Annotated in this window: 204 protein-coding genes and 2 tRNA genes (1 of these 206 only partly in view); 87 read left to right on the top strand and 119 right to left on the bottom strand. The window is 65.6% G+C overall.

What is annotated here, in order from left to right; translation table 11 throughout:
• Nucleotides 1-95: 95 nt before the first annotated feature.
• From ACN6O8_RS18825 to ACN6O8_RS18815, 3 genes are read left to right on the top strand one after another with little or no spacing between them, the layout of a single operon-like run.
• Nucleotides 96-998 carry a branched-chain amino acid ABC transporter permease gene (locus tag ACN6O8_RS18825; RefSeq protein ID WP_427992565.1) on the top strand — a complete coding sequence of 301 codons (903 nt, stop codon included), beginning with the start codon at nt 96-98 and terminating at the stop codon, nt 996-998.
• Between the two features lies 1 nt (nt 999).
• Nucleotides 1,000-1,965: a branched-chain amino acid ABC transporter permease gene (locus tag ACN6O8_RS18820; protein WP_427992515.1), complete on the top strand. Its 966-nt coding sequence runs from the start codon at nt 1,000-1,002 to the stop codon at nt 1,963-1,965.
• Nucleotides 1,965-2,615 (top strand): GntR family transcriptional regulator, encoded by a 651-nt coding sequence (locus ACN6O8_RS18815; protein ID WP_427992514.1) that lies wholly within the window; start codon nt 1,965-1,967, stop codon nt 2,613-2,615. Before ACN6O8_RS18820 ends, ACN6O8_RS18815 begins: the two co-directional genes overlap by 1 nt.
• On the opposite strand, the gene ACN6O8_RS18810 is transcribed toward ACN6O8_RS18815, so the two are convergent.
• Nucleotides 2,590-3,078, bottom strand: coding sequence for a multidrug/biocide efflux PACE transporter (locus tag ACN6O8_RS18810; protein ID WP_427992513.1), 489 nt, complete (start codon nt 3,076-3,078; stop codon nt 2,590-2,592). The genes ACN6O8_RS18815 and ACN6O8_RS18810 overlap by 26 nt on opposite strands.
• Before the next feature lie 110 nt (nt 3,079-3,188).
• On the opposite strand from ACN6O8_RS18810, the gene ACN6O8_RS18805 reads away from it, so the two are divergent.
• Nucleotides 3,189-4,052: a LysR family transcriptional regulator gene (locus ACN6O8_RS18805; RefSeq protein WP_427992512.1), complete on the top strand. Its 864-nt coding sequence runs from the start codon at nt 3,189-3,191 to the stop codon at nt 4,050-4,052.
• 30 nt (nt 4,053-4,082) lie between these two features.
• Here ACN6O8_RS18805 and ACN6O8_RS18800 read toward each other — a convergent pair whose 3' ends face one another.
• A complete protein-coding gene (locus ACN6O8_RS18800) occupies nt 4,083-4,901 on the bottom strand; it encodes a ChbG/HpnK family deacetylase (RefSeq protein ID WP_427992511.1) in 819 nt (272 codons plus the stop codon).
• Between the two features lie 36 nt (nt 4,902-4,937).
• Here ACN6O8_RS18800 and ACN6O8_RS18795 point away from each other — a divergent pair, with 36 nt between their 5' ends.
• Nucleotides 4,938-5,333 (top strand): GtrA family protein, encoded by a 396-nt coding sequence (locus tag ACN6O8_RS18795; protein WP_427992510.1) that lies wholly within the window; start codon nt 4,938-4,940, stop codon nt 5,331-5,333.
• On the opposite strand, the gene ACN6O8_RS18790 is transcribed toward ACN6O8_RS18795, so the two are convergent.
• Both ACN6O8_RS18790 and ACN6O8_RS18785 read right to left on the bottom strand, forming a co-directional pair.
• Entirely contained in the window at nt 5,290-6,879 is a 1,590-nt protein-coding gene (locus ACN6O8_RS18790) for an ArnT family glycosyltransferase (RefSeq protein ID WP_427992509.1), read from the bottom strand. The genes ACN6O8_RS18795 and ACN6O8_RS18790 overlap by 44 nt on opposite strands.
• On the bottom strand, nt 6,879-7,931 hold the full coding sequence (locus ACN6O8_RS18785) for a glycosyltransferase family 2 protein (RefSeq protein WP_427992508.1): 1,053 nt from the start codon (nt 7,929-7,931) through the stop codon (nt 6,879-6,881). The genes ACN6O8_RS18790 and ACN6O8_RS18785 overlap by 1 nt, the downstream gene beginning before the upstream one ends.
• 266 nt (nt 7,932-8,197) lie before the next feature.
• Here ACN6O8_RS18785 and ACN6O8_RS18780 point away from each other — a divergent pair, with 266 nt between their 5' ends.
• From ACN6O8_RS18780 to ACN6O8_RS18760, 5 genes are all read left to right on the top strand, one after another.
• Nucleotides 8,198-8,689, top strand: a complete 492-nt coding sequence (locus ACN6O8_RS18780) for a GNAT family N-acetyltransferase (protein WP_427992564.1) — start codon at nt 8,198-8,200, stop codon at nt 8,687-8,689.
• A 150-nt stretch (nt 8,690-8,839) separates the two neighbouring features.
• Entirely contained in the window at nt 8,840-10,048 is a 1,209-nt protein-coding gene (gene gltS, locus ACN6O8_RS18775) for a sodium/glutamate symporter (protein WP_427992507.1), read from the top strand.
• 2 nt (nt 10,049-10,050) lie between these two features.
• Nucleotides 10,051-11,547: a TAXI family TRAP transporter solute-binding subunit gene (locus ACN6O8_RS18770; protein WP_427992506.1), complete on the top strand. Its 1,497-nt coding sequence runs from the start codon at nt 10,051-10,053 to the stop codon at nt 11,545-11,547.
• Nucleotides 11,548-11,589: 42 nt separating this feature from the next.
• Nucleotides 11,590-11,853, top strand: coding sequence for a hypothetical protein (locus tag ACN6O8_RS18765; protein WP_427992505.1), 264 nt, complete (start codon nt 11,590-11,592; stop codon nt 11,851-11,853).
• Nucleotides 11,853-12,320: a YaiI/YqxD family protein gene (locus ACN6O8_RS18760; protein WP_427992504.1), complete on the top strand. Its 468-nt coding sequence runs from the start codon at nt 11,853-11,855 to the stop codon at nt 12,318-12,320. The genes ACN6O8_RS18765 and ACN6O8_RS18760 overlap by 1 nt, the downstream gene beginning before the upstream one ends.
• 25 nt (nt 12,321-12,345) lie before the next feature.
• Here the strand turns inward: ACN6O8_RS18760 and ACN6O8_RS18755 are convergent, their stop codons facing one another.
• The gene (locus ACN6O8_RS18755) at nt 12,346-12,513 is read right to left on the bottom strand and encodes a hypothetical protein (protein ID WP_006388695.1); all 168 of its coding nucleotides are present in this window, start codon (nt 12,511-12,513) and stop codon (nt 12,346-12,348) included.
• On the opposite strand from ACN6O8_RS18755, the gene ACN6O8_RS18750 reads away from it, so the two are divergent.
• Nucleotides 12,508-12,792 carry a hypothetical protein gene (locus tag ACN6O8_RS18750; protein ID WP_427992503.1) on the top strand — a complete coding sequence of 95 codons (285 nt, stop codon included), beginning with the start codon at nt 12,508-12,510 and terminating at the stop codon, nt 12,790-12,792. The genes ACN6O8_RS18755 and ACN6O8_RS18750 overlap by 6 nt on opposite strands.
• A gap of 58 nt (nt 12,793-12,850) precedes the next feature.
• Here the strand turns inward: ACN6O8_RS18750 and ACN6O8_RS18745 are convergent.
• The 6 genes from ACN6O8_RS18745 to ACN6O8_RS18720 all read right to left on the bottom strand — a co-directional run bounded on the left by ACN6O8_RS18745 (nt 12,851) and on the right by ACN6O8_RS18720 (nt 19,410).
• Nucleotides 12,851-12,925 (bottom strand) — tRNA-Val (locus ACN6O8_RS18745).
• 60 nt (nt 12,926-12,985) lie between these two features.
• Nucleotides 12,986-13,708 carry a DNA polymerase III subunit epsilon gene (dnaQ, locus tag ACN6O8_RS18740; protein ID WP_427992502.1) on the bottom strand — a complete coding sequence of 241 codons (723 nt, stop codon included), beginning with the start codon at nt 13,706-13,708 and terminating at the stop codon, nt 12,986-12,988.
• Nucleotides 13,709-13,712: 4 nt separating this feature from the next.
• On the bottom strand, nt 13,713-16,829 hold the full coding sequence (locus ACN6O8_RS18735) for an efflux RND transporter permease subunit (protein ID WP_427992501.1): 3,117 nt from the start codon (nt 16,827-16,829) through the stop codon (nt 13,713-13,715).
• A gap of 30 nt (nt 16,830-16,859) precedes the next feature.
• Nucleotides 16,860-17,945: an efflux RND transporter periplasmic adaptor subunit gene (locus ACN6O8_RS18730; protein ID WP_427992500.1), complete on the bottom strand. Its 1,086-nt coding sequence runs from the start codon at nt 17,943-17,945 to the stop codon at nt 16,860-16,862.
• A gap of 174 nt (nt 17,946-18,119) precedes the next feature.
• A complete protein-coding gene (rnhA, locus tag ACN6O8_RS18725; RefSeq protein WP_427992499.1) occupies nt 18,120-18,581 on the bottom strand; it encodes a ribonuclease HI in 462 nt (153 codons plus the stop codon).
• A 49-nt stretch (nt 18,582-18,630) separates the two neighbouring features.
• On the bottom strand, nt 18,631-19,410 hold the full coding sequence (locus tag ACN6O8_RS18720) for a class I SAM-dependent methyltransferase (protein WP_427992498.1): 780 nt from the start codon (nt 19,408-19,410) through the stop codon (nt 18,631-18,633).
• A gap of 20 nt (nt 19,411-19,430) precedes the next feature.
• On the opposite strand from ACN6O8_RS18720, the gene gloB reads away from it, so the two are divergent.
• The 3 genes from gloB to fabI all read left to right on the top strand — a co-directional run bounded on the left by gloB (nt 19,431) and on the right by fabI (nt 22,589).
• On the top strand, nt 19,431-20,252 hold the full coding sequence (gene gloB, locus ACN6O8_RS18715) for a hydroxyacylglutathione hydrolase (RefSeq protein WP_427992497.1): 822 nt from the start codon (nt 19,431-19,433) through the stop codon (nt 20,250-20,252).
• A 7-nt stretch (nt 20,253-20,259) separates the two neighbouring features.
• Nucleotides 20,260-21,678, top strand: a complete 1,419-nt coding sequence (locus ACN6O8_RS18710; RefSeq protein WP_427992496.1) for a transglycosylase SLT domain-containing protein — start codon at nt 20,260-20,262, stop codon at nt 21,676-21,678.
• A gap of 125 nt (nt 21,679-21,803) precedes the next feature.
• Complete coding sequence (gene fabI, locus ACN6O8_RS18705; RefSeq protein ID WP_427992495.1) at nt 21,804-22,589, top strand: enoyl-ACP reductase FabI; 786 nt, start codon at nt 21,804-21,806, stop codon at nt 22,587-22,589.
• 76 nt (nt 22,590-22,665) lie between these two features.
• Here the strand turns inward: fabI and ACN6O8_RS18700 are convergent, their stop codons facing one another.
• Nucleotides 22,666-23,064: an OsmC family protein gene (locus tag ACN6O8_RS18700; RefSeq protein WP_427992494.1), complete on the bottom strand. Its 399-nt coding sequence runs from the start codon at nt 23,062-23,064 to the stop codon at nt 22,666-22,668.
• Between the two features lie 177 nt (nt 23,065-23,241).
• Here ACN6O8_RS18700 and ACN6O8_RS18695 point away from each other — a divergent pair, with 177 nt between their 5' ends.
• Nucleotides 23,242-23,919, top strand: a complete 678-nt coding sequence (locus ACN6O8_RS18695; protein WP_427992493.1) for a tellurite resistance TerB family protein — start codon at nt 23,242-23,244, stop codon at nt 23,917-23,919.
• A 65-nt stretch (nt 23,920-23,984) separates the two neighbouring features.
• Here ACN6O8_RS18695 and ACN6O8_RS18690 read toward each other — a convergent pair whose 3' ends face one another.
• The 4 genes from ACN6O8_RS18690 to ACN6O8_RS18675 form a co-directional block, all read right to left on the bottom strand.
• Nucleotides 23,985-24,983, bottom strand: coding sequence for a tripartite tricarboxylate transporter substrate binding protein (locus ACN6O8_RS18690; protein WP_427992492.1), 999 nt, complete (start codon nt 24,981-24,983; stop codon nt 23,985-23,987).
• Between the two features lie 28 nt (nt 24,984-25,011).
• On the bottom strand, nt 25,012-25,890 hold the full coding sequence (gene nadC / locus ACN6O8_RS18685; protein ID WP_427992491.1) for a carboxylating nicotinate-nucleotide diphosphorylase: 879 nt from the start codon (nt 25,888-25,890) through the stop codon (nt 25,012-25,014).
• An 84-nt stretch (nt 25,891-25,974) separates the two neighbouring features.
• Nucleotides 25,975-26,910, bottom strand: coding sequence for an NUDIX hydrolase (locus tag ACN6O8_RS18680; RefSeq protein WP_427992490.1), 936 nt, complete (start codon nt 26,908-26,910; stop codon nt 25,975-25,977).
• A gap of 207 nt (nt 26,911-27,117) precedes the next feature.
• Nucleotides 27,118-27,453, bottom strand: a complete 336-nt coding sequence (locus tag ACN6O8_RS18675) for an STAS domain-containing protein (RefSeq protein WP_427992489.1) — start codon at nt 27,451-27,453, stop codon at nt 27,118-27,120.
• Between the two features lie 192 nt (nt 27,454-27,645).
• On the opposite strand from ACN6O8_RS18675, the gene ACN6O8_RS18670 reads away from it, so the two are divergent.
• Both ACN6O8_RS18670 and alr read left to right on the top strand, forming a co-directional pair.
• The gene (locus tag ACN6O8_RS18670) at nt 27,646-28,077 is read left to right on the top strand and encodes an ATP-binding protein (protein ID WP_427992488.1); all 432 of its coding nucleotides are present in this window, start codon (nt 27,646-27,648) and stop codon (nt 28,075-28,077) included.
• Nucleotides 28,078-28,207: 130 nt separating this feature from the next.
• Nucleotides 28,208-29,353: an alanine racemase gene (gene alr / locus ACN6O8_RS18665; RefSeq protein WP_427992487.1), complete on the top strand. Its 1,146-nt coding sequence runs from the start codon at nt 28,208-28,210 to the stop codon at nt 29,351-29,353.
• 39 nt (nt 29,354-29,392) lie between these two features.
• Here alr and ACN6O8_RS18660 read toward each other — a convergent pair whose 3' ends face one another.
• Nucleotides 29,393-31,861, bottom strand: coding sequence for an MFS transporter (locus ACN6O8_RS18660; RefSeq protein WP_427992486.1), 2,469 nt, complete (start codon nt 31,859-31,861; stop codon nt 29,393-29,395).
• 109 nt (nt 31,862-31,970) lie between these two features.
• Here ACN6O8_RS18660 and ACN6O8_RS18655 point away from each other — a divergent pair, with 109 nt between their 5' ends.
• From ACN6O8_RS18655 to ACN6O8_RS18640, 4 genes are all read left to right on the top strand, one after another.
• Nucleotides 31,971-33,974 carry a SpoIIE family protein phosphatase gene (locus ACN6O8_RS18655; protein WP_427992485.1) on the top strand — a complete coding sequence of 668 codons (2,004 nt, stop codon included), beginning with the start codon at nt 31,971-31,973 and terminating at the stop codon, nt 33,972-33,974.
• Entirely contained in the window at nt 33,971-35,155 is a 1,185-nt protein-coding gene (locus ACN6O8_RS18650) for an ABC transporter substrate-binding protein (RefSeq protein ID WP_427992484.1), read from the top strand. The genes ACN6O8_RS18655 and ACN6O8_RS18650 overlap by 4 nt, the downstream gene beginning before the upstream one ends.
• A 185-nt stretch (nt 35,156-35,340) precedes the next feature.
• Nucleotides 35,341-35,913, top strand: a complete 573-nt coding sequence (locus ACN6O8_RS18645; RefSeq protein WP_427992483.1) for a hypothetical protein — start codon at nt 35,341-35,343, stop codon at nt 35,911-35,913.
• 244 nt (nt 35,914-36,157) lie between these two features.
• Nucleotides 36,158-36,724, top strand: coding sequence for an RNA polymerase sigma factor (locus tag ACN6O8_RS18640; protein ID WP_427992482.1), 567 nt, complete (start codon nt 36,158-36,160; stop codon nt 36,722-36,724).
• A gap of 51 nt (nt 36,725-36,775) precedes the next feature.
• On the opposite strand, the gene sctC is transcribed toward ACN6O8_RS18640, so the two are convergent.
• The 23 genes from sctC to ACN6O8_RS18525 all read right to left on the bottom strand — a co-directional run bounded on the left by sctC (nt 36,776) and on the right by ACN6O8_RS18525 (nt 54,164).
• On the bottom strand, nt 36,776-38,674 hold the full coding sequence (gene sctC, locus ACN6O8_RS18635; RefSeq protein ID WP_427992563.1) for a type III secretion system outer membrane ring subunit SctC: 1,899 nt from the start codon (nt 38,672-38,674) through the stop codon (nt 36,776-36,778).
• Between the two features lie 47 nt (nt 38,675-38,721).
• Nucleotides 38,722-39,120, bottom strand: a complete 399-nt coding sequence (locus ACN6O8_RS18630) for a CesT family type III secretion system chaperone (RefSeq protein ID WP_427992481.1) — start codon at nt 39,118-39,120, stop codon at nt 38,722-38,724.
• On the bottom strand, nt 39,117-40,175 hold the full coding sequence (sctU, locus tag ACN6O8_RS18625; RefSeq protein WP_427992480.1) for a type III secretion system export apparatus subunit SctU: 1,059 nt from the start codon (nt 40,173-40,175) through the stop codon (nt 39,117-39,119). Before sctU ends, ACN6O8_RS18630 begins: the two co-directional genes overlap by 4 nt.
• Nucleotides 40,172-40,972, bottom strand: a complete 801-nt coding sequence (gene sctT / locus ACN6O8_RS18620; protein ID WP_427992479.1) for a type III secretion system export apparatus subunit SctT — start codon at nt 40,970-40,972, stop codon at nt 40,172-40,174. The genes sctU and sctT overlap by 4 nt, the downstream gene beginning before the upstream one ends.
• A 15-nt stretch (nt 40,973-40,987) precedes the next feature.
• The gene (sctS, locus tag ACN6O8_RS18615) at nt 40,988-41,254 is read right to left on the bottom strand and encodes a type III secretion system export apparatus subunit SctS (protein ID WP_427992478.1); all 267 of its coding nucleotides are present in this window, start codon (nt 41,252-41,254) and stop codon (nt 40,988-40,990) included.
• 7 nt (nt 41,255-41,261) lie between these two features.
• The gene (sctR, locus tag ACN6O8_RS18610) at nt 41,262-41,930 is read right to left on the bottom strand and encodes a type III secretion system export apparatus subunit SctR (RefSeq protein ID WP_427992477.1); all 669 of its coding nucleotides are present in this window, start codon (nt 41,928-41,930) and stop codon (nt 41,262-41,264) included.
• Nucleotides 41,927-43,006 carry a type III secretion system cytoplasmic ring protein SctQ gene (sctQ, locus tag ACN6O8_RS18605; RefSeq protein WP_427992476.1) on the bottom strand — a complete coding sequence of 360 codons (1,080 nt, stop codon included), beginning with the start codon at nt 43,004-43,006 and terminating at the stop codon, nt 41,927-41,929. The genes sctR and sctQ overlap by 4 nt, the downstream gene beginning before the upstream one ends.
• A gap of 12 nt (nt 43,007-43,018) precedes the next feature.
• Nucleotides 43,019-43,579, bottom strand: a complete 561-nt coding sequence (locus ACN6O8_RS18600; RefSeq protein ID WP_427992475.1) for a hypothetical protein — start codon at nt 43,577-43,579, stop codon at nt 43,019-43,021.
• Nucleotides 43,576-44,082: a type III secretion system stalk subunit SctO gene (gene sctO / locus ACN6O8_RS18595; RefSeq protein WP_427992474.1), complete on the bottom strand. Its 507-nt coding sequence runs from the start codon at nt 44,080-44,082 to the stop codon at nt 43,576-43,578. Before sctO ends, ACN6O8_RS18600 begins: the two co-directional genes overlap by 4 nt.
• Nucleotides 44,079-45,410, bottom strand: a complete 1,332-nt coding sequence (gene sctN / locus ACN6O8_RS18590) for a type III secretion system ATPase SctN (RefSeq protein ID WP_427992473.1) — start codon at nt 45,408-45,410, stop codon at nt 44,079-44,081. Before sctN ends, sctO begins: the two co-directional genes overlap by 4 nt.
• Nucleotides 45,411-45,412: 2 nt before the next feature.
• Entirely contained in the window at nt 45,413-46,063 is a 651-nt protein-coding gene (locus ACN6O8_RS18585) for an HrpE/YscL family type III secretion apparatus protein (RefSeq protein ID WP_427992472.1), read from the bottom strand.
• On the bottom strand, nt 46,033-46,689 hold the full coding sequence (locus ACN6O8_RS18580) for a SctK family type III secretion system sorting platform protein (RefSeq protein WP_427992471.1): 657 nt from the start codon (nt 46,687-46,689) through the stop codon (nt 46,033-46,035). Before ACN6O8_RS18580 ends, ACN6O8_RS18585 begins: the two co-directional genes overlap by 31 nt.
• A gap of 2 nt (nt 46,690-46,691) precedes the next feature.
• Nucleotides 46,692-47,537, bottom strand: a complete 846-nt coding sequence (gene sctJ, locus ACN6O8_RS18575; protein WP_427992470.1) for a type III secretion system inner membrane ring lipoprotein SctJ — start codon at nt 47,535-47,537, stop codon at nt 46,692-46,694.
• A complete protein-coding gene (sctI, locus tag ACN6O8_RS18570) occupies nt 47,537-47,953 on the bottom strand; it encodes a type III secretion system inner rod subunit SctI (protein WP_427992469.1) in 417 nt (138 codons plus the stop codon). Before sctI ends, sctJ begins: the two co-directional genes overlap by 1 nt.
• A gap of 7 nt (nt 47,954-47,960) precedes the next feature.
• Nucleotides 47,961-48,353, bottom strand: a complete 393-nt coding sequence (locus ACN6O8_RS18565) for a hypothetical protein (RefSeq protein WP_427992468.1) — start codon at nt 48,351-48,353, stop codon at nt 47,961-47,963.
• A gap of 69 nt (nt 48,354-48,422) precedes the next feature.
• Nucleotides 48,423-48,902 carry a SycD/LcrH family type III secretion system chaperone gene (locus ACN6O8_RS18560; protein ID WP_427992467.1) on the bottom strand — a complete coding sequence of 160 codons (480 nt, stop codon included), beginning with the start codon at nt 48,900-48,902 and terminating at the stop codon, nt 48,423-48,425.
• Nucleotides 48,903-48,928: 26 nt separating this feature from the next.
• Nucleotides 48,929-50,209 (bottom strand): type III secretion system translocon subunit SctE, encoded by a 1,281-nt coding sequence (gene sctE / locus ACN6O8_RS18555; RefSeq protein ID WP_427992466.1) that lies wholly within the window; start codon nt 50,207-50,209, stop codon nt 48,929-48,931.
• Between the two features lie 22 nt (nt 50,210-50,231).
• Nucleotides 50,232-51,053: a type III secretion system translocon subunit SctB gene (gene sctB / locus ACN6O8_RS18550; protein WP_427992465.1), complete on the bottom strand. Its 822-nt coding sequence runs from the start codon at nt 51,051-51,053 to the stop codon at nt 50,232-50,234.
• A 1-nt stretch (nt 51,054) separates the two neighbouring features.
• Nucleotides 51,055-51,558, bottom strand: a complete 504-nt coding sequence (locus ACN6O8_RS18545) for a SycD/LcrH family type III secretion system chaperone (RefSeq protein ID WP_427992464.1) — start codon at nt 51,556-51,558, stop codon at nt 51,055-51,057.
• Nucleotides 51,559-51,580: 22 nt separating this feature from the next.
• Nucleotides 51,581-51,892 carry a hypothetical protein gene (locus ACN6O8_RS18540; RefSeq protein WP_427992463.1) on the bottom strand — a complete coding sequence of 104 codons (312 nt, stop codon included), beginning with the start codon at nt 51,890-51,892 and terminating at the stop codon, nt 51,581-51,583.
• Between the two features lie 41 nt (nt 51,893-51,933).
• Entirely contained in the window at nt 51,934-52,530 is a 597-nt protein-coding gene (locus ACN6O8_RS18535; RefSeq protein WP_427992462.1) for a hypothetical protein, read from the bottom strand.
• 83 nt (nt 52,531-52,613) lie between these two features.
• Complete coding sequence (locus ACN6O8_RS18530; protein WP_427992461.1) at nt 52,614-53,420, bottom strand: hypothetical protein; 807 nt, start codon at nt 53,418-53,420, stop codon at nt 52,614-52,616.
• An 18-nt stretch (nt 53,421-53,438) separates the two neighbouring features.
• Entirely contained in the window at nt 53,439-54,164 is a 726-nt protein-coding gene (locus ACN6O8_RS18525; protein ID WP_427992460.1) for a hypothetical protein, read from the bottom strand.
• 226 nt (nt 54,165-54,390) lie between these two features.
• Between ACN6O8_RS18525 and sctW the strand changes: the two genes are divergently transcribed.
• Genes sctW through ACN6O8_RS18485 form a run of 8 tightly spaced genes read left to right on the top strand, consistent with a single transcriptional unit; the run spans nt 54,391 to nt 60,701 of the window.
• Nucleotides 54,391-55,491, top strand: a complete 1,101-nt coding sequence (sctW, locus tag ACN6O8_RS18520) for a type III secretion system gatekeeper subunit SctW (protein WP_427992459.1) — start codon at nt 54,391-54,393, stop codon at nt 55,489-55,491.
• Nucleotides 55,488-55,868: a type III secretion chaperone SycN gene (gene sycN / locus ACN6O8_RS18515; RefSeq protein WP_427992458.1), complete on the top strand. Its 381-nt coding sequence runs from the start codon at nt 55,488-55,490 to the stop codon at nt 55,866-55,868. The genes sctW and sycN overlap by 4 nt, the downstream gene beginning before the upstream one ends.
• 25 nt (nt 55,869-55,893) lie before the next feature.
• Complete coding sequence (locus ACN6O8_RS18510; protein ID WP_427992457.1) at nt 55,894-56,301, top strand: hypothetical protein; 408 nt, start codon at nt 55,894-55,896, stop codon at nt 56,299-56,301.
• An 8-nt stretch (nt 56,302-56,309) separates the two neighbouring features.
• On the top strand, nt 56,310-56,669 hold the full coding sequence (locus tag ACN6O8_RS18505) for a hypothetical protein (protein ID WP_427992456.1): 360 nt from the start codon (nt 56,310-56,312) through the stop codon (nt 56,667-56,669).
• A gap of 8 nt (nt 56,670-56,677) precedes the next feature.
• Nucleotides 56,678-58,771, top strand: a complete 2,094-nt coding sequence (gene sctV / locus ACN6O8_RS18500) for a type III secretion system export apparatus subunit SctV (protein WP_427992455.1) — start codon at nt 56,678-56,680, stop codon at nt 58,769-58,771.
• A 25-nt stretch (nt 58,772-58,796) separates the two neighbouring features.
• Entirely contained in the window at nt 58,797-60,131 is a 1,335-nt protein-coding gene (gene sctD, locus ACN6O8_RS18495) for a type III secretion system inner membrane ring subunit SctD (protein ID WP_427992454.1), read from the top strand.
• A 20-nt stretch (nt 60,132-60,151) separates the two neighbouring features.
• Nucleotides 60,152-60,424, top strand: a complete 273-nt coding sequence (locus tag ACN6O8_RS18490) for an EscE/YscE/SsaE family type III secretion system needle protein co-chaperone (RefSeq protein ID WP_427992453.1) — start codon at nt 60,152-60,154, stop codon at nt 60,422-60,424.
• A gap of 10 nt (nt 60,425-60,434) precedes the next feature.
• A complete protein-coding gene (locus tag ACN6O8_RS18485; protein ID WP_427992452.1) occupies nt 60,435-60,701 on the top strand; it encodes an EscF/YscF/HrpA family type III secretion system needle major subunit in 267 nt (88 codons plus the stop codon).
• Between the two features lie 76 nt (nt 60,702-60,777).
• On the opposite strand, the gene ACN6O8_RS18480 is transcribed toward ACN6O8_RS18485, so the two are convergent.
• Nucleotides 60,778-61,221 (bottom strand): CesT family type III secretion system chaperone, encoded by a 444-nt coding sequence (locus ACN6O8_RS18480; protein WP_427992451.1) that lies wholly within the window; start codon nt 61,219-61,221, stop codon nt 60,778-60,780.
• Nucleotides 61,222-61,387: 166 nt separating this feature from the next.
• Here ACN6O8_RS18480 and ACN6O8_RS18475 point away from each other — a divergent pair, with 166 nt between their 5' ends.
• Together ACN6O8_RS18475 and ACN6O8_RS18470 are read left to right on the top strand one after the other, a co-directional pair.
• Nucleotides 61,388-62,305 carry a hypothetical protein gene (locus tag ACN6O8_RS18475; RefSeq protein WP_427992450.1) on the top strand — a complete coding sequence of 306 codons (918 nt, stop codon included), beginning with the start codon at nt 61,388-61,390 and terminating at the stop codon, nt 62,303-62,305.
• Nucleotides 62,302-64,095, top strand: coding sequence for a patatin-like phospholipase family protein (locus ACN6O8_RS18470; RefSeq protein ID WP_427992449.1), 1,794 nt, complete (start codon nt 62,302-62,304; stop codon nt 64,093-64,095). Before ACN6O8_RS18475 ends, ACN6O8_RS18470 begins: the two co-directional genes overlap by 4 nt.
• Before the next feature lie 15 nt (nt 64,096-64,110).
• On the opposite strand, the gene ACN6O8_RS18465 is transcribed toward ACN6O8_RS18470, so the two are convergent.
• The 14 genes from ACN6O8_RS18465 to hdeA form a co-directional block, all read right to left on the bottom strand.
• Complete coding sequence (locus tag ACN6O8_RS18465; RefSeq protein ID WP_427992448.1) at nt 64,111-65,589, bottom strand: glutamate-cysteine ligase family protein; 1,479 nt, start codon at nt 65,587-65,589, stop codon at nt 64,111-64,113.
• 158 nt (nt 65,590-65,747) lie between these two features.
• Complete coding sequence (locus ACN6O8_RS18460; RefSeq protein WP_427992447.1) at nt 65,748-66,653, bottom strand: LysR substrate-binding domain-containing protein; 906 nt, start codon at nt 66,651-66,653, stop codon at nt 65,748-65,750.
• Between the two features lie 160 nt (nt 66,654-66,813).
• On the bottom strand, nt 66,814-67,464 hold the full coding sequence (locus ACN6O8_RS18455) for a DsbA family oxidoreductase (protein ID WP_427992446.1): 651 nt from the start codon (nt 67,462-67,464) through the stop codon (nt 66,814-66,816).
• Nucleotides 67,465-67,550: 86 nt separating this feature from the next.
• Entirely contained in the window at nt 67,551-68,321 is a 771-nt protein-coding gene (locus ACN6O8_RS18450) for a putative nucleotide-diphospho-sugar transferase (protein WP_427992445.1), read from the bottom strand.
• Nucleotides 68,322-68,949: 628 nt separating this feature from the next.
• Nucleotides 68,950-69,519, bottom strand: a complete 570-nt coding sequence (locus ACN6O8_RS18445) for a DUF3455 domain-containing protein (protein ID WP_427992444.1) — start codon at nt 69,517-69,519, stop codon at nt 68,950-68,952.
• 195 nt (nt 69,520-69,714) lie between these two features.
• Nucleotides 69,715-70,650, bottom strand: a complete 936-nt coding sequence (gene glsA, locus ACN6O8_RS18440; RefSeq protein WP_427992443.1) for a glutaminase A — start codon at nt 70,648-70,650, stop codon at nt 69,715-69,717.
• 57 nt (nt 70,651-70,707) lie between these two features.
• A complete protein-coding gene (gene gadC, locus ACN6O8_RS18435; RefSeq protein WP_427992442.1) occupies nt 70,708-72,267 on the bottom strand; it encodes a putative glutamine/gamma-aminobutyrate antiporter GadC in 1,560 nt (519 codons plus the stop codon).
• 158 nt (nt 72,268-72,425) lie between these two features.
• Entirely contained in the window at nt 72,426-73,577 is a 1,152-nt protein-coding gene (locus tag ACN6O8_RS18430; protein WP_427992441.1) for a linear amide C-N hydrolase, read from the bottom strand.
• Nucleotides 73,578-73,587: 10 nt separating this feature from the next.
• Nucleotides 73,588-75,114, bottom strand: a complete 1,527-nt coding sequence (locus tag ACN6O8_RS18425; protein WP_427992440.1) for a TolC family protein — start codon at nt 75,112-75,114, stop codon at nt 73,588-73,590.
• On the bottom strand, nt 75,104-77,071 hold the full coding sequence (locus ACN6O8_RS18420) for an FUSC family protein (protein ID WP_427992439.1): 1,968 nt from the start codon (nt 77,069-77,071) through the stop codon (nt 75,104-75,106). Before ACN6O8_RS18420 ends, ACN6O8_RS18425 begins: the two co-directional genes overlap by 11 nt.
• On the bottom strand, nt 77,022-78,074 hold the full coding sequence (gene mdtN / locus ACN6O8_RS18415) for a multidrug transporter subunit MdtN (protein ID WP_427992438.1): 1,053 nt from the start codon (nt 78,072-78,074) through the stop codon (nt 77,022-77,024). The genes ACN6O8_RS18420 and mdtN overlap by 50 nt, the downstream gene beginning before the upstream one ends.
• Before the next feature lies 1 nt (nt 78,075).
• Complete coding sequence (locus tag ACN6O8_RS18410; protein ID WP_427992437.1) at nt 78,076-78,345, bottom strand: YtcA family lipoprotein; 270 nt, start codon at nt 78,343-78,345, stop codon at nt 78,076-78,078.
• 212 nt (nt 78,346-78,557) lie between these two features.
• On the bottom strand, nt 78,558-79,958 hold the full coding sequence (locus ACN6O8_RS18405; protein WP_427992436.1) for a glutamate decarboxylase: 1,401 nt from the start codon (nt 79,956-79,958) through the stop codon (nt 78,558-78,560).
• 87 nt (nt 79,959-80,045) lie between these two features.
• A complete protein-coding gene (gene hdeA, locus ACN6O8_RS18400; RefSeq protein WP_427992435.1) occupies nt 80,046-80,354 on the bottom strand; it encodes an acid-activated periplasmic chaperone HdeA in 309 nt (102 codons plus the stop codon).
• Nucleotides 80,355-81,100: 746 nt separating this feature from the next.
• On the opposite strand from hdeA, the gene ACN6O8_RS18395 reads away from it, so the two are divergent.
• The 9 genes from ACN6O8_RS18395 (at nt 81,101) to ACN6O8_RS18355 (ending at nt 93,170) form a co-directional block, all read left to right on the top strand.
• Nucleotides 81,101-82,300, top strand: a complete 1,200-nt coding sequence (locus ACN6O8_RS18395) for a tyrosine-type recombinase/integrase (protein ID WP_427992434.1) — start codon at nt 81,101-81,103, stop codon at nt 82,298-82,300.
• Between the two features lie 77 nt (nt 82,301-82,377).
• Complete coding sequence (locus tag ACN6O8_RS18390; protein ID WP_427992433.1) at nt 82,378-83,151, top strand: transcriptional regulator domain-containing protein; 774 nt, start codon at nt 82,378-82,380, stop codon at nt 83,149-83,151.
• 190 nt (nt 83,152-83,341) lie between these two features.
• A complete protein-coding gene (locus ACN6O8_RS18385) occupies nt 83,342-83,587 on the top strand; it encodes a helix-turn-helix transcriptional regulator (RefSeq protein ID WP_173144128.1) in 246 nt (81 codons plus the stop codon).
• A gap of 272 nt (nt 83,588-83,859) precedes the next feature.
• Nucleotides 83,860-84,936, top strand: coding sequence for a phage/plasmid replication protein, II/X family (locus tag ACN6O8_RS18380; RefSeq protein ID WP_427992432.1), 1,077 nt, complete (start codon nt 83,860-83,862; stop codon nt 84,934-84,936).
• A gap of 895 nt (nt 84,937-85,831) precedes the next feature.
• On the top strand, nt 85,832-87,397 hold the full coding sequence (locus ACN6O8_RS18375; protein ID WP_427992431.1) for a recombinase family protein: 1,566 nt from the start codon (nt 85,832-85,834) through the stop codon (nt 87,395-87,397).
• Nucleotides 87,394-88,296, top strand: coding sequence for a plasmid partitioning protein RepB C-terminal domain-containing protein (locus tag ACN6O8_RS18370; protein WP_427992430.1), 903 nt, complete (start codon nt 87,394-87,396; stop codon nt 88,294-88,296). Before ACN6O8_RS18375 ends, ACN6O8_RS18370 begins: the two co-directional genes overlap by 4 nt.
• A complete protein-coding gene (locus ACN6O8_RS18365) occupies nt 88,293-89,174 on the top strand; it encodes a plasmid partitioning protein RepB C-terminal domain-containing protein (RefSeq protein WP_427992429.1) in 882 nt (293 codons plus the stop codon). The genes ACN6O8_RS18370 and ACN6O8_RS18365 overlap by 4 nt, the downstream gene beginning before the upstream one ends.
• Nucleotides 89,175-90,007: 833 nt before the next feature.
• A complete protein-coding gene (locus tag ACN6O8_RS18360; RefSeq protein ID WP_427992428.1) occupies nt 90,008-91,780 on the top strand; it encodes an ATP-dependent nuclease in 1,773 nt (590 codons plus the stop codon).
• Entirely contained in the window at nt 91,773-93,170 is a 1,398-nt protein-coding gene (locus ACN6O8_RS18355) for a UvrD-helicase domain-containing protein (RefSeq protein ID WP_427992427.1), read from the top strand. Before ACN6O8_RS18360 ends, ACN6O8_RS18355 begins: the two co-directional genes overlap by 8 nt.
• 301 nt (nt 93,171-93,471) lie before the next feature.
• On the opposite strand, the gene ACN6O8_RS18350 is transcribed toward ACN6O8_RS18355, so the two are convergent.
• The 3 genes from ACN6O8_RS18350 to ACN6O8_RS18340 are packed head-to-tail and all read right to left on the bottom strand — an operon-like array spanning nt 93,472 to nt 95,042.
• Complete coding sequence (locus ACN6O8_RS18350; protein ID WP_427992426.1) at nt 93,472-93,873, bottom strand: very short patch repair endonuclease; 402 nt, start codon at nt 93,871-93,873, stop codon at nt 93,472-93,474.
• A gap of 12 nt (nt 93,874-93,885) precedes the next feature.
• Complete coding sequence (locus ACN6O8_RS18345) at nt 93,886-94,851, bottom strand: DNA cytosine methyltransferase (RefSeq protein WP_427992425.1); 966 nt, start codon at nt 94,849-94,851, stop codon at nt 93,886-93,888.
• Nucleotides 94,848-95,042, bottom strand: a complete 195-nt coding sequence (locus ACN6O8_RS18340; RefSeq protein ID WP_427992424.1) for a plasmid-related protein — start codon at nt 95,040-95,042, stop codon at nt 94,848-94,850. Before ACN6O8_RS18340 ends, ACN6O8_RS18345 begins: the two co-directional genes overlap by 4 nt.
• An 84-nt stretch (nt 95,043-95,126) precedes the next feature.
• Between ACN6O8_RS18340 and ACN6O8_RS18335 the strand changes: the two genes are divergently transcribed.
• A complete protein-coding gene (locus tag ACN6O8_RS18335; protein WP_427992423.1) occupies nt 95,127-95,939 on the top strand; it encodes a NaeI family type II restriction endonuclease in 813 nt (270 codons plus the stop codon).
• A gap of 297 nt (nt 95,940-96,236) precedes the next feature.
• Here the strand turns inward: ACN6O8_RS18335 and ACN6O8_RS18330 are convergent, their stop codons facing one another.
• Together ACN6O8_RS18330 and ACN6O8_RS18325 are read right to left on the bottom strand one after the other, a co-directional pair.
• Complete coding sequence (locus ACN6O8_RS18330; protein ID WP_427992422.1) at nt 96,237-97,142, bottom strand: hypothetical protein; 906 nt, start codon at nt 97,140-97,142, stop codon at nt 96,237-96,239.
• On the bottom strand, nt 97,139-97,333 hold the full coding sequence (locus tag ACN6O8_RS18325) for a hypothetical protein (RefSeq protein WP_427992421.1): 195 nt from the start codon (nt 97,331-97,333) through the stop codon (nt 97,139-97,141). The genes ACN6O8_RS18330 and ACN6O8_RS18325 overlap by 4 nt, the downstream gene beginning before the upstream one ends.
• A gap of 113 nt (nt 97,334-97,446) precedes the next feature.
• On the opposite strand from ACN6O8_RS18325, the gene ACN6O8_RS18320 reads away from it, so the two are divergent.
• A complete protein-coding gene (locus tag ACN6O8_RS18320; RefSeq protein ID WP_427992420.1) occupies nt 97,447-97,689 on the top strand; it encodes a helix-turn-helix domain-containing protein in 243 nt (80 codons plus the stop codon).
• A gap of 740 nt (nt 97,690-98,429) precedes the next feature.
• On the opposite strand, the gene ACN6O8_RS18315 is transcribed toward ACN6O8_RS18320, so the two are convergent.
• On the bottom strand, nt 98,430-98,717 hold the full coding sequence (locus ACN6O8_RS18315) for a hypothetical protein (protein WP_427992419.1): 288 nt from the start codon (nt 98,715-98,717) through the stop codon (nt 98,430-98,432).
• Nucleotides 98,718-98,890: 173 nt separating this feature from the next.
• Between ACN6O8_RS18315 and ACN6O8_RS18310 the strand changes: the two genes are divergently transcribed.
• The gene (locus ACN6O8_RS18310) at nt 98,891-99,454 is read left to right on the top strand and encodes an HTH-like domain-containing protein (RefSeq protein WP_427992418.1); all 564 of its coding nucleotides are present in this window, start codon (nt 98,891-98,893) and stop codon (nt 99,452-99,454) included.
• An 894-nt stretch (nt 99,455-100,348) separates the two neighbouring features.
• On the opposite strand, the gene ACN6O8_RS18305 is transcribed toward ACN6O8_RS18310, so the two are convergent.
• Nucleotides 100,349-100,567 (bottom strand): helix-turn-helix domain-containing protein, encoded by a 219-nt coding sequence (locus ACN6O8_RS18305; protein WP_427992417.1) that lies wholly within the window; start codon nt 100,565-100,567, stop codon nt 100,349-100,351.
• A gap of 71 nt (nt 100,568-100,638) precedes the next feature.
• Between ACN6O8_RS18305 and ACN6O8_RS18300 the strand changes: the two genes are divergently transcribed.
• The gene (locus tag ACN6O8_RS18300) at nt 100,639-101,355 is read left to right on the top strand and encodes a hypothetical protein (RefSeq protein ID WP_427992416.1); all 717 of its coding nucleotides are present in this window, start codon (nt 100,639-100,641) and stop codon (nt 101,353-101,355) included.
• A gap of 44 nt (nt 101,356-101,399) precedes the next feature.
• Here ACN6O8_RS18300 and ACN6O8_RS18295 read toward each other — a convergent pair whose 3' ends face one another.
• The 8 genes from ACN6O8_RS18295 to ACN6O8_RS18260 form a co-directional block, all read right to left on the bottom strand.
• A complete protein-coding gene (locus tag ACN6O8_RS18295) occupies nt 101,400-102,101 on the bottom strand; it encodes a hypothetical protein (RefSeq protein ID WP_427992415.1) in 702 nt (233 codons plus the stop codon).
• An 18-nt stretch (nt 102,102-102,119) separates the two neighbouring features.
• Nucleotides 102,120-103,187, bottom strand: a complete 1,068-nt coding sequence (mobV, locus tag ACN6O8_RS18290) for a MobV family relaxase (RefSeq protein WP_427992414.1) — start codon at nt 103,185-103,187, stop codon at nt 102,120-102,122.
• A gap of 257 nt (nt 103,188-103,444) precedes the next feature.
• A complete protein-coding gene (locus ACN6O8_RS18285; RefSeq protein ID WP_427992413.1) occupies nt 103,445-103,780 on the bottom strand; it encodes a hypothetical protein in 336 nt (111 codons plus the stop codon).
• Between the two features lie 113 nt (nt 103,781-103,893).
• The gene (locus tag ACN6O8_RS18280) at nt 103,894-105,150 is read right to left on the bottom strand and encodes a tyrosine-type recombinase/integrase (protein ID WP_427992412.1); all 1,257 of its coding nucleotides are present in this window, start codon (nt 105,148-105,150) and stop codon (nt 103,894-103,896) included.
• An 80-nt stretch (nt 105,151-105,230) separates the two neighbouring features.
• Nucleotides 105,231-105,321: transfer RNA gene (locus tag ACN6O8_RS18275), tRNA-Ser, on the bottom strand.
• Nucleotides 105,322-105,473: 152 nt separating this feature from the next.
• Nucleotides 105,474-107,024, bottom strand: coding sequence for a SpoVR family protein (locus ACN6O8_RS18270; RefSeq protein ID WP_427992411.1), 1,551 nt, complete (start codon nt 107,022-107,024; stop codon nt 105,474-105,476).
• Entirely contained in the window at nt 107,021-108,280 is a 1,260-nt protein-coding gene (locus tag ACN6O8_RS18265; protein ID WP_427992410.1) for a YeaH/YhbH family protein, read from the bottom strand. The genes ACN6O8_RS18270 and ACN6O8_RS18265 overlap by 4 nt, the downstream gene beginning before the upstream one ends.
• Nucleotides 108,281-108,292: 12 nt before the next feature.
• The gene (locus tag ACN6O8_RS18260; RefSeq protein WP_427992562.1) at nt 108,293-110,209 is read right to left on the bottom strand and encodes a PrkA family serine protein kinase; all 1,917 of its coding nucleotides are present in this window, start codon (nt 110,207-110,209) and stop codon (nt 108,293-108,295) included.
• Between the two features lie 829 nt (nt 110,210-111,038).
• On the opposite strand from ACN6O8_RS18260, the gene ACN6O8_RS18255 reads away from it, so the two are divergent.
• Both ACN6O8_RS18255 and ACN6O8_RS18250 read left to right on the top strand, forming a co-directional pair.
• On the top strand, nt 111,039-112,289 hold the full coding sequence (locus ACN6O8_RS18255; protein ID WP_427992409.1) for a DUF3142 domain-containing protein: 1,251 nt from the start codon (nt 111,039-111,041) through the stop codon (nt 112,287-112,289).
• Entirely contained in the window at nt 112,276-114,729 is a 2,454-nt protein-coding gene (locus tag ACN6O8_RS18250; protein ID WP_427992408.1) for a hypothetical protein, read from the top strand. Before ACN6O8_RS18255 ends, ACN6O8_RS18250 begins: the two co-directional genes overlap by 14 nt.
• On the opposite strand, the gene ribD is transcribed toward ACN6O8_RS18250, so the two are convergent.
• Nucleotides 114,726-115,847: a bifunctional diaminohydroxyphosphoribosylaminopyrimidine deaminase/5-amino-6-(5-phosphoribosylamino)uracil reductase RibD gene (gene ribD / locus ACN6O8_RS18245; RefSeq protein ID WP_427992561.1), complete on the bottom strand. Its 1,122-nt coding sequence runs from the start codon at nt 115,845-115,847 to the stop codon at nt 114,726-114,728. The two genes, ACN6O8_RS18250 and ribD, sit on opposite strands and share 4 nt — an antisense overlap.
• A gap of 234 nt (nt 115,848-116,081) precedes the next feature.
• Between ribD and ACN6O8_RS18240 the strand changes: the two genes are divergently transcribed.
• Together ACN6O8_RS18240 and ACN6O8_RS18235 are read left to right on the top strand one after the other, a co-directional pair.
• On the top strand, nt 116,082-116,651 hold the full coding sequence (locus ACN6O8_RS18240) for a cysteine hydrolase family protein (RefSeq protein WP_427992407.1): 570 nt from the start codon (nt 116,082-116,084) through the stop codon (nt 116,649-116,651).
• Nucleotides 116,652-116,663: 12 nt separating this feature from the next.
• Entirely contained in the window at nt 116,664-117,623 is a 960-nt protein-coding gene (locus tag ACN6O8_RS18235) for a GlxA family transcriptional regulator (RefSeq protein ID WP_427992406.1), read from the top strand.
• Between the two features lie 47 nt (nt 117,624-117,670).
• Here the strand turns inward: ACN6O8_RS18235 and nrdR are convergent, their stop codons facing one another.
• The 4 genes from nrdR to tyrS form a co-directional block, all read right to left on the bottom strand.
• A complete protein-coding gene (nrdR, locus tag ACN6O8_RS18230) occupies nt 117,671-118,150 on the bottom strand; it encodes a transcriptional regulator NrdR (RefSeq protein ID WP_427992405.1) in 480 nt (159 codons plus the stop codon).
• Nucleotides 118,151-118,362: 212 nt separating this feature from the next.
• Nucleotides 118,363-119,613, bottom strand: a complete 1,251-nt coding sequence (gene glyA, locus ACN6O8_RS18225; RefSeq protein ID WP_427992404.1) for a serine hydroxymethyltransferase — start codon at nt 119,611-119,613, stop codon at nt 118,363-118,365.
• Between the two features lie 424 nt (nt 119,614-120,037).
• Complete coding sequence (locus tag ACN6O8_RS18220) at nt 120,038-120,694, bottom strand: YbhB/YbcL family Raf kinase inhibitor-like protein (RefSeq protein ID WP_427992403.1); 657 nt, start codon at nt 120,692-120,694, stop codon at nt 120,038-120,040.
• Between the two features lie 72 nt (nt 120,695-120,766).
• A complete protein-coding gene (gene tyrS / locus ACN6O8_RS18215; protein ID WP_427992402.1) occupies nt 120,767-121,996 on the bottom strand; it encodes a tyrosine--tRNA ligase in 1,230 nt (409 codons plus the stop codon).
• A 257-nt stretch (nt 121,997-122,253) separates the two neighbouring features.
• Here tyrS and ACN6O8_RS18210 point away from each other — a divergent pair, with 257 nt between their 5' ends.
• Both ACN6O8_RS18210 and ACN6O8_RS18205 read left to right on the top strand, forming a co-directional pair.
• Nucleotides 122,254-123,663, top strand: coding sequence for a peptidoglycan DD-metalloendopeptidase family protein (locus tag ACN6O8_RS18210; RefSeq protein WP_427992401.1), 1,410 nt, complete (start codon nt 122,254-122,256; stop codon nt 123,661-123,663).
• Nucleotides 123,664-123,740: 77 nt separating this feature from the next.
• Nucleotides 123,741-124,850, top strand: coding sequence for an anhydro-N-acetylmuramic acid kinase (locus ACN6O8_RS18205; protein ID WP_427992400.1), 1,110 nt, complete (start codon nt 123,741-123,743; stop codon nt 124,848-124,850).
• A 103-nt stretch (nt 124,851-124,953) separates the two neighbouring features.
• Here ACN6O8_RS18205 and erpA read toward each other — a convergent pair whose 3' ends face one another.
• The 12 genes from erpA to pmbA all read right to left on the bottom strand — a co-directional run bounded on the left by erpA (nt 124,954) and on the right by pmbA (nt 136,334).
• Nucleotides 124,954-125,325 (bottom strand): iron-sulfur cluster insertion protein ErpA, encoded by a 372-nt coding sequence (gene erpA, locus ACN6O8_RS18200; protein WP_006388644.1) that lies wholly within the window; start codon nt 125,323-125,325, stop codon nt 124,954-124,956.
• An 86-nt stretch (nt 125,326-125,411) separates the two neighbouring features.
• Nucleotides 125,412-126,158, bottom strand: coding sequence for a DUF6776 family protein (locus ACN6O8_RS18195; protein WP_427992399.1), 747 nt, complete (start codon nt 126,156-126,158; stop codon nt 125,412-125,414).
• Nucleotides 126,159-126,198: 40 nt separating this feature from the next.
• On the bottom strand, nt 126,199-127,263 hold the full coding sequence (argC, locus tag ACN6O8_RS18190; protein ID WP_427992398.1) for an N-acetyl-gamma-glutamyl-phosphate reductase: 1,065 nt from the start codon (nt 127,261-127,263) through the stop codon (nt 126,199-126,201).
• 176 nt (nt 127,264-127,439) lie between these two features.
• Nucleotides 127,440-127,832, bottom strand: coding sequence for a 30S ribosomal protein S9 (rpsI, locus tag ACN6O8_RS18185; RefSeq protein WP_006388641.1), 393 nt, complete (start codon nt 127,830-127,832; stop codon nt 127,440-127,442).
• A gap of 9 nt (nt 127,833-127,841) precedes the next feature.
• The gene (rplM, locus tag ACN6O8_RS18180) at nt 127,842-128,270 is read right to left on the bottom strand and encodes a 50S ribosomal protein L13 (protein WP_008163100.1); all 429 of its coding nucleotides are present in this window, start codon (nt 128,268-128,270) and stop codon (nt 127,842-127,844) included.
• Between the two features lie 371 nt (nt 128,271-128,641).
• Nucleotides 128,642-129,352, bottom strand: a complete 711-nt coding sequence (locus tag ACN6O8_RS18175; protein WP_427992397.1) for an ABC transporter ATP-binding protein — start codon at nt 129,350-129,352, stop codon at nt 128,642-128,644.
• On the bottom strand, nt 129,349-130,137 hold the full coding sequence (locus ACN6O8_RS18170; RefSeq protein ID WP_427992396.1) for an ABC transporter ATP-binding protein: 789 nt from the start codon (nt 130,135-130,137) through the stop codon (nt 129,349-129,351). The genes ACN6O8_RS18175 and ACN6O8_RS18170 overlap by 4 nt, the downstream gene beginning before the upstream one ends.
• On the bottom strand, nt 130,130-130,996 hold the full coding sequence (locus ACN6O8_RS18165) for a branched-chain amino acid ABC transporter permease (protein WP_006392787.1): 867 nt from the start codon (nt 130,994-130,996) through the stop codon (nt 130,130-130,132). The genes ACN6O8_RS18170 and ACN6O8_RS18165 overlap by 8 nt, the downstream gene beginning before the upstream one ends.
• 2 nt (nt 130,997-130,998) lie before the next feature.
• Nucleotides 130,999-131,880 carry a branched-chain amino acid ABC transporter permease gene (locus ACN6O8_RS18160; protein ID WP_427992395.1) on the bottom strand — a complete coding sequence of 294 codons (882 nt, stop codon included), beginning with the start codon at nt 131,878-131,880 and terminating at the stop codon, nt 130,999-131,001.
• A 249-nt stretch (nt 131,881-132,129) separates the two neighbouring features.
• Nucleotides 132,130-133,284 (bottom strand): ABC transporter substrate-binding protein, encoded by a 1,155-nt coding sequence (locus tag ACN6O8_RS18155; protein ID WP_427992394.1) that lies wholly within the window; start codon nt 133,282-133,284, stop codon nt 132,130-132,132.
• Nucleotides 133,285-133,541: 257 nt separating this feature from the next.
• Nucleotides 133,542-134,756: a TRAP transporter substrate-binding protein gene (locus ACN6O8_RS18150; RefSeq protein ID WP_427992393.1), complete on the bottom strand. Its 1,215-nt coding sequence runs from the start codon at nt 134,754-134,756 to the stop codon at nt 133,542-133,544.
• Between the two features lie 213 nt (nt 134,757-134,969).
• Complete coding sequence (gene pmbA, locus ACN6O8_RS18145; protein ID WP_427992392.1) at nt 134,970-136,334, bottom strand: metalloprotease PmbA; 1,365 nt, start codon at nt 136,332-136,334, stop codon at nt 134,970-134,972.
• Nucleotides 136,335-136,392: 58 nt separating this feature from the next.
• Between pmbA and yjgA the strand changes: the two genes are divergently transcribed.
• From yjgA to ACN6O8_RS18115, 6 genes are all read left to right on the top strand, one after another.
• Nucleotides 136,393-136,941 (top strand): ribosome biogenesis factor YjgA, encoded by a 549-nt coding sequence (gene yjgA / locus ACN6O8_RS18140; RefSeq protein WP_427992391.1) that lies wholly within the window; start codon nt 136,393-136,395, stop codon nt 136,939-136,941.
• An 11-nt stretch (nt 136,942-136,952) separates the two neighbouring features.
• Nucleotides 136,953-137,630: an alpha/beta hydrolase gene (locus ACN6O8_RS18135; protein ID WP_427992390.1), complete on the top strand. Its 678-nt coding sequence runs from the start codon at nt 136,953-136,955 to the stop codon at nt 137,628-137,630.
• 306 nt (nt 137,631-137,936) lie between these two features.
• Nucleotides 137,937-138,944, top strand: coding sequence for an ABC transporter substrate-binding protein (locus ACN6O8_RS18130; protein WP_427992389.1), 1,008 nt, complete (start codon nt 137,937-137,939; stop codon nt 138,942-138,944).
• Nucleotides 138,944-139,756, top strand: coding sequence for an ABC transporter ATP-binding protein (locus ACN6O8_RS18125; protein ID WP_427992388.1), 813 nt, complete (start codon nt 138,944-138,946; stop codon nt 139,754-139,756). The genes ACN6O8_RS18130 and ACN6O8_RS18125 overlap by 1 nt, the downstream gene beginning before the upstream one ends.
• 3 nt (nt 139,757-139,759) lie before the next feature.
• On the top strand, nt 139,760-140,596 hold the full coding sequence (locus ACN6O8_RS18120; protein WP_427992387.1) for an ABC transporter permease: 837 nt from the start codon (nt 139,760-139,762) through the stop codon (nt 140,594-140,596).
• 9 nt (nt 140,597-140,605) lie between these two features.
• Nucleotides 140,606-141,298: an isochorismatase family protein gene (locus tag ACN6O8_RS18115; protein WP_427992386.1), complete on the top strand. Its 693-nt coding sequence runs from the start codon at nt 140,606-140,608 to the stop codon at nt 141,296-141,298.
• Between the two features lie 23 nt (nt 141,299-141,321).
• On the opposite strand, the gene ACN6O8_RS18110 is transcribed toward ACN6O8_RS18115, so the two are convergent.
• Entirely contained in the window at nt 141,322-143,763 is a 2,442-nt protein-coding gene (locus tag ACN6O8_RS18110; protein ID WP_427992385.1) for a GNAT family N-acetyltransferase, read from the bottom strand.
• A 120-nt stretch (nt 143,764-143,883) separates the two neighbouring features.
• Here ACN6O8_RS18110 and gltX point away from each other — a divergent pair, with 120 nt between their 5' ends.
• On the top strand, nt 143,884-145,290 hold the full coding sequence (gene gltX / locus ACN6O8_RS18105; protein ID WP_427992384.1) for a glutamate--tRNA ligase: 1,407 nt from the start codon (nt 143,884-143,886) through the stop codon (nt 145,288-145,290).
• Nucleotides 145,291-145,396: 106 nt separating this feature from the next.
• Here the strand turns inward: gltX and ACN6O8_RS18100 are convergent, their stop codons facing one another.
• The 3 genes from ACN6O8_RS18100 to ACN6O8_RS18090 form a co-directional block, all read right to left on the bottom strand.
• The gene (locus tag ACN6O8_RS18100; RefSeq protein WP_427992383.1) at nt 145,397-146,590 is read right to left on the bottom strand and encodes an MFS transporter; all 1,194 of its coding nucleotides are present in this window, start codon (nt 146,588-146,590) and stop codon (nt 145,397-145,399) included.
• Nucleotides 146,591-146,699: 109 nt separating this feature from the next.
• The gene (locus ACN6O8_RS18095; RefSeq protein ID WP_427992382.1) at nt 146,700-147,206 is read right to left on the bottom strand and encodes a hypothetical protein; all 507 of its coding nucleotides are present in this window, start codon (nt 147,204-147,206) and stop codon (nt 146,700-146,702) included.
• 187 nt (nt 147,207-147,393) lie between these two features.
• Nucleotides 147,394-148,293 (bottom strand): LysR substrate-binding domain-containing protein, encoded by a 900-nt coding sequence (locus ACN6O8_RS18090; RefSeq protein WP_427992381.1) that lies wholly within the window; start codon nt 148,291-148,293, stop codon nt 147,394-147,396.
• 82 nt (nt 148,294-148,375) lie between these two features.
• Here ACN6O8_RS18090 and ACN6O8_RS18085 point away from each other — a divergent pair, with 82 nt between their 5' ends.
• Entirely contained in the window at nt 148,376-149,218 is an 843-nt protein-coding gene (locus ACN6O8_RS18085; protein ID WP_427992380.1) for an alpha/beta hydrolase, read from the top strand.
• A 146-nt stretch (nt 149,219-149,364) separates the two neighbouring features.
• Entirely contained in the window at nt 149,365-150,345 is a 981-nt protein-coding gene (locus tag ACN6O8_RS18080) for a Bug family tripartite tricarboxylate transporter substrate binding protein (protein ID WP_427992379.1), read from the top strand.
• Between the two features lie 518 nt (nt 150,346-150,863).
• Here the strand turns inward: ACN6O8_RS18080 and ACN6O8_RS18075 are convergent.
• Entirely contained in the window at nt 150,864-151,313 is a 450-nt protein-coding gene (locus ACN6O8_RS18075) for an Lrp/AsnC family transcriptional regulator (protein ID WP_006388620.1), read from the bottom strand.
• A 138-nt stretch (nt 151,314-151,451) separates the two neighbouring features.
• Here ACN6O8_RS18075 and ACN6O8_RS18070 point away from each other — a divergent pair, with 138 nt between their 5' ends.
• From ACN6O8_RS18070 to ACN6O8_RS18050, 5 genes are all read left to right on the top strand, one after another.
• A complete protein-coding gene (locus ACN6O8_RS18070) occupies nt 151,452-154,958 on the top strand; it encodes an indolepyruvate ferredoxin oxidoreductase family protein (RefSeq protein ID WP_427992560.1) in 3,507 nt (1,168 codons plus the stop codon).
• A gap of 303 nt (nt 154,959-155,261) precedes the next feature.
• Nucleotides 155,262-158,192, top strand: a complete 2,931-nt coding sequence (locus ACN6O8_RS18065; RefSeq protein ID WP_427992378.1) for a ribonucleoside-diphosphate reductase subunit alpha — start codon at nt 155,262-155,264, stop codon at nt 158,190-158,192.
• Nucleotides 158,193-158,212: 20 nt separating this feature from the next.
• The gene (locus ACN6O8_RS18060; protein WP_427992377.1) at nt 158,213-159,412 is read left to right on the top strand and encodes a ribonucleotide-diphosphate reductase subunit beta; all 1,200 of its coding nucleotides are present in this window, start codon (nt 158,213-158,215) and stop codon (nt 159,410-159,412) included.
• A gap of 344 nt (nt 159,413-159,756) precedes the next feature.
• Nucleotides 159,757-160,389 (top strand): histone H1-like DNA-binding protein, encoded by a 633-nt coding sequence (locus ACN6O8_RS18055; RefSeq protein ID WP_081330447.1) that lies wholly within the window; start codon nt 159,757-159,759, stop codon nt 160,387-160,389.
• A 169-nt stretch (nt 160,390-160,558) separates the two neighbouring features.
• Nucleotides 160,559-161,119 carry a YggT family protein gene (locus ACN6O8_RS18050; protein WP_049071142.1) on the top strand — a complete coding sequence of 187 codons (561 nt, stop codon included), beginning with the start codon at nt 160,559-160,561 and terminating at the stop codon, nt 161,117-161,119.
• A gap of 69 nt (nt 161,120-161,188) precedes the next feature.
• Here ACN6O8_RS18050 and ACN6O8_RS18045 read toward each other — a convergent pair whose 3' ends face one another.
• The 13 genes from ACN6O8_RS18045 to ACN6O8_RS17985 form a co-directional block, all read right to left on the bottom strand.
• Nucleotides 161,189-162,631 (bottom strand): D-alanine--poly(phosphoribitol) ligase, encoded by a 1,443-nt coding sequence (locus ACN6O8_RS18045; RefSeq protein WP_427992376.1) that lies wholly within the window; start codon nt 162,629-162,631, stop codon nt 161,189-161,191.
• A 16-nt stretch (nt 162,632-162,647) separates the two neighbouring features.
• Nucleotides 162,648-163,775: an MBOAT family O-acyltransferase gene (locus ACN6O8_RS18040; protein ID WP_427992375.1), complete on the bottom strand. Its 1,128-nt coding sequence runs from the start codon at nt 163,773-163,775 to the stop codon at nt 162,648-162,650.
• A gap of 7 nt (nt 163,776-163,782) precedes the next feature.
• Nucleotides 163,783-163,989 carry a hypothetical protein gene (locus tag ACN6O8_RS18035; protein ID WP_427992568.1) on the bottom strand — a complete coding sequence of 69 codons (207 nt, stop codon included), beginning with the start codon at nt 163,987-163,989 and terminating at the stop codon, nt 163,783-163,785.
• Entirely contained in the window at nt 163,986-165,164 is a 1,179-nt protein-coding gene (locus ACN6O8_RS18030; RefSeq protein ID WP_427992374.1) for a D-alanyl-lipoteichoic acid biosynthesis protein DltD, read from the bottom strand. Before ACN6O8_RS18030 ends, ACN6O8_RS18035 begins: the two co-directional genes overlap by 4 nt.
• Entirely contained in the window at nt 165,142-165,381 is a 240-nt protein-coding gene (locus ACN6O8_RS18025) for an acyl carrier protein (RefSeq protein WP_006388609.1), read from the bottom strand. Before ACN6O8_RS18025 ends, ACN6O8_RS18030 begins: the two co-directional genes overlap by 23 nt.
• Nucleotides 165,382-165,781: 400 nt before the next feature.
• The gene (locus ACN6O8_RS18020; protein WP_427992373.1) at nt 165,782-166,285 is read right to left on the bottom strand and encodes a glycine zipper 2TM domain-containing protein; all 504 of its coding nucleotides are present in this window, start codon (nt 166,283-166,285) and stop codon (nt 165,782-165,784) included.
• Between the two features lie 219 nt (nt 166,286-166,504).
• Complete coding sequence (locus ACN6O8_RS18015; RefSeq protein WP_427992372.1) at nt 166,505-167,446, bottom strand: carbohydrate kinase family protein; 942 nt, start codon at nt 167,444-167,446, stop codon at nt 166,505-166,507.
• Between the two features lie 12 nt (nt 167,447-167,458).
• The gene (locus tag ACN6O8_RS18010; protein WP_427992371.1) at nt 167,459-168,949 is read right to left on the bottom strand and encodes a DUF3426 domain-containing protein; all 1,491 of its coding nucleotides are present in this window, start codon (nt 168,947-168,949) and stop codon (nt 167,459-167,461) included.
• Nucleotides 168,950-168,974: 25 nt separating this feature from the next.
• Nucleotides 168,975-169,901: a 50S ribosomal protein L11 methyltransferase gene (gene prmA / locus ACN6O8_RS18005; protein WP_427992370.1), complete on the bottom strand. Its 927-nt coding sequence runs from the start codon at nt 169,899-169,901 to the stop codon at nt 168,975-168,977.
• Between the two features lie 101 nt (nt 169,902-170,002).
• Nucleotides 170,003-171,349: an acetyl-CoA carboxylase biotin carboxylase subunit gene (accC, locus tag ACN6O8_RS18000; RefSeq protein ID WP_006388604.1), complete on the bottom strand. Its 1,347-nt coding sequence runs from the start codon at nt 171,347-171,349 to the stop codon at nt 170,003-170,005.
• Nucleotides 171,350-171,358: 9 nt separating this feature from the next.
• The gene (gene accB / locus ACN6O8_RS17995; protein ID WP_056327806.1) at nt 171,359-171,814 is read right to left on the bottom strand and encodes an acetyl-CoA carboxylase biotin carboxyl carrier protein; all 456 of its coding nucleotides are present in this window, start codon (nt 171,812-171,814) and stop codon (nt 171,359-171,361) included.
• Nucleotides 171,815-171,902: 88 nt separating this feature from the next.
• Nucleotides 171,903-172,337 (bottom strand): type II 3-dehydroquinate dehydratase, encoded by a 435-nt coding sequence (gene aroQ, locus ACN6O8_RS17990; RefSeq protein WP_427992369.1) that lies wholly within the window; start codon nt 172,335-172,337, stop codon nt 171,903-171,905.
• Nucleotides 172,338-172,426: 89 nt separating this feature from the next.
• Entirely contained in the window at nt 172,427-172,957 is a 531-nt protein-coding gene (locus tag ACN6O8_RS17985; RefSeq protein WP_427992368.1) for a TlpA family protein disulfide reductase, read from the bottom strand.
• A 97-nt stretch (nt 172,958-173,054) separates the two neighbouring features.
• Here ACN6O8_RS17985 and mpl point away from each other — a divergent pair, with 97 nt between their 5' ends.
• The 13 genes from mpl (at nt 173,055) to ACN6O8_RS17920 (ending at nt 189,308) form a co-directional block, all read left to right on the top strand.
• Nucleotides 173,055-174,425 (top strand): UDP-N-acetylmuramate:L-alanyl-gamma-D-glutamyl-meso-diaminopimelate ligase, encoded by a 1,371-nt coding sequence (mpl, locus tag ACN6O8_RS17980; protein WP_427992367.1) that lies wholly within the window; start codon nt 173,055-173,057, stop codon nt 174,423-174,425.
• A gap of 52 nt (nt 174,426-174,477) precedes the next feature.
• Complete coding sequence (locus tag ACN6O8_RS17975) at nt 174,478-175,086, top strand: YqiA/YcfP family alpha/beta fold hydrolase (RefSeq protein WP_427992366.1); 609 nt, start codon at nt 174,478-174,480, stop codon at nt 175,084-175,086.
• 62 nt (nt 175,087-175,148) lie between these two features.
• Nucleotides 175,149-177,056 carry a ribonuclease catalytic domain-containing protein gene (locus tag ACN6O8_RS17970; protein ID WP_427992365.1) on the top strand — a complete coding sequence of 636 codons (1,908 nt, stop codon included), beginning with the start codon at nt 175,149-175,151 and terminating at the stop codon, nt 177,054-177,056.
• Nucleotides 177,057-177,231: 175 nt separating this feature from the next.
• Entirely contained in the window at nt 177,232-177,903 is a 672-nt protein-coding gene (locus ACN6O8_RS17965) for a response regulator transcription factor (protein ID WP_049071115.1), read from the top strand.
• Nucleotides 177,890-180,376 carry a sensor histidine kinase gene (locus ACN6O8_RS17960; protein WP_049071114.1) on the top strand — a complete coding sequence of 829 codons (2,487 nt, stop codon included), beginning with the start codon at nt 177,890-177,892 and terminating at the stop codon, nt 180,374-180,376. Before ACN6O8_RS17965 ends, ACN6O8_RS17960 begins: the two co-directional genes overlap by 14 nt.
• 188 nt (nt 180,377-180,564) lie before the next feature.
• Nucleotides 180,565-181,662, top strand: coding sequence for an ABC transporter substrate-binding protein (locus ACN6O8_RS17955; RefSeq protein WP_049071112.1), 1,098 nt, complete (start codon nt 180,565-180,567; stop codon nt 181,660-181,662).
• Between the two features lie 149 nt (nt 181,663-181,811).
• A complete protein-coding gene (locus tag ACN6O8_RS17950; protein ID WP_427992364.1) occupies nt 181,812-183,590 on the top strand; it encodes an ABC transporter permease in 1,779 nt (592 codons plus the stop codon).
• On the top strand, nt 183,583-184,671 hold the full coding sequence (locus tag ACN6O8_RS17945) for an ABC transporter ATP-binding protein (RefSeq protein ID WP_427992363.1): 1,089 nt from the start codon (nt 183,583-183,585) through the stop codon (nt 184,669-184,671). The genes ACN6O8_RS17950 and ACN6O8_RS17945 overlap by 8 nt, the downstream gene beginning before the upstream one ends.
• Before the next feature lie 38 nt (nt 184,672-184,709).
• On the top strand, nt 184,710-185,609 hold the full coding sequence (locus ACN6O8_RS17940) for a TonB family protein (protein ID WP_427992362.1): 900 nt from the start codon (nt 184,710-184,712) through the stop codon (nt 185,607-185,609).
• Nucleotides 185,606-186,469: a shikimate dehydrogenase gene (gene aroE, locus ACN6O8_RS17935; protein WP_427992361.1), complete on the top strand. Its 864-nt coding sequence runs from the start codon at nt 185,606-185,608 to the stop codon at nt 186,467-186,469. Before ACN6O8_RS17940 ends, aroE begins: the two co-directional genes overlap by 4 nt.
• 4 nt (nt 186,470-186,473) lie before the next feature.
• Nucleotides 186,474-187,208: a monofunctional biosynthetic peptidoglycan transglycosylase gene (gene mtgA / locus ACN6O8_RS17930; RefSeq protein WP_427992360.1), complete on the top strand. Its 735-nt coding sequence runs from the start codon at nt 186,474-186,476 to the stop codon at nt 187,206-187,208.
• A gap of 91 nt (nt 187,209-187,299) precedes the next feature.
• Nucleotides 187,300-188,478 (top strand): LPS export ABC transporter permease LptG, encoded by a 1,179-nt coding sequence (gene lptG / locus ACN6O8_RS17925; protein WP_427992359.1) that lies wholly within the window; start codon nt 187,300-187,302, stop codon nt 188,476-188,478.
• Complete coding sequence (locus ACN6O8_RS17920; protein ID WP_427992358.1) at nt 188,475-189,308, top strand: symmetrical bis(5'-nucleosyl)-tetraphosphatase; 834 nt, start codon at nt 188,475-188,477, stop codon at nt 189,306-189,308. Before lptG ends, ACN6O8_RS17920 begins: the two co-directional genes overlap by 4 nt.
• A 2-nt stretch (nt 189,309-189,310) precedes the next feature.
• Here ACN6O8_RS17920 and ACN6O8_RS17915 read toward each other — a convergent pair whose 3' ends face one another.
• Nucleotides 189,311-190,207, bottom strand: a complete 897-nt coding sequence (locus ACN6O8_RS17915) for a LysR family transcriptional regulator (protein ID WP_427992357.1) — start codon at nt 190,205-190,207, stop codon at nt 189,311-189,313.
• A gap of 166 nt (nt 190,208-190,373) precedes the next feature.
• Here ACN6O8_RS17915 and ACN6O8_RS17910 point away from each other — a divergent pair, with 166 nt between their 5' ends.
• The 6 genes from ACN6O8_RS17910 (at nt 190,374) to ACN6O8_RS17885 (ending at nt 195,327) form a co-directional block, all read left to right on the top strand.
• Nucleotides 190,374-191,048, top strand: a complete 675-nt coding sequence (locus tag ACN6O8_RS17910; RefSeq protein WP_427992356.1) for an RraA family protein — start codon at nt 190,374-190,376, stop codon at nt 191,046-191,048.
• The gene (locus ACN6O8_RS17905; protein WP_427992355.1) at nt 191,045-192,262 is read left to right on the top strand and encodes an aminotransferase class I/II-fold pyridoxal phosphate-dependent enzyme; all 1,218 of its coding nucleotides are present in this window, start codon (nt 191,045-191,047) and stop codon (nt 192,260-192,262) included. The genes ACN6O8_RS17910 and ACN6O8_RS17905 overlap by 4 nt, the downstream gene beginning before the upstream one ends.
• Before the next feature lie 68 nt (nt 192,263-192,330).
• Nucleotides 192,331-193,158 (top strand): ABC transporter substrate-binding protein, encoded by an 828-nt coding sequence (locus tag ACN6O8_RS17900; protein WP_427992354.1) that lies wholly within the window; start codon nt 192,331-192,333, stop codon nt 193,156-193,158.
• 28 nt (nt 193,159-193,186) lie between these two features.
• A complete protein-coding gene (locus ACN6O8_RS17895; RefSeq protein ID WP_427992353.1) occupies nt 193,187-193,888 on the top strand; it encodes an amino acid ABC transporter permease in 702 nt (233 codons plus the stop codon).
• Nucleotides 193,889-194,605 (top strand): amino acid ABC transporter permease, encoded by a 717-nt coding sequence (locus ACN6O8_RS17890; protein ID WP_427992352.1) that lies wholly within the window; start codon nt 193,889-193,891, stop codon nt 194,603-194,605.
• Nucleotides 194,602-195,327 (top strand): amino acid ABC transporter ATP-binding protein, encoded by a 726-nt coding sequence (locus ACN6O8_RS17885; protein WP_427992351.1) that lies wholly within the window; start codon nt 194,602-194,604, stop codon nt 195,325-195,327. Before ACN6O8_RS17890 ends, ACN6O8_RS17885 begins: the two co-directional genes overlap by 4 nt.
• A 13-nt stretch (nt 195,328-195,340) precedes the next feature.
• On the opposite strand, the gene ACN6O8_RS17880 is transcribed toward ACN6O8_RS17885, so the two are convergent.
• From ACN6O8_RS17880 to ACN6O8_RS17855, 6 genes are all read right to left on the bottom strand, one after another.
• Nucleotides 195,341-196,081, bottom strand: coding sequence for a lysophospholipid acyltransferase family protein (locus tag ACN6O8_RS17880; RefSeq protein ID WP_427992350.1), 741 nt, complete (start codon nt 196,079-196,081; stop codon nt 195,341-195,343).
• A complete protein-coding gene (locus ACN6O8_RS17875) occupies nt 196,078-197,382 on the bottom strand; it encodes a dihydroorotase (RefSeq protein ID WP_427992349.1) in 1,305 nt (434 codons plus the stop codon). Before ACN6O8_RS17875 ends, ACN6O8_RS17880 begins: the two co-directional genes overlap by 4 nt.
• Nucleotides 197,379-198,350 carry an aspartate carbamoyltransferase gene (locus ACN6O8_RS17870; protein ID WP_427992348.1) on the bottom strand — a complete coding sequence of 324 codons (972 nt, stop codon included), beginning with the start codon at nt 198,348-198,350 and terminating at the stop codon, nt 197,379-197,381. Before ACN6O8_RS17870 ends, ACN6O8_RS17875 begins: the two co-directional genes overlap by 4 nt.
• A gap of 18 nt (nt 198,351-198,368) precedes the next feature.
• Nucleotides 198,369-198,770, bottom strand: coding sequence for a Holliday junction resolvase RuvX (gene ruvX / locus ACN6O8_RS17865; RefSeq protein ID WP_427992347.1), 402 nt, complete (start codon nt 198,768-198,770; stop codon nt 198,369-198,371).
• Nucleotides 198,763-199,353: a YqgE/AlgH family protein gene (locus tag ACN6O8_RS17860; protein ID WP_427992346.1), complete on the bottom strand. Its 591-nt coding sequence runs from the start codon at nt 199,351-199,353 to the stop codon at nt 198,763-198,765. The genes ruvX and ACN6O8_RS17860 overlap by 8 nt, the downstream gene beginning before the upstream one ends.
• Before the next feature lie 129 nt (nt 199,354-199,482).
• The gene (locus ACN6O8_RS17855; RefSeq protein ID WP_003814980.1) at nt 199,483-199,647 is read right to left on the bottom strand and encodes a rubredoxin; all 165 of its coding nucleotides are present in this window, start codon (nt 199,645-199,647) and stop codon (nt 199,483-199,485) included.
• A gap of 156 nt (nt 199,648-199,803) precedes the next feature.
• Between ACN6O8_RS17855 and ACN6O8_RS17850 the strand changes: the two genes are divergently transcribed.
• The 3 genes from ACN6O8_RS17850 to hemL are packed head-to-tail and all read left to right on the top strand — an operon-like array spanning nt 199,804 to nt 202,558.
• A complete protein-coding gene (locus tag ACN6O8_RS17850) occupies nt 199,804-200,613 on the top strand; it encodes a bifunctional hydroxymethylpyrimidine kinase/phosphomethylpyrimidine kinase (protein ID WP_427992345.1) in 810 nt (269 codons plus the stop codon).
• Nucleotides 200,610-201,275 carry a thiamine phosphate synthase gene (gene thiE, locus ACN6O8_RS17845; protein ID WP_427992344.1) on the top strand — a complete coding sequence of 222 codons (666 nt, stop codon included), beginning with the start codon at nt 200,610-200,612 and terminating at the stop codon, nt 201,273-201,275. The genes ACN6O8_RS17850 and thiE overlap by 4 nt, the downstream gene beginning before the upstream one ends.
• A gap of 5 nt (nt 201,276-201,280) precedes the next feature.
• Nucleotides 201,281-202,558, top strand: coding sequence for a glutamate-1-semialdehyde 2,1-aminomutase (gene hemL / locus ACN6O8_RS17840; RefSeq protein ID WP_427992343.1), 1,278 nt, complete (start codon nt 201,281-201,283; stop codon nt 202,556-202,558).
• On the opposite strand, the gene ACN6O8_RS17835 is transcribed toward hemL, so the two are convergent.
• The gene (locus ACN6O8_RS17835; RefSeq protein WP_427992342.1) at nt 202,555-203,295 is read right to left on the bottom strand and encodes a lytic transglycosylase domain-containing protein; all 741 of its coding nucleotides are present in this window, start codon (nt 203,293-203,295) and stop codon (nt 202,555-202,557) included. The genes hemL and ACN6O8_RS17835 overlap by 4 nt on opposite strands.
• A 307-nt stretch (nt 203,296-203,602) precedes the next feature.
• On the opposite strand from ACN6O8_RS17835, the gene ACN6O8_RS17830 reads away from it, so the two are divergent.
• Entirely contained in the window at nt 203,603-205,318 is a 1,716-nt protein-coding gene (locus tag ACN6O8_RS17830) for a FapA family protein (RefSeq protein ID WP_427992341.1), read from the top strand.
• 84 nt (nt 205,319-205,402) lie between these two features.
• Here ACN6O8_RS17830 and ACN6O8_RS17825 read toward each other — a convergent pair whose 3' ends face one another.
• The 6 genes in view from ACN6O8_RS17825 to ACN6O8_RS17800 are tightly spaced (at most 31 nt apart) and all read right to left on the bottom strand, a layout consistent with a single transcriptional unit that may run on beyond the window.
• Complete coding sequence (locus ACN6O8_RS17825; protein WP_427992340.1) at nt 205,403-206,209, bottom strand: SDR family oxidoreductase; 807 nt, start codon at nt 206,207-206,209, stop codon at nt 205,403-205,405.
• A gap of 15 nt (nt 206,210-206,224) precedes the next feature.
• Nucleotides 206,225-206,836 carry a cysteine hydrolase family protein gene (locus ACN6O8_RS17820; protein WP_427992339.1) on the bottom strand — a complete coding sequence of 204 codons (612 nt, stop codon included), beginning with the start codon at nt 206,834-206,836 and terminating at the stop codon, nt 206,225-206,227.
• A complete protein-coding gene (locus ACN6O8_RS17815) occupies nt 206,833-207,366 on the bottom strand; it encodes an aromatic-ring-hydroxylating dioxygenase subunit beta (RefSeq protein WP_238928021.1) in 534 nt (177 codons plus the stop codon). The genes ACN6O8_RS17820 and ACN6O8_RS17815 overlap by 4 nt, the downstream gene beginning before the upstream one ends.
• Nucleotides 207,357-208,700 (bottom strand): aromatic ring-hydroxylating dioxygenase subunit alpha, encoded by a 1,344-nt coding sequence (locus ACN6O8_RS17810; RefSeq protein WP_427992338.1) that lies wholly within the window; start codon nt 208,698-208,700, stop codon nt 207,357-207,359. Before ACN6O8_RS17810 ends, ACN6O8_RS17815 begins: the two co-directional genes overlap by 10 nt.
• Before the next feature lie 9 nt (nt 208,701-208,709).
• Nucleotides 208,710-209,954: a dienelactone hydrolase family protein gene (locus ACN6O8_RS17805; RefSeq protein ID WP_427992337.1), complete on the bottom strand. Its 1,245-nt coding sequence runs from the start codon at nt 209,952-209,954 to the stop codon at nt 208,710-208,712.
• 31 nt (nt 209,955-209,985) lie between these two features.
• On the bottom strand, nt 209,986-210,982 hold the 3' portion of the coding sequence (locus ACN6O8_RS17800; protein WP_427992336.1) for an ABC transporter substrate-binding protein. The gene runs 188 nt beyond the window's last position; the window shows 997 of its 1,185 coding nt (coding positions 189-1,185); its start codon lies off the right edge, out of view; it ends in the stop codon at nt 209,986-209,988.

The raw sequence follows: 210,982 nt of genomic DNA, 5'->3' as shown, positions 1-210,982 counted from the left end.
CGGATCGCGCCCGGCGCCGGCGCGATCCGCCCGTGGCGCGCGCTGGCGCGCGCCTCCCGCAACCCGACGCGTCCCGTGTCCGCCCGCCGCCCACCATGTTCGATATTTCGCTTCCCGCCCTGCTCGCCCAACTGCTGGTGGGGCTGATCAACGGCTGCTTCTACGCCATCCTCAGCATGGGGCTGGCCATCATCTTCGGCCTGCTCAACATCGTCAATTTCACCCACGGCGCCCAGTTCATGATGGCGGCGTTCCTGGCGTGGATCGGCTTCACCCAGTTGCCGCAATGGCTGGGCCCGGGCGCGCAGATCAATTTCTGGGCGGCGCTGGTGCTGGCGCCGCTGATCGTCGGCGCGGTCGGCATCGTCATCGAAAAGACGCTGCTCAAACGGCTCTACCACCTGGACCACCTGTACGGCCTGCTGCTGACCTTCGGCATCGCGCTGATGATGGAGGGGGGCTTTCGCTACTTCTACGGCATTTCCGGCGTGGGCTACGAGCCGCCCGAGATCCTGCAGGGCGGCTTTGACCTGGGCTTCATGTTCCTGCCGGCGTACCGCGCCTTCGTGGTGGTGGCGTCGCTGCTGCTGTGCCTGCTGACCTGGTACCTGTTCGAGCGCACCCGCCTGGGCGCGCTGCTGCGCGCCGGCACGGAAAACGCCCGGCTGTTGCAGGCCTTCGGCGTCAACGTGCCGGTGATGATCACGTTGACCTACGGCTTCGGCGTGGCGCTGGCCGGCGTGGCCGGGGTGCTGGCCGCTCCCGTCATGCAGATCAATCCGCTGATGGGCTCGAACCTGCTCAACATCGTGTTCGCGGTGGTGGTGATCGGCGGTCTCGGTTCGATCATGGGCGCCATCGTCACCGGCCTGGCGCTGGGCCTGCTCGAAGGCCTGGCCAAGGTGTTCTATCCCGAAGCGTCCACCGTGGTCGTGTTCATCGTGATGGCGGTGGTGCTGCTGATGCGCCCCGCGGGCCTGTTCGGCAAGGAGAAATAAGGTGTCGCGCTTTCCTCTTTCGATCCGCATCCTGGCGCTGCTGCTGCTGCCGGCGCTGCTGGTTCCGTGGTTTCCGCAGGTCGTGTACCCGGTGTTCGTGATGAAGGTGTTGTGCTTCGCGCTGTTCGCGCTGGCGTTCAACCTGCTGACCGGCTTCACCGGCCTGGTGTCGTTCGGCCACGCCGCTTTCTTCGGCTGGGCCGGCTATGCCGCTGGCGAGATGATGATCCTGTATGGCGCGGCCGGCCTGCCGCCCGAACTGGCGATGCTGTGCGGCGTGGCCATGGCCGCCGTCATCGGCTACGCGATCGGCTGGCTGGCGATCCGCCGCACCGGCATCTATTTCGCCATGATCACGCTGGCCTTGTCGCAGGTGGCGTACTTCATGGCGGTGCAGGTCGGGTGGACGCGCGGCGAGGACGGCATGCAGGGCATCCCGCGCGGCCGGTTCCTGGGCCTGGTCGACCTGAGCGCCGACACCAACATGTACTACTTCACGCTGGGCGTGTTCGTGCTGGGGTTCCTGTTCGTCTACCGCGTCATCCATTCGCCCTTCGGACAGGTGCTCAAGACCATCCGCGACAACGCGCCGCGGGCGATTTCGCTGGGGTACGATACGGATCGGTGCAAACTGCTGGCGTTCGTGCTGTCGGCCTCGGTGGCCGGCCTGGCGGGCTCGCTCAAGGCGCTGGTGCTGCAACTGGTGGCGCTCAACGACGTGTCGCTGGCCACCTCCACCGAAGTCCTGCTGATGACGCTGCTGGGCGGTATCGGCACCGTGTGGGGCCCCGTGGTGGGCGCCACGCTGGTCGTCAGCCTGCAGAACTACCTGGCCACCCTGGGCGATGTCGTCACCATCGTCATCGGGTTGATTTTCGTGTTGTGCGTGTCGTTCTTCCGGCGCGGGTTCGTCGGCGAATGGCTGGCCTACACGCAGTGGCGCAAAACGAAGGAAAACAACCGTTGATGGCAGGAGCAGAACCCAAACGGCGCGCCGCCGACGTCGCCTATGACCAGATCGAGAGCATGATCGCCACGCTGCAATTGCAGCCCGGCAGCGCGGTCGTGGAAGCCGATCTGGTCGAAAAGACCGGCCTGGGCCGCACTCCGCTGCGCGAAGCCTTGCTGCGCATGGTGGCGGCCGGCCTGATCCGCCAGGAGCCGCGGCGCGGCCTGCGCGTGTCGATGATCCAACTGGCCGACCACATGGATCTGATCCAGACCCGCCGGGCGTTGGAACAATTGATCGCCGCCAGCGCCGCGCGCCGCGCGACGCCGGCGCAACGCGCCCAGATCGTCGAGTGCGCCACGCAGATGGTGCGCGCGGCCGAGGGCGGCAACCTGGACGACTACATGCAGGCCGACCAGTTGCTGGACCACGTCTGCCATGGCGCCTGCCGCAATGTATCGGCGGTGAATGCGGTGGAACCGCTGATCATCCAGTGCCGGCGCTTCTGGTACGCCTACCAGCACGAAGGCGATATCGCCGAGGGCGCGCGCCGCCACATGGCCATGGCGGCCGGCATCGCCACCGGCGACGAAGCCGCGGCCATCCAGGGCGCGGATTCGCTGATGGACTACCTGGAAATGTTCACGCGCAAGGTGATTGACGCGTAGCGCTGGCGGCCGGCGCGGTGTCCTTGGCGCCGCGCGCCAGCCACGCCATGACGCGCGGGCGGGCACGGTCGTACGCCAGGTTGTAGAAGAAGGCGTACGGCAGGTAGAACAGCACCAGCGCGATATCCAGCACGAAGGCCTGCCACAGGCTGATGCTGAGCCACCAGGCCGCCAGCGGGATCACGATGAGGATCAATCCGAGTTCGAAGCCGAACGCGTGGATGATCCGCACGCGCAGGTTGCGGGTGATGCCCAGGCGGTTTTCGAGGCGGTCGAAGCCGGCGTTGTAGATCATGTTCCAGAGCAGCGCGATCCAGGCGATCACGGCGGTCAGCACACCCATCTCGAACAGCGACTTGCCCATCGCCCACGCGGCCACGGGCGCGCACAGGCCGATGGCGAGGATTTCGAACAGGAAAGCGTGGAAAAAGCGCTCTTTGATGGTTTTCTTGGCTTGCGTCATGACCCACCGGCGGTCGGTTGCTTGAGTAACGGGGCGATTTTCGACGATATTTCCGGTACGATAAAGATGATATCCATCGGAAAAGCCGATACCCAGGAATCCCCCCATCCATGCGCCATTCCCTGGAATCCCTTGCCACCTTCGCCCAGGTGGCCGCCGAGGGCACCTTTTCGGCCGCGGCCCGCAAGCTGGGCAAGAGCCAGTCCACCGTCAGCGAGACCATCGCCAACCTCGAGGTGGACCTGAACGTGACGCTGTTCGACCGCGGCCAGCGCCAACCCGCGCTGACCGAGGTCGGCCAGGTGTTGCTGGGGCAGGCCTTGCAGGTGCTGGCGGCCAACGACCGCCTGAACCGCAGCGCCAGCCAGTTGTCGGCCGGTCTGGAACCGCGCCTGACGGTGGTGCTGTCGGACACGTTTCAGTCCGAGACCTTTGAGCACATGCTCAGCCAGATCGACCAGCGCTATCCGGCGCTGCGCTTCGAGTGCCTGATCGCGGAATACGAGGACGTGGTGGCACTGGTGCAGCAGGGCCGCGCCCACCTGGGGCTGATGGCGGCGCAGAACCGCTATCCGCCCGACATGGCGCACGCGACCCTGCGCGAAGCCTCGGAGATCGTGCTGTGCGTGGGTCGCGGTCATCCGCTGGCGGCATTGCCGGGGGTGACCAAGGATCGCTTGAAGACGGAAAGAGAATTGCGCCTGAGCACCTACGAACTGGACGACAAGGATCCCGCGCCGTCGCAATCGACCTGGTCCGCGCCGGGCTACCTGATGCTGCTGGAGATGGCCACGCTGGGTTTCGGCTGGACGGAATTGCCGCGCTGGATGCTGCAACGCTTCGGCCGCGGGCAACTGGTGGAATTGGCGGTGCCGGGGTGGCCGCGCCAGATCCGGGTGGACGCGGTCTGGTCGACCCGGCGGCCGCTGGGGCCGGCCGGCGCCTGGCTGCTGCAAAGCCTGACGCAGGCCTGAGGCCGGCCCTGGCGGACCTCGGCCCCCAGCTTAACGCGGGCTGAGCGGCAGGCGCGCAATGCGCACGCCGTTGGCGGCCAGCCAGTCACCCAGCTTGGGGCAGGCCAGCACGTCGTACTCCGCGCGGCGCTGGCGCGCCATGGCGCTGCCGCCGTGGCAATCCTTGGCCGGATGGCACATCAACAGATCGCAATCGCGGGCATTGAACAACCAGTTCTGCAGCAGGTCGGCGTAGCGCCGCTTGCCGCCCTCGAAACCGTAGACGCCCAGCAGGCGGCGATTGGTGCGCAGGCCCTCGCTGCGGGCGCGGCGGCCCAATTCGGCCGCGCCCAGCGCGCCGATGATGCGGGCCTTGATCGATTCGCGCAGCGGAGTACCGCAGAGCACGCCGGGCGCGGTCTGGCGCAACCAGGGCATGCGCGCGCCGTAGCGCTGCCTGAGCATGGCCAGCAGGCGTTCGCGGATCACGGGCAGTTGGTGCACGTGCTGATGCCCATCGACGTAGTCGGGCGCACGGCCGAAAGCGGCCTCGAAGGCATCGAACTGGCGCGCCAGGTGCTGGTCGACCCAGGCCGTGTCCAGGCGGCGGGTGTAGGCGCGCAGGATCAGGCGCGACAATGCGGGCAGGTCGGCGTCGAGAGCATTGCCCAGGGGTTCGGTGAAGTTCACATGCAGCCCGAGATCGGCGTCCTGCGCCGCCAGCCGCGCGGCATTGACGTTGAAGGTCGGGCCCAGCGACAGGCAACTGACCGCGCTCAACCGGCCCATGCCGGCGAGCGTGATCATGCCTTCATCAATGTCGGCATTCATGCCAAAATCATCACCGCAAACCACTATGCGTTTGGTCAAGCTCTCCCCCCGCTTTCTTTCCTCGACACGCCCCACATGCGCGCCCTGCTCCAGCAAGTCACCCTGTTCATCATCGTCGGATGCGCAGCGGCCGCCACCCACTGGGGCGTTGCCGTCGCCTGCGTCGAAGGCCTGGGCGCGGCCCCGCTCCTGGCCAACCTGATCGGCTGGCTGGTGGCGTTCGTGGTGTCCTTCAGCGGACACTATCGGCTCACGTTCAGACATTCGCAAACACCCTGGACCGTAGCAGTACGTCGTTTCTTCTTCATTTCAGCCGCGGGCTTTGTCATCAATGAATCCGCTTACGCCTGGTTGCTGCGGGTAACGGCAGTTCGCTACGACATCCTGCTGGCACTGATCCTGATTGCCCTGGCGGTCGCCACCTTCATCACGAGCCGGCTTTGGGCGTTCCGCCACAAGTCCGCTGTTTGAAGGCGGCATCCGACACCACCTGCCAGATCACGTATTTCACGCTGTTCGCCACCGGTTCCAGGCCGGCCAGCGCGCGGTAGTTGCCCGCGTCCGACTTGGTGCCCCAGACCCAGTAGCGGGCCCCATCGGGCGCGGCGCACAAACGGGCATGGAATTCATCCATGCCGATCAGCACCTGCTTGCCCACCTCGGGTTCGAACTTGGCCGCGTCGTACAGTTCCTTGCGCCAGTTGTCGCGCACCGGCACTTCCGGATTGAGCCAATCGTCCACCACCCAGCTCGGCTTGGGCGCCTGGGCGTACAGCGCCAGGTCGAACGGATAGGTGTGCAACGACACGTAGGTGTCGCCCGGCTGCGCCAGCGGCCGGATCACGGCGGCCAGCGGGCCCGCGCTGCCCCGGGCGCTGTGCGCGGCGATGCCGATGGCCAACACGCAGATGCCAGCGCCGACGCCGGCACAGATCCGCACCAGGCGCGGCGTCAGCATATCGGCCTTCTGGCGGCCGGCGGCAACGATCACCTCGGCCAGCAGGAACGCCAGCGGCGCCAGCGCCGGCAGCACATAGCCGACCAGCTTCGAATTGGGCAACGAGAAAAAGCCCACCACCACCACGAACCAGATCAGGGCCAGGCGGCGCAGGTCGCGCTGTGGACCGTCGGCCCAAAAGGCCTTGCGCAACACACCGCCGCCCCACAGCGACCAGGGCAGGCTCAGTCCCACCACCACGGGCAGGTAGAACCAGAACGGCTGGGCGTTGTTGAAGCCGGAGGCGGCAAAGCGCTGGAAGTGCTGGTAGACGAAGAAGTAGTCGTAGAAGCCGGGATAGCGCATCTGCATCAGCACGAACCACGGCACGGCGACCGCCGCGAACACCAGCAGCGCGGGCGGCCACAGCAGCGCGGCCAGCGCGCGCCAGCGACGCCCCCACACCAACCAGATGAACAGGATCGCGCCGGGCAGCACCAGCCCGATGAGGCCCTTGGCCAGCACCGCCAGGCCCGCCAGCGCCGCGGCCGCCAACGACATCCAGCGGTAGGCCTGGCCGCGCTCCAGGCGCAGCACGGTATCGGCCGCGGCCAGCACGCACAGCGTGATCATGCCGGCCACCAGCATGTCCAGGTTGGCGAACTGCGAACCGCCATAGAAGAAAGGAAGCGTCGCCAGCACCAAAGCGGTCAGCGTGGCGGTGGCGGCGTCGCGATAGCGCCGCACGAAACCGTACAGCGCGGCGATGGCGGCCCAACCCGCCAGCAGCGACGGCAGGCGCGCGGCCCACGGATGCACGCCGAACACGCTGAACGACAGCTCGGTCAGCCAGTAGTAGAGCGGCGGCTTGTGGAAATACGGCATGCCGTCAAGCAGCGGCACCATGTGCGAGCCGCTGCGCAGCATGTCCCAGGCGACACCGGCATAGCGGCCTTCGTCTGGCAGTGTCAGCGGCCGCACCCAGGCCAGGAAAGCCAGCCAGAAACCGATGGCGAGCAGAAACCATCCCGCCGGCGGGATCCTGGTGGAACGCGCCGGGTCTTGCATCGCGGCGGCCATCAGTGCGGAACCTTGCCAGTGCGGGCGGCCTGCCCCTGACGGCGGCGCACCACGAACAGCGGGCGCCCCTTGACCTCGTCGAAAATACGGGCCACGTATTCGCCCACCACGCCCAGCGAGATCAGATTGACGCCGGCAAAGAACAGCACCGCGGTAACGATGGTGGTCCAGCCGGAGACGGGGTTGCCGGACACCAGGTAGTCGATCACCAGGTAGATCGCGTAGGCCATCGCCAGCACGGCGAACAGCACGCCGACCAGGCTCACCAGGCGCAACGGCCAGGTGGTGAAGGCGGTCAGGCCGTCCAGCGCCAGCCGCGCCAGGCGCATGCTGCCGAAGCGGCTGTCGCCGTGCATGCGTTCGTCGGGTGTATAGGGCAAGGCCTCGCCCTTGAAGCCGACCCAGGCGTACAGGCCCTTCATGAAACGGGTGCGCTCGGGCAACGCGTTCAGCGCATCCACCACGTTGCGGCTCATCAGGCGGAAATCGCCGGCGTGGGCCGGCACATCGACGCCGCGGGCGCCGCTGAGCAATTTGTAGAACCAGCGGGCGCCGGTGCGCTTGACCCAGGATTCGTCGGTGCGCGTCTCGCGCACGGCGTAGACCATTTCGGCGCCGGCGGCCCAGCGTGCCAGCATCTGCTCGATCAGGGCCGGCGGGTGCTGCATGTCGGCGTCCAGGCAGATGACGACATCGCCGGTGGCGCTTTCAAGTCCGGCGCTCAGCGCGGCTTCCTTGCCGAAGTTGCGCGACAACTGCACGTAGCGAAAACCGTCGTATTGCGACCATTCGGCCATCAGCGCCTCGGTGCCGTCGGTGCTGCCGTCATCGGCGACGATGATCTCCCAGCCGGTGCACAGCGCCGCCAGGCGGCTGCGCAGCAGTGGCAGCAGCACGCGCAGGTTTTCGCATTCATTCAGGCAGGGAATGACACAGGTCACACAGGCGTCATACGGCACGTTGACGGCCGCCGTGGGCCAGACCGCGTCCACGGGGAGCGCTTTGGCCAGGACTTGCTGCCCCATGGGCTCGGACCGGAATTGGATATGCATGATGCTCTGAAATTGAAATACGGGACGCTATGGCCGGCAGTATGCGCAAACGGTCGTCGAATTTTCATCAAATGCGCCGCTATCGGACGAAGGGCAAGCAGGGCGATTCTAGAAAGCATCGCTAACCAAGGTATGAAGCGCCGTGAAGGCGGCGTGAATCTCTGTCCCCATTTTGTAAAGGGACGTAAAGCAGGCCCCGGCGCGCCTCGGTAAAATGCGCGAAGTTCTTGTTTTCGCAGGTGGTTATGCAATACCGAGTCCGCCCCATGCTGGCCGGCGACGTGGCAGGCATCCTGGATGTCCAGGCGCGCGCCTACCCGGAATTCCTGCTGGAAAGCGCTGATTTCTTCCTGAACCGTCTGACACTGGCGCCGACCCATTGCTGGGTGGCGCAAGCCGCCACGGACGGCCTGCTCGGCTATCTGGTGTCGTATCCCTGGGATGCGGGTCTGCCGCCCGCCCTGGACGCGCCCCTGGCCGCCTTGCCCGAGGCGGCCGATCACTGGTTCTTGCATGATTGCGCGGTGGCGCCCACGGCCCAGGGCCTCGGCGTGGGCCAGACGCTGCTGCGCACCGCGGCCGGGCACGCCGCGCAAGCGGGACTGCGGCGCGCCAGCCTGGTCTCGCTGGGGTCGGCGGTCGGTTACTGGGCGCGCCACGGTTACGCCCCGGTCGCGGCCGGCGGCCGCGACCTGGCCGACAAGCTCGCCGGCTACGGGGCGCACGCCAGTTACATGATGCGCGCCTTTCCGCTCTGATCCGCCGGGGCCGCGCCCCTGCTTCTTACGTCCGTTGCCGCGCGCGCCGCGCCGCCGGCGCCCCGTTAAGATGGGAAGGCCATCCCTGAAAGACATGGCGGCAACGATTCCGACAGCCCGACTTCGCCCCGCCGGGGCGTGAAGGTTTCCATGATTTCACTCTCGCCCGTCCAATCCCTGCTGGCCTGCTGCCTGGTGCTTGCCGTTGGCCGCCTCCTGACCACCCGTATCGGCGTGCTGGCGCGCTACAGCATCCCGGACCCGATCGTCGGCGGCCTGCTGTTCGCGATCGGCGCCTACGCGCTGTCGACCTGGGGCGGCCACGCCGTGTCGCTGGAAACCAGCATCAAGCCGACCCTGTTGCTGCTGTTCTTCGGCTGCATCGGCCTGACCGCCAACCTGAAGCTGCTGGCCAAGGGCGGCCCGCGGCTGATCGCCTTCCTGCTGGCGCTGATTCCTTTCCTGGTGCTGCAGAACGCGGTCGGGCTCGGCATGGCCTGGCTGCTGGACATGCATCCGCTGATGGGATTGCTGGGGGGCACCATCACGCTGGTCGGCGGCCATGGCACCGGCGCGGCCTACGCCACGCGCTTTGCCGACGTCAACAATATCCAGGACGTGATGGCGCTGGCCATGACCTCGGCGACGATCGGCCTGGTGCTGGGCGGCGTGGTCGGCGGCCCGGTGGCGGAATGGTTGATGCGCCGCCACAAGCTGGCCGGCAGCCTTGATCGGGCGTCGGCGGCGGGCCACGAGGCGCCGGACCTGGGCGCCGCCCAACCGCCGTCGACCGCTACGTCGTTCATCTCCTCGATGACCGCCGCCTTTGTCTGCCTGGTGGCCGGCGGCTACCTGGCCACGCTGGTGGAAGACGCGCCGGTGAGCCTGCCCAATTTCCTGTGGTGCCTGGCGACCGGTGTGCTGATCCGCAATGGTGGCGAGCACCTGGGGCTGAAGCTGGACGACCGCGCCACCGAGATCATCGGCACCACCGCGCTATCGCTGTTCCTGGCCATGACGATGATGACGCTGGATCTGACCAGCGTCGCGCGGCTGGCCGGGCCGCTGGCGCTGATCCTGGCGGTGCAGACGCTTTTCTGCGCGTTGTATTCGGCCTGGGTGGTGTTCCGCCTGCTCAAGCGCGACTACGAAGCGGCCATCATGTCGGCCGCGTTCTGTGGCTTCTCGCTGGGCGCCACCGCCACCGCCATCGCCAACATGCAGGCGCTGACGCGGCGCCACGGCCCCGCGCCGCAGGCCTTCATCGTGGTGCCGGTGACCGGCGCATTCCTGGTGGACATCCTCAACGTGATCGTACTGACCTCGCTGATTTCGCTGCCGTTCGTGGGGGGGATGTGAACATGCTCAAACGCTTGCTTCTGCTGGCCCTGTGCCTGCTGCTGGCCGCCTGCGGCCGCGCCCCCGATGCCGACGCGCTGCGCGCCGATGTCGAACGCAGCCTGGCCGCCACCTACGGCGCGGGTCTGTTCCGCATCGACGAACTCAAGCGCATGGGTTCCGCCACGGACAGCAGCGCCCCGGCCGGTGAAAGCCGCCGCGTGATCTATTACGACCTGCGGCTGACCGTGACCCGCGACATCTCGCTCGGCGCCTGGGATCAACCCGGCGCGGCGGCGCTGGTGACGCTGCTGGGCGCCGGCCCGCGCAGCATCAACGGCGTGAAATCCAGCGGCAACCAGGCCGGTGACCAGATCGTCGCCCACGCCAGCGCCATCTACCGCAAGGAAGGCGACACCTGGACGCTGGTGACGCCGGCCGGCTTCAAGGCCGCTGAAGCGCCGTCGCTGGACACCGGCGCGCCGCCGCCCGTGACGCAACGGCTGCTGGACACGCTCGACCAGATCACCCATTCGGTCGCGTACAACGCCTCCAGCACGGCCCAGCACGTGGTGCAGCAGGAACTGGAACGCTCCGTGGCCCGCATCAACGGCCGGCTGGCAAGGCTGCAACAGGGCTATCCCCTGGCCGGCGGCCCCGATCGCGGCGAGTATGTCGCCTTCGCGCGCGCGCTGGCGACGGTAGGCCAGGCGCGCCAGATCCGCGTCACGCCGCTGATCACCAGCGGCGGAGCCGAGAACATCGCCCTGCTGCGCAGCGGCGACGCCGTGGTGGGACTGGCCCAGGCCGATACCGCCAAGCTGGCATACGAAGGCCGCGGCCCGTTCGCCTCGCAAGGGCCGTTCACCCGCCTGCGCGCCTTGGGCAGCCTCTACCCCGAGATGGTGCACATCGTCGTGCGCGACGACGCCAGGCTGCGCGGCGTGCGCGACCTCAAAGGCAAGAAAATCGCGCTCGGCGCGGAAGGGTCGGCGGTACGGGCCACACTGGAAATCGTGCTGGCGGCGCATGGCCTGCAGGCCGGGCGCGACTACGAGGCCGTGGCCATGCCCTTCACCGCCGCCTTGCCGGCACTGTCCGCCGGCACGATCGACGCCGCGACGCAGGTGATCGGCATCCCCGCCACGCCCTTGCGCGACGCCTTGACGCAGGCGCACCTGAAGCTGCTGCCGCTCGATCCGGCGGCGGTCAAGGCGCTGGCCGCCCAGGACAACGCGCTGATCCCGCTGGAGATCGCGGGGAGTACCTATCCGAACCAGCCCGACCCGGTCGCCACCGTCGGCACCGCGGCGCTGCTGCTGACCACCTCGGACCTGACCCGCGATGAAGCGCTGCAGGTGGTCCGGGCGGTCTACCAGACCGGACTGGACATGCTGGCTGCCGGCTCAGCCCAGGGCGCCCAGGTCAGCGTCGCCAACGCCCGGCGCGGCCTGAGCGTGCCGTTGCACGACGGCGCCGAGGAAGGCCTGGCCGCGCTGGAGAATGCCGCCCCCCGCTGAAGGCGCTTGCGCTTATGATGGCGCTCCCAATCAGGAATCCTCATGAACAAATTCGATCTGCAAAAGAACCAGGCGCTGAAACTGGCCGGCCAACTCAAACAGGCCGCCACGCCCGACCGTTTCGGCACGGCCTCGCAGGCGCCCGACCGCCGCGAGCAGCGCAAGCTCGACCAGGCCGCCGGCCTGGTGCCCTTTCCGCTGAAGCTGTCGCAGGCCCAGGCCGACCGCCTGCGCGCGGCGGCGGCCGAACGCGGACTGAGCACCAACGACATCATCGCCGACGCCTTGCAGAAGGCGCTGGGTTGATGCACATCTGGGTCGATGCGGACGCCTGCCCCGGAGTCATCAAAGACATCCTGTTCCGCGCCGCGCAACGCTGGCAGATGCACCTGACCCTGGTGGCGAACCAGGCGCTGCACACGCCGCCGTCGCCGTTGATCCGCGCGGTGCAGGTGCCGCGCGGCTTCGATGTGGCCGACGCCCATATCGCCGAACGCGCGGCGCCCGGCGACCTGGTGATCACCGGCGACATTCCGCTGGCGGCGCAGGTGCTGGAAAAAGGCGCCATGGCGCTGAACCCGCGCGGCGAGCGCTATTCGCCGGAGACGATCCGCGAACGGCTGGCCCTGCGGGACATGATGGAGGAGTTGCGCGCGAGCGGTGTGGACATTGGCGGCCCCGCGTCGTTCAGCCAGGCCGATCGCAAGGCTTTCGCCAACCAGCTCGACACCTTGCTGGCGCGCGCGGCGCGGCTGGCCGCGCCCAAGGCCTGAACCGCGCCGATCGGCCGGCCCGGCCTCAATAGAAGGTGATGTATGCCTTGTAGATGATGGTGCCGATCGCCGTGATCAGGCCGATGCCCATCAATCCCATGCCGATGTTGCGATCCCGCAGCCCGAACCCGAGCAGCATGAGCGCCACGCCGGTGACGATGATGATCAACATGGTGTTGGTGCTGGGGTGCATGGCGGTCTCCGGGTAAACGGCGCGGTCATCATCGCAACCGGCATCCTGGCCATTGCGGCCGGCGCGCCGATCAAGGGTGCAACTTCAGATTGCATCATAGTCAACCTGCGACACGATGGCGCGCAAATGCCCGGCGCGCGCTTGCGGCAGATCAAGGCACGGCAGATCAAGGGGGCAGGCCCCCCCCACTCGCCGCGCGAAAACAATTCACTCGCCGCGCGAAAACAAAAAAGCCAACCGCATGGGTTGGCTTCATTGTTGACGACATTGCTGGCTTGATCGCCTGTCTCGAATCGCGCTGGCCGGCTTTGGGCCGGGCATGCTTTTCGAGGGTCTTTGGTGGGTAGTACTGGGTTCGAACCAGTGACCCCTGCCGTGTGAAGGCAGTGCTCTACCACTGAGCTAACCACCCCGAAAGAGGCGAAATATTAGCACGCTTTTTTGAAAGTGTGCAAGTCGCCCGCAAAAAGATTCAGGCAGCCACCACCGGCGCGTCCAACTTGCGCCAGACGCATTCGCCGCCGACCGATTTATCCAGCGCCGCCAGATAGGCCTCGTGCTCGGCCAGCTCGGCCTCGCTGGCCGTCACCACCGGCAGGCCGGAGGCGTCGAACTTGGCCAGCACCACCCCGCCACTGGCTCCCGTGTCGTTGTCATCGACATCGATCAGCAGCGCGTCCTGGCCGCGCGTCATGGCCAGCCAGACTTCCGCCAGCAACTGCGAGTCGAGCAATGCGCCGTGCAGCGTGCGGTGCGCGTTGGAGATGCCGAAACGGTCGCACAGCGCGTCCAGCGAGTTGCGCTTGCCGGGGAACAGCGAGCGCGCGTGCAGCAGCGAGTCGATGACCGAGTCGCAATACTCGGTGATCGGGCCGCGCCCGGTCTTGGCCAGCTCGGCGTTGAAGAACTTCACGTCGAACGCCGCGTTGTGCGCGATCAGCTCGGCGCCCTGGATGAACTTGACGAACTCGTCGGCCACGTCGCTAAAGCGCGGCTTGTCGGACAGGAACTCGGTGGTCAGGCCGTGCACCGCCAGCGCCTCCGGATCGCTGTCGCGGTCCGGATTCAGGTAGATGTGCAGGTTGTTGCCGGTGGCCATCCGGTTGACCAGTTCGACGCAGCCGATTTCGACGATGCGGTGTCCCTGGGCCGGATCGAGCCCGGTGGTTTCAGTGTCAAAGATGATCTGGCGCATAAAGCTATTCCGACGCGTGGGCCGCGGACGCCGACGGCGCCTGGCCATCCGCCGGTGCGGCCGGGGGATGCGTTGCGCTGCCGGCCGGGCCGGGTTTCCTGCGTGCGGTGGCGATCAGGGTGTAGGCCACCGGCACGACGAACAAGGTCAATAGTGTACCCAGCATCAGCCCGCCCACCAGCACCCAGCCGATCTGCTGGCGCGATTCGGCGCCCGCGCCCGCGGACAGCGCCAGCGGCACGGTGCCCAGCACCATGGCGCCGGTGGTCATCAGGATCGGCCGCAGGCGCAGCACGCTGGCCTCGGTCACGGCTTCGAACAGCGCCTTGCCCTCGTCGCGCAGCTGGTTGGTGAACTCGACGATCAGGATGCCGTGCTTGGTGATCAGGCCCACCAGCGTGATCAGGCCGATCTGGCTGTAGATCGACAGCGTGCCGCCGGTCAGCCACAGCGCCAGCAGCGCGCCGGTCATGGACAGCGGCACCGACAACATGATGATGAAGGGGTTGCGCCAGCTTTCGAACTGCGCCGCCAGCACCAGATAGATGAAGGCCAATGCCATCGCGAACACCAGGTAGATGCTGCCGGAGGAATCGCGGAACTCGCGCGACTGGCCGTCCAGGTCGGTCACCACGGTGTTGGGCAGCACTTCGCGCGCCACCTGCTGCATGTGCGCCAGCACTTCGCCCAGCGCGTAGCCCGGCGCCACGGCGGCGTCGATCTTGACCGCGCGCAGGCGGTTGAAGTGGTTCAGCGACTGCGGCGACACGCCTTCGTGCACCGCCACCAGGTTGTCCAGCTGCACCATGCTGCCGTCGCGCGCCCGCACGTGGATGCCGGAGATGTCGGTGGGGGTGGCGCGGTCGCGCGGCGTCACCTGCACGATCACGTCGTATTGCTCGCCCTGATCCTTGTAGCGGGTCACCTGGCGTCCGCCCAGCATCGACTCCAGCGTGCGGCCCACGGTGTCGACATTGGCGCCGACGTCGGCCATCTTGTCGCGGTCGACCCGCACCCGCAGCTCGGGCGTGTTCAGGCGCAGGTCGGTGTCCAGGTTGAGCAGGCCGGGATACTTGCGCAGTTCGGTCAGGAACACCTCGGTCAGGCGCGACAGCTCCTCGTACGAGGCCTGGCTCATGATGATGAATTCGACCGGCTTGGAGCGCGCCGATTGCCCCAGCGACGGCGGATTGGTCGGAAACGCCCGCACGCCGGGCAGGGACGAGAACAGCGGTTGCAGTTCCTGCGTGATGGCCTGCTGGCGGCGGCCGCGCGCTTCCCAGGGCTTGAGACGCAGGATCGCGGTGCCGTCGGTAACCGTGGGGAAACCCACCGTCACCTGGCTGCCACTGGCCTCGGGAATGGCGGCGTAGAACTTTTCGATACCAAGCATGCTGTCGAGGGTGTAGTTCAGCGTCGCGCCTTCCGGCGAACTGACGATGCCGAACACCACGCCGCGGTCCTCGACCGGGGCCAGCTCGCTCTTGACCACCTTGAACAACACGCCGCTGCCGGCCGCGACCGCCAGGCCGATCGCCACCACCACCCAACGGTGGCGCAGCGACAGCGCCAGCGCTCGCCTGTAGCCATTGCTCATCGCGTTGAGCCAGCCTTCGATCAGGTTGTACCAGCGACTATGGCTGCTCTGGTGGCGCAACAGCACCGAGCACATCATCGGCGTCAGGGTCAGCGCCACGAAACCCGACACCAGCACCGCACCGGCCAGCGCCAGCGCGAACTCGATGAACAGCCGCCCTGTGCGGCCGGTGGCGAACGCCAGCGGCGCGTACACCGTCACCAGCGTCATGGTCATGGCCACCACGGCGAAGCCGATCTCGCGCGACCCGCGCAGCGCCGCTTCCTTGCGCGGCATGCCGTCCTCGATGTGGCGGTAGATGTTTTCCAGCACCACGATGGCGTCGTCCACCACCAGGCCGATGGCCAGCACCATGGCCAGCAGCGTCAGCGTGTTGATCGAAAAGCCGAACAGGTACATCAGCGCGCAGGCGCCCACCAGCGACACCGGGATGGTGACGATGGGAATGATGCTGGCGCGCAGATTGCGCAGGAAGAAGAAGATCACCAGCACCACCAGGACGATGGCTTCGCCGATGGTGTGGAACACCGAATCGATGGAGCGTTCGATGAACACCGACGAGTCGTAGGCGATGGTCAGCTTCATGCCCGCGGGCAGGTTCTCGTTCAGCCGCGCCACTTCCTCGCGCGCGGCCTTGGATAGTTCCAGCGGGTTGGCGGTGGACTGGCGCGTCACGCCGATGTTGATGGCCGGCTTGCCATTGAAGCGCGACAGGATGCGGTCGTTGGCGGCGCCGATCTCGACCTTGGCGACGTCGCGCAGCCGCACCGGATAGCCCTTCACGTTGGCGACGATGACGTTTTCGAACTGCGCCGGCGTCTGCAGGTCGGTGGACGACACCACCGAGAATTCGCGCGCCCGCGACTCGATGCGCCCGGCCGGGATTTCCACGTTCTGGCTGCGCAGCGCCGATTCCACGTCCTGCACCGTCAGGCCGTAGGCCGCCAGCTTGTCGCGGTCGACGTAGATGCGCATGGACGGCAGGCGTTCGCCGAACACGCGCACTTCGGCCGCGCCGGGCAGCACCGACAGGCGCGTCTTGATGTAGCGGTTGATGTAGTCGGAGGTCTGGATCGCCGAGTACGAACCAGACTCGACCGCGATGTAGATGATGGGCTGCGAATCGGCCTCGACCTTGCCGATGATGGGCTCGTCGATTTCGTCGGGCAGGAAGCGGCGCGCGCGCGAGACCTTGTCGCGCACCTCGGCCGCCGCCGCGTCCGGATTGCGCGACAGGTTGAACTTGATGTTGATCAGGCTGCGCTCGGAGCGGCTGCGCGAGGTCATCACGTCCACGCCTTCGATGCCGGCCAACTGGTCTTCCAGCGGCTTGGTCACCTGCGACTCGATCACCTCGGGCGAGGCGCCCTTGTAGGTGGTGTCGACCGACACGATGGGCTCGTCGATCTTGGGATATTCGCGCACCGTCAGGCGCGAATACGAGATCAGGCCGATCAGCACGATGACCAGCGACAGCACCGACGCGAACACCGGGCGCTGGATACAGGTTTCCGAGATACGCATGAGGGGCCGCCGCTCGCTGGAATAGTGGCGTCAGGCGCCGTTGTTCACGACCTGCACCGGGCCGCCATCGGTGACGCGCTGCAACCCCGACACCACCAACTGGTCGCCCGCCGCCACGCCCGTCAGGATCTCGACCTTGCCTTCGCGGCGCTCGCCGATGGTGACCTCGCGGCGCTCGGCCACGCCATTCTTGACGCGGTACACATACTGGGTCTCGCCGGACGGCGCCAGCGCCGCTTCGGGCGCGACCAGCGCCTTGTCCTGGCTGAACAGCAGTTGCACGCGCGCGAACATGCCCGGACGCAGCAGCGAATCCTGGTTGGCCACGGTGGCGCGCAACAGGATGGAGCGGCCCCCGGCGTCGACCAGCGGGCTGACCGCGTACACCAGGCCGGGGCGTTCCTGGCCCGGCAAGGCGTCCAGCCGCAAGGTCAGTTGCTGGCCCACGCCCACCTTGCTCAGGTACATTTCCGGCACGCGGAAATCCACCTTGAGCGGATCGATCGCCTCCAGCGGCGCCAGATCCTGGCCCTGGTTCACGTAATCGCCCACGGACACACTGCGCAGGCCGGCGAAACCGGCGAAGGGCGCGGTGATGGTCATTTTGTCCAAGCGGGCCTGGGCCAGCGCCACCGCGGCCTCCTGCACCTTGAGCGTGCTGGCCGACTCGTCGCGCGCCTGCTGGCTGACGAAGCCCTTGGCCTGCAGCGCCACGGCGCGGCGATAGTGGCTCTGCGCCAGCGCCAGATTGGCGCGCGCCTGCGCCAGCTCGGCGCGCGGCACCGAATCGTCCAGGCGGATCAACGCCTGCCCGCGCTGGACGGGCTGACCTTCCTTGAATTCGATCGACTGGATGCGGCCGGCCACTTCGGGCCGCAGCATCACGGCCTCATCCGAGCGCAGGCTGCCGACCGCCGACAGGCCGCGGGCGAACGGAATTTCGGCGACGGCGGCCACCTCGACCCGCACCGGGGCCGGCCTGGCGGCCGGTTTGGCCGGCGCGGCGGCGCTGACGGCCGTTGGCGCGGACGCCAGCCAGCGTGGCACGAATACGCCCAGTGCGGCCCCCGCGGCCACACCTGCCGCGATGGCGGCCAGCAATACAGCTTTTTTCATGCGAATGTGGCGGTATCGCGGCGCGTGCCAGGCATCCCCCGCTGGGACGGCGCCGCAGGATCAGGAACAAGGGTTGGCACTTTAGCACCGGATTTACAACCTGGAACAATCCTGAAGCGGGCTGAAAGCAGTATTGCCCCCGAACCAGGGTATATCCCGATGCGCGGGCGGGGCTCAGGCCCGCCGGACGGCCTCGACGCCCTGGTTGGCCAACTGGTCGGCACGCTCGTTGCCGGGGTCGCCGGCGTGGCCGCGGACCCAGCGCCACGACACGGTGTGGCGGCGCACCTGATCGTCCAGCGCCTGCCACAGCTCGGCATTCTTGACCGGCTTCTTGTCCGCCGTCATCCAGCCGCGCCGCTTCCAGTTGGCGAGCCATTCGGTCATGCCCTTCATGACGTACTGGGAATCGGTATGGATGGTGACGGCGCACGGACGCTTGAGCGCGCGCAGCCCCTCGATCACGGCCAGCAGTTCCATGCGGTTGTTGGTGGTCCGGGCCTCGCCGCCGTGCAGGGTCTTTTCGTGCACGCCGGCGCGCATCAGCACGCCCCAGCCACCCGGGCCGGGATTGCCCTTGCAGGCGCCGTCGGTCCACATTTCCACATTCTGGTCGTTCGCGTTGTTGTCCTGCATGGTGCTGCTTGTATGTCCTTGTTCTTTCAATGTGAATGCGGGCGAGCGCTCAGGAGCGGTCGCAGCCGCCGTCGGCCTGGCGGTTGACCACCACCGACGCGGCGCGGGCCCGCTTGGGCCTGGTCTTCCAGGCCGGGCCGATGATACGCATGCCGGCCACGCGCTTGACGGCCGACACCAGGTAGACCGCGCCGCCCAGGCTCCACCAGCGCGCGCCGGCCGACTCCAGGAAGCCCCAGCGCTGCAGCCATTTCTCGCTGCGGCAGGCCGGCGCGTAACAGCCGAAATGGCTTTGCTCGACTTCCAGCGACAGCAGCTTGAACCAGTCCTTCAGGCGCGGCAGCGAGACCTGGGCCGACGGCGGCTGGGGCAGCCAGGGTTCCATGCCCGGCATGCGCGTGCGCGCGCCCCACATGCTCCAGGGGTTGAAGCCGGAGATCACCACCCGCCCTTCCGGCACCAGCACGCGCTCGACCTCGCGCAACACGTTGTGCGGATCATGGGTGCACTCGAAGGCGTGCGGCAGGATCAGCAGGTCAACGCTCTGCGATTCGAACGGCAGCGCCTCGGGCTGCGCCAGCACCACCCGCGACTGCCAGCCGGCGATATTCTCGGGCGTGGGCGTCTCGGTGCCGACGTAACCCTTGAACGGCATGCGGTTGGCGCGCAGCAGGTTCAGGTCGGCCAGTCCGACCTGCCAGGCGTAATATCCGAACACGTCCGCCACGGCCGCGTCGAACTGCGCGCGCTCCCAGGCCAGGGCGTATTGCCCTGGCGGGGTCTGGAACCATTCGGCCAGTTCTACAATCGGCGGAGTTTCTTCTGCCACGTCCTCTTCCTTCGAATCCCATGCAAGCCTTGACCGCCCCCGCAGGCGGCCGCGAACGCAATGCCGCGGTCTTGCCCCTGCCCGCCTTCACCGACAACTATATCTGGGCCATCGTCCGCGACGGCCAGGCCGCCGTGGTCGACCCCGGCGAAGCCGGCCCGGTGCGGCAATGGCTGGCCCGCGAAGGCCTGAAGCTGCGCGCCATTCTACTCACGCACCACCATGGCGACCATGTGGGTGGCGTGTTGGAATTGTCCCGCATCGGTGACCTCACGGTATATGGCCCGGCGCGCGAGAAGCTGCCGCGCTGCGATGTGCCGCTGCGCGAAGGCGACCGCGTGGTGCTGCCGGAGCTGGACCTGGACCTGGCCGTGCTGGACGTGCCGGGCCACACCGCCGGCCACATCGCCTATACCGGCCGGGCGGCGGGAAAACAGCCCGTGCTGTTCTGTGGCGACACCCTGTTTGCCGGGGGCTGTGGCCGGCTTTTCGAGGGCACTCCCGCGCAAATGTCTGATTCCTTGGAAAAATTTTCCGTTTTACCGCCAGATACACAGGTTTTTTGCGCACACGAGTACACTCTAGCGAACTTGCGCTGGGCCATGGCGGTCGAACCCGCCAACCGCACCCTGCAACAGTGGTATCAGCGGGCCCGGCAATTACGCGCAGAAGGTCTCCCCACGCTTCCGTCGACCATCGGCCAGGAATGCGCGACCAATCCGTTTTTGCGCACGCAGCAAGCTGACGTCGTCCGCGCCGCAGACACCTGGGCCGGCCGCGTCCACCCGACGCCGGTAGAGGTATTTGCCTCCCTTCGTGAATGGAAGAACGATTTCAAGTGACCGCCCGATGAATTTCTCCCGACTCCTTCTGCCGCTTCTGCTGGCAGTCCTCGCCGGTTGCGCAGGAACCAAATCCCACGACAGCAAGAACCTCACCACCAACTCCCAAGGGCGCTACATCGCCCGCGACACGTCCCGCACGGTCGACCTGACCAATCCGCCGGTCGACGCCTGGGATCGCATTCGCCGCGGCTTCGCCATCCCCAACCTGAACACCGACCTCTCGCAGCAGTGGACCGACTACTACGCGTCCCACCCCGAGGCGGTGCAGCGCATGGCCGAGCGCGCCGGCAAGTACCTGTATTTCATCGTCGATGAGATCAACCGCCGCGGCCTGCCGACTGAACTCGCGCTGCTGCCGTTCGTCGAAAGCGCCTACAACCCCACCGCGCTGTCGCGCGCCCAGGCCTCGGGCCTGTGGCAGTTCGTGCCGGCCACCGGCCAGCATTTCAACCTGAAGCAGGACTGGTGGCGCGACGAGCGCCGCGACCCCATCGCCTCGACCAACGCGGCGCTGGACTACCTGGAAAAACTGTTCGAGATGCAGGGCGACTGGTACCTGGCGCTGGCCTCGTACAACTGGGGCGAGGGCTCGGTACAGCGCGCCATGGCCAAGAACGAGGCCGCCGGCCAGCCCACGGACTACCTGTCCCTGAACATGCCGGACGAGACCCGCAACTACGTGCCCAAGCTGCAGGCCATCAAGAACATCATCGCCGACCCGCAACGCTACGCGGTGGCGCTGCCGCCGGTCGGCAACACGCCGTACTTCGTGACGGTGCGCAAGAACAGCGACATCGACCTGGAAATCGCCGCCAAGCTGGCCGAGATGCCGCTGGATGAATTCAAGGCGCTGAACCCGTCGTTCAACCGGCCCGTGATCCGGGGCGACCACGCCCCCACGCTGCTGCTGCCGGCCGACCGCGTCGAGATCTTCAACGCCAACCTGACCAACTACAAGGGCGACCTGAGCGCCTGGAAGGTCTACCACTCGCGCCGTGGCGAAACCTACGCCTCGATCGCCAAGCGTTTCGGTGTCACCGAAGCCAAGCTGCGCGAAACCAACGACATCAGCGCGCGCCAGAAGGTGGCTTCGGGCCAATCGCTGCTGGTGCCGGGCGACCCGGGCGCCGGCGGCGTGCAACTGGCTTCCCTGGCCGCTCCGGTCGGCGCGCTGGATTCGGCCCCCGTCAACACCAGCAAGGCGCCGGCGCCGCGCGGCAAGGCCGCGGCCCCCGCCGCGCGCGGCGCGGCCGCCCGCCCCAACGTGCGCACCCACAAGGTGCGTCAGGGCGACACGCTGTTCTCGCTGGCCAAGCAATACGGCACCTCGGTCGACGCCCTGCGCGCCCTGAACAACCTCAAGGGCAACGCGCTCAAGATCGGCGCCCAGCTACGCGTGCCGGGCACCAACGCCCGCGGCTGATCCCCGGCCGATCCGTCTTTCGCCGCGGCGCCCCACCCGGGCGCCGCGCTGTTTTGTCCGCGAGTCCGCCAAACTCCTTAAAATAGGCGGTCTCCAGCAGGAAAAAAATCAAAGGAACCACACACATGGGCTTTCTCGCCGGCAAACGCATCCTGGTCACCGGGGTGCTTTCCAACCGCTCCATCGCCTACGGCATCGCGCGCGCCTGCCACCAGCAGGGCGCCGAACTGGCCTTCACCTACGTCGGTGACCGCTTCAAGGACCGCGTGGCCGAATTCGCCGCCGAATTCGGTAGCGACATCGTGCTGCCCTGCGACGTCGCCGAAGACAGCCAGATCGAAGGCGCCTTCGCCGAGCTGGCCAAGCGCTGGGACGGCCTGGACGGCCTGGTGCACTCGATCGGTTTCGCGCCGCGCGAAGCCATCGCCGGCAACTTCCTGGATGGCCTGTCGCGCGAGGGCTTTCGCATCGCCCACGACATCTCGGCCTACAGCTTCGCCGCCATGGCCAAAGCCGCGCTGCCGCTGATGGAAGGCCGCAACGGCTCGGTGCTGACGCTGACCTACCTGGGCGCCGAACGCGTGGTGCCCAACTACAACACCATGGGCCTGGCCAAGGCCTCGCTTGAAGCCAGCGTGCGCTACCTGGCCACGGCGCTGGGCCCGCGCGGCATCCGCGCCAATGGCATCTCGGCCGGCCCGATCAAGACGCTGGCCGCCAGCGGCATCAAGGACTTCTCGGCCATCCTGAAGTTCGTCGAGGCCCAGGCGCCGCTGCGCCGCAACGTCACCATCGATGACGTCGGCAACGTGGCCGCGTTCATGCTGTCGGATCTGGCCGCCGGGGTCACCGGCGAGATCACCCACGTGGACGCCGGTTTCTCGACCATCGTTCCGGGCATGGAAGAGTAAGAGCATCGGGCCGGGCGGCGCGCCCGGCCGCTTCCGGCCCGGCGGCGCTGCCGCGGGGCCGGACTCTCCGGCCCCCTCAGGCCGGCCGCACGATCAGCGTGGACACCTGCACGTCCACCGCCGTCATCAGCTTGTGGATCGGGCATTTCTCGGCCACGGCCAGCAATTCGTCGATCTGCGCGTCCGACAGTTCGCCATGCAGCGTCAGCTTGGCGGTCAGGCGATAGATGCCCTTGCGTTCCTCGCCGGCATCGCGCACCACCTCCACCCCCACCGATTCCAGCGGCAGCCCCTTGCGCTGCGCGTAGACCATCAGCGTCATGGCCTTGCAGCCGCCCAGCGCCGTATCGAAGTAATCGTGCGGATCCGGGCCGGCGCCTTGCGGCCGCGGCATGTCCAGCGGCAGGTCGTGGCCTTCGGCCGTGGCGGTGAATTGCAGCGTCTGGGGCGCGTTCTGGCGCACGTGGATAGTCATGGGCGGGATTCCTCGCGTTGCGGGCGGCGCGCGCGGCCGCCTCACCCCAGGTTGTAGCATCCGCCACCGCGCCCCGGCCCGGCGCAACATCCATTTCTGACTGTAAGCTGAACTTCTGGCCAAGATGGCGGTCGGATAGTGCTGTTCGCAAGCCGTTTGCATTCACAGGAAACCCGCATGAGCGCCAGACAACTTCTAGACCAATTGCTGCAATCCGGCCAGGGCCTGCTGGCCGACGCCGGCTCGAAAGTGCAGAACGCCAGCGGCGGCAAGGCCGGCTCGTTCCTGACCGGCCTGGGCGGCGGCGCCCTGGGCGCCGGCGCGCTGGGCCTGCTGCTGGGCAGCAAAAAAGCCCGCAAGATCGGCGGTAAGGTCGCCATGTACGGCGGCATGGCCGCGCTGGGCGCCCTGGCCTACCGCGCCTACGGCGACTGGCAACGCAACCAGGCGGGCGCGCCGGCCGCGCCTCCGCAGACGCTCGACCGCCTGCCCGCCCCCGAGGCCGAGCAGCACAGCAACGCGGTGCTGACCGCGATGATCGGCGCGGCCAAGGCCGACGGCCACATCGGGCCGGAAGAACGCGCCCTGCTCGAAACCGAGATGGCCAAGCTGTCCGGGGATGCGCAGGACCGGCGCTGGCTCGAAACCGAGCTGGCGCGTCCGCTCGATCCCGCCCAGATCGCGCAGTCGGCCAGGACGCCGGAAATGGCGGCCGAGATGTACCTGGCCAGCCTGCTGGTGGTCGACGAGGAAAGCTACATGGAGCGCGCCTACCTGGACGAACTGGCGCGCCAGCTCAAGCTGCAGCCGGGCCTGAAGGAACAACTGGAGCAGCACGCGCGCGCGGCCGCCTGACGGCGCCCCGCGCCTGGAAGCGGCGGGGCAAGCGGTCATGACCGCTTGCCCCGCGGTTTTTTTGTTCAGTCGGCGCGCAGCCCGATCGCGCCGGTCAGCGCCGTATAACGGTCGATATCGGCATTGATCATGTCCTGGAACGCGCGCGGCGAACTCGTCGCGGGCGTGAAGCCCTGCTCGCGCAACGCCGCCTGCATGTCGGGGCGCGACATGATGCGCGCCAGCGCGGCGTTCAGCTTGGCCACCACCGCCGGCGGCGTGGCGGCCGGGGCCAGCAGGCCATGCCATTGATCCAGCGCATAACCGCTCACGCCCTGCTCGGCCACGGTGGGTACAGTCGGCAGCAGCGGCGAGCGTTGCGGCGACGTGACCGCCAGCGCGCGCAGCTTGCCCGCGGCGATCAACGGCGCGGCGCTGGAAGCCGTGACCACGCCCATGCCGACCTGGCCGGACACCACGTCGGTCAGGGCCGGGCCGCAGCCTTTGTAGGGCACATGCTGCAACGGTGCGCCGCTGGCCCGCGCCAGCATTTCGCCCGCCAGATGCTGCGGGGTGCCATTGCCGCAGGAGGCGAACGGCAGCGGCCGCTCCGGCCGCGCGGCGTCGAACGCATCGTCCAGCGTGCGCAGCGGCGAAGCCACCGGCACCACGAACACGGACGGCACGAACGCCACGTTGATCACCGCCGCGAAATCGCGCTTGGGCGCAAAGCCCAGGTTGCGGTACACCCCGGGATTGATCGCGAACGAGCTGTTGACCATCAGCAGCGTGTAGCCGTCGGGCGGCGCCTCGGCAACCACGCGCGCGCCGATGTTGCCGCTGGCGCCCGGCCGGTTCTCGACCACCACCGGCTGGCCGAACTGCGCCTGCAGGCTGGCGCCCAGGCGCCGCGCCAACAGATCCGTGCCGCCGCCGGGAGGAAAGGTCACCACGATGGTGACCGGACGGGTGGGATAGGTCGCGTCGGCCGGCGTGTCGCCGGACGGCGGGTTGCCGCAGGCACCCAAGGTCAGTGCCAGCCCCAGGGCCAGCAACCGGGAGGAGATTCGAAGCGCGCGTTGCATGATGCGTGTTCCTGGCGAACGGCCCGGCTCAGGCGTCCAGGCCGATGTCAAGCACCTTGGCGCTGTGGGTAAGCCAGCCGACAGCGATCTGGTCGACGCCGGTGGCGGCCACGGCGGCGGCAGTGTCGGGCGTGATGCGGCCGGACGCTTCCGTGATGGCGCGGCCCCGCGCCATGGCGACCGCCTGGCGCAATTCATCCAGGCTCATGTTGTCCAGCAGCACGACGTCCACGCCCAGCGCCAGCGCGGTTTCCAGCTGCGCCAGGGTGTCCACTTCCAATTCGATCTTGACCATGTGGCCAACGCCGGCGCGGGCGCGCCGCACTGCGGTCTCGACACCGCCGGCCAGCGCGATGTGGTTGTCCTTGATCAGCACGGCGTCGTCCAGGCCGTAGCGGTGATTGCTGCCGCCCCCCACCCGCACCGCGTACTTCTGCACCGCGCGCAGGCCCGGCATGGTCTTGCGGGTGCAGGTGACGCGGGCGCCGTAGCCGGCAATGGCGCGGGCGATCGAGGCCGTGGCGGTGGCCACGCCACTGAGGTGGCAGAGAAAGTTCAACGCCACCCGTTCGGCGCTGAGCATGGCGCGGGCGTTACCGCGCACGGTGGCGATTTCGGTGCCGGGCGCGAGTTCGGCGCCATCGCGTTGCGCCACGCGGAACTCGATGGCGGGATCGAGCGCGCGAAACGCCAGGCGCGCCAGGTCGAGCCCGGCCAGCACGCCGTCCTGGCGCGCCACCAGCCGGGTCTGGGCCACCGCGTCGGCCGGCACGATGGCGTCGGTGGTCAGATCGCCCGCCCGCCCCAGGTCTTCGAGCAGGGCCGCGCGCACCAGCGGCTCCAGCATGACATCCGGCAGGGCGGGAATGGGCAAACGGACGGCGGGCGCTTCAGCATTAATGCTCATTTTGAGTATTTTGTGATTAAAAAAAGGCGCGCACGAACTGCGCAGGCACTTATGCTAAATATGAGTATATGACGTTGTCAAGCGTCACAGCGTGCGCGACAGGGGCAGTTTGCTGCCCGCGATGGCGCGTTCCAGCAGCACGTCGCGACGGAAGCGGAACAATTTGGCGGGCCGGCCCGCCGTGCCGGTCGCCATCTCGCCGGTCTCTTCCACCAGCGCCTGCTGTTCGATCAGGCGACGGAAATTCTGCTTGTGCAGGCCGCGCCCGGCCAGGGCTTCGACCGCCTGTTGCAACTGCAGCAAGGTGAATTGCGCCGGCATCAGCTCGAACACCACCGGACGGTACTTGATCTTGGCGCGCAGGCGGGCAATGCCGGTGGCGAGAATGCGGCGGTGGTCGTGGCGCATCGGCTCGCCCGGCAGCGGCGCGCCGGCCACGCCCGGCCGGCGCCGCGCCGCCTCGGGCACCAGACCGGCCTCGAACAGCAGTTCGTAGCGTTGCAGCACCATGTCTTCGTTCCAGGCGGCGCCATCGAGCCCGAAGGTAATGGCAACGCGCTGGCCGCGGCGGCTGCGCGTGGCGGCGTCGGCCGTGTCATCGCACCAGGCCCGCAGACGCGGCACGATCAGTTCTTCCAGCAGCGCCGGGGTGCCCGCGCGCCGGTCTTCCCAGGGGAAATAGCGGTACCAATCCTGCCAGCCGACCTGCGCCACGCCGGTTTCGCCGGCTTCGCGCGTCAGGCCCAGATAGCTGACCGACATGACGCGCGCGCCCGACTCGTCGGAACGATCGCCGTCGGCAAAGGTGTAGAGCTGCTCGACGTAGCCCAGCGGATGGTGAGTCTGCGCCTCGACCCACGCCCGCAGGCCCGCTTGCAGCGAGCGATGCGACAGTTCGAATGGCCCCGCCGGCAAGGCCCGCGCGTCTTCGGTCGTCAGGACGCGCGGCTCGCCGTGGGTCACGGCGACCAGGACGGCGACGAGTTCGGCATGGACGGAGCGTTCGACGGATTCGGTCAAGGTAGATGGCTGGAATGGGGAAGACGCCGGACGCTGCGCGAGGGGCGTCGCGCGGCACGGGCAAGCATGGTTGCGCGGCATCGCGCCGCGCTCGGCATTATAAAGGCCGGGGCCCTGCAACAGCCCCCTGCTCGACACCTCGCACGAGCACCGCAAGCCGTGACGGCGGTGCCCGCGTGGCCCGCGCGGCGGGGTGCGCGGGAGCCGTCAGGCGACCTTGGCGATCGCTTCCTGGCGCGAGTCCACCACCGTCAGGATGGCCAGGAAACCACTGATGTCGAACACTTCGCGCACGTGCGGCTGCATCGCGCACAGCGCCAGCGCGCCCGACGCCTGCTTCAGGCGCTTGGCCAGCACCAGCACCACGCGCAGCCCGGCACTGGAAATGTAGTTCAGGTTCGACATGTCGAGCACGAAGCGGCGCTCGCCCTTTTCGACGTGCGCCAGCAGGTCCGCCTCGATACCCGCGGCGTTGCCGCTGTTGATCTGGCCTTCGGGCGAGACAACCAGCACTTCCCCGACTTTCTCGACTGCGAGATTCATAGTGGTTCCCGGAAATTGACCGGCGCCCCGGATCCCGGCTTGCGGGCGGCGGCGCGATGCCGTGATGATACGCGAGGCGCCCGCGCAGCCAAACGCAAACTTCAAAAGGCGCGCGCGCGCCGCCCGATACGCCTGTCGGCCGCAATCGGGCATACTTCCACCTGCACGTGTACCCCTGACCGCAAGGCAACCATGCCCTCTCAGCCCGATACGCTTGACCTCGCCCCCGACGCCCGCGCCGTTGCTTGCGCCATCGAATGGCTCGAGGCCATTGCCGAGCGCGAGGGGTGGTCGCCCAAACTGAGTTTCGGTCTGTCCCTGAGCCTGGACGAAGCGCTCACGAACATCGTTTCATACGCCTTCGACGATCCCCTGCCGACCCCCGATCCCGCCCATGTCCGCCTGGCCTGCCACCAGGACGACGCGTGGATCTCGCTGGAGATAATCGACAATGGCCGGCCGTACGACCCCACCCTGACGCCGCCTCCCCCATTGGCCGCCTCGCTCGATGACGCCGAAATCGGCGGCCACGGCGTGCGGCTGATGCAGCACTATCTGCACGACCTGCGCTACACGCGCGACGGCAACGAGAATCGCCTGACGCTCGTGATGCGCGCCGCGTGACTTCACCGGCGCGGGCAATGAAGACGCGCTATCGACAACTCGCCATGCATAGGCAGAAAGTACCGAACGAAAGCCGGTCATCTGTCACTCATGCATAGACTGCGCGCTGGTTGTGCGCAGCCCCGCTCAGATGCCGCCCGTGAACGCTCCCTATCGTCCAGAAGGATTGCTTGCCCGCCCCTTGTACGCCCGCGTCGACGCGGCGGCCGTGGCCCACAACCTCGCCCGCCTGCGCGCCGCCCTGCCCGCCAGCGGCGCGCCGCGGCTATGGGCCACCGTCAAAGCCGATGCCTACGGCCATGGCCTGGCGCGCGTGCTGCCCGCGTTGCGCGGCGCCGACGGCCTCGCGGTACTGCACCTGGACGAAGCGCGCGCCTGCCGCCGACTGGGCTGGAAAGGCCCCGTACTGGTCTATGGCGGCCTGTATTCGCAGGCCGACACGCTGTTGTTGGACACGCCGCAGCTGCACCTGGTCATCACCCACTGCGCGCAACTGCACTGGCTGGCGCAATCACCGGCGGCCGAACGGCCGGCGATCTGGCTGCGCTTTGCCGGTGATATCCATCACACCGGCTTCAGCGCCGACGACTATCGCGCCGCATTCGAGCTGGCGCGCAAGCTGGCCGCGCGCGGCCTGATCGGCGAAGTCGGGCACCTGAACCATTACGCGCGCGCCGACGAAGCCGAAGGCGTGGCTGACGCCGACGCGCGCTTTCGCGCGGTCATCGACGGCCTGCCGGGCCCGGTTTCCACCAGCAATTCCGCCGCCGTGCTGGGCCACGCGGCACTGGCCGCCACCACCCAGTGGGTGCGGCCCGGCCTCGCGCTGTACGGCGCCAGCCCCTTCGCCGAGCGCGGCGCCTCGCAGCTCGGCCTGTTGCCGGCTATGTCGCTGCACTCGCAGGTGGTGGGCATCCAGCGCGTGCAGGCCGGCGCCGGCGTCGGCTACAGCGGCGCCTTCCTGGCGCCCGCGGCCATGGACGTGGGTATCGTCACCTGCGGTTATGCCGACGGCTATCCGCGCCACGCGCCCACCGGCACGCCGGTGGTGGTGGCCGGCGTGCGCACCCGCCTGCTGGGACGCGTCTCGATGGACATGATGGCGGTGGACCTGGGCCCCGTGCCGCAAGCCGCCATCGGCGCGCCCGTGACCTTGTGGGGCGCGGACGGCCTGCCGGTCGAAGAGGTGGCGATGGCCGCGGGCACCATCGCCGCGCAGTTGCTCACGGGGCTGAGCGCGCGCGTGCCGGTGGCGTTGGCAGGCGCGGCGCGCTGAATGGCGGCGCCCCCGCCGCCGCGTGCTGTCCGCGAACGTTCACGCAGCGTCCTGGCGCGGCCTGGCCGGCGCGAACAGCAGGAACAGCAGCGTGGCGCCCAGGTAGATCACGCCGGTCGCCGCCAGGCCCGCCCCCATGCCGGCGGCGCCGAACATGGCGCCGACCACCAGCGGGCCGGCCATCTGCCCGAGCTTGTCGGCGGCGCGCATGACGCTGGTGGCGCCCGCCGCGCCATAGTGCTGCACCTGCGGCAAAGCCAGCATGTAAGGCGATTGCGAGGCGCCGGCAAAGCAACTGGCCAGCGCCAGCAACAGCACCGCGGCGGCGGCGGCGGCCAGGCCGCTGTTGAAATACAGGCCCAGCATGCCGAGGCTGCCCACCAGGCCGCCCAGCACGATCCAGCTTTTCTTGATGCGGCTGCGGTCGACCACCCTTCCCATCAGCGGCCCGACGTAAATGACGCACAGGCCGTAGATCATCAGCACGCGGCCAATGCTGGACGCGGCCACGCCTTCGGCCTCCAGGTACAGCGGCAGCGCGAACGACAGCAGGCCGACCTGCGCGATCGAGAACGGAATCACACTGCCCACCAGCAGCAGGCCAAAGTCGCGCGTGAACAGCAGCCTCAAGGTATCCGAGAAATGGGCGCGGGCGCGTCCGGCCGCCTGCGCGGCCAGCTTGCGGCCACGATCCATGTAGGGGCGCATCAGGATCAGCACGCCGGTCAGCGGCATGGCCAGCATCACCGCGCCCACCGCGAACACCGCGCGAAAGCCGACTTGCTCCATCAGCATCGCGCCGACCGCGGCGCCGGACAGGTGCCCCGCGAACAGGCCGGCGATCACGCCGGTCATGTTGCGGCCGCGATATTGGGGCGGGCTGCGCGTCACGATGAAACCCTGCAGCCCCATCCAGGTCAGGCCATAGCCCAGGCCCACCAGGCCGCGCGCGGCGCTGAACATCAGCAAGCTGGAGGCGGCCGCGCAGGCCAGCATGCCGGCGGCGGACACGCCCAGGCCGGCCAGCACGGGCACCTGCCAGCCCTTGCGGTCGGTCAGGCGCCCGGCCAGCAGCGAGGTCAGCAGGCCGCAGCCCATCTCGACCGAAATCGGCAGGGCCAGCAGCAGATTGGCCGGCAGCTCCAGTCCGCCCGCCGGCAGGCTGCGCGCATACAGCGGCAGAAAACCCAGCGGCAAGGCCCACGCGAACAGGAAACCGAACATCACGGGCCGCGCAATGCGGCCCACCTCGGACTCATCATCCGGGCCGACGCGGCTGCCATCGGGCAGCGTGGCGCGCGCGGCGAAGGCTCGGTTCATCAACAGCGCCAGCAGCAACAGCATTTCGATCGCGGCCACCAGCGCCACGGCGACCACCGTCACCGCATCGAGCGCGCGGCCGCGCACCCCGGCCGCGATGACCTCGCCAGACAGGCGCAGCACCAGATCCCCATGCGCCTTGGGATCGGCCAGCGCCGCGCCCAATGGCAGCACCAGCGTCAAATCATCGGCCTGCGGGCGCGCGCGCGGCAAGCCCTGCACATCCAGCGGGCCGCGCGCGTCGGCGCCGTAGAGAATGCGGCCGTCGCGGTCGGCCAGTTCGATCTGCGCCACCGCTGGAAACGTGGCGGCCAGGCGCGTGAACGGCGCCTCGACGCCACGCAGCCGCTCCACCTCCAGGCCGTAGCCGAGCACCCGGTTCAGGTCGCGTTGCAGGCCCTCGGCCAGCAGTCCGACGTTGTTGCGCGTCACCTCCAGCCAGCCGCTGCGGAACGTGGCAATGGTGTAGGCGGCGTACACGCCCTGCGCCAGCACCAGGGCCAGCAGCGGCACCACGAAGCGGGCGCGGCCCCCGGCGGCCAGCGAGGTCAGCGGCACGACGTACTTGAAAACGGCGGCCAGGCCCACCCCCACCAGCACCGTGACGGCCAGCAGCACCTGCAGGTTGTCGACGATCAGCCGGCGGCTGGCCTCACCGTCCTTGGCGGCCGACAGCACCACGGCGCCGAGCGCCTTGCCGCCCGCGGCAGTCAGCGGCACGGCCACGGTGACGCGGTCGGCGGCCACCGCCACCAGCGCGCCGGAACCACGTCGCGTCGACCCGGCGGCGCTTGCGCCGCCAGCGTCCAGCGCGCGCGCCAACGGCGCCGCGTCCGCGGGCGCTTCACCCTGTGTCGCCAACGCCTGGCCATCGGCCAACAGCACCGCCGCGCCCTGCACGCCGCGCGAGCCCGCCACACCGTCGCGCAAGGTATCGCGCAGGCCGAAGTACTGCTCCAGCGGTTTGCCCAGGCGCAGGCCGTTCTCGATATTGCCGGCCACGCGCCGCGCCACCACTTCGACGCGATCGGCGGTGGTGTCGACCACCAGGCGGTTCAGCGCCGACAGGCTGAGGGCGCCGATCAGCGCCTGCGCCAGCAACAGCACGGCCAGACAGGCCAGAGTGACTTCCAGTACCGGGCGGCGACGCAACCCATCGAGCACTATTTGTATTGGTTCGCTACGCATGGGCCCACGCCGTCGCAAAGTATTTACACACGGGCACCAATGGTATTTACAATTAATGCAAATTGCATCTTATTTCACGCCCTTACCTCACCAGACGCCTCTCGCCCCCATGTCGTTGCGCTCGCTCCGTAGCAAGATTTTTCTACTGGTCGTAGCGCTGCTTCTGGCGGTGGCGGCATTTGTGATGCTGACCTCGCAGCGCAACGTCACGCGCACGGTGATGAACAGCGAGCGCCACGCCGTCAGCAACGTGATGGAGCTGGTGTTGCGCGACGCCGAGGCGCGCTGGGGCGCGCTGCTGGCCGACAAGATTTCCACCGTGCGCAGCGGCCGGCGCCAGCTCATGCAAAGCGGCACCGTGGTTGCGGCAGCGCTCAACGCCTACGCCGACCTGGCCGAGCGCGGCCTGGTGACGCCGGGCGCGGCCAAGGGCATGGCGCGCGCCTGGATCAACCGCCTCAAGCTCGACGACCGCCGCTATGCCTTCGTCTACGACGCCGACTTCCAGGTCCTGGCCAGCGGCAACCCCGACATGATCGACCTCGACCTGTCGATGCTGCCCGACTTCAAGAACCGGCCCTTGGCGCAGGCGCTGCTGGAAGAAAGCCGCACCTCGGGCTACGGCTTCGCCATCTATCGCTGGCCACCGTCCGCGCAGCGCGGCGACGGCGAGACGCGCTACGCCTATTTCGGCTATTTCCGGCCATGGAACTGGGTGTTCGCCATTTCCGACAGCGCCCAGGACGTGATCGAGCAGATCGACACACGCCGCGCGCAACTGGAAAACTCGGTGCGCGACACGCTCTCGAAACTGACCCTGGCGCAATCGGGCTTCATCTTCATCGCGGCCGATGACGGCCGCATGATCGTGCCGCCGCCCGAGGCCCGCGCCGGCCTGCTCGACGCCAGGAACGAGGGCGGCGAAACCCTGCGCGCGCTGCTGGCGCGGCAGGACAACGGCGGCAAGCTGCAAAGCCTGCGCTTTGACGGCGGCGACGGCCCCTGGCAGATCGACAGCGCGCGTTTCGCGCCACTGGGCTGGACGGTGGTGGCGGTGGTGCCCGAGAGCGACCTGACCGCGCCGGCGCACGAACTGCTGAACCGGCAGGCGCTGATCTTCGTAGGCATGATGCTGGTGGCGCTGGTGTGCGCCTGGCTGGTGGCGGCGCGTATCGTGCGGCCGCTGGAAACGCTGACCCACTATGCCCGCCTGCTGCCGGAACAGGATCTGACCGCGCAAGCGAGCGTGCCCGCCCACATCGCCGCGCTGCCCGACAAGCACAAGGACGAAGTCGGGCGGCTGGCGGCGTCGTTCCTGTTCATGAACCAGAAGCTGCGCGAGAACGTCGCCCGCCTGATGCGCGAGACCACCGCGCGCGAACGCTTCGAGAGCGAACTGAACATCGCCCGCGCGATCCAGCTCGGCCTGCTGCCAGTGCCGCTGTCGCCCATCACTCGCGAGCAGATCGACCTGAACGCGGTGATGCTGCCGGCCAAGGAGGTGGGCGGCGATCTGTACGACTACTTCACGCTGCCCGACGGCCGTCTGTGTCTGGCCATTGGCGACGTGTCGGACAAGGGCGTGCCGGCGGCGCTGTTCATGGCGGTCACCCGCACCCTGATCCGCGCCACCGCCGAGGACGAAACCGATCCGGCGCTGATGATGCAGAAGATCAACAACCGCCTGTCCGAGAACAACCCCAACATGATGTTCGTCACGCTGCTGGTCGGCGTGCTCGACCTGACCACCGGCGAACTCAAGTGGGCCAACGCCGGCCACCTGCCGCCGGCGGTGGTCGGCGCCGACGGCGTGGTACGGCTGCTGGAAGGCCGCAGCGGCCCGGCCTGTGGCGTGCAGGAAGACCTGGCGTACCGCTGCCTGTCGACGGTGCTGGCGCCCGGCGAGATGCTGGTGGGCTATACCGACGGCATCACCGAGGCCGTCAATCCGCAAAATGCGCAGTATGGCGATCCGCGCCTGCTGGCCGTGCTGTCCAATCCCCCCGTGCCGGCGGCCAGCCTGGCCAAGCGTCTGCTGGAAGACGTGCAGGCCTTCGCCGATGGCGCGGAGCAATCCGATGACATCACCTTGATCGTGATCCGCCGCCCATGAAGACATTGCTGTCCACCCTATTGCTGAGCCTGGCCCTGCTGGCGCCCGCCGCGAGCCATGCCCAGGCCGGGGCGGCGCCGGCCCCGGCCGCCGCGAGCGCGGCGGCGGCGCCCCAGGTGTTCCCCACCAAGCCCGTGCCGCGCCCGGACGGCCGGAAATGGCGCATCGGCTATTTCGAGAGCGGCGACTACAGCGAGTATCCGCGCACGCTGCGCGTCACGGTCGACGGCCTGCAAAAACTGGGCTGGATCACCGTGCCGGCCATTCCCGACGGCCTGAACGGCAAGCAGATGTGGGCGTACCTGGCCGACAACGCGCGCAGCGACACCCTGGAATTCGTGCGCGACGCCTGGTGGCAGCCCGGCAACTTCGACGCCGCGCAGCGGCCGGCGGTGCGCGAAGCGATCAAGCAGCGGCTGGAAGGCAAGCAGGACATCGACCTGATCATCGCCATGGGCACCTGGGCCGGCCAGGACATGGCGGCGATGGGCGCGCCCGTGCCCACCATCGTCGCCTCAACCAGCGACGCGGTCGGCGCCCGCATCACCCGCTCGGCGCAGGACAGCGGCCTGGACAACCTGCATGCCCGCGTGCAGCCCGAGCGCTATCAGCGGCAGGTGCGTCTCTTCCACGACATTGTGCCGTTCAAGCGTCTGGGCCTGGTGTACGAAGACAGCCCGGAAGGCCGCACCTACAGCGCGGTCGACGCGGTCGAACAGGTGGCGCGCGAACAGGGCTTCAAGGTGCTGACCTGCCATGCGCCGTCCAACGGCATCCCGCAGGAAGCCGCCACCCGCAACGCGCTCGAATGCTATGCCAAGCTGGCGCCGCAGATCGACGCGGCCTACGTCACGGTGCACCGCGGCGTGACGCCGGCCTCGATCGACACGGTGGCCGAGATCCTGCGCCAGGCCCGCGTGCCGAGCTTCTCGATGCTGGGGTCGGAAGAGGTCAAGCACGGGCTGCTGCTGAGCCTGGCCCAGGCGGACTACTCGTACGTCGGGTTGTTCTACGCCGAAACCATGGCGCGCATCTTCAACGGCGCCAAGGCGCGTGAACTGAGCCAGGTCTGGATCGACCCCGCCAAGATCGCCTTGAACCTGCAGACCGCCCGCGTCATCGGCTTCGATCCGCCGGTGGATATCCTGCTGGCGGCCGACGAGGTGTACGAGGCGCGGTAATGCCGTCGCGGCGGCAGTCTCGGGGCGCCGCGTTTTTTCCCGTCGCGGCCGGAAATCGCGCAATGGCATAAAATCGGCGAACGTGTCGTGGCGATGGAACCAAAGCGCCACGCGGGTTACTCAACCACAGGGGCTGTTGAATCTCCTATGGGCCCGATCTCGGACACGCCGGATTTATTGGCTGCATGACAATTTCATCGGTTACCCCTTCATCACCGTTCGTCTCTCTCGACGCCTTCGCTCAGGCGGCGCAGAGCGGCCAGGACGTCTACGTCGACATCGCGGGCGAAAAGCTGCAGGTGCTCGGCATGGGTACCACGCCCGGCGGCCGCAGCGTGGCATGGGTGGCGCCGAATGTCGACACGACCGCGATGTTCGGGCAGGCCCTGGCCCACAGCTATGGCCAGGGCATCGCCAGCGCGGTATCGCGGGAACTGGGGCTGGAACCGAACCCCGGCAAGCCGCTGTCCGCGCGCACCATTACCCTGGCGCTGGACATGGCGCAGACCTCGCGCGACGCCCTTTCCGGGGTCGACTTCCTGACCCGCCTGGCCGTGTCGGCCAGCACCGACACCCCCGCTTTCCAGCAAGCCTGTCGCGACGCCGGGGTTGCGCCCGCCAGCCTCGACGCCGCCCGCCGTGGCGCGCTCGACCAGGCCATGCAGACCCGCTTCGACCAGGCCGCCCAGTCCGGGCAGAGTCCGGTGTCGCTGGCCACCGCCGCCGCCTGGCTGCGCGAACTGCTCCAGTCCGGCTGAGGCCCGCGCCTTCGACGGGATTCCGCCCCTCGAAATATTGCCTGGCGTCGGGTTACTTATTTTTACATATCTGACATAAAAAACCCTACTTTTGCCTCAATATTTCGTTTTTCGAAATATTGTGACAGGGGTAAGCTGCGATAATTCGCGGCATGCCGGTAGTAACTTGTAGCTTAATACACGTTTCTTTTCCCCACCCATGACCCATCCCAGCGACTGCACAGCCGCTTCCGCCGAGGCGGAATTGCCGCCCGTTCGCGTTGACGGCGAGGGGCAGGAGTGGGACGCGGGTGAGGAATACCTGCTGCGCGACCTGGTGCGGGAACACTCCACCCGGCTGCAGCGCTTCATCATCAAGCACATCGGCAACACCACCGAGGCCGAAGACCTGGCCCAGCAGGCCTTTGTCGAAGCGGCCCGCTCGTACCGCAGCTTCCGCGGCGAATCGCAACTGTCCTCGTGGCTCTACGGCATCGCGCTGAATCTGGTGCGCAACTATCTGTCGCGCGCGCCGGAACGGCGCCATGACTTCGTCAGCGACAGCGTGCTGGCCGAGCATGCCGCCAGCGACCTGTCGCCCGAGCGCGTGCTGGAACAGAACCAGACCCTGACGCTGTTGCAGGAGTCGCTGGATGAGCTGCCGGAGAACATGCGCGACATCCTGCTCATGGTCGGCATCGACGAAATCTCCTACGAAGACGCCGCCGCGCTGCTGACGGTGCCGGTCGGCACCGTGCGCAGCCGCCTGTCGCGCGCCCGCGCGGCGCTGCGCGACAAGCTGGCCCAGAAGGGCCTGCGGCTCGACGACTGAAGCGGGCCGCCGGCGCCCCGTCGCCGTTAGTGCCGGGGCGCCCGCGCGCGCTTACGGCGCCCGGCCCGTCCCCGGCGCCGCCACCGGCTCGACCTGAATCACCGGCCCCTGCTGCGTGCTGGACTTGCCTTCCAGCACCGGCGTGGCGGCGGGCGTGCCATCCAGCCATTCGGACGCGCGCACCGGACCGCTGCTGCGGCGCAGTTCCACATTCGGCCCGAACACGACGCGCGTGCGCTGGCTCTGCGCCAGATCGAGGTACTGGCCCGCCGTCATGCGGCCGTCTCCGCCCCAGGTGGCGTTGAGCATGGGGCCGGTGCCGGCCACGCCGGGCGTGGCCACCACTTCGCCGTTGATCGCCACCACCTTCGGCCGGATCAGGAACAGGCGTTCACGCCGTTGCACCGTCTTGGACTTGTTGGAGAACAGCAGCCCCAGGCCCGGGATGTCGCCCAGGATCGGCACCTTGTCGACCTGCTCCGAGTTCTGGCTGCTGTTGTAGCCACCGATCAGCAGCGTCTGGTCGTTGCCGACGATGGCCAGGGTGCTGATGTTGCTCTTGCGCACCGTGGGCAGATTATCGATCTGGCGCTCTTCCTGGATGCGGCCGTCCTCGATGTCCACGGTCAGTTCCACCCGCGCGCCGTTCTTCGATTCGATATGGCGCGGCGTCACGCGCAGCGAGGTGCCGACGGTCACCGGCGTCACCGTCGCCACGCGCTCGCCCCGGGTCTGGATGTAGAAAGTGTCAGACAGGTCGATCATGGCGCCGAGGTTGTCGGCCGTCAGGATCGAGGGCTGCGACAGGATGTTGGCCTGGCCCTTGGTCTGCAACGCGCGCAGGCGCGCCGCCAGCGTGTTGCCGACGCTCACGCCGATGGTGCCGGGCGAGAGCGCCGCGCCGCTTTCCAGCGGCAGGCCGCCGCTGGGGCCTAGGCCCAGATTGCCATAGCCGAACGTGGTCGAACCGGCGCGCGCGCCCCAGGTCACGCCCAGCTCGCTGACCAGATCCGAATTGACGTCGACGATCATGGCCTCGATCTCGACCAGCGTGCTGGGCAGGTCGAGCTGCTCGATCAGACTGCGGTAGATGGGAATCCGATCCGGAATGTCCTGCACGATGATGGCGTTCAGGCGCGCGTCGGCCTGCACGGTGGGCTCGCGCAGGCGCAACCCCGATTTGCCGGGGCCGGCGGGCGCGGCGGACGGGCCGGCCGCCGGCGTGCCGGCCGGCGCCGTGCCGCCATCGCCGCCACCGACCTGCGGAAACGCCGGCGGGTTGTCGCGTAGCGGCGCGGCAATGGCCGCCAGCGTTTCATTGTTGGCGCCGCCCCCGCCGCCGGTGATCAGGTTGCGCAGCACGGTCGACAGGCCAGGCGTCACCACCTTCTGGTCGCGGTAGCTGATGGTACGGTCATTGACCGAGGCATGCTTGAGCCGGAACACCGCCACCTGCTGGCCACCCGCGCCCATCGGCAGCGCGGCCACGGTGCGCTCGACCAGATCGACGTAGCCCGGCGGGCCCGACACCAGCGCGATGCCCTGGTCGGGCAGTTCGCCCCAGCCGAAGCGCGGGTCCAGCACGCCCAGTTGCTGCAACGCCTGGCGCAAAGCGCTGATGGAGCTGCCCATGGCGCTGACCGAGCGCGTCTTCATGTCGTTGGTACGACTGACGAACAGCGTGCCGGCGTAGACGAACCAGTTAAAGCCGTACACGCCGCCCAGCCGGTCCATGAACTCGGACGGCGTGTTGGCATTGAACTTGCCATTGACCGTGCCGGTGACATTGGGCCCGAGCTGCAACGACAGGCTGAAGCCGCCGGCGAATTCGCGCAGCAGCGTCTGCAGGTTCTCATCGCGGGCATAGTAGCTATAGGGCACGTTCGGCCAGTTGGGCGCGGCTTGCGCGCCGGCCGCCAGGCCCAGCGACAACGCGGTCGCCAGAATCATCCGCTTCAACACTCTCTCTCCTCGGGCGCCTTGCCCGTCACGCATGTTCATGTCAGCCGCCGCACGGCGCCGGCCCAGAAAGACAGCGCATTGGTGAATGCGCCCATGGCTTCATCCAGCGCCAGTTCGCTGCTGCCGGGCTGCAACGATTGCTGCAGCCACAGCGCGCGGTTCTGCGGATCGACCACGCAGGTGGCCGCATGGCGCGCCAGCATGCCCGCGGCCAGCTTGCCGAGCTCCGTCACCAGGCGATCGCGGTCGGTATCGTTGGCCGGCAGCGTGCAAAGCCGCGCGCTCATGGCCAGCCAGCCATCGCGCGCCGGTTGCAGGTGCACGCGATAGGTCTGGTCGACCACAACGGTGAGGCGGCCATCCGCGCGGGTCGAGGGCGGCAGGCCGTGGCGCGCCGCATAGGCGGCCAGCAGGGGATGCGGGAGTGCGTTCATATCGGATCGTCCGGATTGCCAGCCAGCTTCCTGACGAGCCGCAGGACTTCGGCGACCGGCTCGATCAGTTCGCTGGGGATGTATTGATCGGGTTGGGCGGACGCCATCAACGCGCGCGCCAGGGGAATGTTCTGCATCACCGGCACGCCGGCCTCGCGCGCCGCCCGCATCATCTGTTCGGCCAGCGCGCCCTCGCCCTTGGCCAGCACCACCGGCAGCGGCGTCTCGTCAGGCTCGTAGTAGATCGCCACCGCCAGGTGGGTGGGGTTGGTCACCAGCACCGAGGCCTTGCGCGTGCTGGCGACCGCGCCGTGCATCACCATCTCCTGGTGCAAGTGCTTGCGCTTGTGCTTGATGTGGGGGTCGCCCTCCATCTCCTTGAATTCCTGCTTGATGTCTTCCTTGCTCATCATCAGCCCCTTGCGGTACTGCATGCGCTGCCAGACGAAATCGGCCAGGGAAATCACCACGTAGGCCACGGCGATGTTCACGATCAAGGTGCGCATCATGCCGCCCACGCCCGCCTCCAGGCCGGCCAGGCCGCTGTGCGGCACCGCCATCAGTTCCGGCAACGCGTCGCGCACCACCAGCGTCACCAGCACCGACAGAAAGGCGATCTTGATGACCGACTTCAGCAGCTCGACCAGGTTCTTCTTGGAGAAAATGTTCTTCAGGTTGCTCATCACGTTGAGCTTCTTGGCCGACGGCTTGAGCTTCTCGAACGCCAGCACCACCCCCACCTGCAGGAACTCGGAGAACATGCCGATCACCAGCACGATCAGCACGAACGGCAGCACCAGGTACACGGCTTCGCGCAGGGCCGCCTCCAGCGCCACGGGCAGGGCCTGCTCGAACGGCTGCCCCACCAGCGTCGACGGGATCAGGATCAGCCGGCCCAGGGCCTGGACGATGCCATGGGCGTTGCCCAGCATGTACCCGAACAGCGCCAGCACCAGCAGCGTCTGGGTGAAATCCTTGCTGTGCGCGACATCGCCCTTCTGGCGCGCTTCGCGCAGCTTCTTCTGGGTTGGCTGTTCGGTCTTTTCGCCGCTCATGGCGCCCGCCATTGATTGTCCAGGAACGGCAAGGCCGAACCGATCTGGCCCGTGGCCTCGGCGGCGTATTCGAACAGCGTGCTCATGTACAGCACCATCACCAGCAACGCCAGCGCGCTCTTGATCGGCATCGCCAGGAAGAACACCTGCAACTGCGGCGCGAAGCGGCTGACCAGCGCCAACCCGACCTCGGCCAGGAACATCGAAATGATGGCGGGCGCGGCAAACAGCAGCGTCAGACGCAGAAAGCGGCCCAACTGATCCAGCATCAGCGGCACGCTTTCGCGGCGCAGGGTCGGCGCCCAGTCCCACAGGTCCCACAGGCGGAAGCTGTCGTACAGCATGGTCAGCATCAGCATGAAGCCGCCGCCCACCAGGAAAAACACCATGAAGGCCTGGTTGAACAGGATGCCCAGCGGCGAGGAATCGTTGCCGGTGGCCGGGTTGATCGTGGCGCCCAGGCTGGCGCCGCGCTGGTTGTCGACCACGAAGCCGACCGCCTCGAAGATCCAGAACGGAATCGCCACCAGGAAGCCCATCACCAGGCCGATGAAGACTTCCTTGGCCACCAGCAGCACCAGGTCGATCGCGCCCAGGTCGATCGTGGCATAGCGCGGCGCCAGCGCCGGCACCAGCACCAGGCCGATGGCGGCGCACACGGCATAGCGCAGCATGCCGGGCAACAGTTGGCGATTGAACAGGGGCAGCATCGCGCACAGCGCCAGGATGCGCGGCTGCGTCAGCGCCAGCGTGCCCAGGAAGACTTTCGCTTCGACGTAGGTGATGCCCGAGATCATGGTGGCCGGCCGCTCCTAGTGGATCTTGTAGAAGAGGTCGAACACCGAGACCGTGAAGTTGTAAAGCTCGGCGCTGAGCCAGCGCGCCGTCAGCATGATCGTCGCGAACACCGCGATCAGCTTGATGGCGAACGACAGGGTCTGCTCCTGGATCTGCGTCAACGCCTGGAACAGCGAGAACAGCGTGCCCACGATCGCCGCCACCGCGATCGGCGGCAACGACAGCCACAGCACCAGGTAGAGCGCCTGGGTCATGTACGAGACGAGGTCGACGGTTCCCATGGCGGCCTCAGGTATAGGAAAGCACCAGCCCCTGGATCAGCCGCGTCCAGCCGTCGACCATGACGAACAGGAACAGCTTCAGGGGCATGGAGATCGTGACCGGCGACACCATCATCATGCCCATCGCCAGCAGAATGTTGGAGACGATCAGGTCGATGATGACGAACGGCAGATACAGCAAAAAGCCGATCTGGAAGGCCGCGGTCAGTTCCGACAGCAGGAACGACGGGATCAGCACCAGCAGATCGTCTTCCTTCAGGTTGCGGGCCTGTTGTTCGCCCCACAGGCCGCGCGCGGTGCGCAGGAAGAAATCACGCTGTTCCGCGCGGCTGTTCTTGAGCATGAAGGCGCGCATCGGCTCGGCGCCGCGCGCCACCGCGTCCAGGATGCCCTCGAGCCGGTCGGGCTCGGGCGTGCCGGGCGCCACCGCCGCCGGCGGCGCGCGCAGCTCGTCGCCGATCTGCATCACCACCGGCCCCATGACGTAGGCGGACAGGATCAGCGCCAGCCCGTACAACGCCATGTTGGGCGGCACCTGCTGCACACCCAGGGCGTTGCGCACCAGCGTCAGCACCACCGCGATCTTCAGGAACGAGGTGGTCATGACCGCGGCCAGCGGCACCAGCGCCAGCAGCGCCAGGACGACCGCCAGGCTGATCGGATCCGCCGCGCTCATGCGCCCGCCTTGCCCAGGCGATGCAGCGTGACGCCGAGGCGGCCGTCGATCTCGACCAATTCGCCGCTGCCCACCAGCGCGCCGTTGGCGCGCACCAGCACCGGCCCGTCGGCCAGCGGCCGCGCCAGGTCGAAAGTCTCGCCGGGCTGCAACTGCCGCAGTTCACCCAGGGTGATCTGGCGCTCGCCCAGTTCGAAAGTCAGGCGGACGGGGATGGTGTCGATATCGAGCGGCGTCTGGGCGCCCGTGTCGGCGTCCTGCGGCGCTTGCGGCGTCTCGGTCATGAGGGAAGTCCAGCCTTGGGTAACGAGGTATGAGGAATCCTGGCGGCGCACGCGCAGCCCTTGGCCGCCGGCGCCCAGCCACAGTTCGCCGTCGGGCGCGATCAGGCAGTGGTCGAGGAAAACCGTGTCGCGCGGCGCCAGGCCGCGCAATTCGGCGGCGCCCAGGTGGGTCCAGCCCAGGCAGGCGGCGATGCGCACCGGCACGCTATCGGCATCGATGTCGTTGGCGGCGGGCGCGGCGCGCCCCACCAGACCAGCCAGCAGCATCAGGCCCAGGCCATCGGCCGCCAGCGTGGCGTAAATGGTTTCGCCACTGGCGGGGTGGCGCGCGGCCAGCGTCCATTCATGCGCCAACGCCGGCGCGGGCGTAGCGCGGCCGACCACGCGCAGCGGGCCGCCGGGCGACGCCTCGCCCAGCGCGGCGACCGCTTCGGCCAGCAGGGTGTCGATGGCCGCGGCCGCCAGGGGCGGCGGCAGCTCGCCCACCTCCAGATCCGGCAGCCGCGCCGCCAGCCAGGCCTGGACGGCCCCCGCCGGCAGACCCAGGCGCAGCCGCGCGCCGGCCCATTCCAGGTCGGCCGACAATGAGGCGGACTGGCGCAGGGCGTCCGGCACCCCGGGGGTAAAGACCAGGCGCCAGCGCGCCGGCCCGGCATCGCTGCCGGCCAGCGGCGCCAGCGTAACCGTCAGGTCGGCGCCGTGGCGGGCGATCAACGAGCGCGCGCGGGCCTCATTGCCCGACAGGCGCGGCAACGGGAGCACAGATGAAGAGGGAAGCGTACTGGCGGTCATGGGTTCCAGGGGTCAACGAAGCGGCGCGTCGGCGTCGGTCTCCGTCAGGCAGGGGTCTTCCGGGTCGTCGGTGGCGACGCGCACGCGCGTCGGCCGATCCAGGCTCTCGGCCAACTGCCCGGCCAGCGGCCGCGCCAGGCTGGCCAGGCGTTCACGCGAAGTCTCGCTGGCGCAGGTGAAATCGGCCACGATGCGGCCTTCGGCCTCGTAGACCGACACGCTGACACCGGGCAGCACCTCGTCCTTCAATTCCACCCGCACCTGGCGCCGGCCCTGGCTGCCATCGGCCACCAGCAACTGCTCGGCGCTGCCGAGCAGGGCCTGGGCCAATGCCTGGGAGGGCGAGTCGGCGGGCGCGGCCGCTTGCGCGCGGGCGGCGCCGAACAGCGAAAACGGCGTAGGCGCTGCGGGCGCGGGCGGGCGCGGCGCCTCGCCGTCTTGCGCCATGGCCTGTTCGAACGCGCGGCGATCGGCGTCGCTGGCCTGGCGGCCAAGCGCCTGGCCGTCCGATTGCGCCAGCCCCGAGCCTTGGGCGATAGCGGTGTCCAGGCTGATGCGTCGGTCGATGCTCATGCCGGTTCGAACTCCTCGTGCTGCTCCCAGTCCTCGCGGTCGCGCGACAGCGACGCGGCCTCTTCCATTTCCATGTCTTCCTTGTGCTCCAGCGCCTTCAGGTGCTCGGCCAGGTGGATGCTGGCCAGCTCCACGAATTTGCCGGTCAGGCGCACCGCCTGCTGGTGCTGCGCGCGGCGCTCGGCCAGCGCCTGGGCCTCGTCGCGCAGGCGCTGGGCCGCCTGTTCCAGCGCCTGTTCGCATTGGCGCTCGCCCTCGCGCAGCCCGGCCACGCCCTGCAGCACATCCTCGATCTCGCGCACGCGCACCACGCGGCTGCACAGGTCGCGGTACATGGCGCGCTCGCGGCGTTCGGATTCCTCGCGGCACGCGGCCAGCGCCTGCTCGGACGCCTGGCGCGCGGCATCGGCCTCGGCATGGCGCAAGCGCTGGCGCGACACCGCGATCTCGGCCTGGCCTTCGCGGAAGCGCTTGATGGCAAGCAGCTCGTCGAAAACGCTCATGCCGTCCCCACGATGGCGCTCATCTGCGCCAGCGCGTCGGCCAGCGTGGCGCGCTCGTCGGTGCGCTGGCGCAGGAATTGGTTGATCGCGCCGATCTTGTCGATGGCCTCATCCGTGACCGCGTCGCCGCCGCGCTTGTATTCGCCAATCTTCACCAGCAGCTCGACTTCCTGGTACTTGGCCATCAATTCGCGCAGGCGGCCGGCCGCGCGCTTGTGCTCCGGCGTGATGACAGCGTTCATGACGCGGCTGGCCGAGGCCAGCACGTCGATCGCCGGATAGTGGTTGGCGGCGCCCAGCTTGCGCGACAGCACGATATGGCCGTCGAGAATGGAGCGGGTCTCGTCGGCGATGGGCTCGGTCATGTCATCGCCCTCCACCAGCACGGTGTACAGGGCGGTGATAGAGCCGTGCTCGTTCATGCCGGCGCGCTCCATCAGCTTCGGCAGCGTGGCGAACACCGACGGCGGATAGCCGCGGCGGGTCGGCGGTTCGCCGGCGGCCAGGCCGATTTCGCGTTGAGCGCGGGCGAAACGCGTCACCGAGTCCATCAGGAACAGCACGCGCTTGCCCTGGTCGCGAAAGTACTCGGCGATGGCGGTGGCCACATAGGCGGCCTTGGCGCGCTCCATCGACGATTTATCGCTGGTGGCGCAGACGATCACGCTCTTGCGCCGCCCCTCGCGGCCCAGCTCGTGTTCCAGGAACTCGCGCACTTCGCGGCCGCGTTCACCGATCAGCGCCACCACGGTCACGTCCACCGCCGCGCCCTTGACCAGCATGCCCATCAGCGTCGATTTGCCGCCGCCGGCCGCCGCGAAGATGCCCATGCGCTGGCCTTCGCCGCAGGTCAGCACGCTGTCCAGCGCGCGCACGCCCAGTTCCAGCGGCTGCGAGATGATGCGGCGCTTGAGCGGGTCCGGCGCTTCGGCGAACACGGGGTAGAACTTGCTGGCCTCCAGCGGCCCCAGCTCGGCCTCGTCCAGCGGCCGGCCCAGGCCGTCCAGCACCCGTCCCAGCAGGCCCGGCCCCACCGGCACCATATGGGCGCGGCCGGTGGGAATGACCTCGGTGGCGGTGGAAATGCCGTACATGTCGCCGATGGGCGTCAGTAGCGCGGCGTCGCGCGCAAAGCCCACCACCTCGCCCTTCATCTCGAAATTCTCGCCGGGGTTGCGCAAGATGCAGACCTCGCCCACCTTCACCGAGGGCACCACCGCCTTGATGATGGTGCCGATCACCTGCGTGACGCGGCCCTTGATGCGCAGCGTCGGCGTGTCCTGCAACGCCAGCTCCATCATTTCGGAGATGTAGTCGAACTGACGCATCGCTAGACTCTGCTGCCCAGGGTGCGCTGGAAAGCCTGGCGCAGCGCCTGGATCTGCCCCTCCAGGCTGGCTTCGACCATGCCGATCTCGCTTTCCAGGATGCAGGCGCCGCGCGCCAGCCGGCCGTCGGCCAGAATGTCCAGGTAACCCACGCCGGGATAGGCCGCCAGCAGATCGTTGATTTGTTCGCGCACTATGTCGACTTCGGCCGGATTCAGGCGCAGCGTCATCTGCTTCTGGTTGCGCACCACGGCCAGGGCGTTGCGCACCACCACCATCACCTTCTCGCGGTCGTCAAAGCCATCGACCACCTTGCGCACGGCCGACATCACCAGCTCGACCATCTCGTTCTCGACGCCGGCGAAGTACTCCACGGTGCGGCCGACGGTTTCGATCATTTTCTCGGCCTGATCCAGCAACGCCGATTCGCGCCCCTCGTCGTAGCCGCGCTGGCGCTCGGCCTCGAACGCGGCCTGGGCGCCCGCAACGATGTCGTCGGCCCGTGCCCGTGCCTGCGCCAGCAGTTGGCCGGCCTCGGCCCAGGCCATGTGCTCGGCGGCGCGCAGCACGCGCGCGGCGGGATCGATGCGGCCGGCGCCGTCGGCATGCGCGGCGCGCGGCGTCAGCGGATCGCGGGGAATGAGGAAAGCCATGAGGGATCCGTTTGCTTCAAGAGCGACAGGCCCAGCGTCAGCGCCTGCGGCGCGGGCAGCGGCGCGGGCGTGGCGGGCAGGTCGGGCAGTTTCAGTTCGGCGCGCCGCGCCAGCTCCGGGCCGGCCTCGGCGAAGGCGGCGCGCAGCGCGCCCAGGCCCAGCGTGTCGATCGCGGCGGTGATGTCGGCCAGGGGCCAGGCCACGGTTTCCACCAGACCGCCATGCAGACTGGCGGCCTGGCGACGCGTGAAGTCCAGCAGATCGGCGCCCAAGTGAGCAATCAGCGTCCGCACCTCGTCGCCAGCGATGGCGCGGCGCAGCCGCGGACCGCACAGCACCACGCCGAGCTGACGCGCGCAGCGCGCCAGCGCGTCCGGCGCCAGCAGCGCCAGCGCCAGTTCGGGCCGGCTGGTGTCGGTCACCGGACGTTGCCACAGGCCCAGCGCCTCCAGGATGTCGCGCGACCAGCGCCGGTGCCAGGCCGGCGCCAGCGCGGGCGCGGCGGCGACCGCCGCCAGGGCGGCCGGCGGCGCGTAGGCCGCGTGGCGGCTCGGATGCAGCGTGCGGCTGGGCAACTGGTTGAATTCAACCAGCCTGCGATCCAGCAGGGCCGGGCCGTAAGCCATGCTCAACGCGCCTCGGCCACGGGCTCGCGGCGCTCGGGACGGGCGCGTCCCGGCACGCCATGGCGCCACAGCAGATAGCCCAGCGCGCCGGCCAGGGCCAGCACCAGCAGGATCAGCACGGCCAGCCAGGCGATCAGCGTCGCCGACGAGCCCGCGTCGACCTCGATGCCCAGCACCTGGCGCGTGGCGTTGCCGGCGGCCGACGCCGCGGCGGCCGGCTGCGCCGAGACCAGCGCGATCGAGACCCGGTCTTCCGTGAGTCCCGGGATCGCGTGCGTCACCAGCTTGCGGATCTGCGGCTGCAAGGCGTCCAGGTTGTAGCCGGTCTGGTGCTTGATGAAGACGGCGGCGGTCGACGGCGTGGTGTTCTCGCCAACACCACCGCGTTCGGGCAGCACCACATGCACCCGCGCGGCCAGCACCCCGTCCATCTGCGACAGCGTATTGGTCAGCTCCTGCGACAAGGCGTAGATGTAGCGGGCGCGCTCTTCCAGCGGCGAGGACACCAGCCCTTCCTTGCGGAAGATCTGCCCCATGCCGTCGAAGCGTTCGCGCGGCAGGCCACGGGCGCGCAGGATGTCGAGCGCGCGCGCCACCTGCTGGCCATCGACCGATACCGCCACGCCGGTCTTGGTAGTGGCCTTCTGCGCGGCGATGCCCGCGTCCAGCAGCACCGACAGCACTTCGTTGGCCTCGCTTTCGTTGGCGGCCGAGAACAGCTCGACACGCGAGCCGCACGCGGCCAGCAGCAGCGCCAGGCCCAGCACCAGCCAGCGCAGGCGCCACCACGCCAGGGCCGGGCCGCGGCCGCAGACGGCGGAAGCAGACAGGGTTGCAGCGGCTTGCATCAGGACATCCTGACGAGCGAATCGATGTTCTGCGTGGTGCGCGAGACGGCCTTGCCGACCAGCTCGTATTGCACCGACACCTGCACCAGATCGGCCTGCAGCCGCAGCATGTCGGCGATGGCGGGCGCGGACGACATGGCATCCAGGCGGCCTGAGATATTCTGCCATTTCTCCGAATACTCGCTGGTGGTGCTGCGCAGGCTGGCCAGGATCTGGTTGCCGAGCGTGGCCGGCGCGGCGTCGGCCGCCGGCGTGAAGGCCGATTGCAGCGCGGCGTGCACGCCCGACAGCGCCGGCGCGCTGGCGTCGGGCGCGGCCATCAGTTGGGCGAAGCGTTCCGTGGCCAGCTCGGACGGCGTGGTCTTGACCGTCTCCAGCACGGGCGCCATTGCGGCGGAAAGCGCGGTGATCTCCATGATTCCCCTAGGGCGTGTCGTCATTCGTTTGGTTGTGCAGTCCCAGCAGCGAACGCGCCAGGGCGACGCCCTCGCCGCCCTCGCCGTCCTGTGCGCAGGCTTGCAGCAAGCGCGTGCTTTCGGCCTTGCGGCCCGCCAGTTGCAGGGCCAGGCCGCGCCAGGCCGCCAGCAGCCCGCGTTCGGCCATGGCGCTGGCCTCGCCCTGCTCGAGCAAGCGCACCGCTTCGTCCGCGCTGCCGGCATTCAGGCGCGCCAGCGCCAGTCCCAGCCACGGATAGGCGCGGCCCGGCCGCACGGCGCGCAGCGCCTGGAAGATGGCGTCGGCATGCGCCACGTCGCCGCGGCCGGCGGCCAGGAATCCCACTTCGGCCAGGATGCGCGCGTCGTCCGCATCAAGCACAAAAGCCGTCTCATCCGAGACGGCCGTTGCCGCGCCTGCATCCACCCTATCGCTCATGGCGTGCCCATCTCACGATGAGGCTCCCTTGCCGGTCAGCGCCAGCAGGCTTGCCGCGCGCGCTCCCAGTTGGGCATAGGCGCCGTCGTCCTGCGCGGCGGCCACCACCCATTGCAGCGAGTCACGCGCCGCCTCGATCTGCTCCAGCGCCAGTTGGCACTCGGCGACGCGCAGCGTCGCCTCCGGCGCCAGCGGGAACAACACGCCGATCAAGGAATGGATCCGGATCGCTTCCTCGTAGCGTTGCTGCATTTGCAGGCACAAGGCCAATCCAACCAGATAATGCTTGCGCGTCGGGCCATACTGCGCCAGGAAGGCGAACAGCGGTAGCGCCTGGCCGTACTGGCCCTGCGCCACGTGCGCGTACGCCATGGCATAGATCACTTCGAGCTGGTCGGTCGTGAGCCGCCGGCTGCCCGGCAACGCCGCCAGGCCGTCATACAGTTGCTGCCCGAAGGCGCTGCGCGAAGTCGCGGATGAGGATAGGGACACTTGGTTCGCTCCGATATTGACGCCAGTCAGACCATGGCGCGCTTGCCGATATTGGCGGTGACCTGACTCATGCTGTCGGCCGCCGCATTGATCATCTTGCTGACCATCTGCATCGACTCGTCCATGGCCTGCATCACGCTCTTGATCTTCTCGCGGTCTTCTTCCATCGCGGCCTGCAACTTGACCAGCATGGCCTCAAGCGCCTTCTTGTCGGCCAGCACCTTGTCGGCCGCCTCCTGCGCCTGCGCCGACTTGATGGTTTCGGCGCCGGTAATGACCTGGCCCGCGCCCTTGGCCACCGCGGCCGCGCCCGACGCCACCTGGCCGGCGGTCTTGACGCTGTCGGCCACGGTGCGCGCGGTCTGCGAGCCGACGTTGGCGGCGGCGTTGGCCCCGGCCGACACGGCGCCCGCGCCGAACGAAGCCACCGCCATCACAATGCCCACCGTGATCGTCGCGGCCAACCCCACCGCCATCGCGATGTAGCCGGCGGTCTGCGGGTCGGCGCCGGCGACCACCGCGATGGCGCCGGCCATCTTGCCCAGCGCGCCGGGTTCGATCAGGATGGCGCCGGTCATCAGCATGGCGGCGCCGGCGACGATGTTGCCGATCTTCTCGGCCAGTTCCGGCTCCACGCCGAAGGCCTGCAGCAACTTGCTCACGGCCTGGGTGATCATGTTGCTGATGCTGATTTCGGGACCGCCGCATTCGGCCGATATCTGATTGGCCAGCAGGCTGACCGCGCCCGCCACGGCGATGGCCGCCAGCGTCACCATGACAGGGCCGGCGGCCCCGCCCGTGACGGCCGTGGCCGCCACCGCCGCCACCACCATCAGCGCTGCCGCGATCGCGGCGACGATGGCGCCGATCCAACCGAAGATCTTGCCCAGGATGCCGCCTTTCTCGGCCTCCTTGCTCTTCTGGATCCACTCGTCGACCTTGCGCGCCTGCTCTTCGTTGTTCTTGGCCTGCTCGATGCGATTGTTCTCGATGCTTTCCTTGGCGGTGCGCAATTGCGCATCCTGGGTCTTGCCCTGCAGGGCGCGCAACAAGTCCACCATTTCGGCGGCCGAGAACTCCCGCGCGGGCGGCGCGATGGCGGGCTTGCCGTTGGCGTTGGTGACGCCGTCGCCACCACTGCGCGCCTGCGCCGCGCTCGACGCCCACTGCGAGGCCAGCGCGGCCAGGTCCATGCCACTGACGGCGCGCAGGGCGGCCTCGGCCGCCGCGCCCATGGCGACGCCGGCGCCGGACGGATCCAGGGCGGGTGTCAACCCGGCATTGCCGGTCGAAGGGCGGATGTCCATGATCTTGGCTCCCCTGGCGGACTCAGAGATTGCGGGCGATGCCGCGGTTGGTTTCGCTGCGGCTCTGCTCGATCGCGCCGAGCTTGTCACGAATGTCGCGGATAACGTCCATCATCTGCTGCATCACGTCGTTGGCGTGTTGCGCGCCCGATTCCGCGACTTTGGCGCCGGCCTCCAGCCGCGCCCGTTCCGCATCGGCCAGGCCCGCCTTCTGGTCATAGGCCGCCTGCACAATGCCGCCGACGCCGCCGGCCATGCCGCTCAACCCCTGGCCGATACCGGCGGAATTATTGGCAAAGCCGTCCAGTCTGGCCTGCGTCACGGTCTGCTGCGCCGTCAGCGGGCTGGAGGTGGTGGTCATGCGGGCCGAGGCCCCCATGGCGGCCATGCCGCCCAAGCCGACGCCGGCCTGCATCACCCCCCCGACGATCTGGCTGATGCCCTGCGCCAGCGCCCCCTTGAAGCGTTCTTCGGCCGCTTCCTTGATCTTGTCGGCCGCGGCCAGCAGGGACTGCGTCTGCGCATCCAGGGAAGCGGCGCGATCGGCGCGCGCCGCGTTGCGCTGCTCCTGCGAGATCTTCTGCAACAACGCCATCACGGCGTACATGTCGGTGTCGGCGTTGGCCATCAGCTTGTTCAGGGCGTCGGCCGCGCCGGCAATGTCGGCCTGGGCCGGCGGCGGCAGGCCCAGGGAGGCGAGCTTGTCGGCGGCGGCGCCCTTGCCGACGAACTGCATGGCGTCCAGCGAGGTATAGCCGGGCGTCGCCGTCTGCGCGGCCTGCGCGCCGGCCAGCGGATCGAGCAGCGCCGGGTTGATGGCGCCGGGGGTGTTGACGTTGATCATCTCAGTTCTCCTTGGCGCCGCGCGCCGCCAGCAGATCGCGCAAGCCGCGGGCGCGCTCGGCCAGCACCGCATGGCGATCCGGTTTGCACATGGCCAGCGCCAGGTCGCACGATTGCAGGGCGGCGGCGGGTTGACCCATTTCCAGCAGACATTGGGCCGCATGGAACACCGGCGCCGGCTCCAGCGGGTCGAGCAGCGTCGCGGCCATGTACTGCTGCAACGCGTCGGCATGCTTGCCCATGGCCTGGGCGGTGGCGCCCAGGGCGACCAGGTAGCGGTGCTCGGTGTGATCCAGCGTCACCAGATAGGCCAGGACCTTCAGCGCATCCGCGTAGCGGCCCTTTTCATACAGACCGTAGCCCAGGGCGTAGAGCGCCTCGCACTCGTCGGCGGTCATGCCTTTGAGCTGGCCCAGGCTGCCGCCGCGGGCCATCTGGTCGACGATCTGATCATGCAGCGCTGCGTACTCCGCGCCGGTCATCGGCGCCTGGGCGGCGGTATTCATGGCGGGCTCCCGGACGTCAGATTCAGACCATCGTGCGCGGACGCTTGACCGGCGCGCCGGGCGCCCGCGGCGTGCTGCGCTGGCGCGCGTAGGCGGCTTCCTGTTCGACTTCGCGGTCGACCGCCTCCATGTCCTGGCGGAACAGCGCCTCGGCTTCCTGGCGCTGGCGCTCGTCCATGGGCTGTGCCTGGAGCGTGGCGCGCACCTTGTCCGGGTCCAGCCCCAGCCGGCGCAGGCTGTCGTCGGACGCTTCGATGGAGCGCTGGGCCTCGCGCACGGCGGCTTCGGCGCGCTGGATGATGTCCTGAATGTTCTGGTCTTGGGTATCGGCCATTGCCGTTCTCCGGATTGCGTGCGGATAGGAAGAAAGCGGGATCAGCGCATATTGCCGATGATCGACGAACGGCTGTCCTGCATCTTCTTGATGAAGTTGGTCATGGTGTCGAAGGCTTCATTGCGCTTGTTCGACAGGCTCTGCAGGCGCAGCATGTCCATCTGCTGGCTGTTGCTGGCGGCGTCGAGCTTGCTCTTGAGATCGGGGATGGCCTTCTCCAGGCCTTCGCGCGTCGGCATGCCGGTCACGTTGGCGCCGATGACATTGCCGGCGGCGTCCTTGATGGGGGTGGCCGAGACCGGCGCCGGATCCATGCCCAGCTTGAACGCCTGAGTCGCGTATTCGGTGGCCAGCGTCTTGTTGGTGGGCGTGCCGGCGCCTTCGCTGACCTTGTCGCCCGGCTTGGCGTCCTTGGATTCCAGGGTGCCCTTCATGCCGTTGAGCTTGGCCTGCATGTCGTTCAAGGCCCCGGTCAGTTCATTGCGCTTCTGCACTTCCTCGATCTGGCTCTTGAGCTGGCTGTCCAGCAGCTTGGTACGCTCGGTCTGCACCATCATCAGGGCGGTCTCGATATCCATGCCCGAGAGATCGGTCATATTGATGGCGCCGATACCGGCGGGATTCATGTTCACGCTCATGAGAGACTCCTGATCCGGAGGACGCGCCCCGGGTTCGATGTTGCGATTGGCCGACTATGCAGCGTAAGTAACGGAACCCGGCTTCAGGTTCCACGAATCTTCTCGGAAATCGCCATCCGGCTGTCCTGCATCTTCCTGATGTAGTTGGTCAGCATGTCGGCGGACTCATTGCGGCGGTTCATCAGGGCCTGCAACCGCAGCATCTGGTCCTGCTGCAGGTTCGAGGCCTCGTCGATGGCGCCCTGAACCCGGGTCACGGCCTTGCGCAGTTCACCGTATTCCGAGTCGTAGCGGATGCCGCCAGGGCAACGATTAAGGGTTTGCCCGGGGTAGTCGGGCGTCATGAAGCCCTCGTGGCCGGCCATCCGGTCAACCAGTTGGGCGGCCAGCAGGTGGCCCCGCAACTCGCCCTTGTCGCGCCACTGGGCCAGCAGATCGGCCTGGTCCGCGGGCAGATAGGCACGGGCGAAGTCCTTCATGTCGCCCATGTGACCGAACAACCGCCAGGTATTGCTATCGGAGGCGAAACCCAGGTTAATGCCCGCCTCGGCCGCAGCCCGGTTGATGCGGTCAGCCAGGCGGTAGCTCCAGCCGCCGTGGGCGTCGTCCCATTCCTTGTCGTACTTGGCGCCGGCATTGAACTGCGCCTGCACCGCCTTCAGGCCGGCCTGCACGACGTTGAGCAGCTCCAGACGCCGGTTGAGCGCGCGCAGTTCCTCGATCTGCGTCTGCACCTGCTTGTCGAGCAGGCGCCCGCGCTCGCCCTGCACGCTGAGCATGGCGGTTTCCTGGTCGGCGCCCACCAGGTCGGCGCCGCGCACGCCGCTGGAGCTATCCAGGCCCACCCCTCCCAGGCTGGGCTGGCTACCGTTGATTGTTCCGGCCATCATCCGCCCCCGTTTATGTCGTCAGCGCATATTGCCGATGATGGACGACCGGCTTTCCTGCATCTTCTTGATGAAGTTGGTCATGACGTCGAAGGCTTCATTGCGCTTGCCGGTCAGCCCTTGCAGCCGCAGCATTTCCATCTGCTGGGTATTGCTCAGATTGTCGAGCGAACTCTTGATCTCGTTGACCGCCTGCTTGTTGGCGTCGATGCTCTTGCCATTGCTGGCGATCTGCGCCTGGAGCGCCGAGATCTTGGCGCCCAGTTGATCGACGAAACCCTGCACCACCCGTCCCTTGGCATCCATGGTGCCGTTGCGGTCGACGTCGCGCGGCGCATCGTCGCCGGTCGGGATCGTCAGCCCGGCCGCCTTGATCTGGTCGAGCGTGGCGTGCGAAAGCGCCTTGTCGTCGCCCTGCCCCCAGGACAGCCCGTACCAGCCTTCCGGATTGGGGCACTTGCTCGCCGACAGGCGGCCCTGCAGATCCTTGAGCTGCTCGATCTGCCCCTGCAACGCCACGTTGGACGATTCCAGCTTGAGGCTTTCCGCGTTCTTCGCGTTCATCGCCTCGTTCAGGCCGGCCATCTGCGCATTGCGGCCATTGACTGAATCCAACTGCTGTCGCAGGGCATCCTCCAGCATCTGCGAGCGCTGGGTCTGCACCGCCATCAGCGCGGTCTCCAGATCCATGCTGGACAGGTCCATGCCCGCCACGCTTCCCACTCCCACTCCGGAAACCGTAGACATTCCTTTCTCCTTGATCGACCGTCCGCGCCACGACGCGGCAATCGGACAGCACGGGTTAACCCTGAAATTCGGTGCGGCGGATCCGGGCCCCGGCCCAGCCGCGGCCTGCCCGTGTACGTAACCGCCGCCGGGCCTTGGTTCCATTCAAAGAAGATGGAACTTTCCCGCCCGATCCGTTACTACCCCTGACTGTGCGCGGCCTCCGGCCGCCGTTTCCCGCGCCCTCATGAACCGTATCGACGCCGGCCTGCCCGCCTCCGCCTTCTCGTCCACGACCTCGCACGCCGACATCCAGCACGGCCAGCAGCAGGTCGGCACGATGCTGGGCCAGGCCGCCATGACCGTCGACGGCGAGTTCTCGCTAGCCGATTCCGCCGAGGAACTCAGCCTGCACATGGCCGAGAAGACCGAGGACAAGCACCACGCCGAACGCAAGATCGGCCGCGAGGCGCCGCTGCAACTGCTCAGCGCCGAGGCGATCGTGGCCTACCTGGCCGAGTCGCACGACGCCGACGCCCAGGAAAAGCTGATCGAACTGGCGCGCCACCTGCTGAGCGGCCGCGCCGACCCGCGCCAGGCCGCGGCCCAGGCCTTCGCCGACCCGGCCCGCCAATACCTCGGCCTGCAATACGCGCTGCGCCAGGGCGAACGCGAAGGCGCCCCGGACGACGTGCTCGACGGCCTGCGCGAGGCGCTGGCCGACCTGGAACTGGAAAGCGGTTCGCGGATCCGCGCCAGCCTGAACACTGTCGGCGCGGCGGCCGGCTATGCCGGCGACGCCCGCGGCGTGGCCGACTTCCAGCGTACCTACCAGGACGTGGTGCTGGGCGAGAACAACCTGGCCAAGACCCTGTCGCTGGCGTTGGAACGCTTCGGCGGCAAGGACGTCACGCGCGGCCTGCAACAACTGATCCAGGCCCTCGGCCAGGACCTGGCCGCGGCGCGCCCGTCCACCAGCCCGGACCGGCTGCAAGCCCTGATGCAGGACCTGTACCAATTGGGCGTGGCGGTCACGGTGCTCGACGGCTGCGGCGAACTGGGCGAGAAAATGGCGCGTGAGCACGGCAAGCCGTTGGCGGCCGAGCGCCTGATGCAGGATCTGGTCAACGTCAGCAACGAGAAATGGCTGTCGGAATCGCGCTTCACCACCCTGGCGGCGTCCCACGGCGCGGATTCGGTGGCGGCCCGCATCACCTTCCTGGGCGGCGTGCGGGCGGTGCTCAAGGATCTGCCGCTGCCGATGTTCCCCGACATGGACGCCCGCCAATCGGCCCTGAGCGCCGCGCAACTGGCCCTGGATGCGGCCATCGACGAGGAATACGAATGAATAGCCTGGACCACGCCCTGGGCGCCTTCGGCCAGACCATCGGCCTGCCAGGGTTGGCGCTGGGCCCGCGCGGCAACCTGGCGCTGCAACTGGACTCGGGCCGCCGCGTCGCCATCGAGGCGGCCGGCGAGGAGGTGCTGGTGTACGTGTCCGATCCGGTGCCCTACGACGCCGCGCAACGCCTGCTGCGGGCCTGGCGGCGCGCGCACCACGCGCACCTGGACGGCCTGCCGGTGCAGGCGGCCCTGCGCGACCAGGACGGCATCCCCCGCCTGCTGGCGCTGGCGCGGCTGCCGGCCGACCACAGCGACGCGGCCGCCTTGCGCCAGGCTGTGGATCGGCTGGCGCGCTGGCTCGACGACACGCGCGCCGATTGACCCCCGCGACGGAGACCTGCATCCCATGTCAGATATGCGCATCAGTGGTTTTGCCTTCGACCGCGGCCTGGCCGGCATTTCCTACGCCGGCCGCGAAGCGCCGGGCCAGCACCTGCCCGAGCGCCAGGAACTGGCGCCGCCCACCGGCGGCGTCAAGGCGCAGTTGGCCCAACTGCTGGACACGCCCAACACCGACCGTTACCTGGACAACCAGCTACGCCCCACGGTGACCAACCGCGACCTGCTGCTGCCCGGCAAGTTCGCCCAGGCCCTGCAATCGACGCTGGCGGGTCTGAGCGCCGCGGCCGAACAACGCCAGGACAGCAACCCCGACGAGGCGCGCGCGCTCAACCGCGCGGTGCGCCTGCTCAAGGACGAAGCGGGCCTGCGCGACCTGGTCACCATGTACCGCAGCGCCCTGTATCAGGGATGAACACGCCCATGCCCCTGCCGCCCGACGCCCGCGAATTGCTCAGCCTGCTGGCCTACGTCTACCTGGAAAACAACCGGCCCGAAAAGACCGCCGTGCTGTTGCAGGCGCTGCGCACGCTGGGGCTGGCCGACGGGCGCCAACTCGCCACCCTGGCGCTGGCCCAGCTCCGCGCCGGCAAGGCGGACGCGGCCCTCTCGACGCTGGACGGGTTGGCCATGCAGGGCGGCGTGGATGCGCCCTTCCACCTGATCCGCTCGCAGGCCTTGCTGGCACTGGAGCGGCGCGACGAGGCCGCCGCGGCCATGCGCGCCTACGTTGCCCTGCGGCCCGTCCCGGCGGCCGCGCCCATTGAAGCAGAAACGACTTGAGCCGTCCCATGCAAGCCCTGAACCGCGTGGTCGCCGTCGCCACCAGCCGCAACGATATCGTCCTGGCGGTGCTGATCGTCTCGATCATCTTCATGATGATCCTGCCGCTGCCGACGACGCTGGTGGACGTGCTGATCGGCGCCAACATGACGCTGTCGGCCATCCTGCTGATGGTCGCCATGTACCTGCCGTCGCCGCTGGCGTTCTCATCGTTCCCGTCGGTGCTGCTGGTCACCACGCTGTTCCGCCTGGGCATCTCGATCGCCACCACCCGCCTGATCCTGCTGCAGGGCGATGCCGGTCACATCATCGAGACCTTCGGCAACTTCGTGGTGGGCGGCAACCTGATCGTCGGCCTGGTGGTGTTCCTGATCCTCACCATCGTGCAGTTCGTGGTCATCACCAAGGGCGCCGAGCGCGTGGCCGAGGTGGCGGCGCGCTTCTCGCTGGACGCCATGCCCGGCAAGCAGATGTCGATCGACGCCGACCTGCGCGCCGGCACCATCGACATGGACGAGGCCCGCAAGCGCCGCTCGGTGGTCGAAAAGGAAAGCCAGCTCTACGGCGCCATGGACGGCGCGATGAAGTTCGTCAAGGGCGACGCCATCGCCGGCCTCATCATCGTCGCGGTCAACCTGCTCGGCGGCATCCTCATCGGCACCATGCAGCGCGGCCTGTCCGCCGGCGAGGCGGTGCAGGTGTATTCGATCCTGACCATCGGCGACGGCCTGATCGCGCAGATCCCGGCGCTCTTCATCGCCATCTGCGCCGGCATCATCGTGACCCGCGTGCAGACCGGCGACGGCCCTTCCAACGTCGGCAAGGACATCGGCGCCCAGGTGCTGGCGCAGCCGCGCGCGCTGCTGATCGCGGCGGCCATCGCCATCGGCATGGGCCTGATCCCCGGCATGCCGACACTGACCTTCCTGGCGCTGGCCGCGGTGGTCGGCACCATCGGCTTCGTGCTGCTGCGCGGCACGCGCAAGGTGGTGGACGAGAAGACCGGCGAGATCACCGAGATCCCGGCGCTGGCGGCCGACGGCCAGAAGCCGCAGGCCAAGCCGCGCGCCGACGGCAGCGCCGAGTTCGCGCCCACCCTGCCGCTGATGATCGACGTGGCCGCCGCGCTGCAACGCAGCTTCGACGCCGACGAGCTCAACGAGGAACTGCTGAAGATCCGCCGCGCGCTCTACTTCGACCTGGGCGTGCCGTTCCCCGGCATCCAGCTGCGCTTCAACGACGCGTTGCCGGCGGACACCTACAACATCCTGCTGTCCGAAGTGCCGGTATCGCAGGGCAAGTTGCGCCCGGGTTCGGTGCTGGTGCGCGACACCGAGCAGAACCTGCAGGCGTTGCAGGTGCCCTACGAAACCGACAAGCGCTTCCTGCCCAACATCCCGACGCTATGGGTCGACGCCAGCCTGGCGCCAACCCTGTCGGCCGCCGGCATTCCGTTCCTGGATCCGCACCAGGTGCTGACCTGGCACCTGGCCTTCGTGCTGAAAAAGTACTCTTCGGATTTCATCGGCATCCAGGAAACCCGCTTCCTGTTGACGGCAATGGAAGACCGCTTCCCCGATCTGGTCAAGGAAGCGCTGCGCGTGATGCCGGTGCAGAAAATCGCCGAGATCCTGCAGCGGCTGGTGTCCGAAGACATCTCGGTCCGCAATCTGCGCGCGGTGCTGGAAGCGCTGATCGAGTGGGGCCAGAAGGAAAAGGACTCGGTGCTGCTGACCGAATACGTGCGGGTCTCGCTCAAGCGCCACATCAGCTACAAGTATTCCAGCGGCCAGAACATCCTGCCGGCCTACCTGCTGGCGCCCAATGTCGAGGAGACCGTGCGCGGCGCCATCCGCCAGACCTCGGCCGGCAGCTACCTGGCGCTCGACCCCAATGCCTCGCGGAAACTGGTGGACAACATCAAGCGCGCCACCGGCGATCTGGCGGCGGCGGCGCAAAAACCCGTGCTGCTGACCTCGATGGACATCCGCCGCTACCTGCGCAAGATGATCGAGCAGGATCTCTACGAACTGCCAGTGCTGTCCTACCAGGAACTGACGCAGGAGATCAACGTGCAGCCGCTGGCCAGGGTGGACCTGTGAACCCGCCCGCAACCGGAGAGGCCTCATGAGCGAAGCGCTGGAACTGCGCGTGCTGTCCGGCCTGCACCGCGACGCCCGCTGCCCGGTCGAGGACGGCTCGATGCTGGGCGCCGACCCTGCCTGCGACATCGTGCTGGCCGACGACGGCATGGGATCGCGCGCCGCGCGCGTGCGCATCAGCGCGGGCGGCTGGGACCTGGCGCTGGACGACGCCGCGCCCGCCCAACAGCCTGCCACGCCGTTTAACCGTCCGGTGCCGCTGGGCCCGGTGTGGATCACGGTGGCCCGGCGCGGCGATCCCTGGACCCAGGCGCCGGATGCCGCCAACGACGCGGACGCCCCCGCGGCCGGGCCGGTGGCGCCCGCCGCCGCGCCGCCGCCGGCGCAGGCCACCGACGCGGGCGAAGAAGACCGCCAGCTGGAACAGCGCCTGCCCCTGCCGCCGGCGCCCGGGCGGCGCCGCAAGCGCGACTCGTGGCCGGTGCTGTTGGGCCTGGGCGCGGTCGTGCTGACCGTCTGCGTCGCCATCTTCCTGGCGCTGATGCCGTCCTCGACCGCCAGCCGCGCGCCGCGGGTCGATCCGCGCCTGACCGCGGCCGAGAAATCCGTCGGCCAGATCTCCGCCGTGTTCGAACGCCTGGGCCTGGCCTCGCGCCTGCATGTGTCGATGGCGCGCGACGGCATGGTGACGGTGTCGGGCTGGGTGCGCAATGCCGCCGAACAGGACGCGGTCGCGGCGGCGTTGTCGCAGATCTGGCCGATGCCGGCCATGCGCATCAGCAACGAAGAGGAAGTGGTGCGCACCGCCCGCGGCGCGCTGCGCGCCTTCAACGTGCGCTACGAACCGCGCTATGAAGGCGATGGCCGCCTGGTGGTGGCCGGCATCGCCAGCAGCGCGCGCGAGCGGGCCTCGGCGCTGGATGCGCTGCGGGCGCAATTGCCGGGCATGACAGTGCTGGGCAACGACATCGCGCTGACCCAGCAGCTCAGCGATACGCTGTCGAGCCAACTGGTGGACGCGGGCCTGTCCGGCATCACCCTGACCTGGAAGCCCGACCATCTGGAACTGGCCGCCGGCGCGCTGGACGACGAGCAGCAGGCGCGCCTGCGCGACGTGCTGGACGACTTCAACAAGAACCACCTGGACGTGGCCAGACTGGCCGCCGCCAGCGCCGCCCCCACCGCCGACAGCGTGCCCTTCGTGATCCGCAGCGTCGTTGGCGGACCGCAACCCTTTGTGGTGCTCGAAGACGGCAGTAAGCTGCTGGTGGGCGGCGTCTACCGCAAGTACCGCCTGACCGCCGTGGAAAACACCCGCATCATTTTCGAAGGCCCGCGCACCGCCATCGTGACGCGCTGATTCCCCAACCGTCCGCCCACATGAACGAACCGACCGCCCTCACTGAACTGGAACAGCGCCTGGCCGGCCCCGACGGCACCGCCTTGCGCGCCAGCCTGATGCAACGGCTCGCCGCGCTCGAACACCGCACGCGCCAACGGCTGGACTGCGGCCTGGTGCCCGTCGCCTTCCAGCAATGCCAGGCGGTGGCGCAGGCCGCCGCCGCGGCGCGCGAGGTTCTGGCCGCGCTGACTCTGGATTCCGAACCCGGCGCCGCCGCGCCGCCCCCCCCTTTCTCTCCCTTGAACCGCTAGGAGACGCACCATGGCCTTGAATGGATTGACCGGCTCGTCCGGCCTGAATTTCAACAGTGTGAACAACACGATCTACGACAGCATCCGCTCGCAGGAAAGCAACCTGCAGACGACGCTGTCGAACATGCGCACCAACGCCGACGGCAGCGTGTCCCAGGCCGACCTGCTGAAGATGCAGCAACAGGTGCAGCAATGGACGATGCTGATCGAAATCCAGAGCACCATCACCAAGCAGATCGCCGATTCGCTCAAGGGCGTGATCCAGAAGGCCAGTTGAAACGCGCGCGCCGGCCTTGGCCGGCGCCAGGCCGCATCGATGTCCGGGCCACCCGCGCCCGCGGGTCGCTGCGCGCCTAGACCGACTGCATCATGAAGGCGGGATTGCGCCGCGCGCGGTCGCCGTCGGGGTCGGCGCGCGCGGCGCGCTGCTCCCATGCCTCGACCTGATTGAGCAAGGCGTCGATCGCGGCCAGCAGCGCCTGCGCGCCGCTTTGCTCGCGCGGCACGGCCAACTGCAGGTGCATGCGGCCGTCCGGCGCGGCGCAAGCGACCACGCCGCCGCCCGCCTGCAGGAAGTTGGCGCGCGCGGCCAGCAAGGCCTGCGCGCCGTCCATCATGCCCCCACCCACCGCGCACGACAGCAGGATCTGGCCGCGCGCGCCATGCGCCATCAGTTGCACCAGATGACGGCCATCGAAAGCCAGTTGGCACAGCCCGCCATCGGCGGGCGCCAGCGCGGGAATGCCGAGTGCCTGGCCAAGCTCGGACAGCGCCTGGGCGAAGTGGGAATCTGACACGGTAGCGATGAGGCAATGCCGGTGGCCGTCATGCGCGGCGCCCGGATGCGCGAAATTGAAGAGTCGACATTATCGCACCCGTAACGCGCGAATCCCAAGCGCCGGCAGGGAACCCGGAGGCGGCTTGCTGTTACTCAGGAGCAAGTTTCCTCTCCGCGAGTTCCCCATGGCGCACAACTCCCTCTTCGACATCGCGCAGGCCGCCGCGCAGTACACGCACGCGCATTTCCACGATGGTGACACGCAATCGCCGGCACAATGGACTGTGCCGGTGGACGAGCACCATCAGATCGGCATGACGCGCAATGCGCACGACGGCAGCATCGTGCTTACCGCCTGGCGCCACGCGTTCAACGACGCGCCCGGCTTCGACGATATCCAGGGCGAGGCGCTGCTGCGCCGCGGCTTCGATAGCCGCCTGGGCGCCAGCCTGATCGGCGGCATCTCGCCGGAACTGGGGCCGAGCCTCAGCGTGCCGCTGTACGCCGCCTGCGATGCACAGACACTGCACGACACCGCCGACCACCTGCTGCGAGCGCTCGATCACCTGGCTCGCAACGAACCGGACGCGCCATCCGCCACGGCCCCATGGCCACGCGGGCCACGCGGCGACGCGCGCCAGGCCGAGCGCGACCTGGCGCGGCTGGCCCAGGCCTGCGGGCTGGAGACGTTGCCCGCGGGCGCGCGCCAGTTCGCGCTGCTGTTCGACGACCTGCCCGGCCGCGTCACGCTGCACGCCGCCAATCGGCTGCTGCTGGTGGACTTCTTCCTGCACGACGCCGCCGCCGTGCAAGGCACATTGCGCCGCGCCATCATCAAGAGCGCCTTGCTGATCAACCAGAACGCGCTGCGCGGCCACGCCTACCAGGTCGGCCTGGACAGCCGCCAGTTCCTCACAGCCAGCGGCCGCATCGCGCTCGACCGGCTCGACGACGCGGCCTGGCCGCGCTGGCTGCAATACCTGTTGGCGCAAGCATCGGACACGCGCGCGCTGGTACGCGGCCTGGCGCTGGAAGGCGCGCAGATCTCGTATGGCGCCACCGCCGCCGCCGCGGACGCCGCCCTGCCGGGAGCACTCGCATGACCGGCATCTCCAGCGCCATCCAGAACAGCGCGGCCGCCTCCGTCTGGCAGCCGCCGGTACAGCAACCCACGTCCCTGCTGGGCCAGCTCAAGGGCCTGTTCGTCACGCCCGATAGCGACGGCACGCACGTGGACGCGGCCAGGCATTCGTTCGAACAGTATTTCCAGCGCGAAACCAGCGCGCTGGCCGACATGATGGGCCCCAAGGGCATCGAAGGATTCGCCCGCGACGTGCAGGCCCGCTTCGAATCGATTGTCCAACGCACCTTCGACGCCCTGCCGCGCAGGGAGGACGGATCGGTGGGCGGCAAGGACTTCGCCAGCGCCATGAAATCGGCCGGCAAGGAAGCGGCCATGGCGCTGGACCGCCTCAAGGTCGATGCGGCGCGCGCTGAACTGTTGTCCAACCTGGGGCCGGTCGATACCCGGCCGCAGATCATTGCGCGCGGCGACAAATTCGTCGTCATCCGTCCTGCGCCGCAGTTGGAGAACATGGTGCTGCGTGGCGGCGGCGCCAAGGGCATCGGCTACAGCGCCGGCCTGGATCAAATGGAAAAGGCCGGCATGCTGGCCGGCGTCAGGCATCTGGCCGGCTCCTCGGCGGGCGCGCTCACCGCCACCTGCCTGGCCGCCGGCCTGAGCGCCGCCCAGTTCGAGCAGGGTCCGGCCGACGCGCTGTTCCGGCCTGGCGTGCTGGATGCGCTCAAGGGCGGCGCCGACCTGGCCCGCATCTATCCCGACCTGCGCATGGAAGGCGGCCTGGCGCCCGCCGTCGCTTCGCTCAAGGTAGTCGACCAGGCCACCATGCAAAGCGTGCAAGGCTACCTGTCGGCGCACTGGAACACCGCCGCCTTCCAGGACAAGCTGGTGGCGCTGGCCGGCCAGGGGCAACTGGATGCGCGGCATCTCGAACGCCTGACCACCTTGCAGCAACTGCCGGACTTCGAGCAAGCCCACCCGGACAGCATGATCACCTTCGGCGACCTCAAGCTGCTGAACCAGTTGGCCCCGGAGACCTTCAAGCAACTCACGCTCACCGGCTGGAACAAGACCGACCAGCGCGAGGAGTACTTCAGCGCCGACACCACGCCCGACATGCCGGTGGCCTATGCCGCCCGCATATCGATGGCCTTTCCGATCGCCTTCAAGGCGGTATCGCTCGAAACCCCCGACGCCGGCAGGAAGGTTTACGCCGACGGCGGCATCGGCAGCAACATGCCCTCGGAAGTGTTCACCCATCCGGCCGACGCCCACGGCGTGCGCACCGAGCTGACCGGCCAGGCGCGGGAGCAGGCGCAGGCGCGCACCCTGCTACTGACATTCGATCAGAACGGCAAGGCTTATCAGGTCATGCATGGCGGGCCGCCGCAACGCCCCGCGCCCGGCGTGCTCGGCAAGATCAAGGCCTTCTTCGTCAACCTGATCACCCGCCATCCCGACCAGGCCGCCACGGGCCTGGCAGACCGGCACAAGATCCGGGACGCCGGCCCCAACGCCTTGCCGGTGTTCCATGGCGGCATCAGCACGCTGACCTCGAACATCAGTGACCAGACCCAGCACCAGGCCCATATGCTATCGGCCTGGAAGGCGCTGGAACAGATCGATGCCCGCACCCAGCAGGCCTACTCGATGGAATGCGACAGCCTGGAGGAATTGGCGGGCTTGCTGACCGAGGACGAGAAGCGGGCGCTGCGCGACGGCCCGGCGCCGGATGGCCCGCAACGGCAGTTGCTGGCCATCCTGGACGGGCCGCCAGCGCCGGGCTCGGACCCGCTGCTGCTGCGCGTCTGAGCACGGGCGCGGGATTCAGAGCGGCACCACGGCCCTGGCGCGGCACACCCGCGCCAGCCGGTCGGGGTTCCCTTCGAATTCGCGCCACAAGCGCAACAGGCGATCCGCGCCGGTGCTGCGCGCATCCACCGCGTACCTGGCATAGGCCAGCCAGTGGCGTTCGGCCGGCGCCAGTCCGGCCTCGGCCACGGCCAGCACTTCGCCGGCCAGGGCCAGCACAGCGGGATCGTGCAGCGCGTCGCGAATCGCATCGGCGCGCATGGCGCGCAACCGCAACCAGCCCCACGTCCGCAACAAGTCCTCGGCCTGCGACAAGTTGCGCATCAGCCCCAATTGCAGCGCGGAAGGCGCCATCACCACCGTGGCGGCGATCTGCGTTCCGGCCTCGTCCAGCAGTTGCGCGTCGGCAAAGCCGGCCCCCGGCGCGCGGCCCTCGATATAACCGCTGGCGCCCAGGCTTTCATACAGGGCCTCGATGCCGCCGGGCTGGCGCCAGGCCTCGCGCAATGCCTCCAGCGGCAGCGGCGCGGCCAGCCGGTAGCGCCAGCGCGCGTCAAGGAAGTGCGCGAACTGCGAATATTCGAAATGGCTGCCCTGCGGCGCGACGATCACCGTTGCGCCGCTATCCGAGCGCCGCCCGGGCCAGCCATCGGACGCCAGGAACGCCGACAGCGAGGGCGCGCCGCGCAGGTACACGCCCGTGGCCGACTTGTAGCCATCCTCCACGGCCAGGGGCAGGCAGCGGCTGGCCGTGCCCGGCGCGAACATCCAGCGGAAATAGTCGCCCAGGTCCACGAAGGGCCGCTCGGGCAGGCGCTGCAGATAATGATCGCCGGCGTAGCGCGAATGGCGGAACATGCGGTCCCACACCGTCAGCCGGTTCTCTTTCAGGCCGGTGGCGCGGCCATTCTCCAGCGGACTGTTGGCAAAGATCGCGATGCTGGCCGGCGCCAGCGCCAGCACCACGTTCAGCGCGCGCGCGGCCTGCGACACGTCCACCGAGGTGCACGGGCTGTTCTGCGCCTTGGCGTCGATGCCCACGCGATGCAGCCATTCGCGGTGGCCAACCAGTTCGCGATAGATCGGCCGCGGCACGTGCACGCGCGCATACCAGGACGAATCCAGCGTGCATTGCGGATGCTCGGAAGCGTTCAGGATGACGGCGTCCTCGTCATGCAGGGCCGCGCTGGCATCGTTCAGCTCGCGCCGCACGCGCCGCGCCAGTTCGGCCAGCCCGCCCTGCGCCTCGGAGACCGGCGCGAACGCCGTCTCCAGCAGGTTGAAGCCATTGTCCAGGCCGCTTTCGCCCGCCGCGACCGAAACCCCCACGGCCTGCCCGCCGATGCGCACCAGGTCCGGTGCCTCGCCGCGCGCGGCCTTCAGCGCGGCCAGCGTGTCGAAATATCGACTCACCGGGTGGCTGGCGCCGGTACTCCGGCGCGCCACCGCCATCTCCATCTCCAGGCCCAGCGTGTGTCCGGCGCGCAGCGTCATCGCGCCGCTCCGGCGCGGCGGCCGCGCCTCGGTTGGCGATGGGCGGACGGGGTGGCGGCGAGCATCACGACGGTCTCCTGGTTGTCTGGCGCGAAGCGCGCCGCAAGCTGAGTAACACGGATCGCCGCGGCGTTCCCCCGAAGTGCCGCCATGCCGCGTCAGGCGGTGCGAGGCATCTGCGCGAAACGGCGCGTCAGGATTTCCACAAAGGCCTCGGTCACCACCGAGGGCGCCGTTTGCGCCGGATAGGCCATGCAGACCCGCACCGGCAACTTGGGCGTGAACGGCCGGATCGCCAGTTGCTGCGCGAACACGTCGGCAATATATGGATTGACAATGCCCAGCCCGGTGCCGGCCGCCGCCAGCGCGCAGATCGTCGAAGAATAGGTGGTTTCAATCTCAGACAGCGGCTGCACCTGGTGCGCCAGCATCGCGCCCCGCAACTGCAAGTAAACATCATCGTCCGCGTTCAGCACCAGCAGCCGGCGCTCATTCAGGTCCGCGATGCCGATGGCCGGCAGCGCGGCCAACGGATGATCCGGCCGCATCACGCAGACCGCGGCGCTCTCGTGCAGGCTTTGCAGCGCCAGGTGGGCGCCGTCCAGCGGCACCGTCGTCACCACCACGTCATAGGTGCCATGCAGCAGGCCTTCGCGCAGATACTGGCTGCCCACGGTCTGCATGTTGATATGCACGTCGGGATAACGTTGCGCGAATTCCTCGACCGCGCCGGGCAGCATGCCCAGGCCCAGTGCCGGCGTGCAGGCCAGCCGCAGCACCCCGCTGCCGCTGCGGCGCATGGCGGCCACGCGGTCCTCGATGCGTTCGAGGCCGACGAAGTGGCGCTTGACGGTGTCGAACAGATCCTTGGCTTCGCGCGTCGGGCGCAGCCGGCCGCGCTCCATGTCGAACAGTTTCAGGCCGCTGGCCTGCTGCGCCTGTGCCAGCAGGCGGCTGATCGAGGGTTGCGTGGTGCGCAGCATTTGCGCGGCGCCGGTGGTGGTACCGGCCAGCATTACCGCGTGGAAGGCTTCGATCTGACGGAAATTCAGCGGTCGGCTCATGGCGTCACAGGGTATTGCAAACTTGCATAGCCTATGCCGAAAAGAGAATTTCTTCAAATACTTGCGGCGCCGGGGCCGACGACGGCATCCACACGCTCGACCTCGACAGCGGCGCTGGCGCCGCGATGGCACGCAGGCCTGAGGCGGCCTCGCCAGCCCCTCAGCCCTCGCGCGCAACCTGGCGCAGCGCCTGTTCGAACACATCCGGCGGCTGGCCGCCGGACACCAGGTACTTGCCATTCAGGATCACCGACGGCACCGAGCTGATGCCGCGGTCGCGCCATTCCGCCTCTTCCTTGCGCACCTCTTCGGTATACCGCCCCGACGCCAGCACCGCGCGCGCCTCGGCCGCGTCCAGGCCGGCGTCGGCCGCCGCCTGCACCAGCACCTCGACGTCGCTGGTGTCCTGGTTGTCGTAGTGATAGGTCTCCAGCAGGCGCTTCTTGAGCGCCGTCTGGCTGCCCTGACCTTCCAGCCCCGCCCAGTACAGCAGGCGGTGCGCGTCGAAGGTATTGAAGGAACGGTTGTCGTCGGCCATGCGCATGCGCATGCCGACGGCGGCCGCGCGTTCGCTGATCACCTTGCGATTGGCCTGCACTTGTTCGCGACTGTAGCCATACTTCCCCATCAACCGCTCGATGGTGTTCTGCCCGCCGGCGGGCATGTCGGGGTTCAGTTCGAACGGCCGGAAATGCAGCTCGACCTCGGCCTCGCCCCGCACGCGCCCGATGGCGGCCAGCAGGCCGCCCAGGCCGACCGCGCACCAGGGGCAGGCAACATCGGACACGAAATCGATTGTGATCTTGGGCATGGCATTCTCCGGGAACGGCTCTCAAGCGTAGACCAAACGGCGCCGCCACGATCAAGAAACCCTGGCCGCGCCAGGGCCGGCACCGGCTACCGCGCCGTGTCCCGCCCGAACAGGATCCGCTCGATCGCGCGGACCCGATCCCGGCGCCGCCTGACCGCGCGCACCGGCCTGCCGAAGACGCGCTTGCGCTGCGTGGCCTCCCGGCTGGCCTGCAGATGCTCGACGAATACTTCGTCGCACGGCGCGTTGTCGGTTTTGTCGAAGATCCAGCAATAGGACACGGGCAGCCGCGCCACCCTGTAACGCGGCGCGGCGGACGCGGCATCGCTCGCCAGCAGGCGTTCCAGCACCCGTTGATCCCACTCGTCCGGATGCGCCGCGCAGGCCTGCGCCCAGGCTTGCAGCAAGGCACTGGCCGCCGGCGTGTGGTTGATGAACAGCGTGCCGCTCAGCAAGTGGCCCTCGGGTTCATAGTAGGCGGCGATGTCACAGTCCAGCGCGGCCAGCGCCGGCCACGGATCGCGGTGAAACACCGCATCTACGTCGACATACAACAATGGGCCCAGGTGTTTTTCGCGCATGGCGACCAACACCGATGGCTTCATGGACGCATTGCGCACCCAGGATCCAGCGGATTCGATCGGTTCGGCGTGGACGGCCAGCCCCAGCCTCTGCGCCGATCGCAGCATGCGGTTTTTCTCCCGCTCGTAGATGCTGTCACGGGTGAAAAACGCCACCACCGTGCCCGTGGGTCCGCTCCCCGCCGGCCCCACCTCATCGGGCCCCGGAAAACTCGGAACCACACGCGTCTGCTCGGCAGACCAGCCGAACCACTTGCGTCGAAACCAATCGAACATGATGCGCCACGCTTTTCAAGATCAGGTAAAGCGGGCGTACCGGCCGCGTCGGATCGACAGCGCGGCGGCAGGCTCGCACAACGCTCCACCCGCCATAACGCGACGCGCGGAGGGCGGGCGATACAGGCGCGGGATCGAAACGCAGGCGGAGTGTATGGATCGACGCGATGGACGTCGATGCTCTTGCAATCAGTCGAAATTCAAATCGCTACGATGAAGCATTCTTCACGCAGTTCCTTGCAAAATGACTTTCCTGGCTGCCCAGAGCTTTCAATAGGCTTCCATACTTTGACTTGTGCCACGCTCAACGCGAATCCAGGCGGCGCCGGTTGCCTTGACAGCCCTCTCAGGCAGGCGGCGCGCGACCGCGTCGCGGAGACCGGTTTTCTTCCTGGAGCGTGGTCAAGGCACGAACACGCCTCGTGAGATGGGCCGGTATTATCGCGAAGCCATTCCGCACTCCGGCGGAACAGCTTCGGCCCTGCATATCTGAGTCTGGGACTGCCGCGCACAGGCCGCGTTCTTCATCATTTGCGAAACGTAGCGCGAAGCTCATCCGCTGAGGGTTGCCCCAAAATCCCGGCCTCGAACCCGCGAGGGCGAGGCCTCTTGGCCCCGCCTGTCAGCCCTATTGCGGCTTCCAAAAAACATACTCTGCGTGATAGCCGACCCGCTCGCGCTGCTTGAGGGTGGCCATCGTGCATCGCTCCGCCGAAGGCGCGGCGCCGCCAGAACTGACAAGTCGTTGGATGTAGGTTACGCCCGTCAGCAGCCCCGCGCCCCGTGACGGGTTCGCCAGCACCAATTGATCGTACAGACGGTCCGGGCCGACATTGGCACGCACCACTTCCATGCCTGTCAGCGATGACCCATCCGACGCCTTCCAGGTTTCAGGCGGACTGGAATAGACGCCGCTATTGCCTGCCTTGCCATCCCCCAACTCAGCTTCAGCCTTGACCGCGCGCCAACGCGGCGGTTCGCCGCTATCAGGGGTAATGCTGCACTCATAAGTGATGGATCCGCTGGCGGCGGCGCGCCATGCTATCCCATTGTCCGACGGCACCTGCAAAATGGGCGGAACCGGCTGAGCCGCGGATAGCCGTGATGACACAGCCACGCTGGCTACCAGAAAAGAGACGGCCAAAAATACGCGCGTGCGCGCGGGAAACCGTGCCTCATTACTGCCAATCATGGCCATGATTAACGTCCTATCGATAAGACAATGTCGAGTGCCGCCATGCGACGCCACGCTGTCGCGGCATCAACCCGGTCACCACCCGCGCGTTGATGCGCAATCGGAGCCTGGCGAGGTTCCATAATGGCGTAAGCGCCGGCGGTCGCGGTCAACCGCCGGCGCGCCAACGAAACAGCCCGCGCAGTCGCCCCCACGGCGTCAGCTCGCGTACAGGTTATAACCCATCGCCTGAGCTACCGCCGCCGCCATGAGCTGGCCACGAACGCTATTGCCCGTCTCGTCCAGCGGCGGCGAAAATGCGGCGATCCCCATCACACCCGGAACAACGGTCAAAATGCCGCCGCCCACGCCACTCTTGGCAGGCAACCCCACGGTATAGGCCCAGTCGCCAGAGCGGCCATACATACCTTCCATGGTCATTTCCGCCAACACAAATCGCGTATGCTCGGCAGCCAGGGCCTTGACCTTGGTGATCGGGTTCAGGCCTTTGCCCGCGAGAGTCGCGCCCATGGTCGCCAGTTGTACTGTCGAAATCAGCGTGGAACACTGCCGCGTGTAGACGTCGCAGGCCTCCATCGGGTCGCAGTACATGGCATCAGCAGAGTACAGCAGCCATGCAATCGCGCGATTGTGAAAATTCGTGGTCTGCTCGGACAGATTGACATCATTGGACAATTCGAGCGGCGCGCCCGCCAGCTTCGATTGCATATCCAGAATGCGGTGCCAGCGTTCTTCGGCGCAAGTCGCCTTTATCACGCTGACGGTCGCCATGGCGCCGGCGTTCACCAGTGGCGAAAGCGGCTTGTCGTGATGCAGCTCCAAGGCAATCACGGAGTTAAACGGCAGGCCGGTGGGATCCGCGCCGATCTTCTCCTGTACCGCGTCGGGCCCGATATCGTCCAGCGCCAGTGCCAAAGTGCATACTTTGGAAATCGATTCAATCGCAAACTTAAAATCCGAATCACCCGCCGTAACGACGTCACCATCCACGGTGACCACCGCCAGCGCGGCGAGGTCGGACGGCACCTTGGCCAGGTACGGGATATAGCTTGCATTCTCCCCTCCCGGCGCGGCGTGGTGTTTGTCGTAAGCGGCTTGGACGACTTGCTTGAGCGCTACCAAATCTATAGACATATCATGCTCCGGCAACCCGGGGCTTGCCTGAGAGCGCGCAAGACCCGGGCAAGATCATCAAGACTTCGATGCAGGCGATTGGCGGGAGGCAGGCGGCGCGGCAACGGCCCCCATCGGCGGGATCGAACCGCTTGCGCCAGCGGCCGCGGCCTGCCAGGTGAATGGCGCGAAATCGCTGTCTGGGGCGCGCCATGCCGGCTTGCGCATCCAGTAGATGAAAAACGGAAGCGCGCAGAAAAAGAGCGTGAGTCCGATCAGAATGCCAACGTACATCGACGGGCTGCCCACCGAAATCTGGCTTGGGGGAATGAAGCTGAAAAGAAAGGCCAGCAACGAACCGATGAAGCCCGCCCCCCCCACGATCCACATACCTGCGGCGCCACCAGGAATCCGGTAAGGGCGAGCACGGGTCGGTTGGCTATAGCGCAGATAAATGGCCGCCGCGAACATCAGCAGGTACATGATCAAATACAGAATCACGGTCAACTGACTGAGAATCTGGTAAACGGCTTGCACGGAAGGCAGTACCACGAACAGCACCGAAAGCAGGCTGACCAGCACCGCTTGCACCAACAGCACATGAGTCGCCATACCGTTTTTATTCGTGTGTTGCCACCAGCGCGGCAGGTATCCCGCCTTGGCAACCACCAGCAACCCTGACGAGGGGCCGGCCACCCAGGTCACGACGCCCGCCAGGACGCCAACGGCGAGCGCAACCGCGATGACCGGACCGAGCCACTCCAGGCCCGCCCACTTGAACATATCGTCATAGGCGACAAGCAGGCTCTGCGTCAGATTGATGTCGGCCTGCGGAATCACAAACGCAATCGCGAGTGTTCCCAACACAAAAATCAGCACGGTACCAATAGCCGACAACATGATGGCGATCGGGTAGTTGCGCTTGGGGTTCTCGACCTCCGAAACGTGAATGGCGTTCATCTCCATCCCGGCGTAGAAGAGGAAAATGCTGGCGGCGAGCACAACGTTGTCAAAATTGGTGAAGTCAGGAATGACTTCATCCATCGACAACTTGATTTGCGGAGTGTTGCCTCCGAACAAGTAGGAGAAACCCAGCACGATGATGATGATCGCGGGCACGATCGTGCCGATGATCCCGCCCCACTTGGATACCTTGGCGAATGTCGCGACCCCTCTGAAGGCGATGAAGGTTGCGAGCCAATAGATCCCCAAGACAATGCAAAGAATAAAGTACTTGTTGGCCGAAAGCGCTTCATCCCATCGCTGATCGGGGCCGATGAAGGCGAGCGACACGGCGCCAAAGGTCAGCGCAGTGGGAAACCAAACGGTCACTTCGATCCAAAGCATGAACATGGCCAGAAAGGCCAGCTTCGGCCCAAAGGCCTCGCCCACCCAGCGGAAAATTCCGCCCTTCTCCGACCAGCCCGTGGCCAATTCAGCGGCCACCAAGGAGACCGGAACCAGGAAAAAAACGGCAGCGAAAAGATAGTAGAAGATGGAGCTCAAGCCATACTCGGCTTCGGCGGGCAGGCCTCGCAGGCTCACCACCGCAACGATATTCATGATCGCGACGGTACCAATGCCGAGCTTCTTGATCGATGGAGGGCTAGCAGCCTGTTTATTAAGCGGATCAGTCATGGCATTCATCCTTGATAGAATCTACGGCATTGGCCGGGTGTACGCGACCGACGCTTCGGTGCGCGTTTGCCAACGCCAACTAGCGGCGAACTCAACATGCTGGATAAGTTCTCTGATGCATCCTCCATGCTAGGTTTGACTGGCAGCGGGCCACGGCCCTATTTGGAGGCCAGCAACGCAGCCGACCCATCCATCAAGCCTGGGGCAACGCTTTTCAGCGCAACGCGCTTCGCCGTGCCGCCTGCTTGTTGAACAAGGTCGTTCAGACTGAACCGCACATAATTCAGACTGTCGTAAGTGCGGACATACATCTGCCGTTGGTTCAGATCGATAAGCGCGGTCCACGAGGTGTACTCGGATGAGTACAGCCAATCACCGGTAACCCCAGGCGCAGCGATATTGGCAATGCCATCGTAGAGGCGGTTGTCGATGGTCACGCCACGCGGACGGTCGAAGTTGTTCATCACATGAGCGAGTGTGTGGACAGCCTGCTCCGGCGTTTTGGCCGCTTCGGTGAAGTGGCTGTAGTAGAAGGCTCGCACAAAGCGCCCGACTGACGTATTGGACGCCGGCAAGCCTTGGGTCGCGATGCCCGAATCGGGCTGCTTCAACGCTACACCGTCAATCGTCAGTGACGATTGATCCTTGTTCGTGAGAAAGGTGTAATTATTCAGGTTGGTCATGTGCCAAGGGAACGCAGGCCCATTCGTCATGACGCCGATAGGGTTATCATGGATCTGCTGTTTTCCATTGGCAAACTCGATCACGATCGAGGCGCCGCTCGCATCGTGCAGTGTGTAATGAAAGGGCGTTTTCAACAGGCCAAGCGGTAACAACGCGGTGGGTAGCACCGGCTGATTCTCCAACGCCTGTTTGACCTCGGCTACCGTTGCGTACTGTGCAAGCGTCCACGAGCCAAGATCAATCGCGGCCAGTACGGCTCGCGTCTTTTTTATCATGTCGGCCGGACCTTCCGAACTGGCGAAAGCCAGCAGACCGAACGTCAAGCCTTTGTCGTTTACCCCTTCGACATACTTGTCCGTGTCCGTCACGGGATCGGGCACGCCGATGGCGACGAACGCGTTCTTGGCGGTGAAATTGAGAACGTGGTTGAAATCCGCCTGAGAACCGAAGGTAGCGCCCACTGGCACATAGCTGACGTGGTAGGGCAATTCCATGGGCAGTTCCATGGTGCGGCCTGCGTACGCCGCGCCATTGTTATCGCGGTACAGCAGCGAAGTGCAGGCTTGCGTGGCTACCGGCGCCAACATGACGAGCGCGACGGAACTGATGATACTGAGTATTTTCATGTCCTATTCCTTAGTCTGAAGCGTTGTTCAATGTCCGCCAGTCCGACGGCTCTTGCTGGCTATTCAGCTTTCCTAGCGAAAATGCAAGCATCGCTGCGGCAATCTGCGCGCCGGCGTGCGCATCGGCGCGCGCGCTGCGGGCGAGGAGCAGGCCGTTGGCGGCCTCGGTCACATCCGTGATGGTTCCCAGGCCGAGCGTGTAGGCGTCCAGGGCGGCGCCGTAGGTGACTTCCGTCGTGCTGACGAGCTGCTCGGCGGCGTCATAGGATTCAAGCGCTGTCTCCAACGAGTTGGCCGCCACGACAATCTCGCTCATGGCAGAGTTGCGCAGCTTCTCAAGCGTGGCCCGGGCAACCTTGACCCGGGATTGCGCATCGTGCACCCTCGAACGGCGCATCCCGCCGTCGTACAGCGGCAACGACGCACCCAGCAAAATGCCGCGCGTCACGCCGCTGTTTGAAAGCCCGGAAACCGGGCCAATGGACAGCTCGTTGTGTCCACCCAGCACAAAGCCCGCCAGGAATACCTTTGGCATGAAATCCGCATCCGCAAGTTCGACGCCATTCTCGGCGGCTTTGAGCGCGGCAATGCTTGCCATGACGTCCGGACGATCCGCCAACGCGCGCTGCAGGAGGCCCCCTTGAGGCAGTTCTTGGGGTGTCGGCAGCGGGACGCTTGCACTGTCTGCGATACGCACGCGAGTATCCGGCGGCACCCCCAAGAGATCCAGCATGGCCTGATAGGCATTTCGCTCCAGCCCGGCGTCAGTGACTTGCCGCAGGCGCGCCTGCGCAACCAACTGGCTCGCCTGCGCCGTCTCCACCGTGGTCGCCAACCCTGCCTTGCGGCGAGCACGGACGGCGTCACTCACGGCCACGCTGTTGCGCACGGCTTCCTTGGCGATTTGACTGCGTTGCCGCGCCGCGCCGTACTCGTAGTAGGTGCGCGTGACGTCAAACACCAGCTTCTGGTGCATCGCGTTGAACATGAAATTGGCGCCAATCGATAGATTGCGCGCCGCCTCATTCGCGGCGGCGCGGCGGCCAAAGTCGAATAGCAGCCATTCAATACTCAGAACAGGCACGACGCCGTTGACACTCGAATCGACCCGGACTTCGTGATTCAGCACATCGGGCAGACGCCGGCGCGTCGACAGGTAACCGCCGATCACTTGTGCAGAAAGCACCGGCAGGTACGCGGCTTCCGCAATGCCCACCGCCGAAGCGGCCTGGCGGGCCTGGCCCCAGGCAATACGGGTGGCTGGGTTGTTGCGTTGAGCCACATCAATCAGCGCGGGCAGATCGTAGACCTGATCGGCGGACGGCGTGACGGGTAGAGCCGATGCTGCAGCGGACGACGAGGCGGCGGCCCCGTGGGTCGCCAGCTCGCGCCAATCTGGGGGCACAGAGCGCGGCGTCCACGCGCGGCTGGCGGACGATGGCGCGTCACCCAGGGTGTTGGCGCAGCCCGCCAACATCGCCGCGCCGAGGATCGCAGCGTTACGCAAGCGGAGAAGCGCGCGCGAGTCAGCAGACATCGATCAAGGCCTCCAGGCGACGCACGCTTCGATCCAGGACGCGGCTATCCGGGGAAGACGATTCTTGTAGTGACGCGCTTGCCGATGCGCCATCGAGCGGTGCCTTCAGGCTTGCATCGCTCGCCGTCAATGCGCTCAAGCGTTCCAGACGCGACGCCAAAATGGCGTCACGATGCGCGGGCATCAACGTCAACAGCCAACTTGTCTGGCGCACGACATCGGCGACAGACGTCAGGCGCCGCATATCGGAAAGCGACGGCCGTTCCCGATAGCTTTCAAACTGAGCCAGCGCCAGCGCATGTTCGGCTTGCGCCACACTTTCCGCCAGTTTCGATGCGTGCGACAGGCATACGTCGCGCGCATCCTGCTCGGACATATCTGCGGCCGCGGGCCTGGCCATTCGTGCTAGATGGTTCAACGCCTGATGCAGGCTGTCCCAGGCGCGCTTGATCACGCCCACGGGCCACAACTGGGTCATCATGAAATACAGGACACAATTTCCCAGCAGCACGCCGACGATCCGATCGCGCGCCGTTCCCAGGTCGAAAGTCGGGCCGAATCCTTGCAGCACGGTCAGCAAGAAGGCAAGTGCAACTTGCACGCCGGCATACGAAACACGTGCATTTCCGACCCACACCCACGCCGACAAAAACGTGCCCACAAACACCAGCACCATGATGGAACCTACCGACACCATGTGCGGCATCAGAAATAGGATGGCCCCCATGCCCAACGCTGCGCCGATCAGGCACCCGACAATGCGTAACAGCAGTTTATGCGTGGTTTCGGCCACGGATCCCAACGCGGCGACATAGCAGGTTATCAGTGCGGTGTGTATGCCTTGCCATTGCACCGCCGTGTAGATCAGATAGCAGACGAGCGCCGCCGCCGTGGTCTTGAAGGCATAGCCCATGTGAACGGGATTCGTCCAGGCGTCGGAGCGGAAGAATGAATCTCCCGGGGCCAGCCTTGGATAGCGCGTGGGCGTGCCGGTCATGCGATCCAATGCATCCTGGATTTCTTGAGCGGCCACGGACGGGTCAGACGTCTTTTCTTCGGACGCCAGGACGGGCTTGCCTTGCCCCAACGCCAGCGCGATGCCGCGCGCCTGGCGCGCAAGCGCCTGGTGGCCGGCAGGCAACACATCGGAAGGCAGATTCACCACGATCGTGGCTATCCGATAGCTCTCTTGCGTCGCGCGCGCCAAGCGGCGGATTTCATCGGCGCGGCCCAGCGCCAACAGCCGCGTCACCGCGATTCTTCCCAGCATGTCCTCCTGCCCGTCCCCGACAAGATTACGCAGGCGTTCGCGGGACTCAGGGCCAGGGCGCGCCAAACAATCAGCGCAAGCATGCAGGCGCTCTGCGATGTCTTGCCGCAAAACCTGGATCGGCTTTCGGCCCAGAAAAAGGTTGACCGCCAACACACAGGCCATTGGCATGGTCGCCATGAGCCATGCGTAGAGAATGCCGCGCGTAGCGGCCTCGCCAAAGGGCACGTAATCCAGCAGCGTCAACGCGAAGGCCAGCACCAGGGCGACGATACCGCCCAGTTCTCCGAGTTTGCTGGCAGAGCCCAGGTAAAGCAGGATGAGGGAACTTGTGGCAATCGCAACCACGCGCAACGCCGGGATCTCGATAGTCCAGCGCGTAATCATGAATAGCAGCAGCACGACCAGGACGACCAGCACGGCCAGCGCGACCGCCAGCAACGAGCCTTGCGCCGCGTCCGGCTTCATCACGAAAAAAACCAGGTAACAACTGATGGCGGCTTCGGGTATGCCGTAGATCGCCGCCATCATCGCGGTCAGCGCGCACGCGAGCGCAATACGCCAGGCTTGCGCCAACCGGCCTGGAAAGGGATCGACCACATCGTGCGCCGCCAGGCGCAAGAACCGGCTCCAGGTGTCAGCACTTTTCATCGGCGTGGACAATGACGGTGGCTGAGCCGCCTGCACGCATCAAATCCTGCGGCGGGTTCTTAAGCTGAATGCGTACCGGAAAACGCTGGCCCACACGCACCCAGTTCAGCGTCTTCGGCACGTAGGGAAGGCCGCGCGGAATCGGGATCACATCCTCGGAAGCGACGCCCCAGCCGATCGATTCGACCGTCCCGGAAAGCGCTCTGGTGCGATCGGCGGCGACATACACGCGGGCACAAGCACCAGGCTGGATCAAGGACAGTTCCGTTTCAAGAAAGCCCGCCGACGCGTACCAATTTGTGGTGTCGATCAGACTGAAAGCCGACTGCGCGGGCAGCAAGTAGTCTCCCCGGGCGATCGACAGGCCAACCACGCGACCGTCGTTGGGCGAGTACACCTCGGTTTCACGCAATTGGCGCTCGGCGATCGCGACCTGAACGCGGCTTTGCGTGACCAGAGCGGTGGCCCCTGCGTTCGTCCCGACAAGCGAGTCGGCGGCATCACGCTGTGCGAACGCTTCCTTCAAACTGGTTTCCGCATTGCGTTTCAGCGTCTGGGCGTCATCCACCTGCTGGGCGGTGACGTAGCCCTTGGGGAGCAAGCCCTGCAGGCGTTGCAGCGTTTGCGTGGCGTGAGCGAGGTTGACCTGGGCACGTTGAATCTGCTCGGCGGCAATCATTGCGTTGGCGCCTTCCGCCGCTATGCCTCGGTCCCGGGCGTCCAATGCCGCCTCAGCCACTTTCAGGTTGGCACGCGCTTGTTCGAGTTGCAGCACATAGAACTCTGGATCGATTCTGAACAGCAGGTCGCCCTTCTTGACCAGACTGTTTTCCCGCACGGCGAGCGTCTCGACGCGCCCCGGAACACTGGCGGCCATGCGTGCGACATTCGCGGTCAGGACGGCATCTTCGGACAGTGGGCGGGCGTAAATGCGTGAGAAATAATAGCTTCCCAACACGACCGCCAGGCCGCCAAACACACTTGACACAGCGATCGCAATCGTCCGCCGGCGATGGGAAGGTTTCGGCGCTAGCGGCATGTCATCGGCTAAAGATCAGGAGAGACAGCAAAAACATGACGGCGGCCGCGAACGCCAGGTAAGTCAGAAAGTTGAAAGGCAGAAGTTCGTCAATGCCCGCTCTCACCAGCAGCACACGCATGATGATCGCGGCAAGGCAGCCCGCGACGGCGCACGCTATCCACGACGGAAAGTACGAGTCGAACAGCACCACATAGGGAGGCCGGCTCTGCGCGCATCCCGCAAGAAACCATGGCGCGACAACCACTGCGCTGACTAGACGGATGCTCATGAAACGATGTACCTCGGACCGCGAACCTTTCCGCCATCGAGTGCTTGGCGTAATACATGTTGGGAGGGCGCGTCGGGTCCGCACTGATGCCTGTCTCGACATCCTTTACCCGTCTGGCCCACCCTGCGTCAAATAGCGAGTGAACGACCGGAACGACATTCGCGGCGGATAGTGGCTCTGATTCCCGCATCCGCCGCGAACAGCCCCCGGCTCTAGTGGTGAAAGCCGCCTGATTCGTCCTGCTCGCCTTGCACCGCCACGGGATGCTTGGCGAAATAATCCATGGCGCGACGGAAATCGTCGAGCAACAGACTAGCCAGATCGCGGCTTACACCATGCCGAACCAAAATGCGTTGAACCACCAGATCCTGACGATCGGCCGGCATCGAGTACGCCGGTACCTGCCACCCGCGCGAACGGAGCCGGTCGGCCATGTCATACAAATTGAATCCCGGATTCTTGATGCCGTCCTTGAGCTTCCAGCACAGCGCCGGGATGCCCCGGCTGCGATCGCCGTCGTACAGTATTTCGAACGGCCCCAACTTCGAGATCTCTTTCGACAGATAACCGGCGGTGTCGTAACACGCGTCTTGAATGCGCCGATACCCCTCTTTACCCAGGCGCAGGAAGTTGTAGTACTGGGCCACGATCTGCCCGCCGGGACGCGAGAAGTTCAACGCGAAGGTCGGCATATTCCCGCCAAGGTAGTTCACATTGAAGATCAATTCCTCGGGTAGATGTGCGGCATCTCGCCACACAACCCAGCCCACACCCAACGGCGCCAGACCGAACTTGTGACCCGACGTGTTGATGGACACGACGCGCGGCAGGCGGAAATCCCATTCCAGCTCAGGCGCGCAGAAGGGCGCCAGGAAGCCGCCACTTGCGCCGTCCACATGAATAGGAATGTCCAGGCCAGTGTCGCGCTGAAGCTTGTCCAGCGCATCATGCACCGCTTTGACGGGTTCGTATTCGCACGTGAACGTGACGCCCAGCGTTGGAACCACGCCGATCGTATTCTGGTCGACGCGCTTGATCACTTCTTCGGGGCTCATGATGAGCCGGCCCTTCTCCATCGGAATTTCACGGAGCTCGACGTCGAAGTAGCGCGCGAATTTGTGCCAGCAGATTTGCACTGGACCGCAAATCATGTTGGGTTTATCAGTCGGCAGCCCTGCCGCCTTTTGTTTTTTACGCCATGCCCATTTCATCGCCAGCCCGCCCAGCATGGCGGCTTCGGATGACCCGGTTGTCGAGCAACCCATGGTATTGGCCGCGGCGGGCGAGTTCCACAGATCAGCCAGCATCTGTACGCAACGCGATTCGATTTCGGCGGTTTGCGGGTACTCGTCTTTGTCGATCATGTTCTTATCGATCGACTCGTCCATCAGCTTGTGGACTTCTTCGTCTACCCAGGTCTGGCAGAACGTGGCCAGATTCTGCCGGGAATTGCCATCCAGCATGAGTTCGTCATGCACCACCTGGTAGGCGTGACGGGGGTCGTGCTCCTTCTCTGGGATTTTAAATTTTGGCATGGCTACCGATAGATCGGTAGCTGCGTAGACGTCATCCAGCAAGGCGTTGCGGACGGAGTTTTTGGCGTGTAGCGGCATGGGAATCCTTCAGCAGACGTTCCGTGCCGGGCTAGGCGCGAGCCCCCCTCCCGGACGGATCAAGTTAAGGAGCTGCGTCAGCCGGTCTTATTTCTTGACCTTGCCCCAGCTTTGGATCAACGCATCACGCAGGGCAATTTTCGGATTTTCTTTGCAGTAGGTCAGCAGTTCGGGCTTGACCTTGGTAATCCCCTCCACGTCCAACGTGGCTTCCGTCGGCTTGCCTTGACGATTCACCGCTTCCGCGAAACCCAGCACGGTCGGCTGATACGTTTCATTCACGGCTAGGTAATCACTGCACAGCCAGAGCGCGACGGGTTTAGTCGTATCGGCGTTTGCCGAAGCCGAGACAGCAGCCATGCCGACGAGAGCGAGGGTAACGATAGTTTTCTTCATCTCTATTTCTCCGAAATGTGGAAACGCCTTTGCTCCGATTGAAATTCAGCCTGGCATGATTGGAGCGCACACGCCATGCCTCCTGCGAAATTGCCAAGATACCGGTGGCGGATTTGACGAACCAGACTGCGGCAATATGCCAGCGCCACAACCGATTTTCCTGGCGAATCATTTTGTCTCGTGTCGACTAAATGTGGCAACAAGATACCACTTATTTTTTGAAACAACGATATTTTTCACGTTGTTTCGTACTTTTCTCAAATCCAGATTAGAAAGCGTAATAGTTAATATTAAAAATAATCTTGGATCGCATAGCCTTTGTTGTTCGCCGCGCGATTCAGGCGCGCCAGTCCGCCGGCTTTATTGATCATGTGTTGCCGTGATTTGGCGCTATGGCAATCACGTTTGCGATGAGCACGCGGTACGAGTATTGTGGACGGCGAGTCGCAAACGCTGCTGACCGGCATGGGTGCGGCGGGCGAAACCCAGGATACCCAGTGCCAACCAGCGAGCGGCGGCCAGCCAGGCGAGGCCAAAAAAAAAGCCCTTGATTTCTCAGTGAAATCAATGGCTTATATGCATTCTTGGCGGACAGAGGGGCCGCCAACATTAATTCCGAGACAGTCCAGGAAATACAAAATTTTCCTTTAAAAACAACAATATTTCGGAAAATACTGTCCGCCGGATACCAATGAATTCCTATCAAATCCGTTATAATTTTGATAGTCAATTTGTGAGTTGAATAAATGGCGCGATCAATCAACAGGCTCACGGCCATTGGGGCAGCCCGCCTGGAAAAGCCGGGGCTGTATAGCGATGGCGGCGGCCTCTATTTGCAGATTACAGCGGCTGGCGTGAAGTCCTGGCTACTGCGCTATATGCGCAACGGGCGTGCCCGAGGGATGGGCCTAGGGCCTCTTCATACGATCAGCCTTGCCGAGGCCCGCGCCAAGGCACTCGCCTGCCGTCAGCAACTGCTCGAAGGGATCGATCCCCTGGAGGCCAAGAGCGCCGCCAAGATAGCGGAAAAGCTCTCTGCGGCCAACTCGATCACGTTCGATCAATGCGCCGACGCATATATCGCAGCCCACCAGGCGGGCTGGCGGAATGCCAAACATGCTGATCAGTGGACAAACACGCTGAGGACATACGCAAGCCCAGTCTTCGGTACAGCAACTGTCTCCCTCATCGATACCCCGCTCGTACTCAAGGTACTTGAGCCGATCTGGCAAACGAAAACAGAAACCGCCACGCGGGTACGCGGCCGGATCGAATCCATCCTGGACTGGGCGACCGTTCGCGGCTATCGGACTGGCGAGAATCCCGCACGCTGGAAGGGACACCTGGATCATCTGCTGCCCAAGCGATCCAAAGTGCAACGCGTCAAACATCATCCTGCATTGCCGTACAAGGATGCTCCTGCGTTCTTTCAAACGCTGCGAGCCCAATCCAGCAACTCGCAAAAGGCTTTGGCCTTCCTCATCCTGACCGCGACCCGTACCAACGAAACGATTGGGGCTCAATGGAAGGAGATCGATCTGTCGGCTGGCACTTGGACAATTCCTGCTGAGCGCATGAAAGCGGGCAAAGAGCATCGTGTACCTCTGTCCAAAGCTGCGCTTGAGCTTCTGCATGAAGCGCGGACGGAGCACGCGACCGGTGATGACTATGTGTTCGTCGGGCAGAAGGTGGGGCGCCCTCTTTCAAATATGGCGTTCCTCCAGCTGCTGAAACGGATGAACCGCGGCGACATCACTGCGCATGGATTCCGCTCTACCTTTCGGGACTGGGTGGGGGAAACCACTGCTCACGCTCGAGAAATCGCCGAGGCTGCGTTGGCGCACACCATTAAAGACAAATCCGAGGCCGCCTACGCTCGTGGCGATCTATTCATGAAGCGACTGGCTCTCATGGACGATTGGGCCACCTTCCTCTTGACCCAATAAGCTTCAAATCGAACGCACTTTATTTACCTTTATTCTTATAAACACCAAGACATGAACACATTTCCAAGGAATCCTAGGTGAACGAAGTCATTGCCCCCAAAAAGCAAAAGTCCTCGAAGCGAAAGCTAAGGGGGACATGGTCTGTAGTTCCAGCTCCTCATTCTGAGCTTCCAAACGGGAGGGAGCTGACAGCCTACGTTGACTACGAAACGTGGGAAGCCAGTCGTTGGGCTTGGGAATTTCTACGCAGGAATAAAGAATTCCAGAAGGCTTGTGATAGCTTGCCTCAAGAGAGGGAGGATCGCATTCTCAAGCTGAAAAAATTAATCAGAAATTACGGGTTGACTCAATTCAAACACTGGAAAGAGGAATATGGTTCTGGGCGAGATAACCAACCAATCTTCGATGGCGTTCGTATTCGAGCCAACCTAAAGGAAGACCCCATGGATCTTTCTGACATACCTCCACTGGAGAAAGGACAAGCTCTAATTCTTTTAGAAATCCTTCCATGCCTCGACGATCTCGAATTACTTCAAAAGCGAATGACCTTTGCCTACAAGCAGCTAGAGGAAAGACTGCGAAAATATGCCGAAAAAAACAAACTAGAAAAGCCGGTTTCCCGCAAGCCGAAGATAAACAAGCCTGAAGATCTCATTGCGCACCTCCGGATACTAGACTTAAGGGGTCAAGCAAAGGAGGACAGGCTGAATCCTGCTGAACGCTTTAAAACGGTTTACCCAAGCGAGGATAAGGAACTGGATGCGCATACCAAAGTACAGAGAGAGAAAGATCGTTTTAAGACAGCACGAAGACTTTCCAGCAAGGACTATTTGACTCTAGCCCTTATCTGAGATGAACAACATTAGGGCAATAAAATCACGCGGGGGGGGCTCACGTTGAACCGCAACGTACTCCCCTCGAAAACCTGACGCGCACATAAGGGGGGAGCACGTCAGTACTGTAATGTGCCAATCTATACGAGACGTTTTGGTCTCCTTATAGTAGTCGTGCGCTTTCCAACCACGACTCTAAGGAACATAAATGTCGCTCCCTTTGAACCAAGCGTCTCCCGACTCAACACGCTCTCCCGCAAACGCAGAGGCCGGGACGACATTCTTGCGGCGACAATCTGTCGAACAGATGACCGGCCTCAGTCGCTCATCGATCTACAGCTTCATGGCGCGGGATCTATTCCCCAAACCGATTCCGATCGGGCCGAAAGCCGTCCGCTGGTCCAGCCGCGAAATTCTGTCGTGGATGTCTGAGCGCACCGCCCAGCGCGGATAGGCCACTTCAGGCCATAAAACAGCGCTCCACACACCTACCAACGCCGTTCGTCACTCCCAGCATCGCTACTGTTCACGGCATCTCGTAGCACCGTAAGACGCATCATCGATTAGAACGCAAGAAAACTGCACGCCGCCGATTTGTCGGCGTGCGGGCCTCGCTCAGCCTAACGCTTTGCGAGGTAGTCATTACCTTATATAGATACACATTCTGTCGTACCCCTAGCGACCCAATGGCCAGATTCACGACAGAAGCATCCAAGGAATCCTGAATTGAAGCTCCAGATTTCATCTCCCGAAGCGATAGGCATTGATACTGTCATCCTACGCGTTCCTTACCACGGCGAAAAACTACGTACTCAGTACACTCAGCGACTTACGCCTGATGGCGAAGTAATACAGATGGGTAGTTATGCCGTGTGCATAAAGGGCAAAGCCGGGCAACACACAGTCAAAGTTCGACACGACCAACAACGCAATGAGCTTCAAATTGAGGGCTCAGCATATGGTTTTCTGTATGGACAAAATGTCTTCACGGGAATCAACCTCCCATGGATCACACACCATCTTTTGAAGAAGGTTGCCGAAAAGCTGTCGCTTCCCGAAACGCAACTCGCCCAATGGAGTGCAGCTCAAATAGTGGTGGATCGGCTTGATCTAGCAATGAATCTGAACTTGGGGAGCGACGAGGATGCCAATTCGGCACTTGTTCAACTTGGCCAGCAATTCGCTGCCCGTCAACGTTCCATGTTCATGCAGGCAACGACCCTGTACTGGAATCCACGTCTCGGCAAGGATTACCTGATCGCACTGTATGCGAAGGGGCCTGAACTGCAAGCAACGCATGACCGCCGCAAGGACGACAATCCAATCCTCAAACGTATGCTCGAGCAAACTGTGGGCATGCTCCGGGTGGAGCTTCGGTTTCGCCGTCCAGAGCTCCAGAAGCTGTGCATGACTCGGGTGACCGACTGGACACGCCAAAGCATGACGAACGCCTTTTGCCGTTACTTTGCACGCATGCCGATCTGGAACGTAACCTCCGGGTCGCTTACCGGCGAGGAGCTCGAGGGTCTGTCACCGGCAGAAAAACGCTACCTCGCTTTTCACAAACTCGGTGCGCCGATGCGATTGTTGTTCACGGAGCGATCAACTCAGCGTTTCCGCAAGAGCTTTCGAGAAAAGCACCACCTTGACCTGCGCTGCCCTAATCGTGAGCAACGAACCATGAGATTGGTGGATCTCATGTCTGATCCTGACCGCGTCGTGAAAACGCCCAAGTGGCTCATTGAAGCAGGTTGGGCGCCGCGCCAAGCCAAGCCAACTCAAGGCAAGCCAACTGCAGCATAATCCGTAGACGATAGCCCGGCTCGGCAAACAGCGGGGCCACAGCCGCCCCACTGTTTGTTGGCGTTCGCCATCCCTTCGTCTCGCTTCGACGGGAAAGAGGAACCCTCCGGCTGCATCCTGTGTGGTGGCCTTAAGCGAACCACCGTCCCAACGGCCGTGGCACTTAAGAGCCAGTGCTCATCCAGACCCGCTACCGCTAAGCTGCCAGGAAGAAAGCCAAAATTAAGTACATCGCCAACTAGCTTCCGGAGTGGCACGAGGAGAAACGCCGATGACAACCAAACGTTGCGCCTACTGCGGCGAGTTGTTTCAGGCTCGCCCCCAAGTTCCTGACCAGACGTACTGTGCCTCCAAGGGATGCCAACGTGCCCGAAAGCGACAGTGGCAGCAAGTCAAACTACAAAGCGATGCAGCATATCGAGCCAATCAGCGCGACGCTCAACGGGCATGGCAAGAGCGTCATCCGGATTACTGGAGGGACTATCGCGAAACCCACCCTGCATATGCGGAGCGCAACCGTGACCGCCAACGATTAAAGCCCTCACGTCTGTCCATATCAACAATTGCAAAGATGGACACGTCGGCGCCGCTCGATGGCATATACCAACTCCGAATCGTCGCTGCGCATCCTCTCGAAAATCGCGCCGGTTGGATCGTGGAGCTGGTTCCCGTCTGCGACCAATGCCCTTGCAAAAAAGATGCTTGCAAATAGAGGATGTAATCGACAGGTCGCTAACGAGTCCTTACCGTTGTCTTCACGGAAGGCTTACATCTTATGCCCGCCAAGCAGATAAGACTCCAGAAAGCTCACAAGCACATCACGAATCGTCCCATCGAGCGCCTTTCGCAATTTCTCCAAAGCATCAACCCCCAATCGCCTTGAACGCGCAATCTCATGGAAGCGGAAGATCCCCTCATCGGTACCCCTGCATCGCAAGTCACACTGCGCGCGGCAGAGTATGTCCGAATGTCGACCGATCATCAGAAGTACTCCACTGAGAATCAAGCAATGAGAATCCGCGACTACGCGCAGCGACGCCACATTGAAATCGTAAAGACCTACGCGGACGAAGGCAAAAGTGGACTACGCATGGACGGCCGACAAGCGCTTCAGCAGCTCATCAAAGACGTTGAATCACACCAGGCTGACTTCCAAATCATCCTCGTCTATGACGTCAGCCGTTGGGGTAGATTCCAAGACGCAGATGAGAGCGCGTACTACGAATATGTCTGCCGACGTGCAGGTATCCAGGTTGAGTACTGTGCTGAGCAGTTTGAAAACGATGGCTCACCTGTGTCTACTATCGTTAAAGGCGTGAAGCGAGCCATGGCTGGCGAGTACAGCCGCGAACTCTCTGCAAAAGTTTTCGCCGGTCAATGTAGGCTCATCGAGCTCGGCTTTCGACAAGGGGGACCAGCGGGCTACGGCCTGACACGCGTACTGATCGACCAATCGGGAATGGTGAAGAGCGAACTAGGGCGTGGCGAGCACAAGAGCCTCCAGACCGACAGGGTCATCCTTAAGCCCGGACCAGCAACAGCAGTCGCGACAGTCAATAAAATTTACAGCTGGTTCGTCAATGACGGAGCTTCCGAGCAAGAGATAGCTACCCGGCTAAATGACGAAGGGATTCAGACCGATCTAGGGCGAAACTGGACTCGAGCGACTGTTCGTCAGGTCCTGAGCAACGAGAAGTACATCGGCAACAACATCTACAATCGCGTATCGTTCAAGCTTAAAAAAATCCGCATCATCAACCAGCCAGACATGTGGATCCGCAGGGACGGGGCGTTTGAGTCAATCGTGCCCAGCGAGCTCTTCTATACCGCCCAAGGAATCCTTCGTGCACGCGCCCATCGCTACAGCAATGAAGAGCTGCTTAACAAGCTGCGCAATCTCTTCCAACGCCGTGGATATCTCACGGGCCTGATCATCGATGAAGCAGAGGGAATGCCGTCTTCCGCAGCTTACGCGCACCGGTTTGGAAGTCTCCTTCGCGCATACAAGGCCGTTGGCTTTACTCCAGATCGAAGCTATCAATATCTCGAAGTCAATCAGTTCCTCAGACAGTACCATCCGGCCATCGTGAGCCACACCGAACAGATGATCTGCGCCCTGGGAGGAGTTGTCAGGCGCGATCCCGCGACGGACCTATTGGACGTGAATGCTGAGTTCACAGTCTCCATAGTCTTGGCCCGTTGCCAGACGCTTGAGACAGGCCACAGACGTTGGAAAATCCGGTTTGACACCGGCCTTGCCCCTGACATAACGGTGGCCGTACGCCTTAATGAGTCGAATCAGTCACCGCAAGATTATTACTTACTGCCTCGCTTAGACCTGTGCTGGCCCACAATCAACCTTGCCGACCATAATCGAATTGAGTTTGAGAGCTACCGGTTTGACGATCTGGATTATCTCTACGGAATGGCTGAGCGCAGCTACGTACGAAGGGCGGCATGATGAAGACACAACCCTTGCCCGACCTGCAGATGATCCCGGTCGACCAGATCGACATCCTCAACCCGCGAGAACGCAATGGCCGCGTCTTCCAAGAAATTTTGACGAACATTCGGGACATCGGCCTCAAAAAGCCGATCACTGTCACAACCCGCTTGGCCTCTGATGGAAGGCAGCGGTATCTGTTGATCTGTGGCGAAGGGCGCTTAAAAGCGTTCCGAAGCCTGGGGGAGGCCACTATCCCTGCTCTGGTAGTCGACGTGAACGATGAGGATGCGTTCATCATGAGCCTTGCAGAGAACATCGCTCGCCGAAAATACCATCCACTAGAGCTGTTGAAGGGGATAGAACGCCTTCACGACCAGGGCTACGATAAGCGCGCGATTGCGCAGAAAATCGGACTTGGTGCCGACTACATCCAGGGAATTCTCTACCTCCTAAAAAACGGTGAAGAGCGGCTTCTTGCCGCTGTCGAAACCGGACGAATTCCGCTCAATGCAGCTATCGCTATAGCGGGGGCCGGAAATGACGACAAAGCGATTCAAGCAGCCCTTCAAGACGCATACGAATCAGGCCATCTCCGCGGCAATCAGTTGATACAAGCACGACGGATAATTGATCGACGTCGCACCTTTGGCCGCACGGTGTCTCACGGACGCTCACAATCGAAAACAACGGTCACTTCATCAAGTCTAGTCCGCAACTATCAGCGCGAAGTGGAGCGTCAGAAGCTCATGATAAGAAAGGCAGAGTTTTCTCAACAACGGCTGCTCTTCATTGTCGAAGCTCTCCGGGAGCTGTTGAACGATGAAAACTTCACAACCTTGTTACGGGCTGAGAATCTGGATACGTTCCCCAAATACCTTGCAGAACGTGTTTGGCCAGGGGGACGTGTGACATGAATTCTCCTCTGCTTGGCTTCATCCCTGAACCCATAAGCCTGCCTCTAGACAAGATCCTGCCATCGCATAAGGTCCAGGAGGGAATGGTCGAAACACGCAAGTTCAAACAGATTCTCTCCTCAATTGAAGAAATCGGATTGATCGAACCGCTGACGGTTGGCAAGGCAGTGCGCCCCGGAGATTTGCACATCCTCTTGGACGGGCACATCCGAATGCTTGCGCTCCAAAAGCTCTGCTTCAACGTCGCCCCATGTCTTGTTGCGACAGACGATGAGAACTACACATACAACAATCGCCTCAATCGGCTGTCGTCTATCCAGGAACATCTCATGATCCGAAGGGCAGTAGATCGCGGCGTGCCCAAGGAGCGCCTTGCCAAGGCACTTAACGTAGATATCACGTCAATCGTGAAGAAGATGAACTTGCTAGATGGTGTCTGCAAAGAGGCCGCTGAGCTCCTTAAGGAGCAACACTTCTCCGCCAATCTCGGGGCCGTTCTGCGCAAGATGAGACCCACCCGACAGATCGAATGTGTCGAGCTGATGGTAGCCGCGAACAACATGACTGTTGCCTACGCTCAAGCGCTGATCGCCGCTACTCCGAAAGAGATGCTCGTAGACGAGAAAAAACCGAAGAAACTGGCCGGCCTCACGCCCGAGCAAGCGGACAAAATGGAGCAGGAAATGAGCAATGTCTTCGGCCAGTTTAAGCTGTTTGAACAGTCATACGGACAAGACGTTCTGAATCTGGTACTTGCCAAAGGATTCCTTGCCAAGCTTCTGGGCAACGAAAACATTCGGAGGTACTTGGGAAGACACCAACAGGGCATGCTAGCCGAGTTTGAACGCATTGTTCAGACCGTCTCGCTAGAAAAGTGACCCAGCGATTGACCGACCTTTCTACGCACTTCGTTTCATCATCTTCAATGTCTAAAAGGCCTTTTTGAGCGATTTGGCACAGGCACATGGCTCACAGCGGCAGTGAGCGCTTACAGAGTCTTGGCGGAAGCCCCCCTCGACTCCTGAGCCAACTTTAGATCGGTGCGGTGCAGCCTAGCCTCAGCGATTTTTGACTTGATTCCGGCCAACATAAGTCCCGTTCAAGGACAATCCGCAAAAGGATGCTGGGCCGCTTCTGGCAAAAGAAATGGTCGCTTAGGGCTTCCCCATTTCCTTGGCGAATCTGTAGGCGCCCTTAACTAGCATTCTTCGGAGATGGCAAATGGATATTGCCCGCCATTTCTACGAATAAGCCTCCTGCTGTGCTCTTAGGCTTTTGAACATGTCGGCACAAGGCGCCGCCGGTCTTTCAGCCTGAGCTACACGTACCCTCTTTACCGTCACCGCCAGCCAGCCTCAATTCTCCGCGCCTGCGGCGGTGCGAGCTGTATCGACCTCCCGGCGGAAAGCCCTCTGTAGGCTATCCCCGCCGCGCATGGCCTATACCCCATAGACCGGGTGAGGCTGATGCGTTGGGCTTGCTACAGCGGGTCATGCGAATGCTTACGGTCCCCGAAGTTGGCGGTTCGTTATCTGCGAGTGTCATAAAGCACGCTTGCGGACATGCCGCCCGGTCTTGCGGGGCCGCAGGCCGGAGCGTCCACATCACCACTTCCGAGTTGTAGTCGCTTACGCGAGACGGACTACCGGTAGATGATCCAGATTCTCCGGCCGCTAGAATGCGGACGTCACTATCGGCGGCGTACCATACGTTGAACCCCGCTGTTGAATATCTGGCGCCTATCGAAAGGGAACGCATGCAGATCCGACACCTAAAAATTGCGAATTTTCGTGGTATTGCAACCCTAGATTGGACGCCGCATTCGGCATTCTGTTGTCTTATCGGGGCAGGTGACTCTGGAAAATCTACTCTGCTTGATGCAGTTGAAGCAGCGCTTTCATCGCGCTGGTTCTCCTTTACGGAGCCCGACTTTCTGAACTGCGATACCGCCAACCCGATCATCATCGAAGCCACGGTCGGCGAACTATCCAAAGCGCTCAAGTCTGATGAACGCCTCGGGCTATACATTCGGGGATGGACGGCTGCTGGAGAACTACGTGACGAGCCTGAGGATAATGATGAGCCGGTGCTAACCGTCCGACTTACAGTCGACGCAGCTATGGAGCCGTCATGGGAGCTTGTGTGCGACCGGCTCGCAGAGCCTCGCACACTGTCGAATCGTGACCGGGCTCTTTTTGGCCTTGTGCGGCTCGCTGGCGAGGATGCTCGGCACTTAGCCTGGGGCCAAGGATCCGTTCTGGCCAGGCTTACCGGTGACAGCAAGGAAGCAGCAGCGCGCTTGGCAGAAGCCTACCGCGCTGCCCGGGCGAGCGCCAATCTGGGAGACATTGAGTCATTGGCCGATGCCGCGGAGATGGCAGAGAGGTTCGCTAAGGGTCTAGGGGCCTACGTGGAAGGCGCTTACGAGCCCGGGTTGGAATTGGGTCGCTCAGGCCTGTCGTCAGGCTCCATCGCTCTCCATGACAGCGGAGTGCCTCTACGCCTGGCCGGGCTTGGCACCCGCCGACTCGCAACTTTGGCGATCCAGAAGTCTGCAATCGCAGAGGGGGCTATTGTGCTTGTCGATGAAATCGAACACGGACTCGAACCGCATCGGATCATTGCAGCGATCGCCCAACTCAAATCTGATCAGAACAAGGCTCAAGAGACTTGCAGGCCCATCGGGCATATCCTGATGACCACGCACTCGGATGTGGCCGTGGGCGAAGCTGGTGCGGATAGCCTTCGAATGGTCCAGATTTCGCGGCCAAATCGGATGCTTACGGTCACGCACCCTGTCTCGCCTGACACAATCCGACCGCTTATGCGCTTTACACCCAGGGCGCTGTTTGCCCGTCGTATCCTGGTGACGGAGGGGAACACCGAGTTAGGCCTACTTCTTGGATTGCGCGAGAACTGGTCCGCGCGCCATGACAATCAACCTATTGAGCAGCTGGGTGCGGCAATCGCGGACGGTAATGGTGAACAAGCCTGTTCGCTGGCGCTCGCCTTGGCGGATCTAGGTTACGCAACCGCCATCTATCGCGACTCGGACACAGCTCTGACCGTTGCTACTTTAGCCGACTTGGCGAGAGCCGATATTCCCGTTTTCGAGTACGGCGGTGCCCTGAACACGGAACAGGCCATCTTTTTGGCTGCCAACAACTCGATGGTTCAAGAACTGCTGACCTACGCGCGAGAAGAGCGAGGCGATGATGCCATAAACAACAACCTTGAGATCAGAATCCACGATTTGGACATTGAGGCAATCCGAGAGGAGTTCACCCTTTGGGGACTCAACTCGGCGTTGAACAACACACAGCTCCGAGAGGCGATCGCCGAAGTTGCCGCCAGGAAAAAGTGGTTCAAGGATCAACGCATCGGCCGAGGCCTCGCTCCCTTGGTTTGGCGGATCGCCACACACAACTCTGCTTCCCCCTTGGCGACAGTGCTCGCTCAAATCGAGGCTTGGCTGTATGCCTGACGCTACCGATCTGTTCGCCATGGGCAACGCTGCCGTCGTTGCGCCCGCTGGCCACGGCAAAACGGAGATCATTGCTAATGTCGCCGCGATGGGGCAGCGCGCACTGATCCTTACGCACACGCATGCCGGTGTGCACGCTATCCGCGCCCGCTTGAAACGGCTGGGCATACCGCACACTAGGGTTGCCGTCGATACCATCGCGGGTTGGTGCATGCGCTATGCCCACGCGTTCCCCCTAGTGGCTCGGCCACCCGATGACATGCCTCAGACTCGAGAACAATGGAATCAGCTCTACCGTGGCGCGACATGGGCCCTCGGGGTCAAGGCAATCCGCGAAGTCGTAGCCGCCTCCTACGATCGAATCCTGATCGACGAGTATCAAGATTGCCATGGTTTGCAGCATCAGCTCGCGATTGAGCTCTCGGGGATCGTTCCGACTCTGATCTTTGGCGACCCAATGCAAGGCATCTTCGAATTCGCTGGTGCAACTCTAAGCTGGGACGGAGAGATTCATCCTAGCTTCCCTTTCGCATGCACGCTTGAAACACCGCATCGCTGGGCGGGAAAGAATCCAGACCTTGGGCGTTGGATCGCCGAAACTCGCGTGAAGCTCATACGAGGCGAAGCCATTGACCTATCCGACCCTCGCATCACCTATCGCGAGTCCGACGATGCTTTCGATATGGCCACTTTGTTCGATGGCATTGATGGAAAGGAAGGCAGCTTTGCTGCCATTCATTGCAACAAGACCGTCTGCTATCGGCTGGCGAAAGCTGCCAATGGAGGCTACCAAGCAATCGAGGAGGTTGCTGCCAACCGGCTACGCAACTTCGCATTTGCATGGGATAGAGCAACTGACACCACGGGACGCTTGCACGCTTTTACCAGCCTCATTGACGACTGCTTCCACAAGAAACCTACGGTAGAGGGAGAGCCAATCGATCCCGAAGACACCGCCGTCCAACAAGCGATGCGAAAGCTTGTGCCAGACCTCGGAGAAGGCCATGGCGCGGACGCGCTCACTCAGCTTTTCGTCTTGTCGCGTAGACGACCACAGTGGAAGCTCTATCGCAACGAACTCTGGCGGGACGCTGAGCGCGCGAGCGCAGAACTAGCCGCAGGACGCGCTGCCACCATGGTCGTAGCGACTCACAACGTCCGGCAATGGGTCAGCAACTCTGGTAGGAAGCTGCCCAAGCGCACAGTATCAACTCCATTGCTGCTGAAGGGGCTAGAGTTCGACCATGTTGTCATCCCCGACGCGACCCATTTCGCCAACGAGGAAAAAGCCCAGGCAAAGCTCTTTTACGTCGCGATTTCCCGGGCCACGCGGTCGTTAACCATTTCATCGTCGAAGCGAAGCATCCAACTTCCCGTACCAGCCTATTGATGGAGCCATGAGTCGCCATTGGTAACGCTGTCGCTCATGAGAGCGCTCTTCTAGCCATGAAGCCGATACTCGCGGCACCAGCTCTCAATTCAATGCAAGCTCCGTCACTCTTAGCGTCTGGTTAGCGTATTTCGCGTGTGAGTAGCAAATTCGACCCAACTAGGCGAGCTTGCACTAAATACTTACCGACGAATGCAAACGCCCTGAACTGTTTCAAACCGGCCTGCTCGCCATGTCGGTAGCCCGTCGGCGGCACTGCCTTCCAACATTTCGGCCTGAAAGATGCGATTGGCACTCTGTGCTAGCTCAAGAATTGCCTAATCGTCTGCTCAAGAACGCTGAGATTGGTAGTCTCACAATCCCATATCGTTAAGACACGCCACCCCATCCGCGTCAAGGCTTCCACATGCTGCGCGTCTCGCTCACAGTTACGGATTAGCTTGGGCCGCCAATAGTCAACGTTGGACTTGGGCACCCGGACGCTCTGACATCCATGCATGTGCCAGAAGCAACCGTGGACAAAAATTACCGCCTTTCGGCCTGGAAATACGAGGTCTGGCTTACCCGGCAAGTCCTTGCGGTGAAGCCGGAAACGGAAACCACAGCGGTGAACTAGCCGACGGACGAGGAGCTCGGGCTTGGTGTCCGAGCTTCGTATTGCGCGCATGTTCGCGCTTCGGCGAGACGGCGCGATCTTGTCCACCGTCTGCCCGCCTCACGCGACCTTAAATACCCGGCGTGCCGAGATGGCTAGATAGATCTGCTGCGCCACGGCCCGAGCGACAGGCGGCGGGAATGCGTTGCCAATCTGACGGTAGGCCGCCGTCTTTCTACCCGAGAACTCCCACTCGTCCGGGAAGCCCTGAATGCGAGCGGCCATCCGCGTCGTGAGGCGAGGCATACCGACGAAGTCGCGCTCGGGTGGAGCATCCCAGATGCCGCGGCCATCCACGCCAAGCGACGCCCAAGCCTTCTTTGCGCGGGTGGGCCCAAGATCGGGACCGCCATGCTTCTTCGAGCCGCCAACCAAGGTGGGGGCAATCGAGCTAGCCACCTCCTTCCAACGGTCAGCCCCCCGCCAGCCCCCCTCCGCCATCAGATCGTGCAGCAGCTCGCCCACCGTAGGGGGCTCAATCTGATGGGGCTCAGGCCAAGCAAACTTGCTGGCGACATCCTTATGGATGCCGACGAAAATCACTCGCGGCCGAAGCTGCGATACACCGTAGTCCGAGGCGTTGAGGAGACGCCAACCGGGCACATAGCCCAACTTCTTAAGTTGCTTCTCTACCTTGTTGCGATAGTCCTCAAAAACCGCGTCGAGCAGACCACGCACGTTCTCCAACATCACGGCCCGCGGGCGGCACTCATCAACCAAGCGAATCGCCTCGGGAAAAAGGTCGCGCTCGTCGTCAGCCCCTAGCTGCTTACCTGCTTTCGAGAATGGCGGGCACGGAACCCCGCCCGCGAGCAGGTCGATACCCTTGTAATGAAGGGCGTTGAAGGTCCGCAGGTCCTGCTCGAATACACGCCAGTCGGGGCGGTTGGCGCGCAGCGTGGCGCAGGCAGGGGGCTCGATCTCCACGAGCGCCTCGTGGCCAAAGCCCGCCATTTCCAGCCCGAGGGCCTGGCCGCCAGCACCGCTGCAAATCTCAATGGATGTTGGTCCGGTCGTTTTTTTCATTTGAAGTCATTTTCTTTATTGAGGGGCAACGGAAGTTGCCCCTCTAGCGAATTGTTGTGCTGGGTGTACGTACGCATGAACTCGCGGAGCACTTCAGACGCAGGCATGTCCTGTGACCGGCACGCCTCTACGAAGGCGTCCCGGAGGTCCCGATCTATGCGGATACGAAGGCCGACATCTTTCCTCAGCATGCCAGCACTTTATCACGTGGATACACACTTGTGTATCCACGCAGGAGGACGGATACTTCTACCAACGTGTTGGTTAGAAGAAAAATGACGCTCGTCCAAAACCCGGTCGTTCCCGCGCCCTATGACCAAGGGCTGATTCAAGTTCGAGACTTCCTCATCAGCAAACCAGACCTTCTCGGAGTCGTGGGCCGCGCAATCCGAAAGTCGTTCGACGAAGTCATCGACGGGGCTCGAACCGGACGCTACCGCATCGAAGAGCTGGAAAAGACGGAAAAGACTTACATCGGAACCAAGATCGAGATTGTCCTACGCGCTGAACTGGGCCTCGAACGCGGCCACGCCCTCGACAACCTTATCGTAGGGCATGAGGTGGATACGAAGTTCACTGTCGGCAGTACCTGGATGATCCCGCGGGAGGCCCTGAATCAACTTTGCCTGCTAGTGACGGGGGATGACAACACCGGCCACTGCGGCATGGGCATTCTTCGAATGGTGCCAGAGGTACTTACCAACGGTGCGAACCAAGACGGAAAGAAAAGCGTGTCCGCTCTCGGAAAAGGCCAGATTGTTTGGCTGGCGCAGGGCCCCATGCCGAGAAACTTCATGCTGGACTTGCCTAATGCTGCGCGGAACGCGATCATGTCCGCTTCCAGCGGCAGGCAGGCAACCTGTGCTTTATTCAGGAACGCGACGGGTCGCCTTATCCCTCGCGCAGTCATTGAACAGGTTGCGCAGCAGAGGGATTCTGCCAAGCGGGCGCGAGAAGCGAAGGCGATTCTTGCGGCTGAAGGAATACAGGTGCTATGTGCGACCTACATGGAGGACCGGGCGGAGATCGTACGGCACGGTTTCACCCAATTCAACAACGACGATTGGCTAAGCATGCCGATGCGATGATGGCCGGTAAGTCTTTCGGGGGCAGACATTTGTCCGCCCACTCGTTACAACCCAAGTCTTGGCCATTGTTGTCAACTTAAGCGCCTGGGCAACCCGCCCTGAATAATCGGATGTTCGAAGCAATGGTATGCACGAGGCGATCATGCATACCATGTTGAACGAGGTTTGATCGGCTTGGCCGCCTCATCGGTATTGCAGCAACCAATTGAAGACCAAGGTGACGAGACATAGTCCCCCTTGAACGGATGTTATGCCTTGAAAACGAGCTTTCTGACAGGCCCCTTTTGCATAAGAGGCTCAATGGCCTCTCAAAAACTCGAACAATTCCCTGCGGCCACCCTCTCGATAGCGGAATCCTAGTGGCGAGGTTCCGTTCTGAGGAATGACAAAGCCCACGCCGAAAAGCGCATCAGTCTTCGTAGTCCCGAAGCATCCATAGGGAAACTTGTATTCATCTATATGGACAGTCCCGATCTCTGTCCGCAGAGAGAATCTCGGCGGCGAATCAACTTCACACCCATTTGCGACGGCCGCTGGAAGAATGATCCCCGGATTGAAGTCCTCCAACACAAAGTTCTTTCCCTTCCCTGGACGGAGCTTTCCGGGGGACGAGGCATTTCCTGCTTGAGCTTTCTGATTGGAGCTCTCTGCAGTTTTTTGCGCGGCAATCACTGTATCGAGCCACGTCTCCATCTGATCTTCCGTTTCAATGGTGAAGGCTTTGCTATCCGAGTAGACGATTTCGGAGAAGAGCCCTTGCCTAGGCGAAACGCAAGACAAATTTGCCAACGCCTGATCTTTCTTGGTAACGAGCACCCCTGAACGCTGCCAACCCTTCCCCTCCCCCTCATAGACGGTATAGGCATACTCACCGTTGGCTACCCGTATGTGAGTGCCTACCCATGCAGGCCCACGCATCACGCCTAATCTACTGAACATCGTCGGGTGCTGCGGTTGCGTGGGGATCTTGAGCTCAATCTTCCCTAAAGCGCCGAAACGGTATTGCGCGATTCCTGATGCTGGGTCTAGGGTATCGCTCGCGCAGATCGACACCACCTTCTTGCCCACGCTGCACGAGAAGATCACCTGTTCTTCCGGCAAGCAGTGGGTCGAAGTGGTCGCCAGGGCAAGTGTCGGAATCACGCAGAGCAGTAGAGCAACTATGTGGGGCTTTCGTGCACCTGCGCATCTGAACGACTTCATTTCACCCCCCTCGGAATTTCCGTAAGCACTTTCTTGAACGCAGCAGCCTTGTCGGCCTGATGATCAAACAAGACGCACATGGCTTGGCCATGAATCTCCGGGCAGCGAATCCGATCAAACCACGCAAGAGCTGCGACCAATCCAGCGATTACAACAATGCCTTGGGCAATCAACACATGAGATGACTTCATGACGACTCCATTTGATTGAAATACACACTTTGCGTTTGGTTAGCAGGCGAATTTACACCAAACCAAACTTAAAGTGTGTGGAAATGGATGGACCTGTCGGAAACACTGCCGACATGGCCAACCCAACGTATAAGTGTGGGGCGCAACAGCTGTTCGCCGCCAACATGCGACGCATCCGCTTGCTGCAGAAGCTCACCCAGGAAAAGGTGGCTGAAGCGGCGGAATTACATGTGAACTACATAAGCTCGGTAGAACGGGGCGAACGCAATATCTCTATCTGCAACATCGAGCGAATCGCCATTGCTTTGAACGTCTCTATGGGTGAACTGCTTGCGCCGCTTGATGGCAGCAAGTGAGTCAAGAGGCCACGTATGCGAACGACACTGCCGCGGCAATTCTTACCTCAGCCCGATGAGAGGATGGCACCCGATAGATCCATCTTGGATGTTGAGCCCTCATCCCTCGCCGAGACCGCGGCATCATCGTCAGCCACGCGTTGTAATGGCCAGACTTCGGGGCCTCGGCGCTTGAATCCATGAGCAGGATTTGTGTGGGGTGAATGTCCGACGTCGCGCCAATCTTCGCGATGCCAACACCCAAGCTCCAATGATTCATGAAGGCACCACTCGTGCTCACCAACTGAATCATTGTCAGCCTGCCCTCTAGCAGTTGTTCCAACGCGAACGCCGACCCGCACTTCGGCGGACCTGCCTCGAGCGAGTTACGCAGTTGAAGAGGAAGGTCCAACTCCGAACACGCCGCCATCAACTCTTTCGCGCCAAGCCCTGTAAAGAACGAGCCTCCCAGGGCTCGCCATATTCTCGCGGGCAGGCCACGAGTTCGATAAGCCATGTCACGTAGCGAACGCGGCGGCACAAGGCCATGCAATGCAAGCACGGAGCTTAGGCAACAGATCCCGCACGATCCTGCATAGACGCCTTGGGAGAAATGAGCCTGCCCGAAGTGTTCTTCCTCGAACCACCATGCAGAATCGGAACTCAAAGCGCAAAAGCTTAGGGTCTTTTGCAGCCTTTCATCTGTTCGATCTCTTGCAGCCGTCGCCCTGCTTCGCTTTGCCGATGTCTTGGGCATCTGTTTAGTACTCCTCGGGCAGGAGAAGCGTTGTCGCGCTTCGATCGGCCTCGGTGATGATCCAAATCCGCTCCTGTCGCGAAATTCGATACGCAGACAGTAGGCGCTCCCCGCTTCTGATTGCATGACTATTCGCCTGCAAGTCTTCGATGCAGAGGTCGCCCCAATCTTCCGCAGCGTGACGCCGAAGTAGATCCAACGGCGAGACGGAGTGATTCTGGCAAGCGGCGAGTGCGCCTTTGGTCGCGACGATGCGGCCAAGGCAGAACGTTGAACTGCTCTGGCGATTCATACGATGATTCCTTGTATGGGACGAGCGAACGCGCGCCATAGCGACGCCGATCGACGGGCTCGGGGAAGTTTTCTTGGGAAAGGGAGAACGGGCGCGAGAGGCCCTTAGGGCGGGCTGAGGACGTGACGGCCTCAGCCTTGAGGGAGTCAGGGCAAAGAACTTGCACTGACTCCATGATGCGTCCCTATTTTAGACTAATTTTCCAGAAAGATCCAAGATATTCCAGCGCCAACCGCCACATTTTTGATAGTCGTTTTGTAAGCGGCAAAGAAAAAGCCCCTGATTTCTCAACGAAATCAGGGGCTTACGTGCATTTTTGGCGGACAGAGGGGGAGAGTCCGCAGAACCTTCAATTCATATGGAAAATCAACAACATAGGCGTGATTTTCCCCTCAAAAATTGCTACCCGTCATGCTACCACGCATCAAAACGGTTGTCATAAAAAAATATTTATGCAAAAATATTTGTGCTTTATGCACAAATCAGGAGCAAACCCCATGATGACCGCCGAAGTCACTACTGCCATAAAGGCCGCAATCAACAGCGCCCCTCGCAATGGTTATGTAGGAGAGCTACACCTCCAAGTCTTGAAGTATGCCCAACAACTTCAGACGGTTAGTGGTAAAGAGTTCTGCGAAGAGCTTGGAATCGGCCAAGCATATGGGACCGAATTCAAGAAAATGCTAAAAATATGGCCTCGATTGAAGGCTGCCGGGTTAGTCGAGGAAAAAATCTAATACCTGTAAGATCTTACAGGTTGACAAGCAAATTTATTTTGTTAATTTAAAAATGCTGTAGAAGCCTCTCTCCTTTGTGCAACTACAGTGTTAATGTTGTTATGTAATGGAAGCCCGAATTTTTTCGGGCTTTCCTTTTTATGGTCTTGACAAAGAGATTTATTTTCTTATATTGATAGATGTCAATAGCCATCGAGCGAAGACGCATTACCGACAACGAAGCCAGCCCTGTGCTGGCTTTTTTGTTCTTTGGGCTTGACAAACGATTTTGTTTTTGTAGATTAGAGCTATCGCATACGGTAATGCGTCGAGGCCTAGATGGTTTCTTTTAGGGGATTTGTTTCCCATCTAATAAAACCCTTCCCGATTCCCGTAATGCCAAGCAATGAATAAATAAGCTGCAATGCAGAAGCTCGTCAAATTAAATGTGACTGCGAAGGAATAAGCTCCTTAACGATAAGCCAGCGAACTATTGTCAGATTGCAACCCGCAAGGGCAAAGCCGTTAGAATGGACTAGTAGCAAAGCGGCACGGAAGACAATCAGCAGACCCGGCTACTGTAGGAGCAAACCCTACGAACTGCGAAACAGGTAAAGTCGCTTTATATCTGTCCGGTGCTATGTGGTAGCTATCACACGGAGAATCCCGGTAAAGTCCCAACTCGCTTTTATTGCGGGTTAGGGTAAAACTTTGCCGGAACCGTGTGATAGCACGGTGAGGAAAAGGTGAAACAAATCCCTTCTGTACATCTAAATATCAGTACATAATTAGAATAAAAGATCAGTACAGAAGAGAAATAAAGATCAATGCGAAGCAGGAATACCCGCAGGGTAAGATATTCACGAAAGTGAATAAAAAAGGACGGCCGAGCTTAATCCTTAATTATTCAAGAAATTAGATTTTCCTGACGACATTCTCAGGCTCTGCCTTACATGCCTCGCACCAATCCAGGAATTCAATAAGGTCGACATACTGCTCTCCCCGTTCGACCTTCGAAACATAGCTCTGCCCCTTGCCTAATCTCTTGGCAAGTTCAACTTGAGTGAGCCCCGCATCTACTCGTAGCTGTTGGAGCTCACGGCGAAGGACTTCATACCGTTGACCATAGAGCATGCAAGCATGCTATAGTCTGTTTCCGAATATTCGATTTTAGACTATTTGCTACATAGCCTCGGGAGTTTCCTGTGAGTGACAACTGGCTTCGCGATCTTTTTATCCTCAATGAACTTGAGAACCAACGAACTGCAAAAGACCCCGACAATCCCGGACCTGGAGTAATCTTTCTCATTGTGGCAGGGCTCGCCTTGTTGGCTACTGTTTCCTATCCTGCGGTGCTGTTCCTTCAGTACCGTCGGAAAGAATGGGTGGCTATGGGGCTTACTTTGCTGTTTGGTGCTGTAGCCTACCTCTGGGCCCAGCCCCGCTTGATCGTTTCGGAGTCGGAAGGGCTGTGGGCAATCGCAGTAACCATCGGCGGTTTTTCGCTCTTTGGTTATCTTTGCTACTTTTTTGCTAAGCGGATCAGCAAGAAGATCGCGGCTAATTCGCCACCCCGTTTTGATGCCAAATCAATTTTCGCCATCTTTTCTTTTGGATATGTGGTGTTCTTCATCCTTTGGGGTTGCCTCGTAACCTCTCCGATTCTGACTGGCCCCACCTATGCTTGGTTGAGCCAATTTATCGACCTGCCAGGACACGGCTATGCCTATCCGAATCTGGCTTGGCCGTACATTCTTGGTGGAACCGTTCTTGCCGTTTCACCAATGCAAGCCTGGTGCCGAAAACGGCTGGCTGAGGGCAAGTCCTCAGTTCCTACTCCCGTTCTGGTTCTCGCCGTCCCTGCATTCCTCTTTTCCATTTTTTGGATCTCGGTATTTACCCGGAACCTTTTAGCTAATTAGGGTGCCCTTCCAAGGCTCTAGGCCGTTTCGTGTGGACCTAAGATTTAGAACGGGCCGCAAATCTCATAGTAGTTGGTATATCCGATAGTATTTCCTGAATCTCCTCCGTCCTGAAAGTAATCGGTTCTATTCAATTTTCCAGCGCGATATCCGTTCCAAGTGGGAGAGGCCCCAGCATAGCTGGCATTTTTACTTCCATTGGTGAAGAAAGAATATCTAACAGAGTTCTGATTAACATCTTCTCGCAGCATGTACCTCCACAGGTCAAATCTGCAAGTGACAGGAGGAATATATACACAACTGTTCTGATAGGTATTCCAAGCACTGTAGTCATAGCCCCTTCCGTCCTTAGTTGCTACTGTTCTTCGCTGTAGCTGGTTCCCTGTATAGCCACTAGGACAGGCAATGCTTTGCTCTTCAGTTTTGGTGCAGGAGCTATCTAAATCCGTCCAGCCGCTGGCCGATGTGCCAGTGGGCTGCCCATTCATATAGTAAGTAGTTATAGAGCGAATCTGTAGAGGATAAGCACTACTACCCTGATAAGTGAAACCAGATGGGCAGGTGCCCCATTGAACTTCATTGGCATTGCTGCTGCTGATGGCAGGGGTTTGCACAGCACCCATATTCTGTTGAATAGTGGCAGAACTCACCACCCCATTTGGGCTCATGACTGAATCTCCTTTAAGCCCCGCCTGCGCATTCCCAATTAGACCTACTGCTGCTGCTGTTATTATTATTTTTCTCATTTCTGTCCTTTCTTGTTTTTATCTTGGCAAATTTTTTCCAGAAATCAAGCCGGGCTGCACGGGCATAACTGCATCATCTGATTCATACTTTCGCTTCATTCGTGCCAATTCGGCTTCCAATTTCTGGTTTTTTACTGTTAGTGACTCAATAGCTTGATAGTCGGATGAACGGCCGTTTATCGCTTCTTTATAAACCTCCCTTCTCGCATCGACTTCAGCCAATCCCGCCTTTAATTTATTTCTATCGGCTATGATTTCTTCTTGAAGGCGGTGAAAATCCAGCTTTGCCAGTGCCGCAGCCGCCTTCTGCTGCTTGGCAAAGAGATTGATATACGGCATCAAAAATTCGCGGATTTTTCTACGAACGACTTGCATGCTAAGTCGTTCCCCCAAACTCATTTCTACATTATTAACTAGCTCATCAATTTTCGGCTTATAGTCCGTTTGCATGGCAAGATCGATAGCACGGTAAAATTTTTTCATGGGTACATGCTTTCGCATTGACCCGCGAACCCCGCGAATCAAATTCCATTTTTTATTGTGCTCAGCAAATCTATCTTGCAATCCAACAAGAAAATCGGGGTCATATCTATCTGCATTCAATGACCAAGTTTCTTTGTGGAATTCGCCTTTCTGATTCTTATATCGCTTCAACGATTTGATCTCCGTTGAAACCATAAAATGAATGTGTGGGCTCGTTTCGTCCATATGCAAGACAGCAAGTTTTAGCTGTTGCCCGAACTCATTCTTTACGAACTGAACCTGATCGAGTGCCCATTTGCCGATCTGCTCAATGGATTTTCCTTTGAAAAATCCGGGCGAAGCCGTAGCGACAAATTCCATCATGAGCACATTGTTTTTTCGCTCTTTTATGCCAAAGCTGGCATAAAATTCGGTCAGTCTATCTTGCAGGCTTGCCGCTCTTGCCACATCTACATCGAGCGAATTAAACAAGATTTCGTTTAATTTCGTTCTGCTGCTGTCGATGTTCGATTGCTGCCGCAATCTCAAATTGTGCCCAGCCGCTGCCGTGATTTTTGTGCGAGTTTTTAGCTTTTGTGTTCTTAATATTGCATATTGGCGCATTCGTTTTCTCTTCTTATTTTTCTTGCCCTTATATTCATTCTAGCGGAGCACGAAGAAAAAACAAGGACGGTCTGCAAATGCAGCCCATCACCTACTATGGAAACCCATTGCGCTGCGCTCCAGGGTTTCCGTAGGCCACGGGGTTCCCCCTTTGGATTCCCCAAAAAACAAAACCGATGGGGCTGGGCCCCTTGCCCCCATTCCGACTGTCAAAAAATTTGACACTCGGCCCATTCCCTTATGCGATGAATTCGGTGTTACTCCTCCACCTTTTCTTTTCTCTGCTTTCGGGTTTGGTCACACAGATAATCCGCCGTATGTTCGATTTTGTCGTTGAGCAGGCTCAATGCTGTGCGGCACAATCCCATCATCTGATCCACAATGAAATCAGACAAAGCATCATCCTGATGCCTGTCAATTTCATTGTTTTGAATAATAGTCAGTACTGCCCCGACACCTGTAGCGATGTTTCGAGCATCCTCAACACATGTCAGCAGCGGCAGTCCATCAAGTTTCTTTTGCTGGGCGGCCTCATACACTTCTGGCAAGAAGCGGAGAAAATCGCCCTCAAGGCGCCATCCTGTATGTTCCATATCCTTCCCCAAAATCAGAGGAACGATCTTGGCGTACTTAGCACGAACCGCGCAAGCGAGCCCCGCAGGGATGCTTCCAAAAAATTCCCCCTTGCTAGGGGGTTAGGGGGTAGTTATACATACTGGACTTTTTCCAGCAGAAGTTTTTGTACTGGATTAACCCGATCTTGGATAACAGTCAGCGGAAAATCTTGGCTGTAAATTTCAGCATTGGTTCCCTCGACTTCGTGCCCAATAACTTGGCATCTCATTTCCAAGGAAATTTCCTGCTCTTTCATATAATTATTGAAGAATTTCCGCAGAGAATGGAAAACCAGTTTTCCCCGATTGATTTTCAATTCTTCCAAATATCGTGCAAATTTTTTCCCTACGGCATTGCCAGCACCCTTGCCCTCTCGCTCCCGATACTTGAAAATCTTCCCATCGGGTAACTTCCTGCCATCAATGAGCGGCTGCAACTCGCTCATTATTTCAGTAGGAATAGGAACCTCCCGAACTCCTGCACTTGTTTTGGCATCGAGAATTCGCACGAAATAAAACCCCTTTTCGTGCTTGAGGATTTGCCCTTTCTTTAATGCAGTCAATTCCCCAACTCGCAATCCCGTAACCAACTCCAACATCAGGCAGAAATAGAAATCAGGGTCTTTTTTCTTATGGGCAAGCATCCTTTCCCTGTTGAATATCTCCAAAATTTCTTCTGGATAAAAGCAGGCATAGCTGCTTTTTGCCCGTTCTCGACCACTTAACAAATTGCGATCTTTGGCAGGATTTTCGCCAAAAAGATACTTATGCTTGATTGCGAAATTAAGCACCGTCCGAATCACAGACACCTTATTGTCTATCGTTCTTAATTCGTTTCCTGCTTTTTTCAAGTGCTCTTGATAGCGGGTAATATCGTCACCCGTTATCCGATAGAGATACGGATTTTTCAGGAAATCGGCAAACTCGGTGATGTTCGTTGTGTATTGCTGAACCGAACGGGTCTGCAAGTTCTTCATTGCCATGAACTTGCTGAACAGTTCCAAGAGCCGCAACCCTTTGGGTTGTTCTTCCTCGATAGGAGCATTGCGCGGGACACCGCTGGCAGACACCAGATGCCCCAGCTTGTCCATCATGCCCAAGGCGAGCAATGCTTGCTCGTTATCTTCCTTGGTGCCGTCCGTCTTGATGTAGCCCCGTTGCAGGTCTATTTCGTACTTTCGGACTTTTGATGGATCGACCATGCCCAGAGCCTCGTAAAACTTGAAAGCTCGCAGGATAGCAAGGGAACGGTCACGAGTTCGTAGGCTTCGCTTGACTTGCTTGCCATCAACCCGCAGATGGATGCAGTACACACCCGTTTCGGCACGGGCATAGACAGGTATTTTCACGGGTGTTGCTACCCATTTTGCTACCTATCCTGCGATCCATATTCTTGGAAATCCCTGAAAAATCAAGGACTTAGAAGAGCTGGCGGACAGAGGGGGATTCGAACCCCCGATACGCTTTTGACGTATACACGCTTTCCAGGCGTGCGCCTTCAACCACTCGGCCACCTGTCCTGATCTGGATACGCATTGCGGAAAATGCGAATCCGCGATTCTAGCAGATCGGCAAGAAAGCTGCATTGGCGGCGCCGCCAAGGTAAAAGGGGACACCATTGCGTCCCCTTTTGCCACAGCCGCTGACCGGCGCCCGGGCCAGCCTGACCCAATCACATACTCGGCGGGTCCTGCTCGCGGTACGAGCTGACCGTGCCGTCCGCCTCGGTTTCCTCCAGCCGCACGCGGAACCCCCACAGCCGCGCCAGGTGTTTCATGACCTGTTCCGCGTCCTCGGCCGCCAGCGGCCGGCCGCGGCTCTTGAGATGCCGCAACACCAGCGAGCGGTCGGTGTCGCGGTTAAAGCGCGTCACCTGGATATCCGGCACCTGGTTATCGCGGTTGTGCTGCGCGGCCAGCAGGCGGCGGATGTCGCGATAGCCCTCGTCATCGTGAATGGCAGCCACTTCCAGCTTGGGATTGGCCTGGTGATCGGAGATCGCGAAGAAGCGGAACTCGCGGATCAGGCGCGGCGACAGGTACTGCGAGATGAACGATTCGTCCTTGAAGTTGCGCATGGCGAAGTCCAGCGTCTTCAGCCAGTCGCCGCCGGCGATGTCGGGGAACCAGCGGCGGTCCTCGTCGGTGGGCTTTTCGCAGATGCGGCGGATGTCCGACATCATCGCGAAGCCCAGCGCATACGGGTTGATGCCGCCGTAGCCGCGCTCATCGAAGCCGCGCTGGCTGACGACGTTGGTGTGGCTTTGCAGGAACTCCATCATGAAGCCGTCGTTGACCAGCCCCTTCTCGTGCAGCCGGTTCAGGATGGTGTAGTGCCAGAACGTGGCCCAGCCCTCGTTCATCACCTTGGTCTGGGTTTGCGGATAGAAGTACTGGGCGATCTTGCGCACGATGCGCACCAGCTCCTTCTGCCACGGCGCCAGCTTGGGCGAGTACTTCTCGATGAAGTACAGCAGGTTCTCTTCCGGCTCGGGCGGGAACACCGACGCGGCGACGCGCTCGTCCTTGTCGGCCTCCAGCCGCGGCAACGTGCGCCACAGGTCGTTGTACTGCATGCGCGCGTGCTCCTGGCGCTCGGCCTGGCGCGCGGCTTCTTCCTTGTACGAAATCGGCGCCGGCCGCTTATAGCGATCCACGCCGTGGTGCGACAGCGCGTGGCACGAATCCAGCAGCGCCTCCACCGCGTCGATGCCGTAGCGGTCCTCGCAATCCATCACGTACTTGCGAGCGAACACCAGATAGTCCAGCACGCCGTCGGCGTCGGTCCACTGGCGGAACAGATAATTGCCCTTGAAGAACGAGTTGTGGCCGTAGCAGGCGTGCGCGATCACCAGCGCCTGCATCGTCATGGAGTTCTCTTCCATGAGGTACGCGATGCAGGGGTTGGAGTTGATCACGATCTCATAGGCCAGGCCCTGCATGCCGCGCCGGTAGAACTGCTCGTTGCGGATGAACTCCTTGCCATACGACCAGTGCGGATAGCCGATGGGCAGGCCCGCCGACGCATAGGCGTCCAGCATCTGCTCGGACGTGATGACCTCGATCTGGTTCGGATAGGTGTCCAGCCCGTATTCGCGCGCGACCTGCGAGATCGCGTCGTCATAGGACTGGATCAGTTCGAACGTCCATTCGGAACCTTGCGACAGCGGTCGGGGGCTGCCGGCCGACTCCGGCTCCACGAGTGCGCCCAGGATGGCATTCATGCGGTTTCCTTCTTGAACAGGTCATGGAACACGGGATAGATCTCCCCGCGTTCGCAAATGCGCCGCATCACGAAGTGCGGCTCCAGCTTCTGTTCATACTCGGCCCACAGGCTGCTCTTGCGCGCCTCCTGCGAGTCGGGGATTTCGATATAGGCGAAGTAGCGCGACGCGGGCAGCAGGTGCTCGGCCAGAAAGCGCGCACTCTTGCCCGCGTCGGCGCCGAACGAGTCGCCGTCGCTGGCCTGCGCCGCGTACACGTTCCAGGCCGTGGGCGGATAGCGCTTCTCGACGATCTCGCGCATCAGCTCCAGCGCCGACAGCACGATGGTGCCGCCGCTCTTGGGATCGTAGAAGAAGGTCTGCTCGTCCACTTCCTCGGCATTGTCCGTGTGGCGGATGAAGACCAGGTCGACGTGCTCGTACTTGCGTGACAGAAACAAGTACAGCAGCGTGAAAAAGCGCTTGGCCAGATCCTTCTTGCCTTCGTCCATCGAGCCGGACACGTCCATCAGGCAGAACATCACCGCGCGCGCCATCGGGATCGATACCGACACGCGATTGCGGTAGCGCAGGTCCAGGTCATCCAGGAACGGCACGCGCGCCAGGCGCTCACGGCAGTCCTCGACGTCCTGCTCCAGCGTCTTGATCTGGTCGGCGGGCGCGCCCGCCGCCCTGGCCTTGGCCAGGCGTTCTTCCGCGTCTTCGAGGTCGGCGCGCGCCTTCACGCTCAGCGCCACCCGCCGCGCCAGCGACGACTTCAGCGTGCGGCTGATGCTGAGCATGCTGGGCGAACCGGTGGTGGTGTAGCCGGCGCGCTGCCATTTCTTCTGGCTGACCTCACCCAGTTGGGTGCGCGCCAGGTGCGGCAGTTCCAGGTCTTCGAAGAACAGGTTGAGGAATTCGGCCCGCGACAGGCTGAAGGTGAACTGATCGACCGCCTCGCCTTCGCCGGGCTCGGAACCGCCCTGGCCTTCTCCCCCCTGAGGCCGGTCGAACGTGTCGCCCTTGGCGAACTCGCGGTTGCCCGGATGCACCATTTCCCGGTCGCCGCCCGCGCCGTGCCGGAAGGTCGGCTCGGAGATATCGCGGGCGGGCAGGTTGATCTCGCCGCCCTGATCCATGTCCTGGATCGAGCGGTCGCGGATCATGCCGTGGACCGCCTTGCGGATCTGGTCCTTGTAACGCCGCAGAAAGCGCTCCCGGTTAACCGCGCTCTTGTTGCGCCCGTTAAGACGGCGATCGATCAGTGAATTCATGATTCACCTCGCTCAGGAAGACTTCCTCACACGGAGATACCACTCGCACAGCAGCCTGACCTGCTTTTCCGTGTAGCCCTTCTCCACCATCCGGTCGACGAAGCTCTGGTGTTTCGACTTGTCCTCGGCCGAGGCCTTGGCGTTGAACGAAATCACCGGCAGCAGGTCTTCCGTGTTCGAGAACATCTTCTTCTCGATCACTTCGCGCAGCTTTTCATAGCTGGTCCAGGTCGGGTTGCGGCCATTGTTGTTGGCACGCGCCCGCAGCACGAAGTTCACGATCTCGTTGCGGAAGTCCTTCGGATTGGCGATGCCGGCCGGCTTCTCGATCTTCTCCAGTTCGTCGTTCAAGGCGCTGCGGTCGAAGCTCTCGCCGGTTTCCGGGTCGCGGAACTCCTCGTCCTGGATCCAGCAGTCGGCGAACGTGACGTAGCGGTCGAAGATGTTCTGGCCATACTCCGAGTACGACTCCAGATAGGCGGTCTGGATCTCCTTGCCGATGAACTCGGCATAGCGCGGCGCCAGAAAGCCCTTGATGAACTCCAGGTAGCGCCGGCGGATTTCCTCCGGATAGTCCTCGCGCCCGATACGCTGTTCGAGCACGTACATCAGATGCACCGGATTGGCCGCCACTTCCGTCTGGTCGTAATTGAAGACGCTGGACAGGATCTTGTACGCGAAGCGCGTCGACACCCCGTTCATGCCTTCGTCGGTGCCGGCGTAGTCCTTGTACTCCTGCAGGGCCTTGGCCTTCGGGTCGACGTCCTTGAGGCTTTCGCCGTCGTACACGCGCAGCTTCGAGTAGATGCTGGAATTCTCCGGCTCCTTCAGCCGCGTCAGCACCGAGAACTGCGCCATCATGTCCAGCGTTCCGGGCGCGCACGGCGCCGTCGACAGCGAGCTGTGATGCAGCAGCTTTTCGTAGATGCGGACTTCTTCCGACACCTGCAGGCAGTAAGGCACCTTGACGATATAGATACGGTCGAGGAACGCCTCGTTGTGCTTGTTGTTGCGGAAGGTCTGCCATTCCGACTCGTTCGAGTGCGCCAGGATGCAGCCGTTGAAGGGGATCGCCGAGAAACCCTCGGTGCCCTTGAAGTTGCCTTCCTGCGTCGCCGTCAAGAGCGGATGCAGCATCTTGATCGGCGCCTTGAACATTTCCACGAACTCGAGCAAGCCCTGGTTGGCCAGGCACAGGCCGCCGGAATAGCTGTAGGCGTCCGGGTCGTCCTGCGAATGGCGGTCGAGCTTGCGGATGTCGACCTTGCCGACCAGCGAGGAGATGTCCTGGTTGTTCTCGTCGCCCGGCTCGGTCTTGGCGATCGCCACCTGCCGCAGCACCGACGGGTTCAGGCGCACCACGCGGAATTGCGAGATATCGCCGTCGAACTCCTTCAGGCGCTTGACCGCCCACGGCGACATGATGCCGCTGAGGTAGCGGCGCGGAATGCCGTATTCTTTTTCGAGCGTGTCGCCGAAGCGTTCCGGGTGGAACAGGCCCAGCGGCGACTCGTTCACGGGCGAGCCCTTGAGCGCGTAGATGGGATAGGTCTCCATCAGCGACTTCAGGCGTTCGGCAATGGACGACTTGCCGCCGCCCACCGGCCCCAGCAGATAGAGGATTTGCTTGCGCTCCTCCAGTCCCTGCGCCGCGTGCTTGAAGAACGCCACGATCTGCCCGATCACGTCCTCCATGCCGTAGAACTCCTGGAACGCCGGATAGCGCCGAATGGTCCGGTTGGAAAACAAACGGGAAAGACGTGGGTCGTTGCGCGTATCCACGATTTCAGGTTCGCCAATCGCCGCCAGCATGCGCTCAGCGGGGCTGGCGTATGCCATCGGATCACGTTTGGCGAGGTTCAGATATTCCTCGAGGGAAAGCTCTGACTCCTGCTCTCTTGCATACTGCGACTTGAAGCCTTCGACGATGTTTTGCACGGAAACCTCCTACAACACGCGAAAAAGCCATGACGTCCCTACGTGTCCCCATTGTGTCCCCAGTGCTTGGGCGTGACTAGACAATCTCGCCATAAGCAATGTCGGCACGGTGGTATGTTGCTTTCGCCACACATCAACCAGAAGCACGATCGGGCCCTTTCCGTTTAGGCTGCACCCTTCGAACACAAGTTCCGTCAGGGATTGCAACCAACGTGAATAAGTTCACTCGTATGCCTTCAGCATATCGCTGTAGCGCGGGCGCATGACGCGGCCACGCATGAAATGGTCAGCAATGATTTGAAGGGATGAGCGATATCCCGGTGGATTCTTATGATCCGGACGCAAGCCCGGTGCGTTCGCTATGCGATGGCAGCGAACGGTCTGAACGGCGCCGCAGCGACTGCGTTCAGCAAGCATCGATCCGGTGTGTTTGAAAGCGCCGGTACGCGATACTGGAATCCGTGGTGACGAGGGCGCGTGGCGGGTCACGGAGCGGGCCATGCGCGCGTAGCGCCAAGTCATGGGCTTTATGCTAAGCCCAATTGACGGTTTTGTGGCAATTCATTTGCGGCCGAGCAGTAAAAAAAGAAAACCATCGACGCCCCTTAGCCCGCGTCCGCGAAAATCGTTCCAAAACTTGTTGCGATCAGGCCGCGAGGCGCGCGGACACAGGCTCCGCGGCCAGACGCCATGCGCGATCGCGGCAGCCTCTGGCAGCCAGCCGGGCCGAGTGCTAATACCCCTTGCGCCTTCAAGGATAGAATCACGCATCCGTCGAGGCCACGCCCCGCGCCGTTTTTCAAACGCTGTCCCGCACACCATGCCGCCACGCTCGCGCCCTGCCTCGCAAGGGTCACGCATCGACCGCGTGTTGCTGCGCTGCCGGCGTCTGGCGGCCGTGTGCGGCCTGCTGTTGCTGGCCGCCTGCGAACGCGCCACGCCGCCTTTGCCCAACGATGCCTATGTCTGGCAGCGGCGCTGGACACCGGCGCTGGTGCAGGCCTTGAACGATAGCGCCGCCATGCTGCGGTCGTGGCGAGTGCTGGCGGCCGAACTGCGCGCCGACGGCGTATGGTTCGACGCGGCGCCCGATCTGGCGGCGCTGGCCGCGAGCGGCCGTCCGGTGGTCCTGGTACTGCGGCTCGATGGCCGCGTCGGCGATCTGGGCGAGGCCGGCATCGCCGAACGCGCCGCCGCCACGCTCGCCGCCTGGCGCGGCGCCGGCATCACCCTGGCCGGCCTGGAAATCGATTACGACTGCGCCACCGCCCGCTTGCCCGCCTATGCCGCGCTGCTGGCCAGCCTCAAGCCCCACCTTCCGCCCGGCCTGCCGCTGTCGATCACGGCACTGCCCACTTGGCTGAACAGCCCGGCGCTGGCCGGCCTGCTGGCGGTGCCCGACGAAACGGTGCTGCAGGTTCATGCCGTGCTGAACCCGGCGCAGGGATTGCTGTTCGATCCCAAACGCGCACGCGCCTGGCTCGATGCCTACGCCCGCCGCACCGACAAGCCATGGCGGGTGGCGCTGCCGGCGTACGGCAGCCGCGTCGCCTGGGACGAACACGGCCGCATCGCCGCCATCGAAAGCGAACGGCCGGCCTTGATGCCTGGCGACCGTTCGGCCGAGCTGCTGGTCGCGCCCGACGCGCTTGCGGCCTTCGTTCGCGCGCTCGACCACGAACCGCCGGCGGGCCTGACGGGCATCGTCTGGTTCCGCCTGCCGACGCAGGCCGACACCCGCGCCTGGAGCCTGCCGACCTGGCGCGCAGTGCTGGCGCGCCAACCCCTGGCGCCAGCGCTGACGGTCGCCGCCAATCCGCCCGGCCCCGGCGGCGCGCGCGACGTGCTGCTGGCCAATCGGGGCAACGCCGACACGCCGCTACCCTTCGCCGTCCGGCTGGATCCCCGCTGCGACGCGGCCGACGGCATCAACGGCTACACCCTTGAATACGATCGCCAGGGCAGGTATCTTCGCCGCGCGCAGGATGGCCTGCTGCGCGCCGGCGCCGAACGCGCCATAGGATGGATCCGCTGTGACTGCGCAACCCCGAGCCTCCATGTACAACCGTAAAACGCTCGTCGCCGCCCTACTGCTGGCCGGCGCCGGCATCGTCATCGCCTGCGGCCCCGACTTCCCGCCACAATTGCTGGACGACCGCGCGGGCACGCTGCAAGGCACGCCCGCCAATTCGTTCGCCTATGAAGCGGCGCGCCTGGTGCCCGCCACCGATGCGCTGCGCGCCAACGAGTCCCCCCTGCTGCCGGACGGCAGTTACCGCGCCGACGCCATACCGGAAGCCTACGACCCCCTGCTCACGGCGGCACAGCGCGAACAGGTCGCGGCGATGCGCGCGCGTCCCGACGGCGAACAGGCCTATGCCGCGGGCGCCGGCCTGCCCGAAGCCGTCCGCCTCTATGCCGCCGCCGCGGTCGACTACCGCACGGCGCCGCAGGCCCCCGACGAACACCGTTGGGAACGCGCGCGCCAACGTCTGCAAGCCATCCTCGACCTGCCCGCCGGGCAGGCCGCGGCACGCAGCGTCTGGGCCGCCTACCTGCTGGCGGAAATCGGGGACACGGGCACCGCTGCGCGCGGCTACGCCCGCGTGCGCGAGCTGGCGCTGCACGGCGCCCCCGACCCGCTTGGGTTGGCCGTCGCCAGCTATGGCCAGCAAGCGCGCCTGTCGCTGCACGGCAGCCTGGGGCAATGCGGCTACGAAGACGTGATCAACGCCACGCCCTGCCTGGACGCCGTCGCGCCGGCCAATCTGCAACAGGCCGTGCGCCTGTATGCCGCCCAGGCCGCGCGCGACTCGATCAGCGGCCGCGAATCGCTGCGCCTGATGGCTGACTGGGCGCTGACCGCGCCGGCGCGCGCCGCCCGGCTGATCGACGATCCGGTCGGCCAGCGCCTGCTGGTGGCCTATGGCCTGGCCCGTATCGGCGATATCGTCGACGGCAAGCCCGACAGCGCGCGCGATCCGTTCGCCAACTTCGAGCGCACCGGCCGGCTGAGCCTGGCCGATGCCGCCGACGGCGCGCCCAACGTGGCGCCGAACCCGGCGCTGCAAGCGCTGGTGGCCGCGTTGCAGACCCAGGATCCGCGCCGCATCGCCGATGCCGACCGGGTCGCCGCGCTGGCCTACCGCGTGGGCCGCTACGATCTGGCGCAAAGCCTGGCCGAGCGGCTCGACACCGCGCTGGCCTGGTGGGTACGGGCCAAGCTGGCCATCCGCCGCGGCGACAACGCGCTGGCCGCCCAGGCCTATGCCCGCGCGGTCGCGGCATTCCCGCGCGCCGACGGCAGTGTCGAACCGGAAGCAGGCGCACTGCTCAAGGGCGAACAGGGCGTGCTATCGCTGTCGCGCGGCCAGTACGTCGAAGCCCTGGACCAGTTGTACCGCGCCGCCGCGGCGCGCGACGGCGCCGCGGCGCCGGAAGAAGGCTGGCCGCTGTCGCCCTACTGGAATGACGCGGCCTACGTGGCTGAACGCGTGCTGACGACGGCGGAACTCAAGGCCTATGTCGACCAGCTGCCGCCGGCCCCGCCCGCCCCATCGCGGCCGCCCGGCTTCGAGCGCTACACGCCCGACCAGTTCTACGAATGGAGCCGGCTGAACCAGCCGCCCTCGCACGACCGCCTGCGTCAACTGCTGGCGCGGCGGCTGGTGCGCGACAACCGGGTGGCCGACGCGCTGCCCTACTTTCCCGCGGATGCCGATCCGCGCTTCGCCTCGCTCGACTACAACGGCGGCGACTGGAAGATCCGCGAATCCGATGTGCGCCAGCGCGCCGCGCAATACGGCGACGCCCTGCGGGCCGCCGGCAACGCCTGGGGCCGCACCACCCGCGCCCAGGCCTGGTACACCGCCGCGACGCTGGCGCGCCGCGACGGCATGCGCATCATGGGCTACGAGCAGGGACCGGACTATGCCGTCTATGACGGCAACTATTCGGGCGGCGCCGGCCGCGACGCCAATCCGTGGTGGCGCGAGGCCCGCACCGATGCCGGCACACCGCTGGCCACCCCGCTGCAACGGGCCGAGGCCGACCTGCCCGGCCCCTACGTGACACAAGAGGAACGCGCGCGCTACGCAGCCAGCGAGGCCCGGCCGAACGTGCGCTACCACTACCGCCAGATCGCCGCCGACTATGCGATGAAAGCGGCCGACGAACTGCCGACCCGCTCGCAAGCGTTCGCGGCCGTGCTGTGCCGCGGCGCCCGCTACGTCATCGACGACACGCCGGAACGGGCCACCGCCATCTACCTGCGTTATGTGGACCAGGGCGCCCAGGTTCCCTTCAGCGGCTCCTTCGGCCGCGACTGTCCGGAACCGGACTTCCAATCGGCCGCGCGCTTCCACTATATCCAGGCCTGGAAAGCCTGGGAGCGCGCACGCCAGCAGCATCCAGGCATCCTGCTGGCCGGCGGCCTGCTGGCGCTGGCCGCGCTCGGCGCCACGCTTTGGGCCTGGCGCAATGGCGCGCCGGCCGGCGGCAAACGGCGCTAGGGTGTCTCGGCGGCGGGCAGCTCGACCCGCCGCAGCAGCCCGCGCCAATGCTCGGGCACGCGCGCCCGCAGGCGCAGGTCGGCGGCCACCCGGTGCGCCTCGATGAACTCGTAGCGCGGCGCGGCGTCCAGCCGCTCCAGCAGCGGCAGCCTGACCACGCCGGCGGCGTCGCCCAGCAGCATCGGCGCCATATAGATCAGCAGTTCGTCGATGCAACCGGCCGCGACCAGGGCGCCGCTCAGGCCGGCGCCGGCCTCCACGTGGACTTCGTTGACCTGCTGCGCGGCCAGCCAGCGCATCATCGCCGGCAGGTCGACCCGGTCGGGCGTCGCGGCGGGCAACGCCACCACGCGCACATTGCGGCCCTGCAGCCGCGCCTGCTTGGCGGCGTCGGCGCGGGCCGTGAAGACGATGACCTCGCCCCCGTCGATCAAGCGCGCGTCCTCGGGAATCTCGAAGCGGCCATCGACCACGGCCCGGCGCGGCGGGCGCGGCGTCTCGACGCTGCGCACGGTCAATTGCGGGTCATCCTTGAGCACCGTGCCGATGCCGGTCAGCACCACGCAACTGCGCGCGCGCCAGTGATGGCCATCGGCGCGCGCCTCGGGGCCGGTGATCCATTGCGACAGGCCATTGTGCAGCGCGCTGCGGCCATCCAGCGACGTCGCCATCTTGAGCCAAGTCCAGGGCAGTCCGCGACTCATGCGCGAGATGAAACCGGCGTTCAGGGCCAGCGCCTCTTCGCGGCAAAGGCCGGTGGTGACGGCGATGCCGGCCTCGCGCAGCCGCGCCAGTCCCTTGCCGTTGACCAGCGGATTGGGATCGCCGATCGCCACCACCACCCGCGCCGGCGCCGCCGCCAGCAGCGCGTCGACGCAGGGCGGCGTGCGGCCGAAATGGCTGCACGGCTCCAGCGTGACGTAGACGGTGGCGCCCGCCACCGATTCGCCGCGCGCCTGGGCGTCGCGCAGGGCGCAGACTTCGGCGTGCGGGCCGCCGGGCGGCTGGGTGGCGCCCTCGCCCAGCACCCGGCCATCGCGCACGATGACGCAGCCCACGCGCGGATTGGGCGCGGTCGAGTACATGACGGTCTGCGCCAGGGCCAGGGCGCGCCGCATCCAGAGCAGGTCGTCGGATTCGCTGGGGTTCATCATCATGCAGGGATTGTATGTCCGCGGCGCTTCGCTGCCCGCGCCGCCACCGGCCGCCGCGCTATGATCGTTACAACGCTTCGGCATCCATGTCCGTTTTGGGCCGATGCAGGTCTGGAGGCGGCCTCGCCCGGGAACCCGGGCAGGCACACAATACGTCACGTATCTTCCGAAATCACAAGGCCTGGAGGCCGCGCCACCATGAAACAAGCATTGCTCGTCATCGACGTCCAGGATTCCTTCCGGCGGCGTCCGTTTTGGGACGAATCGGAATACCCGGCATTCGTCTCGCAACTGCAGGGGCTGATCGACGCCGCCCGCGCTCGCGGCATTCCGGTGCTGCAGGTGTTCCATATCAGCGCCGCCAACGATCCCGCCAATCCGTTCTCGTTGGCCTCCGGCCACGTCAAGACCCTCAAGGAACTGCGCATCGAGCCCGACGCGGTATTCCACAAGACCGTGCATTCCTCGCTCTACGCCAAGGACGCCGACGGCGCCACGCTGCAGGACTGGCTGCGCAAGCACGGCATCGAGGGCCTCATCGTCAGCGGCATCCGCACCGAGCAGTGCTGCGAAACCACCACCCGCCACGCCAGCGATGACGGCTTCAAGGTGCTGTTCCCGACCGACGCGACGCTGACCTTCGCGATGCAGAGTCCGTCCGGCAAGCACTACACGCCGGCTGAGATCCGCGACGCCACCGAACTGGTGCTGCAAGGCCGCTTCGCCCGCATCACCCGCGCCGCCGACGTCTTCGCCGACGCGCAATAGGAAAGCGCCGCCATGATTCCCGTGCATTTCGTGCTGCCCCGGGGAATCGTGCTGCTGGACGTGGCCGGCCCGGCCGAGGCGTTCCGCGTCGCCAACAAGCTATGCCCGGATGCCTTCGCGCAGCATTTCTGCGGCCCCTCGACGGAAATCGAAAGCGGCATCCCGGGCCTGCACCTGGCCCACATCCAACCGCTGCCGCAGAAACTGCCGCCCGAGGCGTTGGTGATCGTGTCCGGTGTGGTCGGCAAGCACATCCGCCTGGATGAGCCCGAAGCGCGCCTGATCATCGATTGGCTGGCGGCGCGTCATCCCGCCGACGGCTTCACGCTGATGACCGTATGCGCGGGCGCGCTGTTCGCCGCCGCGGCCGGCCTAACGCGCCAGCGCGAATGCACCACGCACCACAGTTGCCTGGCGCAACTGGCGGACCTGGATCCCAGCGCCCGGCTGCACGACAACCGCATCTTCGTGGAAGACGGCAACCTGGTCAGCAGCGCCGGCATCACCGCCGGCATCGACCTGGCGCTGCACATGGTGTCGCGCCATTGCGGCCCGCGCGTGGCCAGCGAGGTAGCGCGCGACATGGTGGTCTACCAGCGCCGCGCCGGCACCGATTCGGCCTTGTCGCCGTGGCTGGAACACCGCAACCACCTGCATCCGGGCGTGCACCGGGTGCAGGACGCGGTGGTGCGCAACCCGGCGGCGCCGTGGTCGGCGCAGTCACTGGCCGAGCAGGCCCACACCAGCCCGCGCCACCTGACGCGGCTGTTCCGCGAGCACGCCGGCTGCACGCCGATGGACTACCTGTATCAGATACGCGTGGCGCTGGCGCGCGACATGCTGCGCGAAACGCGCTTGAACCTGGAGTTGGTGGCGGAAAAATCCGGCTTCGGTTCGGCCCAGCACCTGCGCCGCGTGTGGCGCCGGTTCCAGCCGCAAACGCCCAGCATGGCACGCTCGGCGGCGCTGTAGCGGCCGGGCGGCTCACCCGGCGGCCCGCATCGCGCCACGCGGCGGCGTCATTCCTTGCGCAGCTTGGCGGGCAGCACCGGCCCCTGCATCTCGCGGATCGCCTCGACGAATTCGCCGATGTCCTCGAAGCTCTTGTAGACCGAGGCGAAGCGCACGTAGGCCACCTTGTCGAGCTTGCGCAGCTCGGTCATGACCAGTTCGCCGATATGGCCGGAGGCCACTTCGCGCAGGCCGCTGGCCAGCAATTGCTCCTCGATGCGGGCCACGGCGCCATCCACCTCCTCGGTGCTGACCGGGCGCTTGCGCAGCGCCAGGCTCAGGCTGGCGCGCAGTTTGGCCGGATCGTAGTCGCTACGGCTGCCGTTGCGCTTGACCACGGACGGCATCGCCAGCTCCACCCGCTCGTACGTGGTGAAGCGCTTGTCGCAGGACTGGCAGCGGCGCCGGCGACGGATGGCATCGCCCTCTTCCGAGACACGGCTGTCGACGACCTGCGTTTCGGAGTTGCCGCAAAATGGACACCGCATGTGTGATCCCTGAAAACACGGAAAGCAATAATTCGCCGATATTGTAACGAGGCGGCGGTCGATCCGCGTCAATCATGACAAATTCGTCCCCGATATTTTTGCCACGACGGCCGGGGACGCGCAAGCGCCTTCGCGCCCTAAAACAAAAGGACGGCCCCTTGCGGGGCCGTCCTTTCAAGCGCGGGCGGCGCGGATGCGGCGCCGTTGCGATATCACTTGCGGCCGTACACCGGCAGGCGCGAGGTCAGTTCGTTGACCTTGGCGCGCACGGCGGCGATGTTGGCCTCGTCGCGCGGGTTGTCCAGCACGTCGGCGATCAGGTTGGCGGTCAGCTCGGCTTCGGCTTCGGTGAAGCCGCGCGTGGTCATGGCCGGGGTGCCCAGGCGGATGCCGCTGGTCACGAAGGGCTTTTCCGGATCGTTGGGGATGGCGTTCTTGTTGACCGTGATGTGGGCCTGGCCCAGCACGGCTTCGGCTTCCTTGCCCGTGATGCCCTTGGCACGCAGGTCGACCAGCATGACGTGGCTTTCGGTGCGGCCCGAGACGATACGCAGGCCACGCTTGACCAGCGTGTCGGCCAGCACCTTGGCGTTCTTGACCACTTGCTGCGCGTAGGTCTTGAATTCGGGTTCCAGCGCTTCCTTGAAGGCCACCGCCTTGCCGGCGATGACGTGCATCAGCGGACCGCCCTGGATGCCGGGGAAGATGGCCGAGTTGATGGCCTTCTCGAATTCGGCCTTCATCATGATGACGCCGCCGCGCGGGCCGCGCAGCGACTTGTGCGTGGTCGAGGTGACGAAGTCGGCGTGCGGGACCGGGTTGGGGTAGGCGCCGCCGGCAACCAGGCCGGCGTAGTGGGCGATGTCGACCATGAACAGCGCGCCGTTTTCACGGGCGATGCGGGCCATGCGTTCGAAATCGATGTGCAGGGCGTAGGCCGACGCGCCAGCCACGATCAGCTTGGGCTTGTGTTCCTTGGCCAGCTGCTCGACCTGGTCGTAGTTCAGGACTTCGTTTTCGTCCAGGCCATAGGAGATGAAGTTGTACAGCTTGCCCGAGGCGTTGACCGACGCGCCGTGCGTCAGGTGGCCGCCTTCGGCCAGGCTCATGCCGAGCACGGTGTCGCCCGGCTTCAGGACGGCCATGTACACGCCCTGGTTGGCCTGCGAGCCCGAATTCGGCTGCACGTTGGCGGCTTCGGCGCCGAAGATCTGCTTCAGGCGGTCGATGGCCAGTTGCTCGACCACGTCGACGTATTCGCAACCGCCGTAGTAGCGCTTGCCCGGGTAGCCTTCGGCGTACTTGTTCGTGAGCTGCGTGCCCTGGGCTTCCATGACGGCCGGGCTGGCGTAGTTCTCCGAAGCGATCAACTCGATGTGCTGCTCCTGGCGAACGTCTTCCTTCTGGATGGCGGCCCAGACGTCCGGGTCAGCCTTGGAGAGGGTGAGGTTGCGGTCAAACATGACGGGGGGTTCCTGAGGCGGTAAGAGAGGGGGAAACTGCGCCCGGGTGGGTAAACCCGGATAATGACGAATAGTTTACCGCGTCGCGCCGTTTCCCCTGTCGCCAAAATGCCCCGAATGGCGGCAAAATTCCCGCCAAGGGCGCGAAATTTCGGGTATTCCTCGAACGCCGGAAAGCGCGCTCAACCCGACTTGAGAAACTTTCATGCAAACCCAGATTTTGGTCGCCTACCCCCTGGTCGCCGCCGTCAGCGTCGTCCCCCCGGCCCGGCCAGCATCCTGGCCATGCGCAACGGCGCTTCCGGCGCCTCTGCCGGGCATGAAAAAAAGGGCGCAGCAATGAACTGACCCCCGAAAGTTGGACGTAGATCCAATCTTCGGGGGTCAGTTCACGAATGCGACCTTTTTTGTTCGCGGCGACCGATCAGGACGCCGAGGTCGCCCCGATCTGCTTGGGCGCCAGTCTCGGGTTGAGCGTGTAGGTGCCGGTCAGCGACGCCTGCGCCAGCACGTGCTTCTGGATGGCGCGCAAGGCGTCCTCGCCGGTGAACGCGCCTTGCAGGTTCAGCGAATGCACGTCCAGCGCGTACAAGGTGAACACGTAGCGATGCACCCGCGCGTCGTTCCAGGGCGGGCACGGGCCGTCGTAACCGAAGTAGTCGCCGCTCATGTCGTGATCGTTGGCGAACCAGGACGAGTACGAGTTGATGCCCTGGCGGGCATCCAGCGGCGCCAGCGGCCCGCCCTTGCCGCGCGGCGTGATGCCGCTGGAAAAGGTGCCTTCCTCGATTTCGCGCATGTCGGCCGCCAGGTCGACCAGCACCCAGTGGAAGAAATCCACGCGCGGCAGGTCGGCCGGCACCTCGCGGCCTTCCTGGTTGACGTCGTCGGGCTTGGAGGGAACGTCCGGGTCGTGGCAGATCAAGGCGAACGACTGCGTACCCGCGGGAACGTCGTCCCAGGAAAACTGCGGGTTGTAGTTGTCAGCCAGCGCGACGTGCGATTGCGCATCGATCTTGCCGAAGGCGTAGCGCTCCGGAATCGACTCGTGATCGGAAAAAGACAAACTCGAAAGTTTCATGTCGTGCTCCTTGAAGTGCTGCGAAGGCATCCCAGCCTTGAACGTCCCTCCAGCGTATCAAAATCTTCGCGATTATGGGTTCAACTTAACACGGGCGAACTTGCGCTTGCCCACCTGGACCACGTAAGTGCCCGCCGGCAGTTGCAACGATTTGTCTTCCACCCGGTCGCCATTGACCCGCACCCCGCCTTGCTCGACGTTGCGCTGGGCCTCCGAACCCGAGGCCACCAGCCCGGCCTCGCGCAGCAGCTTAAGGATGCCGACCGGCGCGCCGCCGATGCTGACCTCGGGCATGTCCTCGGGGATCGCGCCGTCGCGAAAGCGCGCCTCGAACGCGGCCAGCGCCTCATCGGCCGCCTTGGCCGAGTGGAAACGGGTGATGATTTCCTGCGCCAGCATGACCTTGGCATCGCGCGGATTGCGGCCGCCATCGATCTCCTGGCGCAGCGCCGCGATGTCTTCGAGCGAGCGGAACGACAGCAGCTCGAAGTAGCGCCACATGAGCGTGTCGGAAATCGACATCAGCTTGCCGAACATCGAATCGGGCGACTCCGAAATGCCGATGTAGTTGCCCTTGGACTTGGACATCTTCTCGACGCCGTCGGTGCCGACCAGCAGCGGCATCGTCAGAATGCACTGCGGCTCCTGGCCATATTCCTTCTGCAGCTCGCGGCCCACCAGCAGGTTGAACTTCTGATCGGTGCCCCCCAGCTCCAGATCGGACTTCAGCGCCACCGAGTCGTAACCCTGCATCAGCGGATACAGGAATTCATGCACCGAGATCGGGATGCCGCCCTTGAAGCGCTTGGTGAAATCCTCGCGTTCCATCATGCGCGCCACGGTATAGCGCGAGGCCAGCTGGATCATGCCGCGCGCGCCCAGCGGGTCGCACCACTCGGAGTTGTAACGGATCTCGGTGCGAGCCGGATCCAGCACCAGGCTGGCCTGCGCATAGTAGGTCTTGGCGTTGGCCTCGATCTGTTCGCGCGTCAGCGGCGGACGGGTGCTGTTGCGGCCGCTGGGATCGCCGATGGTCGAGGTGAAGTCGCCGATCAGGAAAATGACCTCGTGGCCCAGGTCCTGCAACTGGCGCATCTTGTTGAGCACCACCGTGTGGCCCAGGTGGATGTCCGGCGCGGTCGGATCCAGCCCCAGCTTGATCCGCAGCGGCACGCCGGTGGCGCGGCTACGGGCCAGCTTGCGGGCGAATTCGGACTCGACCAGCAGCTCATCGCATCCGCGCTTGGCAATACGCAGATCGGCTTCGACTTCGGGGGTGATGGGGGCTTCTGAGGGTGACATGTATGGGGGGCCAGGACGGCTTCAGCCGATAAAAGGTGTAAAAAGTGACGAAAACTATCGAAAATTCTAGCCGAATCAGCTAGGATACCGCCCTAATCATACGCAACTGTCATATATACGCAGTTGCGCCTCCGGTTACCACCCGTTGTTCACAAGTTGCGCCCCGCGCCAGCCCTTGCCCCGGAAAACGTGGCGCGCGGGGGCCGTTCGTGTCACGCACCCTGCGAGCTCATGCCACCTGAGAGGGTATCTTCACGATGAATCGTGGCCTCCACGACCTGGCGAGTAGCATCAAGCGCAAAGTTGCTGCCGTGTTTGCGCCCGTCGAACCCAAGCCCCACCGCGCGGGACTTTTCCGCCGCACTCTCCTCGTCACCGCCATCGGTCTGTTCGCCGGCGCCGCCGCCTTGGGCATGGTGCAGCAACCGGACCGCAGCGAAATCCCCCCCACCCGCGTCATCCAGAGCATCCTGCCGCTGACCACCGAACAGGTCGAAGTCAGCACGCCCAGCGCCGCGCCCTACATCAGCGAAACCCGCATCCGCGCGGGCGACACGCTGGCCGCCGTGCTGCAGCGCCTGGATCTGGATTCGCCGGACCTGCAGACCTTCCTGACCCACGACGCCAGCGCGCGCAGCATCTACAAGCTGTACCCGGGTCGTTCGGTGCAGGCCGCGACCGACGCCGAAGGCAACCTGATCTGGCTGCGCTACATCCACACCCCGGGCAACGAGGCCGACGGCCAGGTCGTCACCCGCATGCTGCACGTGGCGCGCACCGACAACGGCTACAAGGCCGAGGAAATCACCGAAAGCACCGATCGCCAGACCCGCGTCGCCGTGGGCACGATCCGCTCCTCGTTGTTCGGCGCCACCGATGCCGCCGGCATCCCCGATTCGGTCACCATGCAGATGGCCGACATCCTCAGCGCCAAGATCGACTTCCTGCGCGACCTGCGCCAGGGCGACCAGTTCCGCGTGGTCTACGAAGTGCGCTCGCACGACGGCCGCTACGCCGGCGCCGGCCGCGTGCTGGCCCTGGAATTCATCAACGGCGGCAAGACCTACTCGGCCGTCTGGTTCAGCCCCGACAACAAGACCGGCTCGTACTACGACTTCGACGGCACCAGCCTGCGCGGCGCGTTCCTGCGCACCGCCCTGAAGTTCAGCCGCATCAGCTCCACCTTCGGCATGCGCATGCATCCGATCCACAAGACCTGGACCGGCCACAAGGGCGTGGACTATGCCGCGCCCTCGGGCACGCCGATCCACGCCACGGCCGACGGCACGGTGGAATTCGCCGGCTGGCAGAACGGCTACGGCAACGTCGTCATCGTCAAGCACCATGGCAAGTACTCGACGCTGTACGCCCACCAGAGCCGCATCGCCGAAGGCATCACCAAGGGCAGCAAGATCTCGCAAGGGCAGTTGATCGGCTACGTCGGCGCCACCGGCTGGGCCACCGGTCCGCACCTGCACTATGAGTTCCGCGTCGACAACCAGCCGATCGACCCGTTGTCGGTCGACCTGCCGGTCGCGCGCACCCTGGAACCGGCCGAAATCCGCGCCTTCAACCAGGCCGTGGCGCCGTACAAGCAGCAGATCCAGTTGCTGACCGAATTCCAGCAGACCCTGCCCGACGCGCTGACCAACGTGGCCAGCCGCTGACGGATCCGCATGACGCACCCGCAAAGCGGCCCGCGCATCTCGATGCCGGGCCGTTTTTTTTCCAGGTGGCCCCAGCCATGACCCCTCCCCAGCACTTCATCGGCTTGATGTCCGGCACCAGCGTGGACGGTGTCGACGGCGTCCTGGCGCGCCTGCGCGACGGCCAGCCGCCGCGGGTGCTGGCCAGCGCCAGCCTGCCGATGCCGGCCGCGCTGCGCGCCGAATTCCTGGCGCTGAACCTGGCCGGCGCCGACGAGCTGGCCCGCGCCGCGCAGGCCGCCAACGAACTGGCGCGCCTGTATGCGCGGGTGGTGACCGGGCTATTGGCCGAGACCGACCTGCGCACGCAGGATATCGCCGCCATCGGCGCCCACGGCCAGACCGTGCGGCACCGCCCCGACAGCGGCTACACCGTGCAGTTGAACGCGCCCGCCCTGCTGGCCGAGCTGACCGGCATCGACGTGGTGGCGGATTTCCGCAGCCGCGACGTGGCCGCTGGCGGCCAGGGCGCGCCGCTGGTGCCGCCCTTCCACGCGGCCGTGTTCGGCGCCCCGCAAGGCCGCGCGGTGCTCAACCTGGGCGGCATCGCCAACGTCACGCTGCTGGCGCCGGGCCAGCCGCCGCGCGGCTTCGACACGGGTCCGGCCAATGTCTTCCTGGATGGCTGGTGCCAGCGGCACCTGGGCCAGTCCTATGACGCCGACGGCCGCTGGGCCGCCAGCGGCCAGGTGCTGGCGCCGCTGCTGGAGCAATTGATCGCGAGCGAACCGTGGTTCGCGCTGCCGCCGCCCAAATCGACCGGCCGCGACCTGTTCAACATGCGCTGGCTGGACGACCGGTTGGCCGCTTACGATGGCCCCAGGCCGGCGCCGCAGGACGTGCAGGCCACGTTGCAACGCCTGACAGCCCGCACCGTCGCCAACGCCATCGACGCCGCCGGCGCGGATGTTCGCGAACTCTATGTGTGCGGCGGCGGCGCGCACAACCCGGGGCTGATGCGTGAGTTGGCATACTGCCTGCAGCGCCCGGTGCATGCCACCGACGCGCTAGGGGTGCCGGCGCAACAGGTGGAGGCACTGGCCTTCGCTTGGCTGGCGCAGGCCTTCCTGGCGCGCCAGCCGGCCGGCCTGCCCAGCGTCACTGGCGCACGCGGTCCGCGCATCCTGGGCGCGCTGTACCCCGCCTGACGCATCGCGCGCCCAGCAAAAAGCCCCTCGGAAAACCGAAGGGCTTTTTTGTTGGCCAAGCGGGCGTGCCCCGCCGCCATCGCGGCGCAACGCCGCTACCGGCTCACACCGAGAACGACGAACCGCAGCCGCAGGTGGTGCTGGCGTTGGGATTGCGGATGACGAATTGGGCGCCTTCCAGGTCTTCCTTGTAGTCGATCTCTGCGCCGACCAGGTACTGGAAGCTCATGGGGTCGACCAGCAGTTGCACGCCGGCCTTGTCCAGCACGGTGTCGTCTTCGTTGACGACTTCATCGAACGTGAAACCGTACTGGAAACCCGAACAGCCGCCGCCCTGCACGAACACGCGCAGCTTCAGTTCGGGGTTGCCTTCCTCGGCCAGCAGATCCTTGACCTTGGCGGCCGCCGAGTCGGTGAACACCAGGGGAGCAGGCGGGGCGGCCTGCAGGTCGACGGTTTCGGTCACTGCATTCATGATTCACTCCTGGCCGCTGGGGCCGTATTCCGATGAGCGGCTACGCCACTCGCATGTAGTCACTATAGCGCAGGCGCCGCCCGGACTCAAAGTTCGAGCTTGACACTGCGGGAGGCGCGGACCACATCGCCCTCCAGGACGCTGATGGTCACGCTTTCGGGGACAAATCCCTCGGGCAGCGCCAAGACGCCCTGGCTGCGCTGGTACTGGTCGAATTGCAGGGCCAGCGACGCCGCCGTGGTGGTTTCGCCGCTGGCGGGCAGCGGGCCGCTTTCGGCCTTGACCTGCATCGGCGCCAGGTCGACGGTGACGGTTTCGCCCTTGAGCGTGCCGGTGGCCTGGAACCGCAGGGTGCCGGCGAACGGGGCGGCGCCGTTGCGGCCGCTGCGCATCAGCAGCACCTTGTAGCGCAGGCCGCCGCCTTCCCGATCGATCTGGGCGCCGCGGATATCCACGGTGCCCTCCGGGCCCGGCGGCAGCAACTGTTCGTAGAACGCCAACTGGTCGCGCACCCGGCCGATCTCGGCCTGGGCAGCGTGCAGTTGGGTCTCGAGCTCCTGGCGCGCCGAACGCTCGATCACCAGTTCGCCATCGGCGGTATCGAGCTGGCCGCGCAGATAGCGCAACTGCACCGCCTGCTGGCGCATGGCTTCGTCGCGCGTCTCGACCTGCGCGGCGCTGAGCACCACCGCGTCCACCGGCTGGTAGACACCGCGCGCGTAGTAGTAGCCGGCCGCGGCACCGGCCAGCACGCCAGCCAGCACGCCGCCGGCGACCCGCAGGCCGATGCCGGCGCGGGCGGGACGGAGCGGCGCGGAAGAATCGTTGGGCATGGGAAGCAGGCCGGCGGCAAGCCGCCGGCCCGGCGCGGCATCAGGGCAGGATCGCGACCTGGTCCAGGCCGACGGTCTCGGCGAAACCAAACATCAGGTTCATGTTCTGCACGGCCTGACCGGCCGCGCCCTTCACCAGGTTGTCTTGCACCACCATGATGATGAGCTGATCGCCGCCGCCCGGACGCGCCAGCGCGATGCGCAGGTTGTTGGAAGCGCGCACCGAACGTGTCTCGGGCAGGCTGCCGGCGGGCATGACGTCGACGAACGGCTCGTCGGCGTAGCGCTGCTCGAACAGGGCCTGGAAGTCGGTGTCGCGCGCCTCGGGCTTGATGCGGGCGTAGAGCGTCGAATACATGCCGCGGATCATGGGCACCAGGTGCGGCACGAAGGTCAGGCCCACCTTGCCGCCGGCGATCTTTTCAAGCTGGGCGACGATTTCCGGATGATGGCGGTGACCGGCCACGCCGTAGGCCTTGAAATTGTCCGAAGCTTCGGAGAACAGCGAGCCGACTTCGGCCTTGCGGCCGGCGCCCGAGACGCCCGACTTGCAGTCGGCGATCAGGGTCTGCGCATCGACCAGTTGCTTGCCGCCCTCGAGCAGCGGGGCCAGCCCCAGCAACACGGTGGTCGGGTAGCAGCCCGGGTTGCCGATGACGCGCGCCTTGGCGATGGCTTCGCGGTTCAGCTCGACCAGGCCATACTGGGATTCAGCCAGGATATCCGGGCAGGTATGGGGAATCTTGTACCAGCGCTCGAAGGTGGGCACATCCTGCAGGCGGAAGTCCGCGGCCAGGTCGATGACCTTGGTGCCGGCGGCGATCAGTTCCTGGGCCTGGGCCATGGCCACGCCATGGGGGGTGGCGAAGAACACCACGTCGCAGTCGGTCAGCGTGGCCTTTTCCGGCGCGGAAAAGGCGATCCGTACGCGGCCGCGCAGGTTCGGGTACATGTCGGCCACCGGCAGCCCGTCTTCCTTGCGGGACGTGATGGCGGTCAATTCCACATGGGGATGCTGCGACAGCAAGCGCAGCAGTTCGACGCCGGTATAACCGGTGCCGCCGACGATACCAACCTTGATACGGGTGTTCGATGCTTGGGCCATGATGTGTGCTCTTCGGAGAACGAGGCTCGATTGTATCGCTCGGACAACCGGCCTTGCCGCCGCGCGGCGACCGGAGTCCGACCGGACGAAGCCCGCGGAGTTGCGCGGGCCTTGGGCGGGGCCAGGGCCCCGGGATGTAAAAAAAGCCCGCACGAGGCGGGCTTTTTTCGCAGCGATTAACGCTTGCTGAACTGCTTGCGACGGCGCGCCTTGCGGAAGCCGACCTTCTTGCGTTCGACTTCGCGGGCATCGCGGGTCACGAAACCCGCTTGCGACAGCGCGGGCTTCAGGGTCGCGTCGTAGTCGATCAGGGCACGCGTGATGCCGTGACGGACTGCGCCGGCCTGGCCGGTTTCACCGCCGCCGTGCACGTTGACCTTGATGTCGAACGATTCCAGGTGGCCGGTCAGTTCCAGCGGCTGGCGCACGACCATGCGGCCGGTTTCGCGGGCGAAGAACTCGTCGACGGGCTTGCCGTTGACGACGATCTTACCCGTGCCCTTCTTGATGAAAACGCGAGCCACCGAAGTTTTGCGACGGCCGGTTCCGTAATTCCAGTTACCGATCATGGCGTTTCCTTAGATATCCAGCGTCTTGGGCTGCTGGGCGGTGTGCGGGTGCTCGGCACCGGCATAGACCTTCAGCTTCTTGATCATGGCGTAGCCCAGAGGACCCTTGGGCAGCATGCCCTTGACGGCCTTCTGAATGGCACGGCCGGGAAAACGCTCTTGCATTTTCTCGAAGTTCGTTTCACGGATACCGCCCGGGTACGTCGTGTGGCGGAAGTACTTCTTGTCTTTCGCCTTGGCGCCGGTAACAACGATATCGGACGCGTTGATGATGACGATGTAGTCACCGGTATCAACGTGAGGCGTGAATTCAGGTTTGTGCTTGCCACGCAGACGACGTGCGACTTCGCTGGCCACACGACCGAGGACTTTGCCCTTGGCGTCGATCACAAACCAGTCACGTTGGACTTCATGCGGCTTGGCCACAAAGGTCTTCATGATGGTTCCTAGATATGAAAAATGGTCTCTGACTGGACGATCCAGCCAGGCTTTTTCCCTCAACTAGACAATGGAGCCGGCATCTTTCCAGCCGATGGCCTTTAGCCAATCCGCCGGGTTTGAGCCGATCCTTTGTCCCTATCGACGTCCCGCCTAAGCGTTATTACCCGCCCGTGCAATGGTCAAAATGAGGGAAAGCCTGAAATTCTACCACGGATGCTCAAAAAATGGGCAGCCGCTGTCGAATCCAGGTGGATGGACAGCCGTCCCCCAGGGGAACGACTGTCGCATTTTTAAAGGGGACACAAGTGCGCGCCGCTGGAAACCCCGCCAGCGCGCTCCGGCGCCCCTTCCCCGCTCCGCGGCGCGGATCACGCGCCCAGGTAGGCTTCCAGCACCCGCGGATGGCCCAGCAGCCCGCGACCGGTACCCGCCAGCGCCATGGCGCCGTTCTCCAACACGTAGCCGTGCTGGGCGATCTTGAGCGCCTGGCGCACGTTCTGCTCCACCAGGAACAGGGTCAGGCCGTCGGCGTTGATCGCGCGCAGCGAGCGGAAGATCTCCTGCACCACGATCGGCGCCAGGCCCATCGACGGTTCGTCCAGCAGCAGCAAGCGCGGCTTGGCCATCAGGGCGCGGCCGATCGCCAGCATCTGCTGCTCGCCGCCGGAGAGGTTGCCGGCGATGCCGGTAATCCGCTCTTTCAGGCGCGGGAACAGGTTGAAAACGTATTCCAGGTCCGAGTCGATGTTCTTGAGGCCGCGGCGGTAGGCGCCCAGCTCGAGGTTCTCCAGCACCGTCATGGTGGTGAGGATGGCCCGGCCTTCCGGCACCTGGACGATGCCGCGGGCCACCAACTGGTGCGGCGCCAGGTTGGTGACGTCCTCGCCTTCGAACAGGATCTTGCCGCGCGCCTTGGGCAGCAGGCCCGACAGCGCCAGCAGCGTGGTCGACTTGCCGGCGCCATTGGCGCCGACCAGGGCGGTGATTTCCTTGGCTTGCAGGTCCAGGTCGATGCCGCGGACGGCTTCGATGTGGCCATAGTTGACCTCGAGCCCGCGGACTTCCAGCATTGCGCTCATTGTGCGGCCTCCGCGTTTTCGGTGTCGTCGTCGTCCTCGCGGCCCAGGTAGGCCTCGATGACCTGCTCGTTGTTGCGGATCTCTTCAGGTCCGCCGCAGGCGATGATCTTGCCGAAGTTCAGCACCGCGATGCGTTCGCACAGCCCCATCACGAAACGCATGTCGTGCTCGATCATGAGGATGGTGTAGCCGCGGTCGCGGATCGCCAGGATCTCGCGCATCAGCTCGGCGCGCTCGCCGGTGTTCATGCCGGCCACCGGCTCGTCCAGCAGCAGCAGCTTGGGCTCGGTGGCCAGCGCGCGCGCCAGCTCCAGCCGGCGCTGCTCGCCGTACGACAGGTTGTCGGCCAGGTCGTTGGCCTTGTGATCCAGGCGCATCCACGTCAGCAGCTCGTGAGCGCGCTCGCGGGCGCGCTTCTCGTGCTCGCGGTAGCCCGGCAGGCCCAGCAGCAGGCTGGGGAAACCGTAGTTCATGTGGCGGTAGGCGCCCACCACCACGTTTTCCAGCAGCGTCATCTCCTTGAAGAGGCGGATGTTCTGGAAGGTGCGGGCGATGCCCATGCGGGTGATGGCGTGCGGCTTCCTGCGCAGCAGGCTTTCACCATTGAAGGTGATGCCGCCGCCGCTGGGCGGCAGCAGGCCGGTGATCAGGTTGAACACCGTGGTCTTGCCGGCGCCGTTGGGGCCGATCAGGCCGAAGATCGCGCCTTCGGGCACCGACAGACTGACGTCATGCAGCACGTGCAGGCCGCCGAAGCTCTTGGAAACGGAGGTCAGCTCAAGCATGGCGCTTGCCTCCTTGACGCATCCAGCGCTTGAAGCGCGCCGGATCCCAGATGCCTTGCGGCAGGAACAGCACAATCACCACCAGGATCACTCCGTTGATGACCAGGCGGAAATCCGCGAAGCCGCGCAGCATCTCGGGCAGCACGGTGATGATGAAGCTGCCCAGCACGGGGCCGGCCAGGCCGCCGATACCGCCCAGGATGGCCATCGTCAGGATTTCAACGCCACGGTCGAAGCCGTATTCGTTGGGGCCGATGAAGAAGGTCAGGTGCGCATTGAGGGCGCCGGCCAGGCCGGCGATCATGGCGCCCGCCACGAAGGCCAGCATCTTGTTAGCGCGCACGTCGATGCCCATCAGGCCGGCCGCGGTCTCGTCGCCGCGGATGGCCTCGAAGGCGCGTCCGATCTTGGAGGCGCGCACGCGCCACAGCACGAACAGGACGATGACGACCGCCAGGATCACGTGCCACCACTGCGTCAGTTGCGGAATGCCGTTAAGGCCCAGCGCGCCGCCGGTGATCGACTCGGTGTTCAGCACCGTCACCCGCACCACTTCGCCGAAGCCCAGCGTGGCCATGGCCAGATAGACCCCGGACAGCCGCAAGGTCGGCAGGCCGATCAGCGCCGCCACCAGGGCCGGCGCCGCCATGCCGCCGGCCAGCGCCACCGGGAACGAGACGTCGTAGTTCATGGTGAGCAACGCCGCCGCGTAGGCGCCGATGCCCATGAAGGCCGCATTGGCCATGGCCAGCATGCCGCAGGCAAGCGTCAGCCAGATGGAGAGCGCCAGCAGGGCGTTGGTGCCGAGCGTCAGCACCAGGTTGCCATAGATGGCCCAGAAGTTTTCGAATCCGCTCATACTCAAGCCTTGCGTTGAACCACTTTGCCGAACAGACCTTGCGGGCGCACCAGCAGGATCAGGAACAGCAGGCCGAATGCCACCGCGTCGCGCATGGTGGAGCCGATATAGGCCACCGACAGCACTTCCGCGAAGCCCAGGAACAGCCCGCCCAGCATGGCGCCACGGATGTCGCCCATGCCGCCCAGAATGATGACCGCGATGCCCTTGTGCAGCATCGGCTGGCCCATCAGCGGGAACAGCGCGTTCGAGTACAGGCCGATCAGCACGCCCGCGACCCCACCCAACGCGGCGGCGGCGAACGAGGTGGTGACGAAGAGCTTTTCGACGTTGATGCCCAGCAGCCAGGCGGCCTTGGGCGATTCGGCGATGGCGCGCAGGGCGCGGCCGAACTGCGTGCGGCGCATCACGAACATCAACAGGGCCATCAGCGCGAACGACAGGAAGATGATGCCCAGTTCGATCACGGTCAGGTGCAGACCGGCGATCTCGATGACGTCCTCGGGCACGGTGCCGTGCGGGAAGCGCAGGTTGCCGGCGCCGAAGATGCCTTGCGCGCCGTTGTTCAGGATGATGCCCACGCCGATCGTGGCGATCATGGGGATCAGGTGGGGAGCATTGCGCTTGCGCAGCGGCTTGAGCACCAGGTAGTCGATGATGACCCCGGTGAAACCGGCGACGAAAAATGCCACCATCAGGGCCGCCCACAGGGGCAGGCCGAAATGCTGCACCACGGAGAGCGCCGCATAGGCCCCCACCATGAAGACGGCGCCATGCGCGAGGTTGATCACCCCGAGCACGCCGAATACCAGCGTGAAACCCAGCGCGAACAGTGCGTACACACAGCCCAGCGACAAGGCGTTAACGAATTGTTGTTCCAACATGATGGGACATATTCCAAATCAAAAAAGAGCCCCCACGCCGCGCCCCCCGCGTGGACTTGCCGCTCGCCAGGCCCGGCTTCGAAACCCGGGGCAGGCCTGTGTAAGGCCTTCCACGCCGCGCATTGCGTGGATCTGCCGCCCTGAGAGAGCCGTTTTATTCCTGGGGAGTCCTACGATAAAAAGCGCCTTGCGGACCGCGGCCAGCCGCCGTCCGCAAGGCGCATCCCCCCGCGCGGGGATGCCGACTGCTTACTTCTCGATGACGTACTTGCCGTCTTTGGTCACGCTGACGATCGGCGCCTGATCGGCGTCGTAGCCGGCGGGTTTGCCGGCACGGTCGGTGGCCTGGCGGAACTTGAAGGCGCCGGTGGCGCCGGTCCATTGCACCGACGGCAGCGCGTCGCGCAGGGCGGCGCGGTCCTTGGCCAGTTCACCGGTGATCTTGGTGTTCTTCAGGGCCTGGGCGACGATATACATGGCGTCGTACGACTGCGCGGCGAACTGGTCGGGCGCGCCATTGAACTTGGCCTTGTAGGCGTCGATGAACTTGACGTTCTCGGGGGCCTTGTTCTCGATCGACCACGGGCTGCCGATCCACAGGTTGTTCGACGCGCCGCCGGGGGCCAGGTCGAAGATCTTGACCGAGTTCATGCCGTTGCCGCCGATGACGGGCACGTTCAGGCCCAGTTGGCGGGCCTGCACCATGATCGGGGCGCCTTCGGCCAGCAGCGCGGACAGCACGATGGCGTCGGGGTTGGTGCCCTTGATCTTGGTCAGCTGGGCCTTGAAGTCCACGTCGCCCTTGGCGAACGTTTCGGTCGTGGTGACCGGGATCTTCTGGTCTTCCAGGGCCTTCTTGAAGTTGTCGTAGCCGCTCTTGGTGAAGACGTCGTCGTTGCCGTAGAGCACCGCCACGTTCTTCAGGCCGGTCTTGGCCTTGACGGTGGAGATGGTGGCGGGCAGCACGTCGGCTTCGGTGACCGAGTTGCGGAACACGTAGTTGCCGATGGAGGTGATGCCGTCGGCGGTGTTGGAGGTGCCGAAGGCGACCGTCTTGGCGGCCTGGGCGATCGGGTCGGCGGCCTGGGCCGAGTTCGACAGCGTCGGGCCGAACACCATCAGGACGTTGTCCTTGAAGATCAGTTTCTTGAAGACGTTGATCGCTTCTTCTTTCTTGCCTTGCTCGTCCTCGACCACCAGCACGATCTTGTTGCCATTGATCCCGCCCGCGGCGTTGATCTCGTCGGCCGCCAACTGGAAGCCGTTGCGGATCGACACGCCGTACTGGGCGGCGCCGCCGGACAGGGCCTCGGCCACGCCCAGCTTGAGGTCGGCCGCATGGGCAGCCGGGACGATACCGGCGGCGATGAGCGCGGCCAGCAGCTTCTTGGTCTTGGATTGCATGGTTGATACCACCTTAAAGTCTGTCTCGGAATGTTGGTTATCCAGGCCAGGATGTTCCCGCCGGATTGACGTCCAATGGCGCGTGAAGGCGTCACGTTTGCGCGTCAAGACCCGGGATATTACTCCTTTGTATCAGGCCGAAACTCGAATGCCGTTCAACAAAAGGAGCAAAACCGCCCATTTTTTTGTAAAAAACACGGGGTTATCAGCGAAAACCCCACCTCCCGCCGAATGCCATTCGGCACCCGGCCCTGCCATCAGCTGCGCGCGGAGAGCGCCACGCCCAGGTACTGGTCGTAGGCCCCCTCGGTCAGGCGGAACCAGGGCATCGCGTGGTCGCGAAAGCCCATGTAGTTGTCATGGATCGCCTTGAACTTGGGGTCTTTCTCGCCCAAGTCCTGGTAGACCTGCTGGCTGGCCTCGAACGCGGCGTCCATCACCGAGCGCGGCAAGGCCCGCACCTGGGTGCCCGCCGCGACCAACTGGGCCAGGGCCGCCGGATTGCGGGCGGCATAGGCCGCGGTAGTGCGGGTATGCGCCGCCAGGACGGCGGCCTCGAGCACCGCCTGATAGTGCTTGGGCAGCTTGGCCCAGGCATCTTCATTGATATAGAGCGACAACTGTTCACTGGCGGCCCACCAACTGGGGCCGTAATAGAACTTCGCGATCTTGTTCAGGCCCAGTTTGCCGTCATCGTAGGCGCCGGCGCCCGCCACCGCGTCCGGGAGGGGCCTGGCGGCGCCATCGGCCGGCTTGGCGCCATCGGCCGGCTTGGCCGCATCTGTTGGCTTGGCCGCATCGACCGGCTTTGCTGCGTCGGCGGGTTTCGCGTCCTTGGCCGCCTCGGCGCCCTTCGCGTCATTGTCCTGCGCGGCCGCGCCGGCCTGCTGCGTCGCCACGCCCAGGCGCGCCAGCACTTGCGCCGCCAGGCCGTCGACGCGCATCTTCAGGTCTTTCAGGTCGGTGGCGCGCTTGATCTCGCGGTTGGACCACAGGCCCATCTGTGGGCCGGTGTTGCCAAGCGGAAAGTTGATGATCTTGTGCGCCTTGAACAGTTCGCGCGTCAGGCGCAGGCCGTCGCCTTCGAGCATCCAGGCGTCCATTAGCGCGGCGTCCAGGCCGAACGGCACAGCCGCATCGAAGCAAAAGGCGGGATTCCTGGCGAAATAGACGGCCGACGACACGTGGGCGCACTCGACCTTGGCGGCGCCAACCGCGTCCATCAGTTCCGTCGCGGGCGCGATCTCGCCGTCGGCCAGCTGCGTGATGCTGAACTTGCCGCCGGTGGCATCGGAGACGAACTTGCGCAAGCGCTCGCCGGCCCCGAAACGCAGATCCAGCGCGGCCGGAAAGCCGGACGCCAGGCGCCAGCTGACCGAGGGCGAATCCTGCGCCAGGACGGGAGCACTGACCGCCGCCCCCGCCGCCACGGCGCCCAGGCCGGCCTGCTTCAAGAATGAACGTCGTTGCATCTCTTTGCTCCTATGCGGCGATACCAGTTCGAGCAATACCCGCCGGATATTACACGTTGCAATCGCCCCTGGCGGCTAGAGGAATTCCCGAGCGGTCAAGGATTGCAAAGACGGGCAAAGCCGCGTCCGGCAAACGGCGCCGCAACGACAACGCCCGCCTGGCCGGGCCGCGCGAGACCCGCCCAGGCGGGCGTCTTGACGATGACGCGCGGATCAGGTGCCCGCGATCGCCATCTGCTCGATCAGGATCGAGCCGGTGGTCTTGGTGCCGCGCGAGATGGTGTCGGCGCCCACCGCGACGATCTGGCGGAACATGTCCGACAGGTTGCCGGCGATGGTGACTTCCTGCACCGCGTGCTGGATCTGACCGTTCTCGACCCAGTAGCCGAACGCGCCGCGCGAGTAGTCGCCGGTGACGTAGTTCACGCCCTGCCCGATCAACTCGGTGACCAGGAAGCCTGTGCCCATCTTCTTGAGCATCGCTTCGAAATCATCGCCAGGGCGCGTCAGCGTGGAGCTGAACACCAGGTTGTGCGAGCCGCCGGCGTTGCCGGTGGTCTGCATGCCGAGCTTGCGCGCGGTGTACGAAGACAGGAAATAGCCTTCCAGCACGCCGGCCGACACGACATTGCGCTTGCGGGTGCGCACGCCTTCGTCGTCGAACGGCGAGCTGCCCATGGCGCCGCGGATGTGCGGGTCTTCGGTCAGGTTGATGTGTTCCGGAAAGATCGGCTTGCCCAGCGCATCGAGCAGGAAGCTGGCCTTGCGGTACAGCGCGCCGCCGTTGGCGGCCTGCGTCAGGGCGCCCACCAGGCCGAGCGCCAGCGGCGCCTCGAACAGCACCGGGAACTTGCCCGTGCGGATGCGGCGCGCCGACAGGCGCGACAGGGTGCGTTCGGCGGCGTAGCGGCCGACGGCCTCCGGCGTGGCCAGCTTGGCCGGGTCGCGCTCGGAGGTGTACCAGTAGTCGCGCTGCATGCCATTGCCGCGCCCGGCGATGGGCGCCACCGACAGACTGTGGCGCGAATACGGATAACCGCCCAGGAAGCCACGGGTGTTACCCATGACGAACTGGCCTTCGTAGGTGCCGACCGTGGCGCCGTCGGTATTGGTGATGCGGGCATCGACCTCGCGCGCGGCGCGTTCGGCGCGCAGCGCCAGCTCGGCGGCTTGCTCGGTGGAAACCGTCCAGGCGCGATGCAGGTCCAGGTCGGGAAATTCGGTGGCCAGCAGCTCGGCGTCGGGCAGGCCGGCGGCCGGATCGGCGGCGGTGTGGCGGGCGATGTGCCAGGCGGCTTCGACCGTCTGGCGCAGCGCCGCTTCGGAAAAGTCGGAGGTCGAGGCCGAGCCGCGGCTCTGGCCGGCGTAAACCGTCAGGTCGAGCGAGCGGTCACGGGTCTGTTCGACGGTCTCGATGTCGTTCTTGCGAACCGAGACCGACAGACCCAGGCTTTCGGAGACTTCGGCGGCGGCGTCCGAGGCGCCGATCTGGCGCGCGTAGGCCAGGGTTTGCTCGACGAGTTCGGAAAAACGCGCGTGATTGGCCGCCAGCGGCAAGGAGGAGGAGGATTTGACCATTGCTGTCCAATTTGCAGAGACGGTTATCATAGCCAAGTCTGTCATTGCGCAGTTTTCCATGAATTCCCATATCGAAGAAGAACCCTCCGACGGCTACGACGAGAACGGCTACGATCGTCCCAGCAAGTCGCAGATCAAGCGCGAAATGCATGCGCTGCTGGATCTCGGCAAGCAACTGATCGAACTGTCCCCCGAACGCCTCAAGCAGTTGCCCCTGGCCGAACGTCTCTACGAGGCGATCCGCGAGGCGCAGCGCACCACCAGCCGCGAAGGCCGCCGCCGCCAGACCCACTTCGTGGGCAAGCTGATGCGCGACGCGCCCGCCGACGAAATCCGCGCCCAGCTCGATGTCTGGGAAAACGGCTCGCGCGAGGAAACCGCGGCCATGCACCGCCTGGAAACCCTGCGCGACCGCCTGCTCGACGATGACGAGGCGCTGACCAAGCTGCTGAACGACAATCCGCTGGCGGACGTGCAGCAATTGCGCTCGGTGATCCGCGCCGCCCGCAAGGAAAAGCTGGCCAACGCCGCCCTGCTGCAGGGCCAGGAACCGCAGAAGAAGCACTATCGCGCCCTGTTCCAGGCGCTCAAGACCCTCAACCACTGACACCGTTGTCCATGAACGCCCCGACCGACCTGCTCGATTGCATCGAGATCGAAACCGCCCCCAACCCCAAGCACGCCGTGATCTGGCTGCACGGCCTGGGCGCCGACGGCAACGACTTCGCGCCGATCGTGCCGGAACTGGACTTGCCTGCCGGCCTGGGCGTGCGATTCGTCTTCCCCAACGCCCCGGTGCAGCGCGTCACCATCAACAACGGCATGGCGATGCGTTCCTGGTATGACATCCTGGTGATGGATCTGGTGCGGGTGGAAGACGCCAAGGGCATCCGCGCCTCGGAAGCGGCGATCCATAAGTTGATCGCGCGTGAGAATGCGCGCGGCATCCCGACGTCGAACATCGTGCTGGCGGGCTTCTCGCAAGGCTGCGCCATGACGCTGCACACCGGCTTGCGTCTGCCGGAGCAGTTGGCCGGCATGATGGGCCTGTCGGGCTACCTGCCGCTACTGGACAGCGCCGAGGCCGAGCGCGCGCCGGCCAACCAGCGCACCCCGATCTTCCTGGCACATGGCCTGTACGACCCGGTGGTTTCGCTGCCGCGCGCCGAGGCCTCGCGCGCCGAACTGGAACGCCTGGGCTACGACGTGCGCTGGCACACCTACCCGATGCCGCACTCGGTCTGCGCCGAGGAAGTGGCCGACATCTCCCGCTTCCTGAACCAGGTACTGGCGTAAAGCCGGCGGCGCGCGTCGCCCCTCCCTGGCCCGGGTTCGCCGGGCCCCTCAACGAGGGGTGATCCCATTTTGTATACCAACTGGTATTCCAGCCCCGGATTTTCCGGAGCCCGGCCACGCACGTCCATAGAGAAAAACGCCAATACCAAAACGCTTGTCGCTCGCGATCATTGAATATAGTATTCAATCCACGCCGTATTGGCCCGATCGCAAGCGCTCGGGCTTCCCTGTTGTTGCAGTCGATCCATCCCATTGGCCGTGTCGCGCCGGGTTTCGGCGAGGCATTCAGACGCAGGAGAAAGTCCCGTGAAGTCTTTGCCATTGCCCCGCCTGGCAGCCGCGGCGCTGCTCGCCGCCGCCCTCGCCCCTTTCGCCAGCCATGGCGAAGCCTTGAATCCCCCGGTGAAAGTCCGCTACGAAGAGGTGGTGCGCTCCATCCTCTACGTACCCAAGTATGTCGCGCTGTCGCAGGGCTACTTCAAGGACGCCGGGCTGGACGTGTCCATGAAGACCTCGCAGGGCACCGACAAGGGCATGACCGCGTTGCTGTCGGGCAGCGCCGACATCGTATTGATCGGCCCCGAGGCTTCGATCTACGTGCAAAACAGCGAGTCGCCGGTCAAGCCGAAGATTTTCGCCGGCCTGACCGCCACTGACGGCTTCTTTCTGCTGGCGCGCAAGCCGGTCGAGAAATTCGACTGGAACATGCTCAAGGGCAAGGAGGTGATCGGCTTTCGGCCCGGGTCGAACCCCATCGTGTTCCTGGAGACCGCGCTGCGCAAGCACGGCCTGGATCCGCAAAAGGACGTCAAGCTGCTCAATAGCATTGGCATACCGGCGCGCGCCGGCGCCTGGATGGCCGGCCAGGGCGAATACGGCATCTTCCTGGAACCCGAGGCCGGCGAACTGGTGCGCAACGGCAAGGGCTATATCGTGGCCTCGGTCGGCCACGAGGTGGGCCAGGTGGACTACACGGTCTTCACCGCCACCGACAAGTACATCCGCGACAACCCCAAGGTGATCCAGGCCTGGACCGATGTGGTGGCGCGCGCCGAGAAATACGTCAAGGACACGCCGGCGGCGACACTGGCGCCGCAGATCATGACCTACTTCCCGGGCATGGATCCGGCCGCGGTGACCGACGCCATCGAACGCTACAAGCAGTACCAGATCTGGAAGACCACGCCGCTGGTGACGGCCGAGGCCATGAACCAGTTGCAGGACATGCTGGTCGCCAGCGCGGTGATGAAGGACAGCGCCCGCGTCAAATATGAAGACGTGGTGGTGGCGGACTTCGCCAGGAAGGTGCCGTGATGAGCGCCGTCGTCCACAACCTGAAGCCGGAGGCCGCCAGCGCCAAGATCGAGCTGCGCGATGTCTGCCTGAGCTACTTCACTCCCGAGGGCGAGACCGAGGCCCTGTCCAACGTGTCGTTCGCGCTGGCGCCGGGCGAATTCGTCAGCCTGATCGGCCAGAGCGGCTGTGGCAAGAGCACGCTGCTGTCGCTCATCGCCGGCTTGATCGCGCCGACATCGGGCGCGGTGATGATCGACGGCCAGGCGGTCACCGAACCCAACCCGCGCATCGGCTACATGCTGCAGCAGGACTATCTTTTCGAGTGGCGCACCATCCTCGACAACGTCATGCTGGGCGCCGAGATCCAGGGCCGGCGCGATGCGCGCAGCGAAGCGCGGGCGGTGCACCTGCTGGAAAAATGCGGGTTGGGCGCATTCCTGTCGCACACGCCGCGCCAACTGTCGGGCGGCATGCGCCAGCGCGCGGCGCTGGCGCGCACGCTGGTCACCGAGCCTGATGTGATTCTGCTGGACGAGCCGTTCTCGGCGCTCGACTCGCAGACCCGGCTGGCGATTTCGGACGAGGTCGTCGACATCCTGCGGCGCGAAGGCAAGACGGTGGTGCTGGTGACGCACGACATCGGCGAGGCCATCGCCATGACCGACCGCGTCATCGTGTTGTCGCGCCGGCCCGGCCGCCTCAAGAGCCAGTACCGCATCCACTATGGCGACGGCGCGCGGCCGACGCCGTTCCAGGCCCGCTCCCGGCCGGAATTCAATGCCTACTTCAAACAGCTCTGGGACGAGCTGGATGTCCATGTGGAGGGTTGAGCCGTGAACGCACCTGTCGCCAACACCGTGCCGCTGCGCGCCGTGCCCGCGCCCAGCCAGAAGTACCTGGACTACCTGCGGCGCGACCGCGCCCGCCGCCGCCACATTCGCATCGCCCAGGCGCTGCTGCTGGTGGTGTTCCTGTGCGCCTGGGAAATCCTGCCGCGCATGCACATTCTGAACCCGCTGCTGACCAGCTATCCGAGCGCGCTGTGGCCGACCTTCCTGGAGCTGTGGAACCAGGGCAACCTGGCGCACCACATCGCCACCACGCTGTCGGCCACGCTGGTGGGCTTCACGCTCAGCATGGTGATCGGCATCATCGTCGCCGCCGCGCTGTGGTGGTCGGACTTCCTGTACAAGGTGCTGGATCCATTCCTGGTGGTGGCCAATGCCATGCCGAAGATCGCCTTCGTGCCGATCTTCTACCTGTGGCTGGGGTCGGACTACGCGGTCTACGGCATGGCCGTGGCGATCGCCGTGTTCGTGACCATCATGGTGGTGTATGCCGGCTTTCGCGCCATCGACCTGAACAAGGTCAAGCTGGCCCGCACCTTCGGCGCCAGCCGCTGGCAGGTGCTGACCAAGGTGGTGCTGCCGGGCAGCGTGCCGACCCTGATCGCGGCGGTGAAGATGAACATCGGCCTGGCGCTGGTGGGCGTCATCGTCGGCGAATTCCAGTCGGCCGACTCGGGCCTGGGCTTTCTCATCATGAACGGCAGCCAGGTCTTCAAGCTGAACATCGTCATGACCGCCATCGCCATGCTGGCGCTGATCTCCAGCGTCATGTACCTGGTGGTGTACCGCATCGAGGCCGCCGTGGCGCGGCGTTACGGATAAGGAACCGCCATGCATATCCCGCAATGGGTTCAGGACCGCGTCATCGCCCGCCAGGGCTGCCTGCATCCGTACGACACCCTGCCCGGCGCCCGCACCGCGGTGGTGGTGATCGACATGCAGCAGTACTTCACGCTGCCCGGCTACCAGGGCGAATGCGCCGCAGCGCGCGGCATCATCGAGCCGGTCAACCGCCTGTGCGACGCGGTGCGCGACGCGGGCGGCACGGTGGTCTGGGTGCAGACCGCCTCCGACAACGCGGACGCCTTCTGGTCGCACCACCACGGCGTGATGCTGACGCCGGAGCGCAGCGCGCGCCGCCTGCAAACCCTGCGCCGCGACGCGCCGGGCTTCGCCCTGCATCCGGACCTGCGGCCGGCCGACAGCGACCTGCGCGTGGTCAAGCGTTTCTACAGCGCCATGGCGACGGGCTCGTCGGAACTGGAGCCGCTGCTGCGCGGGCGCGGCGTGGACACGCTGCTGATCGCCGGCACGGTCACCAACGTCTGCTGTGAATCCACCGCGCGCGACGCCATGATGCGCGACTTCCGCACCATCATGGTGGACGACGCGCTGGCCGCCGTCACCCCCGCCGAACACGAGCACGCCCTGCACGGCTGGCTGCTGTTCTTCGGCGACGTGCTGGCGGTGGACGAGGTGGCGACGCGCCTGCGGCCGGCGCAGGCCTTGCGCAAGACCGCCTGACGCCGGCACGGCCCGGCGCCGGCTCAGCGCAGATTCAGCCAGACCCGCCGCATGGTCGGGTCTTCCGGATCCGGATCATTGGTGAAACCGAGGCTGGTCATCAGCGACAGCATCGGCCGGTTGGTCGACAGCACCAGGCCGTCGATGTATTCCAGCCCCTGCTCGCGCGCCGCGTCGATCAGCGCTGTCATCAACTGGCGGCCCAGGCCGCGCCGCTGCCAGTCATCGCCGATCACCAGCGCGTATTCCGCGCCGCGCCCATCCGGGTTGCGCAGGTAATGCGCGAAGCCCACCAGCACCTCGTGCGGATGGCCGCGATTGGCCGGGTTCGGCACCTGGGTGGCGGCCACCAGCGCCAGCTCGCGGTGGTAGTCCACCTGGGTGTAGCGCGACACCATGCGCGGCGTGAGCTCCCGCATCATCGACACGAAGCGCATGTAGCGCGAGCGTTCCGACAGGCCGCGGATGAAATCCTGCAGCGGCTGGCCGTCCTCGGGGCGGATCGGCCGCAGCACCCACGGGATGCCGTCGGCGAAACGCCGTACCTGCACCAGGCGCGCCGGGTACGGGTGGATCGCCATGTGCGGATAGCCGGCGGTCTGCGGGGTTTCGCAACCCGGCGTCTCGGTCAACGTCATGCGCAGGCCGCCGGCGCGCAAATGGGTTTCGCCGGCATAGAGCGGGTCGATGTCGAGCGTTTCGATGTCCGGCAGCTCCGACACCATCTCCGAGACCAGTACCAGCGCCTGCTGCAAGGCCTCGGCGGCCAAATGGCCGACGCGCGGCGCCAGCACGCGGCGCCACAGTCGGCTGCGCTCGATCATCTGGCGCGCCAGGAAGCCGTTGAGCGGCGGCAGGTCGATGCCCCGGTCGGACTGCGACAGTACCGCGTCCGGCCCGCCGGCGCCGAAGCGGATGACGGGCCCGAACTGCGGATCGCGCCGCACCCGGATCGCCATGGGGCGGGATTCGGGCTCGGCCGCGGCCACATCCAGCGGCATGTCGCGCAGCGGCACATAGAAAAGGGACAGCAGCGCGCGGATCTCGGCGGTATTGAGCTCGCGCCGGCAAGCGGCCCGCACACGCGCCAGGATCTCGCGCGCGGCGGCCAGGTCGGGCACATGGGTGGCCGGCTCGGGCGGCTGGGTCTGCAGCAGCAGCTGCTGGTTGTAATGGTGCGTGGCCAGCACGCCGAAGGCGTCGGCGGCCGACTCGGGGGTGCGAAAGGCCGAGGTGCCGGCATCGTCCAGCATGCGCCGCAGCGGCCGCATGCCGGCATCCCCCATGAAGCAGGTGACCACCGGCTTTCTGGCCTTGGGTGCGATCAGCGCCAGCTCGCGCGCCACCGCCGGCATGTCGGCCAGCGCGTCGGGCGCCAGCAACACCAGCACGCCGTCCACGCCGGCGTCGTCCAGCACCACGTCGAGGATGGCGCGAATGCGTTCCGGCGTCAGCGGCACATAGGTGATGACCGGGTTGGCGCTGGCCGCGTCCGGCTCCAGCATCGCCGCCAGGGCGCGCTGTGTGGCCGGCGCCAGCTCGGCGCGCAGCACGGCCGCGTCCGGGCCGATCAGGTCCATCGCCAACTGGGGCGGCCCGCTGCCGTTGGAGATCAGCGCCACGCGCCGACCCTTGGGGCGGCGCGTGTAGCCCAGCACCTTGACCGCCGAGAACAATTGCACGAAGTAGCGCACCCGCACCGCGCCGGCGCGCCGCAGCGCGGCATCGAAAATGGCGTCGGCGCTGTCGCCGTCGGCGCGCCCGGCCTTGAGCACGATGACCGGCTTGACGCTGGCCGCGGCCCGCAGCGCGCTCATGAATTCGCGCGCCGGGCCGACGTCTTCCAGGTACAGCACGATGCTGTCGGTGCGCGGGTCGCTGGCCAGGTAGTCCAACACCTTGGACAAGCCCACCACCGCCTCATCGCCCAGCGACACGGCAGTGGAAAAACCGATGTGCACGTCCTCGGCCCAGTCCATCACGGCGGCCATGATGGAACGCGACTGCGCCAGCAGCGCCACACGGCCGGCGCGCGCCAGCACCGGGTGCTGGCTCAGGTTCAGGCCGGCGTGCGGGCGCTGGGCGCCGAACGAGCGCGGCCCCAGCAATTCGCAGCGGTTCTCCTCGGCCCAGGCGCGGCACAGCGCCAGCGTGCCGCGCGGGTACGGGTCGGGCAGCTCGTGCGGCAACAGGATCACCGAGCGCGGCGCCAGCGGCGCCAGCCGGCGCAGGGTCTCGGGCAGCACGGCGGGCGAGACGCAAACCAGGGCCAGATCGGGCCGTTCCCCGGCGGCCAGGCCTTGGAGCGCTTCCGGCAGCTCGGGCGCGGCGCCGGTTTCGCAGGCCACCACCGTGGTTTTCGCTTTCAGCGCGGGCGACAGCGAGTTCGCCGCCGGCAGCGGCCGATCGGCAACGATCACCAGCGAACCGGGTTCGAACATCGGGGCAAGAGCGTGTCGCAGCATGGCGGGGGCAGGCACTAATCTAAAATAGCGTTCATCGTAACAAGACAATCCCCTCGTCCGCTTGATCCAGGCCCAGCCCGGCGCCGCTTCGTGGCGCCGCAGCCGCTATCATTGCCACCTATGACTTCCAACGCCCCCTCCCCCATCCGTACCCGCTTCGCGCCTTCGCCCACGGGCTTCCTGCACCTGGGCGGCGCCCGCACCGCGCTGTTCTCCTGGGCCTTCGCGCGCCACCACCAGGGCACCTTCGTGCTGCGCATCGAGGACACGGACGTCGAACGCTCCACGCCGGAAGCGGTGCAGGCCATCCTGGACAGCATGGACTGGCTCGGCATGCAGCCGGACGAAGGCCCGTTCTACCAGATGCAGCGCATGGACCGCTACCGCGAAGTGGTCGCGCAGATGCTGGCCGCCGGCACCGCCTACCATTGCTACAGCTCGCCCGAGGAAGTCGAGGCCATGCGCGAGGCCGCCCGCGCCCGCGGCGACAAGCCGCGCTACGACGGCACCTGGCGCCCGGAGCCCGGCAAGACCCTGCCGCCGGTGCCGGAAGGCCGCAAGCCGGTGGTGCGCTTCAAGAATCCCCAGGACGGCGCCACCGCCTGGAACGACATGGTCAAGGGCCCCATCAGCTTCGACAATAGCGAGCTGGACGACCTGATCATCGCGCGCCCGGACGGCACCCCCACCTACAACTTCTGCGTGGTGGTGGACGACTGGGACATGGGCATCACCCACGTGCTGCGCGGCGATGACCACGTCAACAACACCCCGCGCCAGATCAACATCCTGCGCGCGCTGGGCGCCACGCTGCCGGAATACGGCCACGTGCCCATGATCCTCGGCCCGGACGGCGAAAAGCTGTCCAAGCGCCACGGCGCGGTCAACGTCATGGAATACGACAGCCAGGGCTACCTGCCCGAGGCCATGATCAACTACCTGGCGCGCCTGGGCTGGAGCCACGGCGACGACGAACTCTTCAGCCGCGACCAGCTGGTGCAATGGTTCGACACCCGCCACCTGTCCAAGTCGGCCTCGCAGTGGGACCCGAAGAAGCTGAACTGGGTCAACGCCCACTACATCAAGCAGATGGACAACACCGAACTGGCCGAACGCGTGGCGCCGCGCGTCGCCCACCGCGGCGGCCATCCGGAAAAGATCGACCTGCCGGGCGTGATGGGCCTGCTCAAGGACCGCGCCGAGACCCTGGAACAACTGGCCGACGGCGCCATGCTTTTCTGCGGTGAATTCAAGCCGGCCGCGCCGGAGCTGGTCGAGCAGCACCTGACCGCCGCCGCGCGCGAAGCGCTGGCCGATTTCGCCCAGCGCGCCCAGGGCGCCGACTGGTCCCGCGAGGGTATCTCGGCCTTGATCAAGGCCGTGCTGGCCGACCGTGGCCTGAAGATGCCGCAACTGGCGATCCCGCTGCGCGTGGCCGTCACCGGCCAGACCCAGACACCCGCGGTGGACGCGGTGCTGGCCCTGCTGGGCAAGGACGTGGTGATCAAGCGCCTGGCCGCCATCTGACCGCGCTTGCGCCCACGAAAAAGCGCCGTCCGGCCTTGGCCGTTCGGGGCTTTCTTTCGTTATCGCGGACCGCTCTGGGCGCCAGCGCCGCGCGGCGGCGGACGCACTAGGCGGCCTTGGGCCGCGCCTTGAGGGCCCGCGAGAAAAACGCCCCCAACAGCGGCAACAACACCGCCGAGCCGCCGAACAACACCGCCGCGCCGGCCTCGTCCACCACCGCGCCGGCCAGCGCCACGCCCGCCGCCTGGCCCATGAACAGGCAGGACGCGAACCAGGCCACCGCCGTGCCGCGCGCCGACGGCACCATCTGGGTGGCGTTGGTCTGCAGGGTCGCGTGCAGCAAGTAGTAGCCGAAACCCGCCAGCACGCTGGCCAGCAGGCTCCAGATCCAGACCGGCCCCAGCAAGTACGACAGGAACGCCACGCCCAGCACCAGGCCGCCCGCCACCGCCAGACCGCGCTCGCCCAGCCGCTTGAGGACGCGGCCGGCCACCACCGTGTACAGCAGCCCGCCCACCGCATACACCGCCACCAGCGCCCCGGCCGCGGTCAGCGAAATATCGAAGCGTTCATGCAGGTAGGACGGCGCGAATGCCAGGGCGCCGAATACCAACAGGCCCTCGATGAAGACCGTGGCCAGCACGACGCGCGCCCAGGACGTGCCCAGCACCAGCCGGACTTGCGCCACGAATCCCTGGCGCGGAACGTTCGGATCGACCAGGCCCAGCCCCAACGCGCGCTGGCGCCGCACTTCCAGATGCAGCAGCGTGCCCACCACCAGATAGCCGCCGACCAGCGCCGCGAAGGCCCAACGCCAGCCCAGGGTGTCGGCGAACAGGCCGCCGGCCAATTGGCCGGCCGCCATGCCGAGGATGGTGCCGGTCAGAAAGCGCGCCAGGGTCGCCTGGCGGCGCTCGTAGGGCACCGTGTCGCCGATCCAGGCCATCGACAGTGGCACGATGCCGGCGCCCGCCGCCCCCGACAGGGCGCGGCAGAACACCAGCACATCGAGTGTCTCGGCGGCGAACGCGCCGGCGCTGCCCAGCGCGCAGGCGAAAGTCGCCACGCTGACCACCCGGTACTTGCCGTAGCGGTCGCCGACCGGGCCGAAGAACATTTGCAGCACCCCGTAGGCCACCGCGAACGCGGTCACCGCGCGCGCGGCCTGGCCCGTGCTGGCGCCGAATTCGGCGGCCAGCTGCGGCAACATGGGATCACAGATACGGAAGGCACTGGCGCTGACGAAAGCGGCCAGGGCAAGCAACGCGATGGCGCGCGCTTCGGAAGAGAGGGCGGGCATGAGCGGCCGGCGACACGATGGAGGACGAAGTCCGCACCTTACCGCAGCCGCGCCCGCTTGGCGACGCCGGCGGCCGGCTGGCGGGCACCGGGCGCAACGCCGACCGGGCTCAGTACGGCAGACGGTAGCCCTGCGGCATGCGGCGCGCCGTGACGACCTGGCCGCCGCTCTTGAGCTCGCGCAGAATCAGCTTGGCCTGCTCGACCTTCTCGACGCGGTAGCGGTTGATATAGATCGGATCGTTGGCGTCCACCATCTCGCCGTTCGATTGCGTGGTCTGCATCGTGTAGACGCCATCCACCACGCTCCAGCAGCCGGTCTCGCGCAGCGCCGGGCGCGTCTTGCGGCCGATCTTCAACTGGGTCTCGTAGGCCATGCGGCCGTCGGCATACAGCACCGTCAGGGCCTGGAAATCGCCGCTGACGCCCTTCGGCTTGGAATTCGAATACCAGGTACCGACCATGGGATCGCCGCTTTTGGCGGGGACGCACGCCACCGGTTTGGGCGCCGCTTCCGGCTGGCCCTCGGTAATGGAGGCGGGTTTCCGGCCGGCACAGCCGGCCAGGATCAGAAGGGCGCAAGCCACGCCCGCCGAACGCAAATACACACTGCTCATGACTTCCTCAACGTCTGTCGACGCGTCGTGCCGCTCAAACCGGCACGCCCCTCGCGCAGCAAACATCACGCACTCTAAAGAGGCGCTGGGGAAGAATCAACGACGATCCGCGCCATGTGCAATTGCGCAACAGTCGGTGCCGGAAAGCCCGTGATTTAAGGCGTAAACGCGCAAAAATGCGTTGGTTTCAAGCGACACTGCGGCCACCGCGCGCGGCCTTGGCGCGCAGCATTTCCTCCATGCGCGCAGCCGCCGGCGACAGGCTGCGGCCGGCCAGCCGCGTGATGCCCAGCTCGCGCTCGATGCGCGGCCGCGCCAGCGGCACGAAAACCAGACCGGGCGAATCCGGCGGCACGCCCAGCCGCGCCAGCACCGTCACCCCCACGCCGCGCTCCAGCATCGCCAGCAGCGACATCATGTTGGACACGAACACCTGGCGTTCCATCATGAAGGCGGCCTGCGGATAGTCCGCCAGTTGGCGATGCGCCACCGTGCCCACCAGCGGCAATCCGGCGATCTCGCGCCAGGTCACCGATTTGCGCCCCGCCAGCGGATGGCCGCGATGGCAGACCAGTCCGAATGCGTCGCGCAGCAGCGGCTCGAACGACAGGCGCCGGTCGCGCAGCACCGGGCTGCACACCCCCAGCTCGACCTCGCCGGCCAGCACCATGCGCTCCACGCCCTCCGAGTTGTCGTCGAACAGGCGCAGGGCCACCGCCGGATAGCGCTCGCGATAGGCCGCCACCAACTCGGGCAGCCAATGGGTCGCCACGGTCGCCACCGAGGCCATGGTCAAGGTGCCGGCCTCGTTGCTGGCCAACCCCGCCAACGCGCCCGCCACGCGGTCATGATGCTCCACCAGTTCACGCGCCAAGGGCAGGCAGTCCTGGCCGAAGCGCGTCAGCGCGTTGCCGTTGCCGCGCTCGAACAGCGGTTGGCCCAGGCGCTGCTCCATTTCACGGATCGACAACGACAGCGCCGGCTGCGAGCGGAACGCGCGCGCGGCAGCGGCGCGGAAGCTGCGCAATTCGGCCACCAGCAGAAAGTGGCGGTAGTGCGCAATGGACAGTTCGGGCAAGGCGGGCATCGGACAGTTGATTTGATGAACTTATCAAACCATAGGAAAAATAAAGTTTTCTGATCATAGGGCGGCACTTAACATGGCCGCAATGACTACCGCCACTCTCTCCCCGGCCGCCGCGCGCGTCGTCGATCCGCTCGACTTCAGCCTCGCCGACCGGTTGCCCGCCCGCCCCGCCGGCCACGGCCGCCTGCTGACCGCCGCCGCGCCCAACGGCAAGCCTGGCCTGCTGTTGGTGCCAGGCGCCTATCACGGCGCCTGGTGCTACGCGCATTACCTGGACTATTTCGCCCGCGCCGGCCTGGCCTGCGCCGCCATCGACCTGCGCGGCCACGGCGCCTTGCCGCGGGATAAAGGCTTCATCGACGCCGGCATCGCCGACCTGGCCGCTGACGTGGTCAGCGCGCTCGACCTGCTGAACGCCCCCACCGTGGTGGTGGGCCACAGCATGGGCGCCCTGCCCGCGCTGCTGGCGGCCAGCCAGCGCGCCGTCGCCGGCGTGGTGCTGATAGCGCCGTCGCCGCCCGCCAACCTGCCCGGCGCGCGGGGCCTGCCGCCGGTGCCCGCCGACGCCGTGCGCACCGCGCCCGCCGCCGGCGAGATCCGCGCCCGCTTCCTGGCCACCACGCCGACGCGCGACGTCAGCGCCGTCACCCAGCGCCTCACCCCCGAAAGCCCGCGCGTGCTCAATGACCGCTACCTGCTGCGCGTACCGATCGACCCCGCCGCCGTGACCGCCCCCGGCCTGTGCCTGGAAGCCGGCCTGGACACCCACGACCGCCATCCGCCGGGCCAGGATCGCGCCATCGCGCGCCTGTTCGGCTTTGCCCATGCCGTCCTCGCCGGACAGCCGCACTGCATGATGTATGGCGACCAATGGCAGGTCAGCGCGGACGCGATCCTCGAATGGTATCGCCAGCAATTCGGCTGATCCGCGCCGCCCCGCCGGCCCCGCCCCGAGCATCGACATTCGCCCACGCCCCCACGAACACCCCCGCCCGGCTGCGTTCACCGCGCCCTGAATCACCCAGCTAACCACAAAACACGACGGCATCACCGCCGCCCCAGGAGACAAGCATGACCCTCACCCCCTTCGCGCCCCGTTCATTCCTGCGCCGTGCGCTCGCCGCCGCCAGCCTGCTGCTGGCCGGCGCATCGCACGCCGCCGGCTGGCCCGAGAAACCCATCACGCTGATCGTCCCGTCCGCGGCCGGCGGCGCCGCCGACCTCACCGCCCGCACCTTCGCCCAGTTCCTGGGCAAGCAGACCGGCCAGACCGTCATCGTCGAAGACCGCCCCGGCGCCGGCGGCATCGTCGGCACCAATGCCGCCAAGAACGCGCCCGGCGACGGCTACACCTTCCTCTTGTCCACCAACTCGACCCACGCCGCCAACCAGTTCCTCTACAAGCACCTGCCCTACGACGCCCAGAAAGACTTCGTGCAGGTCGGCATGCTCGGCACCTTCGGCACGGTCGGCATCGTCGCCCCCGACAGTCCCTACCGCACCGTGCCCGAGCTGGTCGAATACGCCAGGAAGCACCCCGGCGAAGTCTTCTTCGGCTACTACAGTTCGTCCTCGCAAGTGCCGTCCGAACTGTTCAAGCAACGCGCCGGCATCGACATCGGCGCCGCCGGCTACAAGAACATCACCCAGATCATCACCGACCTGCGCGGCAAGCAGATCGGCTTCGCCTTCGTCGACTACCTGACCGCCATGGGCCAGATCGACGGCAAAGGCCTGGCTCCCCTGGCCGTCACCGCTGCCCAGCGCCACCCCGCCTGGCCCGACGTCCCCACCATGTCGACCTACTACCCCGACTTCATCGTCGCCGGCTGGCTCGGCATCTCCGCCCCCGCCGGTACCCCGCCCGACATCGTCGCCAAAATGAACGCCGCCACCCAGGCCGCCGTCAACGACCCCGCCACCGCCGACAAACTCCGCGCCCTCGGCCTCACCCCCGAAGCCATGAACACCGCCCGCTTCGACGCCTTCGTCAAGGAAGACACCACCCGCTGGAAGGAATGGATCAAGATCTCCGGCATCCAGCCGCAGTAAACGCCCACCGCAAATAAAGAAACGCCCTCTATATAGAGGGCGTCGCAATATAGAGACCATCACAAGATTGCGCCCATGCATCAAAAGTGGTGACGCACAGGGAGCCGCTCACCGCGACCGCGCCCCGCCCTCCCCAACGGCGCGCAGCGTCATCCGTCCCGACGCAAGCCCCCCAAACGCCAAAGAAGGCCGCCCGCGCGGCCGCCTTTGGCGACCCCGCAACCCCCTCTCCCCCCCCCGATTGATGGCAAAAAAACGCCAAGCAAACAGCTCGCCCCAAAGGCGGCCGTTAAGTCTCATCGCGAGCGGGTGACGGGGCAGGCGGGGGATGGCGGGGCGTGTAGATGCGCCCGAGGGAAACCGAAGGGAGCCGAAGGCGGACGAGGTTGACGCAGGGGAAGTCCGGAGCGAACGCTCCGGACCGCAATCGTAGCCCCGCCCTCCCCCCCCCCCCCCCGCCTGCCCCGTCACCCGCGCCTTAAGAACCCCACCCCCCGCGAGCAACCAAAGAAGCCCCCCTATAAGGGCAACTTCAACTCATGCTTGATCTCCCGCAACGCCACAATCGTCCGCGTCTGCCGAATCCCAGGCATGTTGAACAAAAACCGATGCAAGAACCGGTCATAAGCCTCCGGACTCTCCACCAGAATCTTGAGCAGAAAATCCGAATCCCCCGTGACGGCATAGCATTCGAGAATCTCCGGCGCATCCCGCACCGACCGCTCGAAATTCTCCACCGTATTCGCCGAATGCCGCTCCAGGCTGATCTGCGCGAACATGCAGCCCAGCCCCACCTTGCTGCGATCCACCTGCGCGCTGTAGCCCTGGATCACGCCGCTGGCCTCCAGCGCCTTCACCCGCCGCCACACCGGCGCCGCTGACAGCCCCACCTTGTCCGACAGTTGCTGCGCCGAGGCCCGGCCATCCTCCTGCAGGGCCTTGAGGATGCCGATATCGGTCTTGTCCATCACTTTGTCTCCTGTTTGGGTCGAAATTCCGCGAACACGAAATATTCATTGCGAATTATAGGGATAGCACGATCCAAAAACGCAATAAACCGGATGCTTCGCGAACCTATCATGGTGCCGACTACAGGAGTATTCATGATGGACGGCACCCCCGCCCCCGAGCCCACGCTGGATCTCGATTACCAGCTCGCCGACAACCTCACCCGCGAGACCGGCCGCATCTTCCTGACCGGCACCCAGGCCCTGGTGCGCATCATGCTGACCCAGCGCCGCGTCGACCGCGAGCGCGGCCTGAACACCGCCGGCTTCGTCTCCGGTTACCGCGGCTCGCCCCTGGGCGGCGTGGACATGGCGATGTGGAAGGCGCAGAAGGCGCTCGACGCCAACCAGATCACGTTCCTGCCCGGCATCAACGAAGACATGGCCGCCACCGCCGTCATGGGCACGCAGCAGGCCGGCGTGCGCGCCGACCGCAACGTCGATGGCGTCTTCGCCATGTGGTACGGCAAGGGCCCCGGCGTGGACCGCGCCGGCGACGCCCTGCACCACGGCAACGCCGCCGGCGCCTCGCGCCACGGCGGCGTGCTGGTGGTGGTGGGCGACGACCACACCGCCGTCTCGTCATCGATCCCGCACGCCAGCGAGGCCTCGCTGATCGGCTGGCAAATGCCCATCGTGCACCCGGCCTCGATCGACGAGTACGAAACCTTCGCCCTGTGGGGCTGGGCCCTGTCGCGCCATTCCGGCGCCTGGGTCGCCTTCAAGGCCGTGTCCGAGACCATCGAAAGCGGCCACTCGTTCACCCCCGCGCCGGTGCGCCACTACGACATGCCGGCCGACCCGGACCTGCCGCCGGAAGCGCTGGAATACTCCGCCCGCGACTTCCTGTCGCTGGCGGTCGAAACCCGCATGAACCTGCGCATGAAGGCGGTCGCCGCCTTCGCCCGCCGCCACAGCATCGACCGCCTGACCTGTCCGGCGCCCAAGGCCACGGTCGGCATCGTCACCGTCGGCAAGGCGCACCTGGACACCATGGAAGCGCTGGCGCGGCTGGGCGTGGACACCGTCACCGCCAACGCGCCGGTGCGCATCTACAAGCCCGGCCTGACCTGGCCGCTGGATGCCGAACGCATGCTCGACTTCGCGCGCGGCCTGTCGCACATCCTCGTGGTCGAGGAAAAAGGCGCCGTCGTCGAGACCCAGCTCAAGGATCTGCTGTTCAACCTGCCCGAGCGCGCCACCGTGGTCGGCAAGAAGGGCTTCGACGGCGAGGCGCTGGTGCCGTCCGCCGGCCAGTTGCGCCCGTCGCTGCTGGCGCGGCCGCTGGCGCTGTGGTTGTCGCGCAGCGCCGGCCTGCAGCCTGGCGTCGATCTGGCCACCTTCGACTGCCAGGACATGCTGTCCAACGACGCCGACGGCATGCGCCGCCGCCCCTACTTCTGTTCCGGCTGTCCGCACAGCACCTCGACCAAGGTGCCGGAGGGCAGCCAGGCGCTCTCGGGCGTGGGCTGCCACTACATGGCCGCCTGGATGGATCGCGACACCGGCGGCCTGACCCAGATGGGCGGCGAAGGAGTCGACTGGATCGGCCTGTCGCGCTACACCAAGATGCCGCACATCTTCCAGAACATGGGGGAAGGCACCTACTACCACTCCGGCTACCTGGCGATCCGCCAGGCCGTGGCCGCCAAGGCCAACATCACCTACAAGATCCTGTTCAACGATGCGGTGGCCATGACCGGCGGCCAGCCGGTGGACGGCCCGATCTCGGTACCGCAGATCTGCCAGCAGTTGCGCGGCGAGAACGTCGCCCGCATCGTCGTCACCAGTGATGAGCCGGAAAAATACCGCGGGGTCGATCTGGGCGCCGGCATCAAGGTGCACCACCGCCGCGAACTGGACGCGCTGCAGCGCGAGCTGCGCGAAATCCCCGGCGTCACGGTGCTGATCCACGACCAGACCTGCGCCGCCGAAAAGCGCCGCCGCCGCAAGAAGAACCAATTTCCCGATCCGCCCCGCCGCATGCTGATCAACAGCGCGGTGTGCGAGGGCTGCGGCGACTGCGGCGTGCAATCGAACTGCCTGTCGGTGGTGCCGCTGGAAACGCCCTACGGCCGCAAGCGCGCCATCGACCAGTCCAGCTGCAACAAGGACTACTCCTGCGCCGAGGGCTTCTGTCCCAGCTTCGTCTCGGTTATGGGCGGCAAGCCCAGAAAGAGCGCCGCGCCCAAGGCCGACCAGCAACGCCTGCAGCACCTGATCCAGCAACTGCCGCTGCCGCGGCCGCCGGCGCTGGATCGCCCCTACCGCCTGCTGGTGGCGGGCATGGGCGGCACCGGCGTCATCACCATCGGCGCCATCGTCTCGATGGCCGCCCACCTGGAGGGCCTGTCGGCCGCGGTGCTGGATCTGACCGGCCTGGCGCAGAAGGGCGGCACCGTGGTCAGCCACATCCGCCTGGCGCCCGCCGGCGCCGCCCCCGGGCCGGTGCGCCTGGACTGGCAGCAGGCCGACGCCGCCATCCTGTGCGACCCGGTCGCCGCCGTCGCGCCGGACTCGCTCGGCGCGCTGCGCCGTGGCCACACCCGGGTCACCGTCAACACCTACGTCGCGCCGGTATCCGAGTTCACCCGCAACCCGGACGCCGCCATGCGGCCGGAAGCGCTGCTGGCCAAGATCCGCCACGCCGCGGGCGAGGACCACACCGCCGCCATCGACGCGCACGAAGCCGCGCTGGCCCTGTTCGGCGACAGCATCCTGTCGAACATGTTCATGCTGGGCTACGCCTGGCAGCGCGGCGGCGTGCCGCTGTCGCAGGCCGCCATCCATCGCGCCATCGAACTGAACGGCGTCGCCGTGGCGGCCAACCGCGCCGCGTTCGACAGCGGCCGCCTGGCCGCGCACCAGCCCGAGGCGCTGGAAGGCGCGCTGCGCCCGCGCGCCCAGGTGGTGCAACTGCATGTGCCGGAAAGCTTCGAGCGCGCCGTGGCGCGCCGCATCGACGACCTGACCGCCTACCAGGACGCCGCCTACGCCCAGGCCTATCGCGAGGTGGTCGAACGGGTCGCCGCGCGCGAACGCGAGCTGGCCCCCGACGCTAAGAGCCCGCGCCTGGCCATGGCGGTGGCGCGCAGCCTGTTCAAGCTGATGGCCTACAAGGACGAATACGAAGTCGCCCGCCTGTACACCGGCGAAGCCTTCCAGGCTCAGCTCCAGGGTCAGTTCGAGGGCGACTACAGCCTGCGCTTTCACATGGCGCCGCCGCTCTTCGCGCGCAAGGACCCGCGCACCGGCGTGCCGCGCAAGGTGACGCTGGGCCCGCGCACCATGACGGCGCTCAAGCTGCTGACGCGCTTGAAGCGCCTGCGCGGCACCTGGTTCGATCCCTTCGGCCACACCGCCGAGCGCAAGATGGAGCGCGCGCTGGTGGGCGAGTACCGCCAGACCATAGACCGGTTGCTCGCAGGGTTGAACCGCGACAACCTGGCGCAAGCGGCTACAATCGCCGCCCTTGCGGAAACCATCCGCGGCTTCGGCCACGTGAAGGCGGCGAACGTCGAGAAGTACAGGACGGAGCTGGCCCGCTTGATGCAAAGCTATACGGCGCCTGCCCCGCGCGATGTACCCCTGCGGAAAACCGCATAAACACTCGCGCTGAGCAGCAATCTCCTGGGCGCGCCTTGCTAGGCGCGCCCAGTGCATTTAGTAACAATGTTTTGAGAACCCGATCCTATCTTCTTCTTGTAGCTGTCGTACTCGATCACTAGAATTAGTGTCCAACGAGGGGTGCTACACTACATATTGTGGTCGCCTAACCGCTGATCTCGTCGGCCACGCCATGCGGATTCGTCCGTCCAAGCGTTGCGACCCCCCTCAATAAGATCCAATTTCGTACCTGACATGACATCGTCATGTCGCTATCTACGCGCTTTTCGCACAGGAGCTTCCATGCAGACTACGATCGCCTCTGTGACCCGGCCCTCGGCCGTGCCGCCCTCTCAAACCGATTCCCCGGCCGACGCCAACGGCGGGCAATGGGCCAGCTACAACATCATCCGCCGCAATGGCTCGGTGGTCGGATTCGAACCCGGCAAGATCGCCATCGCCATGACCAAGGCCTTCCTGGCCGTCAATGGCGGCCAGGGCGCGGCCTCGGCGCGTGTGCGCGAGCTGGTTGAACAACTGACCACCCAGGCCGTCAACGCGCTGGTGCGCAACCGCCCCGGCGGCGGCACCTTCCATATCGAAGACGTGCAGGATCAGGTCGAACTGGCCCTGATGCGCTCGGGCCAGCACGACGTCGCCCGCGCCTATGTGCTCTATCGCGAAAAGCGCGCCCAGGAACGCGCCGCTGCCGCGGCCGCCGAAGGCCAGCACAAGAGCGATGCCGCCCCGCAGGAACACGTGCTGCATGTCAGCGACGCGGGTGTCCGTCGTCCGCTGGACATCGCCGAACTGCGCGCCACCATCGTCGCCGCCGGTGAAGGCCTGGCCGAGTTCATCGACACCGAGACCATCCTGAAGGAAACCGTCAAGAACCTGTACGACGGCATTCCGGTCGACGAAGTCTACAAGTCCGCCATCCTGTCGGCGCGCGCGCTGGTCGAGAAAGACCCGGCCTACAGCCAGGTCACCGCCCGCCTGCTGCTGCACACGATCCGCAAGGAAGTCCTGGGCGAGGAAGTCTCGCAGGACGGCATGGGCGCCCGCTACGCCGAATACTTCCCCACCTTCATCGCCCGCGGCATCGAAGGCGGCCTGCTGTCGCCCGACCTGGCCGGCTATGACCTGACCAAGCTGGGCCGCGCCCTGAACGCCAAGCGCGACCTGCAATTCGGCTACCTCGGCCTGCAGACCCTGTACGACCGCTACTTCCTGCACATCCGCGGCACCCGCATCGAACTGCCGCAGGTCTTCTTCATGCGCGTGGCCATGGGCCTGGCGCTGCGCGAAACCGACCGCGAAGCCCGCGCCATCGAGTTCTACGAGATCCTGTCCTCGTTCGACTTCATGAGCTCGACCCCGACGCTGTTCAACTCCGGCACCCTGCACTCGCAGCTGTCGTCGTGCTACCTGACCACCGTCTCGGACGACCTGGAAGGCATCTACGACGCCATCAAGGAAAACGCGCTGCTGGCCAAGTACGCCGGCGGCCTGGGCAACGACTGGACCCCGGTGCGCGCGCTGCGCAGCCACATCAAGGGCACCAACGGCGAAAGCCAGGGCGTGGTGCCGTTCCTGAAGGTCGTCAACGACACCGCCGTGGCGGTGAACCAGGGCGGCAAGCGCAAGGGCGCGGTCTGCACCTACCTGGAAACGTGGCACCTGGACATCGAGGAATTCCTCGAACTGCGCAAGAACACCGGCGACGAGCGCCGCCGCACCCACGACATGAACACGGCGAACTGGATTCCCGACCTGTTCATGAAGCGCGTCATGGAAGGCGGCGAATGGACGCTGTTCTCGCCGTCCGACTGCCCCGACCTGCACGACAAGTACGGCAAGGCTTTCGAAGAAGCCTACGTCGGCTATGAAGCGCGCGTGGCCAGCGGCGAGCTGAAGCTGTTCAAGAAGATGCCGGCGCTGACCCTGTGGCGCAAGATGCTGTCGATGCTGTTCGAAACCGGCCACCCGTGGATCACCTTCAAGGATCCGTGCAACATCCGTTCGCCGCAACAGCACGTCGGCGTGGTGCACAGCTCGAACCTGTGCACCGAGATCACGCTGAACACCAACGAATCGGAAATCGCGGTTTGCAACCTGGGTTCGGTGAACTTGGTCGCGCACATGAAGCCGGCCGCCGGCGGCGGTTTCGAACTCGACCACGACAAGATCAAGCGCACGGTCAGCATCGCCATGCGCATGCTCGACAACGTCATCGACATCAACTATTACGCCGTCGACAAGGCCCGCAACTCCAACGCGCGCCATCGTCCGGTGGGCATGGGCATCATGGGTTTCCAGGACTGCCTGCAGATGATGCGCGTGCCGTACGCGTCGCAAGCCGCCGTCGAATTCGCCGATCGCTCGATGGAAGCGGTGTGCTATCACGCCTACTGGGCCTCGAGCCTGCTGGCCGAAGAACGCGGCCGCTATCAATCGTACGAAGGCTCGCTGTGGTCGCGTGGCATCCTGCCGCAAGACACGTTGAAGATGCTGCGCGATGAACGCGGTGGTCATGTCGAGGTCGATGAATCGAGCACGCTCGATTGGGATGCGTTGCGCGCGCGCATCAAACAACATGGCATGCGTAACTCCAATTGCATCGCAATCGCCCCAACCGCGACTATTTCCAATATCATTGGTGTATCTGCGTGCATCGAACCCACTTTCCAGAACTTGTACGTCAAATCGAATCTCTCCGGCGAGTTCACGGTCGTTAACGATTACCTCGTGCGTGACCTGAAGAAACTCGGTCTCTGGGACGAAGTCATGGTCGCCGACCTCAAGTACTTCGACGGCAGCCTGTCCCGCATCGATCGCGTACCTTCCGAACTCCGCGAACTCTACGCCACGGCGTTCGAAGTCGAACCGAGCTGGCTGGTGGAATGCGCGTCGCGTCGCCAGAAGTGGATCGATCAAGCCCAGTCGCTGAACATCTACATGGCCGGCGCCTCCGGCAAGAAGCTGGACGACACCTACAAGCTGGCCTGGAAGCGTGGCCTGAAAACGACCTATTACCTGCGTACCCTTGGCGCCACCAGCGCCGAGAAGTCGACGGGCCGCGGCGGCGAACTGAACGCCGTCAGCGCCGGTGGCCAGTCCACCGCCGCGCCCGTGTCCGCTGCACCTGTTTTGCCGGAACCCGAAGTTCTCGGGGCGGTTTGCACCATGCGGCCGGGCGACCCCGGCTTCGAAGAGTGCGAAGCCTGCCAATAACCGCCTCCGGAGAATGAATCATGATTAATTGGGAAGACGACACCCTCGCCACGCAACCTGCACAAGCCCCCGCGCCCGCGGCGGGCGGCCAGGCTGCGCCCGAAGTCCGGGCGGCGACCGGTGTGTTCGGCGACACCGCCATGCCGACCCCGGCCGCGCCGCAACACGCGGCCGGCCTGGCGGCCAGCGGCAACGCCACCTCGCAACGCGTGAAGGTTGCCGACAAGCGCATCATCAACGGCCAGACCGACGTCAACCAGCTGGTGCCGTTCAAGTACAAGTGGGCATGGGAGAAATACCTGGCCACGTGCGCGAACCACTGGATGCCGCAAGAAATCAACATGTCGCGCGACATCGCCCTCTGGAAGAACCCGAACGGGCTCACCGAGGACGAGCGCCGCATCGTCAAGCGCAACCTGGGTTTCTTCGTCACGGCCGACTCGCTGGCCGCGAACAACATCGTGCTGGGCACCTACCGCCACATCACGGCGCCCGAATGCCGCCAGTTCCTGCTGCGCCAGGCGTTCGAAGAAGCCATCCACACGCACGCCTATCAATACATCGTCGAAAGCCTGGACCTGGACGAAGCGGAGATCTTCAACGCTTACAACGAAGTGCCGTCCATCCGCGCCAAGGACGAGTTCCTGATCCCGTTCATCGACGCGATCGCGGATCCCAACTTCAAGACGGGCACGTCCGAAGCCGACCAGACGCTGCTGAAGTCGCTGATCGTCTTCGCTTGCCTGATGGAAGGCCTGTTCTTCTACGTTGGCTTCACGCAGATCCTGGCGCTGGGTCGCCAGAACAAGATGACCGGCGCGGCCGAGCAGTACATGTACATCCTGCGCGATGAATCCATGCACTGCAATTTCGGCATCGACCTGATCAACACCGTCAAACTGGAAAATCCGCATCTGTGGACGCCGGAATTCCGCGAAGAAATCCGGGAACTCTTCCGCAAAGCGGTCGAACTCGAATACGCTTACGCCGAAGACACGATGCCGCGCGGTGTGTTGGGCTTGAACGCTCCCATGTTCAAATCCTACCTGCGCTTCATCGCCAACCGTCGTTGCCAGCAAATCGGTATCGAACCGCTGTACCCGCAGGAAGAGAATCCCTTCCCGTGGATGGCGGAAATGATCGATCTTAAGAAGGAACGCAACTTTTTTGAAACTCGCGTGATCGAATACCAAACCGGTGGCACGCTGAGCTGGGAGTAACGTAGTTCGCCTTCGGGCCCGGCGCGGGCACGCTCTGCCAAAGAGCGTCGCGTTCGCGCCAGGCTCGAAGACGATCTCCCAGGTCAGGGTGTTTTCGAACACGTAGAACAAGCGGTAGGCGGTCTGTGATCAGACTGCCCACCGGCGCCATTTGAAATGGCTCGCGCCAAAGGAGCGGGGGCCATATCAAATGGCTGTGCCGAATTCATTAGCGCAAACCGTAGTAGCTGTTGCTCGCACAGAACAGCGGCATGCGCCGATGAATAGCCCGGGCACGGTCCGCCGATTGGCGGGTCGGGGCACGGGTTTAAGTTCTGGGACCCCTGAACCTAAGGAGCATGACCATGGCAACAGCCAAGAAAGCCGTAAAGAAAGCGGTGAAGAAGCCCGCCGCCAAGAAGGCAGTAGCGAAGAAGGCCGCCCCGGCCAAGAAAGCTGCCGTCAAGAAGGTAGCCGTCAAGAAGGTCGCCGCCAAGAAGCCGGCGGTGAAGAAGGTTGCCGCCAAGAAGCCGGCCGCCAAGAAGGTCGCCAAGAAAGCGGTAGCCAAGAAGGCCGTCGCCAAGAAAGTCGCGGCCAAGAAGCCGGTAGCCAAGAAGGCAGCGGCCAAGAAGGTCGTCGCCAAGAAAGCGGTTGCCAAGAAAGCCGTCGCCAAAAAGGCCGTCGCCAAGAAAGCGGTAGCCAAGAAGGTCGTCGCCAAGAAGGCGGTTGCCAAGAAGGCCGTCGCCAAGAAGGCGGTTGCCAAGAAGGCCCCCGCCAAGAAAGCGGTTGCCAAGAAAGTCGTAGCCAAGAAGGCGCCGGCCGCCAAGAAGCCCGCTGCCAAGCCGGCTGCCAAGCCCGCCGCTGCCAAGAAGCCCGCTGCGAAGAAAGCCGCTCCGAAGAAGCCCGCCACGCCGCCGTCCACGGCTGCCGCCCCGGGCGCGAAGACCGCGCTGAACCCCGCCGCGTCGTGGCCGTTCCCGACGGGTGGCCGTCCGTAATCGGACCGGTCACAAAGGTAGCAGTACCTCAGACCGCCTGGCCCTGGCCAGGCGGTTTTTATTTCGCCGTCCACGGCGCCAACGACTCGCCGCACCGGCCATCCGGACAGCACCGTTGCGGCATTGGCGTGAGACAATAAATGCTGTCTTTATTAGGTAGATCGCGTCCATGCTCGGTGAAATCCTCCGCTTCCTGCTCGAAATCGCGTTCACGCTGTTCGGCGCCGCCCTGATCGCCCGCGCCTGGATGCACGCCATACGGCTGCATCCGTTCAATCCGCTGGCCCGGGTCATTTACCAGGCCACCAATTGGCTGGTGCTGCCGCTGCGCAAGATCATTCCAGCGGGTAACAAGATCGACTGGACCAGCCTGGTGGCCACCTGGCTGGCCGCGCTGGTCTACCTGGTGCTGATCTGGCTGGTCGCCATCGGCGCGCTGATCCCCGCCGTGCTGCTGCCGTCGGCCATGCTGTCCGCGCTGCTGATGGCGCTCAAGTGGGCGCTGAACCTGGTGGTGTGGCTGACGCTGATCCAGGCGGTGCTGTCGTGGGTCAACCCGATGGCGCCGATGATGCCGCTGCTGCAGGCGCTGACGGCGCCCATGCTGGATCCCATCCGCCGCCTGCTGCCGCGTACCTCGATCGACTTCTCGCCGCTGGTGCTGCTGATCGTGGCCCAGGTGCTGCTGATGGTGCTGGCCCGTCTGAGCTACGGCTTGATGGGCGTCTGAAAACGACGACGGCCCGGCAGCATCGCCGGGCCGCTTCCCTGGCGCGCCGGCGCCGGCGCGCACCACCCGTTACGCCGGGATCGCGGCGTAGATATCGAGCAGTTTCTTGCGGTCGATCTTGTGGTTGTTCGACATCGGCAGCGCCGCGCACGCCACCAGCTCGGACGGCACCATGTAGGGCGGCAGGCGCTGGCCCAGCCGATCCTTCCATCCCGACAGCGCATCCTGCGCGAGCAGGCTGGCATCCGCTTGCGCCACCCCGGCGACGAAGCCGATCAGGCGCACTGCCGTGCCATCGGGCCGGCGCAGCACCGCGCAGGCGCCGCCCTCCACGCCCGGCAACCCATGCAATGCCTCGTCGATCTCGGCCAGTTCGATGCGATAGCCGTTCAGCTTGATCTGGTCGTCCATGCGGCCGCGGCAGAACAGCAGCCCATCCGCGCCCAGTTCACCCAGATCGCCAGTGCGGAAACCGCGACGGCCATCCTCGGCCACGAACAGCTTGGCCTCGTTCAGGTCTTGGCGATTCAAATAACCGCGCATGACGTGGTCGCCAATGATGCAGATCTCGCCGTCCTGGATGCGCAGCTCGCAATCGGGTTTGGCGTAGCCGACCGGCAGCGGATCGTGAGCGGCCAGCACCGCGTCGGTGATGGCGATCCAGGTGGTGGCGACGGTGGCCTCGGTCGGGCCGTAGGTATTCAGGATCACCGCGTCCGGGAAACGCTGCCGCAGCTTCTTCGCCAGCGCCGCCGGGAGGGGCTCGCCGCAGAACAGGAACGTGCGCAGCGTCGGCAGCGTGGCCGGCGAGAAGTCGCGGTTGGCCAGTTGCTGGTGCGCGAACGACGGCGTCGACACCCAGACGGTTACAGCGCTTTGCGCCAGCCGGCCCATCCAGGTGGCGGCCGCGCCGATCTGTTCGCGTGAATTGAGCACGCAGGTGCCGCCGGCGGCGAGCGTGGCGAACACCTCGTACATCGACAGATCGAAGCTGAACGGCGCCTGGTTCATGAACACCGGCGCCTCGCCCAGGCCGAAGCTGCCCAGCATCCAGTCACCCAGCAGGCCCACGCTTTCGCGGCCGATCTGCACCCCCTTGGGGTCGCCGGTGCTGCCGGAGGTGAACATCACGTAGGCCAGGCCGCGCTCGGCCAGCGCGGCGCCCTCGCCCGGCTCGAAAGCCTGGGCCGCCGTGTCGTAGACGGCGGCGGCGCGCACGATCTCGACGATGCGGCGCAGGCGCTCCGGCGGATAGATGGTGTCGACCGGCACGAATGGCGCGCCGATCAGCAGCGCGCCGACCATGGCGACGAAGAACGACGCCTCTTTGTGGCCATAAATGGCCACCGGCACGTCCGGCGCGGCGCCATGCTCGCGCGCCTGCGCGGCCCACGCCTGGGCTTCTTCGCGCAACTGCGCCCAGGTCAGGCTACGGTCGGCGCCAACCACCGCGAGCGCCTCGGGCGCGCGCGCGGAGTCAACGAACTGGAAAGTCTTCAGGTCGAAACGCATGCCGAAACTCCCGGCGTCAGATGGGGCTGCGGCCGCTGAACACGTAGAGCGCCAGGGCAGCCAGAATCAGGGTGAGGACGCGCCCGAGGAATCGCATGACGGGCCGCGCCAGCGTGGCCTGCAACGCCGGCCGGGTGCGGGCGGCATTGATCAGCAGGTTGTGGCCGACCGAATAAGCGCCGAACATCAGCCCGCTGACGATGTAGTGCAGCGACAGCCCGTTCCACACGCCCATCGCCAGCAGCGTGGCGAAGATGCCGATGTTCTGCGCGGCCAGGCGGTGGCGCGAGAAGAACGCGGTCTTGCTCAGGGCCTTGTAGATCGGCATGAACACCACGTCGCGCAGCCATTCGGACAGGCTGATGTGCCAACGGCGCCAGAAATCCTGCGGGTTCAGCGTTGCCAGCGGGTTGCGGAAGTTGATCGGCAACGTGAACCCGAACAGCATGCCGATACCGATGGCCATGGTGGAATAGCCGGCGAAATCGAAGAACAGGTAGCCGCTGTAGAGCGAGGCGTTGAGCGCCACGCCGGTAAACGAGTAATCGTGCGCATCCAGGGTCGACAGGCCGTAGCGCCAGATCAGCTCGGCCAGGCCGAACTTCTGGATCACGCCCAGCATGATCAGTTCCAGGCCGGTCAGCCAGGTATTCAGGTTGACGCCTTCGTAGCCGCGCTTGAGGTCGGCCTGGAAATTGCGCCAGCGGTACATCGGGCCGGCCAGCAGCGTCAGCGGGAAGAACAGATAGATGAAGTAGTCCAGCGGCGACACGCGCTCGTTGCGCGGCGCGAACAGCAGCACGTCGATGGCACGAAAGGTGGCGAACGACAGACCCAGCATCGCGCCCAGATGCGATACACCGGTCTTGACCAGCAGCAGCGGCGTCATGGTGATGACCACGGCCAGCCAGGTCGGGATGTAGTTGCGGCGCATGGCCCACAGCGCGCTGCCCGAAATGGCCAGCAGCGCGATCGGCTGGTAGGGCCGCGCCCAGAACACCGCCATCCACACCCCCAGGCAGATCACGCCGATGATGTGGCGATAACCGATGCGCAGCGGCATGCCGAACGAACGGTACGCCAACAACCCCAGCCCGCCGAACAGGGCGCCGCCAAAAAAGCTCAAGCTTGCGAACAATTCCATGCTGCGGTCAGAACTGTTGATATTGGAATTCGACCTTGATAGGCCCGCCGCTACCCGTGGTGGGCTGCGCCTGCAGCACGAACACCAGGATCACCCCGATATAAAGGCACAGATGCCAGAAAAAACGGCGCCCCCAGGCCTTGGCCGCCTTGCGGGCATCGTGATCCTGGCCGGCGCCGTCCTGCGTCGCTTCGGCTTTCTGAGAGAGATTCATCGGGAAAAGTACTCCGCAATGCCTTGGTCCGCCATCGCCCAACCGAGCTCGGCCAGATGCATGTCGTCACGCACCATGCCCGGCTCGAAGGGAATGCTGTACATGTCGAGGCAACCCATCTGGTAGCGCTGGCACATGCCGGTGATGGCGGCCACCACCGGGTCGAACCGCTCGACGTCCAGGATGAGCTTGGGATTGAACGGCTGGATCACGAAGTAGGCCTTGACCTTGCGCCGTTGCAGCAAGGCCATGACACGCGACAGGTCGCCCAGCTCGGTGCGGGTGAGCGGGTCGACGTCGGCGAACTCGTTGCGCGCCGGCGAATACAGAGGCGCCAGGTACTGCTTGTAGTAGTCGTCGCGCACGTCGTAGGGATTGTTGCCGCCCAGGCGGTGCTCGACTTCGCGCGCTTCGTGCGTCAGGCGCGACCACTGGCCCGCGTTCAAGCGCGCCGACGACGGCCACGTCACGAAACGGTGCGCGGGCACCGACAACTTGCTGCGCGGACGATCGGGCGCGGGCTCTTTGCGCGCGTTCCACCACAGCGAGAGCTTGTCCTTGAGCTCGGCGACCTGGCCATTGGCGATCAACCACAACAGGCCCCAGTTGGCGTTGTCGCTGATCCAGTTCTGCATCTGTTCGCGCGTGCTGGGCTTGTCCCAGAGACGATCCCAGACCGGGCCGGTCACGTGTTCGGCGAACGCGCTGCGCGGCAGTTGGCCGCCCGAAGCGAACCAGGCCGGCGACACCATGATCACCAGGCGTGTATTGGGCGTCAGCGAATCCGCCACCGATTCCAGCACGCTGACGATGCCGTAGGACTGGAACATCGCGTGCCCGTAGGCCAGCGTCGGCACCTTCAGCTCTTCAGGGAAGAACCGGTAGGGCACGAAGCGCAGGTCGTGGCTGGACAACTCGGAAGACCCCAGCACCACCAACGTGCCGTCGCTGAGCGCATTGCCCAGCCGGCTCAGGTTGACGTGCTGGGTGCCCCAGTCGGGGCCCAGGTTCGGCAGATAGTTGCTGCTGGACGCCGCCACGGTCGAAACCGGACTGACGATGCGGGACAGCAGATCGTCCGCGCCGCAGTACGCCCCATACGCCAGCGCCACCGCCGTGGTGGCGGCGGCAACGTGGGACAGCAGGCGGGAATTACGAAAGATTGGCAGCGACATAGCCGGCGAGCGTGCGTACCGACTGCAGATGCTCGGCGATCTCGGGAGCCGGGATGCTGCAGCCGTACTCAGCCTCGACCGCCAGCGTGATATCCACGGCGGCGAGCGAATCGACCAGGCCGGTGGCGATCAGTTGGGTATCGGGAGTGACTTTCTTCATGACGATCGACTCGACGATCGCGCCGATCTTGGTGTGGAGTTCTTGCTCGGTATGCATGGCTGGTACGGCGTTACATTGCCTCGTCGGCAAAATCTTCCCCGCCCCGGGTTTCTGGACGGCGAGTATATAGAAAACAGCTGAAAGTCGACTGACAAGTTTCAGCCTTCCGGCACGATGTCACGACGCACTTGGTTACATCATAAATACGAGGCGACTTCGTTCACGGGTGCAATCATGGCATTTCGAACGTCGAATCGCCATGAAACTTACAGACCAAATCGCTATAAATAGCTGGCAAACGTAACACTTACGGGTAAATACCGGGTGCCGCGTTGCGGCGGAGCGACAGATTTTCGGGCGGCGCCGCCTCCTCCGCCCTGCCCCGCCCGGGATACCGGCGCGCCCGGACAAGAAAAAGCCCGCTTGCGCGGGCTTTTTCTGGCAGGCGCCAGGCGCATCACATGGGGGTGACGCGGGTCGGGCCGGCGCCGCTGATGACCTGCACCCGCTGGCCGACGCTGATCGGCACATCGGCTTCCTGGGCCACCACGCGGGTTTCGCCGTTATCCAGACGCACCGTGATTTCGTAGCCGGAATTCTTGCCAACCTGGTTTTCCACCGCGTTGCCCGCCAGGGCGCCGAGGATGGCGCCCCCCACCGTGGCAATGGTGCGGCCCGTGCCGCCGCCGACCGCGTTGCCAGCCACGCCGCCCAGCGCGCCACCGGCCAGCATGCCAACACCGCTGGAACGATCGTTCTGGATGACGATGGGCCGCACGCCCGTCACGGTGCCCGTGCGGACAATCTGTTCGCGCTGGGCTTGATCATAGCTATACACACCGCTGGACGCGCTGCGATTGGCACAACCGCCCAGGACTGCCATCGAGGTCACGACGGCAGCCACGGCCAGCCACCGGCCAGTACGCGGCGTCAACAAGGAAAACGTTTTGCTTTGGTTCATTTGGACTCCTCGATCGGGCACTGCCGACGATCTGATAATACTCCGCCCCAGGAGGGCGGCAGCCTAAGGTGCAACATACTGAAACGCACCGCCACGGGCGGAAAAACCGGATTGCGAACCGGCCGGGCGGGAAAATCACCGCGACCGATTTTTTACCGGCTATTCGACCATGGCGGCGCCCCCGGGTTCCCGGCGCATCCCTCGGCCGCTGCGGCGCGATCAGGCCGGCAGGTGGATGCCATAGGTGGCATGCAGCACGGCGTCGATCTCGGCGCGCGACGGGGCGTGATTCTGCGGACCGCGCGAGGCGATCTTGATGGCGCCCATGACGTTGCCCAGGCGGCAGCTGTCTTCCCAGTTCCAGCCGCTGGTCAGGCCATAGAGCAGCCCGCCGCGCTGGGCATCGCCGCAACCGGTGGGATCGACCACCTGCGTGGCCCGCACCGGCTCGATCTGGAGGGTTTTGCCTTCGGTGAGCAGCGTGGCGCCTTCGGCGCCGCGCGTGACCACCACCGCCTGCAACTTGCGGGCGATGTCCGCCATGCTGCGGCCCGTGCGCTGCTCGACCACACCGGCTTCGTAGTCGTTGACGGTCAGGGCCTGCGCCAGGCCGAGCATGCGTTCCAGGTCGGCGGCGTCGAACAGCGGCATGGCCTGGCCCAGGTCGAAGATGAAGGGAATGCCGCGCCGATGCAGGCGTTCGGCATGGGCGAACATGCCTTCCTTGGCATCCGGGGCGACGATGCCCCAGCTGGCCTTGGCGTCGCTCAGGTCGTTGCTGGCCGAGAACGCCATGGCGCCCGGATGGAACGCGGTGATCTGGTTGTCGTCCAGGTCGGTGGTGATGAAGCATTGCGCGGTGAACGTGCCGGGCACCACCTTGACGCGGCTGACGTCGATGCCCAGGCCGGTCAGGCGCTCCAGGTATTCACCGGCGTCCTCGCCCACGGTGGCCACCGGCACCGGCTTGCCGCCCAGCAGATTCATGTTGTAGGCGATGTTGCCCGAGCAGCCGCCATATTCCTTGCGCATGCTGGGCACCAGGAACGACACGCTCAGGGATTGGATGCGGTCGGCCAGGATGTGCTCTTTGAAGCGGCCTTCGAACACCGCGATGGTGTCGAACGCCATCGAACCGCAGACCAGGACAGGGGTCGCCATGAATATCATCCTTCAGGGAAAGAATTTGTCGAGTTGGTAGCCGTTGACTTGAACACCCGTCACTTCAATCGGCACGGAGATCTTCAATTCGCCCGCCGGCCCGAAGGGGCCGCGCAACTGCTCGGGCGTCAGGTAATTCTCGGGCATCAGCACGCGCCGCACCACCACCGTGTCCGACAAATCAGTCAGGTCCAGCACCAGCGCCGGCCAATGCTGCGGCTTGTCGTAGCGGTTGCGCAGCACCAGGTTCAGCACCAGCCGGGTGCGGCCGTCGTCGATGGCGGCCGCGCCCGTGGGCGGCTGCAGCGAGGACGAGGAAATGGCGATGCGTTCGAGCCGGCGCGCGTAACCGACCGTGCAGCCCAACGGCTTGCAGGCGGCTTCGAGCGCCGGCCGCAGCGCCGGCACGGAATTGGCGATGTCGATACGGTAGACGTAGAGCAATTGCAGGCCCAGCGCGAGCAGGCCGAGCAGGCAGGCGTAGCCCCACGCCTTGCGCAGCAGGCCGCGGCGCTCCTGGCGGTCCTGGTCGAGGAATTCTGGCGGCGCGCGGCCGACATCGGTGGCGCTGGAGTAGCGCGTGCGGGCGTCGCCCAGGATCGGTTCGGCGGCGGCAGCGAGGCCGTGGGCGTCGTCGGCGTCCTCGTCGTCGTGCTGGCGGGAGGCGATCTCATCATCGCCGCCGGGCGGCTCATGACGCGCGCCGTCGCGCACCACGAATACCGGTTCGGGGGGCCGGCCGGTGCGCGGCGTCTGCCAGCGCGCGCCGTCGCGCCGGGCCACGATGGGTTCGTCACGCGGGGCCGGTTCCTGCCAGCGCGGCGGCTCATGCCCCAGGCGCGGCTCGTCCTCGCGGCGGTCCAGGTCTTCGTTTTCGTCCTCTTGATCGCCCTCTTCCGCCAGCGCGGCGTCGGGTTCGATGCGGCGGCGGATGTCATCGCGGCCCCGCAGCACGGCGGGCGGCATGGCGGGCGCGAGAGGCCGGGACGGCTCGCCGGCCGGGCTGGCGTACGGGCTGCCGGGGCTGCCGGGGCTGCCGGGGCTGCCGGGGCTGCCGGGGCTGCCGGGGCTGCCGGGGCTGCCGGGGCTGCCGGGGCTGGCATACGGGCCGGCGGCCGGGCGGGTTTCCGACGCGGCCGGCGCCTCGGGCAGGTCATCCCAGGGCGCGACCTCGCGCGGTTGGGCCGACGGACGGCGCACCAGCGGCGGCCTATCGTCGACAGGGGGGGCCGGCGGCGTCACCAGAAGCGGGGCGGCGATGGACCGCGGCGCGACGGATGCGGGCGGCGCCGCGGGGACGGCGGGAGCCGGTATGCGCGATACCGGTATGCCCGATGCCGGGACGCCCGATGCCGGGACGCCAGCTTCAGGCAGCAGGCACGCGCGGCCGTCGAACACGGTGGCGCAGGCGCCGCAGCGCACCAGGCCATCGCGAACCCGGAGCTGGTCGGGCACTACCTTGAACGACGTACCGCACTGCGGGCAACGGGTGGTCAGGGCCATGGCGCGGAATCCTGCGGAACCGGACTCAGGCCTTCTGGCCGTGCAGGCAGACCCAGCCGTCGCGGGCGCGCCAGACCGACATGGCGATCCAGGGCGCGTAGGCGGCGGCCACTTCCTCGGCCTGCCGTTCCAGCACCCCGGACAGCACCAAGTGACCGCCGGCGGCGACGCGGCCGGCCAGCATGGGCGCCAGCACCTTGAGCGGATTGGACAGGATGTTGGCCACCACCACGTCGAAGGTGCCGTCGGCCAGGCCGTCAGGCAGCATGGCCTGCAACTCGACGTGGTTGACCTCGGCATTGAAGACCGTGCTCTGCACCGCCTGGGCGTCGATGTCGACCGCCTGGGTCGGGCCGGCGCCCAGCTTGCGGGCGGCAATGGCCAGGATGCCCGAGCCGCAGCCGTAGTCCAGCAGGGTCGCGCCCTTGGGCAGCTCGGCCTCCAGCCAGGCCAGGCACAGGTGCGTGGTCGGATGGCTGCCGGTGCCGAAGGCCAGGCCGGGGTCGAGTTCGATATGGATGGCGCCGCCCTCGGCCGCGGCCGCTTCCAGCCCCAGCACGTCCGGGCTGTCGCGGTGCCAACTGGGCACGATCCAGAGGCGCTCGGCGATGTGGATGGGGCCGAACTGCGACTGCGTCAGGCGCACCCAGTCGGCATCCGGTACGTCGCGCAGGCTCCAGCCGGCGAACAACGCCGGGTCCAGTTCGCCCGCGGCGGCGGCTTCTTCCATGATCTGCGCGGGGTCCGCGCCGTCCGGCAGCAGGGCCACGACGCGGTTGCGCTCCCAGGCCTGCACGTCGGGCTCGGTACCCGGCTCGCCGAACAGCGGACGCTCGTCGTCGGTGCCCAGGTCGGCATCCTCGACGGACACCGACAGCACGCCCGCTTCCAGCAGCGCGTCGGACAACGCTTCGGCCTGGGCCTCCTGGCAGTGAAGCACGAGTTCACGCATGATGATTCTTCCATCTGGCCAACGGGCCGCGGCATGCGCCGCGGCCCGGTTGGCCGGTTAAGGCAGTAAAAAGGGGGCCGAGGCCCCCTGCTAACGGCTGGTCAGGGACGCTGGGCCAGCTTGTTTTCCAGATAGTGGATGCTGGTGCCGCCTTCGACGAAGCGGGCATCCTGCAGCAGTTCACGATGCAACGGGATGTTGGTGGAAATGCCTTCCACCACCATTTCCGACAGCGCGGTGCGCATGCGCGCCAGGGCCTGATCGCGCGTGTCGCCGTAGGTGATGACCTTGGCGATCATCGAATCATAGTTCGGCGGCACGAAATAGCCGTTGAACGCGTGCGAATCGATGCGCACGCCCGGCCCCCCCGGCGTGTGCCAGTTGGTGATGCGGCCGGGGCTGGGCACGAAGCGGAACGGATCCTCGGCGTTGATGCGGCACTCGATCGCGTGGCCCTTGAAGGTGATGTCGCGCTGGCGCAGCGTGAACTTCTCGCCGGCGGCGATCAGGATCTGCTGCTGCACCAGGTCGACGCCGGTGATCAGCTCGGTGACCGGGTGCTCGACCTGGATGCGGGTGTTCATTTCGATGAAATAGAACTCGCCGTTTTCATACAGGAACTCGAACGTGCCGGCGCCGCGATAGCCCATCTTGCGGCAGGCGTCGGCGCAGCGGTCGCCGATGCGCTCGATCAGGCGGCGCGCGATGCCGGGGGCCGGCGCTTCCTCGATGACCTTCTGGTGGCGGCGCTGCATGGAGCAGTCGCGCTCGCCCAGCCACACGGCGTTGCGACCGCCGTCGGCCAGCACCTGGATTTCCACATGGCGCGGATTCTCCAGGAACTTCTCCATATAGACTTCCGGGTTGTTGAACGCGGCGCCCGCTTCCGAACGCGTCATGGTGACGGCGTTCAACAGCGCGGCCTCGGTGTACACCACGCGCATGCCGCGGCCACCGCCGCCGCCGGCGGCCTTGATGATGACCGGATAGCCGACTTCGCGCGCAACGCGGATGATTTCCTGCGGATCGTCGGGCAACGCGCCTTCGGAGCCCGGCACCACCGGCACGCCGGCTTCGATCATGGCGCGCTTGGCGCTGACCTTGTCGCCCATCAGGCGGATCGTGTCCGGACGCGGGCCGATGAACACGAAACCGCTCTTCTCGACGCGATCGGCGAAGTCGGCATTTTCGGACAAGAACCCGTAACCCGGGTGGATTGCCTCGGAATCCGTGACTTCGGCGGCCGAGATGATGGCCGGCATGTTCAGGTAGCTTTCACGCGACGGCGCGGGCCCGATGCACACGGATTCATCGGCCAGGCGCACGTACTTGGCTTCGCGGTCGGCCTCGGAGTGCACGACCACGGTCTTGATGCCCAGCTCGCGGCAGGCGCGCTGAATGCGCAGGGCGATTTCGCCCCGATTGGCGATCAGGATTTTTTCGAACATTTTCAGCTATCAGCCAATGACGAACAGGGGTTGACCGTACTCGACGGGCTCACCGTTTTCGACCAGGATTTCTTTGATGACGCCGGACTTGTCGGCTTCGATTTCATTGAGCAGCTTCATGGCTTCAATGATGCACAGCGGGTCGCCTTCCTTGACGGTGGCGCCGACGTCGACGAACGGGGCGGCGCCCGGGTTCGGCGAGCGGTAGAACGTGCCGACCATCGGGGCCTTCACGACATGGCCTTGAATGACCGGGGCGGCGGGCGCGGCCGGTGCGGCGGCGGGCGCGGCGGCAGCCACGGGCGCGGCGGGCACGCCGGCTTCGGGCTGGTGGTAGGCCACCGGCTGCAGGGTCTGCGAGAACTTGACGATTCTGACCTTGCCTTCGCCTTCGGTGATTTCCAGCTCGGCGATGCCCGATTCAGCCACCAGGTCGATCAGGGTTTTGAGTTTTCGGAGGTCCATAGAAGCTGCTTCCCGAGATAGTGTCGGCAACGTCCCGGTCGTCGGGTCCGCGCCATATAAGATGTAAAAGCTGAGAGTTGGTGCGAGATCAATGCCGCACTGCGTAACGCAGAGCCGCCTCGTAACCGTCCGCGCCCAGGCCGCTGATAAGGCCCACCGCCAAGTCGGACAGGTATGAGTGATGCCTGAAGGGCTCTCGCTTATACAGGTTGGACAAATGTACTTCAATAAATGGGATCGCGACCCCGGCCAGCGCATCGCGAATCGCGACGCTGGTGTGCGTATATGCCGCCGCGTTGATGATGATGAAATCGGTGCCGTCTTGCCGGGCCGCCTGAATGCGGTCAACCAGCGCGCCCTCATGATTGCCTTGCCACGCACTCAGCGTGACGCCCAATTCGCCAGCCAGCCGCTCCAGCCCCTCGTTGATCTGTGACAGCGTGAGGCTGCCGTAGATGTGAGGTTCCCGGGTGCCGAGCAGGTTCAGATTCGGGCCATGCAATACCAGTATGTTTTGCGCCATGCGCTTGCCAAAGAGTGGATTGCCAATTGTTGGCAAAACAGCCGATAAACCAGCTTTTTACGCCAATTCCTACTATTTGTCCAACAGACTTACGCCTTCAAACCAGAGAGCGTTTGACTCAGGTCGTCGGGTTGGATTTCACCCAATATCTTCCGGTTAATGCTGCCATCTGCATTGAAAACAATGGTAAATGGCAGGCCGCCGCTTGGATTTCCGAGCTTGCGCAGCGTATCGATCGCCCCGGTGCCGATCACCCAAAGAGGGTAGGAAACCTGTACTTTCTCGACAAATTTTTGCATGTTGGCCGCAGAATCGACTCCGATGCCGACAAAGCGAACCTGGGGGTGTTTTTTCTGCAAAGCGTCGAGTTCGGGCATTTCCTTGACGCAGGGCGCGCACCAGGTGGCCCAGAAATTGACCACGATGGGCTGGCCTTTCCAGCCGGCCAGCGACTGCGTCGCGCCGTTCAGGTCGGGCAATTGCAACTGCATCAGGGCGGCGACGGGATCCTCGGCGGCAGGCGCCGCCGGCTGCGGCTTGTTGCGGCCCAGCAAGGTGTAGCCACCCGCGACCGTGGCGGCCACGGCCACGGCGGCGGAAAGGAGTAGACGTCGATTCATGGCGCGATCATAACCGCTGCGGCCAGTTTGCGCCGAACCGCCAGCGCGCCGGCATGACGGCCGCCTATATATACAATGCAGGACAGGAGAGTTCTCAATGCATCTGCATATTCTTGGCATCTGCGGTACGTTCATGGGCGGCCTGGCGCTGATCGCGCGCGCCGCCGGCCACAAGGTCACGGGTTGCGACGCGGGGGTGTACCCGCCCATGAGCACCCAGTTGGCCGAACAGGGGATCGCGCTGATCGAAGGCTTCGGCCCCGAACAGATGGCGCTCAAACCGGATCTGTACGTAATCGGCAACGTGGTCAGCCGTGGCAATCCGCTGATGGAGGCCATTCTGGAATCCGGCGCCCGCTACGTGTCGGGCCCACAATGGCTGGGCGACAACGTCCTGCCCGGCGCCCACGTGCTGGCCGTGGCCGGCACCCACGGCAAGACCACCACCAGCTCGATGCTGGCCTGGATCCTGGAGGCGGCGGGGCTGGCGCCCAATTTCCTGATCGGCGGCGTGGCCACCGATCTGCATGTGTCGGCGCGCTACGACCCGGCGCGGCACCCGTTCGTGATCGAGGCTGACGAATACGACACGGCGTTCTTCGACAAGCGCTCGAAGTTCGTCCACTACCGTCCGCGCACCGCCATCCTGAACAACCTGGAATACGATCATGCCGACATCTTCCCCGATCTGGCGGCCATCGAAACCCAATTTCATCACCTGGTGCGCACCATTCCCGGGTCGGGCCGCATCATCCGCCCGGCCCACTCCGATGCGCTCGATCGCGTGATTGCGCGCGGATGCTGGTCTGAAACAGTCACGTTCGGCGTCGATGGCACCTGGCAGGCCAGCGCGCCCGACGCCGACGGGGCCTTCGAAGTGCGGCGCGACGGCGTCGACGTCGGCACGGTGCGCTGGACCCTGGGCGGTGAGCACAACCGCATGAACGCCCTGGCCGCGCTGGCCGCCGCCGACCACGCCGGCGTGCCGGCCGCCGAGGGCGTCGACGCCCTGAGCCGCTTTGGCGGTGTCAAGCGCCGCATGGAGCTGCGCGGCACGGTCAATGGGGTCAAGGTCTACGACGATTTCGCGCACCACCCCACGGCCATCGCCACCACCCTGGCAGGCCTGCGCCGCCAGGTCGGACCGGCGCGCATCCTGGCGGTGCTCGAACCCCGTTCCAACACCATGAAGCTGGGCGCCATGGCGGCGCGCCTGCCGGACGCCCTGCGTGACGCCGACCTGGTGTTCTGCTTCGGCGCCCGCTCGGGCAAGCATGCCCTGGGCTGGAATCCGACCGACGTGCTGGCGCCCCTGGGCGAACGCGCTTCCAGCTACGATGATATCGACGCCCTGGTGGCCGCCGTCACCCAGGCCGCCCGAGCGGGCGACCAGGTGCTGGTGATGAGCAACGGCGGCTTCGGCGGCATCCACGGCAAGCTGCTGACCGCCCTGGAGGCGCGCGGCTGAGGCCGGACACCCGCCCCCCCCACCCCAGGCTGACCGACCGGAAAGGCACGAAATGATTCTTTACCTGCACGGCTTTCGTTCCTCGCCGACCTCGTTCAAGGCCCGCATGATGGCCGACGCAATGGCCGCCCGCGGCCTGGAACGCGCTTGGGCCTGCCCGCAACTGCCGGCCAGCCCGCGCCAGGCGATCGACCTGGCGCTGGGCATCGCTCGCGGGCAGCTGGCTGGCGCCACCGACCCGCGCGCGCTGACCGTGATCGGCTCGTCGCTGGGCGGTTTCTACGCCACCTGGCTGGCCGAACATCTCGGTTGCAAGGCGGTGCTGCTGAACCCCGCGGTCGAGGCCGCGCGCGACCTGGCGACCCAGGTGGGCGAGCACCGCATGTATCATTCCGACGCGCCGTTCCAGTTCCTGCCGGAATATGTGGCGGAACTGGCGGCCCTGCATGTCAGCCGCATCACATGCCCGGAGCGGTATTTCCTGGTGGCGGCAACGGGCGACGAGGTGCTGGACTGGCGCGAAATGCGCGATCGCTTTGCGGATTGCCGCCAGCGTATCGTGCAGGGCAGCGACCACGGCCTGTCCGATTTCGCCGACTGGATGCCCGAGGTGCTGGAATTCGCGCTTGGCGGCGCGCCGACCGGGCCCAACCAACACTGACATCAACACTTTATATTGCTGCGCAAGGCGGCGCGTGCGCGCCGCCCAGGATGACCCTCACCATGTATGTGTTTTACGAAGACGACGGCAGCTTCAAGGCCGGCCATATCCTGTCCGAAACCGACGCCAGCCTGCAAGTGGAGTCGGAATCGGGCAAGCGCAGCAAGATCAAGCGCGCCAACACGCTGTTCAATTTCGCCGCGCCCGAACCGGCCGCGCTGATGGCCCAGGCGGCCGCCCTGGCCGAAACCCTGGACCTGCAATTCCTGTGGGAATGCGCGCCCCAGGAGGAATTCGATTCGCCCGCGCTGGCGGCCGACTACTTCGGCCACGCGCCCACGCCGGTGGAACAGGCCGCGCTGCTGATGCGCCTGCACGGCGCGCCGGCCTACTTCCACCGCCGTGGCAAGGGCCGCTACCGCCCGGCCCCGCCCGACATCCTGGCCGCCGCGCTGGCCGCGCTGGAGAAAAAGCAGCGCCAGGCCGAGCAGCAGCAGGAATGGGTCGATGAGATGGCCGCCGGCCGCCTGCCCGAACCCATCGCCCAGGCCGCCGAATCCCTGCTGATCCGGCCCGACAAGAATTCGCAGCAATGGAAGGCGCTGGACGCCGCTTGCGCCAAGCTGGGCAAAAGCCCCGACCGCCTGCTGCTGGAACTGGGCGCCTGGCCGCACGCGCTGGCGCTGCACAAGCGCCGCTTCCTGGCCGTGAACTTCCCGCGCGGCCTGGCTTTTCCCGAGCTGGAACTGCCGCCGATCGACCGCGACTTGGCGCTGTCCGACGCCGAGATCTATTCGGTCGACGACGTCACCACCACCGAAATCGACGATGCCCTGTCGGTCTCGACCCTGCCCGACGGCAACCTGCGGGTCGGCATCCACGTCGCCGCGCCCGGCGTGAGCGTGACGCGCGACAGTGAATTCGACAAGCTGGCGCGCGCGCGCCTGTCGACCGTCTACATGCCGGGCGACAAGATCCCGATGCAGCCCGACAACGTGATCAAGGCGTTCTCGCTGGATGCCGGCCGCGAGGTGCCGGTGTTGTCGCTGTACGTGGTGGCCAACCCGGAAACCGGCGAAATCGTCGAATCCGACACCCGCCTGGAGCGCGTGGTGGTGCGCGAGAACCTGCGCCACAACATGCTCGACGCCCAGGTCACCGAGGAAAGCCTGAACGACACCGCCACCGACCTGCCCTACGGCCACTGGCTGCGCCCGCTGTGGAAGCTGGCGCAGGCGCTGTCGGCGCAACGCGAGAACGTGCGCGGCAAGCCCGAGAACAATTCACGCGTGGAGTACAGCTTCTACCTGGACGGCGACCCGGACGATCCCGACACCCCGGTGCGGCTGGTGCCGCGCCAGCGCAACGCGCCGCTGGACCGGATGGTGGCCGAGTACATGATCCTGGCCAACAACCTGTGGGGCGGCCTGCTGAACCAGCACGGCGTGCCCGGCATCTACCGCTCGCAACAGGCCGGCCGCGTGCGCATGAGCACGCAGGCCCTGCCCCACGAGGCCATCGGCGTGCCGCAATACGCCTGGTGCACGTCGCCGCTGCGCCGCTACGTCGACCTGGTGAACCAGTGGCAGTTGATCGCCGCGGTCGAGCATGGCGTCTCGGCGCGCCTGGTGGCCCCCTTCAAGCCGCGCGACGCGGACCTATTCGCGATCATCGGCGCCTTCGACGCGCAATACGCGGCCTGGGCCGAGTTCCAGAGCGCGATGGAGCGCTACTGGTGCCTGCGCTGGCTGAAGCAGCACAACATCACCCGCACCGTGGCCCACGTGCTGCGCGAAGACCTGGTGCGCTTGGCCAACTGCCCGCTGGTCACCCGGATCGGGGGGATGCCCGAGCTGGAGCGGGGCACGGCGGTGGAGGTGGAGATTCTGGGGATGGATGAGTTGTCGCTGGAGTTGGACTGCCGGTATGTGGGGCAGGTGGGGCCGGCGGCTGAAGAGGCTGCTGCCTAGGGCGGCGGTTGCTTGTCGGTAAGCTTGTCTGCTGGCGTCGCGGTGGTCTTTCTTAGGCCGCGCCCGTCTGGCAGGTGGCCGCGCGGCCGCCAAAAGAACTCAACCCCCGCCGCGACAGCATCAAAGCCTCCCGTTAAACTCCCGAAAAAATCACAATCGATATCGGAGGACGGACATGCGCATTCTGCTGGTCGAGGACAACCTCGACCTGGGCGATGCCGTGGAGAGCAAGCTGCGCTCGGCGGGCCATAGCGTGCAATGGGTGCATGATGGCGTCGCCGCGCTGCGCTGGGGGCTGGACGAAACCTGGGATGCGCTGGTGCTGGACATCAACCTGCCCGGCAAGGACGGCTTCAGCGTCATCCGCGAACTGCGCGCCGCCGGGCTCGAAGCGCCCGTGCTCGTCGTCACCGCGCGTTCCGAAATCGAAGACAAGATCGACATGCTCGACCTGGGCGCCGACGACTACCTTGTCAAACCCTTCGACCTGCGCGAACTCGAAGCCCGGCTGCGCGCCCTGCTGCGGCGCCCGGCCGGGCAGACAAGCAGCGTCACCGCCTACGGCAACCTGAGCCTGGACCTGGCCAATCGCCACGTCACGCTGGCCGGCGCGCCGCTGGAGCTGGGCCGGCGCGAGTTCCGGCTGCTGGAGATCCTGCTGGGCAAGCTGGGACAGACCGTCGCCAAGGAACGGCTGATGAACCAACTGTTCGACCTGGATGATGGATCTTTGAACGCGCTGGAACTGCTGATCTCGCGCCTGCGCAAGAAGCTGGCCGGCGCTTCCATCGATATCGTCACCGTGCGCGGCGTCGGCTACCAGGCCCGCAGCCATGAGCCTGCCTGAAAGCGCCTCCATCCGCCGCCGCGTCTTCACGCTGGGCGCGGTGCTGCTGGCCTGCGCGCTGATCGGGCTGGTGTTCTTCCTGCGCGACTACGCCCAGCGCGCCGCCGAGCAGGCCTTCGACCGGCTGCTGGCGGCGTCGGCGCTGACGATTGCCGGCTCCGTGCAGATCGAGGACAACGGCGTCACCGTCGAGCCGCCGGTATCGTCGCTGGCCATGCTGTCGGGCAGCGAACGGGTGTTCTACGAAGCCCGCGCGTCCAACGGCCGCCTCATCACCGGCTACGCCGACCTGGCGCCGGGCCTGCCGCTGGCGCAGTCGGCCACCCCGGTCTTCACTTACCTCAGCTACCACGACGAGCCGGTGCGCGTGGCCACCGTGGGACGGCTGGTGTCGGCCAGCCAGCATGCTGGCTGGGTCACCGTGCGGGTGGCCGAGACGCTGGGGTCGCGCGAGGAGCTGGCCGACGAAATCCTGGGCCGCAGCGTGCTGCCGCTGGTCGTGGTGTCGCTGGTGGCGCTGGGCCTGCTGTGGTTCGGCGTGCAGCGCGCCTTCGCGCCGCTGGCGGTGATCGAACGCGAACTGCGGCAACGGGCACCGGACGACCTGGCGCCGCTGGTCACGCCGGTGCCGACCGAGGTGCGGCGGCTGGTCGAGGCCCTGAACGCTTTCATGCAGCGCCTGTCAGGCATCATGGACACCCTCAACACCCTGGTCGCCGACGCCGCGCACCAGGTGCGCACGCCGCTGGCCTCGCTGCGCGCCCAGGCCGAGGTGGCGCTGGATGAAACCGATCCCAAGCGCCTGCGCGAACGGCTGGGCCGCATCCACCTGAACGCCACCCACGCCAGCCAGTTGATCAATCAATTGCTGATGGACGCCACCATCACGCACCGGCTCGGCAAGGGCGCGCGCGCGCCAGTGGGCGTGGCCGAGACCATCAACGAAACGCGCCGCCGCATCGGGCCGCTGGAGGCGCAGCGCCTGCGCATCGAAATCGCGCCGCAGGTGCGGCGCGCCCGCATCGCCGGCGACCGCGTGGCGCTGCGGGAAATGCTGCGCAATCTGGTCGACAACGCGCTGCGTTATGCGCCCGAGGGCACCGTCGATATCCAGGCGACGCCGGTGGCGGGCTACCGGGTCGCGCTGACCGTGTCCGACCGCGGCCCGGGCATCGCCGACGACGAAAAGGACGCCGTGCAGCAACGCTTCACGCGCGGCCGCGCCGGCGGATCGCAGCCGGGCTCGGGCCTGGGCCTGGCCATCGTGCGCTCGGTGGCCATGGCGCACGGCGGCTCGCTGTGGCTGCAGGACCGCCCCGGCGGCGGCCTGTCGGCGCGCGTCATCCTGCCGCTGGCGCGGCAGCGCGCGGGCCGCGCCCTGGCCGGGTTGCTCGGGGCCATCGGCACAACGCTGTTGCTGCTGGCCGCCGCGCCCGCGGACGTGCGTGCCGCCGGGATTCCCGAGGTCGTCACCCGTTATCCCGCGCCGCAGCCGTCGTCGCGCGTGCTGACCATCGCCGGGCCCACCGACACGCCGGTGGTGGCGCCGCTGATTCTTGGCTTCCAGGCGCAGCGGCCCGACGTCACGGTGGTTTACCGCGAGATGGGCAGCCGCGAGCTGTACGAAGCCGCCATCGAGGACCGGCTCAAGGACGTGGACGTGCTGATGAGCTCCGCCTCGGACCTGCAGATCCGCCTGGCCAACGACGGCTATGCCCAGCGCTACGCCTCGCCCTACGCCGCCAAGCTGCCCTCGTGGGCGGTGTGGCGCAACGAGGTCTACGGATTCACCTTCGAGCCGGCCGTGATCGTCTACAACCCCAAGCGCTACACCGAGGCCACGGTGCCGCGCTCGCGCCAGGACCTGCTGCGCACGCTGGAGCACGACCGTGCTCGGCTGCATGGCCGCGTCGGCACCTACGACATCTCGCGCAGCAGCGTGGGCTACCTGATGGCCGAGCAGGACGAGCTGGTGTCGTCGAACTTCTGGGGCCTGGCCAACGCCTTCGGCCAGGTCGGCGTGCGGCTGTCGGCCACCAGCGCCGAACTGCTCGACGCCATCGAGAACGACGAGATGGACCTGGGCTACAACATCCTCGGTTCCTACGCCCTGTCGCGCCAGGCGGCGGGCAGCAAGATCGGCGTGGTGTTCCCGCAGGACTACGTGCTGGTGCTGGCGCGCTCGGTGCTGATCGCGCGGCGCGCGCCCAACCCGGACCTGGGCCGCGCGCTGGTCGACTGGCTGTTGTCGCCGGCCGGCCAGCAGGTGGCCTCCAGCCACGCGGCGCTGGGGTCGATCATGGAAGACACCCCCGGCCGCTGGACCTCGGAAGCGGTGCTGGCGCGCTCACAGGGCATCGTGCAGCCGGTGGTGCTGTCGCCCGCGCTGCTGGTAGGGCTGGACCAGCGGCGCCATTCGCGCTTCGTGCAGAACTGGATCCGGCTGGTCACCGACACGCCTGAACGGCCCTAGGGCGCGGCGACCGCTCCTCCCGCCGCGTCCGCGAGCGGGCCATCGGTCCCGCCGCCCGCCGCGGACACCGGGATTACCCCTATCCCGGCTGTCGCCCCATGACAGGACGACGACAGACGCCGAAACCTAAGATGGGCGCCAAGCAGGCCCTTGCGCCTGTCGATACCAAATCCAAACGGAGACAAGACATGCTTGCCAAGTCCAGACTGGCGGCCGCCTGCGCCGCTGCATTCGCCATCGCCGCCGGCAGCGCCTACGCCCAAACGGTTCCCGCGGGCTACCCGGCCGATTATCAGAAGATCCTCGACGGCGCCAAGAAGGAAGGCAAGGTCGTGATCTATTCGACCACCGACACCAAGGCCGCCGGCCCCATCATCAAGGGCTTCGAAGCGCTGTACCCGGGCATCAAGGTCGAATACAACGACATGAACAGCACCGAGCTGTACAACCGCTACATCAGCGAGCAGGCGGCGGGCGGCAGCAGCGGCGACATCGTCTGGAGCTCGTCGATGGACTCGGCCCTCAAGCTGGCCACCGACTATGCGCTGCAGTACAAGTCGCCGGAAATCGCCAAGCTGCCGGCCTGGGCGGTGTGGAAGGATTCGGCCTATGGCACCACCTACGAACCGGCGGTGTTCATCTATAACAAGCGCCTGATCCCCGCCAACGAAGTGCCGACCACGCACGGCGCCCTGGCCAAGCTGATCGCCAGCCAGCCGGACAAGTTCAAGAACAAGGTCACCACCTACGACATCGAGAAGTCGGCCGTGGGCTTCATGCTGGCCGTGCAGGACAAGGCCAACGATCCCAAGTACTTCGAGACGCTCAAGGACATCGCCAAGGGCGGCCTGATCGTGCAGTCGTCCACCGGCACCATGATGGAACGCGTGTCGTCGGGCGAGAACCTGATCGGCTACAACATCCTGGGTTCGTACGCCGAGACCCGCGCCAAGACCGACCCGTCGCTGGGCGTGGCCTACCCGACCGACTACGCGCTGGTGCTGTCGCGCGTGGCGTTCATCAGCAAGAAGGCCAAGAACCGTAACGCCGCCAAGCTGTGGATGGACTACCTGCTGTCGCAGAAGGGCCAGGAAATCATGGCCAACCAGGCCGACCTGGCCTCGGTCCGCGACGACATCGAAGGCGACAACGACGTCGACGGCATGACCAAGAAGCTGGGCGCCTCGCTCAAGCCGATCCCGGTCAACGAGACGCTGCTGGACTACCTGGAGCAGAACAAGCGCCTGCAGTTCATCAAGGACTGGCGCGCCGCCGCCGGCAAGTAAGGCTGTCGCCGGTACCGCCGGGGGCCGCGCGCCCCCGGCCGCAAGCACGCGGGAGGGCGTAGCACCGCCGCCCGCCAGGCCGCCCGTGGCCCGGGTGTTCATGGCCAGTGGGCGCGACCCGCGTCTATCGAGATAACAGGATTTTCCCCATGCAGTCATTGCGCAGAAAATGGCAGTCCCTGCCACGCGGCGTGGTGGTGCTGATCACAGCCTTGGCCATCTACGTGCCGCTGTCGTTCATCATCATCCAGAGCTTTCTATCCGCGCCCTTCTTTTCGCCGTCCAAGGTCTTCAGCCTGGATGCGTTCCGCTTCATCTTCGCGGACCCCGATTTCTACAAGGCGCTGAAAAGCGGCTTCATCCTGGCGTTCGGGCTGGCCATCATCGCCATCCCGCTGGGCGGCATGCTGGCGTTCCTGATGATCCGCACCGACCTGCCGGGCCGGCGCTGGATCGAACCGCTGATCCTGGTGCCGATCTTCGTCTCGCCGATGGTGCTGGGCTTCGGCTACGTGGTGGCGGCCGGCCCGGTGGGCTTCTTCTCGACCTGGGCGCAGAATATTCTGGGGTTCGTGCCCTGGAACGTGTATTCGCTGACCAGCATCGTCATCATCGCCGGCCTGACGCACGTGCCGCACGCCTATCTGTATATCTCGTCGGCGCTGCGCAGCATGGGCTCGGACGTCGAGGAAGCGGCCCGCGTCAGTGGCGCCTCGCCGCTGCGGGTGATGGTGTCGGTGAGCCTGCCGATGGTGCGCCCCGCCATGCTGTACGCCACCGTGCTGCTGTTCTTCCTGGGCCTGGAAGTGTTCGGCCTGGTGCTGGTGCTGGGCGACCCGGAAGGCAATCTGGTGCTGGCGACCTACCTGTACAAACTGACAAACAAACTCGGCATCCCCTCGTACCACCTGATGGCCGCGGTGGCCGTGGTGCTGATCTGCATGACGATCCCGCTGGTCATGCTGCAGCGCCGCCTGATGCGCACCGCCAACCGTTTCGTCACCGTCAAGGGCAAGGCCTCGCGCGCCCGTCCGCTGCCGCTGGGCAAGTGGCGCTGGGTGGCCGGCGGCGTGGTGGCGTTCTGGCTGCTGGTCACCATCGTGGTGCCGCTGCTGGGCGTGCTGCTGCGCGCGTTCGTGTCCAACTGGGGCATGGGCGTGTCGCTGTTCGACGTGCTGTCGCTGGACGCGTTCCGCACCGTGTTCGCGCAACCCAACCTGATGCGCGCGATCGTCAACTCGGTGGCCATCGGCGTCTTCGGCGGCGCGCTGGCGGTGCTCTGCTACACCTTCGTCGGCCTGGCCATGCACCGCAAGCCGGACAACGTCACGCGCTTCATGGACTACAGCGTGCTGGTGCCGCGCGCCGTGCCGGGCCTGCTGGCGGGCCTGGCGTTCCTGTGGGTGTTCCTGTTCGTGCCGATGTGGCTGGACAACGCGCTGGACGCCGACCTGGGCGGCTGGCTGTCGGGGTTGCCGTTCGCGGAATGGCTGCGAGAGAACTTCGTCGAATGGCTGCGCGCCATGCGCAGCACCATCTTCAGCGTGTGGCTGGCCTACACGGTGGTCTGGATGGCCTATGGCCTGCGCCTGATCTCGTCGACGCTGCTGCAGGTCGGCCCCGAGCTGGAAGAGGCCGCCCGCAGCGCCGGCGCGCGCCGCGGCCAGGTCACGCGCCACGTCACCGTGCCGCTGGCCAAGTACGGCCTGATCGGCTCGTGGCTGCTGATGTTCCTGATTTTCGAGCGTGAGTACTCCACCGGCGTCTACCTGCTGTCGCCGGGCACCGAGACCATCGGCTCCATGCTGGTGTCGCTGTGGGCTTCGGGCGCCATCGACATCGTGGCCGCGCTTTCCTTCATCAATATCGTTCTGGTCGTGATCGGCCTGGGCATCGCCCTGCGATTCGGAGTCAAACTTCATGATTGAGCTTTCTGTAGAAGACCTGCACCTGGATTACGGCGACAACCCGGTGCTCAAGGGCGTGTCGATGCAACTGCGCCAGGGCGAAGTGGTGTCGCTGCTGGGCCCCTCGGGCAGCGGCAAGACCACCCTGCTGCGCGCCGTGGCCGGCCTGGAAGGCCCCAAGCGCGGCCGCATCACCATCGGCGAGCGCACCGTGTACGACGGCGCCGCCCGTACCGAGATCCCGGCCGAGGAGCGCAACCTGGGCCTGGTGTTCCAGTCGTACGCGCTGTGGCCGCACAAGACCGTGTTCGACAACGTCGCCTACCCGCTCAAGCTGCGCAAGGTGCCGTCCGGCGAAGTGCGCGAACGGGTGCAGGCGGTGCTGGATCAGCTCGGCCTGGGCAAGCTCGGCCAGCGCCATCCGCACGCCCTGTCGGGCGGCCAGCAGCAGCGCGTGGCCATCGGCCGCGCGCTGGTGTACAGCCCGCCCGTGATCCTGCTGGACGAGCCGCTGTCCAACCTGGACGCCAAGCTGCGCGAGGAAGCGCGCGCGTTCCTGCGCGAGCTGATCATCCGCCTGGGGCTGTCGGCATTGATGGTGACGCATGACCAGAGCGAAGCCATGGCCATTTCCGACCGCATCCTGCTGCTGAACAACGGCAAGATCGAGCAGCAGGGCACGCCGCAGGAAATGTATGGGGCGCCGTCGACGCTGTTCACCGCCGAGTTCATGGGCAGCAACAACCGCCTGGACGGCAAGGTCACCGAAGTGCGCGATGGCCGCGCCCGCATCGAAGGCCGCGGCTGGGCGCTGTGGGGCCAGGCCGGCGAAGGCGTGGCGGCCGGCCAGGACGCCACCGCCGTGATCCGGGTCGAACAGGTCCGCCTGGCGGACGATCCCGACGGCAACCACATCGACATGCCGCTGCTGACCAGCATGTACCTGGGCGACCGCTGGGAATACCTGTTCCGCACTCCCGACGCGGACCCCGCCGACACCCTCGCGCTGCGCGCCTACGGCCCCGAAGGCCGCGAGCCTGGCCCCTGCCGCCTGGCATTGCCGGCCGGCAAGGTCTGGGTGTTCCCGCGCCCGTCCCGGTAAGGTGACGGCGGCAGGCGGGGAGGCTCTACAATGCGTGCGTGCAACGCCTCGCTGACTCCCCCTTCCCGCTGAGCCGGCCGCTGCGGTGGCTGGGCGCGCCCGCCCAGCACTACCTGCGCATCGGCATCGCGATTTCGCTGTTGGTGCACGCCGGCGCGCTGGCGTGGCGCTTCGGTGCGCCCGCCCTATCGCGCCCGCCGGCCGCCAGCCTGGAAATCGTGCTGCTGAACGCCCGCAGCGAAACCGCGCCCGAGGCGCCACGGGCCCAGGCACAGAACCAGATGAGCGGCGGCGGCAACGCCGAACGCGGCCTGTCCACCACCCCGCTGCCACGTACCGGCGCCTCGGCCGAGACCATCGTGCTGGAGGCGATGCGGCGCCGCCAGGTCCAGCTCGAAGCCGAGCAGACCCGCCTGATGACCCAACTGCGGGCGACCGACAAGGCCGGGGCCGAGCGCCAGGCGGTCAACCCGTGGCCCGATGGCGACGACCGCGGCAAGGACGCCGCAGACCAGGCCAGCGTGATCCAGAACGCCCAGGTCGCCGCGCTGGCGGCCAAGGTCCAGCAATACAGCGCCGAGCCGCGCAAGCAGTTCGTGGCGCCTTCGGCCGAGGCCTCGCGCTATGCCGCCTACCTGGACGCCTGGCGCACCCGCATCGAGACCGTCGGCACGCAACACTATCCGGACGAGGCGCGCGGCCGCATCTATGGCTCGCTGCGCATCACCGTGTCGGTGCGCGCCGACGGCAGCATCGCCAATGTCGAGATCGACCAGCCCTCGCCGCACGCGGTGCTGAACCAGGCCGCGCGCCGCATCGTGCAATTGGCCGCGCCGTTCCCGCCCTTCCCGCCCGAGATCGCGCGCGATACCGACGTGCTGGTCATCACCCGCACCTGGCATTTCGTCAACGACACCCTGGAAACCCAAGCCCCATGACCGAGGCGCTCCCTCTTGCCCGCTATGCCGTGATCGGCAATCCCATCGCGCACAGCCGTTCGCCGCAGATCCACGCGCTGTTTTCCCGCCAGACCGGCAAGCCGCTGCGCTACGAACGCCTGCTGGCGCCGGTGGACGGCTTCGAGGCGGCGGTGGCCGCCTTCGCCGCCGAAGGCGGCCTGGGACTGAACGTGACCGTGCCGTTCAAGCAGGATGCCTACGCGCTGGCCTCGGCGCACCTGTCCAGCCGCGCGCGGCTGGCTGGCGCGGTCAACACCCTGTCCTGGCGCGATGGCGCCTGGCACGGCTGCAATACCGACGGCGTCGGGCTGGTTTCGGATCTGCTGCGCCTGGGCCTGCGCCTGGCCGGCGCCGCGGTGCTGCTGGTGGGCGCGGGCGGCGCCGCCCGGGGCGTGTTGCAGCCCCTGGCGCAGGCCGGTTGCGCCCGCATCCACATCGTCAACCGCACCGCCGCCCGCGCGCTGGAACTGGCCGAGGGCTGGCGCGAGACCGGCGCCGAGCCGCAGACCCGGATCACGGCCGGCGGACTGGCCGACGCCGCCCGACCCGGCGGCTGGAATCTGGTGGTCAATGCCACCGCCAGCGGCCTGCAGGACGCCGCGCCCGACCTGCCCGCCGGACTGTACGCCGAGGGCGCCGCGGCCTATGACATGATGTACGGCGCGCAGCCGACGGCGTTCATGCGCCAGGCCGAACAGGACGGCGCCGCCCTCACCGCCGACGGCCTGGGCATGCTGGTGGGCCAGGCGGCCGAGAGCTTCTTCATCTGGCACGGCGTGCGGCCCGACCCCGCGCCGGTGCTGGCCGCGCTGCGCGAGGCGCTGGTGGCCGGGAACTGAGCCCATGGCCGCCCGCGGCAAGAGCGGCAAGCGCCGTTCCTGGTTCCGTATCGTCAGCGGCACGCTGATGGCGCTGGTGTGCGCGGTGCTGCTCTACCAGTTCTGGCTGTTCGGACTGGTGGTCTGGTACAACTACCGGGACCCGGGCAGCAGCGCCATCATGCGCGAAGAGCTGGCGCGCCTGCGCGATGGCAACCCCGATTTCCAGCTGAAATACGAGTGGGTGCCCTATGACAAGATCAGCCGCAACCTGAAGCGCGCGGTGGTGGCGTCAGAGGACTCCAACTTCACCGAACACGACGGCGTCGAATGGGACGCCATCCGCAAGGCCTGGGAATACAACCAGAAACAGGAAGCGGCCGGACGCAGCAAGATGCGCGGCGGCTCGACCATCACCCAGCAGCTGGCCAAGAACCTGTTCCTGTCCAGTTCCCGCAGCTACCTGCGCAAGGGCCAGGAACTGGTGCTGACCTACATGATCGAACACGTCATGACCAAGGAACGCATCCTGGAGTTGTACCTGAATGTGGCGGAATGGGGGGTCGGCGTGTTCGGCGCCGAGGCCGCGGCCAGGCATTACTTCAACGTGCCGGCGGCCAGCCTGGGCGCGAGCCAGGCGGCCCGCCTGGCGGCCATGCTGCCCAACCCGCGCTTCTACGACAGCCACCGCAACTCGAATTACCTGAATTCGCGCGTCTACACCCTGACGCGACGGATGCAGATGGTTGACATTCCCTGACACGGAAAGCGGCCGCTTCGGCAGGTTCCGGCCCACCCTGGGCGGCCGGATTTGTTAAGCTTTCACGTTTAGCGCTACTTCGCCCTTTTTCATGCGTACCGCACGTCGCTACCTGGCCCGCGAGATCTATCGCTCTTGTGCAGTGGTCCTCATGGCCCTGCTGGGCCTTTTCACGTTCTTCGCGCTGGTGGACGACCTGGACAACGTGGGCGACAAGTTCTCCATGATGGCCCTGCTGTACATGCAGGCGCTGGCCATTCCCACCCGCCTGTACGACCTGCTGCCCATCGGCCTGCTGATCGGGGCCATCCTGGCGCTGGCCGGCCTGGCCCAGCGCAACGAGCTGGTGATCCTGCGGGTTTCGGGCGTCAGCGGCATGCGCCTGTTGCGCATGCTCTGGATCGTGACCGTGCCGCTGATGATCGGCGCGGCCCTGCTGTCCGAGTACGTCACGCCCTGGGCCGAGATGAAATCCGGCGAGGCCAACCTGATGTTTCGCGGCAAGGCTGGCGGCGACCGCCTGAACAGCGGCTACTGGTTCAAGGAACCGACCGCCAACGGCGGCACCCGCATCATCAACATCGCCGAACTCAAGGGCGACGGCCAGGTCACCGGCGTCACCCTGTACGAATTCAAGAAGGATCTGACCCTGTCGGTGCTGTCGACCGCGCCCACCGGCCTGTTCGCCCATGGCGACCTGGTTCTGAAGGACGTCGCCGAGACCCGCCTGGACGACAAGGCCGCCGAAACGCTGGCCGATGCCCGCCCGCCCAAGAATCCCCCCGCGGTGGTGGTCAAGGTGCCCGAGCGCACCGTCGATACCACCCTGAGCGCGGAACGCCTGCTGGCCCGGGTCCTGACGCCCGAGCGCATGTCGATCGTGACCCTGTTGGACTATGTGGATTATTTGCGCAACAACCAACTGCAATATGGTCGACAGGTCGTTGCCTTGTGGCGCAAACTGGCATATCCGTTCACGTTGCTGGTGATGATCACCATCGCCGCCCCCATCGGCCTGATGCAGACGCGCCGCGGCGGCGTGGGCGCCAAGGTGTTCATCGGCATCCTGCTGGGCGTGGGCTTCTTCATGCTCAACCAACTGGCGCTGAACGTAGGCATGCTGGGCAAGTGGCCGCCCTGGCTCACCGCCCTGGGGCCGAACATCGGCGCCATGGCTCTGGCGCTGGGCGCGATGAGCTACATGGAGTACCGCCACACCATTACCCGCGTCGTCCAACAACGTTGGCCCTGGAGCAAGAGGCCCGCATGAACGGCAGTATCTGGATGATCGGCGACGTGCAAGGTTGCTGCTCGCCGCTGGATCGCTTGCTGTCCCACCCCGAACTGGTCGGCGATCCGAAGTCGCGCTTCTGGTTCGCCGGGGATCTGGTCAATCGCGGCCCGCAGTCGCTGGCTACCCTGCGCCGCATCATTGATCTGGGCGAGCGCGCCACGGTGGTGCTGGGCAACCACGACCTGCACCTGCTGGCGGCCGCCGCCGGCGTGCGCAAGCCGTCCAAATCCGACACGCTGGACGAAATCCTGCGGGCCCCGGATGCGGCCGACCTGATCGACTGGCTGCGTTCGCGTCCGCTGGCGCATTTCGAGCAGAACCACCTGATGGTGCACGCCGGCACGCTGGCCAAGTGGGACGTGGCCAAGACGCTGTCGCTGGCCGCCGAGGTTCAGGACGCGCTGCGCGGGCCCAACTGGCAGAAGGCGCTGCAGAAGATGTATGGCAACGAGCCGGCCACCTGGAAGGAAGATCACAAGGGTGGCAAGCGGATGCGGGTGATCATCAATGCGCTCACGCGCATCCGCCTGTGCACGCCGAACGGCCATATGGAGTTCGCCACCAAGGTGACGCCGGGCGCGTGGCCGCCTGGCCTGGTGCCGTGGTTCGACGTGCCGAACCGCGCGACGCGCGATGTGACCACGGTGTTCGGCCATTGGTCGACGCTGGGGCTGATGCTGCGGCCGGATGTGATCTGCCTGGACACCGGATGCGTGTGGGGCGGCGCGCTGACGGCGTTGCGGTTGCAGGATCGCAAGCTGGTGCAGGTGAAGTGTTCGCAGTTTCAGGATCCGATGTCTGAGTAACCTCAGTGCCGCCCATTGGCAGAAAAATCACAACAGCTGCGCGCCAACTCCGCCACACTTTCACAAAACGCGTCATCGGCTCCCTTCCGGTACATCGCGCAATACACCGATTGCGGCGCCGCCGTGCTGGTCCGCGCAATCACCAACTGCCGGCTGCTGACCATCTCCGCGAAATAATCCCGCGGCAGGCAACTCACCCCGAAGCCGGCCGCGGTCAGCCCGGCCATGGCGATCAGGCTGTTGATGGTGAACATGTTGCTGGCCGGCGTATGCGGCTTGAGCCAGCCGTCGTAGATCATGTTCAGTCCTGATTCCCGGCTCTGGCGCAACAGCGGCAGCGCGGCGATGTCGGCCGGGGTGTAGACGCGGCTGGGGTCGATCATGTCCGGGCTGCCCATCCAGGCGAACTCCAGGCGCTGCAACGGCACCACCTGCAGGCCGGGCTCGGCGAACTCGCCATGCAGGAACGCCATGTCCAACTGCCCCGCCTGCAACCGCTTCTGCAGGTCGGCGCCCAAGTCGATGTGCGGCTCCAGCGTGATGCGCGGATAGTGCGCGCGCAGCAGGCGGATCAGGGCCGGCAACCAGGTCATCGCGGTGATCTCGGTAATGCCGAAGCGGAACGTGCCGGTCAGCGTGTGCTGGCCTTTCAGCCGCACCAGCAGGCGGTCGCGATGGCCCAGCATTTCCTCGGCCAACGCATAGATTTCGTGGCCACGCGCGGTCAGCTCGGCGCGATGGCCGGAGCGGTCGAACAAGGCCACGTCGAAGTCCGCCTCCAGCTCCTGGATGCGCTTGGTGATGGCCGATTGGGTGGTGTGCAGCTTCTGCGCCGAAGCCGAGAACGTGCCCAGGCGCACGGTCCAGTAGAGCGCTTCGATCTGCTTGAACGTCAGCATGCGGGCCGTCCGATAAAGGGCTGATTCATTCCAAAATTTCCGTTAAGGGCTAACCCTTATATTCCCTAAAGAGATGAAGTTCATGGAAATTTAATCCCTTTTTCGGATCGCCGAAAGCGCCGACCATTCGGTCTGACCCATTCGTTTCAGGACTACGCAGACCGCCATGGCCACTCTCATCACCGGCACGCGCATATTGCCGGCCGCTCCCGTCGCCCCCGACGCCATCCTGCAGGCGCTGACCGGCATCGTCACGCCGCACCTGAGCGACAACCTGGCACGCCGCGAAGGCATCGCCGGGCTGCATCGCTACAACCGCGCCGGCAAGCTGGTCGGCACCGCCCTCACCGTCAAGACCCGTCCCGGTGACAACTTGATGATCTACAAGGCCATGATGCAGGTGCAGCCCGGCCACGTGCTGGTGGTGGACGCCGGCGGCGACCTGTCCAACGCCGTGCTGGGCGAGATCATGAAGCGCTACCTCCAGGCGCACGGCTGCGCCGGAGTGGTGGTGGACGGTGCTATCCGCGACGTCGGCGCGTTCGAGGCCGACACCTTCCCGTGCTATGCGCGCGGCCATATCCACCGCGGCCCCTACAAGGACGGGCCCGGCGAGGTCAACGTGCCGGTATCCATCGGCGGCCAGGTGATCCATCCGGGCGACATCGTGGTGGGCGACGAGGACGGCCTGGTGAGCTTCGCCGCCGACGAGGCGCCGGCGCTGATCGCCGCCGCGCGCGCGCACGCCGACAAGGAAGCGCGCATCATGGCCGAAATCGAGAGCGGCGCGCGCACCCAGAGCTGGATGCAGGCCGCCTTCGCCGCCAAGGGGCTGGCATGAACGGCGCCGCGACGCTGCTGTTGGCGGCGCGTGCCCGCGCCATCAAGCCCTCGCCCAGCATGGCGGCCAAGACCCGCGTCGACCAGTTGCGGGCGCAGGGGCGCGACATCGTCGACTTCACCGTGGGCGAACCCGACCTGCCGACCCCGCCGCACATCGTGCAGGCCGGCATCGACGCGCTCCACAGCGGCGACATCCGCTACACCGCGTCGACCGGCTCGCGGCCGCTGCTGGAAGCGGTGCGCGCCAAGTTCCAGCGCGAGAACGGACTGGACTACGCGCTCGATGAATTGATCGTCGGCGTGGGCGCCAAGCAACTGCTGTACACCGCCCTGGCCGCCACGGTGCAGGCCGGCGACGAAGTCATCATTCCCGCGCCGTACTGGGTGTCGTATCCCGACATGGTGCTGGTCAACGACGGCACGCCGGTGGTGGTGCCCTGCCCGGAGTCCGACGGCTTCAAGCTCACGCCCGCGGCGCTGGCGCGCGCGATCACGCCGCGCACCAAGTGGTTGTTGCTGAACACGCCATCCAACCCCACCGGCGCCATGTACAGCGCGCAGGAGCTGCGTGCCTTGGCCCAGGTGCTGGCGCGCCATCCGCAGGTCTGGTTGATGACCGACGAAATCTACGAACACCTGGCCTACGGCGAGCAGCGCCACGCGTCGGCCGCCGCCGTGGCGCCCGAACTGGCGGCGCGCACCCTGACCGTCAACGGCGTCTCCAAAGCGTATGCCATGACCGGTTGGCGCCTGGGTTATGCCGGCGGCCCCAAGGCCCTGATCAAGGCCATGGCCACGCTGATCTCGCAAAGCACCAGTTGCGTCAGCGCCCTGAGCCAGGCCGCCGCGCGCGTGGCGTTGAGCGCCGACCAGGCCTGCGTGGGCGCGGCGGCCGCCGTGTTTCACGCGCGCCGCGACCGCATCGTGGCGCTGCTCGACGCGGTGCCGGGCATCCGCTGTCCGCGGCCGCAGGGCGCGTTCTACGTCTATCCCAACGTCGCGGGCCTGCTGGGGCGCCGCACACCGGGCGGCACGGCATTGCGCAGCGATCTGGACGTGGTCATGTACCTGCTGGACGAGGCCGGCGTGGCGGTGCTGGACGGCAGCGCCTACGGGTTGTCGCCCTACCTGCGTCTGAGCTTCGCCACCTCGATGGACAACATCGAGGAAGGCTGCCGCCGCATCGCCGAGGCCTGCGCGCGGCTGGCTTGAATCCGGCGGCCCCGCGCAGGGGCCGCCGCCGTTGGCAGTACCCATACCTATATTTCAAGGGAATCGACATGAAGCATTGGATCATCACCTGCGCGGCCGCCCTCGGCCTGGCCGCCGCCCTGGCGCCCGCGGCCCACGCGGATACGCTGCAGGACATCAAGGCGCGCGGCAAGTTCATCTGCGGCACCCTCGGCACGGCCGAGCCGTTCAGCTTCCAGGACCCCAAGACCCGCGCCATCGTCGGCTATGAAGTCGACATGTGCCAGGCCGTCGCCGACAGCCTGGGCGTGCCGCTGGAACTGAAGCTGATCGCGGTCGAGGCGCGCATCCCCGAACTGATCGCCGGCCGCGTCGACGTGGTCGCGGCCAACCTGGGCTGGAGCCCCGAGCGGGCGCAGCAGATCGACTATTCGCACCAGCATTTCGTCAGCCTGCAAAAGGTGCTGGCGCGCGCATCGGACAAGGATCTGAAGGCGCCCGCCGATCTGGCCGGCAAGCGCGTCAGCGCGGTGCGCGGCTCGTCTTCGGAGCAGGGTGCGCGCAAGTTCATTGCCAACGTCGAGCCGGTGACGTTCAAGGATCCCAGCGGCGCCTTCCTGGCCCTGCAGCAAGGCAAGGTCAGCGGCTTCGTCGGATCGGAACTGATGCTGGTCAAGCTCAAACAGCAGGCCGCGTCCAGCGCGGTGCCGGCCAAGATCCTGGAACCCGCGTTGTTCGTGGAACCCTGGGGCATGGGCGTGCGGCGCGGCGACACGGCCATGCTGAATCGGGTGAATCAGGTGCTCGACGGCCTGGAAGCCTCGGGCAAGGCCGCGCAGATCTTCGACAAGTGGTTCGGCCCCGGCACCCCGTTCAACATGAAGCGCGACTTCCGCATCGAAGCGATCAAGGGTTGACGCGCCGCGCGCGCCGGAGCCTTCGACGATGCATTACGTTTTCGACTTCTCCGCCATCTTCCAGGGCGAATACCCGGTCTGGCTGCTCAGGGGGCTCGTCACCACCCTGGCGCTGGCCGGTTTGGCCTGGATCCTGGCGTTCCTGGTGGGCAGCCTGCTGGCGGTGATCCGCCTGACGGGCTCGCCCGTGGCCAACGCGCTGATCGCGCTGTACGTGGCCTTCCACCGCAACGTGCCGATGCTGGTGCACATCCTGTTCTGGTATTTCGGCGTGCCGGCGCTGCTGCCGCAGGCCGCGGCCGACTGGCTCAACGCCCATGGCAGCGAGTTCATCCTGTCGTGCATCGCCATCGGCCTGGTGATGTCGGCCTACGTCTGCGAAGACTTGCGCAGCGCGGTGCGTGGCATTGCGCCAGGGCAGGTCGAGGCGGCGCGCGCGTTGGGGCTGGGTTTCCTGCGCACCATGCGCTGCGTAGTGCTGCCGCAGGCTTTCCGCATTGCCATCCCGCCGCTCTTGAACCAGACCCTGCTGCTGGTCAAGAACACCAGCCTGGCGATGGCCATCGGCGTGGCCGAACTGACCGCCGCCGGCCGCGAGATCGAGAACTACACGTTCCGCACCTTCGAGGCCTATGCGGTGGTGACGGCGATCTACCTGGCGCTGTCGTTTCTGATCATGGGCGGCGGCGCGCTGCTGCAGCGGCGCTACCGGCCGCTGGGAGGCCATTGAATGTGGGACATCCTCAAAGACAACTGGCTGCTGCTGCTCATCGGCCAATATCCGCACGGCCCGATCGGCGGCCTGGCGGCCACGCTGGGCCTGGCCGCCGTCAGCCTGGCGCTGGCCCTGCCTTGCGGCGTGCTGTTGGCGCTGGGCCGCATCAGCCCGTACCGCATACTGCGCTGGCCGGCCTCGGCCATGGTGTACCTGGTGCGCGGCCTGCCGCTCTTGATGTTCATCTTCTGGGCCTACTTCTTCGTGCCGCTCGTCATCGGCCGGCCGGTGGCGGGCACCACGACGATGGTGGTGGCCCTGGTGTGCTACGAAAGCGCCTACCTGGCCGAGATCATCCGCGCCGGCATCCAGGCGCTGCCGCCCGGCCAGCAGGAGGCCGGCCGCGCGCTCGGCCTGTCGTACCTGCAGACCATGCGCCGGGTGATCCTGCCACAGGCGCTCTACAACATGCTGCCCAGCATGCTGAGTCAGTTCGTCTCGACAGTGAAGGAGACCTCGCTGGCCTATGTGATCAGCGTGCAGGAGCTGACCTACGCCGCCAACCAGATCAACAGTGTGCTGCTGACCAAGCCCTTCGAAGTGTTCGCGCTGCTGGCGCTGACCTATTTCATCCTGAATTTCGGCCTGAGCGCCCTGGTGCACCTGACCGAGAAACGCATCGGCCGCCGCCGCGCCGGCCGCGCGCCTGCCCCCAAGGTGGTAACGACATGATCCGATTTTCCGAAGTGCAAAAGTGGTATGGCGACTATCAGGCGCTGACCGACGTGACCGCGCAAGTGCGGCGCGGCGAAGTGGTGGTGGTGTGCGGCCCGTCCGGGTCGGGCAAGTCGACCCTGATCCGCACGGTGAACCGGCTGGAGCCGATCCAGAAGGGCGTGATCGAGGTCGACGGCCAGGACATCTACGGCGCCAGGGTGCACCTGGACACGCTGCGCAGCCACATCGGCTTCGTGTTCCAGCAGTTCAACCTGTTCCCGCACCTGTCGGTGCTGGAGAACCTGATGCTGGCGCCGCTGCAACTGAAACGCGCGCGCCGTCCCGAGGCGCGCGAACGGGCGCTGCAGTTGCTGGAGCGCGTCGGCCTGGCGCACAAGGCCGAGGCCTATCCGGCCCAGCTTTCCGGCGGCCAGCAGCAGCGCGTGGCGATCGCGCGGGCGCTGGCGATGAACCCGCCGGTGATGCTGTTCGACGAGCCGACGAGCGCGCTGGATCCGGAGATGGTGGGCGAGGTGTTGCAGGTGATGAAAGGCCTGGCCAAGGACGGCATGACCATGGTGTGCGTGACGCACGAGATGGGATTCGCGCGGGAAGTGGCCGATACCGTCTGGTTCATGGACGCGGGGCGGATCGTGGAAGTGGCCGGGCCGCAGGCGTTCTTCGGACGGCCTGAAACCCAGCGGGCGCGGAAGTTCCTGGCCGACATCCGGCACTGACCCGCGGCGCCGCTCACAGCACCGCCTGAATCGCATCCCGCGCCTGGTGCGATAACTCCAGCCGCGTCGGCAACGTCCCGTCCGCGTGTCTCGCCGCCAGCACCGGCAGGAACACCACTTCCACCGCCAGCCCGGTGGCCCCCAGCACCCGCCAGAGATTGGCCACCAAGGTTTCCTCGCCGACGAACGCGGCGAAACCGCTGCGTTGACCGTGCTGCAGGAAACGCAGCGCCACGGGCTGGATTTCCACCGCCGCCGCGCGAGCCGGTTCGAACAGGCTGGCGTGGAACGGCCGCAGCTCGAAACCTTCGCTCGTCGTGCCTTCCGGGAACAGGCCGACCGCGTCGCCTTGCTTGAAGCGCGCCTGCATCGACTCGCCCATCGCGTGCACCGCGTGGCGTTGGCCGCGCTCGATGAACAGCGTGCCCGCGCCCGCCACCAGCCAGCCGATCAGCGGCCAGCTACGGATCTCGCTCTTGGCCACGAACGCGGTCGCGCGCGCCGAATTCAGCACGAAGATATCGATCCAGGACACGTGGTTCGCCACCAGCAGCACCGGGCCCGTCATGCGCGGCGTGCCCTTGAAGACGACCCGCAGGCCGCAGGCCGCCATCAGGCAGCGCGACCAGGTACGGTTCAGCCAGGCCCGCGACTTCGGGCGCAATAGCGGATACACCAGGCCCACGCACAGCAGGCCGAAAAGGATCCACGGCACCACCAGCATCAGGCGAAGGACAAAGCGCAGCAGCTTCAAACAGGGGTCTCCCAGGCCGGGCGGCCCCCCACCAGGGTGGCGCGGACACGACCGGGCAGCATCATACCCGCGAACGGCGTATGACGGCTGTGGCTTTGCAAGGCGCCGGGCGTCACCAGCCATTCGGCCTCCAGGTCCACCAGGCACAGATCCGCCGGCGCGCCGACGCCCAGCTCGCCCAGCCCGGACAGCGCTGGCGACACGCCGCGCAGCAGCGCCGCCGGCCCCGAGGTCACCGGCGCCAGCGCCTGCGGCAGCGGCAGGCGGGCGTCGCGGGCCCATTTCAGCGCCAGCGACAGCAACAACTCCAGGCCCGTGGCGCCCGGCTGGGAGTGCGGGAACGGGGCAGACTTGCCCGCGTCGTCCACCAGCGTGTGATCCGAACACAACGCCTGCACCAGCCCCTCGCGCAGCGCCGCCTGGATCGCGTCGCGGTCGCGCTGGCCGCGCAACGGCGGGCGCAGATGAAAATCGGTATTGAAATAGCCGATGTCGACGTCGGTCAGGTGCAGGCTGTTGGCCGAGACATCCGCGCTCACCGCCAGCCCCTCGCGGCGCGCGGCGCGCAGCAATTGCAGCCCCCCGGCCGTGGACAGGCGCGACAGGTGCACGCGCGCGCCGGTGGCGCGTTGCAGTTCGAAAATCGTTTGCAGGGCCAGCACTTCGGCTTGCGGCGGCAGGCCTTCCAGGCCGAGGCGATCGGCGTAGGCGCCCGCGGCGACCACGGCGCCCTGCGCCAGCCACGGATCCTGCGGCCGCAACCACAGTGCCAGGCCTTGCCCGGCGGCGTAGCGCATGGCGCCCCACAATACCCGGGTGTCCGCGAGGCCGCACTCGCCCTGCGAAAACGCCAGGCAGCCCGCCTGGGCCAACAGCGCCATTTCGGCCAGGGTTTCGCCGCGCAGGCCGACCGTCAGCGCGCCGATGGGCAGCACGCGGGCATGGCCGGCCGGCGCCTCGCGCAACAGGGCCTCGACTTTGGCCGGCTCGTCCAGCGGCGCATCGGCGCCGGGCGGCACGGCCAGCGTGGTCACGCCGCCAGCCAGGGCGGCGCGCAGTTCGGCGGCGGACAGGCGCGCCTCGGTCGAGGCGCCGGCATCCTGGCGCAGCACACGCGCCGACAAGTCCACCAGGCCCGGCAGCACGGCCAGGCCGGCGGCGTCGATCCGCCGGTCGGCCCGGAAGCCGTCGGGCGCCTGGCCGATGGCCACCACGCGGCCGTCGGCGATGAACAGGTCGTGCGGGCCGTCCCGGCCATGGGCCGGATCGATCAGGCGGCCATTGGCGATGTGCAGTCTCATACGGCGTCTCCGGCCAGCACGCGCAAGGCGGCCAGGCGCAAATCGCGTTCGAAGCGCGCCAGGCGGGTGTCGGTGTCGACCAGACCGGTGGCCAGCTCGCCATCGACTTCGATGCCCGGGGTCAGCGGGGCCGCGGGCAGCAGCAAGGCGTCGGCGTTGGCCGCGGCCAGGCGGGCGGGGGTCAGCCCGTAGCCGGCGGCGTACTCGCGGGCCGACGGCAACAGCGCGCCGCTCATGCGCTCGGCAAGCAAGGGCAACACGATGACGACATCGGCGCCGGCCAGGCATTCGCGCAGCGAGGCGCAGGCGCGCACGCCCAGTTGCGGCAGGCCATCGGGCAGCAAGGGGCGCGGCGCGGCGGCGCGCACTTCCGGCACGCCCAGCGTCGTCATGAGGTGAATCAGGCTGCGCGCCACGGCGCTGTGGCGGATGTCGCCCACCAGCGCCACGGCCAGCTCGGTCAGGTCGCGCCCGGCCTGTTGCATCGCCCGCACCCGGGCCAACGCCGGCAACGGATCGGCATGCGCGCCGTCGCCGGCATTGAGGATGCGCAGGCCCGGCGTCCGGGCGCTGGCGGCGCAGACCGCGGCGCCGCTGGCCGGGTGCCGCAGCACCAGGATGCCGGCGGGCAGGCCGGCCGCCAAGGCGGCGGGCGACAGGGCGGCTTGCGCCTGCTCGGCGGCGCCCCCGCCATGGCCGCGATCCACGCCGGCATCGGCCCCCGGCGCGTCCGCCAGCGCCACGGGCCGCAGGCCCAAGTGCGCGGCGGCGGCTTCGAACGCCTGGCGCAGCGCGGCATCCGCGGCCGGCAGGCTCAGGAACAAGGGCAGGTCGACGGCGGCGGACGCCTGGCCGGCGGCGGCCTCCGTGGCCATCGCCAGCAGCCGCTCGACATGGCGGCGCGGCAGCCCTTCCGTCGTCAGCAGATGCGTCAGTTCGCCACGGCGGTCGAGTTGCGGATTGAGCATGGGCAGGCAGGGCCGGCGTCAGGACGCCGCAGGCTTGTCCAGGTAGCGTTGCAGGATGACGGCGGCGGCCATGGCGTCGTCGGCCGAATGGGTGCCGAGCAGGCGCTGCGCCTCCATGCTGGAGCCGCGCTCGTCGACCAGTTCCACCGCGACGCCGAAGCGGCCGTGCAACTGGTTGGCGAAGCGGCGGCAGCGCGCGGTGGCGGGCTGTTCGCCGCCGTCGCTGTCGAGCGCCAGGCCGACCACGACGCGATGCGGCTGCCATTCGCGCAGCAGCGCCTCGATGCGCGCGAAGCGCACATCGCGCACTTCGCTGAAGATGATTTCGAGCGGCCGCGCGTGGCGCGTCAGCGTATTGCCAATGGCCACGCCGATTTTCTTTTCGCCGAAGTCGAAGGCCAGCAGGGTTTCTTCAGGCATGGCCCGCGTCGCCGGCCAGCATCACCGGATCGATGCCCAGCAGCTTGAGGGCGGCGGGGTAGCGTTCCTCGGGCGGCACGTCGAAGATGATGTGGTCGTCGGCGCCGACCGACAGCCAGGCGTTCTGGCCCATCTCGCTTTCGAGCTGGCCGGCGCCCCAGCCGGCGTAGCCCAGCGTGACCAGCATGCGCGCGGGGCCGTTGCCGTCGGCCACGGCCTGCAGCACATCGCGCGAGGTGGTCAGCGCCATCTCGCCCAGTTTGATGCTGGAGCTGTAATCGCCGGCCGGCGCGTGCAGCACGAAACCGCGGTCGGTCTGCACCGGGCCGCCGAAGAACACCAGCGTGTCCTTGACCGGGCCGATTTCGAGCGCGAGGTCGATGCGCTCGAACAGGGTGCCGAGCGTCAGGTCGGTGGGCCGGTTGATCACCAGGCCCAATGCGCCCCGCTCGGAATGTTCGCAGATGTAGATGACCGAGCCGGCCAGGCTGCCCTCGACCATGCCCGGCATGGCGATCAGGAACTGGTTGGCGAAGTTGGCGGCCTGCTGCATGGAGGCTTCTGCGTGGTGTCTTTCCGTCATGGCAACCCCTCTGTGGGTGATCTGATAGAACCGGGGGCCCGCCTTACCGGCGTGGCCCGTCGGGAGCGCGGGGCGGCATCGGCCGCCCCCTCGTTGCAAGCCTTGGCGGAATACGTCGGCGCTGCGGAGTCAGATTTCCATCAATTCGAAGTCCTCTTTGCGGGCACCGCATTCAGGACAGACCCAGTTCGGCGGCACGTCTTCCCAGCGGGTGCCGGGCGCGATGCCCTCGTCGGGCAGGCCCGCCTCTTCGTCGTAGACCCAGCCACAAATCAGACACATCCAAGTACGCATAGTTCTCTCTTACATCAATTCCCTGCCGTCATCCCCGCTACGGGGCAAAGGCGGGAGGCATCCATTAGAATGGGGACAATCTTACCGAAACCCAATAGGGGTTCCCCTGATTCTTCGCAAAATGAGTCCGGGCACCCTTACTCTAGCGCTGTCCACGTGGCCCCCGTTACTCCCCCTCTCGTTTTGGTCTTCGGCCCGCTCGATCCGTCGGGCGCCGACGGCTTGCCCGCGGATGCCGTCACTTGCGCCCGCCTGGGCTGCCATGGTCTGGCGGCCGTCACGGCGCTAACCGTGCAGGATACCGCCGGCATCGAAGAAATCCACCCCGTGTCGCCCGACCTGCTGGACGACCAGGCCCGCTGCCTGCTCGAAGACATGTCGGTGCAGGCGATCAAGGTGGGCGGACTATACACCGCCGAAACGGCAAGCGTCGCCGCGCAAGTAGCCGCCGATTACAGCCAGGTGCCGCTGGTGCTGCACCTGGGCCAGCGCGCCCAGATGCCGGCCGACGCCGCCGACGAGGACGAGGCCGACGACCTGCTGGCCGCCATCCTCGAACTGGTGCTGCCGCAGACCGACCTGCTGATCGTCGAGCACCTGCGGCTGGCGCAATGGCATGCCGATGGCGATATCGATATCGGGGACGCACCATCGCCGATGCACGCCCTGGTGGCCGCCGGCGCCGAATGGGTGCTGGTGCTGGGCAGCCCGCAACGGCCCGGCCACTACGCCAACATGCTGCTCGGCCCCAACGGCCAGACCACCACGCTGCCCTGGCAGGCGCCCCCGGACCGCAACGGCGACGCCGGCGGGCTGGCCGCCACCGCCATCACCGCCCTGCTGGCGCGCGGACTGGACATGCCCGAGGCCGTGCGCCAGGGGCTGGCCCACGCCGACGCGGCGGTGGCCGCCAGTTTCCTGCCCGGCATGGGCCGGCGCATTCCCAACCGGATCCAAGCGCAATGAAAGCCCTGCGATTTCCCGCCGGCCTGTACGGCGTCACCCCCGAATGGGACGACACCGAGCGCCTGCTGCGCGCGGTGCGCCAGGCCGCCGAGGGCGGCATGCGGGCGCTGCAACTGCGCCGCAAGGACGTGCCCGACGCGGTGCGCGCGGCGCAGGCACGCGCCCTGGCGCCGCTGTGCCGCGAACTGGGCGTGGTGTTCCTGATCAATGACGACTGGCGCCTGGCGCTCGAGGTCGGCGCCGACGGCGCCCACGTCGGCCGCGACGACGACAGCCTGGCGCGCATCCGCGCCGAAGCCGGCCCCGACCTGATCCTGGGCGGTTCCAGCTACGACGACCTGGCGCGCGCCCGCGAGCTGCTGGACGCCGGCGCCGACTACATCGCCTTCGGCGCCATGTTCCCCTCGCGCGTCAAGCCGGATACGGTGCGCGCGCCGCTGTCGGTGCTGACCGAGGCCCGCGCCCTGGTCGAGGCCCGCGACGCGCCGCGTCCGGCCGTGGTCGCCATTGGCGGCATCACGCCCGACAACGCCGCGCTGGTGGCCGCGGCCGGCGCCGATTCGGTCGCCGTCATCACCGGCCTGTTCGAGGCGCCCGCCATCCGCGCCGCCGCCGCGGCCTGCGCCGCGCCCTACTCCATCAACCGCAACCAGAAGCCCTGACCGCCATGTCCCGTAACGCCCAGCTTTTCGAACGCGCCTGCCGCAGCATCCCCGGCGGCGTCAACTCGCCCGTGCGCGCTTTCCGCTCCGTGGGCGGCACGCCGCGCTTCATCAAGCGCGCGCAGGGCCCGTACGTATGGGACGCCGAGGACAAGCAGTACATCGACTACGTCGGCTCGTGGGGGCCGGCCATCCTGGGCCACTCGCATCCGGAGGTGGTGCGCGCGGTGCAGGAGGCGGCCGTCAACGGCCTGTCGTTCGGCGCTCCCACCGAGGCCGAGATCGAGCTGGCCGAAGTGCTGATCGCGCGCCTGCCGTCGCTGGAACAGGTGCGCCTGGTCAGCTCCGGCACCGAGGCCACCATGACGGCCATCCGCCTGGCGCGCGGCGCCACCGGCCGCAACAAGATCGTCAAGTTCGAGGGCTGCTACCACGGCCACTCCGACAGCCTGCTGGTCAAGGCCGGCTCGGGCCTGCTGACCTTCGGCAACCCCAGCTCGGCCGGCGTGCCGCCGGAATTCGTCTCGCACACGCTGACCCTGGAATACAACAACCTGGACGCGGTGCGCGCGGCCTTTGCCCAGCACGGCGCGGACATCGCCTGCATCATCGTCGAGCCGATCGCCGGCAACATGAACCTGATCAAGCCGGCCGCCGGCTTCCTGGAAGGGCTGCGCGAGGTCTGCACGCAGCACGGCGCGCTGCTGATCTTCGACGAAGTCATGACCGGTTTCCGCGTCGGCCCGCAGGGCGTGCAGGGTCTGTCGGGGGTCAAGCCCGACCTGACCACGCTGGCCAAGGTGATCGGCGGCGGCATGCCGGTGGGTGCCTTCGGCGGCAGCGCCGAGATCATGAAGCACATCGCGCCGCTGGGCGGCGTCTATCAGGCCGGCACGCTGTCGGGCAATCCGGTGGCCGTGGCCGCCGGCCTGGCCACGCTGCGCCTGATCGCCGCGCCCGGTTTCTACGACAAGCTGGCGGCCCAGACCGCCAAGCTGGCCCAGGGCCTGCAGCAACGCGCGCGCGCCGCCGGCCTGGCGTTCTCGGCCGACTCGGTGGGCGGCATGTTCGGCATCTACTTCAGCGACAAGGTGCCGGCCACGTTCGCCGAGGTCTCGGCCTGCGACACGGCGCGCTTCAACCGCTTCTTCCACGCCATGCTGGATCACGGCGTGCATTTCGCGCCCTCGGCGTTCGAGGCCGGTTTCGTCTCGGCCACCCACGACGACGCCGTCATCCAGGCCACGCTGGATATCGCCGAGAAGGTTTTCGCGGCGATCTAAGGGGTCTTGTAGTGGCGGTACAGCGCCGTGACATCGCGCACGTACTGCTGGGTTTCGGCGTAGGGCGGCACGGCGTCATATTTGCGCACCGCGCCCTCGCCGGCGTTGTAGGCGGCCAGCGCCAGGTCCAGCCGGCCCGGGTACTGATCGATCAGACGGCGCAACAGGCTCGACCCCGCCTTGACGTTGGTGGCCGGATCCACCAGCGCCCGCTCGATATCGTCCGAGACCAGCAGGGTGGCCGCGGTGGCGGGCATCAGTTGCATCAGGCCCAGGGCGCCCTTGGGTGAGCGCGCGTCGCTGCGAAATCCCGATTCGATGGCGATGACCGCGGTCAACAGCGCCTGATCCACGCCCGACTCCCTGGCCGCCTGCGCGATCAGCGCGTCATGGGCGGTGGGTGGTGGCGCGGGCCCCCAGCGCGCGGCGCGGTCGCCCAGCTTCAGCAGGCTGGCGCCGTCTCCGGCGCGCGGCTCGCATTCCAGGCACACCCTGATACGGTCGCCGCGCAAGGCGACGCGGGCCTGGGCGCGCTTGTAATACTTGGCGTAGCCATTGGGCACCTTCATGGCGCGCCACACGCCGAACGGGTCCCGGTAGCGGTAGACCTCGGCGGCGGCGGCGCCGGCCACGGGCGCCAGCGCCGCCGCCCCGGCCACCATGGCCGCGATCACCAGGCCGGCCAGGCGCGCGCGGCGGCGCGGCGCGGGTGATGGGAAGAAAGGGGGTGGGGACATGGCATCGACGCTCCGGCGGCGTCCTGGGACGCGGAATCGAACGCCTATGCTGAGCCGGCCCGCGCGCTTTGTCGCTCCTGCCGATGGCCTAGGACGCGTCACCGTGTCGGGCGGCCCGCGCCCCAGGCCCGTGACCCACCCGACGCCGTTGGCCTGAAATAAGGGTCAGACCTACCTCTTTTTGTTCCCGCCAGCCCCCTGCTACTGCGCAGTAGTGCCAGGTTCATGGGTTAACATATGTCGCAATATTTCGCTTAATTACTAAATGAATGAAATCCCGGCGCAGACCGTCGGGCGGGAGGCGGAGATGGGCGCAGACAACACGCTCCAGCTGGTGCTGGATGCCAATACCAACGTCCTGACGGCGATATACACGCCGCCACCCCACCCGGAAATCGACACCGTCCCCCCGGATGCGGCCCCCGGCGAAGCCCCCATCGATGCCCCGCAAGCCGACGCCACGCCGGCGGCGCCCGTGCCCAGCTGGGATTCGCTGGCCGCCCTGGCCACCGCCCAGGGATGGTCGACCGAGGCGCTGGACAACCATGCCGTCATCGCCTTCGTCGACCTGTGCCGCCAGGCCACCGCCCCCGTCCAGGTGCCGGTGGGCAAACTGATCGACGGTTCGTTCGACCTGGAAGTGGACGCCTCCTGCATGTCGGCGCTGGTCACGCTGCACCCGCCCAAGGGGGGCAAGCCGGTGACCCTGGCCGCGCTGCGCCAGGCCATCGCCGACCAGGGCATCGTCCATGGCGTGCTGGAAAAGGAACTGGCCGAGGCCGTCGAGCGCGGCGGCGCGCAGACCGTGCTGATCGCGCAGGGCACGCCGCCCACGCGCGGCACCCCTACCCGCTTCGAAAGCCTGCTGGACCGGCTGAAACCGCGCGCCCAGGAAATCGACGAACTGGCGCAGATCGACTACCGCGACCTGGGCAGCCTGCTGCTGGTCACGCCGGGCATGCCGCTGATGCGCCGCATCCCGCCGCTGCCGGGCATCGACGGCTGCAACGTGCTGGGCCAGCCGGTGCTGCCGGAAGAACTGCCGGATACGCCGTTCAATGCCGAGATGTCCGGTGTCGAGATCGACGCGGAGGACCCGAATCTGCTGCGTGCCGCCATCGCCGGTTCGCCCAAGCTGATCCACCAGGGCGCGCAAGTCAATCCGGTGGTCGAGGTGGACGCGGTCGACCTGTCCACGGGCAACATCAATTTCCAGGGTTCGCTGCAGGTGCGCGGCGACATCAGCGCCACCATGGAAGTGCGGGTGACGGGCGACGTGGTCGTCAACGGCACCATGGAAGCCGCGCTGGTCGAGGCCGGCGGCAACGTCACGGTCAAGGGCGGCATCATCGGCATGGCCGAGGCCATGTCGGACACCAGCGGCGGCGCCAACGCGGCCGCGCGCACCGCCCACATCGTCTGTGGCGGTGAAGTGCGTGCCCGCTTCATCACCAACGCCATCATCAGCGCCGGCCAGAACGTCGAGGTCGAGCGCGAGATCCGCCAGAGCAGCATCGCGGCCGGCGGCAGTGTCAATGTCGGCCCGCCCAACGCCCAGCAGACCGCCATCACCGGCGGTCAGACCCGCGCGCTGCAATCGGTGCGCGCGGGCACCATCGGGTCGCCGGCGGGCGTGCCCACGCTGGTGCAGGCCGGACTGGATCCGCACGCCGACATCAAGCGCTCGGCGCTGACGCGCAAGCGCCTGAAAATGAACGAGGAAAAGGCCAAGCTGGAGCAGTTGCTGCTGTTCCTGCAGGCCAACCCGGGGCGCGCCGCTGGCGACGTGGTCGAACGCGCCCGCAATACCCACACCAAGCTGGGCCGCGACCTGATCGAGCTGGACGAGGAAGAGGCCCAGCTGATCCGCGACCTGCAGCCGCTGCATACCGCCACCATCATCGCCGCGCGGCGCTTCTGTGGCGGCACCCGGATCCAGGTGGGCAACCGCATGCAGGAATTCATGGAGGATCAGGTCGGCGGCAAGGCCGGCCTGGAAGAAGGCGAGATCGTCATCCGCTGACACGCGCCGGGCGCGCGGCGGCCTGCCCCCAGCCTCCGGGCGCGCGGGGTGCCGCCGCGCCCTCACCCCGGCCGGCCAGGGCCGTCAGGGCGCCAACTGCTTGAACCAGGCGCGCGGGGAAATCCCGCGATCCGGCCCCAGGATCGAAAAGCCGCCGTCCACCGGAATATCCACGCCCGTCATCCACGAGGCCGCGTCCGAGCAGGCGAAACACACGGCCGCCGCGATCTCCTCGCCCGACCCGACCCGGCCCAGCGGATGAAAGTGCGCGCCCACCGCGTCGGCGGCTTCGCGCGAGCCGCCGGCCAGTTGCTCGACCGAGGGCGACCAGGTCCAGGCCGGCGACACCGCCAGCACGCGGATGCCGGCCGGCGCCAGTTCCACCGCGAAGTTCTTGGTGATCTGCAGCAAGGCCGCCTTGGAGGCGGGATACAGGGCGCGCCCGGCCGCGCCGAACTTGCCGCCGGTGCTGCCCAGGTTCACCACCACGCCGCCGCGCGGCAGCAACGGCGCCGCCAGTTGCGTGAAGATGGCGGCCGACACCAGGTTGGTGTCGAGCGTGGCGTGCCATTCCTCGCGGCTGGACGCCAGGCCGCGGTCGTTGTACTGGCAGGCGTTGTTCACCAGGATGTCGACCCGGCCGAAGCGCGCCAGCGCGGCGTCCAGGCATTGCCGGATCTGGTCGTCGTGGCCGATGTCGGTCTCGTGGAACAGCGCGCGCTCGCCGATGGCGTCGGCCAGCGCCTGGCCGGCCTGGGCGTTGCGCCCCACCAGCACCACGTTGGCGCCGGCCGCCGCCAGCCCGCGCGCAATGTCCGCGCCCAGCCCCTGGGTGCTGCCGGTGACGATGGCGGTCTTGCCGGCCAGGCCGGGAAAGCCGGAAAAATCCATGGGAGTTCCTTTCGATCAGTGGGGCGTGGCCGCCCAGCGTACTGCCTGCGCCACCGAGCCGGTCTGCGCGATCAGGCGCATGCTGGCCAGCGACGCGTCATGCACCGCCGGATCGGCCGAAGCGCAGGCGTCTTCGGCCACCATGACATTGAAACCGATATCCGCCGCGTGGCGCACGGTGCCTTCGACCACCGAGTGGGTGGCGACGCCCGCCACCACCAGGCGGCGCGCGCCCAGCAGCCGCAGCGTCTCTTCCAGCGGCGTGCCGTAGAAGGCGCTGATGCGGGTGTGCTTGACCACGAATTCGCGCGTGCTTTCCGCCCGCGGCTGCAAGCCTTCGTAGAACGCGCTGCCCCACTGCCCTTCGGCCACCGCGCCGATGCGGGCGACGTTGCGGAAGATGTCGCAGTTGGGCAGCAGGTCGGCGTAGTCGGGGCGGAAGGCGATGCGCACGTGCACGATCGGCAGGCCGTGGCTGCGGGCCCCATCGAGCAGGTCGGCGGCGCCGCGCAGCAAGCGCTGGCGCTCCGCGCCGTCGGCGTCCAGCCCGACGCGGATCTTGCCCTCGGGGTGCAGCACATCGTTCTGGTAGTGCAGCGCCAGCACGGCGGCGTCGGGCGTGCTCACACGAACACCTCGAACACGTCGTGGGCGTCGTCGCAATTCACCAGGTCGACGCGCTTCATGCGGATGCGCCAACTGTCGCCGTCGGCCGCCAGCTTGTGGGTGTAGCGGCCGGCCAATTGGCGCGGCTGGCGCTTGCGCCACTCGGTCATCTGAAACGCCGAGTGCACCACCAGGTTGCCGCCGGCATCGACGCCCTCGACCTGCACCGCGCCCACCAGCCGCGCGCTGCGCGTGGGCGGCTGCTGCGACCAGTTGCGCGGATGCTGCAGCCGGCGGATGCGCACGTCGCGCAGCATGCGGTCTTCCCAGAACAGCGAGATATGGTCGTAGGGGCTGGCCTGGCCCGGCTCGCGCGGCATCCAGTACATGCCGTCGTCGGTCCACAGCGACTGCCAGTCGTCGTAGCGGCGCTCGTCCAGCAGCCGCGCCTCGCGGTACAGGAACTGGGCGATGCGGTGATAGGCCTCGGCCGGCACGTCGGCCGGCGCCAGGTTGGCGGTGGATACGTCGAATTCCAGGTCTAGCAGCATGCGCCTTCTCCTTGGCCGTGGGCGGGCGCCACGGGACCGGCCGCCATGTAGTTCTTCCAGGCGCGGAACTGGTTGCGCATCGGCAGCTCGCTGGTGCCGTTGACCGACACCATGCCGTCGGCATCGCTGCGGTCGGTGCCGTGATAGCGGTGCATGCTGACCCATTCGCCGCCGCGGGTGGCGTTGCCTTCCTGGCAGCGGTTGTAGAGCTCGATGTCGTCCGGCATGACGTTGGACGACGGCGAATTGATCACGTTGGCGTACAGCATGGCGCGCTTGAACACGCCGTCCGGCGCGCCCTTGCAGCGGAACGTCTGGATCTCGATCAGGGTGCGGTCGACGGCGATCGGGCGGATCACGCGGAACTGCTGGAACACGGTGTGCGGCGAGCCGCTGCCGTAGATGACGGTGTTGTGGCGGTTCATGCCCAGGATCTCGCGGGCGCGCTCGGCGCCGTAGGCCGCGGTCAGCGCCTCGAAGTGGGCGCGCGACACCGGGTCGCGTTCGGCCGCGCCCGGGTTGAAGATGCCTTCCATGTAGCCGTGGCCGTTGTCGTAGGCGCGCAGCTCCAGCTTTTCCCAGAACTCGTAGGGCTCGCCGTTGCCGTCCATGATGTGCAGCTCGAACGGCATCTCGCCGATCTCCTTGGCCTCGTCGCGGGCGGCGGCAAAGGAAGATTCGTGCGTCACGCGGGCGTGCATGGTGTCGTGCAGGTTCTCGTAGAAAACCTTCCAGTTGGAGCGCTGCATCACGCGGAAGATGCCGCCGGCCACTTCCACTTCGCCCACCGGCGAGCGGTCGCACAGGTTGTCGATCGACGAGCGCACGCCGCCCAGGAATTCCTCCAGCCCCTGGCCCTCGCGCGCCTGGCTGGCGAAGACGAAGCCACGGTAGCTTTCCACGCGCGGCAGGCGGCGCATCGAGAAGGTCGGATCGGTCGGATCGTACGAGGTGCCCTCCAATCCCTGCTTGAGCGGCACGCCGAGGTGGCTGCCGTCCAGCTTGAAGGTCCAGGCGTGGTACGGGCAGCGGAAGAACTTGCCGACGCAGCCGTCGCCGTCCGCCACCACCTTGGCGCCCTTGTGCGGGCAGCGGTTGTACAGCACGTGCACGCGGCCGTCGCTGGCGCGCACCATCAGCACGTCCTGGTCGCCCAGGCGGGTGGTGTGGTAGTCGCCCGTTTTGGGCACCTGGCTCTCGTGGCCCACATAGACCCAGGCGCGGCCGTAGATGCGCTGCATCTCCAGCTCGAAGATCTCCGGGTCGGTGTACAGGGCGCGGTGCACGCTGTCGCCGCGCACCATCTCGCCCAGTTGTTGCTCGCTATACGGCATGGCGGTCTCCTACTTGTTCTCGCTGTCTTTCCAGCGCGCCATCAAGGTGTTGGAAGGCAGGGTCTCGTCCAGCAGCTTGCGCGCGGTCTCGCGCCCGGCCACCGGCAGGCCCTTGGGGTCGAGCACGCCGATCTGCACCAGCACGCTGGCCTGGTCCCAATAGATGTGTTCGTGGCAGAGCTTGTCGCCGCGGAACTTGACGATGGCCACCAGCGGGATCTCGACGTATTTGCCGGTAGGCGCGACGCCGGGCAGCAGCCAGTCGATCTCGGTGGTGTGGGTGAAGCAGAACAGCAGCTCGTCGACGATCTGGGTCGCGCCCACGGTGCGCGACAGCGGCACCAGTTTGGTGTCGGGCGGGTTGCTGTTGACGAAGTGGTGCTGGTAGAAGCGCGACAGCTCGCGGTAGCCGACCCCGCCCGTCATGGTGGGGATGTGGTTGACGTAGGGCTCGGCCACCATCGTGGCCATGGTCGCGGCCACATCGCGAGTGCCGAATTCGTATTCGCAGTGCTTGTCCCACAGGGCCGAATAGTCGAACTGCGGGCCGATCACGCGTTGCAGCGCGGCCATGCTGCGCTGGTGCGCCATCAGCGCCGACGGCTTGTCGTAGTGCGCGCCGCCGGTGCGGGCAAAGGCGTGGTCCATGCCGGGGTACACATACAGCTCGACGTTGGCCTTGCCGCCCAGCGCCTCCAGGATGCGCTGGCGCGCCGGCGGCGGACAGAAGCCGTCCTGCTCGGCGATGTGCAGCACCAGCCGGCCGCGCAGATTGGCGGCTTCGTCCAGGCTGTCCTCGATGCCGACGCCGTAGTAGCCGATGGCCACGTCGGCATCGGTGCGGCAGGCGGCCAGGTAGGCCAGCTTGCCGCCCAGGCAATAGCCCAGCACCCCGGCGCCGCCCTGCTGCTCGGGCAGCGCGCGCAGCGCGGCCAGGGTCGAGGCGACGTCCTTGACGCCCAGATCGACATCGAAACGCTGGTACAGCTCGAAGGCGCGCGGCATGTCGGCCGGGCCGTCGGTGAGCTGGATGCCGGGCTGCTGGCGCCAGAACAGGTCCGGCGCCAGCACTACGTAGCCTTCCTCGGCCAGCGACTGCGCGGTGCGCCGCATGAAGTCGTTGATGCCGAAGATCTCCTGGCACAACACCAGACCCGGCCCGTGACCCGAGGCGGGCACGGCCAGGTAGGCGCCGAAGGACTTGCCGTCGTGCGAGGCGATGGTCACCTCGCGCGTCGTGATGGTTGCGGTCATGCGTCTCTCCTTGATGCTTGCGTTGCCCGGCCTACTTCATCTGGCAGGCGGCGGCGAACGGATCGTGATATTGCGTCAGCAGCGTGCCCGACAGCTTGTTGGCCAGCTTGCCGTCCGCGCCCTTGACGACCGTGCGCAGGTAGTAGTTCTGGATCGGGTACTGATTGCGGTTGAAGGTGAAGTCGCCGCGCACCGACTTGAAATCGGCGCGGCGCAGCGCCGGCCGCAGCGCGTCGGCGCCCAGCTTGCCGCCGGTCTGCCTGACCGCGCTGTCCAACAGCATGGCGGCGTCGTAACCCTGCGAGGCATAGAGCGTGGGGGTGCGGTTGTAGGCCTTCCTGAAATCCTCGACGAACTTGCGGTTGGCGGGGTTGTCCAGGTCGGCGGCCCATTGCGACGAGTTGTGCAGGCCCTCGATCGGCGCGCCCACCGCGGCGATGGTGTCCTCGTCACCCGAGAAACCGGGCGCCAGCAGCGCGATGTCCTTGCCCAGGCCGGCGCCATTGAACTGCTTAATGAAGTTCACGCCCATGCCGCCCGGCAGGAAGAAAAACACGGCGTCCGGCTTGCTGGCGCGCAGCCGCGTGATCTCCACGCCATAATCGAGCTGGCCCAACTGGGTGTAGATCTCCTCAGACAGCCCGCCCTTGTACAGGCGCTTGAAGCCGTTGAGCGACTCGCGCCCGCCCGGATAATCCGGCGCGATCAGCGCCACCCGCTTGAAGCCCTGGTCGGCGGCATACTTGCCCATGGCCGCCGGGATGTCCTCGTTCTGCCAGGCCACCGCGAAGAAATTCGGATTGCAACCGGCGCCGGCATAGTTCTCGGGGCCGGTGTTGGTGCTGAGGTAGATGGTGCCCGACTGCAGGATGGCCGGCATCACCGGCAGCAGCACGTTAGAAAACACGATGCCGGTCATGACATCGACCTTGTCACGCTTGAGCAACCGTTCGACCGCCTGGCGGCCGGCGTCGGCCTTCTGCTGGTCATCGGCCACCACCACCTCGGCCGCCAGCCCGCCCAGCTTG

Source organism: Achromobacter sp., from assembly GCF_050285565.1.
GTDB lineage: Bacteria > Pseudomonadota > Gammaproteobacteria > Burkholderiales > Burkholderiaceae_B > Achromobacter.
The sequence above is the reverse complement of the archived record's forward strand: the minus strand, read 5'-3'. Positions and strand labels throughout refer to the sequence as shown.

Bases quoted from the DNA above. Each gene is read 5' to 3' on its own strand.
- ACN6O8_RS18825 (WP_427992565.1), top strand. From the start codon at position 96: ATGTTCGATATTTCGCTTCCCGCCCTGCTCGCCCAACTGCTGGTGGGG.
- ACN6O8_RS18815 (WP_427992514.1), top strand. From the start codon at position 1,965: ATGGCAGGAGCAGAACCCAAACGGCGCGCCGCCGACGTCGCCTATGAC.
- ACN6O8_RS18810 (WP_427992513.1), bottom strand. From the start codon at position 3,078: ATGACGCAAGCCAAGAAAACCATCAAAGAGCGCTTTTTCCACGCTTTC.
- ACN6O8_RS18805 (WP_427992512.1), top strand. From the start codon at position 3,189: ATGCGCCATTCCCTGGAATCCCTTGCCACCTTCGCCCAGGTGGCCGCC.
- ACN6O8_RS18795 (WP_427992510.1), top strand. From the start codon at position 4,938: ATGCGCGCCCTGCTCCAGCAAGTCACCCTGTTCATCATCGTCGGATGC.
- ACN6O8_RS18790 (WP_427992509.1), bottom strand. From the start codon at position 6,879: ATGGCCGCCGCGATGCAAGACCCGGCGCGTTCCACCAGGATCCCGCCG.
- ACN6O8_RS18785 (WP_427992508.1), bottom strand. From the start codon at position 7,931: ATGCATATCCAATTCCGGTCCGAGCCCATGGGGCAGCAAGTCCTGGCC.
- ACN6O8_RS18780 (WP_427992564.1), top strand. From the start codon at position 8,198: ATGCTGGCCGGCGACGTGGCAGGCATCCTGGATGTCCAGGCGCGCGCC.
- gltS (WP_427992507.1), top strand. From the start codon at position 8,840: ATGATTTCACTCTCGCCCGTCCAATCCCTGCTGGCCTGCTGCCTGGTG.
- ACN6O8_RS18770 (WP_427992506.1), top strand. From the start codon at position 10,051: ATGCTCAAACGCTTGCTTCTGCTGGCCCTGTGCCTGCTGCTGGCCGCC.
- ACN6O8_RS18765 (WP_427992505.1), top strand. From the start codon at position 11,590: ATGAACAAATTCGATCTGCAAAAGAACCAGGCGCTGAAACTGGCCGGC.
- ACN6O8_RS18760 (WP_427992504.1), top strand. From the start codon at position 11,853: ATGCACATCTGGGTCGATGCGGACGCCTGCCCCGGAGTCATCAAAGAC.
- ACN6O8_RS18755 (WP_006388695.1), bottom strand. From the start codon at position 12,513: ATGCACCCCAGCACCAACACCATGTTGATCATCATCGTCACCGGCGTG.
- dnaQ (WP_427992502.1), bottom strand. From the start codon at position 13,708: ATGCGCCAGATCATCTTTGACACTGAAACCACCGGGCTCGATCCGGCC.
- ACN6O8_RS18735 (WP_427992501.1), bottom strand. From the start codon at position 16,829: ATGCGTATCTCGGAAACCTGTATCCAGCGCCCGGTGTTCGCGTCGGTG.
- ACN6O8_RS18730 (WP_427992500.1), bottom strand. From the start codon at position 17,945: ATGAAAAAAGCTGTATTGCTGGCCGCCATCGCGGCAGGTGTGGCCGCG.
- rnhA (WP_427992499.1), bottom strand. From the start codon at position 18,581: ATGCAGGACAACAACGCGAACGACCAGAATGTGGAAATGTGGACCGAC.
- gloB (WP_427992497.1), top strand. From the start codon at position 19,431: ATGCAAGCCTTGACCGCCCCCGCAGGCGGCCGCGAACGCAATGCCGCG.
- ACN6O8_RS18710 (WP_427992496.1), top strand. From the start codon at position 20,260: ATGAATTTCTCCCGACTCCTTCTGCCGCTTCTGCTGGCAGTCCTCGCC.
- fabI (WP_427992495.1), top strand. From the start codon at position 21,804: ATGGGCTTTCTCGCCGGCAAACGCATCCTGGTCACCGGGGTGCTTTCC.
- ACN6O8_RS18700 (WP_427992494.1), bottom strand. From the start codon at position 23,064: ATGACTATCCACGTGCGCCAGAACGCGCCCCAGACGCTGCAATTCACC.
- ACN6O8_RS18695 (WP_427992493.1), top strand. From the start codon at position 23,242: ATGAGCGCCAGACAACTTCTAGACCAATTGCTGCAATCCGGCCAGGGC.
- ACN6O8_RS18690 (WP_427992492.1), bottom strand. From the start codon at position 24,983: ATGCAACGCGCGCTTCGAATCTCCTCCCGGTTGCTGGCCCTGGGGCTG.
- nadC (WP_427992491.1), bottom strand. From the start codon at position 25,890: ATGAGCATTAATGCTGAAGCGCCCGCCGTCCGTTTGCCCATTCCCGCC.
- ACN6O8_RS18675 (WP_427992489.1), bottom strand. From the start codon at position 27,453: ATGAATCTCGCAGTCGAGAAAGTCGGGGAAGTGCTGGTTGTCTCGCCC.
- ACN6O8_RS18670 (WP_427992488.1), top strand. From the start codon at position 27,646: ATGCCCTCTCAGCCCGATACGCTTGACCTCGCCCCCGACGCCCGCGCC.
- alr (WP_427992487.1), top strand. From the start codon at position 28,208: ATGCCGCCCGTGAACGCTCCCTATCGTCCAGAAGGATTGCTTGCCCGC.
- ACN6O8_RS18660 (WP_427992486.1), bottom strand. From the start codon at position 31,861: ATGCGTAGCGAACCAATACAAATAGTGCTCGATGGGTTGCGTCGCCGC.
- ACN6O8_RS18655 (WP_427992485.1), top strand. From the start codon at position 31,971: ATGTCGTTGCGCTCGCTCCGTAGCAAGATTTTTCTACTGGTCGTAGCG.
- ACN6O8_RS18650 (WP_427992484.1), top strand. From the start codon at position 33,971: ATGAAGACATTGCTGTCCACCCTATTGCTGAGCCTGGCCCTGCTGGCG.
- ACN6O8_RS18645 (WP_427992483.1), top strand. From the start codon at position 35,341: ATGACAATTTCATCGGTTACCCCTTCATCACCGTTCGTCTCTCTCGAC.
- sctC (WP_427992563.1), bottom strand. From the start codon at position 38,674: ATGATTCTGGCGACCGCGTTGTCGCTGGGCCTGGCGGCCGGCGCGCAA.
- ACN6O8_RS18630 (WP_427992481.1), bottom strand. From the start codon at position 39,120: ATGAACGCACTCCCGCATCCCCTGCTGGCCGCCTATGCGGCGCGCCAC.
- sctU (WP_427992480.1), bottom strand. From the start codon at position 40,175: ATGAGCGGCGAAAAGACCGAACAGCCAACCCAGAAGAAGCTGCGCGAA.
- sctT (WP_427992479.1), bottom strand. From the start codon at position 40,972: ATGATCTCGGGCATCACCTACGTCGAAGCGAAAGTCTTCCTGGGCACG.
- sctS (WP_427992478.1), bottom strand. From the start codon at position 41,254: ATGGGAACCGTCGACCTCGTCTCGTACATGACCCAGGCGCTCTACCTG.
- sctR (WP_427992477.1), bottom strand. From the start codon at position 41,930: ATGAGCGCGGCGGATCCGATCAGCCTGGCGGTCGTCCTGGCGCTGCTG.
- sctQ (WP_427992476.1), bottom strand. From the start codon at position 43,006: ATGACCGCCAGTACGCTTCCCTCTTCATCTGTGCTCCCGTTGCCGCGC.
- ACN6O8_RS18600 (WP_427992475.1), bottom strand. From the start codon at position 43,579: ATGAGCATCGACCGACGCATCAGCCTGGACACCGCTATCGCCCAAGGC.
- sctO (WP_427992474.1), bottom strand. From the start codon at position 44,082: ATGAGCGTTTTCGACGAGCTGCTTGCCATCAAGCGCTTCCGCGAAGGC.
- sctN (WP_427992473.1), bottom strand. From the start codon at position 45,410: ATGCGTCAGTTCGACTACATCTCCGAAATGATGGAGCTGGCGTTGCAG.
- ACN6O8_RS18585 (WP_427992472.1), bottom strand. From the start codon at position 46,063: ATGGCTTTCCTCATTCCCCGCGATCCGCTGACGCCGCGCGCCGCGCAT.
- ACN6O8_RS18580 (WP_427992471.1), bottom strand. From the start codon at position 46,689: ATGGCTTACGGCCCGGCCCTGCTGGATCGCAGGCTGGTTGAATTCAAC.
- sctJ (WP_427992470.1), bottom strand. From the start codon at position 47,537: ATGCAAGCCGCTGCAACCCTGTCTGCTTCCGCCGTCTGCGGCCGCGGC.
- sctI (WP_427992469.1), bottom strand. From the start codon at position 47,953: ATGGAGATCACCGCGCTTTCCGCCGCAATGGCGCCCGTGCTGGAGACG.
- sctE (WP_427992466.1), bottom strand. From the start codon at position 50,209: ATGGACATCCGCCCTTCGACCGGCAATGCCGGGTTGACACCCGCCCTG.
- sctB (WP_427992465.1), bottom strand. From the start codon at position 51,053: ATGATCAACGTCAACACCCCCGGCGCCATCAACCCGGCGCTGCTCGAT.
- ACN6O8_RS18545 (WP_427992464.1), bottom strand. From the start codon at position 51,558: ATGAATACCGCCGCCCAGGCGCCGATGACCGGCGCGGAGTACGCAGCG.
- ACN6O8_RS18540 (WP_427992463.1), bottom strand. From the start codon at position 51,892: ATGGCCGATACCCAAGACCAGAACATTCAGGACATCATCCAGCGCGCC.
- ACN6O8_RS18535 (WP_427992462.1), bottom strand. From the start codon at position 52,530: ATGAGCGTGAACATGAATCCCGCCGGTATCGGCGCCATCAATATGACC.
- ACN6O8_RS18530 (WP_427992461.1), bottom strand. From the start codon at position 53,420: ATGATGGCCGGAACAATCAACGGTAGCCAGCCCAGCCTGGGAGGGGTG.
- ACN6O8_RS18525 (WP_427992460.1), bottom strand. From the start codon at position 54,164: ATGTCTACGGTTTCCGGAGTGGGAGTGGGAAGCGTGGCGGGCATGGAC.
- sctW (WP_427992459.1), top strand. From the start codon at position 54,391: ATGAACCGTATCGACGCCGGCCTGCCCGCCTCCGCCTTCTCGTCCACG.
- sycN (WP_427992458.1), top strand. From the start codon at position 55,488: ATGAATAGCCTGGACCACGCCCTGGGCGCCTTCGGCCAGACCATCGGC.
- ACN6O8_RS18510 (WP_427992457.1), top strand. From the start codon at position 55,894: ATGTCAGATATGCGCATCAGTGGTTTTGCCTTCGACCGCGGCCTGGCC.
- ACN6O8_RS18505 (WP_427992456.1), top strand. From the start codon at position 56,310: ATGCCCCTGCCGCCCGACGCCCGCGAATTGCTCAGCCTGCTGGCCTAC.
- sctV (WP_427992455.1), top strand. From the start codon at position 56,678: ATGCAAGCCCTGAACCGCGTGGTCGCCGTCGCCACCAGCCGCAACGAT.
- sctD (WP_427992454.1), top strand. From the start codon at position 58,797: ATGAGCGAAGCGCTGGAACTGCGCGTGCTGTCCGGCCTGCACCGCGAC.
- ACN6O8_RS18490 (WP_427992453.1), top strand. From the start codon at position 60,152: ATGAACGAACCGACCGCCCTCACTGAACTGGAACAGCGCCTGGCCGGC.
- ACN6O8_RS18485 (WP_427992452.1), top strand. From the start codon at position 60,435: ATGGCCTTGAATGGATTGACCGGCTCGTCCGGCCTGAATTTCAACAGT.
- ACN6O8_RS18475 (WP_427992450.1), top strand. From the start codon at position 61,388: ATGGCGCACAACTCCCTCTTCGACATCGCGCAGGCCGCCGCGCAGTAC.
- ACN6O8_RS18470 (WP_427992449.1), top strand. From the start codon at position 62,302: ATGACCGGCATCTCCAGCGCCATCCAGAACAGCGCGGCCGCCTCCGTC.
- ACN6O8_RS18465 (WP_427992448.1), bottom strand. From the start codon at position 65,589: ATGACGCTGCGCGCCGGACACACGCTGGGCCTGGAGATGGAGATGGCG.
- ACN6O8_RS18460 (WP_427992447.1), bottom strand. From the start codon at position 66,653: ATGAGCCGACCGCTGAATTTCCGTCAGATCGAAGCCTTCCACGCGGTA.
- ACN6O8_RS18455 (WP_427992446.1), bottom strand. From the start codon at position 67,464: ATGCCCAAGATCACAATCGATTTCGTGTCCGATGTTGCCTGCCCCTGG.
- ACN6O8_RS18450 (WP_427992445.1), bottom strand. From the start codon at position 68,321: ATGTTCGATTGGTTTCGACGCAAGTGGTTCGGCTGGTCTGCCGAGCAG.
- ACN6O8_RS18445 (WP_427992444.1), bottom strand. From the start codon at position 69,519: ATGGCCATGATTGGCAGTAATGAGGCACGGTTTCCCGCGCGCACGCGC.
- glsA (WP_427992443.1), bottom strand. From the start codon at position 70,650: ATGTCTATAGATTTGGTAGCGCTCAAGCAAGTCGTCCAAGCCGCTTAC.
- gadC (WP_427992442.1), bottom strand. From the start codon at position 72,267: ATGACTGATCCGCTTAATAAACAGGCTGCTAGCCCTCCATCGATCAAG.
- ACN6O8_RS18430 (WP_427992441.1), bottom strand. From the start codon at position 73,577: ATGAAAATACTCAGTATCATCAGTTCCGTCGCGCTCGTCATGTTGGCG.
- ACN6O8_RS18425 (WP_427992440.1), bottom strand. From the start codon at position 75,114: ATGTCTGCTGACTCGCGCGCGCTTCTCCGCTTGCGTAACGCTGCGATC.
- mdtN (WP_427992438.1), bottom strand. From the start codon at position 78,074: ATGCCGCTAGCGCCGAAACCTTCCCATCGCCGGCGGACGATTGCGATC.
- ACN6O8_RS18410 (WP_427992437.1), bottom strand. From the start codon at position 78,345: ATGAGCATCCGTCTAGTCAGCGCAGTGGTTGTCGCGCCATGGTTTCTT.
- ACN6O8_RS18405 (WP_427992436.1), bottom strand. From the start codon at position 79,958: ATGCCGCTACACGCCAAAAACTCCGTCCGCAACGCCTTGCTGGATGAC.
- hdeA (WP_427992435.1), bottom strand. From the start codon at position 80,354: ATGAAGAAAACTATCGTTACCCTCGCTCTCGTCGGCATGGCTGCTGTC.
- ACN6O8_RS18395 (WP_427992434.1), top strand. From the start codon at position 81,101: ATGGCGCGATCAATCAACAGGCTCACGGCCATTGGGGCAGCCCGCCTG.
- ACN6O8_RS18385 (WP_173144128.1), top strand. From the start codon at position 83,342: ATGTCGCTCCCTTTGAACCAAGCGTCTCCCGACTCAACACGCTCTCCC.
- ACN6O8_RS18375 (WP_427992431.1), top strand. From the start codon at position 85,832: ATGGAAGCGGAAGATCCCCTCATCGGTACCCCTGCATCGCAAGTCACA.
- ACN6O8_RS18370 (WP_427992430.1), top strand. From the start codon at position 87,394: ATGATGAAGACACAACCCTTGCCCGACCTGCAGATGATCCCGGTCGAC.
- ACN6O8_RS18365 (WP_427992429.1), top strand. From the start codon at position 88,293: ATGAATTCTCCTCTGCTTGGCTTCATCCCTGAACCCATAAGCCTGCCT.
- ACN6O8_RS18355 (WP_427992427.1), top strand. From the start codon at position 91,773: ATGCCTGACGCTACCGATCTGTTCGCCATGGGCAACGCTGCCGTCGTT.
- ACN6O8_RS18345 (WP_427992425.1), bottom strand. From the start codon at position 94,851: ATGAAAAAAACGACCGGACCAACATCCATTGAGATTTGCAGCGGTGCT.
- ACN6O8_RS18340 (WP_427992424.1), bottom strand. From the start codon at position 95,042: ATGCTGAGGAAAGATGTCGGCCTTCGTATCCGCATAGATCGGGACCTC.
- ACN6O8_RS18335 (WP_427992423.1), top strand. From the start codon at position 95,127: ATGACGCTCGTCCAAAACCCGGTCGTTCCCGCGCCCTATGACCAAGGG.
- ACN6O8_RS18330 (WP_427992422.1), bottom strand. From the start codon at position 97,142: ATGAAGTCGTTCAGATGCGCAGGTGCACGAAAGCCCCACATAGTTGCT.
- ACN6O8_RS18325 (WP_427992421.1), bottom strand. From the start codon at position 97,333: ATGAAGTCATCTCATGTGTTGATTGCCCAAGGCATTGTTGTAATCGCT.
- ACN6O8_RS18320 (WP_427992420.1), top strand. From the start codon at position 97,447: ATGGCCAACCCAACGTATAAGTGTGGGGCGCAACAGCTGTTCGCCGCC.
- ACN6O8_RS18315 (WP_427992419.1), bottom strand. From the start codon at position 98,717: ATGAATCGCCAGAGCAGTTCAACGTTCTGCCTTGGCCGCATCGTCGCG.
- ACN6O8_RS18310 (WP_427992418.1), top strand. From the start codon at position 98,891: ATGATGCGTCCCTATTTTAGACTAATTTTCCAGAAAGATCCAAGATAT.
- ACN6O8_RS18305 (WP_427992417.1), bottom strand. From the start codon at position 100,567: ATGCTCTATGGTCAACGGTATGAAGTCCTTCGCCGTGAGCTCCAACAG.
- ACN6O8_RS18295 (WP_427992415.1), bottom strand. From the start codon at position 102,101: ATGAGAAAAATAATAATAACAGCAGCAGCAGTAGGTCTAATTGGGAAT.
- mobV (WP_427992414.1), bottom strand. From the start codon at position 103,187: ATGCGCCAATATGCAATATTAAGAACACAAAAGCTAAAAACTCGCACA.
- ACN6O8_RS18285 (WP_427992413.1), bottom strand. From the start codon at position 103,780: ATGGAACATACAGGATGGCGCCTTGAGGGCGATTTTCTCCGCTTCTTG.
- ACN6O8_RS18270 (WP_427992411.1), bottom strand. From the start codon at position 107,024: ATGAATGCCATCCTGGGCGCACTCGTGGAGCCGGAGTCGGCCGGCAGC.
- ACN6O8_RS18265 (WP_427992410.1), bottom strand. From the start codon at position 108,280: ATGAATTCACTGATCGATCGCCGTCTTAACGGGCGCAACAAGAGCGCG.
- ACN6O8_RS18255 (WP_427992409.1), top strand. From the start codon at position 111,039: ATGCCGCCACGCTCGCGCCCTGCCTCGCAAGGGTCACGCATCGACCGC.
- ACN6O8_RS18250 (WP_427992408.1), top strand. From the start codon at position 112,276: ATGTACAACCGTAAAACGCTCGTCGCCGCCCTACTGCTGGCCGGCGCC.
- ribD (WP_427992561.1), bottom strand. From the start codon at position 115,847: ATGCGGCGCGCCCTGGCCCTGGCGCAGACCGTCATGTACTCGACCGCG.
- ACN6O8_RS18240 (WP_427992407.1), top strand. From the start codon at position 116,082: ATGAAACAAGCATTGCTCGTCATCGACGTCCAGGATTCCTTCCGGCGG.
- ACN6O8_RS18235 (WP_427992406.1), top strand. From the start codon at position 116,664: ATGATTCCCGTGCATTTCGTGCTGCCCCGGGGAATCGTGCTGCTGGAC.
- nrdR (WP_427992405.1), bottom strand. From the start codon at position 118,150: ATGCGGTGTCCATTTTGCGGCAACTCCGAAACGCAGGTCGTCGACAGC.
- glyA (WP_427992404.1), bottom strand. From the start codon at position 119,613: ATGTTTGACCGCAACCTCACCCTCTCCAAGGCTGACCCGGACGTCTGG.
- ACN6O8_RS18220 (WP_427992403.1), bottom strand. From the start codon at position 120,694: ATGAAACTTTCGAGTTTGTCTTTTTCCGATCACGAGTCGATTCCGGAG.
- tyrS (WP_427992402.1), bottom strand. From the start codon at position 121,996: ATGTCACCCTCAGAAGCCCCCATCACCCCCGAAGTCGAAGCCGATCTG.
- ACN6O8_RS18210 (WP_427992401.1), top strand. From the start codon at position 122,254: ATGAATCGTGGCCTCCACGACCTGGCGAGTAGCATCAAGCGCAAAGTT.
- ACN6O8_RS18205 (WP_427992400.1), top strand. From the start codon at position 123,741: ATGACCCCTCCCCAGCACTTCATCGGCTTGATGTCCGGCACCAGCGTG.
- erpA (WP_006388644.1), bottom strand. From the start codon at position 125,325: ATGAATGCAGTGACCGAAACCGTCGACCTGCAGGCCGCCCCGCCTGCT.
- ACN6O8_RS18195 (WP_427992399.1), bottom strand. From the start codon at position 126,158: ATGCCCAACGATTCTTCCGCGCCGCTCCGTCCCGCCCGCGCCGGCATC.
- argC (WP_427992398.1), bottom strand. From the start codon at position 127,263: ATGGCCCAAGCATCGAACACCCGTATCAAGGTTGGTATCGTCGGCGGC.
- rpsI (WP_006388641.1), bottom strand. From the start codon at position 127,832: ATGATCGGTAACTGGAATTACGGAACCGGCCGTCGCAAAACTTCGGTG.
- rplM (WP_008163100.1), bottom strand. From the start codon at position 128,270: ATGAAGACCTTTGTGGCCAAGCCGCATGAAGTCCAACGTGACTGGTTT.
- ACN6O8_RS18175 (WP_427992397.1), bottom strand. From the start codon at position 129,352: ATGAGCGCAATGCTGGAAGTCCGCGGGCTCGAGGTCAACTATGGCCAC.
- ACN6O8_RS18170 (WP_427992396.1), bottom strand. From the start codon at position 130,137: ATGCTTGAGCTGACCTCCGTTTCCAAGAGCTTCGGCGGCCTGCACGTG.
- ACN6O8_RS18165 (WP_006392787.1), bottom strand. From the start codon at position 130,996: ATGAGCGGATTCGAAAACTTCTGGGCCATCTATGGCAACCTGGTGCTG.
- ACN6O8_RS18160 (WP_427992395.1), bottom strand. From the start codon at position 131,880: ATGTTGGAACAACAATTCGTTAACGCCTTGTCGCTGGGCTGTGTGTAC.
- ACN6O8_RS18155 (WP_427992394.1), bottom strand. From the start codon at position 133,284: ATGCAATCCAAGACCAAGAAGCTGCTGGCCGCGCTCATCGCCGCCGGT.
- ACN6O8_RS18150 (WP_427992393.1), bottom strand. From the start codon at position 134,756: ATGCAACGACGTTCATTCTTGAAGCAGGCCGGCCTGGGCGCCGTGGCG.
- pmbA (WP_427992392.1), bottom strand. From the start codon at position 136,334: ATGGTCAAATCCTCCTCCTCCTTGCCGCTGGCGGCCAATCACGCGCGT.
- yjgA (WP_427992391.1), top strand. From the start codon at position 136,393: ATGAATTCCCATATCGAAGAAGAACCCTCCGACGGCTACGACGAGAAC.
- ACN6O8_RS18135 (WP_427992390.1), top strand. From the start codon at position 136,953: ATGAACGCCCCGACCGACCTGCTCGATTGCATCGAGATCGAAACCGCC.
- ACN6O8_RS18125 (WP_427992388.1), top strand. From the start codon at position 138,944: ATGAGCGCCGTCGTCCACAACCTGAAGCCGGAGGCCGCCAGCGCCAAG.
- ACN6O8_RS18115 (WP_427992386.1), top strand. From the start codon at position 140,606: ATGCATATCCCGCAATGGGTTCAGGACCGCGTCATCGCCCGCCAGGGC.
- ACN6O8_RS18110 (WP_427992385.1), bottom strand. From the start codon at position 143,763: ATGCTGCGACACGCTCTTGCCCCGATGTTCGAACCCGGTTCGCTGGTG.
- gltX (WP_427992384.1), top strand. From the start codon at position 143,884: ATGACTTCCAACGCCCCCTCCCCCATCCGTACCCGCTTCGCGCCTTCG.
- ACN6O8_RS18100 (WP_427992383.1), bottom strand. From the start codon at position 146,590: ATGCCCGCCCTCTCTTCCGAAGCGCGCGCCATCGCGTTGCTTGCCCTG.
- ACN6O8_RS18095 (WP_427992382.1), bottom strand. From the start codon at position 147,206: ATGAGCAGTGTGTATTTGCGTTCGGCGGGCGTGGCTTGCGCCCTTCTG.
- ACN6O8_RS18090 (WP_427992381.1), bottom strand. From the start codon at position 148,293: ATGCCCGCCTTGCCCGAACTGTCCATTGCGCACTACCGCCACTTTCTG.
- ACN6O8_RS18085 (WP_427992380.1), top strand. From the start codon at position 148,376: ATGACTACCGCCACTCTCTCCCCGGCCGCCGCGCGCGTCGTCGATCCG.
- ACN6O8_RS18080 (WP_427992379.1), top strand. From the start codon at position 149,365: ATGACCCTCACCCCCTTCGCGCCCCGTTCATTCCTGCGCCGTGCGCTC.
- ACN6O8_RS18075 (WP_006388620.1), bottom strand. From the start codon at position 151,313: ATGGACAAGACCGATATCGGCATCCTCAAGGCCCTGCAGGAGGATGGC.
- ACN6O8_RS18070 (WP_427992560.1), top strand. From the start codon at position 151,452: ATGGACGGCACCCCCGCCCCCGAGCCCACGCTGGATCTCGATTACCAG.
- ACN6O8_RS18065 (WP_427992378.1), top strand. From the start codon at position 155,262: ATGCAGACTACGATCGCCTCTGTGACCCGGCCCTCGGCCGTGCCGCCC.
- ACN6O8_RS18060 (WP_427992377.1), top strand. From the start codon at position 158,213: ATGATTAATTGGGAAGACGACACCCTCGCCACGCAACCTGCACAAGCC.
- ACN6O8_RS18055 (WP_081330447.1), top strand. From the start codon at position 159,757: ATGGCAACAGCCAAGAAAGCCGTAAAGAAAGCGGTGAAGAAGCCCGCC.
- ACN6O8_RS18050 (WP_049071142.1), top strand. From the start codon at position 160,559: ATGCTCGGTGAAATCCTCCGCTTCCTGCTCGAAATCGCGTTCACGCTG.
- ACN6O8_RS18045 (WP_427992376.1), bottom strand. From the start codon at position 162,631: ATGCGTTTCGACCTGAAGACTTTCCAGTTCGTTGACTCCGCGCGCGCG.
- ACN6O8_RS18040 (WP_427992375.1), bottom strand. From the start codon at position 163,775: ATGGAATTGTTCGCAAGCTTGAGCTTTTTTGGCGGCGCCCTGTTCGGC.
- ACN6O8_RS18035 (WP_427992568.1), bottom strand. From the start codon at position 163,989: ATGAATCTCTCTCAGAAAGCCGAAGCGACGCAGGACGGCGCCGGCCAG.
- ACN6O8_RS18030 (WP_427992374.1), bottom strand. From the start codon at position 165,164: ATGTCGCTGCCAATCTTTCGTAATTCCCGCCTGCTGTCCCACGTTGCC.
- ACN6O8_RS18025 (WP_006388609.1), bottom strand. From the start codon at position 165,381: ATGCATACCGAGCAAGAACTCCACACCAAGATCGGCGCGATCGTCGAG.
- ACN6O8_RS18020 (WP_427992373.1), bottom strand. From the start codon at position 166,285: ATGAACCAAAGCAAAACGTTTTCCTTGTTGACGCCGCGTACTGGCCGG.
- ACN6O8_RS18015 (WP_427992372.1), bottom strand. From the start codon at position 167,446: ATGGCGACCCCTGTCCTGGTCTGCGGTTCGATGGCGTTCGACACCATC.
- ACN6O8_RS18010 (WP_427992371.1), bottom strand. From the start codon at position 168,949: ATGGCCCTGACCACCCGTTGCCCGCAGTGCGGTACGTCGTTCAAGGTA.
- prmA (WP_427992370.1), bottom strand. From the start codon at position 169,901: ATGCGTGAACTCGTGCTTCACTGCCAGGAGGCCCAGGCCGAAGCGTTG.
- accC (WP_006388604.1), bottom strand. From the start codon at position 171,349: ATGTTCGAAAAAATCCTGATCGCCAATCGGGGCGAAATCGCCCTGCGC.
- accB (WP_056327806.1), bottom strand. From the start codon at position 171,814: ATGGACCTCCGAAAACTCAAAACCCTGATCGACCTGGTGGCTGAATCG.
- aroQ (WP_427992369.1), bottom strand. From the start codon at position 172,337: ATGGCGCAAAACATACTGGTATTGCATGGCCCGAATCTGAACCTGCTC.
- ACN6O8_RS17985 (WP_427992368.1), bottom strand. From the start codon at position 172,957: ATGAATCGACGTCTACTCCTTTCCGCCGCCGTGGCCGTGGCCGCCACG.
- mpl (WP_427992367.1), top strand. From the start codon at position 173,055: ATGCATCTGCATATTCTTGGCATCTGCGGTACGTTCATGGGCGGCCTG.
- ACN6O8_RS17975 (WP_427992366.1), top strand. From the start codon at position 174,478: ATGATTCTTTACCTGCACGGCTTTCGTTCCTCGCCGACCTCGTTCAAG.
- ACN6O8_RS17970 (WP_427992365.1), top strand. From the start codon at position 175,149: ATGTATGTGTTTTACGAAGACGACGGCAGCTTCAAGGCCGGCCATATC.
- ACN6O8_RS17965 (WP_049071115.1), top strand. From the start codon at position 177,232: ATGCGCATTCTGCTGGTCGAGGACAACCTCGACCTGGGCGATGCCGTG.
- ACN6O8_RS17960 (WP_049071114.1), top strand. From the start codon at position 177,890: ATGAGCCTGCCTGAAAGCGCCTCCATCCGCCGCCGCGTCTTCACGCTG.
- ACN6O8_RS17955 (WP_049071112.1), top strand. From the start codon at position 180,565: ATGCTTGCCAAGTCCAGACTGGCGGCCGCCTGCGCCGCTGCATTCGCC.
- ACN6O8_RS17950 (WP_427992364.1), top strand. From the start codon at position 181,812: ATGCAGTCATTGCGCAGAAAATGGCAGTCCCTGCCACGCGGCGTGGTG.
- ACN6O8_RS17945 (WP_427992363.1), top strand. From the start codon at position 183,583: ATGATTGAGCTTTCTGTAGAAGACCTGCACCTGGATTACGGCGACAAC.
- aroE (WP_427992361.1), top strand. From the start codon at position 185,606: ATGACCGAGGCGCTCCCTCTTGCCCGCTATGCCGTGATCGGCAATCCC.
- mtgA (WP_427992360.1), top strand. From the start codon at position 186,474: ATGGCCGCCCGCGGCAAGAGCGGCAAGCGCCGTTCCTGGTTCCGTATC.
- lptG (WP_427992359.1), top strand. From the start codon at position 187,300: ATGCGTACCGCACGTCGCTACCTGGCCCGCGAGATCTATCGCTCTTGT.
- ACN6O8_RS17920 (WP_427992358.1), top strand. From the start codon at position 188,475: ATGAACGGCAGTATCTGGATGATCGGCGACGTGCAAGGTTGCTGCTCG.
- ACN6O8_RS17915 (WP_427992357.1), bottom strand. From the start codon at position 190,207: ATGCTGACGTTCAAGCAGATCGAAGCGCTCTACTGGACCGTGCGCCTG.
- ACN6O8_RS17910 (WP_427992356.1), top strand. From the start codon at position 190,374: ATGGCCACTCTCATCACCGGCACGCGCATATTGCCGGCCGCTCCCGTC.
- ACN6O8_RS17905 (WP_427992355.1), top strand. From the start codon at position 191,045: ATGAACGGCGCCGCGACGCTGCTGTTGGCGGCGCGTGCCCGCGCCATC.
- ACN6O8_RS17900 (WP_427992354.1), top strand. From the start codon at position 192,331: ATGAAGCATTGGATCATCACCTGCGCGGCCGCCCTCGGCCTGGCCGCC.
- ACN6O8_RS17895 (WP_427992353.1), top strand. From the start codon at position 193,187: ATGCATTACGTTTTCGACTTCTCCGCCATCTTCCAGGGCGAATACCCG.
- ACN6O8_RS17890 (WP_427992352.1), top strand. From the start codon at position 193,889: ATGTGGGACATCCTCAAAGACAACTGGCTGCTGCTGCTCATCGGCCAA.
- ACN6O8_RS17885 (WP_427992351.1), top strand. From the start codon at position 194,602: ATGATCCGATTTTCCGAAGTGCAAAAGTGGTATGGCGACTATCAGGCG.
- ACN6O8_RS17875 (WP_427992349.1), bottom strand. From the start codon at position 197,382: ATGAGACTGCACATCGCCAATGGCCGCCTGATCGATCCGGCCCATGGC.
- ACN6O8_RS17870 (WP_427992348.1), bottom strand. From the start codon at position 198,350: ATGCTCAATCCGCAACTCGACCGCCGTGGCGAACTGACGCATCTGCTG.
- ruvX (WP_427992347.1), bottom strand. From the start codon at position 198,770: ATGCCTGAAGAAACCCTGCTGGCCTTCGACTTCGGCGAAAAGAAAATC.
- ACN6O8_RS17860 (WP_427992346.1), bottom strand. From the start codon at position 199,353: ATGACGGAAAGACACCACGCAGAAGCCTCCATGCAGCAGGCCGCCAAC.
- ACN6O8_RS17855 (WP_003814980.1), bottom strand. From the start codon at position 199,647: ATGCGTACTTGGATGTGTCTGATTTGTGGCTGGGTCTACGACGAAGAG.
- thiE (WP_427992344.1), top strand. From the start codon at position 200,610: ATGAAAGCCCTGCGATTTCCCGCCGGCCTGTACGGCGTCACCCCCGAA.
- hemL (WP_427992343.1), top strand. From the start codon at position 201,281: ATGTCCCGTAACGCCCAGCTTTTCGAACGCGCCTGCCGCAGCATCCCC.
- ACN6O8_RS17835 (WP_427992342.1), bottom strand. From the start codon at position 203,295: ATGTCCCCACCCCCTTTCTTCCCATCACCCGCGCCGCGCCGCCGCGCG.
- ACN6O8_RS17830 (WP_427992341.1), top strand. From the start codon at position 203,603: ATGGGCGCAGACAACACGCTCCAGCTGGTGCTGGATGCCAATACCAAC.
- ACN6O8_RS17825 (WP_427992340.1), bottom strand. From the start codon at position 206,209: ATGGATTTTTCCGGCTTTCCCGGCCTGGCCGGCAAGACCGCCATCGTC.
- ACN6O8_RS17815 (WP_238928021.1), bottom strand. From the start codon at position 207,366: ATGCTGCTAGACCTGGAATTCGACGTATCCACCGCCAACCTGGCGCCG.
- ACN6O8_RS17810 (WP_427992338.1), bottom strand. From the start codon at position 208,700: ATGCCGTATAGCGAGCAACAACTGGGCGAGATGGTGCGCGGCGACAGC.
- ACN6O8_RS17805 (WP_427992337.1), bottom strand. From the start codon at position 209,954: ATGACCGCAACCATCACGACGCGCGAGGTGACCATCGCCTCGCACGAC.